We start from the raw sequence: 230686 nt of genomic DNA, 5'->3' as shown, positions 1-230686 counted from the left end.
TATGATCACCAAAGTCGACTGTCAGTTTCATCAGCTTATCTGATTTTTCAACTTCGCTAACTTCTGTAATTGTACCGACTCGAATATCCAGCTTGGAAAAGTCGTCATATGTAATCAAATCTTTGATTGGAGCTGGTTTCATATATTGGTTCCTTTGTATTCGTCTCAACATCACTACTAATACTCGAATTTGGCCTTCAACAAATTGATATTCATAACAAACGCCGCAAATCGTTATGTCCCTGATGCCTCTTTATAAGCTCAACGAGTGTACCACTATACCGTAAGCCGCAATCACCACGATACTTACCATGGTTTCTACCGAAATTCTTGCCGCACTCGTCCCTGTGCCCAGATAGGAGGTTTCCAGGACAATAATGTTAGCAGCAGGTGGAAGCAGACAGATTAAAAACAGCCACGGCAGTTGTTGATACACAATCTCTGAGTTTGATATTTGGCTGATGCCAAAAACGACAAGAACCACTGTACTCAATATCACAATTCTAAGTGCATAAGACTTGGTGTAAGCCAACACATCGCTTTTGTTTAAACTTGTTTCAGAAAGCCAGATACCAAGTATCATCATGCCTAAAAAGCTCATCAGGAACTTGGACACGAGATACATATGGTATCCGTATACTTCGATATCGCTCCCAACTGGAATCAACAAACAACCAATAAGTAAAGCAATCACCGGTGGCGAACTCAGAATCTTTAAAACCGAGAATGCCTCTTTTTTTAAATAGTTCGCGCCAATTGAGTTACCAACAATGGAGCTTCCAATATACGCAGCTAATACGAATCTAGCAGCTTCATCCCCAAGCAATGTGTGGGCAATTGGCAAGCCCAACCAACCTATATTCAGATAGCAAAAACATAAACTTCGAATTGCATCTTTTCCCATCCAGTGTCGGCAAGCGAATATCGCTAGCATTGACACCATCGTCAATGCGATAACCCATGCCATTTCCTCTAAATGAAGGGAGATGTTCCAGATGATAATTAAAGGTATCACTATCTTAGTGAGTACAAGAGATGAAAACGTTTTGACGTTTAGCTGCCTTTTGCCAATCAGGATTCCCACAAGCAAATAGATAAAAGGGAGTAGAGTTGCCATTATTAAACTACCACCTTATGCTCAGTTGTCCTTGCTTCAGCTCGCTTCGCCCACTGATGAGCCCATTTTTCTGAACATTGAGCGTTAAACCAAAAGGCATTAGTGGAGAACAAAACGCCCTTGTTTAGTGGCCCAATGTTATATAAGCCACTGACCTCATTACGACTGGAAGATACTTCAAAAGTTTTAGGGTTTATATAAATACCACCACATGGGTGCGGCTCGACATATCCTTCACTAATCAATTGATCTAACAAAGGACTGACTGAATTACGTATTACTGGACTACCGCCAGTACCATCCCACAACATTCGTGACTCCATGGTACCTCTTACAGTAGGAACCCGAAATACGCCATTCTCATAAGTTGGTTTAGATGTTGCCTTAAAGAACTCAAGCCTTTCCTCGTCAACAGCATTACCCAACTGACTAAATGAACTCATCGGAATAGGATGGCGCCACGCAGCCCACAGAGAGCCAAAACTGGAGACAAACTGATATTTCTCTTGTATTGGCATCGCCTTCCAAAACTTATGAAACCAATACCTTGTGGAGACTAATACATCTTGCCAAGGTAGGTCGGCATTAGCAGCACGGTCCTCCAAATACCTAAAGTATTCTGCTTGTTTTCCTGTGCGTAACAAACGGATCGCCGTCTTGAATTCGCTTTCATTTTGAAGTGAGCGATGTTCTTTCAAAAGCAATCTCATAAAAGCTTTTAGAGGAGATAAATGGCTTTCTCTAATTAAGGAGTTCCAAGTTAAGTATTTTGGTGCATATAGATGTTTTTCACTCAAACAGGTTGGCGCCAATCCATTTCTTGAAAAGATATTTGCTCTCGCATTCTTAGATTTATCTAGATGCCTGAATGCATCTACCGCTGTCAGACCAGAGCCCGCTATTAGAACTGGTTCATTAACTGTTTGATTATATTGGGTGTGATGATTAATAAACCCTGGTAGCTCTTCTAGATCGGAGAAATTGGAAGAATTGAGAGATCCCAAGCATAAAACTACTTCACGAGCTTTAATCAATTCTCCATCTTGAAGAGCTAACTCAAACGCACCTTCAACATACTGTAACGAAAGCACATCTCGTTGAACCTCGTGCAGGTTGAGTAGGCCAGTAGCATGGATATCGCTGTAAACATACTCCAGATATTTAGCGAACGTGATTCTAGTCGGCCACCTTGAATCCATTGAATTTTGCTCACGCAACCAATGCCAAAACCCGTTGGGCTCTACAACTGACGGCGACATTAACTCTGGTGGTGTGTTTACTATATGTATTGGCGATGCATCCCCAAAGGCTTTGCCTTTAGCAAAACTTTTTTGATTATTGAATATGGCGATGTTTGGTTTTAGGTGACGTTTCGTAAAAACTTCATTCTGTATTTCATTTAATAAACCAACACCACTAGCACCAAAACCAATGATTGCGATATCAAAAACTTCCATTTATACCTCAAATAGAACTATCAGCTAGTCGAATGAATTGAGGATTTTATAAAATTAACATCAATATGCAACAGGTTTGTATAAAATTAGTTTTATTTTTGAAAACATAACTTTGGATATGTGTAACAAACCGAAAGAGTAAACTTCCATAACAAAAAGCAGCTCAAAAGAGCTGCAAGCCAAATCTAATATTTCAATTTCGGATCAACGGTCAGAACAATTTTTCCAACCGCTTTGTACTGCTCAGAACGTTTATGGGCAAGCTGGATGTCCTCAAGTGGATAAACCGTATCTATCGGGATGGTTAACTGGTTCTCATTGAACAAGCTGAGTACATTACTAAGATCATCAGCATTGTTTTCGACCCACATTCTTGTGAACGAAATACCATAAATGCCAACTTCACCTTCAGAGAGTTCATCAAAGGTGGAGACAATTCGGCCACCTGATTTAACACAGGAAACCGTGCGATGAAGCAGATAAGCACCTGCTTTTGCGACAAAAGCCAAATCGAACCTCATCGTCGAGTGCCAATCTATCAGGCTTTCATCGTGCACTTCGTCCGCCCCCAATGTTTTTATGTAGTCCAGTTTCGCTTGAGAGGCTGTAGCAACGACATAAGCCCCAGCAGCCTTGGCTATTTGCACCGCAAGTGACCCAACACCACCGGACGCATTGTGGATAAGAACGGTTTGCCCCTGCTTGATGAGACCATGCGTATGTAATCCTTGCCACGCAGTGACAGAGGCCAGTGGCAAAGCAGCCGCATCAATAAAACTCATTCGCTCTGGTTTTGCTACGACGACCTCTGCGTTCACCGCGATATATTCAGCGTTGGTGCCCTGCTCTGAAATAGGAGTGAAAGAAAGAACTTTGTCGCCTAGTTTAAACCCACTCACGTCATCACCAATTTGCTCAATAACACCGGAGCAATCCCAGCCCAATACCAGTGGTAACGAATGGGTACCACTGTCGGCCATCATTCCATTGCGAATATGGAAATCGACTGGGTTCACACCTGATGCCACGATTTTTATCAATACCTGATTGGCTGATGGTTCTGGCTTATCCAACTGACCAACATTGAGTTGAGTGACATCTCCATATTGTTTGATGAATGCTGCTTTCATAACTTTTTTCCTTATCTGTGATGAGAACAGCTTCAGTATTCAACTAATAACCTATTCCTTCCAATTAATAGTTGATATAAACGTTATTCCACACAGGAATGAATTATATGGCTAAAACTGATTTAAATCTGATAGTTATCTTTGATGCAATCATGCGTGAGCAGTCAATCACCATTGCAGCAGAGCAGTTAGCAATGACCCAACCTTCCGTATCGAAAGCCGTATCTCGAATGCGCTACGCGTGTTTATCAAACATGGGAGAGGAGTCACGCCCACTCCTTACGCAAGGCAGCTCTGGCAAGAAGTCGCGGAGCCTCTCAATAAGATCAGCCATACCGTTTCTCCACCTAAGTTCGATCCGATGACTTCTTCAACTCAGCTTAGGGTGGCATTAACTGATGGCATCAGCAGTCTTTTCTGGCCACGATTGCGAGCGATCATCGAGGACAGAGCCCGAGCTATAGATTTATATGCCGTCCCTTTTCAAGGGAATGGACAAAAATTACTGCTGGAAGCTGAGGTGGATCTTGTCTTGGATTACTACCCTACGACTCACGAGCAAATTTCCGTTCAACACCTTTACGATAACCACTTTACGTGTGTCATGAGGCCAGATCATCCACTCGCAGACCGTGCGCTTTCGCTGGAAGATTTTTGTGGGGCAGACCATTTGTTGGTCTCACTTTCTGGTGATCCAAGTGGCGCTGTGGATTCCACACTGGCTCTCAAAGGACTCCAGCGACGCGTCGCCATGACCGTCAATAGTTTTTCAGGTGCCATGGACTTATTGGAAGAGTCCAATCTGATCAGTGTTCTGCCTTTCACCGTCGCCAGCAAAGCGATAGAAAAAGGGAGACTGATTCAAAAGCCAATGCCAATTTCCGTCCCATCTCCCACCATTTCCGTCGCTTGGCACCGAAGAAATCAGCATAACCGAGCTCTGAAATGGCTAATTAACGAAGTCGAGGCGATCGTTTCAGCAGAGACCCATGTGTTTGCCAGCAGAGTAACTGGTTAGCGAAAAAAACATTCACATTAACTAATTGATATTATTAGATATATCATTTATTTCGACTTTTATCGAAATATTCTTCTTGATCATTTATTTTTTATTTCTATAATTCGAGAAAAGTAGAAATGAATTTGAAAGTGTTCAGATTCATAAAACTCGAATTTGGAGTCACCTTATGAACAATGAATTTATGTCCATGGCCAGTGAAGCGCTCGATATGTTTGCCTTTCTCGCGACTGAACTGATCATCCTGTTTCTTGCCATCAGCTATATCGTTGGCGTGTTGCAAGAGTTCCTTACACCAGAAAAGATCCAGTCGATCCTGAGTTCGCGTAATGGCAAAGGCTATGTCGTAGCAGCACTACTGGGCGCCATCACGCCTTTCTGTTCTTGCTCAACCATTCCTTTCCTTAAAGGTCTGCTTCGAGCGCGTGCAGGATTCGGCCCGATGATGGTCTTCCTGTTTGGTAGCCCATTGCTTAATCCAGTGATCATTGGCTTGTTTGTCGTGACGTTTGGTTGGAAAGTCGCCCTGTTCTACTTCATGATCGCTATGGTTGTATCTGTTGTCGCGGGCTATGCACTAGAGAAACTCGGTTTTGAACGTTACGTAAAACCGGAGGCGTATCAGGCGGCAGAAGCCAGCAGTTGTGGAACAAGCTGTGGTGAAAGCAAACCTGAACCGAAGAAAGAGAGCACGTGTGGGACATCCAGCTGTGGTGAACCAGCGCCAGCAATGGCAAAAGAATCCAGCTGCGGCGCTAATGCAGAACCATCAGTCGGTGTTGCAAGTTGCTCAGCAGACGGCAGTGCAACCGCGACTTTAGTTGAAGAGCGTAAGCCAAATCGCTGGGTGAAAATCTGGTACTCAACATGGAAAGACTTTAAGCAAGTATTCCCGTACCTAATGCTAGGTATTGCGATCGGCTCATTTATTTACGGATTTATTCCAACAGACTTGATTGCAGAGTATGCAGGCGCGGGTAAGTGGTATGCGATTCCAGTCGCCGCCATCATCGGTATCCCACTGTACATTCGTGCTGAAGCGGTGATTCCTCTAAGTGCTGCACTAGTCCAAAAAGGGATGGCGCTGGGCTCTGTGATGGCACTGATCATCGGCAGCGCGGGCGCAAGCTTAACAGAAGTGATTTTGCTTAAATCTATCTTTAAGAATCAGATGATAGCCGCATTCCTGACTGTCATCCTGAGCATGGCGATCGGCGCTGGCTTCCTATACAGCTACCTGTTTGCTTAATGTGACAAAGGGAAATCAAAAAGGGGACACGCCATGCGTATCCCCTTTTTTTATTATCGTTCGCCCAGCACTTCGAATTCATCGTAAGTTAAGCGAGCTTTACCATCTTCTTGCAGTGTCCACACTTCTTTATGTACGACACCAAATGCTTTGTTCATCGTCCACTTTGACGACAAGATATAGTTATTGTCATCAACTTTTTCCCATGTCGTATCTGTGTAAGATACATCGCTAAAGCCTTGGTCAATGATGTTTTGCCAAAACGCCTGAATTTGCTCGCGACCTTCAAACGTACCAAATGGCTTGGCAATCATGGTTGTGCCTTCGGCGTATTGCTCTGCACACCCTTTTGCATCCTGACGGTTAAATGCCGCTTTCCACGCTTCGATACCTGCCTGACATGCTTCTAATACTGACTGACTCATTGTGTTTCTCCTTCTTGTCTGATGGAGAGAAGTTTAGGCCTATGATTAACTAAGAAAAACAGATAAATTAGAAATCACTGTTCGGATAAAGAGAACAATAATGAACAAGCACAAACAAATGATGATCTTCAAAGCGATTGTCGAGGCAGGCTCGATTTCAAAAGCTGCTGACAAATTGGAGTTGTCGAAATCAGTCCTGAGTACTCACCTTAAACAGCTGGAGAGTGAGCTCGCCACCGATCTGTTAAAGCGCACCACTCGTAAGCAGTCACTCACTCCTGCAGGCGAAAGGTTCTATCAACACTGCATCACAATGAACGACGTTATGTCGACAGCGTGGGATGATATTCGTCAATTACAAAAAGAGCCCAGCGGCAAACTGTCTATCACCGCGCCCATTGCGTTAATGGAGAGTATTGTCGTCCCTGCCCTGAGTGATGCTTTTGCTCCTTTTCCCGGTGTATCACTAAACTTAGTCGCGGAAGATAAGCAGTTAGACTTAATGCAACACGACATTGATTTAGCCATTCGAGTTGGCGAGTCGCCGGACAGTAATGTAAAACAAAAGCGCATTGGTCAATTTCGCGATGTGTTATGTCAGTCAGTTCAAAGTCACCAATCGCCTGAGACCGCTAAGTACATCGCCAACAACTGGCAGCCAAAAACCATCACACATCTTTTTCACGATATCAACGGCGACAATGCAACTGAGCTTAGATACCTCACTCATCATAAAGTCAACACGGTCAGCCAAGTGGCTAGCCTTATTCGGCAAGATATGGGGATTGGTTTACTTCCAGACTTTATGCTCAGCCAATATCCAGACTTGCGACCCTGTTTTAAACAAAAACAGCTGATGCACAATAATGTCTATGCGCTTCATCCTTACTCCAAATCTCCCCCAACTTCGGTGATCAGAGCCATAGATTCGATCGAGAAAAGACTGAAATCCGTGACGGAATTTTGAACAGCTGTTTAACCTGGATCAAGCTTCACGATTATTTCACCAATTGTTCAAAAACTGTGTCCTACAATTGTAAAACGCGTCAGCAAACTAGATAAGGAGGACAGCATGATTTCAACATTTAGGGATTACGAATTACAAGACAAAAACCATTTCCATGCTCATATAGAGGTCAACCCAACAGGGTTATTAGATGTTGATATTATTGAAAAAAATGAGCATCACCAAACGGAGCTGTGTGACATCAGTTTCGAAAAGTTGGATGGTAAAACACGCATTAAAGGAAAAGAAGCACAACACCAGTGGCAGATGGATCTGGATGATAGAGATGCGACTGAATTGCACCATCTAATATCTGAAGCCAATGAAGAATATGAGATTTTAATGCGTGATTTGTAAAGCTTGTTAGTCAGGAAAAGTGCTATTTGCTGGCGCACTTTTCCTGATACATCCGTTTGTCAGCTTCTTCAAGTAAAGAATCAATCGACATATCCGAAGACGGCTTAGCGACGACAATACCGACACTAAATTTAATCTCGTAACCTCTGTTTTCCTCATCATTAAATCGCTCAACCGACTTTCTAAACCTTTCCACTGCGATTTCAGCCACTTTTTCTGTCAGCCCTGACATAAAGACCACAAATTCGTCGCCACCAATTCTGGCAAAAACATCCGAATCGCTGAATGAACTTGCCATCAAATCAGCGAACTGCTGCAGTGCTTCATCGCCTGCTTTATGGCCTAACTTATCATTAATTGCTTTAAAGTCATTCAAGTCAAAATATGCTAGCGCGATACAAAAACCGCCCATTCGGCAATAGTCCATTGACTTCTCACTGAGTTCGAAGAATCCACGACGGTTGGAAATTTGCGTCAGAGGATCGAGCGTTGCTTGAATGGTTGCTTCCAACTCTTGTTCGGCCACCTTTGCCAAATCAACTAAGTCTGCCATTTGCTGCATGGTCAGCTCACGCGGTTTCGTATCAATGATACATAACGTGCCGAGCTTACTCTGGTTGTGATAGACCAGAGGGACGCCTGCATAAAACCGAATAAAAGGCTCGCCCATAACAAGCGGGTTATCAAGAAAACGCGGATCTTTGGTTGCATCATTAATAATGAAAGGGCCGTCATCATTAATGACATGTCCACAAAACGAGACATTCCTTGCGGTTTCACGAACAGGGAGGCCAATGCATGACTTAAACCACTGACGATGGTTATCTACTAAACTCACTACCGCAATCGGCACATCAAACAAATGCTTCGCAATACGGGTGACACGATCAAAACGTTCTTCAGGTTCGGTATCGAGAATATCAAGAGAATGAAGGTCTTTGATTCGTTGTGCTTCGTTATCAGGAAAGTCAGGCTCTTTCATCAGTACTGCTCTTTGGAAATGATTAACTATGAGCTTAGCACTCAGCGCTCAGCTTGCTGAGTTTGAACGCTATTGATGAATACTTGAGTAAAAAACTGTGATATTTAGCTGAATATCAAGGTAGCGGCGCAATGAGTCACGCCGCCAAGTCCATGTTTAGGATAAGGTTAATAGTGGTTCAAACTTAAACATATCATCAAAGCGACAAAACTCTACAGCGCCATGTTTCAGTCGACCGAAGGACTGAGAAAAGCGCTCTGAAATACGTTCAGCAACTTGCTGCAGTTCGACCTTTTCACTCTCTTCAAGCTCCATGATGCGGTAGCTGAGCGTGATGTGGAAATGATAATCGTCAAACTCAGGCATGTTGATGCCCGTTGATGCTCTTAGTTGTTCACGGCAATTTTTCAGGGCCAGATCTGATTCGTCCGTCGTCGGTTTAATTCGAATTGACGTGCCACCAACCGGGCAGTTATAGACATAATCAAACATCATTTCAAAACCTGAGTGGGCCCCGATCTGGCTCACTGCACTGGCAAAAAAATCCGTAGTTTGAGCTAAAGGCGCATCAAGGGGCAATTTGCTGGTCCACTTCTCTGGCTGTCTGACTTGATCACATACGCCTTCAAACACCGTCATATGCATTGAAGAAATCGGCAAAAACGAAAACTTAGCAGCACATTGCATCGCTTTAAGCTGGCTTTGTGCCCACTCAAGTTCAGCAATTAAATCAATAGATTGATCAATATGACAGATGAAAGTGTTGCCGGGGAAGTGTCGGACTGTACCGTCTTGATTAAATTTGACCCCAACCGCTGGTGCATAGTTCATGAGTAGCTCTCCGCATAATTTTCGATATATACTACCTCCAATAAGTTAAGTTAGTTAAGTTAATTTATTCAAAAAAGTAAAATTGTGAGCTTTACAGGGAATTGGTTCCCTTTATTGGCGACAAACCATTACCCAGATAAGCCCACCAACCTGTCAGGCAGGCAGGAAAGCTAATCAATAACGCGCTGATATATAAGGGTAATGAATGAAAAAGCTAGCATGCTTTAAAGCCTATGATATTCGAGGCAAACTCGAACAAGAGCTCAATTACGACGTGGTGTATCGTATCGGTCGAGCATTTGGTCAATATCTGAATGCCAAGAAAGTCGTGGTGGGCGGTGACGCGAGAGCCACCTCCGAGCCTCTTAAACTGGCACTGGCCGATGGCTTGATCGATGCCGGTGTCGATGTCATCGACCTTGGCCTGACGGGCACCGAAGAGATCTACTACGCCGCACAAGTCATGGATGTGGACGGTGGTATTGAAATTACTGCCAGTCATAACCCTATAGATTACAACGGCTTAAAGTTAGTTCGAGAAAATGCCAAACCCATCAGTGGCGATACTGGCTTAAAAGACATTCAGGCATTGGCAGAACTGGCTGAATTTATTGAACCAGTTCAAAAAGGCCGCTACCAGCAAGCCTCTCACCTCAACGAGTACACCGAACACCTGCTCAGCTATATCGACAAAGACCATATCAAGCCACTGAAGCTGGTCGTGAATTCAGGTAATGGCGCCGCTGGACACGTGATCGATGCTTTGGAAGAGCGCTTTCAGCAACTGCAGATACCAATTGAGCTCATTAAAATTCACCACGAGCCGGACAGCAATTTCCCCAATGGCATTCCGAACCCTTTGCTCCCTGAAAACCGCCACGCTACATCATCCGCAGTGCTAGAGCATAAGGCCGATATGGGCATCGCTTGGGATGGTGATTTTGATCGCTGTTTCTTGTTTGATGAACAAGGCCAGTTTATCGAAGGCTACTATATTGTTGGCCTACTGGCAGACGCATTTCTTGCCAAGCACCCTGGTGCAAAGGTGATCCATGACCCTCGCTTAACATGGAATAGCATCGATATAATCGAGCGAAGCGGTGGTGAAGCGGTCATGTCCAAAACGGGCCACGCCTTTATCAAAGAAAGAATGCGCAGTGAAGATGCGGTCTATGGCGGAGAGATGAGCGCACATCATTACTTTCGTGATTTCGGATACTGTGATAGCGGCATGATTCCATGGCTACTGGTCAGCGAACTTATCTGTCGCAAGGGCCAACCTCTGTCGAACTTGGTAGCTGAGCGCATCGCAGCCTTCCCATCTTCTGGTGAAATCAATTCAACATTGGATAACCCAAATCAAGTTATTCAACGTATTAAGGCCATATTTGAGCAAGACGCACTCACCGTTAATTACACCGATGGCGTCAGCATGGAGTTTACCAACTGGCGCTTTAATCTACGTAGTTCTAACACAGAGCCAGTCGTGCGTCTCAACGTTGAATCCAGAGCAGACGTGGAACTGATGAAAGTGAAGACCGAACAAATTTTAAGCCTATTACAGCCAAAGTAATCTCTCACCATAGAGCTGTCGAATAGACAGCTCTATTCTTTCATGCAATTAAATTAACACCTTTAATCAATATCGCCATTTTTCCCTAACAAGATCACATTTCTACGCTCTTTTATTCAGTAAAACCCTAGCAAAGCTTAAGTCGTGAACACTTTCACAAAAACATTAAATTAACTTAGTTAATATAATTGTCATATTAGCTCTCTACTCTACGCGTTGATGCTAGAACAACTTCGACAGGAAAAAGGCAATCGAATGTCACGACTAGAACTTAAAAACATCTGTAAGAACTTTGGCGATTTTGTAGCGTCAAAAGACATCAGCTTTATTGCAGAAGAAGGGGAAATGGTTACCCTTCTGGGTCCATCCGGTTGTGGCAAGACAACACTGCTCAAGATGATTGGTGGATTCCACACGCCTGATTCTGGCGAAATCATCATTGGCGACGAGGTGGTCAATACGGTTTCTCCAGAAAAACGTAACACCTCAATGTGTTTCCAGTCTTATGCCTTATTCCCTCACTTGAGTGTTGATCACAATATCGCTTTCGGTCTCAAGCAGAAGAAAGTCAGTAAGCAAGATCAAATCACCCGCGTAGAAGAAGCTGTCACTCAGGTTGATCTAGATGAACATGCGCACAAGATGCCAAGTGAGCTTTCAGGCGGTCAGCAACAGCGTGTTGCGCTGGCGCGTGCAATGGTCACTCGACCAGCCGTTATCCTTTTCGACGAGCCCCTGTCTAACCTAGATGCCAAACTGCGTGAATCGGTTCGTTTCGAAATCCGTGAACTGCAAAAGCGATACAACCTGACTGCCATCTACGTAACGCACGATCAGGCCGAAGCACTGGCGATGTCGGATAAAATTGTGGTCCTGAACAAAGGTCGTATCGAGCAGGTTGGTTCGCCAGAAGACATCTACTACCGTCCGGCTAACCGATTTGTCGCCGATTTCATTGGCGCCGCTAACATCATGCCTGCGCAGGTGAAGTCCCTAGATCAGGACAATACCTACCAAATTGACACAGAACTGGGGCAATTCGTTGTTGAATCGGATGAGAGACCAAAAAGCGAATACATCTATGTGAGCTGGCGTCCGGAAGATGCCGAGATCGCCACCAGCGAATGTGAGAATAGCTTTGCCGCTAACGTACAGAAAATGGCCTTTATGGGCAATGTCACTGACTTGGTGCTACAGCCAGCGGAAGGTTCAACTATGGAAGTGCGAGTTCAATTACCGAAGAAGCCGGTATTTGATGATCAATCACTGAACTTCTCCATTCCAAGAAAAGGCATTCGTTTCCTAGAAGAGGTCAGCGCATGAACAAAAACATCGCAAGCTGGAAAGTGTGGCTGATGCTGCTTCCCGGCGTTGGCACCATCATGCTTTTGATGGGTTCCACCTTCTACATGGTGGTCGCACAAAGTCTGGGCTTCCACAATATGATGGGCGAAAGTGGCTTCTCCCTCACTTTCTGGCAAGAAGCATTGGCTGATGCCAAACTGCACAAATCTCTGATTTACTCGGTCAAAGTCTCAGTGATTGGTGCACTTGGCGCCGTAGCGATGGCTTATCCTCTGGTACTGTGGCTACGTAAACCGTTCCCAGGCTCAACCACCATCACAGGTGTGTTAAGAGCACCTATGTTCATCCCGGGCTTGGTAGCGGCTTTCCTTCTGGTTAACGTGATCTCTTACCACGGTATTGTTAACCAAATGCTCATGGCTGTCGGCATTACCGATAAACCGATTCGTATGCAGAACGACGATTTCGGTTGGGGCGTAATCATGCTGCAAATCTGGAAACAGTTGCCATTTGCCATGATCTTGTTGGCAGGTGCAGTGAACTCCATTCGAAATGACGTGCTTGATGCTACCTCTGATCTAGGTGCTTCAGCTTGGAGCCGCTTTAAAGGCATTATCTTCCCGATCTCTATTCCATCGCTTCAGGTGTCACTGATTCTGATCTTTATCGGCGCACTGGGTGATTACTCGTTCTACTCCATCGCGGGCCCGAAGAACACCTATTCACTATCGATGCTGATGCACATCACATCGACAGAATTTATGGAATGGAACAAAGGCGCGGTTATCGCTGTGATCATAATGGTCACCGCTGTTGTCGCTGCTCTGGCTATCTCTCTATTAACTGCTCCACTCGCTCATAAGAAAGGGAGATTGAAATAATGACTTCTCTGGTATCGAAAGCTTTGCCAAACAGCAGCAAACCGAAAGTAAAAACCGCTAATGGCAAGCTGATCAATAAGATTGCCATCGGTCTGTTTATTGCGGTCAACTTCTTCTGGTTGGGTGTTCCTTTCATCATGGCACTATTGTGGTCTCTGGTTGACCCTGAGCACCCTTGGAGCTACCCAGATGTGCTTCCACAGGTTCTTTCATTTGGCCGCTGGACAGACATGTGGGAGAACTCAGGCCTGGTTGAAGCGCTGCAAAACAGCTACACCATTGCTCCAGCGGTTGCGATTCTGACCGTACTACTGGCCCTACCGACCGCTTACGCGTTAGGCCGTATCGATTTCAGAGGCAAACGCGTGGCGGAAGTCATCACGCTACTGCCACTGGTTATGCCTGGCATGATCATCGGTGTCTTCTTCAGTTCGATGTTAATTGCCCTTGATTTTTCAAACGCCTACGTCGGTATCGTTATTGGCCACACTGTTCTGGCGTTGCCTTATGCGATCCGTATTCTTTCGGCGAGTTTTAAAAGCGTACCGCAAGACTTGATCGATGCGAGCCGCGACTTGGGTGGTAACTCTTGGACGACATTCAAAAACGCTTACCTGCCAATGCTGAAGCCTGGTCTGCTAGCGTCACTGATCTTCTGTCTGGTGATCAGTATTGAAGAATTCAACATTGCCTTTGTACTGGGTTCACCGGATTACGTTACCGTTCCGACCATTTTGTACTCCTACTTAGGTTACTCATTTATTCGTCCGAACGCGGCGGTGGTCTCTCTGATATTGGTGATTCCTAACGTGATTCTGATGCTGATTATTGAACGTCTGCTGAAAGGTAACTATCTGGCAGAGTCGACAGGCAAAGCCTGATTCATAACGAATGTACCCCTAAACATAGAAATCTATAAGAGACACAACAATGAAAAAATTGCTTCTTACTGCTGCCATTGCAGCCACTGCCGGTCTATCGACCAATGCACTCGCGTATGACCTGAACGAGATGACTTGGGATCAGATCGTAGAGCAAGCCAAAAAAGAGAAGATGGTCAGCGCGTACATCTGGTACCTCCAACCAGAATTCCGCCAGTTCTTCCGCTCATTCGAGAAAGAGTACGGTATCAAAGTGCGTGTACCGGAAGGCAACGAAGCCGGTAACAGTAACAAGCTGCTTGCAGAAGGGAAAAGAGAGCAAGGTTCTATTGATGTGATGGCGCTCGATACCGTCAAGCTGCCAATGATGATGCAAAGCAACCTGGTCTACGGCCCATTGACGGATATTATTCCAGACAGTGACAAGCTACGTACTAACTTGGTGGGTGTTGACACCCAAGGCTACGCTTATGCCTTCTGGGGTAACCAGACGGGATTTGCTTACGACCCAATGCGTGTCGATGAGAAAACGCTACCTCAGTCATTTGAAGACCTGACAAACTGGATCGAAACCCACCCAGAGCAGTTTGGTGTTAACGATCCGAACAAAGGCGGTGCGGGTAACGCGTTCATCCAGCGTGCCATCTACCACGTATCGGGCAACAACGACGCTTACTTCCAGAGCGAAATGGATAAGTCTTCGATGACACAGTGGTCTAAGACTTGGCAGTGGTTTGATGACCACAAAGACAACATTGTCATCACCGCATCGAACGCAGACAGCCTGACTCGAATCAACGATGGTGAAATCGCGATGGCACCAGCGTGGGAAGATCATCTTGCGGGTCTACAGAAGAAAGGGGCGATCACTAAGCGCATCAAGTTCTACATTCCTGAATTTGGTATGCCGGGTGGCGGTAACATCATCATGATGCCACAGAACGCCAAAAATAAAGCTGCCGCTGCCGTCTTCATCCATTGGATCACCTCAGCGCAAGCACAAACGGGGTTAAATACGGTTTTCGGCGCAGCCCCTCAACACCCAGATGCTGATGACTCAAACGCATTGGTCGATAAAACCCAACGAGGCTACAGCTCTGAATTCTTTACTTCAGACTACGCAACTGAAGCGAAAAAAGCGTTTGTAGAGAACGTATTAATGTAATAATTCACGCCCGGTTTCGGCCGGGCCTATTCGATTAGTCACTTGAATGACATTGCTTGGTGATTAATCAAATAGAACGATTAGGTGGTGTGCTTGCACTTTGTCACGCTTTCCACCAGACGAACAATAAAATTAAACCTAACGAGTTAAGGATTGAATGTGATTGATTTTGGCTCCGATACACAGCGTCAAATACTATCGATAATCCATCGCAATGCGCCAACAACACGCGCCGCGATCGCAGAGAAGAGTGGCCTGACGCCAGCTGCGATCACGAAAATCACCAAGAAGATGCTCGATGATGAGCTAATTCAGGTAACGGGTAAACAAAAAGGTTCACGCGGTCAGCCGGGCATTGAGCTGGGTATTAATCCAAGTGCCGCGTACAGTCTCGGCATCAACATTGAACTTGAAAAAATCAGTATTGAGCTGGTCGACTTTACCGGAGAAAGTGTTTTTTCCCGCGCCATTCGCGGCATTTTTTCTGATCCTGAATCCGCTATCGATGAACTCTCCGATCTGCTTCAGGTGACGTCCAAAGCATTTGCCGAAGAATTCGACAAACTGATCGGCATTGGTATGACTACCAGTTGTAACTTTGTGCAGGGTAGCGACAGCATCACCATGCCACCGCATCTGAAAAAGTGGGAAGACATCGATATTCCTAAACGTATCGGCCAACATTTCAACTGCCCGTGTTGGATAGATAACGATGGTAACGCCGCCGCACTGGGGGAGTCCGTGCGCTCTAAGCGAGCTCGCCATGCGAACTTTTTCTACCTTTATCTTGGCTACGGGATTGGTGGTGGCCACTTCTTCAATGGCCAGACTTATCGCGGTGCAGGCGGAAACGCGGGCCGTATCGGTAAACTGTTCCCGGATCGCAACAACCGCCCTTCTCTCTCTTGCTTGTATGACTACTTAGGCATGTCAGAGCCGAGCCCACATCGTGAAGAGATCCTGTCGACTTTGTTATCGAAGAATCCAGAAAAAGTCACCGAGTGGAAGAAAAACGCGCAACAACAATTGGTATCTGCGCTGCAAGCCATTCGTGCCATCTGTGATCCAGAAGAGATCATCGTCGGCGGTCTGTTGCCACCAAAACTGGTTCAGGAGCTACACACTGCCAGCATGGAATCACTGCAACACTATCTGGAAGACGAAGAAACCATGCCCAACATCACTCCCGCTACCTTGTCCGGAGACAAGATGGCGGCGACGGGGGCAGCCATGATTCCGCTCTACCAACTGGCTTACTCCGCGGCCTAACCGACCCTATAGGGCGTGATTGATCACGCCCTGCCTAAATTCTGTTCCTAAGCGTGTAAAACACCCATGAAAAATCAGACACATAGCCCGAAAACCAACCAAATTTCAACCGATGCGTGCCAAAAGCTCTCGGCAGAGCACTGGAAAACGCAGACGATCGCACCCGGTGCCTACTTCAATCCCAACGCACTGACAGGATTCAAAATGGCACAGGGCCCGCTTGGTAATCCGCTCCACCCTAATACAGAGCCAACATTTGAAGCAGACCTGAGTGAACTGTTCGAGTCAACTCAACAGTCACAACCAGAAATTGAACTCAAACGCGTGCATTTTCAGATGCCAGCGATCAATCCAGAATCACTGCCTGGGCCGCAAGATTACACGCAAGTAGAAGAGCCACAACCACTTTCCACTACCTCAGTAACTCTCGCATGGGTGAAACAAGAGAAGCTCAAGCAGACTAGCATCGGTTATCACTTTGAGGGCAACCAGCTCGCTAACCTGAGAGACCGATTGGCTGAGGGCAAAGCCTTTCGCGGCTTAGTGGGCAACCTTGGTTACTTCATGACGAAAGAGCTCAACGTCGGCAACCATATCTGGTCACACAGCAGACGCTACCCTGCCTCGGAACATCAGTTACCAGAAAGGCTGGCTTACCTCGGTTTTTACTACTTTGGCGATGCTAAGGGACAAGTCGAGAGTGCGGGTTTTCAGAGCGCGCATAGTGCTGGTATTGGCGTGAAACATAGCGGCGAAGTCAAGATTCTACCCGCAATTCAATGCCATGCGTATGATCTCACCATCGCCGGGCAAACCCTAAAAGTTGAGAACATCAACCCAGAATTAGACAAGGTCGCTCAACACGATATTGCAATCTTCAATGTCAACTTTCCGCTGAGCCACAAAGGGCCATTGGTCGAATTTTCTCCTATGCTCCCGCTTGAAGATCGCATCAATATTTTCATTAGTAACCAAGGGGATGGCCAGCGTCCGCACGAGCATGTCGTTAAGGTGTGGCGCGGAGAGTGTCCACTGCCATCCTTTGGCGTCGTGCTCTCAATCAAGTCTTGCCTGTTTGACGCGCTTTACCCACATGGGTTGGAGACAAATACACCAGTCTCGGTCACACCATACTCTCACCAATGTGATTTCGCCGAATATGCACAAATTCTTGCCGGACTGGTGCCATCCGTAATCGGCGGCGAAAGTATTGTCCCGACTGGTGCAGCATTTACGGCTCAGCAAGCAGAGCAAGCCCTCGATGAAGTGGCAAACACAGACGCGCCTCTGTCACGTACAGGTAAAGAAACCAATAACTTTGACGCCATCATCCGTGAACCGGGCGGCTTGTTTATCGAAACTGAAAACCATGTGGGCTATCTACTCTTTGATGGTCGCCATGAAATGAGTGTTGGCGTGAACATTGTCGATGTAGCGAATTTAGTCAGCCGTTTGTCTCAGTCTGATATTGACCTGTTTGACGGTGAGACGATACGCAATGCCATATCAATTGACGGTGGTTCAGCAATGAAAGCCTACGCAGTCAACGTCGGTAACGGCACTGTCTCAATGGATATTTTAAACCGCGTTGCTGCGGGCAGTCGAAATGCTCCCGGCAACGACACACAAGGGTTAAACCTTTATTCAACAGTTGTAATGGAGCTATAAGTCATGCGAATTTTGTTAACCCACTATCGTGTCGGTGAAACCGATGGTGTGTCACTAGAAATGGATAAATGGAAATGGGCACTGGAGCAGCAGGGCCATGACGTCTTTTACATGGCGGGTAGCTCTGGCAGTGTGGAAGCGGAGTGCATTGATGCGCTACGTTATGAAGACGAGCTGAACGCAAAAATCACTCAGGATGCGTTCATAGCGCCAACCTACTTTGAAAGCGAAGAAGCGTTGCTGGCCGCGATTCACGGCCAAGCGGAAGAGATCGCGACACAAGCAACAGCGATTATCGAAAAGCTCGACATCGACGTGATTGTTCCTAATAACATCTTCGCTGTTGGCCACAGTTTGGCCGCTGCGATTGGACTAGAAAAAGCAGTAGAAAACACAGGCGTCAAAGTAGTCAATCATCACCATGACTTCCACTGGGAACGCGAGAAGTTCAGCCAGCCTTGTTACCCGAGTATCCAACGTATTCTCGACAAGCACTTTCCTCCGCAACGTCTACAAGACAAGCACTGTGTAATCAACCAGTTGGCAAATGAATCTCTGAAAAATGCGACGAGTTATGACTCAACAGTGGTACCGAATGTCTTCGACTTCGATGGTTGTGATTGGAAAATCGACGACTACAACCAAGATCTGAGAAGCGAATTCGGTATTCGCGAACAAGACATAGTTGTCTTACAAGCAACACGTATAGTGGCTCGTAAGGGGATCGAGCTGGCCGTCGACCTGATCGCCGACCTTCAGAAAAAGCTACCACAATGGGTAGGTAAATCGTTGTATCGTGGACAAAAAATTGAATCTGATAGTCGCATTATTCTCGTGTTAGCGGGAATGAACGAAGAAGACGAATACTACGACAAACTCAAAGCGAAAGCTCAGCAGATGAACGTTGAGCTACTGGACATCAACCACCGTATCGAGCATTCACGTGGTGATAAAAGCGGCATCAAACAGTACTCTCTTTGGGACGCCTACGTTCACGCCGATATCGTCACCTACCCAAGCTGGCTCGAAGGCTGGGGTAACCAATTCCTGGAAGGTCTGGTAGCCAACGTTCCTCAGGTGGTATATCGCTATCCAGTATACAAAACAGATATCGAGCATTTTGGCTTCCACATTATCGACCTCGGTGATGAGCTAAGCTGGGATGACAACAACCTCGCGCAAGTGTCTTTGCAGCGCATCGGTGCAGCCGCAGAACAAACCGAAGCATACCTATTCGACACAGCCCTACGTCAGCAACACATGCAGGAGAACTACGCCATTGGTCAGAAACACCTATCGTACAAGGCATTGAGCGACATTCTGGCGACGGTATTCTAAAGCTATAGACACAAAAAACGGGCCTTTTGGCCCGTTTGTTATTTATCTACATTAGACTGAAACAGGAACGGGGGCTGGCGCTGGCGTCGCGGATTTCACCGCAAACTCATGACCATCCAGTAACCCTTTACCTTTCTTCAGTTCATTCAATCGCGCATTGACCACTCCATCTTTACTGGTGAAATCAATCTTATAGCTACCAACATATTCCTGAACATATTTACTCGACAGCGATTTGAGCTTGTCGATATAGACGACCGCTTTATCGAAGTCACCTTGCGATACGACTTCAAGCTTAGGTGTCAGCAACTGAGCAAACTTGTAGGGGTGGCCGACAAAGCCACTGCCCATCACCAGAGCCGCGACAACAGGTGTGGTAATCACCGCACTCTGGAACCATTCCGAGAACATTTTATGGTCATTCACTAAGCTGCTTGGCGCAGTACGGTTGTTCCACTCTTTCTTAGCACGCTTCACAACTTTGGCCACAAGGCTGCGTTGTACAAAGAAGTCCACCAGTTTGATAATCCGCTCAAGAATACTGGTGATTAAGCTGATCAGTGAACCTACCCCTGCAGCAGCATCACCTGCCGCCTGAAGGCCAATGCCTGCAACGCCCATGGTAAAGTCTTTGATTCCACCCAGAGCGCCTTTTGCAGAGTGGCGCGCCAAAGCATTTGAAATGATACTCGGGTGACCACCAAGCAGCTCAACACCACGACCGCGGTAGATTTGTGAAATCAGGTCTTTGGATTTCAGCACTGACTTTTTCGCCGCAGAATAAAGCCCAGAGGCACTTTGTACATAACCCCACCCTGGAATCAGAGTAGAGAAAGTACCTGCAAATTTACTCGTTAGCCAAGTCCCAATTTGGGCAAGCCACTCGATGCCATGCAACAAGTCACCATAAATGTTTTCCACTTTATCCAGCAAAGAACGGAAAAATTCGGAGAATAGCCGTTTCAGCTTCTCCTTAACCGCAGAAGTGACTTCACCCACTTTATCCGCCGCCTTAGATATCTTTTTCGCAACCTTACTGTTTTTCAGCTTGGTCATGGTATCGGTTTTATTCAGCAGGCCCATTGCCGCATCTTTAAAGTCAACGAAGGGCTCAGTTCCGACCACAAAGGTTTCAAAAAAGTGCGCGTTGGAAATCTTCGCCACTTTGGTAATTTCAGTATTGGCGAGCATGTACATCGCACCCATGCGAGCATCGGCCATCTGTGCAACCTGAACACCCAGTGCTGTGTTCTGGGTCTTACCAAACATTTTGTCTTTAATCAGACGCTTTAATAGTTTTATCTGCATGCAAACCTCTGCCCAAACAATAACGACACATAAATTATTTATGTCAAAAGTGATAATTACATAAATAAGGCAAATAATAGCGAGTTTTATCAGTTATCTGGTCTGTTTTGCTACTCTAGTTGCAAAAAAGCACACGAAAACTGGGGATTAATGTAGGAGTATAGTCAAGAACGGCTGAAACGATAGTGCCAAGCACAACCACCATTGACTAGATAGTTGGCGGGCTGGGCAATATCGTACAGGCAGAATGATAGGGCTATTTTGTTGAGGAGGGTGGCAAAGCGAGCGCTAATACCGTTTCTTATTGGTGCGCAGCGTGGTTGACCTGCCATTCTGAACGAAGTACACCATACTTAACGGAATCATAGTATGTGCCTTCAAAGTACCTCACTTTTCGCAAACAGGCTTCTTGTTTGAAACCTAACTTGGAAGCACAAGACATCATGCGTGGGTTGCCTGACCATGTTGTTAGGCCGACCCGTTCAATGTCGTAATTGGCAAACAAAAATGTCACCCATTGTACTAAAGCCTGTGGAGCAATGCCTTTTCCCCAGTAACTGGAGTCATAGATTGACACGCCCGCTTCCAGCCAGCGGGTTTCTTCACATTCCCAATAACACCCAACCGTCCCTACGGGAGTTCCTTCATACGTAATCACCTGCATGTTTTGTCCCTTAAGTAAGCGAGCAAATGCGCCTTTCTGAAACGCTTCTAGAGTCGGAGGTGTGTAAGGGTAATAAGGTCCATCATATTGAGTCCATTCTGTATGCTTCGTTTGCAATTCGTAGAGGCGCGTCAGTTCATCAGGGGTTGCCGGCCTGATAAGCACACTAGAGGAAAGTGCCGTCATCATTATTTCCGTAAAATCATATTGAGCTCTTATTGGTATCCGTATTTAAGAGCGGCTAAATCTAAAAAACAAATAAGCTATAGGAATAAGACAGTGTCCCGATCCCGTGCTGAAAGTCCACGTCATCCGAATGAATGATTGGTGTTAGCGCGCTTAAAGACACGGTATGACGCCCGTATTTAGCATCAAAGCGTACGCCTGAGAACCACGCAATACCTTCCTCATCGATGTCCTTAATCTGCCCCACGTCAACACTGTTTGGGTTGGTTATCTGATAGTCTCCCTTAACTTTTACGTAGCCTGCTCCTAGTGAGATACCAGACTTAAACTCCCAATTACCAAGGTTAGGGAAATGGTAGAACAACATTGGGCTTAAAGAGACCGTCCAGCCCCGAACAGATGTACCCAGATTAGCCTCACTATCTTGATAAGCCGCCTCCTGTTCACTGACTTTGAAGTAGTTCAGTGAGTTTTCTATCGTATAACTCCAAGAACTCCCCCCAAAAAGATACACAGGGTCAGACGTGAGAGACACATTAGGGAAGTACTGGACGCCTTCCGCCATTTCTGCGACCTCGGTGCCTGAGGCATCCATAATCTTGATTGAATTTTTGTACATATTGACGCCAATATCGAGTGTCGCGCTTTGAGCAAATGCGGGGATCGACCCCAACATGAACCACATTAAACGCATCGTTCTCATCATCAAAAATCCTCTTAAGTATTTTCATCGGGCATACTGGGCTTTACAGTAGACTCTTACTAATATATAGGCATATATTTCTTGCCCGTTTATTATATTTTCCCATCAGTCGATAAAACATTCTGAACATTAGCAATAAACAAGAAATAACAGTAATTGGATATAATTATTTATCGAGTTTACTATTCGTAAAAATAACAACGCAATCGAACCGTTGAGCCACTTTTTAAGTGACGGCTGAGTATTTTATGCATGCTTAATTTAAAATCAATCATCTAAAAGAGTAAGCGTTAAGACAAACATTAGCCTCATAAAGTGAACTTAAAAAATAAAAACACTAATTCAACAAGTTAGAAAATCACCCATCGAATAGCCATAAATACTCATGGCGATAATGACAGAAAAATCTTACAGATGACAAAACCTTATTCATCTAATTTTCGTTAATCATTGCGCCTCAAAACCTCAATTTTATTGAGTGTAACGTCCTGTCTTCGTGATGAATTTTTCACGGAGATATAAAATACTCCAATTATTTACCTTCGATATTAACTCATATATCTGGTTATTTATAATCATTGGCATTAAATCACTTTTCCATTGTGGTAAGTCGAATAAAAAATACTATTTAAATACCGAACAACTTTATGGCGTAAGGAATGATATTACTCCCTTGTAAGATAAATCTTACGCGCAATTCATTTGCCAATGAATATTTCAACAATCAATACTAACACCTTGAGATTGTTAACATAATTTAAAGATGAGGCAAAACAGAATGCGCTTAGTTTATCGGGCTGATACACGCCCACCTTCAGAAATCTTTACTTTAGGTTTCAAACCCAGATTTCGCGGCGGTATACAAATTCAGCCAGGAGGTCAAATGATAGGAGGAATCTCGACATCAAAAGACATCACAATAGCCATGAATTATGCGTCGTTATATGGTGGCTATGTTTACGCCTTACATACCGATGATGCCGCCATTGATGTTGTTGAAGAACTTTTCAGAAAACGTAAGCATGCCGCTCTGCCCAATGCTTACACGCAAATGGAAATCGCATGCAACGCAATCCCTGCTAACCAGATACTCATGGCGCGTAAGGTGGTACGCGATAGCTACCGTAATATGTCGTGGGAGGGGGTTGTTACATCCAATCCAAATTATGTTCATGTCGAAAAACTCGCATTTGAAATCAAAACAGCCCACTACTTATTCAATTTGGACATTTCTTTTAAAGCGCCTCATTAAACGACAACTCATATTCTCGCGGCCCAACATGACATCACCATCTCTAAACCCAGAGGCGTTCATGCCCATTTTTGACAGAAAATAGCTTCAAGAAATTGGCAGAGCAAGTTGTTAATATTCTTCCAGCTCAGACGGTTACCTCAAAGTTACGTCAGGGCTACGCTAGCCCTACAGTGATAGCCAACTCAGACTGTCTACCTGTGTTTGTTCCTTCGATAGGGCTAGCGTTTTTACCGATTGACCATGACATTGTTATGTTTTGACAATCAGACAACTGCAACTACGTTTTAGAAGTTAGTTTCTGGCTTCGAATTTACTGGACTCTCTTTTGGGGTTTATGACGCGCCCTTCTCTGGGCGCTTTTTTTCGCTCCCGATAACCTGCAACAAACCTAAAAAAAGCCCCGCAAGTAAGGACGTTACTCGCAGGGCTAAGGGCAGTTAGGTAGAACTGGATTCAGGTTGTTAATTGCGACCAACGGGTGAAGAGCTTTTCAGTGATCCGATCAAATTTGGGGGCCAGCATATACAGCATCAGTACAAACAAAACCGAGCCGACGAGATCTATCGGTCGGTGCATTCCCAGCCAAAGGCGACTGTATGCCATACCTACCGCCCACACACTGAGTGCAGCGGCCAAACCATAGCGTCTTTTTTGAATAAACAGATTGCCAAAAAACGCCAGACAAATTGCAGCGAAAATCGTGTGGCCAGAAGGGAATGAGTAGTCTTTCTCGCCTAACCAATGGCGAGTTCGCCACGAGCTCACACTATGAGAAATATCATCGATCACATGCTGCTGTTGGACGGTGCTCAGATTGTAAAAGTGGGATGGCTGTGGGATCAGCAATTGGTGCGTTAACAGCTCAGTGTATGGGCGAGGGCTTTCTGTAGCTTGCTTTAGCGCCGTTTTGCTGGCAAAACCGATCAGAAGGATCAAACCAAGCTGAGCCATTTTACTTAGCCACTCAACACGGTTAGGGATCAGCTTCCACGAGATCGCGACCAAAACTAATAAGGTAAAGAGAAACCCTTTAGATCCCGCGGAATCTGTCAGCAACGTAAATGTCAGACCAAGTGGGTAGGACACTGAGCTCAATAAATCGATATGGCTAACCAACAGACTCATCGGTGCAATAACCAAAAGAAATACACCCAGAAGCCCAATACCATATTGTTTTTCGATCAGAAAATTCTTCACCGTGACGTCCCACACCGAATCAGTAAGATGCTGAATATTAGTCGACGTAACGTGGAAAATTTATCAACTCAATGTCAATTCGGTGAAAGATCGAACCGGCTTGCCTAGGTAATCACAAACAGCTATTTCATGTAAAAATATTCACTTAACGGACATTTATAAAATCTATTGTTTGACCCGATTTTTACACACAATATCAACCTGAGAGGGGGTAACTGGCTCCAACTCGAAATGACGTAAAATCCCTTTAATATCATCTCCCCTAAGCCTAGCCACTGCATAGTCATAATATGGCGGGTCTAACACTTCTTTAAGTTGGTATTCACCTTTGCTCTGACGTGCCAACACCAAGGTATATGGTGCCAGATTAAACGCTTCCGCGTTCGCCCCAGAGACGATTCTTATCTGCGGATTCTGCTCAGCAAACTGATTGAGGAAGTACGCCCAATCACCATACCACTCCCCTGCCAGTTCTGGGCTTTCCCCGAGCACGGCGACGATCTGGTCAGCCGCATAATCATGGCAAACAGGCGGCAATGAACCCACTGAAGAAGAAGTGACGGCCTGACAGCCACTAAATGAAGCAGCCCCAAAGACCGCTGTGATGAGGATCGTCGATTTCATTGCAACCTAGCTTTTCTTACGTACTGGAATGTTCAGATACAGCTTATTCTCAGGGTCAGCATCGTTAAAGCCAGCTGGGTAGAGTTCGAAGTCCGGCTTTTCCTCATATTCATAAGCGCTTTTCGGTAACCAGCTGCCCCATATATAACGCAGTGTTTCTTCCAACTGGGCAATTGGCCCTTTATGGGTAAAACGAGCGTAAGTCTGCTCTGGCATCTCACGCGTGATCATACCTTCTGGCACTTGATCGAAATTCTCTACCCGAGCGGAACAGATATAGACAAACGTCGTGCTTTCCTCAGCCTCTTCATATGACTCATAAATACCGAAATACTCATCGCCCATGCGGTTTGCAATGCTGTCCCGGTATGGTGCAAACCCCGACCACAGACGAGGCAGACTGAGGTCTTCATCTGTGTATTGATTGGCGATTCCAACCAACTTCATGGCCGGCTGCGTAATGATTTCCGGCTCCATGCTAATACGATTCTGCAGAAAACTGAGATCGTCTTCGTTAATTTGATTTTTATACAACAAACGGAAAGGTTCGTTCATTTTTCGGTATTGCGCAGGCGTCATGTTAAACAGCGCTTTGAATGCACGTGTGAACGCTTCCTGTGAATCAAATTGACAATCCATAGCAAGATCCAGAATGCCGACTTCTTCTGTGAGCAGGCGCTTGGCAGCCATTGTGAGACGGCGCTTACGCAAATACTCTTTAGGTGTGTCTCCGACCAAAGCTTTAAATACCCGACTGTAGTGATAAGTGGAGTAATGAGACGCGGCGGCGATCTGATGAACAGAAATTTTGTCGTACAAGTGCTGTTCTATATATTCAATACTTTTAAAAAAACGCTGCATTTCATCCTCCTAACTTATCTGTTTGTAATGTTAGAATTAAACGGTAGTAGGTTCTACCCATTCGCCACCCACTTGTTCAAAGGTTTTATCGATTTCATTTTCTTCATCTTATTGCCCTTTCATCCCTTTCAATAATGCGTGTAAGCCGCTGAGCTTTGTTGGTTAGGCAGTGACTGCTCGGAATAGGTTTTCAAACCATTGAGTAATTTGCCAAATGCACCGGGAATCGCTAAGCGGAGCAGTGGGTAGAATGGATATGCGAAGAATTTAAGTTGCGGTTGAGCATACCAAATCACTTCGGATTTGTTGGCGCCAAGAGAACGAACCGTCATTTGCACCTGATTCTTTTTCACTGGCACAATGGCTGGCACATTGATGGGTGTGATTTCAAACGTCAAAGATTTATTGGCTTCGTTGTACTGTGTGATGACTTCCTTTGCTTTAGCGCCATTTGGATTCTTACTCAGGTTGCAGATGCGTCCTTCCATCGGAGCACCGGTTGAGCTATGGCCGGTTCCAATTTCGTACGAATGTGGGATCGGGTCCATCCACAGGTGGGCTTTATCAAATTGATGAGCGAGGTTTATTAGAAGTTGAATCTAGGGTTAGGCTTTAGCCACCGTCTTCACCATATGTGCATTGAAAGGTGCATAGAAGGTCGCCAACTTTTTCAACCAGCTTTCAAAATCCTTACTTGGCACTTCAAACTCACCATAGTTAGGTTCAAAAACATAGACAGTGTCGTTATCCGTTTTCAAGCTGCCTTGCTTCGGTGATAAAGAACGATAAAAAGCAATAGTGTGTGCACCGGCAGCCCCCACAACGGCTCCTGGGAACCAGAAAGAATAGATAAATCCAGCGTGCTGCGGCTTAGTCACTGCCTTTACAATGTTTTTGATATTAAAGTGAGTGTAATCATACAAGAGTGCGGTTTCTTTTAAGCCACGCAGTGAAATCATCATCCTGTCTGCAACCTGATAAGATGCCCCACCTTCCGACCAACGGGACGCAAACGTCTTCTGTAAAACCGGGTTACCTGCACCATCACGAGCAGATAAACGCTTCATGCGTTGCTTAGCGTCACCTTTTTTCTCGAACATAAAGCTAAGCCACTCGATACTGAAGTTATGACAAGCACCATTCGTTGCTGCAGCGGATGTCCCTTTCTTCGCCTTCATCACATCCACCTGCGAAAAGTTAGCAACAATTTTGTCCTTCATATTTCCTCTCCAACCTATTGATGTAATTAATGATATTATTAGAATCTATCTAGTAAAAATAGCAACTAAGAGAGTAGTAACCTAATTATTTTTTAGAGTAAATAGTCTCTCTCACATCTCTAACATCGGAATCAATTAGACGAGGTAAGCAAGTAACAGGCATAAAAAAGCCCCGCCAAAAGGCGAGGTTTCATCAGGATTTTAAACTACTTCGCATCCAGACCTTGCTGCCAGAACGCTACTTCCATTCGAGTCGCAGTTCTGAACACTTCAATCAGGTTTTGTCCCCGCTGACTATGAAGATCAATCTCTTCTAAGAGTTGGTTAAAATGCTCTGCACCTTGTGCGACACCACTTTGGAATTCTTCACCGCCATAAAGCTCGATCCAACTTGCGTAAGGGTTTCCTTCTCGTACGGTGTCACTGCTTTCAATCAACGCTTTACCAATCACCGCATAGCCAATCGAACACGGCGCCAGCGCGGCGTACAGGTCAACTAAATCACCTGTCATGCCTGCATCAAGCACATAGCGTGTGTAAGCAACGGTTCCAAAATCTTCATGTTCGTTTTCTAAATCAGATTCCGTTAGCCCCCATTGACCACAATACGTCACATGATGACCAATTTCGGAATCTAGCAGAGCATGCACACTCGGCAAGGCACAACGCATGTCTTCCAGCGTGCGCGCTTTATAGATGGCTAACGCGTAAGCACGCGCATACTGTTTGAGAAATAAAAAATCCTGCTTCAGATAGTGAAGAAAACTGTGCTGATCTAAAGTGCCTTTTGCTAGCTGCTGCACAAAGTCATGCTGTGTGTATTCCTGCCAGTCCGACTGACAAGCTTCGATAAGATCCTGATATTTCATTAGTTAAACTCCGGCACATAGTCTGCGGCTTTAGGCAGAGTTTCAATGATCTTTTGTGAATACATAAACTGGGCGTAATCGTCGTAGCGCTTGAGGTCAACCGCAGAAGGACGCAGTGCAAAACGGGTTAACGTATCGTTCCAAGCTCGTTGGTTAAGTTCATTGTTGAGAGTATCTGGCGCATAGGCAACAAACTCCTTCCACGACGCTTGTGGGTGATTAACAATGTAAGTGGTGGCTTGCTCAAGCGCTTTGTTGAAAGCTTTGATAGCCTCTGCATCATGAGTTTTGGCGTTCGCCACAAACACCAGCTCGTCATAGGCTGGCACACCGTGCTCTTCAGGGAAAAAGGCTTTCGCTTTGTAGCCTTCAAGCGCGAGCTGGTTAGTTTCAAAGTTGCGTAGACCACCCCAGATCGCATCTACCTTTCCTGATGCCAATGAAGAAGAGAGTGCCCAGCCCACATTGATGATATCCACATCGGTGAACTTCACACCGTCTTGCGCCAGCATAGTACCAATAGTGGCTTCTTCATTGCCTGCGATGGCAATACCGATTTTCTTACCTTTCAGGTCGGCCAGATTGTCGTTCTTACCGTTGTCTAACACCATCAGAGTGTTGAGTGGTGTCGCGATTAGAGTTGCAGAACGAATAAGCGGCAAACCCGCCGCAACATCGATAGTCAAACTTGGCTGGTAAGAGATCGCCAGATCCACTTTGCCAGCAGCCACCAACTTAGGTGGTATGCTTGGGTCTGCGGGTTCTTGAATATCGACGTCAATGCCTTGCTGCTTGAAGTAGCCACGCTCTTTCGCAATCACGATTGGTCCATGGTTCGGGTTAACAAACCAATCCAGCATCAGAGTGAGTTTTTTCTCTTCCGCCAGCGATTGAGCAGAAAATGTTGAGCAAAGTAGTGCCACTGCACTGAGTATTTTTTTTGTTTTCACGGGAGTGTCCTTTCTTTTATTGATTTTCCCAAGGAATCAGTTTCTTAAGTAATTTATCGGTGATGAAGTAGAACGAGACAGACAACAAAGCCAGAATAAACAGCGCCGCAAACATCTCATCAATGATCATGCGCGCATTGGCTTGCAGCATCAGGTAACCTAAACCTTCACTCGAACCTACCCACTCTCCGACAACCGCGCCAATAGGTGCAATGACTACAGCGACACGCATGCCGGAAGCCAGAGTTGGTAGAGCCGCTGGGAGTTGAATGTGTTTCAGCATTTGCCATTTGCTCGCCCCCATGGTTTTTGCCAGGTCGAGATAGCCTGTCGGCGTGTTTCTCAAGCCGTCGTAACAACACGTGGTTACGGGGAAGAAAATAATGATCGCCGCCATCACGACCTTTGATGCAATACCGTAGCCAAGCCACAGCATCAGGACAGGTGCAATCGCGAACACAGGAATCGCCTGACTGGCAATCAGAATCGGCAACAACCAGCGCTTGAGCGGTTTAAACAAGAGCATCTGTAAAGCGAAGAACAGCCCCATCGACAAGCCAAGTAACAGACCCAACACAATTTCTTGACCAGTCACTAGCGTATGTTTCATCAATACATCAAAGCGACTGATGAGGCGCTCAAACACGTCAAGCGGCGCAGGGAGAATAAAGCTTGGCATATCAAACACCACCACGACTAGCTGCCAAAGCCCCACAATAATGGCAGCACTGATCGTCAATCGGAGTGCAGGGTGTGTCAGACGCTCCTTTTTCACTACGTCGCGCCGAATGGCGTCAAACTGAGTCATATCACTCATAATCACCCTCTAACGAATTGAGAATGTCCTGCTGCAATTGCGCACATTCTGCATCTATGACACGAGGCGGTTGAGTGGTTGGAACCTCATGTGATTCAGCATAGGCGGGTTGACCGCGGAGGATGTACAGAGCGTCGGCCAGTCGAATCGCTTCTTGTGGATCATGGGTGATCAGCACCACCGTTTTGCCACGTAATAGCTCAGCGGCCAATGTCTGCAATTTATGTCGCGTCACCGCATCTAGCGCAGAGAAAGGCTCATCCATGAGTACCACAGGCTTGTCTTGCATTAACGTGCGAGCCAAAGCAACACGTTGACGCATACCACCTGACAACTGTACAGGCATAGCCGCCGCTTGATCCGATAATCCGACTTGCTCCAGCAATCGCAGCGCTCGACTCCTGTCAGGTTGAGCGCTGCCAAACTTACTGCTCAGGCAAACATTATCGAGAACATTGAGCCATGGTAGCAGCAGGTCTTGTTGTGCCATGTAAGCCATCTGGCCTTGCAGTGCTTGGCTATGACTGAGCGTCAGTTCTCCAGCCCACTGCGCTTTGTCGTTCAACAGACCTGCCAGATAACGCAGCAAGGTGGTTTTCCCACAGCCACTGCGCCCCAAAATACACGTCCACTGCCCAGCGGGTATCGACATAGAAAAGTGCGCCAATGTCGGGGCTGGATTATCCGTGTACTGCAAGCTGGCGCGCTGAATTTCGATCCCAATCGGCTCAGCGAACATTGATGTGACCACAGAAAAAGTGATGTACTGGTCCATGCCCCCTGCCAACGTTGAGCTCATCAGCATGAGCGATGGCCTGCGAGATGTATTGTTTACCTAGATAAACGGCTTTGTGCAGCCTGTTGCCCTGCGCAAGATAAGACGCAATCGCCGAAGATAAGGTGCAGCCTGTTCCATGAGTGTTTTTCGTCGGGAATCGTTTGGCACTCAAAAGCTCACTCGTTTGCGCTAAGATCAGCAAATCATTGCTGTTGTCATCTTTTTCTAGATGCCCCCCTTTCAGCAATACCGCTTTGGCACCGAGTGCGCGCAATTCTTCGATCATATTGCCCATCTGATCTTCGTTTTCTGGCACAGCGCCATCAATCAAAGCCGCCCCTTCAGGCAGATTAGGGGTGATCAGATCCGCCATCGGGATCAACTGCTCTTTTAATGTGCTAATCGCCGACTGCTCCAGAAGAAGATCACCGCTGGTTGCAACCATCACAGGATCAACCACCAGATGAGTAGGCTTGTACTGTCTGATTTTGTCCGCAACGACCTTAATGATCCGCGCGTCAGCCAACATCCCGACTTTAACAGCAACCACATTGAGATCCGTAAACACGGCGTCGAGCTGACTTTCAATATGCTCCAGAGGAATCGGGTGAATTGCGCTTACGCCAAGCGTATTTTGTGAGGTAATGGCCGTAATGACAGAACACGCGTAACTGCCAGTCGCAGATATGGCTTTAATGTCCGCTTGAATACCAGCGCCACCACCGCTATCAGATCCTGCGATGGTTAATACAATGGGTGGTGTGTCTTGTGAATGTGGCATGGATGCTCCTATTACAAGACGTACAGGAACTCTCAGCCAAACATGAAGTGATCAATAAAAGGGAAGATCGAATCATAAAAAGCGAGTGCACCAAAGCGAGAATACTCAAACATCGGTGCTAATAGTTCCCTACGTCAGTGCTAACTGAATCAGGTTCTACGGGTCTCGCAATGCGATCTCAGCCCTAAGGCTCCCCGACTATTTCCCGCTGATAATAACAGTAATTAAAAAGCGAATGCACTTTTAAATTCGCAAAAAGTGCTCGCAGTCATTCAATCCCACTCTGGAGCAAAGTCTGGATTGGCAAGACGGTGATTGCGATCTAATGTTGCAATCAATGCCATATCATCGTGGCTTAAGTGCACATTTTTCTCCTCGAGATTGCTCTCAATATTGGCCTGTCGAGTCGACGATGGAATCGTCACGAATTCATTTTGACGCATCCACGCCAACACTATTTGTGCTGCCGTTACGCCATGCTTGTTCGCCAGTTGAAGAATGATTTCATCTTTCAAAACAGCACCATACGCAAACGGCATATACCCCGTAACCAATACATCGTTGCGTTTGCAGAACTCGACCACCTTCTTGTTTTGCAGATATGGATGAACTTCTACCTGATTGGTAAAAATTTCCCCTGCTCCCAAAATACCTATCGCTTGTTCTAGCTGCTGGTTGTTGAAGTTAGAAACGCCGATATGCTTCACCAGGCCCGCCTCTTTCACCGCCTTCAACTCTGTCAGATACTCTAGCATGGATATTTTTTCATCTTTCAGCGGCCAATGAATCAGTAGCAAATCAATGTATGAGGTTTGCAGCTTATTCAAACTCTCTTCGACACTGGCTCGGAACTCTGCTTTCGACAGTTTGTTCATCCACACTTTAGTGGTAAGAAAAATCTCATCTCGGGCAATGCCCGACGCCAACATTGCATCACCCACCGACTGCTCATTACCGTAAATCTGAGCTGTATCGATATGACGATATCCGGCTTTAAGCGCCATCATAACGGAATCAAATGCCGTCTGACCTTCCAGTCTAAATGTACCGGCACCTAGCATAGGAATGTGTTTCATGGTATTTCCTGTTTCTGAATGAGTTGAACGATGCAATTATTGCGAGTAATTAACTGATGAAAAATGGCAAAAAACTCAAATCACTTTTGTCTTTTTTGCCATCAATGGTTACACCAATTTCGCGACAATTTTACCCGTGGTGCGTTGATTTCGAATTTCTACCAACTTATCCCCGACCTGATCTAACGGAATCACTTGCAGTGCTGGCGTTTCGAGTCTCCCCAGTTCGAACAGTTTAGAAACCGCATTACCGGCCGCAACCATATCATTTCGGCCTTTTTCACCATTTACATGGCCAGAACCTAAGCTAAGTTGATGGAATGAAAGACCTTTCAGAAAAGCATCAGGATAAAGCTCAGGCTGCACGGTTTTTACCAGCTCAACCATTTGTCCTTCAAAACCCAATACTGATGCCGCAAGCAGATCATTGTCACCACCAACACAATCTAGTGCGACGTCCACACCAAGCCCATCAGTAAGATTCATGATTTGCTCAGCGACATCATCACTTCGGTAATCAATCACATGGGTTGCCCCGAGCTTTTTCACATAGCTGTGTTTTGCTGTTGAGGCCGTAGTAACAATTTTGCTCACACCAAAATGTTTGGCCAGTTGAATGGCGAAGCTACCTACACCACCAGCGCCACCGGCAATGAAAATGCTACTACGAGATTCAATATTCAGCTTGTCAACCAAAGCACGATAGGCTGTCCACGCTGCACATGGAGTTGCTGCAGCAAATTCAGCAGGAACATTAGGGTGCGCCGTGAGGGTGCGTGCATCTTGGAGCGCATATTCTGCAAACCCGCCATGCACACGGCGCATATTTCCGTGATACAGAACTCGATCACCAACAGTCCAGCCAGTTACCAGTTCACCTGTCGCAACAATTTCCCCTGATACATCCAACCCTCCAACGAAGTTGTCGTTCATATCAGGGACCATTCCATGCCAAAAATTCACTTTGGCATCGACTGGGTTTAACGCCACCGCATGGACTCTGACCAAAACGTCAAATGGTGACTGAAGATTAGGTTGCGGCAATTCGGAGACTGTGAACGTGTCTTGTTCGCGCTGGTACGTGATCGCTTTCATTGATTTGTCCTTAGTTTCAAAGAATAAAGCCACTCATAAACATGAGTGGCTGAATAACTTACTTATAAGCACCTGCTGAGTAATGCAGCTCGTAGCTATGAGAGTAGATTTCAAGGATGTTACCGAATGGGTCTTCCATGTAGATCATGCGGTAAGGTTTCTCACCTGGGTAGTAATAGCGTGGCGCTTTCATACGTTTCTTACCACCTGCTGCAACAATCTTCTCTGCCAGCTCTTCCACATTTGGATCCTGAACACAGAAGTGGAAAATACCTGTTTTCCAGTATTCGAAGTTGTCTTCTGGATTTTCCTGATTCTTGAACTCAAACAGCTCAACACCGATACGGTCACCCGTCGAAAGGTGAGCAATACGGAAACGCTCCCAACCCGCACCAAATACGTCAGTACACATTTCACCGATAGCAGAATCGTCTTCAACGATTTCGGTAGGTTCCATGATCAGGTACCAACCAAGTACTTCTGTATAAAATTTAACTGCTGCTTCTAAGTCAGGTACTGAAATACCGATATGAGAAAAATTACGTGGATATGGAGTAGACATGTAGACCTCTTCTTTGCTCTTTGTGTCGGGGACTCTCCCGCTTCGTTGAGTACATATTAGGCAAAGAATAAATCGATTAAAAATTATCAATTATTCTTATTTTAATAATTTTTTGTTATCAAAATATTTTCAGAACTTCTTCATTTCCAACTTTGTATGAAACTAATTTACTGTTCTATAGTAAGAAAGCTCATAAATAAAAAAGGAGAGTGCTAATGAGTCAGGAGGCTTTAATTTCGCGTCTTAATGAGTTACCTAGGATCCAGAAAGTGCTACAAGAGCTACTTGATATGGTGAATCAGGACGAGGTCGATTTTGGCGAGCTCTCGAGAAAAATCGCTACCGATCAGGTATTGAGTGCTCGATTGCTACGTATGGCGAACTCTGCCCATTTCGGCGGCAGTAAAACAGTTTCTTCCGTTAACGAGGCTTTGCTTCGTGTCGGTACTGGTCCAGTAAGAACTCTGGTAGTCGCCTCAGTGCTTTCTGGTGCATTCCCTAAAATCAAAACACTGGATATGGACCAGTATTGGGAAGACACCTTCGAGATTTCCGTTATCGCCAGCAAGATTGCCGACGAGACAGGGATGGATTCCAACGAAGTGTTCACTACCGGTATTCTTCACAATATCGGCGAGCTGATGATTCATACTTTGGTACCTGATGCCGCAGTCAAAATACATGAACGTGCAGAGGCAGGAGAAGACGCGATTTCAGTACAAGAAGAAGTGCTGGATATTACAGCTCCGACACTGGGTGCTAAGTTGGCGAAGACTTGGAAGTTCCCTGACCCTATGGTGGACGCCATTGCTAATTATCATGAGCCTAGAGACGCAGAGCTGTCTCCTAAAATGGCAACGACACTGCACTTTGCTCGCTCGATCCATCGCGACTGGGATAAACTAGACAGCGATGATGCGAAAGCGCGATACCTAGCAGAGCATCCAGATTCTCGCTTACTTCATGTTTCCGCCGCCTTTGCACCAACCGTCGATAAATTCCGCGGTAACGGCAGGGATCTCGCCACTCAGCTCAACGCGGCTTAGTTCTAGGTGGCGAGGTAACACATCTCGCCATTCTTCTCTTACTACCAAAACTTAACGTTATCACATAAACTATTAAGCATAATTTTTTGTTATTAAACGATGACGATGCTCAACCCACTATGGCTGAAAACCTTTCAAACACTGATCGACACTGGCCACTTCACTAAAACCGCTGAAAAGCTTTTTATGACCCAACCAGGGGTTAGCCAGCACATCAAAAAGCTTGAGCAAGCATGCGGTCATGCTCTCATCGCCAGACACAACAAAACATTTGAAATCACAGAAGCCGGGCAATCTGTCTATCTCTATGCTCTAGAAGTTGAGCGCCAACAGGCTGAACTACTTAACTCTCTCAATATTGAAGACCCTTATTCAGGCAACGTCTCGCTATCCTGCTCTGGCTCTCTGGCGTTACTGCTCTATCCGCATCTTCTTAATTTACAATGTAAATATCCGAAACTAGTTCCAAAACTGGAAGCCGCTCCTCACCATAAAATTTTGGCTGATGTGTTATCTGGAGAGACTGATATTGGGATCGTTACTCACATTCCTTCCGACTCTCGTTTCGAATCAGAGATGTTGGGCATCGAGCCTCTTTGCCTGATGCTACCAGCCAAAATGGCAGTAAACAGCTTAACACCTGAGATTTTGAAATCGATTGGTTTGATTCAGCATCCCGATGCTATTCACTATCTCTCTCTTTACTTTGCCCAGTGTGGTGAACCTTTGCTAGAGAAGATCAACATCGACGATATTCCGGTCACGGGGTATATCAATCAGCTGAGCCAAATATTGTTACCTGTTGCAAAAGGGCTTGGGTTTACTGTGTTGCCTCAAAGTGCTCTCGATTCATTTTCAGATAGAGACAAAATTGCCATTTATCAGGCAGAACATGAAGTCGTAGAAACCCTATATTTTCTGACCAAAAGACATCGCCAGTTACCGCAACGCTTTACGACAATAATGAAAGAAATTTCCCCTTACTTTCATCACAACTAACCTATGGTTACTTCTGTTGCTAACTCCTCAATCACTGCACCGCCTTCCACACCAATCAAAGTGAGTGTCACAGTAATAGGCTCGCCTGCATCAGAGTATAAAGAGAAACTTTCAAGCTTACGCTCACCCTGCTTGAGAAACTGCATCTTGATATTGTAAACCGAATAATCCCAGTACCCATCCTTGTTAATATTGAGAGAACCAAGCGTATCCTTGCCTGCAACAACGCTATTGGGGTCGAACTGGGTCTGGCGACGATGACCGCTCGAAATCAGAAGTCTTCCTGAATCAATCAATAGCGGAGAAGGGGCACATTCTGAAAGCTCATTTTTTTCCTCCGCGTACTCAGAATCTGCTTGATGAAAACTCTTGCCGAGCATTCGGCTTACTCTATCTCTAACTCCCTCAGGAGGGCTAGGTAAAAGCGACAGTGATGCCAAACGATAAGCTCTTGAGCCTTGAGTACTAGACAAGTTGGTATCAGTCAGAGCATAGGTATCTGCATGGTTTACAGCGCTTCTGAAACGATGTGTGTTAGTTGAGTGAGCCATAACCTTCTCCTATTTTCTCTGATTACACTTGTCAAAATCGAACGCATATTGAATCAAGCTAGGTAAATTGATTAAGGCAAGCCACGTGCCAAAAAACAGGAAATAAATATAAGCACAAAAGTGCATATAATTCATAATGATAGAAATTAACAAAATCAGAGCACAATCTGATTCTCAATATGAAATGCAAAACACAACAAAAGTCGATCACTCATTTTCAATTTGCTAACGATCTTAAAGCACCAATATTTAACAATATTCTTAATCAACATGACTGCCTGAGTGCTAATCTAGCGCCGCTTAAAAAAACAATAAGTATGAAAAAATGAAACTAGAACACATCGATACACCGGCTTTGTTTATCGACATCGAGACTGTCGAACATAACTTAGCTGAGATGCAACGCAGAATTAATCAACTAGGCTTAACCCTCCGCCCTCATACGAAGGCGCATAAAATCCCACAACTGGCCCACAAGCAAATTGAACATGGTGCACAAGGCATCTGTACTTCAAAGCTAGGAGAGGCGGAAGTGATGCTTCAAGGTGGTATCACTGACATCCTAATCACAACCCCAATTGCTGGTCAGGCTAAGTATCAACGTCTGATAGAACTTCATAGCCAATACCCGCAAGCCACGCTCTATCAAGTTATTGATCATCCGCAGCACGTGGAATCAATCGCTGAGCTCGCTCAGCAGGCCGGTGTCGTGGTCAACCTTCTGATTGAAGTCGAAAGTGGTCAGCAGCGATGCGGTGTCGCAGTGGGTCAAGGACTGCTGGAGATTATAGAGAAAGTCGTTCAGACCGAAGGGGTTCATTACGCTGGGATTCAGGCGTACAGCGGGCACTTACAACTGATTAAAGGCTTTGAACAGAGACAACAACAAGCACGCTCAGCCGTGACTGAGCTGTTTGATTTTATCGATACTCAATTAAAGCCACGCCATCTTGCCCCAGAAATCATCAGTGGAGGCGGCACTGGGACGTATCAAGCTTATCAGGGGCTAGCGTACACTGAGATACAAGCTGGCTCTTATCTGTTTATGGATAACTCTTATTGCAATATTGGCGATGAGCAAGATGCAAACCTTAACCAACAGTTCAACTCTGCACTCAAAGTGTTAAGCACCGTCATTAGCCACCCAACCCCGCAACGCGCCGTCATTGATGCGGGTATGAAGTCACTTTCAGTTGATCTAGGTATGCCGGTTGTTGAATCTCGCCCTGATCTTACCTATCAATGTGGTGGGGATGAGCATGGCATTGTTCATCTTAGTGAAGACAATCTGCTTAGTATCGGGGAAACCCTGGTGTTAACGCCGAGTCACTGCGATACCACGCTAAACAATTTCGATTATTTATACGTGGTTAAACAAGGTGAGATTGTCGATAAATGGAAGATTGCAGGGCGTGGTCGCTCAGACTAACTTTTCTGCCAAGTTCTGACATTAAAAAAGGAGCCAACGGCTCCTTTTTGCGATATCCATAAGCAAGTGAAATTTATGCTTCCAATACGTCTTTTCCAGCGGCTTCTGCAAGGAGAAGCTGATCAGTTTCATCCAGCTGCATACCAAAAACTGGCAGACCGTGTTGGCATACCCAACAAGCAAAGAAAACAACGATACCCAGAGTTACTAAACCCAGAACAACCATAGCCAAACCTCCTCCTTGGTTATCAACATACGTACCGATAACTTAAGATGTGGCGTCGCCGGAGCGATGAGCTAAAAGGCCTTTGTAAATACTTTATTCTTCGACGCTTTCGATTCACTCTCAGTGGGAACATCACTGAGCCATGTGTTTCGTTTTCGTTCAATTTTTCGTATCAACTCTGTGAGTTTACTCGGGTCTCTACACCTTTAAATTATGTGGGCACCTTTTCACTATAGTTATACCGTACAAACTGAGCAACTACATTTAGTGGTTAGCGGCCATAAGATCACAATTTTTATGCTCACTTGCGCATATTTATCCTTACACGCGTTTCTCAGACATCAAAAAAGGGGCGAAACGCCCCTTGAGTAGTGCAAATATTCCGTAAAGGAATTTTTGTATTTATGCGCCGATCACGCCGCCATCTTCGCGTGTGATCGCCATGATTGTAGAGCGCGGTTTGCTGTTACCGCCCGCAGGGAAGTGAGACGGAGCACCTTTCTCACCCGGGTGCTGAACACCGACAAACATAGTTTTGTAATCTTCTGAGAAAGTCAGGCCGGTGATTTCACACGCTACAGGGCCAGTCAGGAAGCGACGCACCTCACCCGTCATAGGGTCACCACACAACATCTGGTTGTTACCTTGACCGGCAAAATCACCTTTGTTCGAGTAGTTACCATCGGTTTGAATCCACAGACGCCCTGCTTTATCAAAGCCAATGCCATCCGGGCTGTTGAACATGTTGTCTGCGTTGATGTTCTCGCTACCCGCGTAGAGGTTGCCTTTATGAACCGTTGGGTTACCCGCAATCAGGTACAGATCCCATTCAAACCCTTCGCTGGTGTGGTCACCACCTTGCGGTACCCAGCGAACAATCTGACCATAATGGTTTTCTTTGCGCGGGTTTGGTCCACCGACAGGCTGGCCTTCTTTTACACCACGGTTTTTGTTGTTGGTCAAGGTACAGAAAACGTGCTGGTTGTCCGGATGCACCGCAACCCATTCTGGGCGGTCCATTGTGGTTGCGCCAACTTGAGTCGCCGCTCGACGTGCAAAGGTCACCACTTCCGCTTGGTCATGGAAGCCGTTTTCTTTCGTCAGGCCATTCTTACCATGTGTTAGCTCCAGCCACTGGCCTTTACCCTTCAGCTCAGCATCATCCATCTCGAATTTGGCGACATACAATGTCCCTTCTTCCAGTAGATCGCGATTTGCTGTGTTGTTGCCTGGCTGATATTTGTTTTTAGAAACGAACTTGTAAAGGTGCTCACCACGTTCGTCATCACCCAAGTAGACAACCACATGACCGTCGTCATTGATCAGCAATGCTGCATTTTCGTGCTTGAATCGGCCTAGTGCAGTGCGCTTAAGCGGTGTTGAAGTCGGGTCGTTCGGATCTATCTCAACAACCCAACCAAAGCGATGTGGTTCATTTGGATGCTTAGCTACATCAAAACGCTCATCGGTGTCATGCCATTGGTATTTGCTAGGCTTAGGTTCAACACCATAGCGTACGTGGTCGCCCGAGACTTCAGCGCTAGCGCTGGTACCAAAGTAACCATTGAAGTTCTCTTCACATGTCAGGTACGTGCCCCATGGCGTTTGGCCATTTGCACAGTTGTTGAATGTACCCAATGGTTTCATACCTGTCGGATCGAGCTTGGTCTTCATCAAATCGTGACCAGCTGCTGGACCTGTGAGCTTCATTTCTGTAGCAGCGGTAATTCGACGGTTACGCTTACCGTTTTTGTCCAGCTTCCACTCACCACCAGATTTGACGATTTCAAACACAGTCACACCGTGAGCGGCCTGTGATTTCATGACATCATCTGCGGTCATCGCTTTACCGCCATGGTCAAACAGGTATTCGTAGTTGGTGTATTCATTGTTAACCGCAATTACGGCACGGTCTTTCGCGATTGGGAATAAGCTCATGCCGTCAGTATTGTCACCGAACTGGCGTAGTTGAGCTTTTGAGTCTTGCTTACCGCTCGGATCGAATTCTGGCGCATCAGCAAATATTGGGTCACCCCAAGATAACAAAGGTGTTGCTTTATAGCCTTTTGGCACAATAATCGCATCTTCTGTAGAAGCCGGAACAGCGTCAAAATTCAGTAGTGCGCTTTTCTTGTCTGCGGCAAATGCCTTAGTGATTGGGTTAAGCGACAGAAACGCGCCTGCACCCACTGCTGCGGTACCAGCCAAGAAACGACGACGTGATAGTCTCGCCTCGATCATTTGGCTGAATTGAGAATCTTGCTCATCGCGATTCCACATTGCTGACTCCTTGCTCGAGTATGTTTTTTATTAATAGCGAGCAGATGATAGATAGTAAAAATGACAATCGCGTTAAAGTATTGTTTCTATTAGATAAAGTCGGTATTGCAGTTTTATTTTAGTTACATTGCAATCCTATTAAAGTGAGCTCATATTCACTTTATATAAATAAGGTATGACGTACATACAAAAAAATGTGATCGAAACCCTGGCGATCTTCGAATTTGGTCGCTACATTAAATCTTGTTCATGAGGAACTTGATTCACATATGCTCAGTGACGAGCAAGCCATTAAAAAGTGAGGGAATATCATGAAGAAAATGAGAAAAGCACAACTTCATCGTGTCCGAATTCAATATTGGAAAGACGCTAATAAAGACACAAACAAGAAGTAACGTGCATCCTTTCAGCCTGCTCTAGCAGGCTATCAACGTCTAAGCTGGCAATCCGTTGCCAGCTTTTGTGTTTCTAAAGCACAGAAACCTTACTCCTACACAATAAAAGAAGCCCCATATAGGGGCTTCTGTTATCAGAGACTTAACACTACTAGCCCAAGCTCAAAATCATGATTTAACGTTCCGAGCAGACAACGAGAAATCATCTAAGGTTGATGAGATACCCTTCGCCATATCACTCATATCAACCGCAATATGGGAACTGTCCATGATCTTCTTATTGGTGTTCTGAAGAAGGTTAGACAGGTAGTCCTGTGCTTGTTTGAGATCGTGAATACTTCGAGACTGCTCATCAATAAGTGCCGCAATTTCATTCTGCTGTTCGACCGTCAACGTAATCGAGCTGGAAATCTTATCGATGTTATCCGCAGTATCACTACTGCATTGCTTACTGTTTTCTACTTCTTTCTGCAGTTGCGCCACAGACTCAACAGAGACTTTCACTCGCTCTGTCAAATCATTGAGCAAGCTACTAATTTCCCCGGTTGAGTCATTGGTTTTACTAGCCAACATTCGGACTTCATCAGCAACAACGGCAAAGCCTCGCCCTTGTTCACCTGCCCGTGCAGCCTCAATTGCAGCATTAAGTGCCAATAAATTGGTCTGCTCGGCAATGGTCTGGATAACATCAATTATGCTATACACTTGCTCGGCAACAGAACTCAGTTCCTGAATGTTCTCAGACACTTTCTGCGACTCAGCAGACGCTAGCTCTACCGCTTTCATGTTGGCGTGAACTGAATCTAAGCCACGCTTTGCACTGGTTTGACTTTGAGCGGCAGACTCTAAGGTTTGATCAACCACTCCTGAAACGCGATCAAAGGAATCCACCAAACCATCTGAAATTTGAGCAATCTCTTCGTATTTGCGTTTCTCATCATCGTAGCTCTCATTCACCTCTTGCGACAAAGACTCAACTCGACTCGATAAACTAGAGATGTTGTCCGCACTGGTTTTGAGACCTTTGACCACCGAAGACAATGCGTGTCTCATCGACTGGATGTTCTTCGCCAACAGGCCAAGCTCACTATTATTGACCAGCTCATTGATATGATCTTTGTCCTCCAGATCACCTTTTCTTGTGTCTCTGCTCACCGCGACCAATTGATGAATTGGCTGTGTTAAGCTTTTCCCAATCAAGTAAGAAAGCACAATGACGAGCAGTATGCCGACACCAGAGATGACTAAAATGTCTTGCTTCAAGCCTTTCACATTAGCGTCTGCATAGCGGTTATAGCTAAGTACCGCTTGGTGCATCGCTCCGAGTGTTTTGTGATTGGCCAGCATAAACTTATCAACCTGCTCCTCCGTCGGCTTGTCCGTTTGTTGCAACAAAGAAAAAGCCATGGCTTTTTGCGTATTCCAGAGCTGCTCTACCGTGTTGAGCCTGTTTTTAAAGTCTTCTGCTGTACTTTCAGCAAGGTTAATCGGATTTTTCATCGGTAAATCTGAGAAGGTCTGGCCACCACTTTTTAACGCTTTGAGTGAGGTCTCGTAAAGTTTGATGGTATTGTCGTAATTGAGCTGAGAATGAGCTGACTTATGCCCCTCATATACAGAAAGCATGACCTCACTGGCAAACTTCTTGGTCAACATTCTCTGTCGGCCAGCAACATTAATCACCGTGCCATCCTGCTTATTCTTTTCCAAAGTCACAATAATATCGGTCGCAATCAAAACAATAGTGACGACAAATACAACGAAAATAGCTACCAAACGATTGGTAACAGACCACTGAGACAAAAGTCGCTTCATGTTCTTATCCCTACTCATATTTTCCAACTAACCATATGAATCTAGATGGCAATATTGAAACTCGCTACCGATCATCAAAAATTCATCCTATAGATGGGTTAATACGTAGAAACTCTCACTTAAGTCTGCTTTCTGGGGGCATGTTTACCCTTTTCAGTCAGCAAGTGATCAAACACATTTCGAACAAACGGAGCACCCACTTTGGAACCACCATTACCGTGTTCGATGACGACTGTCGTGACATACTCAGGATTGCGACACGGAGCAAACCCTGTAAACAAGCCGTGATCGAGAAGGTTGTGACTCAATTCTTTGGAGTTATAGACTTCGTCTTTCTTCAGGCCGAAAACCTGTGCGGTTCCCGACTTACCACCACTGCAATACTCGGTCCCTCTGAACGCTCTTCGGCCTGAACCTCTTGGGCCTTCATTCACCAGTCGCATTGCATTCAGAGCAATATCCCATGAACTGTCATCCACTTGTTTCATGTTGTTAGTCACTGGCTCATCAACTAACGTCGCAGACTCAAAGCTTTGACCATGCTCAATGACCGCTTTCAGCAGATGAGGTGGCGTGACATTGCCGTGATTTACCAATACTGATGTTGCTTTAGCAATTTGTAACGGTGTGGCCGTCCAGTAACCCTGACCAATACCAATAGGCACCGTATCCCCTTTATACCAAGGTTGATGATGGCGGCGCTGTTTCCACTCTCGGGTCGGCATATTGGCTTCCGTTTCCTCAAGAATGTCTATGCCTGTCAGCTGACCAAACCCAAACAGCCCCATCCAATCCGAGATACGATCAATCCCCAAATCGTATGCCATCTGATAGAAAAACGAATCCACCGACTCTTCAATCGCTAGCGTGACATTAACATCACCATGCCCCCAGCGTCGCCAGTCACGCCAAGCTTTGGAATGACGACTGGAGCCAGGAATCTGCCAACGACCGTGATCGTTACGAATCGTAGTCGGGCTGATGACATGTTCAGTCAACCCGGCAATCGCCATGAAGGGCTTCACCGTGGAAGCGGGCGGATACACGCCAAGAGTGGCACGATTGACCAGTGGGTGATGCACATCTTCAAGCAATTTACGATACGCAGGCCCTGATATCCCATCGACAAAAGGGTTGGGGTCATAACTGGGGCTGGATGCCATCGCCAGTACACTGTTGTCTTTCGGATCAAGTACCACCGCACTGCCCTGCCTGTCTCCCAACAGTTTGTAGACATAATTTTGTAAATCGACGTCAATGTTCAGAACGATATCTTTACCCGCGACAGGTGGCACATATTCGAGGGTGCGAATCACTCGACCACGGCTGTTCACTTCAACTTCTTCATAGCCTTGCTCACCATGAAGCATTTTTTCGTAGTAACGCTCGATCCCGAGCTTGCCAATGTTCTTCGTTGCCCGGTAGTTAGACAACTCATCCTGACGCTTGAGACGTTCAATATCGCGATCATTGATGTGAGAAACGTAACCTACAACATGCGTCAGTGACGCACCATAAGGATAGAAACGCTTCATTTCAGCGTTGATAACAAAGCCCGGAAATTCGTGTTGATGCGCAGAAAAACGGGCCACTTCCAACTCAGATAACTCTCCTTTTATCGTCACCGCCTTGAAACGCCTGCGATGTAGATGTTCAAGCTGGTTCACCTGCTCTGGTGACAAATCGACATATTTCTGCAAGTTAACAATAGATTGGTCGAGGTTGAGCACTTTATCCGGAAACACATCCAACACATAAACAGGAATGTTTTTGGCAATGAGATGCCCGTTACGGTCATAAATCAGCCCCCGTGGAGGAGAAATAGGCAGAACCTGAATTCGGTTGTCATTTGCTCGGGTCTGGTAGTATTCAAAATCTTTGACTTCTAGGTGGTAGAGGTTTGCCACCAGCACACCCAGTAAGGCGATCATCGCAATAAAAGCCACGACCGCGCGGCGTTGGAATAGCTTCACTTCCCACTCATGATTGCGCATGTGGGTACGTTGTCGATTGAACTTCATAATAGGGGAACAAATTGACGGTGATTTTTTCGTCCTACACCTGTCAATATATTTACATTTGGTTACATTGACGATTACTTTAACAACAACGGGTAAGCGTTATGTACGAAGAGTGTCAACATCCCCAAATCAACTAGTCTCTCAAGCGAGTCAGAAAATAATCTGAAAGAGCAGCAAGACTTAAAGTCTGCCATTGATTTCTTCCTCTCCTGTCAAGGGATAAAGTAAAGGAGCCAAATGGCTCCTTTATTTCAAGATTTTAGCGATGCTCCATGAGTTCGGATAACGTCCTGATACCAGAAAAAGCTTTTCTTGCGCTTACGCTCTAATGTGCCACTTCCATCGTCATGGCGATCAACATAAATGTAGCCGTAACGCTTACTCATTTCTGCAGTGGAATTAGCTACTAAATCAATCGGTCCCCAACTGGTGAAGCCCATCAGCTCCACTCCATCCAATACGGCTTCTCTGGCCTGAACCAAGTGGTCATTGAGGTAGGCAATGCGATAATCATCTTCTATCTCCCCATTGGCGTTGATTTCATCGCGCGCCCCAAGCCCATTTTCAACAATGAATAACGGCTTCTGATAGCGGTCATAAAGAAAGTTAAGCAAAATGCGTAGCCCTTTCGGATCAATTAGCCAACCCCACTGACTTTTCTCTAAATACGGATTAGGCACGCTGTCGACAATGTTACCGACCTCTTTCTGCTTGGGATCCGCACTAGCACAGCCACTCGCATAATAGCTGAATGAAATGAAGTCAACGCTGGCGCTCGCCAGTTCCTCTGCATCACCTGGCTGCATGTCGATCTCAATCCCTTTTTCACGGAAATAGCGAAGCATGTAACCTGGGTAACGACCACGAGTCTGGACATCACCAAAAAACAGCCATTTGTTATTTTCCTGCATCGCCGCGATGACATCGTCGGGATTGCAGGTATACGGATAATTGAGTGCACCAAGCAACATGTTACCTATCTTGGCATCTGGAATAATCTCATGACATAGTTTCACCGCTTTTGCATTAGCGACAAGCTGATGATGTATTGCCTGATAAATGGCCAGCTCACTAGCCTCTTCAGCCAAGCCCACACCGGTAAACGGCGCGTGTAGAGACATGTTGATTTCATTGAACGTCAACCACAGTTTGACCTTGTTCTGATAGCGTTCAAACACGGTACTAGCATAGCGCTCAAAGAAGCTAATCAGTTCACGGCTTGCCCAACCGCCATAGTTTTCTACCAACGCGTAAGGCATCTCATAATGAGACAAGGTGACAAAAGGCGTAATGTCATGTTTCGCTAATTCGTCGAAGATACGATCATAATACGCCAAGCCTTCTTCATTGGGCTCGGATTCATCGCCATTCGGGAATATACGCGTCCAAGCAATGGACAACCTCAGACAGTTGAACCCCATTTCATTAAACAGAGCGATATCCTCTGGGTAACGCTGGTAAAAATCTATCGCCAGATCTTTTATACCATCGGTGCGTTGTTGGCGCGTCTGGTGCAGACTGAGAATTCCATTGGGCAACATGTCGGACGTCGACAGCCCTTTACCATCAAGATCAAAACTGCCTTCCACCTGATTCGCCGCAATCGCGCCGCCCCACAGAAAATGCTTAGGAAAAGTTGTCATCATATTCTCTCTCACTTCGAGTCTGAACTGAGTGTAACTCACATTTTAGGAACAAAATGAGGCTGAGGTGTGAGATAGATATTTCCTAGTTTTTTCCGTTCACGCACACTAAAACTCTTCCCTTCGATAATAGTGAACAATGGATAAGAACAGCGAAACCTGGCACCAATACTACCAGAAGGTACTGACCAAAAAGCACTCACTAGAAACTGAGAACGCACACCAATTCAACCGTTCTGGCTGTACAGTTGCGATTGACTGTGGCTGTGGTACGGGCAGCGACATCGCCTACCTCGCGCAGCAAGGCTATCAGGTACATGGTTTTGATAATAATGAAGACGCTATTGGTCTTTGCCGCGATCGATTCACAGACCAGCCTTCGATTAATATCTCACTCTCTACATTTGAAACGTTCCGTTACCCACAAGCTGGAGTGGTTCTGGCACATAACAGCCTGTTCTTTGCTGAACCGGAGGCGTTTCCTGACACGTGGCAATCCATCAGTAACAGCCTAGAAACTGGCGGCGTATTTAGTGGTGATTTCATGGGTGAAAAAGACTCTTGGGCTCACGGATTCCGTATAGCAACTACACCACTGACGAAACTACAGGTGGAAGCTCTATTCAAAGATTTCAATATTATCCAGTTCCAAGAACGTGATGAAACAGGCCAGACGGCACTTGGGCGAATCAAGCATTGGCATACCTTTTCAGTGTTAGCCGTAAAGAAAGCCGCTTCTAACTGATTGGAGCAATATCCTTACATTCAACCAATGCAATTTGTAGCATTTCCGCGATCTCTTAGACAAAATTTTTCAGCGATTCGCTCTATGATGAAATGAGTCAGTTCAATAAGAGGACATGGTAATGAAATATCGACATATTCTGGTCGCGCTGGAACTTTCTGAAGAGAGCAATGTGTTGATTGAAAGAGCGGTATTTATGGCTAAGCAGCATGACGCGGAGATTTCGCTGATTCACATTGATGGCACCCATGGAGAAATCTATCCAGAGCTGGTCGACATTCACGCTGACGCCAGCGTCAGACCACTCAACGAACACTCGATGGAATGGTTGCGCGCATTCCAAGCCAAGCTAGATTTTCCTGTGAAGCATTTTTTAGTCGGGACTGGCGATCTGGGCGATAAGCTCAATGACACCATTACAGAAAACCGTGTCGACTTGCTGATATGTGGCCACCATCAGGACTTCTGGAGTAAGATCATTTCTTATTCAAGACACCTGATCAACAAATCTCCGGTCGACATTCTGGTTGTGCCAATTCCGAACTAATCCAGCGAGTTAAAAATCAAAAAAGCCATCCTTAACGGATGGCTTCGTCATATTATGTGCGGCTACACTAGCGCCTGCTCGGTCTCGATATCAAAAAGGTGGCACTCAGAGACATTAAAATTCAATAACGCCTCTTCACCATTAAACACCATGCGATCTGCATCAAACGGCACACGAGCAATCAATTTGTCATTACCGAGTTGGAAATAGAGGTACAGCTCATTCCCCATCGATTCCACGACATTGATAGGATGACGTTGAATATTGACCTCTGAAAGTAGCGCATCATGGTTCGCCAGTTGAATATGCTCTGGGCGAATACCAAACCACACCCACTGGCCGATTTTCTGCCTTGCTAAGTCTTGCTTACTTTCTGGCAACGTCCATCGGTTACCGCTCTCTTCTATGGCATTCATTACACCATCAATCTCATCAATACGTGCTTTAATGATGTTCATCGCCGGAGAGCCAATAAAACCTGCCACAAATTTGTTGGCTGGATAGCGGTACAAGTTCATTGGGGTATCCACTTGCATGATTTCCCCCTGATTGAGCACACAAATGCGATCTCCAAGCGTCATGGCTTCCACCTGATCGTGGGTCACATAAATCATGGTTGCATTCTGCCCTTCCGCTTTGAGATCAGAGTGCAGCTGAGCAATGCTTACTCGGGTAGACACTCGCAATTTAGCATCAAGGTTCGACAACGGCTCATCAAACAAAAACACATCTGGCTTGCGCACCATGGCGCGACCAAGTGCAACACGCTGTCTTTGACCACCTGACATTTCACCGGGTTTATTTTGCAGTAAATGCTCAATCTCTAACGTTTTTGCCGCCTCAGAAATACGCAGTTCAATTTCTGACTTTGCCAGTTTTTGCTGTTTAAGCCCGAATGCCATGTTTTCATACACCGACATATGTGGGTATAGCGCATAGTTCTGAAACACCATTGAGATACCACGATCTTTCGGCGGTAAATCGTTGACTCGTTTGTCACCGATATAGACATCACCGTGAGAAATCTCTTCTAGGCCAGCGATCATTCTTAAGGTCGTCGACTTAGCACAGCCAGACGGCCCAACAAACACCATAAACTCGCCTTCGCGAATGTTCAGGTCAACACCATGAACCGCTTTGAATCCATTGGGGTAGGTTTTTTCCACCCCTTTAAGCGTGACTTCCGCCATAGCTTATCCTTAAATCAACTCGTTAAATGCGTGTGGGTCAAAATGGGCTACCGATGGAATCACCAGATCTGCAACAGGCGTCAGTTCGCTTTCCAATGCGGTTCCAGTTAGAACACCGATTTTCTTCGCGCCCGCATTGGTGCCAAATTCCATATCTGACACCGTATCGCCAAACATGATCACTTCGTGTGGCTCAACACCGCATTGCTGACAAAAAGCATTCAGCAGTGCAGGGGCTGGCTTTGGTTCGATGTCACCATCCGAGTAACCGACATAATCAAACATCTCGCTCAAACCAGATTGCTGTAAAGTGTAGAGTGTAGAGTCCTTGGTATCCGCGGTAGCAATGCCAAGAATCATGCCCTGCTGCTTAAGTGAATCCAGTTTTTCTGTTACCCCTGGCAGTGCTTCAACCCATTCGGGATGATTAGCGACATGATGGTTAAACGCCTCTTTGGTCACACGCGTAAACATTTCCAGAGAAACGACTGGGCGTAGGATCTCGAACCAAGCTTTGGCCGTGTCTTCCACCGGATTGGACGCCAACAGACCATGGTTATCGACTGAGTCGCCCTCTACGCCGATGGCTAAGAGTAACTCCGCAACTGTGACGTTTTGATGACCCTGGTTTGTGTCACTGAAATCCTTTACGGTCTGGCACGCACTGCGTGAAGCGTTGAGCCACATATTGTGGAATTCCAGCAGAGTGCCATCTTTATCAAACAATAGTGCTTTAAACTTCATCACTATTAAATCGCTCCATAAGTTCACCCCAGGTTTTGACCAGAGGCGTAGTAAAAATGGGTTGGTCGCCGTCATAAACGGCGTTAATACAGCCTTCAAATTCATCATTCTCGGCGCGGCGGATATCGATGCGGCACCAAGAGTAGCCTGCTTCTACAAACAGCATTTGTTCACTGTTGTGCAGCGTGACTTTGGCAACAACAACGCCATCGACAATGCATTCGGCGTAATAAGTATGCTCATCATCGTCCACAGCCAATTGGTAGCACAGTGCCTGCCCTTTAGAATCGCAGCCGGGTAATAACTCGTTACCGTTGATGGCAAAAGATAAGCCGCAGCGACGCTCTAAATAGACATGCCCGTTCCGAAGCCCAGCGAGAATGCCTTCACCACACAGTCCATGACTAAACACAAAGGTCGACGGGTCACCGTAGAGTGAAGGTTCCGTCGCTTTCGGATTGCGCTCATGAGGCTCTAGGTGGGAATCACTGCCGCCAATGGCGCTGATTCTATGGCCGCAATTCCACATTTCGTTCAATACGTTAAGCGCTGAGTTTGTCGCTTTAGGTGATGTTGACCAAGTCGGATCGCAACACACCTCAAACGTCGACACTTTGTCGAGTTCGAGCGGTGCATAATGCCAATGCCATGGCTTCATCATCGGGTGGTTAACACTAATAGAGCTATGAGAAGCGTTGGCCAATGCCAGTCCTGTTTCCATAACACTTTGGCTGCTATGCTCAACATGGCGCAAATCCAGCGCAGATTGTGGACCATGAACATTGAAGTGCCCAAGGTCTGTAGTCACTTCAAGGGCAGGCATAAACAGGCATTGCTCAGACAAAGGTAATCTTGGCTGGCAGATGTTGTGTTCAGTAAGGAAGAAGAAATCTAAGCCCTGCGCTTCGACTATCTGCTTGGCTGCCGCAAGGGTGTTGTGTCCATCAGATAACTGAGTATGTGCATGCAGATCACCTCGATACCAACGAGACTCTGAGCTCAATAACTGTCTGTAATCAAAAGAAATCTGATGATCCAACCCTACAGTTGCGACACTGTCTACCGCCAGAGTATCAACCGGTTGATCAAACGCGATACTCACCTGATACTGCATCGCCCGCTCGGAACGAAACTCACCTTCAAGGTTGTATAGCTCCAGAGACCATTTTCCAGCGGCCAAATCACCATCAATCGCGCCAAAACCTGACTGCTCTGCACAGATATTCAGCGACTTATGCGCTTTTTCAAACAATACCTTTCCGCGAAAATGACCATGACTATCGTACGCCGCTGCGTATAAGAACCCTTTGGTCACGGTCGTGCCCGTAATTTGAACGGCCTCAGCACCGTGCGGAACCATAAACGACAACGACACTCTGCCGAAGGTCAGTTCACCTTGAAATTCTGTCATCGGTTTCACCAATTAAACCCACTGTAGGATGGCGGAGCCTACCTAGGCAGGCTCCTTATCAAGATTAAGAACGGTTGGCTCTGTCCAGTGCACGCTGCGCTTTCTTCGCCGCTTGTTTCAGCGCTTTCTCAGCAGGTACGTTCTGAATTTGAATCTGATCGGCAGCCACTTTCAGGGCATCCATGATCTTGCCATTCGTTGGGTCTAGGAAATCCTGGCTGGCGAAGCTTGCCTGCTTTAACGGAATCAGCGCTTGTGGGTTGTCCTTGGTGAACGCCTGATACTCAGGCACGCTTTCTACACTCATACGTACAGGGATGTAACCTGTGAACATAGACCAGTTCGCGGTGTTCTTAGCGTTGGTATAAAACTCCATAAACTCAAACGCACCTTGTGCTGCCTTGTCGTCGGTCCCTTTAGGCATCACGTAGACAAGAGCACCAGCTTGAGGTGCGGATGGGTGAGAACCCCAACCAGGCTGCGTGGTTGCAGCAAGTTTAGTGAAATCGAGATCGCCCTGATCACCCGATGAGCCTGTGTAACCAAGGGCGTTGTCTTTCATGACATCATCAATGGTCTTGTACCAGTACTCCCAGCCCTGACCACCGTGGTGAATACGCATGATTTGGTCTTCGTGAATCCATTTACGGAAGCTGTCCCACACTTCAACCCATTGCTTTGAGTCAATCAGTACTGTTTTGCCATCATCGCTGATCACCTTAGCGCCATTAGAGAAAGCGGCGTCGATCATATTGTCCTGACCCCACATCGGTTCCCAGCCATAAAAAGTCGTGTTGCCTTTCGCATCTCGCTGAGTCACTTTCTCAGCAACTTTAGCCACCCCCTGCCAGGTACTCAGGTCTTTCTCTGTAAAGCCATTGTCTGCCAACACTTTCTTGTTGTAGTAAAACACCTGAGTCGTACCATAAGCTGGTAAGCCAATCACTGTTCCATCTTCAGCCGTCACCTGCTCTTTAAACGCCCCGACAAAATCCGAGAAGTTGAACTCTGCGTCCATATACGGTTTAAGATCACGACTCAAGCCGCGCTCATACATCGCCTCAGCTCGGACCGAGTCAAGCAGAACCACTTCCGGAGCGGTTTTTGAAGCCAAACCGGCCTGCAGTTTCTGATACGTTTCGGTGTAGTTTCCTTGCAATGCTGGCTTGATGACATATTCATCTTGGCTGGCATTAAACTCTTCAATAAGCTGAGTCATCAGCTTCTGAGGTTTTGTACCGCCGGAATACCAGAAATTCACTTCCGTTTTTGCCAGAACGCTACCCGAGACCATTGAAGCGCTCGCTGCGCCAGCACACACCAGTGCGAGAGTTTTTAGTTTCATTTCCATTTACTCTTTTACGCCGTTATCGGCGATACCTGAAAGAATCGTCTTTTGACACAAGACGAATAGAATCAACAAAGGCAATACAGCAATCGTGCTGGCTGCCATAATTTGCGACCAGTTAAGACCGTAATTACCTTCGGCGATGAAGTAGTGGCGAATCCCGGTTGCAATCAGATTCAGCTCTTGCGAGGTGATCACCAGACTCGGCCACATGTAGCTGTTGTAGTTCGTGATAAAGGTAATCAGGAACAAGGTTGCGACTGCTGCTCGGCATTGAGGCAGCAAAATCGCCCATAAAATTTTTAGCTCACCCGCACCATCGATGCGCGCCGCTTCGATCAGTGACGGATGGATTTTGATGAAGACCTGACGCAGGTAGAAAACGCCAAAAATCGACGCGGCATTGGACACCACCAGCCCCATATGTGAGTCAAGCAGCCCCAGCTTCGCCAGCGTGATGTAAGATGGAATGTAAGTCACCGCCCCCGGCAACATGTAACAGCCCATCACAACAAAATAGAGCATCGTCTTTGAGCGGAATTTCAGCTGAGTCAAGGCATAAGCGAACATCGCAGAATTGATGATCACTAGCAAAGTCGTAAAAAGCGCCACACTGAAGCTGTTGAAAATGTACAGCCCAAATGGTGCACTATGGAACGTCTCAATAAAGGTCTCCCAGCGAAATTGCTCCGGAATCAAATTCAGTGGGCTGGCAAAAATCTCATCGTTCGATTTCAGAGAACCAGACAACATCCAGAGAAAAGGGAACACCATTAACGTGCCGCATACACCGAGAAACAGGTGCTTACCTATAGAAGTCAGTGTTTGTATTTCCAGTCGCTTACTGGCCTTTTCCTGAACAGCCGGTATTGACTTATCAGCAGCCACCGCCTGAAGCGGCTCATTTATCTGGCGTAATCGTGGCGCGCTATCCATAACTTGTGTCGTCATAATCCTATCCTCAGTAGTAAACCCAGCGTTTACCAATGTAGGTATTTGCCAGTGCCAGTAGTCCAGTGATCAGGAAAATCACCAATGATGTCGCCGCCGCCGGCCCCATTTCATAACGCTCAAAAGCTTGCTGATAGAAGAGATAAAGTAGTGTACGAGTCTCACCACCAGGCCCACCTTGTGTCAGGATCTGGAACTGGTCAAACGCCTGGACCGCATTGATGATGTTAACCACCAACAAGAAAAAAGTGGTCGGTGACACTAGCGGTAACGTGATTTTGAAAAAGCGAGTCAGACTGCTGCAACCGTCAATCAGTGACGCTTCATAGAGAGAACTAGGGATTTTGTTGAGCGCACTGATGTAAAACAGCATGGTCCAACCGATGGCCTGCCAGATAGTGACAATAATCACCGCGACCATGGCCGTATCACCCTGCTCCAACCACGCAATCTTGTCGAAACCCATCGACATCAGAATTTGATTCGCCAGGCCAGATTTGGACTCAAACACCCAAGACCAGACAATCGACACCGCAACCGTTGGTGTAATCCAGGGTGAGAAGATCACTGCACGATAAAACTGGCTGCCCGCAAAGTTTTTATGCAGCAGTAAAGCAAAGATCAGCCCCAGCACCACAGTCGGAATAACCACACCAAGAGAAAACCAAAATGTGTTGAGTAACGCCTGAGTGAACTCAAAATCCTCGACCATATACTGATAGTTTTCCAAGCCGATGAAATCGTATTCAGGCGAGATATAATCCCAATCTGTAAAGCTGATATAAATGGAGTAGCCGAACGGCACTAACCAAAAAGCCACCAGTGGAATCAGCAGTGGTGCAGTAAACAACAGCACTTTGAGGTGGTTCGATATTTGTTGTGAGATGGTACTCATGGTTTGACCTTAGTACTTCCGTGATATGTCAATAAACTAAGTGCGCTATATGACAAGCCTGTTGGAGTGCCCCTCATTTTTTTATGGGCACTCATAAGAAAATCTTTAAGCCAAGCCATCATCTTTGATCTGATGGTGCAGCCAGTCACAAAAGAAATTGACCTTGGCATTACGACTGTTTTTGGTGATCAGATAATGTCCCGATTCCGCTGGCATAGAGGCATCCACCGCCAATACCAGCTCTCCACTCTTTAACAGTTCCGACACCGCCAGCGACCTTACCAACAACACGCCAACACCATGTTTGACCGCTTCCAAAGCATGCAGAGAGTTACTGATTTCGAGTTGAACCTTAGGCAGCACTGCATCGAACTGATTGTGACTTAGCCACTGAAGCCAGTTCTCCTGATACCCCTTTACTTGCACGGCAGGAAGCTGTGAAAAATCACGCTCATCAAGCTGAGTTTGATAACCACGTTTGAACTCAGGACTGCATACCAGCTGCCAGTGTTCCTGAAAGAGTCGCTCAGCACTGGTGTCTTCACTTTCCACTTTGCCATTGGTCAATTCGATATCAACGTTCTGACAAGGTGTAGTTGAAGGCCAGTCGACCAACTGAACATCAAGGCGAATGAAGGGGTATTTGTTGTAAAAATGCGGTAAGCGCGGCAGGAGCCAGTTATGGCAAAGGGTGTGGTTCACCCTGAGGCTCAGTACGTCAGTTTCCTTTTCACCGAACAACAGTTGAGTCTGAAGTTTAAGGTGAGCCAGGGAGCCAGAAACAATCGGTTGGTACTGCTGAGCAGACGACGTCAACCTGACGCCTTTTTGCGTTCGCTCAAACAGCGTCGTATCAAGAAACGCTTCCAGACTTTTCAACTGTTGACTTACAGCGGCCTGCGTAACACACAATTCCCGAGCCGCGGCTCCAATCGAGCCAAGCCGGGCAACCGCTTCAAAAGCGACCAGAGCACGTAAAGGAGGTAGCATGGCGTTCACCTGATTGAAATAAAACTGAAAACTACTTCAATCAGGTTGCAGATTTTCGACGCGAAGATGACAGATTAATGACTAACGGAGGTGGAGAACAGATTTATGATCACCGTCCCACACAGGATAAAGCTGATACCAACCAAAGCATACACATCCAACTTTTGTCCGTAGACCAGCCAGGAAAGAGCAGCGACAAGAACAATGCCTGCGCCACACCAGATCGCATAAGCCACGCCTAACGCCATGCTCTGTACTGTCAACGAAAGTAGATAAAACGCTACTCCATAACCCACTAACACGCCTAATGTAGGATACAACGCCGTAAACTGCTGCGTTTTTGGCAACCAAGAGGTGGCGAAGACTTCAAGGACAATAGCGATAATCAGGGTCACCGCAGGTGGTAAGGACAACAACATATTTAACCCGCATTTATAGTGTAAATCGGGCAGGCTAATGAGCTTGCATGTCACTATTGTGTCGATACCTAATAGAAAACCTAAGCAAAGTGCCTAGGTTTTCTGAAGTGAATCATCGCTATGAACTAGTGGTTCAGAGCGGCGATGTTTTAAGCCGCTATTTTGTACGGTAGCTTGGTTAACAAGGTGAAAATGGAAGGCACAAAATAGAACGATAGCAGAGTCGTCAGTGCCGTCCCCCCAGCGATCGCCACCGCAAACGGCGGCCAGAAACCACCACCAGCGAGAATTAAAGGCAAGAAGCCACCAATAGTCGTAATCGTGGTCGACGTAATGTGGCGAGTACAGCTCATGACGGCGGCCAAAATCGCCTCTGAATCGCCATTGAGCGCATCGGTATCCGCCCTCAATTCTGCAAGGATCACGATAGCCGCGTTAATCGCAAGACCTATCACCCCCAGCAGCGCAATGATGACGGTAAAGCCAAACGGATAACTGAACAACCATACGGAAAGAATGCCCAACCCTGCAGCCAGCCCAGCGACGAGAAATATCACCGCACTCAGCCTGAATGAATTGAATGACAACACCACAACCAGCACCATGAGAATCATCACCAGAGAGACATTACCAATCAGGCTGTTAACCGACTCGTCGCGTTCAGCGGCCTCGCCTCCAAACTCCACTCGGTATCCAGCGGGAAACGAGTAACCTTCCAGTGCTTTCTTGAATTCGTTAAGCACAGTTTGGGGTAACACTCCCGCTTCGATATACCCTTCGATGGTGTTAACGCGAACACCATTACGACGAGTAATATTGCCTCGACTTGGTGTCAGCTCCAAAGAGGATAAGTTAAGTACGGTAGTACCCAGTTCCGCGTCACTTTGCATTAGTGGAAAACGGAGATTGTTTAAATCACTGTAGCTTTCGCGTTGCTCGTCCTTAACCCGAACACGGACGGGAACAGATTCTGTCCCTTCAATCACGCTGCCACTTTCTCTGCCGACGAGTGTTGACTGAAGTAAGCCCGCAAATTGATTTAGGCTCACCCCATTCATCTGTATCGCCTGCTCATCCACCGTCACACTATACTGAGGCACGCCGGACGTCAGGCTCTCACGTGTATGGGTCACATGGGACACTTGAGAAAGGATCAGGCGAATATCTTCACCAATCGATTTCAGTTGTTCTAGATTGTTGCCATACACTCGCAGCTCCACAGGGGCATTAAACGGTGGGCCTTGTTCTAGCTTTCTGACCAGCACCTGCGCTTGTGGCACTTTCTTATCCAGTAACGTCTGAAGCTTGGGTATTAAGGCGTTTGCGGTCTGAAAATCGACGGTTTTCACCATTGCCTGAGCAAAGTATGGCGCTTTTTGTTGATTGCCGACCAGATTGTAATAAAAAGAAGGGAAAGAAGCCCCGACAACCCAATGGACCTGCTCAACGCCTTGTTCAGCAGTGATTAAATCCTGAATAATCTCCGTGGTCGCTTCCGTTGCGTAAATACTCGATTGTGGAGGAAGAAATACCTGCACTTCAAACATGTCACGGTCAGAGGTCGGGAAAAACTGCTCGGTAAGCTGAGACGTGCTCCAGAACCCGAATAGCGGCAGCACCAGTGAGAGCCCTACCGCGAGGAAAGGGTGGCGAATCGACCAAGCGACGGAGGCAGAGAACCCTCGGCTGAGGGCCGGAATCGTTACACCAGTCTGATACCAGTGGTGGCCTTCCTGCTGACGAGGCAAAAAGACACTCGACAACGCCGCGATGATCGAATGGGAAATGATGTAAGAGCCAATCAGAGAAAACGACACCGTCAGAGCAATAGCCCCCACAAACTCTCCCGTAGCTCCCGGCATCAAAAAGATTGGCGCAAAGGCTAACACCGTGGTCAGCGTTGACCCAAGCAGTGGCACCCATAAGTGTTGAATCGCCTTCATGGCCGATTCCAACTTCGCCATGCCTTTCAATCGATAGCTTTGGATGGTATCGACCATCACGACTGCATTATCGACCATGATGCCCAATGCAACGATAAACCCCGTCACCGACATCTGGTTGATAGGAATACCGAGGAACTTCATGAAAGTGGTCGTCATCAGCATAGTCAGAGGCAATGCCAAAGCGATGATAACCGCCGCTCGAATACCCAATGTAAACAGCAGAACGGCCAATACCAACGCTAAACCAATCATTAAGCTTTCGCTGAGCTCAAACAGACGGTTTTCCGTGTAGCCCTGTTGGCTGAACAGCACATCGGCGCGAATTTCTTTTGGTAGCTCTTGCTCGAACTGCGCTAGCACCTTCATGGCGGCTGGTGTCCATTTATCGACACGCAAATTGGATTGCATGCGCGCCGCAACGATCACCCCTGGCTGACCATCCAGCAACGCCATTTCATCAAACGGGGCTTTGGCCGAGCGCCTGACTTGTGCAATATCGCTAATTTGAACCGTATGCCCGTTTTCATCTACTGCAACGGGCACGTTACGGATTCTTTCCAGTGAGTCCAGATTGGACGTCAGCTCAAGACCATAGCGGGTATCCTGAGTATTCAGTTCTCCTGCGGAATTTTTTGCATCGGCGCCTTCAAGCACACTGGCAAGTTGCTGGGCAGAGACACCAAGCGACACCGCATCACTGACATTGAGGTTAACCACGATTTCCTCATCAGGGAGACCGTATTCATCCACAAATTCGGTACCTGACATGGTTCTAAGACGCGTTCCCAGCTCTTTGGCATAACGTCCCATCGTGAGCAAATCAGGCTCACCAACGCCTTGCCATTTTAGACCTATGATAGTGGTAAATGCGTAGGTGCGATCACTGTCTAATTCAGGCGGCAAAGCTTCCGCGGGCAGTTCCGGTTCTACATCAGACAACTTGTCGCGCACTTTAGACCAGATCGGATCGGAGTCTGTTATCGATTCATTCAGCTCAACGCCTATCACTGCAATCCCCATGCGTGACGTCGACGTAATGAGATTAATTTCATCGATCTGCCTGAGCTTATTCTCGATGACTTCTGTCACCAGTGATTCCACCCGAGTCGCACTCGCACCGGGATAAACCGCTGTGATGGTCGCGTTGCGATTAGCAATAATCGGGTCTTCGGCTCTGGGCAAAGTCTGAAACGCAGATAGGCCACTGACAATAAGAAACGCCACAGCAAGAATCATCAAACGGGTATTGGAAAGGATACTTTGATACTTCATGGCGACACTCACTCAGCAGTTTGCACTGGTTGGCCGGGGACCACTTTATGCAGCCCGGAAGTCACGACTTCGTCACCACCGCTAAGGCTACCTTGTACATACACTGAATCGTTGCTGGCAAACAGCACATTCACCACTCTTCGCTCGATAATTTTCTGCCCCTGTTCTGAACCCAAGGTATACACATTCCATGTACCGCGAACCCCATCGGTCAGTGCGGTGGCAGGAATCCAGAATCCACTATCGGTGTACGATTTTTCAAAGGTCAGATAAGCCAATTCACCATCTAAAACAGCCCCGCTGTCCTGAAGAAGAAAACGCAACCCGACACTGCGAGAATTACTGTCAACGTTCGAAGGATGAGAAAGTAAGGTGGCCGCATAGGGCTTATCATTGACGGTTATGCTGACATTTTTGAGCTGAGAGAATTTCTTGATGTCTTTACGATTAATGCCAATCAGCGCTTCTTTGTTGTCGGATGACAGTAAAGATAGGGTTGCAGTGCCTGTGGATACCACATCACCTATCGATACAAAACGTTTACTCACCACTCCCGCATAAGGCGCTTTTAGTATCGACTTTTCTAGTTTGAGTGAATTGGCTTCAAGTGCAGATTTTACTCGCAGTGCGTTAGCGGCAAGGCTCTCTTTTTCACTGGTGAGCGCATCAATTTCAGACTCTGAACTGAAACCTTTTTTTTGCAGCGAATACTGACGTTTAAGGTTACTGTCGGTCAATTTGGCCTGAGAACGAATCTCCTCCAGTTGTGCCAACAACTCATTTCTCTCAGCATCAAGTAATTGAGTGTCCAGAGTCACTAGGGTGTCACCTTGCTTGACTTGATCACCCACATCCACACTGATACTGAGCACTTTCCCTGCCAGCTCAAAACCAAGGTTTGCTCGCTGCGCTGCCTGAACAACGCCGACGTATTCTCTCGGGACAACGTATCCATCACTTTTCTCAATGTTTTTTGAGTCTACGGTGATGAGGTTTATTGGTTTAGGTTCTTCACCCACGGATTCAGAGCACCCAGAAACCAGCAATAGAGTTGTCATTACCAGCGCTGTCGCCATTTTATTCTGATACAGCATAAGTCAGCCTCGTTAACCAAAAATCAACAATCAAACTAGACGGTCTAGTTTGATCACATATTAAACAGCAACAAAACTAGACTGTCCAGTTTGATATTGATATGTTTGGCTCGTGTCCTGCAAATTGCGAAAGATCGATGACAAGTGCCAGTGAATTAAAACGCCAAAGAATTCTCCAAGCGGCCACTGAATTATTCGGTGTCCACGGCTACGGTGCCAGTATGGATAGTATTTCGAAGCTCGCAGATGTTTCGAAACAAACCATCTACTCGCATTTCAAAACCAAGGACTTGTTGTTTGAAACATGCATGAGAAACAAATGCTTGGAGTATCAAGCGAACGAAGCAGTGCTTGATCTCAGCCTGCCAATTGAAGAGGCTTTGGTGAAATTTGGGATGGGTTTTCACCAAACTCTGCTGAACCCAGGCGCCCAACAAACGTATCGAAATGCGGTCAGCAACATCGATACTCACCCTGAGTTTACCGCCACCTATTTAGAGTACGGCCCGATTCAAACAACCAAAATGCTTGAGCAATATCTGGATAAGAAAGTTGAAGACGGCACCATTCAACTTGATGTCTCCAGTCATCAAAGCGCCATTCAGTTACTGCTGATGTTTCATGGCAAGGCGGTCTACTGGCGCTATCTCGGTGAGAACATCGAAGAATCTCACGAACAAAAGCATCAATACATCAAGAGTTGTGTCAACCTGTTCTTGAGCCACACGCTAAAGTAACCTCTTTCCGAACTTGGGCTCAGAACGCTTCTGACGCCCAAAATTTATCTCTCCTTTTCTCAATAGGTTAAGCCATCTCTCCATGGCAATGGTTCATTTGGTGTTGATCTTATTTATGAACCCGCCTATGTTTATGACCTATCACACCAAATGAACCAAAACATTTTTATGGCGACGTACCTTTACTCTCGATTTTCTCCAAAAAACCAAGCCTACTCTCAGCAACTTGAGCAATTGCAGAGCTGCGCTCCTGAAGCAAAACACTTTCAGGACAAAGTGCGTGGATACGTTCCAGCGATGGAGCGTCCTGAATTCGTAAAGCTTTTAGACACGCTAAAAACTGGCGATACCGTGGTGATTTGGTGGCTAAGTGCATTTGGCCATGATTTTAGTCAGGCACTTGGCGTGGTGGAACGACTTCAAAGCCAAGGCGTCAATTTACAAACCGTATGTGAGCCATTGCGACTCGAACCCAACACAATACAAAGCCAAACTCTACTCGCCCTACTGTCGGGCTACGGGCAAGTGCAAACTCAGCATCGCTTATTCGCGGCAGAGATGGGACGTAAGCAGCTCAAAGATAACCCTGAACTGTGGAAACAGAAATTCCGTGGCCGCCCAGCCGATAAACAGAAACATCGCCAGATTGCCGAGCTTTTGATGCAAGGTAAAACACTGCATAGCGTGGCTGAACAATGCGATGTCAGCCTATCGACAGTTAAAAGAGTCAAAGCCAAGCTCCAGCAAGATGATGATGAGGGCTGCCTCAAACGCCGAGCAAAAGGTCCGTCTGCGTATGGGGAAAATGATGAGTAATGCTATCCAGCCAAGAGCCATTCTGCTCGCCTGCTTAATCATCAGTATTGGCCAGTTAAGCATGGGGCTGGTGTTTCCTTCACTACCGTGGATAGCTCGTGACTTTAGCATCTCACTCGATCAGGCTCAGTTATTAGTCAGTGTGTACTTACTTGGCTTTGGGCCTCCACAGTTTCTATACGGTCCTATTTCCGATTCGCTAGGACGCAAAAAGGTATTGCTAGCAGGTTTATTGATTGCACTGACAGGCTTAGTGCTGATTATCTCCTTCAGCGACTCATTTACCGGCATGGTGCTTGGACGATTACTGCAAGGCTTAGGAACGGGTTGTTGCGCGGTATTGGCCCGAGCCTCAACCAGAGATCGCTACAGTGGTGCCCAACTGCCTGTCGCCCTTTCTTACATCGCTATGGCGGCGTCAATCACACCTTTGATAGCACCAGTATTGGGCGGCTTTATCAACTTCCACTTCGGCTGGAGTATGGTGTTTGTCTCATTGCTGGGTTACGTGGCGATCGCATGGGCGATCATTGCGATTCGTTTTGATGAAACGTTAAGTCAAACCAAGCCTCTACCCTCACCGGCCAATATGCTGAAGCAATATCGCGAATTAGTCACCTCTCGGTACTTCATCAGCTTCGCCAGTATCGGCTGGCTAAACTTCAGCCTGATGATCACCACCGTCTCAGTGATGCCGTTTATCATGCAAGATCAGATTGGAATGACATCAGATGAATACGCCATGTGGGCGCTCATTCCGGCATTGGGCATGCTGACAGGTACCAGTATCTGCAATCGAGTAAGACCGATAATTGGCAGTAAGAAAATGCTGCTGTGCACACCTGTGTTGCACCTTGCTTCTGCGCTATGGTTTTTCTTCTGTCCGCTTGAGCCACTCTATCTGATGTTTGGTCAGCTATTGATGATTTTAGGTAACGGGATCGCCCTACCCTGTGCTCAGGCAATGGTGATGCAACCCTACAAGAAACAAGCGGGCGCGGCGGCAGCCATGTCTGGTGGCGGGCAAATGATCATCTCATCTATCGTCAGCATGGCGCTGGTCACACTGGGTTTGAATCAAGCATGGCACTTGAGCTTTGTGATTCTCGCATTCGCCGCCATTACACTGGGTAACATTGTACGCGGGTTCAGTACTCATGAGGCCTTGGTGCAGAAAGAACGTCAACCTGTATGATTTTCCAGTATTTACACGGTTGGGTTTCGGTCAAAAGAAGCGTGTATGTGAATCTTTTTGTAACCCAATGAAATAGCGCCTTCTGCTTGCAGCTTGTTCAACTGCAACCCGACCGCTTCTTTAGTCACGCCCAGTAAACAAGCCAGATCCATTTGGCTCATTGCTAAAGTGTCGGTATTTTGCCAACGACTTAGCTGAGCCAACATGGCTTTCGTCCTCTCCAACAATGGCTGGAACACGATATCTTCCAGCCTTCGGTTGTAATGGACCACATACTGAGCCAACTGGTGACTGATGCAGTGCCACAGCTGAGGATTTTGGTCAGCCACGGCCATAAAATCGGCTAATGAGAACTGAATTAACTCGGTTTCGACTAAAGCAATCGCATCATTAGGTCTTCTACCACCGCCAAAACAACCGATCACACCAAACCATTCGCCCTGGCTGAGATCCTTAATAATGAACTCTTTGCCAGATTCACTAAATTTGGTGATTCTCACCGTCCCGCGGCTAACGAAAAACAGATGCTTGGCCTCATCACCTGCGTAATGAATATACTGTTTTTCGGCGTAAAGAACTTTGCTTTGAGTGACTTCTAGCTTGGCGCGCAGTGCAGGTTCTAACTGCTCAAAACTCGATCCCAACAGTTCACTTTGCCCTTCTGTCTGATTCTTTTCCATAAAAACAATCCAAATTGTAGAGTCGTCTCTACACCGATGGGTATAAATACCTCTCCAACGAGTTCAATCTAGGAGAGCCCATGTTAAACAAGTTCACCACGACACTTGCCAGCCTATTTCTTGGAATCTCATCCGTTCACGCTGCGGAGATACCAAGCAAATTCTACCTGCCAACCAATGTTGCAGAACAAATTGCCAAAGAAGCCATCGCTGAGTGCAATGCTGTTAACGTTCCGATTTCGGTTTCCGTTGTCAATGACCAAGGTCGATTGCTCTATTTTTATCGTGGCGAAGGCACTGGTAGCAACACCGTTCACACCAGCTTTCGTAAAGCCTATACTTCCGCCACCCTTAAGGCGCCAACTTCAGCGTTAACCGGCGCAGTTGAAGCAAAAGGGTTTAGCCAGTTGGGTAAGATGGAAGACGATATTCTTATCCTAACGGGTGGGCTACCCATTATGTATAAAGGTACGGTCATCGGTGCCATTGGTTTATCCGGCGCGCCCAACCCTCTTATTGAAGAAGAGTGTGGCAACAAAGCCATTAGTAAAATCGCTCTCTGATTTTAACCACTCATGAGAATGAGTGGTTTCTTCCTCGTTTAACAGTATTGTATTCCTACCTTTATAAGTATCTCTCACCTAAATCTAAACATTTCTCTATAATTTTTTCATGTAAGAAACTGGCTACAATTTTTAATATATCTTGAACAACTTCAATTTTTTGTCGAGAGACCCATTTAATATCATTTTAAATATTAAAAACAACCTATTTACATAGATTTACTATGAACTTTCATTTATTTACGCCAATTTAAATATAATTATTTTGAATGTTAACAAAGGACGTGAATATGAAACGTATACTATTATCCTCTATGCTATTAATATCTTTTACTTCGGAATCTAAGGAGTATTTAACTTACATCAACCCTGAAATTAAAAGTGATTTACTTGAAGATGCAAATAGGCAAACTGCTCGATCTATTTTTGAAACTCGAGAAAACACCCATGGTGTAAGCAGCATGTATCTAAAGGAAATTATCTATAACAATGAAACCAGAGCTTTGCCTAGTTATATCATTGAAGCAGAAGATATTATTGAAGCAAAGGAGGTTGCAAATCAGACTTTTGATTTAGAAGGTAATTTATCTCGCCATATTAGCATAGTGCCACTAGGTAGTGGCTGGATAAATTCAGACAGTCTTGCTCTGCAAAGTTATAATATTCAGTTCACATGGAATAGTGATTCGTCTCCCGAAGTTGTAAATAATATTCTAGGTATAGATCTTCAACATGTCGTTTATTTAAGTAGAAAAGGCATTGTCACCGACTCATATATTGACTCCCAAACTTTTTATGTTGGTGCTGATCTTCCGGTATTTTCTCTTATTGTAAAATCTCAAGATATGGAATCAGCAGAGAATCTTGCTAAGAGTTTTGCAATGGTTGATCAAGGATACGCGAGTACAAATGTGAAGAAGATTGGTATTAGAAATTAACAAGTAAAGCCACTTCATAGCCATGAAGTGGCTTTATTTATTTCAGCTAAACTCTTCTAAGGCTCAGTTTTGACTTTGCAGCGCCTAAAATATGTGCGGCCAACAGAAGAAGAATGAAGTAACTCAATAACTGGTGACCTAAGCTTCCCACCTGCTGCATCCAAGCTATCTTCTCACCGCCATAAATCAGTGTGGTATCAAACAATTTCACTCCTCGACCAGATCCAACACTCATCAAAATACCAGATATCGGCATCAGCAGTGTTACCACCAGCAAAGAGATATGTACAACTCTAGCTGTGGCAATAGACATGCTTGTCTCTTCTCGCTTGGGCAAAGGAAAACCTTCGTTAGCACGCCATAATACTCGGAATATCGCGAGGGCGAACAGCACAACACCTAATGATTTATGATTGGCAATCAAACTCCATTTTTCATCGCTGGGTGGCAGATCAACCATAGTGTCGCCAATGTAATAGACGAAGATGAAAAGTGAGGCCACACCCCAGTGCAACACAAATGACTGTAATGAATACCTTTTGAACAACATACTCTTTCCTTGTTAACTCATAGCAGTAACAATTCATCGATTACCCGTGCATTATCCGCTGTGCGATCGACGAATCTATGTCAGCAAACAGAGTGATGCTGTGACTCGATAATCAAATTAAAAACAGACACTTACCTCTATCAGCCTTGAAAAAGAGTTTAAGTCTCTGACGAAATGTAGACTACAAACGAGATTGTATTTACAGGTAAAAGAGAAATGGGACGCGCCATGCGTCCTTGTGGTGTTAATCCGTGGTGAGTTGTTCTAGTGTGGAAATGGTACGAGTAGGCTCAATTCCCCAAGGATCAAACAATGCTTCCTCGCTGCGCTTAACCCACACAGACTGGATGCCCGATGACATTGCACCGAGAATATCAAACGGATTGCTCGATACCAGCCAGACATTAAAAGCCCCCGTACAATCAATCAGATACTGATACACATCTGGATTAGGTTTAAAAGTTTCGATATCTTCGCAGCTAATGACACCATCAAAAAACGCATGCAATTCCGCTCGGTCAAGCAGTGTATTGACGGCTTGAGTTTCGCCATTGGAGAAAGCAAAAAGTCGATGACCCGCAGCCTTAAGGCGCTTAAGTGCCTCGGCCACATCTCCAAAAGCGGGCAGGCTCAGATACCCTTCTAACAGTCGTGTTTTTTGTTCATCAGACAACTCAACGTTGTGGTAATCACAGCTGTAATCTAAAGCGTGTTGAGTACACACTGAAAACGGTTGATACGTTTTCATCAAGCCGCGACGAAAAGAGTATTCCAGCTGTTTGTCACGCCAAGTCTGGCTAAATGCTGATGCCTTATCTCCAATCCAGTCTTCTAGCAAAGCGATCAAACCATGGGTATTAATCAAAGTGCCATACACATCGAAGGCAAATGTCTTACTCACTACACGCTCCTTATAACAATGCTCACGTCTTAGTGAGCATTGATAACTATAGGTCACTGGCGGCAAACAATCTGATTTGTGCCACCCTGCAACTCGACTATTTTTTCCAGGCGTAAGCTTCAAACATGGCATCAACTGGCGTCTGAGCGATGCGATTAACGTAATTACTAATGACCTTCTGAGACAAGCCGAGAATCACTTCAAGTACATGCTTTTGGCCATAACCAGCGGCATAAAATGCCGATAGTTCTTGTTCAGATACATTTCCTCGACCTCGAACCACACTCAAAGTAAAGTCATGGAGCGCCTGAAGCTTCTCTGTTGGCATCGCTTGACCATTGCGCAACGCTTCAGTTAATGCAGGATCGACTTTCATTGAATGAGCAATGGCAGTATGGGCCGGCACACAGTAGTGGCATTCATGCTCAACGTTAATGGTCTGCCACACAACAGTCAGCTCTTCCTCATCAAATGAGGTACTAGTGAAAGATTGATGGAGCTGCGTGTAGCTCTGCAACAGTTCTGGCGATTCCGCCATAACAGAATAAAGCCCAGGAATGCGTCCCATGCGTTGCTGAGCACCTTCTAGAATCGCTTTACTAGCCTCTGGCGCACTTTCCACACTGTGTAATTTGAATTCACTCATAATGATGTCCTGCCATATTCACGTTAATTCAGAGAAGGAACACCCTCCTCGTATTTCGATGTTTACTATAGAACCACCTGAACGACTGTTCAAGTTTAATTTTGAACACTCGTTCAAGTCATTATAGAGTCATATTTAAACTGTGGGTTAGCTGGAAGGCAGCAGGATAGGAAGACGACAGTTGTCCTGATTACTTTACCCTTGCGAGGGAAAAAACTATAATTTGAACTATCGTTCAAAATAACCAGAGAGCTACTATGGGGAATGCTGCCAAATTCGACCGTCAGCAAGTCATCGATAAAGCCACCCATCTATATTGGGAAAAAGGCTTCCATGCCACATCAATGCGTCACCTTCAGGAAGTCATTGATATGCGTCCGGGCAGTATTTACGCAGCATTCGGCAGTAAAGAAGAACTGTTTAAACAAGCGTTAAGGCATTACACCCAAATGGGTATATCGAAACTAGAACAGTTCAAGTCCCAAAACGACTCTCCCCTAGCAGCACTCAAGGCTTTCGTTAAACATCTTGTTTTACAATCGCAAAAAGGCGCTCCAGATGGCATGTGTATGCTGGCAAAATCCGTCGCTGAGCTTACCGAAGCTAACCAAGATTTACTGGATGAGGCCAGACACTCTTTAAGATTAATGGAAAATCAGTTTGAATTAGTACTGCAACAAGCTCAGCAACAGGGGGAATTAAGTGCAGATAAAGACACTCATCGACTCGCCAGTCACGTTCAGATCCAGATCGCAGGTCTGAGAACCTATGCGAAAGCCAACAACAACCCTGAACTTTTGGAATCACTGATCGACGATATGTTCGGTCATTATCCCTTCTAATGAGAGGAGGCAATGCCTCCTCTTACTTTGCTAACTCACTTCTTTTATCGCCGCTGATAATGCGTGGAACGATTTCTCGATCTGTTCCAATGGCGACGCAATATTCATTCGATAAAAGTTAGGATTCTTCTCCCCAAACCATCCACCAGGTGTCAGCCCCATTTTCGCTTGTGTGAACAACAGACTTTTCAGTACTTCAGGCTCTAGATCGAGCCCAGAAAAGTCGAGCCAGATCTGGTTCGTTCCTTGCGGTTTAAACATTTTTATTTGTGGTAGGTTTTGCCCAATGTAAGCCTCAACCCAGTCGATGGTATTTTGTGAATAAGCGAGGAAACCCTCAAACCAAGCCTGACCATGAGTGTATGCAGCAATAGTGGCGTAATTGGTCAACGTATTACCGTGATCCAACGCCATTGAGGCCACCGTGGACTTAATCTCTTCAAGCCGAGCTTGGTTTTCGGTATAAAGATAGCCATTAGCAATACTGTTCAGACCGAAGTTCTTTGCTGGCGAGCCAATGATCGACACAAGGTTATCGTAGTTTTGGGTGAGAATACTGTTGAATTGATGGCCTTCAAATACAATGTCGGCATGAATCTCATCACTGATCACCACAACATTGTACTTGGCCGCAATCGCCACCAGCTTCGCTAACTCATCCTGAGTCCAAACGCGTCCGACTGGATTATGAGGGTTACAGAGCAGAACAATTTTGACGTTGTCCTCTCTCAATTTAGCTTCAAGGTCGTCGAAATCCAGCTGATATTGGCCATCTTCTAATGTAAGCGGGTTAGCAACCACTTTACGCCCAGCAGACTCAATCAGCCTTCTAAATTGGTGATAGACGGGGACCTGAACAAGCACACCATCGCCTTTGTTAGACCACTCTCGGATCATCAATGCAATCGCGCTCAGTACTCCCGGCACTTGCACAAAGTAACTTGGGTTAAGATCCAAACCATGGCGCTGCTTATTCCAGTCAGAAATGGCTTTAAACACACTTTCTGAGTCAAATTCATAAGCGTATTTCTCACGTTCAACGATCCGAGCCAAAGCTTGAGAGATCGGGTGAGCAACAGGGAAGTCCATATCCGCTACCCAATAAGGCAGCACATCATCAGTCCCGTATATCTGCTGAAGCATCTTGCTGTCGTGCTTGATAAATTTGTCTGAAATATCGTTTCTTTGCGGTTTTGTCGTAAACATAGCTACTCGCCTGAGGGTCATTTAATGTACTGTTCCTAGCCATAGACGACATAAAACAGCGAAAGACGAAAAAATGGGACATTTCAGACATATTTTGAACATTATGGAAACGCGTTACATTTCATGAAGTTCAGCGGTGTTTGCCCAATTTGTTTCTTAAAAAACGCGATAAAGGCGCTGTCGGAAGAAAATTCTAGCAAGTGCGCGACATCACTAACCTGACGTTCACGGCACAGAAGCTCGATGGCCTTTAGGGTTCGCCATTGCTGCTTCCACTCCTGATAAGACATACCCGTTTCGGCCTTGAAGATCCGAGTAATGGTTTTAGGACTAGCTCCCGCAGAGTTAGCTAATGTCACCAAATCGGGTGCCAGAAAGGCTTCATCCGAGACTTGACGACGGAACCTATTCAATCTCCGGTCTGTGGGCAGTGGCAACTCGTAGGAGTATGTTTTGCTTTGACTAAACTCTTCCCAAAACAGAGCGGTGTAGTTGGCCATTTCCGATTCAGGTTTGTCTATAGGCCAGAAAGCCATCTTGTTAATCAGTGCTTTCAGTAACTCACTGACTTCAATAATGGTAATCGCGTCAGGGCAAGAGAAAGCGTCACAATCAAAATACAACGAGCGGTATGCCACAACATTGGTCATAAAAGCACGATGTATTGTGTTTGGTGGAATCCAAACTGCCTTCGTGGGAGGAAGGATACAAATAGAGTCCGACAACGCGAAATTCATGCAGCCTTTTGGCGCATATAGCAACTGTCCTTTTTGGTGCTTGTGTAAGCCGGAGTCGTGTCTGCCAAGATCTGCCGCAATGCCCACCACTTTGGAATTAACACTGTCGGGATCTATCACGGAATGTTTATCGATCAGCACACCGCTGTCCTTATTTTGATGTTTTTTGTATTATTATCGTTAATAGAAAAATATTAGTGCTCCTTATACTGCGTCTCAAGTTAAATTTATTGAGGACGTATCATGAAGCACAAGCCTTCACTCTGGCTGATGTTCGTAATGCTCATGTTTCCGCAGATCGTGGAAACGATTTACAGCCCAGCACTCCACTCGATTGCAGAGGCCTTTTCAGTCAAGGATTCGCAAGCTTCGCAAACTTTATCTGTCTATTTCATCGCGTTTGCTCTGGGCGTTGTGTTTTGGGGGGTAGCTGCGGATAAATGGGGCCGACGGCCAGCAATGCTTGCAGGTATTGCGGTTTACGGCTTATCCGCCTTAGTCGCAATGCTTACCGACCAGTTTGAGTGTCTGATTGCAGCTCGAATTGCCAGCGCGTTTGGCATTGCCGTTGGTTCAGTAGTCACTCAAACGATGTTGAGAGATGTTTTCGACGGTGAAGCTCTGGCTAAAGTATTTGGTCTTATGGGTATGGGAATCGCGCTCAGCCCCGTAATAGGAATGGCCGTAGGTGGGCAACTTGCTCAAGCAGGTGGGCACACCTACGTATTTTCCGCTCTGTTTGGCATGGCGATCTTATTGCTACTCTACAACCTCTTCAGGCTACCAGAAACACAGCAATCGAGGACGCCGCTTAACCTCCATCAGCTAGGCTGGAGGATGCTCAAAGACGGTCATATATGGTACTCCACTATCTTGATTGCCGTCTTCAATATTGCGCTGTTTTCCTATTACCAACTGGGGGCATTCGCCTTTGCTAAGCTTGGCTATAGCTCTGCCCAATTTGGCTACAGTGGAATTGTGTTAGGGCTCGGTACTGTGGTTGGCAGCTACTGCAACAAATACCTGCTAAACAAGCATACTCATCCATCAGCTCTGATTAGCCTAGCCACTACATTACTGTGCGTGGGGAGCATAAGTGTCTATCTGACTCTGGATAGTATTTACTTTGTTCTCGCAATGATGCTGGTCATGATGGCATTTGGTATCGCGATTCCCAATGTTATCAGCGCAGCACTAAAAGATTACAAGCAACATGCCGGCAGCGGCGGCGCAATTCTCGGGCTTATCTACTACTTGCAGATAGGTATTGGTCTGGCGATCGCTGGACAAATACAAGATCTTGGAAAGGTCTTGATGTGTTGTGCAGTCATCGCTCTAGTAACCCACGCTACCAAGCATCGTAACCAGAACCTATTCGCTGCACTCAGAAAATAAAAACAGCCAGCATAATGCTGGCTGTTTTGCTATCAAATCCGCCTGAGTTACTCTTGCTCAAGCGCCTCTTCATCCATAGCGGCAGCACATTTAATTTCGTACTGGTTAAAGGAAAACGTACTCGTACCATGCACTCGCTTGGTGATAACTTTTTCTTCACCGTATTGAACCGTAACATGGGTATAAACTTTGTTTTTTACATCTACGATGTTGTCTTCAAGCGCTTGTTCAAACTCTAACTCATGTTTATCTCGCGCCATTTTCACTTTTTCTAGACGCGCATTGGATTCAAGTTTAAGTTTCTCAATGTTTTCTGCTTCTTCTTCGCTGCGTTCTGCTTTCGGTGTTTTCTTAAATTCCAGCTCCCGACGAACCACATCCATAGTCGCTTCTTGGGCAAGCTTATATTGCTCTTTGTATTTTTGCTGGCGCTCTTTGAAGTTCTGATAACGCGCAAACGCATTGATGTAAGTTGCAGTATCACCTTCAACACCTAGGTTAACGCACGTCACCTTCCCACCTACTTTTGCGTGACCACCACTTAAAGTTCCCTGCTTCTCGGCGGCATCAGAGACGGTTAAATCTTTACCACAGCGAATTTCGTTGTTCATACAGTGGACTGAAAGATTGATATTTTCAGCAGCCTGAAGTTCTGAGAATTGCGCGTAATTTGCTGTAATAGAACCACCCGCTTTTACATGACAACTTTTCGCTTGGTCTTCAGAAACGTTATGACCAATGATGCCTTTAGCCACATCTATGTCGCCTTGTGCCTGTACATCTGCCGATTCAATAAAACCACCAACGGTTAAGTTTCCAGTTGCACGAACCATCATATCGGACTCAATGTTTCCAGTGACGATTACATTGCCTTTGAATTTTACATGCCCGGTCGCGACACCAATTGCAGGCAAGCAAAGCGCGTCTTCCACTTCGACAGTACGCTCTTTGATCATCGGCATACCAGAAACTGCAGCGACAAGGAGATTGGGATCCTCAGGTGAGATTTCTGAACCTTTCGATTCTTTCAGTATCGCATCATTGCCAGGTTTGGGTGGAATAGGCTTCCCCTGGACTGTGATACCTGGCGTCCCTTTGGTCGCAGGGATGCGCTTCATCAACCGAGCTTTCGCTTCTACGGTGACCGTTTCACCGAGATCCAACATATCAACTTTGCCGTCTGCGTCTTGTGAAGGAGCCAGAACTTGCTTAGTGATGTCTTTGACCAGTGGGATAAACTTTGCATCTTGTCCCTGAACAGGGTTTTTGCCTTTGGCGACAGGTTGGGTAAAGGTCTCACCCGGTTTGAGTTGATGGCTCATCATTAACACTTTTTTCAGTGCTAATTTGTTGATTCCTTTAGTGACATGAGCTTGGGCTAATGCGTGTACAATCTGAGGGCCTTTAAGCGGCGAACCGCGATAAGCACCAGTGACAACCATACTGGCTAACATATCGTGATCCGATAAAACGACTTCAACCACAGCGTCTCTGATTTCCGCGATAGCAATGCCAACCAAAGCTTCGCTTTTGCCTTCTTTTGCACAGTTAATGAATCGAGTAACTTCATCATTCAATATGCAAAAATCGGTCGCACCGATGCCCGCAATCGCTTCTTCAACACCTTTGCTGTCAAAGCGACCATCGATATTCATATCTGGTCGCAATTTAGCAATAACCTGTTGATTATCATCAGATAAGCTGACTAACTTGTCCCACATTTACAGCCTACTTCATCCAGTCCCTATAACTTTAGTTTATATAATCCTCGTGAAATACAGTATTAAATTTGTGACAAAGTAAGGCTTAGGTCACTTCTCAAGGGCTTTTACACTGTAAATATAATTAAGCTGAGCTCGGGAAATGGTGTTTAGCATCTAGGCTATATACCGCCGTCACACATTTTCCTTGTTTCGAATAGTCTAATGAATCACATAGTTCTGAAGCTAATACGATCCCTCGTCCATGCGTCAAAGATTTATCAATACTTTGCTTTAACTTGTTGTAATCGAATCCAACACCATTATGTTCCAGCTCTAAGACCAGCTGCTTTTGTTCTGGCTTATAATCGATAAATAGAGTCACCCAAAGCTCTTCAGACAGTTCTTTAAGTTTCTCTTCGCGCAACTGGTAGAAGGTGAAGAAGCCATCGGGCTCTTCCTTGATTTTCGAGTCTAAATGCAATAGTCCATGTTCAATCGCGTTAGCAAACAGCTCGGACAGCACTGAACAGACCAAATCTAAATGTGGCCCTGTCATCACACCGGTCAGAAACTGTCTGACTTCGCTCATCACCGTCACCGACTTAAGCACAGATGCTGGGAAACGCATCTTTGACTGTGCCGGAGTTTTGCTGAGATAAAAGCTGCTTTGCTGCACCACTTTATCGTTACTGTTTGAAATCGGAAACTCCATGGCCAAAATAGACAAGTCATCGCCCACATTACGATTGGCAAACTTTCTCACCGACTCAAACAGCGTTGGGATCATCGCTCTCCCAGACGTTAATGCCTCTTCCAAACGCTCTTGACCGAATTGCTCTCCAAGCCCATTTTCAGCTTCTATCACACCATCGGTGTAGCAGAGGATTTTTTGATCTGGCTCCATTTTGAAGTGCACTAGATCCGATTCAAACTCATGAGATTTCAAAACACCAAGCGGCATGTGCGTGGAAACCAGTTTTCGGCTGATCGAGCCATCTTTATCCAATAGGTAACCATCAGGTAGTCCACCGCCCCACCAAGAAACTTCAAACCCGTTAGCACGAATTTCAAACACGCTTGCCGCCAACATCATCCCCATGGGTAAGAAACGTACCAATACGTCATTGAGCTCGCGAACAATCTCTCCCAAAGAAAGACCTTTCGAAGCCATAGAGAAGAACGCTCGGGTTGCAGGAATAGCCGAAATAGCAGCTGGAAGGCCGTGGCCCGTCGCATCCGCGATCATCACGTATACTCCCCCATGCGGCCGGTTTGCCACAACGATCAAGTCTCCGTTGAAAACAGTTGATGGGGTAGAAATGTAGTTGATGCCATAAATGCTTTTCACTTGAGAACTCATTTCATCCATTAAATTGGAGAAAATCGACTCCGCGATCGCATAGTCGTAGCGAACTTGCTCGTGAAACTTACTTAGCTCATCACGATGTTCCTTCACCTCATTGTGCATCTTTACAACTCGATAGTGAGCTTGAACTTTCGCCACTAGCACACTTCTCTCAACGGGCTTAGGAATAAAGTCTTCACCTAACGTCAGGCATCGCTCGAACGAATCGTGATCATCCAGTACGGTGAGAAAGATGATCGGCATATGAAGATTAGGGAACGCATCACGAATTTCCTGTGCTGTCGTAAAGCCATCCTTCACTGGCATCATTACATCCAACAAGATGACATCTGGCAGAGACGGCATCTTGAGCATTGCCTCCACGACCCCTTCACCATTCTCGAACGTCGTGACTTCTTGCGCCATTTCGCTGAGCATGAATCGACACAATTCTCGATTCGTAGCGTGGTCGTCAATTATCATGACATGCATACGGCCCTCCTTAACCGCTATTCGATAGAAAACTTCTTATCAAAACGAGAAATGGTCAGTATCTTTCGCACCTGTGGCAAGGTATTGGTAATCCGGATCATCCCGTCATCCTGCTCAAGATAGTTGTGCATATTAAGCAGCATACCTAGCCCTGCACTATCTATATAATCGACTTTCCGTAAATCGATGGTAAAACGAAAATCCTTCTTATCTGAATAACAACGACGGAACTCTTGGACTAGATTAAATCCAAAAGCCCCTTCAATTAAGATCGTTACTTGCTTGGAATTTGAATCAACTTCAGCTTCTACCGACATAATATTTCCTTTTCAACAACGAAGACTGCACCGCCTTCACGACAATATGTATACGCATGACCCATTAAAATAGCTCTACCTCTCCTTCTTCAATACTTTCCTGAGAAGCAGCTGGAGCCCCGCGATGGTCTATATTTGATTTCAGATCTGCCACAGCCTGTTTCATCTCATCAGGGTCTAGGCTGCCGCTGGCATGAGCCACGAGTATTTCAGTTACCTGATCGAGAAAATCAACACTGATCTTGGCGTAATCACCCTGTTGGACAATGATGTCTGTAAACTGTAACGCCCGAATACCGTCACCAACACGTGTATGCAGCGTGACCCCAATGGATTTGATTTTCTGAACTTCCTGTTCAACGACAGCATTAGCCGCTTTAACACCTTGAAGCATATCATCCACTTTTTCCTTAGACTCTATCGCTTCCGTCATATCGATTGATGCCATCTCCCCAACTGTTTTATTCGCTTCTTTGACCGTATCCTGAGCGACATTAATTTCCTTCTCTATTTCGCAGTTAAGCTCTTCTGCTTTTACAGAAAGGTTTCTTACTTCTTGCGCCACAACTGCAAAACCTCTCCCAGCCTCCCCAGCACGTGCTGCTTCAATCGCAGCATTCAAAGCGAGCAGGTTGGTTTGTTCGGATAGGCCACGAACTTGCGCTAACAATTTAAACACCGCATCCAACTTATCGGACATGTCATGAATACTATGTACTGCGGAAATGCTCTTCTCAGAGATATTAATGAGTGTGTCAACGAACTGGCGAATGATGGTCTCTGTTTTGGGCAAGACCTGAGTAATATCGTAGGCATTATCTTTATTACCCATAATGTTACTCACTAGCTCTTCAGCAATTGCATTTTGTCCCTCTGCTAACTTCTGCAACTCAAAGAAGCTTTCATTTAGCGTCTCTGCAGATTCATCAACAACACCATGTTGATGATCTAAAGGTTCATTTAATTGTAGGGATATTTTTTTCAATATTTCACTGACATGTAGGCTGATCTGTTTTTCGTCCTGAGATGACTTTTCACGGAACTGAGTTAACTCAGACTTATTTGGCGTAGAAGCCTCTCTAGGGAAAACAAACCATGGTATAGCCGCCGCAAGCACCATAACAGCGACATGCGCAATCGACGATGACAACGTCATCCCGATAGCAAGCAATACAATCTGCGTCCCTATAGCAAGGGCGTAGCGGATTTTTGGGGTCATTGTTATTTTATTCATAGTACATCCCTGACGTTGTGCCCGCACAGGCGCTTATTTCTTTAGACAATCACATATCTGCTGAGGTATCTGTTTAAGACTCAACACTTGTTGCGCAGCGTTCATTTCAACCGCAACTCGCGGCATTCCCCAAACAACGGAAGAAGCTTTGTCCTGAGCGATCGTCATTGCCCCTTCTTCTCTCATCTTAAGCATTCCTCGCGCTCCATCTTGCCCCATACCAGTCAAGATGACGCCGATGGCATTCTTTCCGACCGTTTCTGCAACAGTATCAAACATCACATCGACCGATGGTTTGTGTCGGTTCACTGTTGGACGATCATCCAGTTGGCAATACAAATGTTGGCCACGCTTAATGACGACTAAATGTTTATCTCCCGGAGCAACATACGCGCATCCATTCACTAACGGGGCTTTGCTCGCTGACAACTCCTTAACCTGAATTTCGCTGTTGTCATTAAGACGCTGGGCAAAAGACGCACTGAACATAGCGCTAATGTGCTGCGTTATGACAATCGGTGGCAACCCTGAAGGCAGAGCAGACAACACTTGCCTGACTGCTTCTGTTCCACCTGTCGAGGCACCTATCGCAATCACTTCAACTTTGGTTCTTAAGTTATTAGGAGCAATTGTCTGTGAAGGCGCATGTTTAGTTCTATCCTGAAAAACATTAGCGCCAGCAGCCATTTTTATCTTGTCATTAATATGATCTTTGTAATTGACCATATCTCCCGTGTTATCCACCGCTGGCTTAGGGAAATAGTCCACAGCCCCAAGTTCCAATGCCGTCAGGGTTGGCTCAGCCCCATGCTGAGTAAGGGTCGATATCATCACGACAGGCATTGGGCGCAAACGCATGAGGTTTTTCAGAAATTGCACCCCATTCATTTTTGGCATTTCAATGTCTAACGTCAGTACATCAGGATTGTGAATCTTGATCAGATCTCTAGCCTGATACGGATCCTCTGCCATCGCTACAACTTCAAGCTCGGGATCGGAATTGATCAATTGAGCAAGTAAGGCTCTGAAAACCGGAGAATCATCAACCACGAGTACTTTAATTTTCTTCATCAGAACAGCTCCACATCGTCATCATGAGGACGATGACTTTCTTTATCCAACTGACTGGCGTACTTATCTTCTTCTTGTTGCAAGTGATGAATTTCAGTGTAAGGAATGCGTTTCAACCAAGCTTGCCCTGTTAGCGGGTTAAATATAATTTTGCGTGGGTCAACGCCCCCTAAATCTTGAGCGACGACTGGCAAGTTTTCCTGCTCAACATAGTTAAGGATAAACGCGATGTTTTTTTCTCCAATCATAGAGTGTCGACCTAACATCTGCGCCCCACCAAACAGTTTAACTTTGAGTGACGAACGTCTTGCACCCTGAGAAATCAGGGTATTAATCAGCATTTCCATTGCATGGCTACCGTAACGCGATGCAGTAGAAACGACTTCATCTGGACGCCACGAGTTAATTTCCGAATGGTTATGGAATGGCAACAAAAAGTGATTCATACCACCTATCGCTGCATAATCATCCCAAACACAAGCCGCGATACATGACCCTAACCCCGTTGCGATCAACTCATCTTCATGGGTACAGTAAAGCCCTCCAGGAAACACTTTGATCATGTGCTTCTCTTTTTGAGGGTGATAAAAACGATTAAAGTGGCTATTTTCGTACTTTGGCTTTCCGGTCTTTAACCCAATCATAACTGCCCCTATTGTTTCACATAGATGGTTTTGCCTAAGTGACGAAAGATATCGCTACAGGCTCCGACGCTTTCGGAATGCCCGATAAATAAAATCCCATTAGGTTTAAGTTGCTGATGAAACCTTCTGATAAGTTTTTCTTGGGTCGGCCTATCAAAGTAGATCATCACGTTACGACACGAAATCAAATCAAAAGGTTGTCTAAAGTCCCACTTATCTAACAAGTTTAGCTGGTGAAACTGGATGTGCTTTTGCAGCCCTTTGGCTATTTTTATGTTCCCTTGCTGACCATCTCTTCCTTTAAAGAAACAGGGCTTTAGATATTGTTTAGGGATAGACGAAATCGCCTCATCACTGTAGATCCCCTGCTTCGCATGAGAGAGCACTTTTGTATCAAGATCTGTTGCCGTGATGGATACCTGTTTGAACTGGTTAAAGGCATTGGAACAGTATAGGGAAGAAACGAAACTGTATGGTTCTTCACCTGTCGAGCATCCTGCAGACCAGATTTTGATATTTTCAACCCCTTGTTTCTGCCACTCATCCAACATCACATTTTCTAAAAACTCAAAATGATGGTATTCACGGAAAAACTGGGTTTTGTTCGTCGTAAGACTATTGATAAACCTCACTCGTTCACTGTTGTCTTGTTCAATAACAGATTTGTACTCAGAGAAACGAGTGAGTCCTAGCCGCCTAAGCTGGCGGCTAATGCGTCCATAGACCATGGTTCGCTTTCGATCAGAGAAGTAAATGCCCGCATGCTTGTGCATGAACCACTGGATAAACTTAAAATCTTTATCCGTTAGCTCAAACTCAGTTGCCCCTCCTCCTTCACGAGTTAGAACTCTTCCCATTCGTCCCCTTCCTCACCCGCTTTGAATCCTGCATTAGCAACGCGTGGTGTCCTGATTTCCCTGACATTGCTGCTTTGATGCCCAGAGTCTTTCGTCTTTGGTGAATCAAAGGTGGCAACATTGTCGTCAGAAGCAAAGAAGTTCATCAGGTGGATAAGTTGCTTACCTTCATCTTTCAGCGACTGACTAGCTGCCGAGGTTTCTTCAACTAAGGACGCATTCTGCTGAGTCATTTCATCCATCGTTGTGATAGCGCGGTTGATCTCATCAATACCTGTCGATTGCTCTAAGCTCGACGAAGCTATCTGTGCGATTAACTCTGTCACCTTCTCGACTGCCTCAACGATTTCATTCAAGGTATCACCGGACTCATCCACTAGTCTGGAGCCTTCATCCACTTTCTCTACGCTATCTTTGATTAACCCTTTAATTTCTTTTGCCGCCGCCGCACTGCGTTGCGCTAAGTTTCGAACTTCACCTGCAACCACTGCGAAACCACGTCCTTGCTCGCCAGCTCGGGCAGCTTCCACTGCAGCATTCAGTGCCAATAAGTTAGTCTGGAAGGCGATTTCATCGATAACACCAATGATGTCAGCAATTTTCTTGCTCGCAGTGTTGATTTCAGACATTGCTGAGACTGCTTGACCGACCACTTCGCCACCTTTACTCGCTTTCTTAGTCGCGTCCTCCGCAAGAGAATTCGCTCCTTTCGCATTATCAGCATTTTGGCGAACAGTAGCTGTCATCTGCTCCATGCTTGCGGCAGTTTCTTCTAGATTAGAAGCTTGTGCTTCAACACGTTGGCTCAAATCATTGTTGCCTTCCGCTATTTCCGTAGAAGCGGTAGCGACTCGTGCCGAAGCTTGGGTGATCTTATCGACCATGTTGCGCAGGTTAAGTATCGAGGTGTTAACCGCATCAGACAGTCGACCGAACTCGCCCTTGTTATCCTCAGACATATTGGTATTTAAATCACCGTCCGCAACGCGACTCATGACATCAATACACTGACCAATAGGTTCGACCATGGTATCGAGCAAGTTATTAATGCCATCCCCGAGCTCTTTCATGAAGCCGCTGTATACAGAGGTATCAATCCGCTCGTTAAGCTCTCCAGAAATTGCACGCTGAATCAATGCTTCAACCTGGCGCTGACCATCTTGCTGCTCAGTGATATCTTCCCACTGTAAAGCAGGGCCGATATAGTTGCCTTGAGCATCATGCATAGCAATACAGGTCAAATTAAATTCCAGTCCCCCGACGGCGATGTTAGAACTGAATGGAAGTCTGTCCGGGTTACTAATGATGTTCCTCTGGTGGCTGGGGTTTTTATGGAAGACATCGATATTTTTACCAACCAAGTTGCTGGCATCAAATCCAGGCAGCGCTTTTTGTAAATCACTTTCTCTGGATTTAAGTAATGTCGATAATGCCGGGTTGAGGTACTGAATAATACCGTCTTTATCAGCCATCATCATATTAGTGGTCATTCCTTTCACCGCCGATGCTAAACGACCAACTTCCTGCTCTTTTGCACGTTCTTCAGTAACATCACGCCATTCGAGTGTATTACCAATATAGTTACCTTGCGCATCAGTAATCGCAGCAACATTAAGCTCTATTTTGATATCCGCAATATCAATATCGGTTTTGTAAGGGAGATTATTCGGCGTCGAGAGAAGCTGTCTCTGATGAGCTGGGTTCTTATGGAATTCATCAATACAACGTCCCATCAACCACTCTTCAGATGCCGTAAAGCCTGACCAAACTGTTCGTAGCTTCGCTTCATGCTTACCAAACAATTCGATGGTTTCTTTGTTGGCATAGGTAATAAGGAAGTCTCGGTCTATCATCACCATCGCGGTTTGGGCTTGATCAACGGCTGCTTGCAACCTGGCCACGTCATCTTGTTGAGCACGTATCGCTGTTACGTCTGACCACTCCAGAGTATTACCGATGTAATTTCCCTGTGAGTCAGTTATTGAAGCGACATTCAGTTCGATGGTTAAGTCTGCAATCTGAATGTCGGTCTTGTATGGCAAATTCGATGGGTCAGACAACAATTGCCTTTGGTGTGCTGGATTCTTATGGAATTCGTCGATGCAGCGCCCCATCAACCAGTCTTCTGAAGCCGTAAAGCCTGACCAGACAGTTCGTAATGTCGCCTCATGTTTACCAAACAACTTGAGAGTTTCTTGGTTGGCATACGTAATATTAAAATCACGGTCTATCATCACCATTGCCGTCTGAGCTTGATCAACCGCGGCTTGAAGTCTGGCAATATCGTTTTGCTGGGCTACCGCAGCAGTAACATCAGACCATTCCAGTGTGTTACCAACATAGTTACCTTGACCGTCAATGATCGCGCCGACATTCAGCTCAATTTTTACATCTTTGACTTCAATAGTAGTGGTGTAAGGCAGATTTGAAGGGTTGGACAGCATTTGGCGCTGATGTGCTCGGTTTGAGTGAAAACCATCAATACAATAGCCCATCAGAAAATCTTCATCGGCACGGAAGTTAGGCCAGAAAGACTGAAACAGCGCCTCATGTGTTTTCAGCAGATCCATCGACTTCTGGTTCACATAGGTGATTTTAAAGTCCCGATCGATCATCATCAGCGCTGTCTGCGCTGCGTTCAACGCTGAGAAGAGTTGCTCTTTAGACAACCCTTTATTACTTTCCGGCTCGTATTCATCCATTAAACTATCCTGCGCAGACGAAGCAAATTGCTCCGCAGTAGCAGGCTGTGGTTTCCGATTCCAAAATGCCATGAGTCACCTCTCACTGGTTGCTTCGTTTGACGTGTTTTAAGCCCAACTCTCTTCGTTCTGGTCAGGTACAACAAGCTCTGATACATCAAACAGAGCCTCAAGTTTTATTAATATCAGATGACCATTTTCGACTGACGCAATACCTCTTATATAGCTGTGGTCAACTGAGTGGGATACGTGCGGTGCAGGTTTTATTTGTTCATCTGTTAGCGGATAGACCTCGGAGACACCGTCAACGATGATACCTAACGGATGCATCTCGGCATCATTGAGAACAATCACCACCGTGGTTGCACTGATCTGCGCTGGGGGTAATCCGAATCGAGAACGTAGGTCAACTATCGGGACATACTCTCCACGAATCTCTAGTACACCCAGCATATAATCTGGAGAGTTGGGCACTTCACGTACCGAGCTCCAGCCACGAACTTCACGGACATCAAGAATGGGCACGCCATACTCGTCATCCCCTAACACAAAGCTCAAAAACTCTTGCGGTATGATCATGGCTCTTTCCTCAAAATTCGCTCTATGTTGAGAAGCTCTTCAGTATCGAGCAATGACATGACTTGCTCGCCTACATTTATCAGCCCTTGAAGATAAGGAGAAACAGCAGACTCGCCCACTCCTGGATAAAGCTCATTTTGCCCTTGGCTAACGACATCGCTCACAGCATCAACCACCAAGCCCATTAGGCGTTCACTTTCTTCTGCCTGAAAGCGCAAGACAATCACAACTGTGCTTGGCAGGTATTCGCATTCACCGATTTCAAACCGGCTACGTAAATCCACCACAGGCACAATCATTCCTCGCAGATTGATAACCCCTTTCACATATCGTGGTGCTCGTGGTATTGGTGTTGGGCGCTCCCAGACACGAATTTCTTCAACATCTTTTATCTCTACGCCATACAATTCGCTCGCCAACTTAAAGCTTAAGAAGTCTGCACTTTCAGAAACCCCTTCTTCGCTCACTTGTTCTAGAACGGCTTGCGCCTGAGCTTCAATCGCCTGACGAGAGTTAACCTCTGTTGCTGTTTTCATCGCAGATTCCATCACGCCCCCTTATGCTGCTAAGCCGTTGTGCGTTGAGTCAGATGCTCGTTTGAGGAAGTTGGTGATCAAGCCCTGTATGTCGAGAATTAACGATACAGAGCCATCTCCGAGAATAGTGGCCCCTGAAATGCCAGCAACTTTGCTGTAGTTAGATTCTAGGCTCTTAATCACGACCTGTTGCTGATCGAGCAATTCATCTAATAGAAGGCCTACACGGTTACCAGCTGCTTCAACGAAGCAGAGAATACGAGCATCCAGAGAACCACTCTGTCCCATCTCCAGTTCTTCTTGCAGACGAAGGATCGGAATGTTCTCTTCACGCAGGCGATACAATTCAATTCCCCCAGAGGCAAGCTTGATACATTCGGGGTCAATCTGAATCGATTCTACTATCGTCAACAGTGGGATTACGTACACCTCGCCGGCGACTTTTACCAGCTGGCCATCAAGAATAGCGAGCGTCAGTGGCAAGCTGATCGTAAAACAGCTTCCGACTCCCAACTCCGATTCCACTTCAATGTGACCACCCAACTCTTCGATGTTTCTTCTCACCACATCCATGCCGACACCTCGGCCCGAAATATCAGAAACTTCTTCTGCAGTAGAGAAACCTGGTGCAAAAATCAAATTCATAATCTGCTTTTCGCTCATGTCTTCGCGACGCGCATCTGGCGCGAGAACACCTTTTTCAGTGGCTTTATTCCAAAGCTTGTCGCAATCTAAGCCAGCACCATCATCTTTAATTTCAATGACAATAGAACCACCTTGGTGATAGGCGTTCAGCTTGATCACGCCTTGCTCTTTCTTGCCCCTTTCCAATCGTGTTTGAGGCTGCTCTATGCCGTGGTCGATACCGTTTCTGACTAAGTGAACCAAAGGATCCACAATGCGCTCCAGTACCGTCTTATCAAGCTCTGTCTGCTCGCCCTGAATTTGCAAGTCAACCTGCTTCTCTAAACGAGTCGATAGATCACGGACTAGGCGTGGGAAGCGGCTGAAAGCAAAACTCATCGGTAACATGCGGATATTCAGAACGTTTTCCTGCAGGTCCTTACTGTTTTGCAACAGTTGCGCTAATCCAACCTTAAGCTTCTCTAGCTTATCAATCGTGAAATCATTGCCGATCTCAGTAAGCATCGATTGAGTAATAACAAGTTCCCCGACCAAGTTGATCAGGCTATCAACTTTGTCGATATCCACTCTAATAGAGCTGACACTTGACTCTGTTTTCGCAACTTTTGTTGGTTTCTGTTCGGCTTTAATTGAATCTTGTTCCGCCACTTCTTTGGTTACAGAGGGGGCTTTTGTAGTGGAAGTTTGAGGCTTCTCAACTTCCTCAGGAGCTGCTGTAGTTGTGGCAGGGATAGCGGAGATAAACTCGACCGTTAGCTCACATTCATCTTCGACCCATTCGAAAATCTCTCGGATTTCCTCTTCTTTTACTTCAGCATCAAGACTTGCTTGCCATTTGAGATAGCAAAGTTCAGCTTCGATCGCTTCAATTTCAGGTAAAGACTCTGTATTCACCGTAATCTGACAGGAAGCATGAAGCTCTTTTAGCTCGCGGAGTATTCTTAGCGGGTCATTGCCACTAAAAAACATTTCAGGGTGGGGTTCAAAAGCCACCAGCCAGTGACCTTCACCGCCAGAAGTGTCTGGTTGTGAGTCATCACTATTCGTTGTTTGTTCAGAGAGTTCTTCGTTATGAGGCTCGGAATCCACAGACGCTTCACCGAGTAACTCATGAAGCTGCCCACTGACCTCTTTTTGCAGTGCTGTGTCTACTTCACTGCCTTGTTCATGCCCTTCCAGCATGCTCTGGATACAATCACCACTTTTAAGTAGCAGATCGACAGTCTCTGCAGTGAGATCTTTTTCATTATTACGGACCAGATCTAGGTAGGCTTCTACAGAGTGGGTAAATTCACTGATATCAAACAAGTTAAATGTTGCTGCTCCTCCCTTAATCGAGTGAGCAGCACGAAAGATGGTATTAATGGATTCTTCATCGAGAGAAGTCACATCCAGATTAAGTAACACATCTTCCAACACCTCAAGATTTTCACGACACTCTTCGTAAAACATCTTGCGCAATTGTTCCATATCTAAAGCCATAAGCTTTTTTCCCTGCCAGATGACGTTGTTAATGAATTATTTGATTTAGATAACGCGTTTTAGAGTTTTTAGAAGCGTTTCTGGGTTAAATGGCTTAACTAGCCATCCCGTTGCTCCGGCTGATTTACCTTGTTGTTTTTTTTCGGTACTGGTTTCAGTCGTCAGCATGAGAATAGGAACGAACCTGTACTGAGGCTTATCTCTCAGCGCCTTAACAAGCTCGAACCCTCCCATATTGGGCATATTGACATCCGAAATGACCACATCAAATTTGCTACTCGCGACTTTGTTGAGTGCATCTCGACCATCATTTGCGGTTTCGACTTCATAGCCAGCATCACGTAACGTGTGGCTCACCATCTGGCGAATGGATACAGAATCATCTACTGCAAGAATCTTAGTCATTTTGATTACTCTCCGACTTTAGTTTTAGCTCAAACACGTCTTGCAAACCCAGCGTATCGATGCCTTCAAGTAGAACATCACTAGGTTTAAGCAACTGAATTTCTCGTTGATTCTTCTTTGCGGAAATAAAAAGAGAAGAGAGTAGTTGTACGCCAGCCGCATCCACTCTTGCCACTGAACTAGCGTTTAACTGAATAGAGTCGTGATTGGCAAACCATTCTTGATAATGAGTCGTTGTGTCTAGCACTGTAGAAATGTCTAGAGACTCAGGAAGTAAACATTCCATGTTTCTACCTACACTTTTCTTATAATTTCCTAGCCGTTATGGAAGCTTTTCGCTTAATTTTGAGTGTAGGAAGGAATAGATATTTAGCAAATTAACAAAATCAAATTATGAACTAAAAGTCATATATTTAGGGCGTAAATAAGGCTAATTACCTTGTTTTTTAAAGGGTTAGTTCGTTAATGAAGGACAAAATAATTTCCATATATTTTTTATAGATAAAGGGATATTTGCAAACAAATCAAAAACATCTACCTTTTGTTAGTTCTATCAACCAAGAAATCTAGCACATCATTTACGGAGCACTTCAGAGTTTACAATGTAAATTGTAAACGTATTGCTTGCCCTATCGAATATCACAATTATTGAGCCACATTAGAGTATTCCCCAACATCGCTACGCAATAACATCAATACTAAACTACGCTCATATTTCATTATTAAGTTTAATTAACTCAATACCGCTTATCAGCGCTTAAGTGGACGGATGATAGGAAAGAGTCTATGAACCTTTTTGCTGATCTCAAACTACGTTGGAAGTTAATGGCAATTATCGTCATTCCGGTTGTGTGTTTAGTCTATTTTGCCCAAACACAGGTGATGAGAAACGTTGCTCTCGTTGAAGAAGATAACAACATACTGATGCTGTCAGAGTTTTCAGTTAAAGCTAGTGCTCTCGTGCATGAGTTACAAAAAGAGCGAGGCATTACCGCCGGCTTTATGGACAGCCGCGGCTTACGCTTCTCGAATGAAGTTCAAGAGCAACGTAGAAACGTAGATGCCAAGAGAGAGCAGCTCAGGTTGTTCATGCAAAGTTTTGATCCTTCTATCTATGGCTCAGCCTTTGAGAAGCAGTTGGATCATTCACTATCTGTACTGAATGAATTGGATTCGAAGCGGGCAGAAATAGATACCCTTGAGATACCTAAAAGCCAGGCAATTGGATTCTATACAGACATGAATGCCCAGTTCTTGGGTGACATTGTTCATCTTTCTAAAGCCAGTTCAAGTGGAGAGCTCAGCTCTATGGCCGCTGCCTATGCAAACTTTTTGCAAAGTAAAGAACGAGCAGGTATTGAACGTGCATTGTTAATGGGGGTATTTGCTAATGATGAGTTCCAAGGGCGGCAGTACGAACGCTTCCAAAATCTTGTATCCGCTCAGACCAATTACACTAGTGTATTCAAAACCCTCGCAGCGCCCTCACAACTAGAAATATACCGCGGAACCATGACTGGGCCGATCATGGAAGAAACGGCCTCTTTTCGTGAGATAGCTATTGAATACGCTATGATTGGTGGCTTTGGTGTTGACCCGGCAGAGTGGTTCAAAGCGCAAACAGCAAAAATCAATCTGCTCAAGCAAGTAGAAGATAAACTGGCAAATGATCTCATCACCCTAACACAAGCTTATGCGGATAAAGCGAGTTCCGAACTCACAAGAGATATCATTTTAATGGTAGCCGCACTGTTACTGACAGCACTTGTCGTTTATGTAGTGCAAAAAGGTATTACCGTACCGATTACAGCTGCTGTACAAATAGCCAACTCTATCGCTTCAGGGAAACTGAACAATCAAATTAATGCCAGCTCGAATGATGAATCAGGTATGCTGCTCAAAGCCCTCTCAACCATGCAGGAAAATCTTCTCCAAGCGCAACGTGACCTTGAAAAGAGAATGGAACAGGAGCGAGTACAAGCAGAAGAAAATAGCCGTATTCGTCAGGCCCTTGATCAAGTATCCGCAAGTGTGATGGTAGCGGATAACAACAACGATCTCATTTACCTGAATCACGCGATGCATCAAGAATTTGCTCGAAATGTATCAAGTTTCAGCAATGCCATTAAAGGTTTTGACCCTGAAAGGTTACTAGGTAGAAACATTGGTCTATTCAGTCACACAACTGAATACCAACGCATTCTTCAATCAATAGATAAAACTGTGGCTGTAGAGATCAACATCGACAAGCGAATCTACAAAGTCATTGCGAATCCGGTAATGGGCGAAAATGGAATTCGCCTAGGAACCGTCATTGAGTGGGATGATTTAACGGAGCAACGTGATGCAGAGCTGCAAGTTGAGAATGTCATACGTGCAGCTGCATCAGGCCAACTCAGCACTCGTTTAGATACCACTCGCCTGAGTGGCTTTATGCACGATCTTGGCGATGGTATTAACGAGCTTCTCGACGCCATCGTCGGACCATTAACGATCGCTGCAGATTGCGTGGCGAAAATATCCCTAGGCCAGATCCCCGATACAATCACCGATGAGTACCGCGGCGACTTCAACAAACTGAAAAATAACTTAAACACCTGTATTTCAGCCATCAACCTGCTGGTCAAGGATGCCAACAACCTAGCAGATGCAGCAATCGCAGGTCAGCTATCAGCAAGAGCCGATGAAACTCAGCATCAAGGTGATTTCAGAACCATCATCAAAGGGGTCAACAACACGCTAGATGCGGTTGTCACACCGCTCACGGTGGCAGCTAATTGCGTCGATCAAATAGCGAAAGGTCAAGTGCCCTCACCTATTGAAGAGCACTACAATGGTGACTTTAACCTACTCAAAAACAACCTCAATACATGTATTGCCGCCATTAAACAGCTTATCGATGACGCCAACGCATTAGCGATTGCCGCGGTTGAAGGAAAGCTAGATAACCGGGCAGACACCTCACGCCATCAAGGAGACTTCAAGCAGATTGTTGAAGGAATGAACCAAACATTGGATGCCATGGTTGAACCGACGAATGAATGCAAAGAAGTTCTCGCTCGCTTAGCAGATGGCGACCTAACCAGCACAGTGAAAGGTAATTACCAAGGCGATTTTGCTGTATTGAAGGAAGCCGTGAATACCAGTATTGAAAACTTGCTAGAACTGATTAAAAACATTAGCCAATCAGCCGGTATCGTCAACAACTCGGTGAGCGAACTATCAAGCGGTGTTGTTAACTTGAGCCACCGAACCGAAGACCAAGCCGCGTCATTAGAACGGACCTCTGCGTCGATGTCTGATATGACTGAGTCGGTAAAACAAAATGCCGACAACGCCAGTTTGGCAACTGACTTAGCGCGAGATGCTCAAGTCAAAGCACAACGTGGTGGAGAAGTTGTTGAGCGAGCGGTAGTGAGCATGGCAGAAATCAACAGTTCCAGTAAGCGGATTTCAGACATTATCGGTGTCATTGATGAAATCGCCTTCCAAACTAACTTATTGGCACTGAACGCTGCCGTAGAGGCAGCACGGGCTGGTGAACAAGGACGAGGGTTTGCCGTCGTCGCAGGAGAAGTACGCAATCTAGCTCAACGCTCAGCTCAAGCAGCCAAAGAGATCAAGGAATTGATTCGAGATAGCGTACCCAAAGTGGAAGAAGGTACGGAGCTGGTTAATGAATCTGGTTCGACACTCAAAGATCTCGTTTCCTCGGTAGAAAAAGTAACGTCTATGATTGCTGAGATTTCAGCAGGCTCTTCAACTCAAAGCAATCGAATTTCTAAGGTCAATGAGACCATTAAAGACATGGATGATATGACTCAGCAAAACGCAGCATTGGTAGAAGAAGCTTCCGCAAACAGTACGTCAATGGAAGAACAAGTCAACAGTGTTATCCAACTGCTGTCCAGCTTCAAAATTGAAGATATTTCTCCATCACCATCGAGCCGAACAGAGGCTCAAACTGTGCTCAAGGTGAGTAACTATTCGTACTAAGAAGAAACATTTAAACAATAAAAGAGGAGATATATTCTCCTCTTTTTTATACGCTGTTCTAGTAGGGTAAAGCCTGAAATCGGTCCCTTTTACAGTGTAAATTCGGGCGTTTTCATACGATATCCAACAAGGCCTGTATATCTGTTCTCAATTGCTGCTCGGTTTGCTTTTTCCCAGTAAAACCAAATTCTTCACTACACGCTTGCCAACTGCGTTGCTGCAACACCTTACGGATCACAAGAGATGAGCAACCTATTATTGCTTTGTTCGAGGACAGCACCCAGTTGGCGATAAACGGAGCCACACTTTCGAACCCTGCCCCGCCCAGACTATAGTTTCTAACAAGCCTCTCAAATTCACATTCTGCTACGGAAGCATCTTCCTTACGCAATAGATTACGTACAATGTCAGTTTCAATATCAGCGAATACATCACCGAAAAGATAACGCATAGACTGATGAAAATGCTGCTCAGCCACCGAAATCCAATCGAAACTCCCTTTGACCATGACCACTGAATGGCAGCCACTCGCTTGATCTCTTTGCACACCTAACTTAACAGGAACAAAACCATTCTTACGCCAGAAACGAATTAACTCACTAGTCGCCCCAAAGCTGGTGGACATAAACTGACTCCCTGACAGCTGCGTCAACTGCTCTAACATGGCTGAGCCAAGCCCTTGCTGTTGATAGTCAGGATGTGTAGCAATTCTCATCACTCTGAGGCTTGGCTGGCTGGCTGCTTGGGTTAAGCCAAGGTGATTGGCTAGCATCACTGGTACCAAGTGCCCTCTTGGCCTTCTTTGTCCTTGTTGTATCGATTTAATTAAAGGCTCTTCTAACTCACCCTCTTTAATCGTTAACATACAACCTAGGCAATATTGTTCTGAGAATGCCGCATAAAGCTGGATCGCATCATCTTCGAGCAACAGCATTAAATCATTTGGTGATGTTTGATAGTGAGCGTTTACCAGTAACGCAAAACAAGATCGCAGTAAATCAGGCTGAACCACAAGTTGTTGCTTGTCGATTAGCTCCAATTTATTTGGCGGTAAAACAGTGAGAGGCGGCGTCTCAATTTCGGTATTAAGCAAAAAAGTCTCAAACAGCCAACGTTCGACAGGGTCATTCTCATTCCAGCGAATCGGCTGATCCAAGTGATAAAACACCGCACCAGGTCTTTGCTGTCTGAGCCAAGTCTGAAACTTGAGTGTGAAACCGCGTCCGCACCCCTCATAACCATGAATCGTTGTCGAAAACACACAACGGTGGTGGCGCTCGACCATTTTCTGCAACATTGGAATTGGAATTGCGGACGCTTCATCAACCAATAGCAAATCGCATTCAGGAGACATTCGAAGTAGTGCATCAGGCGCAATAAACGTCAGAGTCGATTGATCCAATTGAATGGAGCCTTTTTTGATGATTGCCTCTGGCAGCAATCGTTGAGCATGTTCAAACACAGGAGCCACTGTCGCAAGACTCGGAGCAGTCACTACAATATGAAGGTCACGCGCTTCCATCAATTCAGCGGCAGCAATCCCCAAAGCACTGCTCTTCCCTCTACCACGGTCAGCGGTCATTACCAAAGGACGTTTGCGATGACCCTCAACCACTTTTCGTATTTTCTCAACAGCAGCTCTCTGCTGCGCTAAAGGCTCAGCGCTGGTGCTATCAACTTGAGGCAGTTTAGGCAAAGGCTTAGCCTGCTCAACCTGAATCAGCGAACCTAAAGCAGCATAGAACCATTGTTCTGACAACGAAAGAGAATCGGAATCAGCTGGTATTATGACAACCAAGCCACCACCAGTTACGCAGCCCAATGCGGCACTAAAGGAATTAGCGTCAAATCCATCGGAAAAATCGCAAATGAGAAGGCCACACTCTTGCCCTAGTAACTTCTGCCCTTGCTTAAAAGTAACCAGATGTACATTATCGTCGTCACTTTTCCCACCCAGCTGATAAATAGCAGAATTTGAAAACAACGCCTTAAGGGCTGACAACATACTGGACTGCCAGTCAACACTGCCTTTAAGCACCACTCCAAACCTGTGATTCGCGTTATTGGCGGATTGAATAAGCTGAAAAAAATAATTGTGCATGGCCGTTGTCAAAGTTCCGAGAATAAGCGAATTATAACAACTAAAACGCGTAAATGAGAGGCAGAAAAAAAGCCGCAAAGTGCGGCTTTCTGTCAGGTAACAATAATGCTATTTGAGTTTAGTCGATACAAAGTCGAGAATCTCTTGCATCAGTGCATCATCCACTTTTTTCAGATTAAGTGCTAAGTCTGCGCCTTTGCGACTGTAACTGGCGCGCCCTTTAACTAACTCTACTTTTCGGCTGGCTGAACGCTTACTTGGCGCAAGCTCTTCAATCCACTGTTCAAGGGTTTCAGAGACTTCTTTCGTAATACGTGCAACGCCTTGAGCTTGACTGCGTTGCCAAACAAAACCGTCCGTTGACTGACACTTATCTAAAAGCTTGCCACGGTTTGCTTCACTAAGTTCATTGAATTGTTTGTGAAGCTTCACAATCGTCGGACGCCCTAAATCAGCTACATTTGGGTAAGCCTGAAGAAGCGTTAACGGTAGATCGGCGGCTTTCAATGCGCCACTCACCAAGGCTTCACTGCATTGGAACATCTTGGCTAATGCTTTCTGATCCTCAGCCTCACCGCTTTCCAGCTTCGCCTGCATCTCTTTGCCTTTTTCATATAAAGACAAAGGCTTGTGGGCATTCGCCACATCGGACAAGAATTTTGCATGCTCACCATTGATGTTTTCAGCAACGTAGATGAGGAAATCTTTTTCGGCCAAGATACAAGACATACGACGGCGGCTACCGTCAAGGACTTCAATCTTACCGTCTTCGCGCTTACGGCCAACGGCTGGGTATTGCTGTCCACGTTCTTTTAATGTTGCCAGAACATCGGACAACGCATGTTCATTTAGGAAAGATTGCTCACGGGCATTTTCTGCAAATACAACCGTCTGCTCCGCTATATCGCTGGCCGAAATGCGTACTAGCTCAAACGTAACCATCTCCTCGCCTGCAACCGCCAGTTCAATCACCTGCGCTTGCTCTTTAGCCGCTTTTTGCGCTTCCTGAGGCGTTGCTACATGGCGCTTATTGGCTTTACCAAACAATCTTGCGTTTAAATCTGAAGTTTTAATTGCCATTGTCTAATTACCCCTGATTTAGTGATGACCAGTTGCTATGCAGAACTCGTTCAAGCTCTAACGCACTCTTTTGAACAGCATCTTGCGCTGTCGCCAACGTCTTTTTACCACCTTCAAAATCGCCAGTTGTCAGGTCAAATACAGTACTGTAGGTATCGGCACAGGTTTCAAAAGCACGGCTACGTGGAATAGTGGCCATCGTCACTTGATCGCCTAACAGGTAGTTCATCTCTGTTAGAACGGCCACTTGCTTCTTGTTATCATCTTCAAACATCGTTGGCATCAAACGAACAAACTCAAGCCCCTGCCAGTCTTCTGGGAACATCTCGTATACTGTCGGGAGATGCTGGAAGAAGTTTACCGTAGATGCCCAGTCTAGACGCTTAGCGGCACAAGGGATAAGCAGTGCGTTAGATGCATACATCGCATTCCACACGAGTGGATCAACGTGTGGACCAGTATCAATCATGATGATATCGAAATCATCGGCGATTTGATCAATCAGCTTTTCCTTCAATAGTTTTACGATATCGAGAGATTGATTCTGTGATAGATTTTGCCACGCTTCTGCGTTAAACATCGCGTCTTCCGGGAACGCCGATACGGTTTTCAGGTTCGGGTACTGAGTAGGAAGCAACACATTTTTATGCAGGAATTCTTTGTCGACTTCGACGCCTTCAGGCACGTTGTCGAGCATCACATCCACGGCTGAGTAAATGTTATCGTGGTCAGTCAGGCTAATTTGTGGATTAAGGAATAAACGCAATGAACCTTGTGGATCCAAGTCAATCAGACAAATACGGTAACGCTTGTCTAAGTTCAATGCTAAACACGCCGCAAGGTGCACAGCCGTCATGGATTTACCTGTACCACCCTTCTGGTTCTGTACATTGATAATCCACGGTTTATTGTCATTGTTTTTCTTACGCTCATGGAATTTCGCAACGCCAGCCGCGTCCATCAACATGTGAGCTTCTTGCAGTGAAATAGAATAGTGATTCGCATTATTCTTCGTAAACTGATGACCGGACTCCTCGAGTTTACTGATCGCATCATCCAATTTACGACGAGTCAGACCTGAACGAGTTTCCATCAGTGCTTTCGACATAGGCGGGAAATGCTCATCGCTGCGCTCTTCCAAAACGATCTCTATTCGGTCAGCCTGAACCTGTGCAGTTTGTTCAGCGAGTTGAATGAGACTATCAATTGTCTGTTCTCTTTTCATTGCCAAATTCCGTTATTAGTGTCTGTTGATAATTGTACAGCATAATCAATCAATAACAACAAAAAGGTGAACAGACATTTATAGATGCAAATCACATTAATAAGAGAGTTTTCAATCGATTTAATGAATACACAACAAAACCTGTCAAAAATTGACCATTTTAGATGTGTAAAAGCCATTTAATAGTCGACTACATTTAAAGTGTTACAGCATCACTTATTTACATTGTAAATAAAAAATCGATGAAAAAGAGAAAAATTTCCCGGAACGATTGTTATATGCTCATATTTTACGGCCTGTGTAATTTCGACTCTAGACAAACACCATATTGACTTGCTAGTCCTTACTAATTCAATGAACTTTATCTCATAGAGAGTAAACGCAACAACTCCTCATGCTCGCGACTATCCGAAACAATGATCAAGGTAATTACGGTGATCATGCTTTCAGGCATAAAATCGCTTATAGGAAGCATGATCAAGGAAAATTCGATGTGTTTGAGGCAGTTAAATACCTTCAGTTTAAATGATCCTTATTCGGATCAATGATCAAGTAACGATAACGCTCGGAAGCATGATAATTTCAGTCCGAATTACGGCGGAATGCCGATGAACTAAGAGATGTCGCTGTATGTACTGGTATCTCACGTTAAATCGAGTAACGAAGAGAGAAGAACCTTACATGACTCGATTTTCTTGATCATGCTTTCGATATCGATGTTAGTGAGATTTACTCCCTGTAAAATGAGTAATGTATATCAGATGGATTTCAGATTGGTGAAGAAAACATCAATTCACATGCTCACACAGGCTATCCTTGATCATTCTTTCGTGTTCTGCACTCAAATTTCACATCATATGAAGCATCCATTTCGGTTGCGTTCGTTTCGCTCTGTGGATAAATTGTGAGTCTACGATGATCATGCTTCGGGTTCGATATTGATCATGCATTCGTAACACTAATGATCATCGTTCTGAAAAGGTTTGATCATGCTTTCAGTCATTTGATGATCATAGTTTCGAAGTGTTCATGATCATGCTTTCAGCAGTGGATAAAAAAAGATTATTAATAACATAAACTTACAAGCAAGCTCTTTCCCAGATCATTAGATCATATAATCATTTAAGATCACTTTAATCAGAAAGATCAGTTATTTAAAACAACAAGTTTTTTCTTTATTTATGATCTGTTTTTCTTTATTCTTTCGGAACCATAGCGATATTACGGCTAGTGTGATACGGATCATAATAAATGAGTTCAGAAGAAAAAGTACTGATTAAGGCTCCAAGAAGCCATAAAGACGGACATATGTTTGAGGTGTCCGAAGCCGCAGTGAATTGGATTGAGCAATATCAGCACTTCAAAGGCGTCACTAAAAGCATAGTTGAACTTCTGAATCTTATTTCTTTACAAGGCTTCAGTAGCAAAGATGGACTGGTCTCTACCACAGAGTTGATTGATGCCACTGACGGTCAATTGACTCGGGCTGCCATTCAGCAACGTCTGCGAGCTGCAGTAAATATCGGTTTGTTCCAACAGATCCCGGTTCGTTTTGAAGAAGGTCTTGCCGGCAAAACTATGCTGCACCGTTTCGTAAATCCTAACCAATTGATCACTGCATTAGGCGCCACCAGCCTGATGACGGAATCCGTCAAACAGAGCGAAAAACAGAAACGCTCCAAGGCATTAGCACAAACTCATGTGAATAAGCGTCTGTTGAATGAACATGGCCTTAATACGCCACCTGCAATGAAAGATGAGGCGGATCAGTTTGTTGTTTCGCCAACCAATTGGGCGGGTATCATTGATCAGGCATTGGCTCCGCCACGCACCCGTAAGCAATACCAGAAAAGCATGGTTTCGATCTCTGGCACTAAGGCAGTGATCGAAACACGATCATCGAAAAACATTATGACGGTGGACGATCTGATGACGTTGTTTGCGTTGTTCACCCTTACCGTTCAGTACCATGATCACCACCAGCACCAATATCAATTGGATGCCAAGCAAACTCCGAATAAGACGCCATTATATATTACAGACATTCTTTCATTACGTGGTAAGAAGGATAGTGGACCTGCGCGAGATTCGATCCGCGACAGTATTGATCGTATTGAGTTTACCGATTTTCAACTGCATGAGCTGACGGGCCGTTGGTTGAGTGAGAACATGCCAGAAGGCTTCAAGAGTGATCGTTTCCGTTTTCTGGCTCGCACCATTACCGCATCAGAAGAGGCACCAACAGAAGGCGCTGACGGCGAAATTCGTATTAAACCGAACCTGTATATCCTCGTCTGGGAGCCTTCTTTCTATGAAGAGCTGCTAACCCGTGATTATTTCTTCCTGTTCCCACCAGAGATCTTGAAGCAACATACATTGGTTTTCCAACTGTACAGTTACTTCCGTAGCCGGATGTCACGCCGTCATACTGATGTAATGCTACTTAGCACCTTGAACCAGAAATTGGCGCGCAATATCGAATGGCGCCGATTCTCTATGGATTTGATCCGCGAACTCAAGAAGTTATCCGAAGGCAGTGGTAATGAAGATCCGTTTGAGGTCAATCTTTGGGGTTATCATCTGACGATCTCCACGCTGGAAGAAGACGGCAAGATCAAAGACTATCAGTTCGACATTAAGTGCGATGCTGAAGAAGTCTTACGTTACTCCCGTGCGCGCACTACTAATGCGGGTAAGCGCAACATGGCACCAACCTTACCTAACCCGCTGCGTAACGAGATGGTCACCAAGCAGCAGTTGGATGAGATGTCACAGATCATTGACGGTGAGTTTGAACCTATCCAACGTAAAGAGCGCTCTCCTAAGGGCAAACTAGGACGACGAGTCAAAGTGCGTAAGCATCTGGTTGAGATCAATGCCGATGAAATTACGATTACTCTCTCTAAATATACCTCTCCAGAGGCTCTAGAACGCTCTATAACGGCTTTAGCCGCGATGACCGGGCATTCTCACAATTCCATCCAAGAAGAGTGTCAGGAGCTCATAGAGAAGCTCGACTACCTCAGAGTAGGGGAGGAGATCATCCCATACGAAACGCTCAGTAAGTTGATTGAGCTCTACAATGGTCAGAGTGAAAACAAACACTTATCCATTGAGCGCCTGATTGCTGGCCTTGCGGTAAGACGTAAAGTTTGCAAACAGGTGCATGAAGGGCATTTGGACGAGACCGTGTTCAGAGTGCTTGACGAAGTGGCGATATAAGTGAAGAATAGCCCGCGTTTTCTATCAGCCAGCAAATTCTTGCTGGCTTTTTTATATCTGTTTACTGCTTGATACAGGCTGTTACATACCTGTGGTGAATAGACATATCTACTACATTCCCCTGACAATGAACTGACATTGGTTGCAGTGGAGTTGGATAATATTTATCCCGAATAGACAACCTTTTGTCCTTTCTGATGAATGAGGGATTTGGATTATCCCTGATAGATTGGCTCATATTGTTACATTCATTCTGAATATTTTGCGAGTTCTTATGAACTCGCTTTTTTTTGCCTGAAATTCCTCAATTACTGAAAGCATGATCAAGAGAAAGCCTTGATCATTGTTCCGCCTTTGAGCGATCTACCTGTATCTGTTTGGTACCTACTGAATTTCACTATCACACTTTCGTTAGTCATAAAATCAGTAGCATGAATGTAATTTTATTATCTAAATCAGATTCTTATTCCACCTTTTTACTCATTCATATTAATTAGCGCATAGTCATTTTTCGTTAACGGAAGTGTCACTTATCGCCCAAATGATGTTTCCCCGCACTGCATGTGCAGTGTTTCAGTTTATTTATTGGATACTTGGGAAAATATGATGAAACTTGGCAAGCTTGGGCAAGCAGCTTTGGTCGTGATCAGTTGTATTATGATAAGCGCATGTGATGACACTGAAGCGGAAATAGAAACTGATACAATTGAGACGGTTCGTTCTCACTCGCACAATGACTACTATCGAGAGGAGCCTTTTACTGGCGCGGCAGAGCTAGGCTTTGGTAGTTTTGAAGCCGATGTATACTACAAAGAAGGTTATGAGGAGGTTCTGATTGCCCATGGTGAGGAAGACCTAGTCCATGAATGGAAATTTGATGAGCTTTATGTTCTTCCGATAGTTGAGCATGTAAGAAACAACCAAAATCAAATGTACGATGGCTGGGAGTACACCGCAGTTTTGCTTATCGACATTAAAACACAAGGTGCTTTTACTTGGCAGGCGGTAGAAGAAGTGCTCAAGCAATATCCTGATGTATTTAGTCGTTACGAGAACGGTAAAGTGTATCAAGGACCTGTCACCGCGATCATTTCTGGTAATCGCCCGATCGCACTGATGGACAGTCAGGAAACCCGATACTCGTTTGTCGATGGCCGCTTAAGCGATCTCGATCAAAACTATTCCGCGACCTTGATGCCATTGATTAGCAACAATTTTGATTACTTTAATCAAGAGCAATTTGGTAATTTTGATGGAACAGAAGATTGGCCAGAAGAGGCACTCGCTGAATTGGAACGAATTGTTACGACTGCTCATAAAAATAATCAAAAAATCCGTTTTTGGGCAACGCCTGAAGGTGATCCTGAAAGGCACGATAAAATATGGGGTGAGCTTACTAAAGCTAACGTGGACTATATCAACACCGATTTACCGAAGACGCTTCATGATTGGTTGTTGATTAATGATCCTCACCCAGATATGCCAGGGCTTAATTGGCTCGAACACTCAGATTGGGAGTCCATGTACTAGCGTAGTGCTGTTATTTTCCAAGGTAAATGGCAGCCTTATCGCTGCCATTTTCTACTGGATGATCTGTATATCAATGCCGCCGTTCGTAAAGCTCTTGATCATCGTTCCGAGGTTCATTCCAGCTTTGTGCGGCCATAAACTGGACGTGTGACTCAATCAGTTGATGTGATTGACTTTGCCAATGTGCTTCGGGGCGTTGATTGCAAAATTCTAAACTGACCACCGTCAGGTTTTGCAGTCGTTTCATGCACCAGTCTTTAAGTGCTAACTCTGTTTCTGGGTTACAGGCGCACAATTGAAGTTTGCTGTAGGCAAGCTGAAGATACTGGTAAGCTTTATCAGGTTGTGAGTAGCGCTCAAAATGGAAAACTCGCAAACAAGCATCCAGCCAGCAGGCAATGGCTTTACTTTGTAGCTCGCTAATCTCTGGGCCCCATACTTCGTCAGGCACACTCAGTACTAAAGCTTCAATACCTTGATCATGCTTCTGTGTTTGGTACCAGTTGTCGATGTGTGAAACCCAGTTATCAAGCGTCATCATGCAGCTTTAACCCAATGTTTTACAAAATGATTTGGACCAATTTGATCATAGCCTTGTTGCACTACCGCGCTGGTCGCGCGAATTTGATCAGCGTCCACAGAGTAGTTTGGTTCACTCTTGACCAGATTACCAAACGGCAGATCAGGATCCGGTACCGCAGAGATCAGCAGCTTGGTATAAGGATGTTGCGGATCGGTTAAGATCGCCTGTGTGTCACCCCACTCAACAATCTGGCCTTTGTACATCACGGCGGTTTCTTCCGCGATGTAATGAGCGGTCGCTAAATCATGTGTGATGTACAAAAAGCCGATACCCAGTTCTTTTTTCATTCGTTGCATCAGGTTAAGCACGCCAAGCCTGATCGATACATCAAGCATCGACGTCGGCTCATCAGCCAATATCACTTCCGCGCCAACTGCTAGTGCTCGCGCTAAATTCACCCGTTGTCGCTGGCCTCCGCTTAACTGGTGAGGGTACTTTTCTAATGTGTCTGGCGCGAGTTCGACTAAGTCCAATAACTCAGTCAATCGTTCCGGGATGGCGTGGCTGCTCTTAACCTGCTTATGGATCTTAAGTGGGCGGGTGAGGTGGTGAGCAATGGTATGAGTTGGATTCAGTGAGCCAAACGGGTCCTGAAACACCATTTGCACTTTACTTCGATAATCAAGCAGGGCTTTTCGGCTCTGGATCTGTTCAATGTTGTTGCCGTTAAACAGGATCTCTCCTGATGTGGCAGAGTGGACTTTGGTGATCAAGCGTGCACAGGTGCTTTTTCCACAACCAGACTCACCGACCAGCGCCAGAGTTTTGCCTTTGTGCAGACTAAAACTGACGCCTTGCAGTGCTTTAAATCTATCTTGCGCGGCGAAACCACCGCCAATCGTGAACTCTTTGACAACATTGTTGAGTTGGATAATCGGCTGGCTCATACCGTCGCTCCTTGTACGTGATGCTTACCTTGATGAATGTTGGGGAATGACGCCCATAGTTTCTGTGTGTAAGGGTGTTGAGGATGGTTACGGATCTGAGTCGATTGATTGATTTCCACAATCTCTCCATGGCGCATGATGGCAATCCGATCACACAACTGGCTCATTAGTGCCAGATCATGGGTAATGAACAGAACTGAGAAGCCAAACTCTTCACGCAATTGATAGATTTGTTGCAGGATCTCACGTTGCACCACCACATCCAGTGCGGTTGTGGGCTCGTCCATAATGATCAGCTTTGGGTTAAGCGATAACGCAATCGCAATCACGAGTCGCTGGCGCATGCCACCACTGAACTGGTGAGGGTATTCGCTTAACCGTTCTCGTGGAATATTAACCAGATCCAGCAGCTTTTCCGCTCTGTCTTTCGCCTCAAGGTCACTCATGCCTTTATGGTGGCGCAACACGTCGGCAAACTGCTCCTGAATGGGCAGAACTGGGTTTAGCGAATTCATTGCACTTTGGAAAACCATTGCAATTTCGCTCCAACGAATCGCGTTTATCTGGCGATCTGATAGTTTAAGCAGGTCTTGACCGTCAAAATGGATTTGCCCCTCAGAAATGAACGCGGGCGGCTTGTGGAGACGATTGATTGCAAAAGCGATAGTGCTTTTGCCACAACCTGATTCTCCCGCGAGACCGAATATTTCACCTTTGCCTATATCAAAACTGACGGATTTCACCGCGCGAAAGTCGCCGTTGTCCGTTATGTAATCGACGCACAAATCACGAACCTGAATGATCGGGTCGTGATGTACCGCATGCGTTAGCTCGTTATCACTCATAATCACACTTACCTAAAAATAAAGGAGAATGATTATCATTAACTGTTAATTTTTGACTGAAAAGAAGTGGTGATTAAAACAGTGAAGTGACTCGAAAAACGCTCAGTATGTGAACAGGTTTGTCATTTGTGAGGGAGAAGTAGTACTGGAGTTGGCGTGAAAAGTGAGAGCTGGATCGCCTTACAAATATTAGGGGGAATCCCTTAAATGTACTTCGCCATTTGGCCACGCGCAAAGCTTATTTATACAAAAAACAGTAACTGTGCACGAACTATTAGCGCAATCACATTATGAAGCTAAAATTCTTAACAAGGGCGGCGAGCTTTTGCTACAGATTAGCTGTCCCTTGCATGGTTTGTTCGGAGGTTACAATGTCCATTAATTCTATTGACCATGATGAAATGACTAAAATCACAGACAAGTGGGACTTCACGGAAGAAGTACAATCACAGAAGCCAACCAAAAGTGTTAAGTCGGCGGAGGCTCGTCGTCGTATTGAAGCATTAAGAGAGATTCGCGAAAGCGGCTTAACCATAGAGGAAGCGAAAGACCTAGGCATACTGCACTAGATGTGATGACAGTGATAATCGACGTAAGGGTGGCTCAAATAGCCACCCTTAATTTTTCTTTTTTTGATCTTAGTTAACTCACTCGTTGTGCTTTGATGTCCATTTAAGTCACGAATGTGCTATATTCCCTCTCCATATTTTGCAGATTCAGCCCCTTTGTATGTCGATTAATTTATCTACCCTCCCGGCCAACGAAAAAAACAAAATTGAGCTTGATAAACAGGCCTCATTTTTAGTCTGGAAGCTGCGTGAAGCGAAAGCAGGGCCAGATGAAATTGATCAGCAAGCGGATAAAATCAGAGATGAAGATGAACGAGCGTCTTTTCTCGAATCTGTAGCCAAGTACAAGCGAGTGATGGGTGTCGCCTGACGTCCAGTTTGCAAGACATCGAGAAATTGAAATGGTCTCGATTTTTGCTAAAATCCTTCGCGTTAAATTGAATTAGAGAGAACATCCCGATGGGAAGAAGTTTTGAAGTGCGCAAAGCCTCGATGGCGAAAACAGCTGGCGCAAAAATTAAAGTTTATTCCAAATACGGTAAAGAAATTTACATGTGCGCGAAAAATGGTGGTGCAGACCCAGACATGAACTTGTCTCTTAAGCACCTGATCGCAAAAGCGAAAAAAGACCAAGTTCCTGCACACGTTATCGACAAAGCAATTGATAAAGCCAACGGTGGCGGCGGTGAAGACTACGTTCCTGCTCGTTACGAAGGTTTTGGCCCTGGCGGTACCAGTGTTATCGTTGATTGTCTAACAGATAACGGTAACCGTACTTTCCAAGATGTACGCCAGTGTTTTGTTAAAACAGGTGCGAAAATTGGCGTTGAAGGTTCAGTTTCGCATATGTTTGATCACCAAGCGGTATTCCAGTTCAAAGGCGATGATGACGAGATCATTCTAGAAACGCTAATGATGGATGATGTGGATGTTACTGACGTTGAACTTGAAGATGGCGTGATTACGGTATTCGCTCCTCACACGGAGTTCTTCAAAACTAAGACTGCTCTAAACGGCGCTTTCCCAGATCTAACGCTTGATGTCGAAGAAATTACATTCGTTCCTCAAACTCACACGCCTGTTGCGGGTGAAGATGCAGAGAAATTCCAGAAATTCCTCGACATGCTAGATGACTGTGATGACGTTCAGCAGGTTTACCACAACGCTGAGCTGTAATCTCAGGCACACTAACATGTGCTAAAAAATTGCTAAAAAAGGGATCCTCGTGATTCCTTTTTTTGTTTCTGAACACTGAGAAAACTCATCATCTGATTAGACAAGCCGTTGTCTTTTAGGTAATAAACCCTTTCAATAGATGCTGGTTAGATAAGGTACCGGACGACAGATGAGTAAACGACTTGCGATATTTCTTAGCTGCTACATAGCGTTTCCCGCTATCTCTGCACAAACGGATGTGCTCGAACGAGCCAATACACTCTATGAACAGGGTGAAAAGGAGCAAGCCAAATCGTTGTACACGATGGCCGCAGAGCAGGGCAGCGCTGAGGCGCATTTTAGGCTCGCTTACCAATACATCCTGTCTGACCAGCAGAGTGTCTACCACTATCAGCAAGCCGCTTTGCAAGGCCATCAAGAGGCACTAGACAACTACCTTGAGAAGGTGTTCTTTAGAGCGGGCAGTATATCAATGTCAGACCCTAAAAGTGCGCTTGAGACCTATCAGAAGGCCAAACAACACAACCCCGCATTATCAATTTATGATGAAGAACAGAAAATCCAAACGATTCGCTATGCTGCAGAGTTACCTGAGCGGGACGTAGAAGCGTTTTTCGAGAGGTATGGCGTAAGGGATGAAGATGGCGACTGGCCATTTTATGATGTTTGGGAGCTGGCAGAACAGGCCTCGCGTGAAGGGAGTGTATTTGGCAAACCCGATCCAGAGCTCGTTTTCTGGCTCATCACCCGTGGTGGTTGGGTTCCCGCTGAGCTGTCATATGCAGTCAAAGATTACTATCAGCACTGGAAAGATAACCAAGTAGTGCCGTTCGATCTATGTCAATACGTGACAAGTGGAGCAGGGATGGGGTATTGCGCTCAGCGAATCGCGGACAAGCAAGAAAAACAGCGCCAGAGTGCTCTGAGTTCTTTAAAGGCGGAACTCTCAGGTAACTATTCAGGATTGATGGAGGCTGCTTATAACGAAATGACGACCTTTGTCACTCTTAAAGCACAGCAAGAAGAAATGCATGGCGGTTCTGGGAGAGCTGCGTGGATAACGGATTCCATCCAAGAACAGAAAAACGATTACCTAGAAGCTTTGGAAAAAGCGGTTCGGGGCAACATCGAGAGCGTACCTACACCTCTGGCAGAAACGGATAGGCGTCTAAATGCGACTTATCAAGAAGTGATGGACTATCTCAAGCTGCCATCACCAGAGTATACGTTGCCAAAACCTCAATCTTTCGAGTTGCGAGAGGTTCAAAGGCAATGGATAAAGCACCGGGATGCGACCTGTCGTTTAGTGGCTGTGCCCCATCTGTCGCTAAAAGAGCAATGCTTAAATTGGCTTACCGCTCAAAGAGAACAGCAACTGCGCGACATCATCATTCCATAAGTATTTCAAAATCGTAGAAGAGGGAGTACAACCAGGCGCTCCCTCTAATCTCAAAAATCCATCGTTAGGCTTGTGATACAGCACCTACTCCTGCTAGCCAGTTCGAGAGCTTACGTATTAGCGGTAATACTGTCAGGTTGAGTACGAGTGCCGCTGGCCACGCAAGAATAAAACTGTCGAGCCAGATCGCTGGCCATTCGCTGCTAAAGCCAAGTTTATAGCCAGAAATTAATCCAGACATGATGACGGCCATAGTCAATGAAGAAAGTAGGGCTGAAATCCAAAAATGTTTGCGACTCATATTTCGCCTCCTCTGCTTGTTCTTATGTTGCCATTAAGGATATAACTAGCCATAAGTGAAAAAAATAAGCAGGTTTAGAAGCATGAATTCCATATTTGGAAACATCGACGACCTTTATTTGTTCTGTTGCGTTGTAGAAGAAGGCTCTTTACTGGCAGCGTCTAAGAAGCTGCAATTACCTGTATCAACTATGTCGCGCCGCCTCTCGACCTTAGAACAGCGTCTGAATATCAGATTGCTTGAGAAGAAGGGAAGGGAGCTGGTCGCAACACAAAGTGGTGTACAAGCGTTTGAGTTGTTGCAGAGCGGTATGGAATCGATCGAGTCTGGCTTTGGCCAAATGGTCTCAGATACGCAGCAAGTTTCCGGCAAGATAAAGTTAGCGATCCCACACAACTTCTACCGTGCTTTTGTAGGGGATGTCGTTGAGCAGTTTCTGGTTGATTACCCCAAAGTCTCACTCGACTTAGTGCTCAGCCAGGAGCAAGCTGTTCCCCAAACTGACCGAGATTTATTGATCACCTTCGATTTGGCAGATATGAATGACATGATAGCCAGGCCTTTGTTTAAAGCTCGCCATGCATTTTTTGCCAGCCCTGAATACTTGGAGAAGGTGGGCGTTGTGGAAGATTTACAGCAGCTCAGCAAACTGGATTGGGTTAGTGTCGATCATGCATTAGACATCTCGGTTTACGAACAGGAACGTTTAGTTGATGTCATGGCTGTCAAACCTAAGTTGATTGTTAACGATATTCTGGCGGTATGCGGAGCGGTTGAAAAAGGGCTGGGTGTGGCTTCTTTACCGTTTAGGCACGTCCATAAAGGGATGAATATTGTTCGGGTTTTGCCTCAGTATCAGCGTAGTGTGAGACAGGCGTATCTGGTGTACAAGCAAAGGCGCTACCAACCTAAGGCGTTGACCTTACTGGTTGAGCGTTTAATGAGTGGTGTGGCGAAAATGCAGGAACCGACGCATTTTACAGTGTAAAACCAACCTAATAGAAAAGATAAGGAAAGGACGAGCAGATGGATAAAGTGGTCATCGTTACAGGCGCGGGAAGAGGGATTGGAGCAGAAACTGCCAAGCTTCTTGCGCAACAGGGCTACGCGGTGTGTGTCAATTATCTTAAAAACCACCAGCGTGCTGATGAGGTTGTGGAGGCGATAACTCAGTCAGGTGGTCGTGCGTTCGCGCATCAGGCGGATGTGTCTGATGAAGGTCAAGTTGAAACTATGTTCAGTGCCGTCAACGCTCGTTTTGGTATGGTGACTCATCTGGTGAACAACGCGGGTGTATTGTTCCAGCAAACGACATTGAATAAGGTCGATGTAGGCCGATTTAGACAGGTGATGGAATCCAATGTGGTGAGTTGTTTCCTGTGCTGCAAAGCGTTTATCAATCAACTGGATGCTTCAGGGGCGATTGTCAACGTCTCTTCGGCAGCATCAAGAACGGGTGCGCCGTTTGAGTATGTCGATTATGCGGCATCGAAAGGCGCGATGGATTCCTTAACTAAAGGTTTATCTCTAGAGCTGGCTGAACGTGACATTCGAGTCAATGGCGTCAGGCCGGGCTGCATTTACACTGAGATGCACGCCGATGGCGGTGAACCAGGGCGTGTAGACCGACTCGCTTCTCAAATTCCGCTTGGACGTGGTGGTACGGCACTAGAGGTTGCTCAGTCGATAGCATGGTTGTTGTCTGACGAAGCGTCGTTTGTGACCGGTTCGTTCATCGATATAGCCGGTGGAAAATAGGGTGATTGAACTGGCCATCCAGGTTAACCAGATGGCCATTTTATCGAATCATTTAGCGTAATAAGGGCAAGTGCCCTGTTTTGACCAGAATGATTGTTTCCTGCTCAACAAAAGGAAAATGCTCGCTCATATGTGGGCTGCGTAACCAGCTCCCTTTTGGGTAGCGGCCATGTTCGTCGGCGAACTCTCCTGAGAGGACAAAGATCTCTTCACCGCCAAAATGTCGATGCGGCTGAAATCTTTCTCCCGCTGGCCATTTCACCAAAGCGACGTGTTCATGTTCGAACTCATGCAATGGCATTACTTCAAGGCCGCCAATTCCAGGTAACCAAGCTTGCGTGTGGGTGTTCACCCTGATGCTCGCGCTATCTCTCTCATCAAACTGATTCAGTTTCACCAAGATGGTACAACCTTGATCGCTGAAAGGAGCGTGTTGACTGCCTGGTGGATTACGCAGATAGGTGCCTGCGGGGTAGTCCCCCTGTTCATCGGAGAAGATACCTTCCAAGACGAATATTTCTTCTCCCATTGGATGTGGATGCGTGTTGAAACGAGAGCCCGCATCGTAGCGTACAACACTGGTTGTATGACCGGATTCTGCGTCTTCTCGCTCTAGCGGTTTGCGCCAAACGCCTTTGGCTGGGCTAGCAACCCAAGGCATCGACTCAGTATCAATTACGACGCGCTGGGCAAAGTTCATATTGAGCATCAGTTACTCCTTAGGTTGATATGCATTAGTTACGGCCTGCGATCACGCCGCCATCCACGTCCCAGACTGCTCCTGTTACCCAGCTTGCCTGATCCGAGAGCAAAAAGCTGATGCTGTTCGCCACATCTGCCGCGGTTCCGACTCGGCCTATCGGGTGAAAATCGTTAAAGCTTTCCAAAGCCTGATCGACTTCTTTAGGGTCAATAAACGCTTCATAGATGGGCGTTTTTACCACGGCAGGCGAGACAGCGTTGACTCGAATATTATAATCCGCCAATTCCATCGCTAAGTGCTGAGTCAGCGCATGTAGACCCGCTTTAGCCATTGAGTAGGCGGAAGAAGCTGTGGCTTTAATAGCTTGTTTCGCCCACATGGAACCAATATTGACAATACTACCACGGTTGGCCTGAATCATCTTTTGCGCAACGGCCTGCGTGATTTGAAATATCGCCTTATTAAGCTGGTGGTAGCGATCATAATCTTGTTCAGTATGGTCAATGAAGGCTTTGGGATTAAAGTAGCCCGCAGCATTGACTAAATAACCGATGGTTTGCTGAGAATCTTGGATGTTTTGCACAAGTTGCGAGACAGAGTCTGCATCATATAAATCCGCCTGATACGTTTTTACCATGCCCAACTCACCAAGCTCGCTAGCCGCCTGTGCTAGCTTGTCGGCATTTCTTCCTACTAGCGTGACTGGGACTTGATTTTGTAGCAGTTGCTTGGCGGTCTCAAAACCCATGCCGCTCGAACCACCAATGATGAGTGCTGTACCTTGATTACTGTATGTCATTTTTCTTTCTCCTGATTGATTCGGACGTGCTAATATTAGGAGCAATGTAAATCACTGAATAGTAAGTACAAATCAGTAGGGTAGGTACTTTTTGGTACATCTTTATGAATAACAAAGAAAAACTTTTTACGAGAAAAACTGCACCCCAAAGCAGTGCCCGAATGGTGGAAGCAATCTATGGCTGCAAATGGTCGCTAACGGTCTATCAATTACTCGCTGCAGGTGTAAATCGACCGGGAGAAATGGTGCGCAATGTTGAGGGGCTATCGACTAAGGTGTTGAACCAGTGTCTTAAGCGCAATGTGGAGTTTGGAATACTCGATAAAGTGATTTATAACGAGTTGCCACCAAGGGTGGAGTATCAGGTGACAGAGTTCGGAGAGAAATTTTTAGCCATTCTTGAACAGCTGGAAGCCTTACAAGACGAAATCGATCAAATCGGGTGAGCCACAGTGACTCACCCATACATTGGTTAGCCCGCCAAACGCATCATGTTACTTAAGCGTTGATGACTGGTGCTACCTATGTCATTACGATCGCAAACTGACAGTAGGTCTTCAATAAAGTGACTCAAAGCTCTGGCCTCAACACGGCGCACACCTTGCTGCTGAGCGTCAGTCAGATAGTCATACACGGAAGCTGCCCCGAAATCGCCGAATATCATCTCACCTTGTGCATTGATCAACACATTGTGGGCATACAAATCACCATGACAGACTTTGTTGTCATGCAGGTGGCTGAAAACGTTGAGCATTTGATCAACGATGTATTCGATCTTTTTGGCACTAAGGATCAATTCCGGTTTGAATACATCACGCGTACAGGTGTTTAGAGTCGGCGGCAATCCCAAATTAAAATAATCTGATGGGATTAACTCCATGACGAGCGCAAGGTGGTTATCTTCGCTCAACTGTGCAATCGATTTGACTAGGTTAGTGTGATGTCCAGCCTGCAGACAAGCTTGTAACTCATCTTGCGGGTAACCGTCACTGGTTACTTCGCCTTTAAACACTTTTACCGCTACTTCTGCTGGGAAATCAAAATCCTTATCGAGCCAGTTTGCGTGTGAGATTACCCCAGAAGCGCCTTGGCCAAGCACGTGATTCATTGAATAACTGGCCGATGAGATCTGAGGGACACTTTCGTTGTGTGACAGACGCTCACAGAATGGGTTGCCTGCAAATGCCATCCAAGCCAGTTTTGGCAGCTCAAGCAAGACTTGAGGAAACGCATCGAGTTGGTTGGCTGACAGCCTGACTAGCTCTAAGTTAAGCAAATTTTTAAAGCTCTTTGGCAGAGCCGTGATCTTGTTACCCGCTAACGCCAGTTTTTGCAGTCGTTGTCTATGGCCTAAAGATTCTGGTAGTTGCTCTATTTGGTTATCTGTCAGAATCAGCCAGCGAAGTTGCTCTGGTAGAGATTCTTCCGCGACACGGACAATTTGATTGCTCTTAAAACCAACCATTTCTAACCGTTCACATTGACCGAGTACCAAAGGAAGACGGGTAAAGCGGTTATTGGAAGCAAAAACAATCTTGAGTTGGGTAAGTTCAGTCAGCCATTCCGGCAGTTCACACAGTAGGTTGTTGGACACATCGAGGATCTCTAAGCTGTCAGATAACGTTAAGATCTCTCGTGGTAACTCAGTTAATTGCTCAGAAAGCTGAAGGCGCTGAATGCCTGCCAGCTGGCCATTTCTTAGTTGTTCTACTGTATGCAAACTTGTCTGCCTATAAATGTTTGGGGATGGAAAAGAGCGCGTATTCTACGCAGTAAATGGATGAAAGGCGAGACAAGGACGATGCGCCTAGTCATAAGAGGCGCTCGTCACTACGTTATTGCTGGGCGAGTTGCCGATAGCTCAGTATGGTCAGCAGAGTGAAAAACGCCGGGTCACTCCAGCCAAAACCGACAAAAATACCGATAAACCCTGCGTAGCCGGTGATTACGAGGCCAAGTAGGTTGGTCACCACCAGAGCTTTAAACAGCTGACGCATTGTTTCTCTGTGTTCAATGTGGCGCAGCAACAAACTGACAGCTGCCACCCCGCCCAAAAAGATGCTGGTATGTTGAGATAAGAAGTAGGCGTATTGATCATTAATTTCTACGCCATACATCGGCCACATCACATGGGGCAGAAAGAATAGGGCGATAGCAAAGGCAGTATAAATACCGCCATGTAGGGTTAGGAAGGTTTTGTTGTTCATTGTACTACCTGCTGATTGACAGGGCCTTGGTTTATGGCTGTCAGTGGTTGGTTGATGTCGAAGATAATGCCGCGTACTTCTGCGACCCCCATTTGTTTTAAGCGTGCAGCGTGCATCTCAAGATAGCGTTGAGCGCTGGTTTCATCTTCAAACAGGTAGATTCCACCGCCGAGCTTTTCAGCTTCACTCTCAGTCCAGATTTTCCAGATCATGCCCGGTTCGCGATTGATTGACTCAGCCAGCTTTATCAGCGCCTGAGACATTTCTTCTCCCATCGGACCGTGGTATTCAAAATCGACTTGCAATAGTTTCATGATGGTTTCTCCGTAAGTGGTGTTTGGTTGCTGTTGGGATGATTAATTGCCTATAAAAAATAAACAGAAAAGTTCATAATATTGCGTGTAATTGTCTAAAAAACTGACAGGTGAAAGCGGTGAGATTAAAAAGCACGTTAGAGCAATGGGTCACGCTTCGTGAGATAGACAGAGCTGGTAGTATTCAGGCCGCCGCGGTCGCACTCAATAAGAGCCATACGACCTTGATTTACTCGGTCAAAAAGCTGGAAGAGCAACTCAGTGTTCAGCTTGTTGAAGTAAAAGGAAAGCGAGCAAAATTGACTGACCATGGCCAGTCTCTGCTGCGTAGAGCAAATAGTATGTTGGATCAGGCAAGAGAACTTGAGGATCTTAGCCAGCAGATCGCAGCAGGTGTCGAGTCCGAAATAACCGTTGCTATGGATCACTTGTGCGATCCGTCTTTACTCTATCGCCCGATGGCGCAATATCTCAGGCAAAATAGCGCGACTTCGATTCAGGTTGTGGAAACGTCACTATCGAAAACGTCTGACATGGTTACCCGTGAACAGGCTGACATTGCCCTCATTACCCTGCCAGTCACCAACTATCCGGCACAGGCGTTTTCGCTGAGCAGTATGGTTCCTGTTGTATCGACAGAGCACCCACTTGCCCAGCAAGCGAGTTTAACTATGGCTGATTTCGCAACGCACTGTCAGATTGTTATTCGCGATCTTGGTGCGTCTCAAACCAATGAGCAGGCGCAAAATGTCGGCTGGCTGAAATCCAACCAGAGAATTACTGTCGATAACTTTGACCACGCCTTTCGGGCGGTAGAGCAGGGTGTGGGGTTTTGCCGTTTGCCGACTCACATTGTTGCCAAGCGAAATCAGGGACAACTGCAAGTACTTAATGTGGAGGAGAGTGACTGTTATCAGGTCCCGCTTCATCTTACTCTACCCAAAGGGGCCAAAACCGGCCCAGCAGCGCGGTGCTTCTATGAGTTATTGCTGAATGGAGCTTGGTCAGAATCTGGTGAAAAATGCCAGTAGTGAGATGATTAGCGAATCACTGGCTAGTGAAAGCGTTACTATGGACGCTAACTTTGGATTTTTGAAGGGAAACGTAAATGCAACCTTGGTTAGATTGGGCTAAACAAATTAAAGCTATCGCACAGGCTGGCGAAACGTATGGTAGAGATAAGTACGATCTGGAGCGCTACCACCAGTTAGATGAGATTGCTCATCAAATGTTTGCTCATTTGAGTGGCAGCCCAGTTGAGCAGGTACAGAAACTGTTTATTCCGGAATCAGGTTATCCAACACCCAAAATAGATCTACGTGCTGCGGTGATTAAGGATGGAAAAATACTCTTAGTAAGAGAAAGAGAAGATGACTGCTGGACGCTACCCGGTGGTTGGGGTGATGTATGTGAAACACCGAAAGCAGGTGTTGTGCGTGAAGTATTGGAAGAGTCTGGTTATGTGGTGAATAACCCTCGGCTGGTGGCGGTGAAAGATCGTGCAATGCATAACTATCAACCTGAGTTTCCGTTTCATATCTATAAGTTATTCTTTCTGTGTGATTTTGTATCCGGTGAAGCGACGACTAATATTGAGATTTCTGAGATTGAATTTTTTGCACCGGATGAGCTTCCTCAACTCTCCCAAGGACGCGTATTAGTCGAAGACATCGAGATGATGTTTGACTATCTCGCCAACCCTGATAAGCCTATTTACGTTGATTAACAGTGAGAACTTGTGTTTACAGTGTAAAGTGAAACGCCATGACATTGTCATGGCGTTTGTGCTTATTGGTGGTGAATGCTCTTAATTATTTGACCCCGAGTATCGAAAGGCTTCACGTGTCAGTTTATCGAGCTCAGTATGGTCCATGTCACTATGCACGACGGTAATGCGGCCAAGATAGATCTGTGGTATTTCTTCTGCTCGATTTTCCAGATGAAATTTGATGGCTTCAGCTGTTGCGACGCCGAGATCATCGCTCATGCGCATCGGCGTCGCATCTAATTCATCAGAGCGTATTTTTTCAATTTCTTTCGCTGTTCCACCCCAGCCAGTCACATAAATGTCAGAGAGCTTCCCTGCTTCCCCTAAGGCATCTACCGCGCCCATTGTCATCGCAGTATTCGCGTTATGAATCATGGTGACTTCAGGGAAATTATCCAGCACCAGTTTGACACCATCAGCGCCGCCGAGTTTTTGGTACTGACCGAAATGCTCATAGGCTGTCAGCCAGTCTCCTTTTTCTTCTACACAGTCAATAAACCCTTGAGAACGTTGGGTATCTGTAATGCCAGGAATACCTCGATTGGCTGCAAAGTCGACCTCGTTACCTAGGTGTTTGACAACGTGTTCACATAATACCTCTGCGCCCATTGCACTGGAGAAATCAAACCACGCATCTGGCTGGTGCTGCCACTGAGAATCTGGAGTATGGAAAGCCCAGATAAAGGTTTTGAACTTATCGGAGGCAGACAACTTCTGGATGTTTCCTGACTGCAAGCCGAGTTCGGACGGGCCAAAAATCACGAAATCGTAGGGCTTAGCAGCGTTTAACACCTGTTTGGTGTATTGCGTTTGCAATGAGTGTTCGATTTGCTTAGAGGTGTATTGAACGATTTCAAAAGGTACGTCTAGATCTTCGAGGCGTTTGACTAGAGCCGTGTAGTTGCGTACCCAGAAATCAGAAATATCCGCACTTGGGTAAATTAAGGCGATTTTGATTGGTTTATCGGCTGAAGGCCTGTTTAAAGGGACCGGTTCCCCACTGACTGTCTTTTGAAATGTTTCAAGCTTGATTTTATCTTGTTGAGTGTGGGAAGTCTCTGAACTAAAAGCAAAAGATGAAACACATAGAGTCCCCGTCAGCACTGCTGTTAGCACTCTATTAACGTGAAATCGCATACTTGTTACCAAATGTTTTGATTGTGTATTAACATTATTATAAATATATAAAAATTATGAGTTAAAGATTTTTATAATTAATATGCATAAAGTTTTAAATTTGGCGAGCGTGTTGCTCGCCTCTGTTTGTAGCTTGCCGTTATTTGCAGACACAACTGACACCGATTTTTTCACCTATGCCAAAGATAAAGTAACGCTTGCAATAGCTAGCGATCAGGCGTGGGATGGACCTCGTTCTGGCCCTAAAATTGTTCACGACAGAAACATCATTTTCGTTGCTTCAGACCTTCGCAATGGCGGTGTGTATGGCGTTGCGAAAGGCATGTCTGAGGCTATTTCTCACTTGGATTGGCACTTAAGGTTTATTGACGGTCTCGGTTCAGAGGTGCGCCAGGGGGCCGCCATAAGAAAGGCGATTGGTTTTGAACCCGATGCGATTGTGCTAGGTGGCATTGATGCGCACCGACATAAAGATATCCTCAAACTTGCTGAAAGCTTAGGCATCACGGTTATCGGTTGGCATGCCACGGAGCTAGCAGGGGGTAACCCAGATATTGGCTTGTTCATGAACATCACCACTGATCCATTGGCTGTTGCGGAGGTAGCTGCATTACTGGCCATCGTTAACTCCAATGGCTTGGTGAACGCATTGGTGTTTACCGATCCGAACTACAAGATCGCGACGATTAAGTCTGATGCTATGGTTGCGGCAATTGAGCGCTGCGAAACGTGTAAAGTGTTAGAGCTCAAAGCGCTACCGTTGGATAAAATTGCTGAACAAATGCCAGCTGTTCTCGATCAATTGTGGGAAAAACATGGTGATGAAATTACCCACATACTCGCCATCAACGATTTGTACATTGATTACGCGATTCCTTCTTTGGAGTCGATTTTAGAAGAGAACAAGCCTATTCCGCAGAACATCTCTGCTGGGGATGGCAGTAAAGCTGCGTACAAACGTATCGACAGTGATTTCTTTCAGCTTGCCACTGTACCTGAGCCCCTTTATCTACAAGGTTGGCAAATCATTGATGAGCTTAATCGAGCCTTTCATAACATGCCGCCTAGCGGTTACTCCGCCCCTGTACACCTTGTCACGCCTGACAATGTTGCAGAGTTAATCAGTCAAAAAGATACGGGGATTTATGATCCGCAAAACGGCTATCGCGAAGCGTATCTGAGTATATGGAAGCCGCAATGAAATTCAGCCCTATCAACCTAACTCAGCGCTTGATTGTTTCCAACCTGCTTTCTTTGCTGATCGTCAGCTTCGCGGTGTTTATGGTCATTCGTTCGCTCCACTCTGTTGAGTCGACTCTTAAAACGGAGACCACATCGCATGTGTCAGATCTGATCGTGAACTCCGAGATCAGTCGGCGGGTATTTGCTCTGACATCACGGGTTAAGCTGCTTGAGCAGACGTTCTTGTTCAGTGAGACCACCCTGTCGGAAGAAGCTTTTAATGTCGACTTCCAACTTCAGCGACTGCGCGACCTCTCTACTAATCAGGAGTTCTCACTCAAGATTGATGCATTTATCGAAAGCTTTCATCGCTTTCTGGGTAGTTCTTTAGCGTTAAACCGGATACTTAAGCAAACTCATGAGATTGACGACACTTTAGCAGAGCAGTTGGATCAACTGGAACTTGCGATTGCTGACAGCAAGCTTCGCCACATTAATGAGCCTGACTTTATGCGCTATAACAATGAGTTAGACCTAGTGAATATGTTGCGCGAAGCGTTTCTTTCTGCCGGTAAAATGGTCGGTGATATACACAGCCGAATCACCCCTGAAACAGAAAAAGTGCTGTTGATTGAAGTTGAAAAAGAGCTCGATATCTTTCTGCTCCATCTGGAAAACGTCGATATCAAAACCGAAGCGGTTGTGTCACAGAAGAAACGTATCAATCGTACGGTTAAACGCTATAACGCAGCCTTGAGACGTATCCGCGCTAACCTAGAACAGCGTTGGATTGTGATGGCCTCGCTGGTGGATGCACAAACTCAGCTACTGAACATGGTAGAGAACACGGAAGCACGAGTACTAAATCAGGCGCTTGAGTTAACCAAAAAGCTGGAAAAAGAGATAGAAGCATCGCGACTCAATGCCGTAACCATGAGTGTTGCTGCAGTTTTGTTGTCAGTATTGTTGGTGAGTCATGTGGTGCGTCGTCATATTCGAAAACCACTTGATGATTTGAAGGACGGTTTTGATCGCCTTGAGTCTGACTCAATTAAAAAACCGATCGACTTAGGGCGCCAAGACGAGTGGGGGCACATAGAAAGTGCCTACAACAACATGGCTTCTCGTTTGTCAGATGCTTATTTAGAGCTGCATGATGAGAAAAAGAATTTCGACTTTCTCGCGCACCATGATCCGCTGACTGGTTTGGCTAACCGCTTATTGGCAACGAAACAGCTTGAACGTGAAATCGCACAGAGCAAACAAAGTGGCGCTCCTTTCGTTCTACTCTACCTCGATACTGACGAGTTCAAAACCATCAATGATTCTTTGGGTCATGCTTCTGGGGACAACTTACTAGTAAACATTTCTGAAATTCTGACGAAGATTATTGGAGACTCAGGGTTTGTCGCACGTATGGGCGGTGATGAGTTTATGATTGTTATCTCTGATGCCAATCTCAAAGATGGTGAAGCCCTGGCGGAGCGAATCAACAAAGCGCTGCGCAAGCCGTATTACATTGAAGACAACCTGATTTTTGTCTCTACCAGTATCGGTGTATGTGAGTTCCCACTCCATGGTAAGGATGGTGAAACCTTAGTGCGTAATGCGGATACGGCTATGTACCACGCGAAGCGATGTGGCCGAGATCAGTACAAAGTATACGCGGATAAGATGACCCATGAAGTGACGGACTTGGTTGAGACCAATATAGGCCTTCGTCAAGCGATTGCTAATGAAGAGCTAGTGGTGTATTTCCAACCCAAGGTCGATTTAGACTCAAACACCATTGTGGGAGCCGAGGCATTGGTGCGCTGGAATCATCCTAAATTGGGGATGCTGCCACCGGCTGAATTCCTTGAAGTGGCCGAGAAAACGGATTTAATTACTGAGATCGATAAATGGGTATTCAGAAAAGTCGCGAATCTGATCACCCAGTGGCAGCGAGCGGGTATCGATCTGCAAGGTGTGCTGTTCTCTATCAACTTTTCTGCGCGTATGTTCTATCGAACTGATTTAGCTGAACAGTTGCAACAGATATTGGATGACACCGACTGCCAACCGCATCAGCTGCTACTGGAAATCACAGAACGCGACATGATGCGTGATTTTGAAACCTGCGTTAGAACTATTGCGACCTTGCGTGAGAAAGGCTACAAGATTGCGATTGATGACTTTGGAACAGGCTATTCTTCACTATCGGTACTCAAAAATCTGTCAGCAGATTGCATCAAGCTTGATCGGAGTTTTATCGAAGATGTGAATTCCTCAAAAGTTGACTACGAAATTACCCGAGCGGTGCTTAAGTTGGCACAAATTCTTGAGTTTTCAGTGATTGCCGAAGGGGTAGAAACCGAGTCTCATGTAGAGACCCTACGTCAGATTGGCTGCCGATGCGCACAGGGGTATTACTTTGCTAAACCTCTGCCAGTCGAAGGGTGGATTAACTATCTTCATTCAATTGAACAGTCAGCCATTGCTTCTGACACCTTTAGTTAATGAAAAAGGGCCACATTGACGTGGCCCTTTTCAATAGGTGTAATCTGCTCAGCTAGATTTACATTGTGCTGGTGACGGCTTGTTTTGTCTCAGTGCCAGTATAGCCTGTGGCAGAAGCGACATCACAATCATGCCAATCATCAAGCTGTACTGGAATGGGCTAAAGGATTCACCCAGCAGCACTAGTCCCGTTAAGATGCCAGCAATTGGGTTGGCAATACCACCAAAGGTAAAGTCTACCACTGTCATGCGTTGCAGCAGCCACACGTACATACCGTATCCCAGTGCCGTGTTAAGACCTACCACCCACAATAAACCTAAGCCATTTCGTAGAGAGAAATTCCCCAGTGCGTTGCTGTATTGCGCTGGGTCCACGATAGCCTGAAATCCTGCCGCAACAGACAAAATTGCACCACCGAGAATCAGTTGCCATGTCAGTACTGTCCACCAGTGCATGCGATTGCCCAATGACTTGGTCAGAGAGCTACCCGCAACAATACACATGATGGCAGCCAGCATAGCGCCCAAACCAATTGGGTCGAGGCTGATGGAGCCTGGAGAGAATAACATCCACGCCAGACCAACCAACGCAGCACCACAGACAGCCTGAATAGAGTTTGGACGGTTTTTGTTGACCACCCAGTTGTACACCATGGCAAAAACCGGTACAGACACCATACCGACACCTGAAATTGCCGAAGGCAGTGTTAATGCCATAACAAAAATCAGACCGAAGAAGGTCGCAATGTTAATCAGTCCAAGACTGAAGAGAATCTGCCAGTCTCCTTTTTTTGGCAGAGACGGCTTAATCATCAGTAACAATAGTCCGGCAGGCAATGCTCGAATGGCGCCAAGTAGTAGTGGAGGCCAGTCGGTCAAACTATACTGTGTCACTGCGTATGTTGTTCCCCAGAAGAAGGCGGGGATCATAGCCAGTAATATATTCATAATCTTTTATCTTTACGTTAAGATATTTTTGCGTGAATGTACGCCTAAAAGTTCTGTTTGTAAAGTATCTTTATGTTAAGATACTTCGAAACGTCATTTTCTTAGTGGAGAAATCTGTTCATGGACGCTATAGATAGAGTGGTCGATCAATGGGCAAAGGAAAAGCCCGAATTAGATACTGAACCCATGGCCATCATGGGCAGGCTGCTCAGAATCGCCAAATATATGGAAACGGAAGTCACGCAATTACATAAGCGCTATGACTTAAAGCTGGGTGAATTCGATGTACTGGCGACCTTGCGCCGCAGTGGTTCACCATTCCGTTTAACCCCTTCTGAATTAATTGATTCTATGATGCTGACATCTGGTGCGATGACCAATCGTCTGGATAAATTAGAGTCTAAAAGCCTGATTGTGCGTGAGCACAGTAAAGAAGACCGACGCAGTGTCACTGTGCAGCTTACGGATGAAGGTTTCACCTTGATTGATAAAATCATTGAAGAGCATGCGGAAGTGCAGCAAAAACTGGTAAAAGGCATGAACTCGAACCAGAAGCACCAGATTAATCAGATCCTCAAAGGTTGGCAGACTCAGTTCGAATAACCTCAAATTATGACCTGATGGGTGCTACAGTTGGCGCCCATCGGATCAATCTTTCCTCACTTTACTTATCTTGTTGGCTGTCAGAGTTTTCTTTATCCGCCTGACGGTATTCTTTGCTTTTATCATAAAGATCGAGCGGCTTTAACGTGCTATAGAAGGCGGCGACGTTCTGCATGTCCTGATCGGACAAAGATTTCACCACCGACTGCATATACAGATCCTGACGTTTATCTGTTTTGAAATCGCGTAGCTGCTTAAGGATATAATTCGCCTTTTGCCCCTTTATGTTCGGGTATGACTGGACGAAAGGGATGATTTTGTCGCCATGGCACTGACTACAGAGGTTGGTCACCAAGCTCTCTCCCGCCGCGATATCGATGATAGCCTCAGATGGCTGTTCAGCATCGGATGGATTCTCGACCGACAGTGCGTCTGATGGTTGTGTTGGATCTGCTGGCTCCTCTGAACAAGCAGACAGTATTGCGATACAGAGCGCAGATACACCTGTCAGGCAAAGCGCGTGAAACATTGAGCGTGTCATTGTGTTTCTCCACGCATTGGTGGCATCAAAGCACTTTCAATCGGCTTACGGCGATACTTGTTCATATCGATACCCTGATCCTGATAGTAGGTACTAAGGTAGTTGAGTACCGGATCCCAAGTGTCTGACAGATCCCACAGCCCTTGTGTGTCCACCATCCACTGAATCGTTTCTCGCCACTGCTCCTTATCACCGCTGTTCTGAGCCACAATAAGACTCGTGTGGCAGGCGTTACATTGACCATTCACCAACTCCCACCCCGGTGCCATGAGCAGCCCAGAAGCTTTATCGACACCGTATTTCTGCTCCGGTGTCAGCTTGGCTTCGTCTTCCGCTTGCACACTGAGTGGAGATAACGCCAGCAGTGAGGCGATAAACATCGCACGAGATTTGCCTGTAGCCCTTTTCATCACGACACCCTGATGGCAATGCGATGACAACCGTTGAACAGATAACCTTTAGGGTTCCATTGCGGTTGGACGACAGGCTGGCTGTCGCCTTCGCTGTCCGTTGCTTTAGCCCAGATCTCATAGTAGCCCGCCATTGGCAGTTCCAAATCGGCCTGCCATTGTTGCCATGCGCCTTTGTTGACGGGTTTCTCCAGTTTAGCGTCATGCCATGTCGTGCCATAGTCGTAGCTCACCTGAAGCTTCTCCACGCTCCTCATACCTGCCCAAGCATGGCCGCTGACAGTGACGGTTTTACCCAGAGCAAACTCAGTGCCGCTTTTAGGTGAGGTGATCAGTGATTTGACGATCATCTCTTCGATAATACGAAAGTCTTTGTTATCGACCTTCTCTCCGGGAGCAATCGGGTATTTTGGCACCTGATACGCTGGGGCAGCCATTTTGTGGCCATCGTGGATTTGGTTGCGAACGCTGATCCCAGTGGCGCACTTTTGTGAGACGGAAGCTGGTCTGCCCGCAAAGACGACGCGTAGCGGGTAACCATGCAGGTAAGGAATCGGCTCGCCGTTCATGGCCCACGCGATCAGTGCGTTGTCGTTCATCGCGGCTTTGATAGGCACGCCACGCGAGATGGCTTCGCCTTTGCCGCTCAAGTGTCTGTCAAAGCCATGGTTGCCTGTGTAGACCGCATCATCTTTGATGCCACAGTCTTTGAGCACATCACTAAGCAGTACGCCTGTCCATTCTGCGCAGTACACGCCAGCGTTGTTCCACTGGTTACCCTTAGTGCTTGGATAGAAGTTATTGCGGCTGTTACCGCCGCACTCCAATACCAGACTTTGGGTGTGATGTTTGAACTTAGATTTGAGCTCAGCAATAGTGTACGTCTTGCTTTGCTTGACCGACTCCCCTTTCACTTCAAATGTCCAGGTCTCTGGGTCGATTTGAGAAAAGTCCGGCATTTGGCCATTCCAGCGCACAAAAGGCACTCCTGCTGGTGTGACAGGAGGCGCGAGCATGCTTTCTGGCGGATAAGCATTAAGCGGATTCGTGTTGAGTACCGTGTAGTAATCCGGCAGATCTTCCGCTTTGGCCCACGTTAGTGCGCTGATATCCAAAGCTGCAACGTTTTTCGGTCGATTAGCAGCAAACACCCAAGATACAGGTAACGCAGATACGGCGGTGGCGGAAAGGGCCGCCTTGAGAAATTGTCTTCTATCTAAACTCATGGGGTTACTCTTGATGGTTCAGGGTGTAAAAGTAATCGGCCAGCTTTTCGATATCCTCTTCAGACAGCAACTGGGCGACTTTGGTCATGGTGGCATCCTGACGCTGGCCGTTTTTGAAGTCGGAGAGCTGTTTGGTCAGGTAAAATTTGTTCTGCCATTTCAGGTTAGGGATAGAAGGAAACGCAGTATTGTTGTCACTGCCGTGGCAAGCGATACACATGTTTGCGAGTTTTTGGTAACCGTCGGCGGCCCCAAAGACAGGCAGCGAACAAAAGATCAGGGCAAGAATGGACTTTCGCAAAACGTCTCCTTAGCTTTAGGCTGATAAAGCAGGCTGGCTGATTAAAAATCACGCGCATTAGAACGAGTTTTTACGATCAATAAAATTCAAATAAATTTAACCTAGGTTAACTAATATTTAACCCAGTAACGAAATCAATACCTGGTAACTCATTGATAGATAATGAGTATTTTAATCGTTCAAAGATAAACTTTGTTGATGGTGGTAAGTATCTGAAATGCATTTGGAAACTGAAATCAGCGTGTTTCGATCATGGGTAAGAGCTGCCGAAAGTGTGAATAGAGCCCCTACTAAAATAGGGGCTTAATTTTCTAGCTAGGGAGTATTTCCAAGGTCAACATTGATGGATGACTGTGGCTACAGTGAATGGTGTTTTTGGCCACTTGTTTGGTATATGCCTCACCTTCGGGTTCACCGCTGTTGGGGTTGACGTCAAACTTAGGGAAATTGCTGCTGGCAATGTCCAATCGCAGTTTGTGTCCTTGCGCGAAGCAATTCTGAGTGGCAAACGCTTCAACCTCAATTTCGTAAATCACGCCACGGCGAAGTTGCTCTGGCTGCTGCCAGCTTTTGTGGTAGCGACAGCGAAAGATGCCATCGGAGATGTTCATCGCGAAGCCTTGCGGGTAGTCTTCGCTTGGCGGATAAACATCCACCAGTTTGATGGTGAAATCCGTATCCGGCGCGTCGGATTCAATAAACAGTTTCGCCGATACTTTTCCTGATACAACCAAATCTTCAGCGAGTGGTTCGGTTTCAAACACCAGCACATCCGAACGTGCGGCAAGGGGGAGATGGTTGCCTTTGGTGCCGTAAAAGCGAGCATCTTCACGTTGATCGTACGCACCACCTTCAAACACTGGCTTACCCGAGGTTAACGCACCGCCAACAGTGGGGACTGGGTTACTCGGATCGGCCAGATAGCTGATGTGATCGTCTGTGACCGGTGCTTGCTGAGTCAGTTGGCCCTGTCGGTGCAGATACCAGTTCTGAGCTTCGGTGTTTTTTATCGGCCAGCGATCACTGCTTAACCAATGGCCTCCGTGTTGAAGCCTGCCCAGTTCGCTTTTTTCACCTGAACCGCCGCCCATTTGGAACACCTGCACGTTGGCAAACGTATGACGGTCATCATTGAGCAGCCAGCGCTGGAACCACTTCACACGAAAATCCAGCCAGTTGCTGTCAATGTTGTCGTCAAATGAGGCGCCCTGACCGAAATCTACGTCACCGCTATGCGTGGTATTTCGGTCTCCATGAAGCCAAGGCCCCATGATCAATGCTGTTTGAGAGCTATTCTTTTCACTCAACACCGTGTAGTTTTCCAGCGTACTTTTAACGTATACGTCGTACCAGCTCGACATCAACAACACCGGAATATCAGCAATGTTCTGATAGCTATCAAGCGCGTAGATGCCGGACTTTTTCCAGAAATCACTGAAACTGCCCTGTTTCCACTGCTCAAGTAGATACGCTTCATATTCAGGCACATGGCGCAGTGGCGACTGGCCCGCTTTCCACGGCAAGTACTTAAACCATTCGCGAATGTCTTCCTGCTCCAGAGCTTTTTTTACCACAGGATCTTGCTCGGCCTTGGGGCTCACCAGTGCCTGGCGATAGGCCCATGTCGCCTGCTTGAGCTCAAACGCTCCACCCTGGCGAATACCGCACTGATAGGCATTGGAGAATCCCCCTGAATCCATCACCATACTCGCCAGCCCCGGAGGATTGAGACACGCAAGTGCCAGCTGAGTGTGGGCGGCGTATGACAGCCCCATGGTACCTATTTTTCCATTACACCAAGACTGCTCAACTAGCCATGCACACGTATCGTAGCCATCTTCCGCTTCGTTGATGTACTTGGTAAAGGTGCCGCTGGACTGATAACGGCCGCGACAGTCCTGAAAAACACACACAAAACCTTTATCAACGAATGCCTGCGCCATTTCTTCACGGGAGACCTTATGCCCTTGCAACGTGACTTCAGAACGAGAAGGCGCCGTTTTGTCGTAAGGCGTTCGCTCCATTACCACGGGCCATGGGCCTTCACCGTTGGTTGGAAAGTAAATATCGGTCGCGAGTGTTTCTCCGTCTCGCGTACGGATTTTGACATCAGTTACTGCTTTCATGAGATGTCCTTAGGCGTAAACGTGTAGGCTGATGGATAGGAATACCAGGGTACACGCAATGGTAATGAGGAAGAATGGGAAGATGTATCTCGCCCATTGTCCCCATCCAACTTGTGCCGTCGCAAGGAAGATCAGGAGTCCGCTGGAAGTCGGTGTAATGATGTTTGTCGCCCCGTTACCCATCAGGAAGGCCAGTACCGTGGTGTGTGGGTCGACACCGGAAAGCTGCCCGAGTGGACCAAGGATTGGCATAGTGACGGCGGCTTGCCCAGAGGTGGATGGAATCGCCACGTCGATGACCAACTGAGAGAAGAACATGCCATAGGCAGCCAGCGTTGGTTGTCCTTCACCGATGACTCCGGCTAAGTGGTAGATGATGGTATCAAGCACTTTACCTTGCGCAAGGACAATGGCGACAGAGGTGGCGAGCCCGATCAATACGCCTGCGATGAGAACCTTTTTCATACCGCTGATGAAAGCGTTGATGGTGTCATTGGCTGACAAGCCACCGATGACAGCGAAAATCACACCAAGCGAGATGTAATACGCAGATAACTCGTTGTATTTCCACTTCCACGTTTGCGAAGCATAGACCAGAAAGGCGATGCCCAGTCCAAGAACCGTCAGTACAAGCGTATGGCGAACTGGCAGAGGTTTGTTGTCCCATTGCGCGATGATTTCCGTTGTGCGCGCTTCTTTGCGAATACTATGCAGTACGTACGCCACACCGATGATCATTAGTACCACGTAAACGAAAATACGCATCCCCATACCGCTGAATATCGGCACATCAACCAGTGGCTGAGCGACGGATAGGGCATAAGGGTTAGTGATCGATGCTAAGTAACCGACTTTAACCGGAATGGTGACAATCGCCAGACCGATAATTTTTGACAGCCCCAGTCTTGTTGCCATGGCGACGACCATAGGTATCACGAGCAAGAACTCCTTTGCCATGCCCATGAAGGTACTGCCCATGGAAAATACCACCATTAGGATGGGTACCAATAAGTAGACGTTACCCCGAGTGGCAGAAAGAGTACGCTCAAGGCCAGTTTCAATGGCGCCCACTTTGTCGAGTACGCCAAACATGCCGCCGATAAACAGCACCATGAAAATCATGCCAGCTTGTTTGGTGATGGCTTGAGGAATACTGACTAACGCATCAAGCAAACTGACGGCTTGAGCTTTGCCTTCTTGAGGGTAAATACCAATCAGGTTGAGTGGGGAGACGTCTTTTTCCAGCACTTGGTAGGTGCCGGGAATGATCAGTTTGCCGTTACGCTCAAACTGTCCGGAATCGAAAAAATAGGTCATCAGTACTGCTACCACAACGACAGACAGCAGGATGATTACAGGGTTTAAGTTACCTTTCTTCTTGGGTTGTTCAGTAACATTTTGTTGAGCTGGTGATATAGCTTCACTCACTTTAAATCTCCATTTCGTCACATTCTATCCTACAACATTTCTGCAACATATTTTTTTGTGTTAGGGTTTTCAATTCAATGACAAATGGTCATAGATGTATGACTAAAGTGACTTGTTTAAATGGAACCAGATGAATATAACGGCGAAACAACTTCGGGCGCTTAAAGCCATCAGCCAAGCTGGGACAACCAGTCTGGCGGCAGAGCAGTTGAACTTATCTCAATCTGGTGTGAGTCGAATGTTGGCTCAGCTGGAAAAGGAGCTTGATCTGGATCTCTTTGAACGGGACAGAGGACGATTGAAAATTAAACCCGAATCGCTCAATTTGTTATCAAACGCACTGCACGTTTTAGAGGGTATGGAGCAGCTCCAGACTCAGGCGTCGGAAATCAAAAGGGGACGCAAAGCGAAGCAAGTATTCAAGATTGCGATGCCTTATACCTTTGCCAAGTCACTGGCCCCTAAACTTATTAAGCAGCTGGTGGCGTTATTTCCTGACGTGTCGGTTGAATTGTTTTCGAGCCATTATCAGTCGATTGAAGAAAGTGTCTATTCCGGTCAGGCAGATGTCGGGTTTACCCGCATCAGCAATCATTCCAAGTTTCGCTCCACGGCACTGGATTCAGGGATTGCGATGTGTGTGTTTCCCGAGGGCCATGAGTTCGAAGCATTCCATTCGGTCAACGCTGACAACTTGCGCGATCAGAAACTGGTCATGATCGGGCGTAAGAGCAGTACTCGTCATGATGTGATGAACTGGTTTACTCGCAGCAATTTGTTTCCGGAAATCGTTGTTGAAGCGCACTCTGTCGATGTCGCCTGTTCACTGGTCGCGGAAGGGATTGGCGTGTCGATTGCCAACAGCACCATGCTCAAAGGGATGGATAATCACAAGATTCGAGCACTGCCGATCTTGGACTTGCCTCGCTATCAGTACGGCGTGATCCAGCGGCCTGATGACATTGCCAATGAGCGCAAACAGCCAGTCATTGATGCGTTTTCGGATTTACTTCAGGAAATGTTGACAGAACTGCCTGTGTTGGGCCATTAACGGTAATAAAAAAGCGGCCGGAGCCGCTTTTGATGAAGGGTTATGCCGCGTTCTCATCACAGAACAAGTCAGCGTGAGTGATACCACGCAGGGCGCAGCTTTCGTCGAGGTCGGAGATATCTCCACTGACACCGACCGCGCCGAGGATGTTCTGCTCAGCATCACGGATCAGTAAGCCACCGGGAACGGGGACCATATTACCGTGTGCCAAAACGTTTACAGCGGAGATAAACGCGGGGCGGTTGTCTGCGTCTTGAGCGAGCTTTCTGGAGGAGCAGCCGAGCGCGAGAGCACCCCAGGCTTTTGCGATTGCGATGTCTGGCCGCATCATGCTACTGCCATCTTGTCGTTGCAACGTAATCAGCTTTCCTCCGCTGTCGAGTACAGCGACCGTCAGAGGGGCGCTTTGGCTCTTTTGTCCAGCCTGAAAAGTACCGTCAATGACGGCTAGTGCTTGTTCTAGAGTTAAACTTCCCATGTTATCTCCTGATTTTTTTGTTTACGCGGCTCCTTGCAGAAGCTCGTAACTAGGTAAGGTCAGGAAGGTGGCGAACTCTTCTGCGGTAGACAACTTATAGAAAAGGTCAGCAGTTTGTTCAAAGCGGCCTGCCGCATAGCGAGCCTCACCCACTTCCTGTTTGATAGTGTCGAGTTCCTGATACAACCACGTGTGGAATAATTCTTTGTTGAAGGTTTGGCCATCATCCAGCTTCACGCCGTGATGAATCCATTGCCAGATGTTCGCGCGTGAGATTTCTGCCGTCGCCGCGTCTTCCATCAGACCATAGATAGGCACACAACCTGAGCCCTGAATCCATGCCTCAATGTAGTAAAGAGCGATGCGAATGTTCTTGCGCACGCCAGCTTCGTCACGCGAGCCTTCACACGGTTTAAGCAGCAGCTCTGCGCCAATTTCGTGCGTAGGGCTGACAAAATCGAGCTGATTGACTTTGCCTTCAAGGTTTTTATCAAACACAGACATCGCCAAGTCGACTAAAGCAGGGTGAGCGACCCAAGTGCCATCGTGACCATTGCGTGATTCACGTTCTTTATCTTCAATCACTTTAGCGGTGACGCGTTCCATCTCCTGCGGGTCTTTGGCAGGAATAAAGGCCGACATTCCGCCCATTGCCAACGCACCACGCTGGTGGCAGGTTCTGACTAGTAACTGGCTGTAAGCATTGAGGAACTCTTTATCCATACCAACCACATGACGATCTGGTAGGATGCGATCTGGATGGTTTTTCAACGTTTTTATGTAGCTGAAAATGTAATCCCAGCGGCCGCAGTTCATCGCCACGATATGATCGCGCATGGCATAGAGCATCTCTTCCATTTGGAATACTGCTGGCAGTGTTTCAATCAGTACGGTTGCGCGGATGGTGCCACGTGCCACGCCGAAGTGATCTTCAGTGAAAGCAAATACGTCATCCCACCATTTTGCTTCTTCCATGCTTTCTAGCTTAGGAATGTAGTAGTAAACGCCCAGACCTTGTTGCGCTCGGGTCTGGTAGTTGTGATAGAAATACAAAGCGAAGTCCATTAAACAGCCCGGAATCGCTTGTTGATTGAATTGGATTGATTGCTCTGGCAGGTGCAGGCCGCGTGGACGAGCGATCAGTAGGGCAGGGTTGGCATTCAGCTCATATTGCTTATTTTTTTTGTCGTCAAAGTAGCTGATGGTGCCTGCGTTGGCGTCTCTGAGGTTGATTTGCCCTTCGACCATGTTTTCCCATGTCGGTGAAGAAGCATCTTCAAAGCAGCACATAAAGACTTTCGCGCCAGAGTTCAGCGCGTTGATAACCATTTTTCTATCTACCGGACCGGTAATTTCTACTCGGCGATCCAATAGCTCTGGCGGTGGTGTTGCCACTTTCCATGATTTGTCATCACGAATCGCCTGAGTGTCAGCTCTGAAATCTGGCAATGCACCCGCATCGTATTGCTTTTGCTGTTCCTCGCGTGCTTGCAGCAAAGCGTCACGACGGGCGCCAAATCGGTTTACCAATACTGTCAGAAAAGAAAGGGCTTCATCTGACAGAATCTCCTTATAGCTTGGGTTGTCTGTATGACCGACAACCTCCAGACAGGCAGTTTCTTCTCTTTCGGCTAGATCGTTCAAATTCATTGTTCGTCTCCTTTAAACAATATTGATCGATTTTGTGTACAAAAATTATTTACACGAATACTTATATGGGAAAATTTGTAAACAATCAAAGGGTATTTAACATTTATTTTTCATTTACTCGTCTGGGAAATTATTTTTACGTAAAGATATTTTATGTAAAGCAATGATTTCTTTGTGTTATGGGGTTAGCAACCACTTAGGGTAAATGTTCTATGTTGAAAAAATGTTGCAAATGGGGGTTGCTATATTTAGAAATTGATTCATAGTACACAAAGTATCTTTGGATTGTATACAATTGAAATGGAGGTTCGCATGGCAAAGATGAAGGCAATCGAAGCAGCGGTAGAAGTATTGAAAAAGGAAGGCGTAGACATTGCCTTCGGCGTTCCAGGCGCTGCCATCAACCCTATGTACGCGGCAATGAAAAAGCTTGGTGGTATTGATCATGTGTTAGCACGACATGTGGAAGGTGCATCACACATGGCGGAGGGTTACACCCGTACTAATCAAGACAACATTGGTGTCTGTATCGGTACATCTGGCCCTGCAGGGACAGACATGATCACTGGCCTGTATTCAGCATCGGCGGATTCCATTCCAATCTTATGTATTACGGGTCAGGCGCCAAGAGCCCGTTTGCACAAAGAAGATTTTCAGGCGGTGGATATTGAATCCATTGCGAAACCAGTCACCAAATGGGCGACGACGGTTCTAGAGCCCGCTCAGGTGCCGCGTGCTTTCCAGCAGGCATTCCACCTAATGCGTTCTGGTCGTCCGGGCCCGGTTCTAATCGACCTTCCACTTGATGTTCAGTTAACGGAAATTGAATTCGACATCGACACCTATGAGCCGCTAGAAGCGTATCAACCAAAAGCGACACGTGCGCAGGTTGAGAAAGCGATGGCGATGATGTGTGAGTCTGAAAACCCAGTCATCGTTTCAGGTGGCGGCGTAATCAACGCTGGTGCGGAAGAGCTACTACAACAGTTCGCTGAAATTACTGGCGTGCCTGTTATCCCAACCTTGATGGGCTGGGGTTCCATTGCGGATGATCACGAACTGATGGCCGGTATGGTGGGCTTGCAGACTGCGCACCGCTATGGCAACGCAACTATGCTGGAATCGGATTTCGTGTTCGGTATTGGTAACCGTTGGGCCAACCGCCACACTGGTTCACTGGATGTCTACACCAAGGGCCGCAAGTTTGTTCACGTCGATATTGAACCAACTCAAATTGGCCGCGTGTTCTGTCCGGATCTTGGAATTGTTTCTGACGCCAAAGCAGCGCTGGAATTGCTGGTTGAAGTCGCTCGTGAGTGGCGTGATGCTGGCAAACTACCTAATCGTGGCGCATGGGTGGCAGAGTGTCAGCAGCGTAAATCGAGCATGCTGCGTAAGACGCACTACACTGATGCGCCAATCAAACCAATGCGTGTTTATGAAGAGATGAACAAAGCCTTTGGCCGCGATACTTGTTACGTCAGCACTATCGGTTTGTCTCAGATTGCAGCGGCGCAGTTCCTTCACGTTTATAAACCACGCCACTGGATCAACTGTGGTCAAGCAGGTCCGCTTGGCTGGACAACACCAGCAGCTCTAGGCGTACGTGCCGCGGATCCAAACCGCGACATCGTGGCAATCTCGGGAGACTATGACTTCCAGTTCATGATTGAAGAGTTGGCAGTAGGCGCTCAGTTCAACCTGCCATACATCCACGTATTGGTGAACAACTCCTATCTAGGTTTGATTCGTCAGGCACAGCGCCAGTTCGATATCGACTACTGTGTTCAGTTGGCGTTTGAAAACCAAAATGCGCCAGAGCTTGATGGCTACGGTGTTGATCACGTGACTGTGGTTGAAGGTTTAGGTTGTAAAGCGATTCGTGTAACTGACTCAGAACAGATGCAGGCCGCGTTTGCACAAGCGAAAGAGCTGATGAACAAACACAAAGTACCTGTTGTGGTGGAAGTGATTCTTGAGCGCGTGACCAATATTTCTATGGGTGTAGAGATCGATGCCATCAACGAGTTTGAATCTCTGGCAGACAGCATCGATGACGCACCAACCGCGCTAGCCAATCAATAATCTGTTTATCGCAAAATACTGAAGCAGCCCGAAAGGGCTGCAAGAAAAAGGACATCACTATGGCAAAGTTTGCTGCAAATTTATCCATGTTATTTACCGAGGTTGATTTCCTTGAGCGCTTTGACGCTGCTGCTCAGGCTGGATTCAGCGGTGTGGAATATCTCTTCCCTTACGCATTTGATGCTGAGCAAATCAAACAGAAGCTGGAGCAAAACAACCTGACACAGGTGCTGTTCAACCTTCCGGCGGGTGATTGGGATGCTGGCGACCGCGGCATTGCGTGTGACCCGTCACGCATCGAAGAGTTTCAGTCAGGCGTTGCGTTAGCCATTCAGTACGCCAAGGTGCTGGGCAATACGCAGGTCAACTGTCTGGCGGGGATTACCCCTGCTGGTGTCAGCCAACAGGATGCGCATGCAGCCTTTGTCATTAACCTCAGATACGCCGCTCAAGCATTGCAGGAAGCGGGGCTAAGGCTGGTAATTGAAGCGATTAACACTCGTGATATTCCGGGCTTTTTCCTCAACACTACTGAGCAGGCCAAAGCAGTGATTAAAGAAGTGGGCAGTGACAATCTGTTCATTCAGTACGACATCTACCACATGCAGATCATGGAAGGGGATTTAGCGCCAACCATGAGTGCCAACATCGGCCAGATCGCCCACGTACAGCTGGCAGACAACCCAGGTCGTCATGAACCGGGCACTGGTGAGATTAACTACCCATTTGTCCTCAAACATCTGGATGAATTGGGTTACCAAGGTTGGGTGGGCTGTGAATACAAGCCAAAAACCACCACAACTGAAGGCTTAGATTGGCTAAACCTATACCGCTAAGTGCGGTTAACGTTACGGAGAACATATTATGAAAATTGCATTTATCGGTACAGGTATCATGGGTAAGCCAATGGCGATCAACCTGCAAAAAGCGGGTCACGACATTGTGTTGACTGATCACTTCAACCCGCCACCGGTTGAACTTGTTGAAGCTGGTGCGTTGGTTTGTCATTCACCAGCAGAAGCGACTCGTCTGGCGGACGCGATTATCCTGATGGTGCCAAACACACCGCAGGTGGAAGACGTACTGTTCGGCGAGAACGGTGTTGAAGCTGGCCTAAGCGAAAGTGGTGCAGCAGGCAAACTGGTTATCGACATGAGCTCGATTTCCCCAATCGCCACCAAAGCGATTGCGGCACGTGTCAACGAAAGTGGCGCGCAATATCTTGATGCACCAGTATCTGGTGGTGAAGTGGGTGCTATTAATGCCTCACTGAGCATCATGGTTGGTGGTGAGCAATCAGCATTTGATAAAGCGCGTCCACTGTTTGAGGTAATGGGTAAAAACATCACGCTAGTCGGTGAAAATGGTGCAGGTCAGACGTGTAAAGTCGCTAACCAAATCATTGTTGCTCTGAACATCGAAGCTGTATCTGAAGCTTTAGTGTTTGCGTCAAAAGCGGGCGCCGATCCAGCGCGTGTACGTCAGGCACTGCTTGGCGGATTTGCCAACTCGAAGATTCTTGAAGTACACGGCGAGCGCATGGTGGAAGGCACATTCGACCCAGGCTTTAAGATTACATTGCACCAGAAAGATCTAGACCTTGCGCTGTCTGGCGCAAAAGAGCTGGATGTAGCACTGCCAAATACGGCAAATGCTCAGGAGCTGTTTGAAGATTGTGCAGCAATGGGCGGCCAGAACTGGGACCACTCTGCGCTGATTAAAGCGATTGAGAAACGCTCAGGCCACTCAATCAGGGACTAATTCCTGTCGGGACGATGTGGATTCCTCTCCCGCATCGTTCCATGGGGTAGCGGTCCTGCTGATTCTCTCATGGCTTGAATCCGTAGTCGCTGCTCCTAAATGATTCATTACTAAATCGCGTAGTTTTTCGTCTCCTTTTATACGCGTTCCCGTCGTAAGACAGCAGGTTGGAGTTACACCTTCCTCGGGCTCCATATTGCAGGCTCCTGGTGTGCTTACTTCGGGATTTTTTATCCCCACCACTTTGTCTCTCTTAACATATTGTTTAGTATGTCGTTACACCAGATGTATAGGGAATAACAATGTCTCGTATCAGGCAGAAAAATCAGGGATTGATTATCGATGTCGCGAGTGAACAGTTTGCCACCCATGGCTACGCAGCGACAAAGATGGCGGATATTGCAAAAGCCGCAGATATCCCTAAACCTAATGTGTTCTACTACTTCAGCAGTAAAGACAAGCTCTACTATGCTGTGCTCCAGACGGTGACTCAGCCGTTGCTGGAAGCCTCTCGCCCAATTGAAGAACTCGACGATCCAGTCGAAGCTTTAACTCAATACATTGAAGCTAAGCTGCGTATTTCACGCGACCACCCACATGCGTCTAAAGTGTTCGCTAATGAAGTGATGTCAGGAGCTAAGGTGCTGCCAGAAGATATCGGGCAAGAGCTGTTTAAGCAGTCACAGATGATTTTGGATAAGTTCGCGACCTGGAGTGAAGAAGGGTTGATGGATAAAGTCCCTGCACACCACTTGATGTTCACCATCTGGGCAGCGACGCAGACATACGCAGATTTCAGCTGGCAGATCTGTAACGTTATGCAGAAAGACACGCTGGATAATGGCGATTACCAACAAGCCGCTGAATTTATCACCCAGCTAGTGATTAAAGGCTGTGGAGTGAAGGGTAAAGCGTAAGTAACCACCCACTTATGCGAATTAGCGACTGAAGTTAGTTGGTTTTATCTGATCAAAAAAAGGGCGTAACCAATTAATGGTTACGCCCTTATTGTTACCTTGGAGATTAGCACCAATTTAGCACTGAACAATCGCAATTATCACAAGAAATATTCTAACGGCGCGATCTCTTGGAAAACCATATTGTACAAGCGACCATTTCTTTTGGGCTTCATACGCAATGCTTTTATGGCTGGCAGCGCATTTAATTCATCAGGAGTTAGTTCACGCATTTCATGTCTATACTCTGGTTTTACATTAAGCCCAAAATACGTCTCATAAACATGCAATAGTATGCCATAACCTTCTCTATCTTCTGCTTGCATACTCCATGCTTCTTCTAAAACCTCTACGAGTTCTATAGATGCAGGGCTTTGCTTCCACTTTCTAGCATGCTCATATTTTTTGATCACTTTGTGAGTGTGAAGAATGAGAGGAGGGATTTTTAGCCGTCCGGCGAGATAAAAATTTCCGCTGGTGTTAAGAATGTGCTCCAAATATTTAGGAGTGACGCCTCTAGGATCTGAGCCGAAACAAGTTTTGCCATACAAGGCCACTGATGCACTCTCATATGCCGCTACAGCGAGCTGTGAACAAAACATGTTAGGGATAACATTGCTACTTCCATATACGAAGCTGATGATGTCTTCGATAAATTGATTGGTCGTCGACTTAAAGGCTCTTTCTTTAAACAAAGATTTTTTGGCGCCTTCCATATCATAATTTCCGTCAAGCATAGCTAGATTGCTAGGTCTTGTACCCACATCCATTCTGCACAATGCCTTAGTGACCGTCACAGCACCAGCGGCTAAGTCTTTGTTTTTGCATTTAAATACAATTGCGGCATTGTTTGGTATGTCATCAGTGTCGTGAATTTCTCCCGCAGCTTCTGCTAACAAGTCTTTTGACAAACCAATGGCTGCATGTTCAGAAGTTGATGAGCCTCTAAGCTTTATCCCAAACTTTTCATCCGCTGACTTCTTATGGAGGAGCTTTTGTCCCCATGTAATTCCGAGTTCGATTTGACCAAATGCCCACCCAGGAAATACTTTAAATATCAGTATATCTCCAGGTTCTACTTCAACTTCATCCAGCTTGTTGTATTGTTTTAGACTTGCAATAGCATCATTTTTATACATTGGTTTATCTCCCCACTCGGTGTACTTTTTCTGTGCCTATACCATTCTAAAAGTGCTGTGTTTCCTCGTTCGTTCATGAACATCTTAGATATGCATCCTATGATGCGAAGTGCTACTTAAGTGGTCTCAATACGCTATAACAATAAGGTATCGAATGCGGTAGTCTGACCCACTTAATTAACATTTTTATAACTTCTAGATGAACGTAGCGCAATAGTGCTAGTAAGATAAGTATTTTCTTGAAGAAATTTGAATTCTAGGAACGTACAAAATCTGTTCATCGAAGATGAACAGCTTAATTTAAAACCGCAGTGAGTATTGTATGGCTTTGTAAGGCTATGTAAGGGCTCTTATAAAGTGACAGTCAATTGCTTTGCTTAATTAACCGAATGGTGAAAGGTATAATCTTTATGCTCTAATGATACACATGAGTCTCGAAATAGTGATTTAACGTACCATAAATATAATATAGTTTAAGCTATGAGCCTCCGGGTAATAATATATTTATACGCTACTTTAAGTTAATTTCTGGGCAGCTATATAACTAGTCAAGCTATAAATATATTCTTTGAAAATTGGTAGATGCAATTTCTGATCTGTCACTTACTTTAACCCTTCAATGCGCACTTATTGACATGAATGGTCCTGTTTATAATGGATATTTTGTAATACTAACCCACAATTTGATATTTATTTTATCGATGAGTTTTTGGTCTTGTTTTTGTCTGGTCAATGTTTAGTATACTGGTAGCAAAAGTTTAAGTTCAGGTACGAACGAAGATGAAGAATATCGTTGCATTGCTTATATCAACGTTGTTGATAGGTTGTGTGAGCACAGAAGCAGAGATTGAGAAGCAAGAAAGAATGAACGAAGTACATGTTTACTATGGAGGAGCTACAGCTGCTGTAGAAACCTCTGGGTATAAGAAAGGGGTCACTTATCCTTTAATAGGATACGTTAAAAAGAAAGTAGATGATGAGTATAACGATAATGACATTATGGACAAGTTATCGACTCTAGACGGCTGGAGCAACCCGTACCTAGATAAAGTGGCTAAGATGAAACCATATGACCAGTTGACTGAACAGTGGCAGTTGGATGTGCATAGAAAGGTAATGAAAGAAGGCTATTTGATTAATGTATATACAGGTGGCTACGAGGTTCATGTTTACCATGGTACTGCAACAGCAAACACTGACATGCCAAGATATGAAAAGAATCTTACTTATTCGCTGATTCTGTATGTCAGGGAGTCTATTGGGACGGAATTCAATGATGAAAAAGCGATGAATATGCTATCGAAACTTGAAGGCTGGAGTTACCCCAAAATTATCAATAAAGAAAAGATTGAGTCTTTATATGATCTCAATGAACCACATCACATTGAAGATTATGAGGAAAGTATAAGGGAAGGCTACCTCGTTATCATTTATGACGATGTTATATAGCATCGTGTAAGCTGAGTTTAATTTGCGAATCAATAAATGAAATTCGTCCAAATAGCAGCTTTAAGTAAAAGAGCGAGAGAATCATTTTACATATTTTCTGGCTCTTTAATAGGGACTTAAGCCTTGGAGGCATATTGAAAAAAATCACCTTTTCCTTTTCTCTTTTATTGGGAGCTCTGTCGACTTCATCCTATGCAAACGTTGGAAATGGTAACTCTGAATACGAGCAAGCATGGCTAAAATGTAAGGGTTATGAAGAACCTAGAGTACTTAGGTACGATGATGGACGAGTAGAAACATATTGTACTCCAAAACCATATCGTGATTCATCGGAAGACGTTACTAATATTTTCGAAAAAGCTTACTTTAAATGTGAAGAGGGAGATAGGCCGGTATGCCTTTCTAGTGCCCGTTACTATTTTGACCAAGAGACTACCCTAGTTGAACTTCATATGGATCTAGGACCTCTATTAGATAGTCAAACTACACAAACACCAGACTTCGATAGAACATCTGCGGCAATACGCATCTCCCAAGATACCATGAAGATAATTTTGTTGACGCTTAATCCAAATCTAGGCAGGAAATTTCAGATGGAAACAGACTACAAGGAAACGATTGCATTTTTGAACTCCCCTTATAGTTTGGATACTGTATCAATTGGTCTAGTAGCACATGATGGAAGTTCGCGATATGTAGGCTATGCGAAGACGGATGAACATTCAGGGTTTCTAGCCTACAAGGTTGAATCAAATTCATTTGCAACCCCTGCACAGCTACTTTTCTATCATTGTGATTTTAGCGTTGAGTGTAAGACTACTGTGACCCTTGAATAAAATTAACCACTTATTTAACTAATTAACGCGTATACAGTTACTAGCTCTTGTGGGCTATCTGGTAGTTCAAGCTTAAAAAAGTTCACTCTAAAGCCTTTCCAAGCATTGTTTAGATAAATTTCTCTGCCTGCTGCCAACGCATTAAACGCTTACACTCTGGAAGAATCGTCTTTCCTCTGTACATCTCTTACTTCCCTTAACTTTTCGAGCCATATCGCCATAATGGTGAAAATAGTTATGTAATTGCACTACTATGCAGCAAATGTCACTCAGCTCATCACCCTAATTTGGTGGGTTTGAATTTTAATTATTTAAAAATCAATTAATTAATTGCCATCTGGTGTGGGCTTTAAGCTTGGCACTGTTCTTGGATTTCTCTTCTTAGATACCGAAAGGTTGAATAACCATTCATTATAAGGAGATATCCAACATGAACATGATGTTCAAACTTAAGCTTGCTGCATTAGGTACTTCACTGGCACTTGCTGCGGGGGCTGCTCAGGCGGAAGAGACGATTAAAGTCGGCGTTCTGCACTCCCTTTCTGGCACCATGGCAATCAGCGAAACCACTTTGAAAGACACTGTTTTGATGCTGGTTGAGGAGCAGAACAAAAAGGGCGGCCTGCTAGGCAAGAAGCTTGAAGCTGTGGTGGTCGACCCAGCTTCCAACTGGCCTTTGTTTGCTGAAAAAGCACGTGAGCTGATCGAAAAAGAGAAAGTGGACGTTGTGTTTGGTGGCTGGACCTCGGTATCGCGAAAATCCATGCTGCCTGTTTTTGAAGAACTCAACAGCATTCTTTTCTACCCTGTTCAGTATGAAGGCGAAGAGTCTTCGAAAAACGTTTTCTATACGGGCGCTGCGCCAAACCAACAGGCGATCCCAGCAGTGGATTATCTGATGGAAGAGCTGGAAGTTGAGCGCTGGGTGCTGGCGGGTACCGATTACGTTTACCCTCGCACCACCAACAAGATTTTGGAATCCTACCTTAAGAGTAAAGGTGTCAGTGAACAGGATATCATGATCAACTACACGCCATTTGGTCATTCTGACTGGCAGTCGATTGTCTCGGATATTAAGAAGTTCGGTGCTGAAGGTAAGAAAACTGCCGTTGTCTCTACCATCAATGGTGACGCAAACGTACCTTTCTACAAAGAGTTAGGGGCGCAAGGGGTTTCATCTGAAGATATCCCTGTGGTGGCTTTCTCTGTGGGTGAAGAAGAGCTGTCTGGTATGGATACTGCGCCATTGGTTGGTCACTTGGCGGCGTGGAACTACTTCATGAGTGTCGATACTGATAACAATGCCGAGTTTGTTGAAGCTTGGCAGAAGTTTATAGCCAGCGAAAAACGTGTGGCCAACGATCCTATGGAAGCGCACTACATTGGTTTCAATATGTGGGCGCAAGCGGTGACGAACGCTGGCACCACGGACTCGGAAGCCGTGCAGGATGCCTTGATTGGGGTGTCTGTGCCTAACTTATCTGGCGGCTACTCAACCATGCTGCCAAACCATCACATCACCAAACCCGTTCTGATTGGTGAAATTCAGGATGACGGTCAGTTCGACGTGGTGTGGGAAACTACAGGGCTGGTCGCAGGGGATGCTTGGTCACAATACTTACCGGAATCCGCCAAGCTTTATTCCAGCTGGTCTAAGCCGTTTTCTTGCGGCGCATTTAATGTTGAAACCAATAAATGTGCAGGTAGCACAAATTAGATGTCTCCCTTCAGCGCCAAGGAGGGCAACCTCTACGGCGCTGCTTTTTCTTTTCTGCCATATGTCTTGTAAGGATACAATTCATGACAAGCTTAGTTCGGGTGCTCAAAAAGTTGGTGGTCTGTTTAGCCTTGGTGTGGCTGCCCTTTATCTCTCAGGCGGCGTTCGCGTATAACGGGCCAGCAATAAACCCATCGGAATTTTCAAAGATTCTGACTGGTAAAAGCACCGCCAAAAAACAGCAGGCCATCTATTGGCTGGTGCGCACTCAGCCCGCTAATGTCGCTCATCCCATTCTTTCTGCCTGGCTCAATGGTCAGCTCTACCATCTTAAGGCGCCGGGCGAGTCCCGCGATCAGGCGCTGTATATCACATCGTCTTCGGCTGCTGGCTCTGAGGCAATGAATGTCTGGAGTGATGAAACTTATGTGATTGAAAATAAACGTCAGTTTAAAAAAGTGCGAGTGAACAACAAGTTGCGCGGAATACTGCGCCTTGAAATAGCTTCGCTTGATTTAAGCCACCCAGATCCCTCGGTACGCGTTAGTGCCGTGAATGCCTTAATGGCGAAGATGAATCAGGACACGGTCGCACTGCTTAAGCTGCAACTTAAGGCTGAAAGCGATGAATCAGTGATTGCAGCCTTGCATCTGGCGTTGGCGGTGGATAGCGCTTTGAATGCGGATACCAAGGCACGCATTGCGGCGATTGAGATTCTATCGGATTACCAGCAACCCATAGTGCTAAAAAGGCTTAACAAGGTGTTAAGCCGTGAAAAGGATCAGGCTGTAATTGCTGCTGCGCAAAGAGCGCTGGATGACTATCAGCAAAGCCAGCGCTTTTACTCAGGCGTAGAAACCTTGTTTTTCGGTTTGAGTCTTGGCTCTGTGCTGGTTTTAGCTGGGATTGGTCTGGCGATCACTTTCGGTGTGATGGGGGTGATCAACATGGCGCATGGTGAGCTGATCATGCTTGGTGCATACACCACTTACGTTATGCAGCAGTTATTGCCTCAACAAACTGGGCTGGCGCTGATTCTATCTATTCCAATGGCGTTTCTGGTCTCGGGGTTAGTCGGTATTGTCATTGAACGTTCGGTGATACGTAACCTCTATGGCCGACCGCTTGAAACCTTGTTAGCTACTTTTGGTATCAGTTTGATTCTGCAGCAAGCGGTTCGCTCGGTGTTTTCTCCACTTAACCGCTCTGTTAGTACGCCAGAATGGATGTCTGGTGCGCTGGAAATCAACCCAATGCTGTCCCTGACATTTAATCGCCTCTACATCATTCTGTTCTGCGCCATGGTGTTCATTGGCTTGGTCATGGTGTTGAAGAAGACGCCACTAGGTTTACAAGTGCGTGCAGTATCGCAGAACCGTTCGATGGCAAGAGCAATGGGCATTCGTTCGGAGCGCGTTGACGCCATGACCTTTGGTCTAGGCGCTGGTGTGGCAGGCGTTGCAGGTGTCGCGCTTTCACAGTTGACCAACGTCGGTCCGAATATGGGGCAAGCATACATCATCGACTCATTTATGGTGGTGGTGTTTGGTGGTGTCGGTAACTTATGGGGCACGCTGGTCGCAGGCCTGAGCCTTGGCCTGTTCAACAAACTCTTAGAACCATGGGCAGGTGCGGTACTGGCGAAAATTCTGGTGCTGGTGTTCATCATCTTATTCATTCAAAAGCGCCCTCGCGGATTATTCCCGCAGCGCGGTCGAGCAGCAGAGGGGTAACCAGACTATGAATCACGTACTTAAAAATGGTCTGTCACGATCGTTTCTTCTCTCTTCTCTGGCTGGAGACAAAGGTGGGCAACTGACGCTGCTGGCGATTCTGGCTGCGGTAGTGTTGATACCACTGGCGAATGTGCTGCTTCCAGCTGGGCACCCTCTGCATGTGGAAACCTTTACCATTTCACTGCTAGGTAAGTATCTCAGCTACGCCATGTTGGCATTGGCGGTAGATTTGGTTTGGGGTTACCTCGGGATCCTCAGCTTAGGCCACGGCGCTTTCTTTGCGCTGGGCGGTTATGCGATGGGCATGTATCTGATGCGTCAGATCGGCGATCGCGGCGTGTACGCCAATCCTGAACTACCGGATTTCATGGTGTTCCTTAACTGGCAGGAGTTGCCATGGTTCTGGTATGGCTTTGATCAATTCTGGTTTGCCAGCCTGATGGTGGTGTTGGTTCCGGGCGTGCTGGCTTATGTGTTTGGTTATCTGGCGTTTCGTTCACGGGTGTCTGGTGTGTATTTGTCGATCATCACTCAGGCACTGACTTACGCTCTGATGCTGGCTTTCTTCCGCAATGAAATGGGCTTTGGCGGCAATAATGGCCTAACGGACTTTAAAGATATCCTTGGCTTTAGCTTGCAACAGGACTCAACTCGCATCGCGTTGTTTATCGCAACAGGTGTTGCGCTGATTTTCAGTTACCTGCTGTGCCGTTCGATTGTCGCCAGTCGTCTTGGCCGTGTTGCGCTGGCGATCCGTGATACCGAGTCTCGCACCCGATTTATGGGCTACGACGTTGATGGCATCAAGCTGTGGGTGTTTGTGCTTTCAGCTGTGATTGCGGGTATTGCTGGGGCTTTATACGTTCCTCAGGTCGGTATTATTAACCCCGGTGAATTTGCGCCACTCAACTCTATCGAAGTCGTGGTGTGGGTTGCGTTGGGAGGCCGAGCCACACTGTTTGGTGCGATTGTTGGAGCGCTGCTGATCAACTACGCCAAAAGCTGGTTTACGGTTGAATTTCCTGAAGTCTGGTTATTCGCGCTGGGTGGCTTGTTTGTGCTTTCAACCATGTATTTCCCGAAAGGCTTGATGGGTTTTATCAGCGACAAAGCCGCTTTCTTTACATCGTCCAACAAAAAGGCCAGTCAGCAGACTGACAAGGAGGCGCTGGTATGAATGCGTATACTCAACCGGGGCAGATCAGTGAATCAATGCGTGCTCTGACTCGCCGCGATCAAGTTTTTCCTTTTCTAAAGCCCGACAATCACCCCTTGATTGATACTCGCCACAACATCCTGCTCTACGTCGAAGGGGTTAATAAAAGCTTTGATGGTTTTCAGGCAATCAATGATCTGAATTTGTACATTCGTGAAGATGAGTTGCGCTGCATTATCGGCCCGAACGGGGCAGGCAAGACCACCATGATGGACATTATCACCGGTAAAACCAAACCCGACTCAGGCTCTGTCTGGCTGGGATCGAATATCAATTTGTTAAAGATGAACGAAGCACAAATTGCTAACGCAGGGATTGGTCGTAAGTTCCAAAAACCGACTGTCATAGAGTGCCTCAACGTATGGCAAAACCTTGAGCTGGCGATGTCCGGTGTGCGCTCAGTCTGGGGAACCTACACCGCCAACCTGACTGGTGAGCAAAGGGATAAGATTGAGTCGGTACTGAGTCTTATCCACCTTAAAGACAGTGCGAAATCGCTGGCTGGAAACCTTTCTCATGGGCAAAAGCAGTGGCTGGAAATCGGTATGCTGCTCATGCAAAACCCTAAGTTGCTATTGATTGATGAACCTGTCGCTGGAATGACTCATCAAGAAATGGATCGCACATCTGAACTGCTTAACTCTCTGGCAGGGAAGCATTCCGTCGTTGTGGTCGAGCACGATATGGACTTTGTCCGTTCCATCGCCAGCCATGTCACTGTGCTCCACCAGGGGCATGTGCTGGCCGAAGGAACCATGGATGAAGTACAGGCACATCAACAAGTGAAACAGGTTTATTTAGGGGAATAGAATGCTGACGATATCTGGACTGAATCAGTTCTATGGCGAAAGTCACACGCTATGGGATCTGAATATGACTATCCCTGAGGGAAAATGCACCGTGTTGATGGGCCGAAATGGGGTCGGAAAAACGACTTTATTGCAGTGCATCATGGGCTTGGTGGCGAGCAAGAGTGGTGATATCACTTTGGAAGGTAATTCATTACTCAATGTGGATGCGGAAATGCGTTCAAGGCTTGGAATCGGCTATGTCCCTCAGGGCAGGCAAATATTCCCTATGCTGACGGTTGAGGAGAATCTTCAGGTTGGTTTGCCCATTAGAGACAAAGGTGATAGGCAGATTCCCGAGTTTATTTATGAGTTGTTTCCGGTTCTTAAGGAGATGCGTCATCGACGAGGTGGTGACTTATCAGGAGGCCAGCAACAGCAGCTTGCGATTGGTCGTGCTTTGGTCATCAACCCGCGACTTTTGATCCTCGATGAGCCGACGGAAGGGATACAGCCCAATATTGTGCAGGAAATTGGCGACATTATACGCATGCTTAACGAAAAGCTCGGCCTGACGGTGTTGCTGGTTGAGCAGAAGCTGCCTTTTGCACGCAAAGTAGGTGACCAATTCTGCATTCTAGACCGAGGACGAAATGTTGCTCAGGGTGAAATGGGCCAACTCAATGACACACTGATAAAGGAGTATCTGACAGTATGATGTGTGATCCTGCGGTGGCGTTCGCCATCGAAAACAACAATCAGCGACTGGATAAGCTGATTCAATCTGACACCGAATCTGGCTGGAAAGCAGAACTCAAACTGCTGTTTACGGATCGTGGTGACAAAACCGTGATTCGCGACCGCCAGCAACAAGGACCTTTGGCGATTCAGCGTCCGCTTTACCCTGAAGGTAAGGCTTGCCACACCTATCTGTTGCATCCTCCCGGTGGCGTCGTGGGCGGTGACACGTTACGTATTGATACACAGGTTGCGCAAGGGGCACACGCTTTAATGACGACGCCGGGGGCAACGAAGTTTTATCGCTCCGAACAGCGCTACGCGCACCAGCAACAAGTCCTGACTGTCGAAAGTGGTGGGTTACTCGAATGGCTGCCACAGGAGAACATTTTTTTCCCCGATGCGCACGCGCGTTTAGACACTCAGATCCACTTAGAAAAGGATGCACAATTTGTGGGCTGGGAGATGCACTGTTTTGGACGTCCTGCACTAAATGAGGGATTTTCCTCAGGGCATTTGGTCGGAAAAACAGAGATTTATCGCCAAGGCAAAAAAATTCTGACCGAGGGGTTAAATATTCGAGGTGGTGATAAGTATATGAAACAAAAAGGCCTTCTCGGATTTCCTATGTCGGGAACGCTTTACATTTCCTCACAGGATGACGATTTTTTCCATTTGGTACAGAGCTTGCTCTCTAACATACAAAGCCAAGTGGGCACAGACAAAATCATCATCGCTGCGACACAGTTAGAAGAGCTGGTGGTGATTCGAGCATTGGGTCACTGGAGTGAAGTGATCCTCAACAGTTTTCAGCTCGTGTGGCAGCAGGCACGTCAGCAATGGACAGGCACTCTCCCACATCCGCCGAGGATTTGGGCGACATAAGGAAAAACATGGAATTATCACCTCGAGAAAAAGATAAGTTACTGATATTTTGCGCCGGCATGCTGGCGCAAAGTCGCAAAGAAAAAGGTCTCAAACTTAATTACCCCGAATCTGTTGCCTACATCAGCAGCGCCATTCTCGAAGGTGCTCGTGAAGGCAAAAGCGTGTCTGAACTGATGGATTTTGGTCGCACCCTACTTACGGTAGAAGACGTAATGGAAGGAGTGGCCTCAATGATTCCGGATGTGCAGGTAGAAGCGACATTCCCTGACGGCACTAAGCTGGTCACGGTCCACGAGCCGATTGTCTAAGGGGGATATATGGCAGGAACAACCATTCATTTATCCGGCTTTGTGCCCGGTCAGATTGAAACCGCAGCGGGCGAAATTGAGCTCAATGTCGGACGTAAAACCATTCAGGTGAGCGTTGAGAACATTGGCGACCGTCCGGTGCAGATCGGCTCCCACTATCATTTCTACGAAGTCAATGACGCCTTGGTGTTCGATCGAACGCCTTGTCGTGGCTATCGACTCAATATCCCAGCAGGTACTGCAACGCGTTTTGAACCTGGGCAATCTCGCAGCGTCGAACTCGTCGAATACGCAGGCAGCCAGCACGTATACGGCTTTCAGGGCAAAGTCATGGGCAAACTGGATTAGTGATCGCCTGAGCAACGAAAAAGCAAACACAAGGATAGGTAATGGCAAGCATTTCCCGACAGGCGTATGCCGAAATGTTTGGGCCAACAGTGGGCGACCGCATGCGTCTCGCGGACACTGAGTTATGGCTTGAAGTAGAAAAGGATTTCACCGTATACGGCGATGAGGTCAAATTCGGTGGTGGTAAAGTGATTCGCGATGGCATGGGCCAGAGTCAGAGACCCAGCGCCGAAACACCCGATTTAGTGATCACCAATGCTGTCATTCTTGATTATTGGGGGATTGTGAAAGCGGATGTCGCGATTAAAAACGGTCGAATTCAAGCGATAGGCAAAGCGGGCAACCCAGATGTTCAGCCAGAAGTGACCATTGTGATTGGTCCCGGGACGGAAGTGCTGGCAGGAGAGGGCTCGATTTTGACCGCAGGCGGTATCGACTCTCACATCCATTTCATCTGCCCGCAACAGATAGAAGAAGCGCTAGCGTCTGGTGTGACGACGATGATCGGTGGCGGCACTGGCCCCAATACCGGAACCAATGCGACGACCTGTACTCCGGGGCCGTGGAACATGCATCGTATGCTTGAGTCTCTTGACGAGTTTCCGATGAACTTTGGCTTGCTCGGCAAAGGGAATGCCAGCCAACCAGAAGCCCTGCGTGAACAAATCGCGGCAGGTGCAGTGGGGCTTAAACTGCATGAAGATTGGGGTACAACACCCGCATCAATTGATACTTGTCTGACGGTCGCCGATGAAATGGACGTGCAGGTTGCGATCCATACCGATACGCTTAACGAGTCTGGTTTTGTTGAGTCGACGCTGGGTGCGATTGGTGATCGTGTTATCCATACCTATCACACCGAAGGTGCCGGTGGTGGCCATGCACCTGACATTATCCGCGCTGCGGGTGAGTCGAACGTCTTGCCGTCATCAACCAACCCGACACGTCCGTACACCATTAATACAGTGGATGAACACCTAGATATGCTGATGGTGTGTCATCACCTATCTCCTTCTATTGCCGAAGATGTCGCGTTTGCGGAATCTCGCATTCGCCGCGAGACCATCGCCGCTGAAGACATACTTCATGATCTTGGTGCTTTCTCTATGATTGCGTCGGACTCTCAAGCAATGGGCCGAGTTGGTGAAGTGATCACCCGTACATGGCAAACGGCGCACAAGATGAAAGTCCAGCGTGGCAGTCTGGCTGAGGATTCGTCCTACAGCGATAACTTCCGTCTTCGTCGTTATATCGCTAAATACACGATCAATCCGGCGATTACTCACGGAATGGCCCATGAAATTGGTTCGGTCGAAGTGGGTAAGCTGGCAGATTTGGTTCTGTGGAAGCCTGCTTTCTTTGGTGTCAAACCAAGCGTGATTCTCAAAGGTGGCATGATCGCCATGGCGCCAATGGGGGACCCGAATGCGTCAATCCCAACCCCTCAACCGGTTCACTACCGCAGTATGTTTGGCAGTTACGGCAAAGCGAGCCAGAACACGTCCATGCTGTTTGTTTCTCAGGAGGCGCAACGTGCCGGCATTGCTCAGCAGCTTGGGCTTGGCAGTCAGATTGGTGTCGTCAGCCATTGCCGCGATATCAGCAAAGCCGACATGAAACTCAATGACTGGCAGCCAAAGATCGAAGTCGATTCCCAAACTTATCAGGTTCGTGCTGATGGTGAGCTGTTGGTTTGTGAGCCTGCCGACGTGCTACCTATGGCACAACGATATTTTTTGTTTTAACACCATCAATGAGGGAGCGAGATGATTGAGCTAACCGAAATCAATACTGAAATCACAATACAACCCAACGCATTTCTCAGCCTGCCGATTGACAGTCGAATTAAAAGCCGTCTTAAGGTCGAACTGGATGATGGTCGGGAAGCGGGACTGTTTCTACCTCGCGGGCATATTTTACGCGGTGGCGAGCAGCTAAAGAGCCAGTGCGGCATGGTGGTTGAAGTCAAAGCCGCGCCTGAGAAGGTATCGACAGTGTATTGCAGTGATCTGCACCTGCTGACTCGTGTCGCCTATCACCTCGGTAATCGCCATGTACCACTGCAAGTCGAGTTTGGCTGGGTGCGCTATCAGCACGACCATGTTCTGGATGAGATGGTGGAAGGGCTTGGTGCAAAAGTCACAACGGAAAAGGCGCCGTTTGAACCAGAAAGCGGTGCTTATGGTGGCCGTTCGGGTGGGCACCATCACCACCATTAATCACCAGTAAAACGGATTACTTACTACAAAAACGACAAGGAAGTTATTATGAAAAAAACAATTACGTCAGTGCTGCCGCTGCTTCTGATTTCAACACCTGTTCTGGCTCATCCGGGGCACGATAGTCATTCTTTTTCTTCAGGCCTGACGCACCCTGTTACAGGTTTTGATCACCTTATTATGCTCGTTGCGTTCGGTATTTTGATTGCTTGTCTGCGTACGTCGGTTAAGCGCCAAATAGGTCTTGTAGCAGCGGCGTTAATGTCTTTGGTGGCAGGACTAGCAGTAGGACAGGTGATGGGAGGTTTTTCTGCCACGGAGCTTGCCATTGGCGCTTCTCTGTTTGTGGTCAGTGGCGCTATCTGGCAAGCCTTTCACGCTTCTGAGAATGTGATGCGATTGGCTGTCACCTTATGTATTGGGCTGATTTTTTTCCATGGCTACGCTCATGGTGTGGAAGCGCAAGGTGTGGTGTCTGCTTTTGCTGCCGGTATGGTGGCCAGCGCAAGTGCATTGATTCTTTTAGGCATGCAGTGTGGCCGAGCGATGTTCAGCCCTTGGTTAGCTGCAGGGGTTGCCGGTGTCAGTGCATTGGTCTTGATCTAATTGAATGATATGGAGCCAACGAAAACGCAATCCGATTTAGCGCTATACCGACTTTTTCAGCTCATCAGCCCTTCCTTACCTATTGGCGGTTTTACCTACTCGCAAGGTCTGGAGTGGGCCGTAGAAGCGGGGTGGGTCGACGGACGACACGCTATGGAGGATTGGCTAGCGAACATGTTGCTGAACAGCGTGGCGACATTGGAGCTGCCCTTAATCGAGCAGTATATGCAGGCACTTCGAGACGATGACATGGAGAAAATACGTCATTGCAGCGAGCTACTTTACTCTAGTCGGGAAACCCGTGAGTTAAGAGCTGAAGAGCGTCAGCGAGGTCTGGCACTGAAAACACTGCTCAAGCAATTGGATATTGAGCATGTCTGCTTTCTCGATGAAGAGTTGGGAATGAATCAGCTATTAGGGCTGTGTGTTGCGGCGCAGCACTGGAACATTGAACCGTTGGCCTTGAAGCAAGGTTACCTGTGGAGCTGGGCTGAAAATCTGGTCATGGCAGGCGTGAAACTAGTACCCTTGGGGCAAACTGACGGACAGTGTGTTTTGATTCACCTGAGCGAGTTGTTTCCTCAAGCGCTGTTGCAAGCCGAGCAGACAGAAGATTGGATGATAGGCAGCTTTACACCTTCGGTATCTATCGCAAGCAGCCTTCACGAAACGCAATACACGCGGCTGTTTCGCTCATAACGGAATTTAATCAGAGGTTTTAATATGGAAAGTTACAAACAACCACTGCGAGTGGGTATCGGTGGCCCTGTGGGTTCGGGTAAAACGGCGCTATTGGAAGTGCTATGTAAAGCGATTCGCGACAAGCTTAATATCGCCGTGGTTACCAACGATATCTACACACAGGAAGACGCTAAGATTCTAACCCGCGCGGAAGCACTCGAACCGGATCGAATTATTGGTGTTGAGACCGGAGGCTGTCCGCATACAGCAATTAGGGAAGATGCTTCCATGAACCTGGCAGCGGTAGAGGAGCTGGCAAAGCGACATAAGAATCTCGATGTCGTGTTTGTCGAAAGTGGTGGTGACAACCTTAGCGCGACGTTTAGCCCTGAATTGGCGGACTTAACTATCTACGTGATTGATGTCGCCGAAGGCGAGAAAATTCCACGTAAAGGCGGCCCAGGTATTACGCGTTCGGATTTATTGGTGATTAATAAAATCGACCTCGCACCTTATGTCGGTGCTTCATTGGAAGTGATGGAGCAAGATACGCAACGCATGCGCCCAACCAAGCCTTATGTATTCACTAACCTCAAAGAGAGCCATGGTCTGAATACCATCATCGACTTTATCGTGACACAAGGCATGCTCACTCCTCGCAACTAATCAGTTCAGTTCTTCCCCCAAGAACGTACTGCTCCTGCCGGGCACCTTAGGGTGCCCATTTTTATCGTTAAGACTTTCTACCTGAGGCACGTTTTTAATTCAACAAACTCGTGTTGTTGCATAGCGTCTGATAATGTCGCTTAACTTGAGCACGTATTGAGAGGTAGGAAATGGATGTAAAGTTGTTTGCTGCAAGTGGCTCAAATAGCTCGCAGCGAGTGGAGTGGGCGCTGAACTACAAGCAGGTCTCTTATCAGCGACATGAAGTTACGTCGGCAGATCTCACCAGCAGCTACCTATCCATTAATCCATTTGGTTATGTGCCGTGTCTGACTGTCGATGGTCACGCTTACTTTGAATCCATGGCCATTCTTGAGTACATCGAGGAAGCCTTTCCGGGTGACAGCTTACTTGGAGAAACCACGCGGGAGAGAGCGAGGGTCAGGTTTGTGTGCGAGTTCGTCAATTCAAGCATTCATTCCCCTCAGAACCGGACTGTTTTGAAATTCCTACGACCTGAACTGACAGAGGCAGAGAAACGGGCTTTGAGAGGAGAGTGGATCTCACGGTGTTTGGGAAAATTAAGTGAGCACCTTTTTCTGGATTCAGCTTATGCCATTGGCACTTGGTTTACTTTCGCTGACATCTTTGTTGCGTGTATCTACAAAAAGGCATTGCAGCATGGTTGCTCTGAGTCGCCTATGTATCAAAACCATCTGAACATGCTGCGTCAGAACAGCAGAATTGCCCGAGCCGAACCCGCCTGTTAATCCATGTTGAGAGGAAGATGATTTGATCGAACTGGTCACCAGTGTGTCGCTTTGGGAGTTAGTGAAGCACGCCGGAATCTGGGTGTCTAACCTGAAGCGCGCGAAGCAATCCCGAAAGCTGGAGTCAACCGCTGCGCTGCGTAAGGTAGTGGTGGCGAGTCGAAAAACGGCAATTTACATCAGAAAACAGAAGCAGAACCCTATTCGTGATATCGATGCGGAAGGAGAGCTGTCATTACTCTGGACAGAGCTGAGCTTCGAGTTGAAAGACCTTAAGTTGGATAAGTTGTCGGAGCGCTGTTTTATTAAAGGTAAACAATGGGAGAATCCAGAATTGGCGGATTTGCTCTTGTTAGACAAGAGTGACCACTCGTTGGAGAAGATAGAACGCATTGCGACACAATTGCTTGAAGAAATAGAAAAATAAGGAAACACATGGAGTTGATATTCAGATCGGCGACTGAGGATGATTTAGGCGCTCTCGTTGGTATGCTGGCTAACGATCCATTAGGTCAGCAGCGTGAAGATAAGACGCAATTCGATAAATACCAGACGGCTTTCGCTGAGATTAACCGAGACCCAAACAATGAACTGATCGTTGCCGTGTTTGAGCAACGGGTGGTTGGAATGCTACAACTGACATACATTCCGTACTTAACGCATCAGGGAAGCTGGCGTTGCTTGATTGAAGGGGTACGAGTGGATGAAAACTTTCGCGGTCAGGGACTAGGTGAGTGTTTGTTTCAGCATGCCATCGAACTTGCGAAGCAAAGAGATTGCTCCATGGTGCAATTGACCAGCGATAAACAAAGACCCGATGCGCTTCGTTTTTACGAAAAGCTGGGCTTTATACCCAGCCATGAAGGCTTCAAACTGAAGCTGTAATCGATTTACTTTTGAAGAATACTCAGATGCAGATATCTATTGTTCAAGCTGAGCAGAGTGATTTACCTCAGTTTTTTGCTTACCTCGAAAATCAACTTGCGGAAAATGGTGTCGATGGCACACCACTTTTTCAGCCACTATCACGTACAAACAGGGCCATTCCGACTCAAACACAGCAAAAGTTTATAGACGGGGTGAGCGTTGAGTTTTCTGACGTTGCATGGAGACAACTTTGGCTAGCGAAAGACGTACAGGGTAAGATTTGTGGCCACATTGACCTTCGACATCATATGGAAGATTATTGCTCTCATCGCGTTTGGCTAGGGATGGGCGTAGAGCTAGAGTGCCGGAAAATGGGATTAGGCAGTCGGCTAATCCAAACCGTGATCGAGTTTTGTCAACGCAATGAGCAGATCGTGTGGCTCGACTTAAATGTGTTATCAGTCAATCTTGCCGCTAAAAATCTTTATCTCAAACATGGATTTCGAATTGTTGGGGAAATGACAGATTATTATCGAGTTGATGATGAGTCTATTTCAGAACTCACAATGTCTATCAATACTGAGGCAGAGCTTTGCCATTAAGGCTTCAGAGCTTGTCACTTTTACACTGTAAACCAAGGTATGCAATGCAACCCAATATAGAAACAAACAGATTAGTCCTAAGGCCCTTTCGTCTATCAGACAGCGAGAGAGTGGCCCATTTAGCGGGAGAAAAGGTTATCGCGGAGATGACGGCGAATATACCTCACCCGTACGAATCGAATATGGCCGTGGAGTGGATCAAGACACATATTCATCATTTTACTGAGAAAACGGCGGTTGTTTTTGCCATCACAATTAAAGGTTGTGACGACATCATCGGCGCCGTCAGCCTTCCAACACTGAAAGAAGGTGTTGGCATTCTTGGTTATTGGCTAGGGACACCCTATTGGGGGAAAGGCATCGCGTTTGAAGCATCCCAAGCCTTAATTGAGTATGCCAAACAGCACCTGAATCTGGTCGAGATTGAAGTTCAGCATTTGGTGCACAACCAGCGTTCAAAATCAGTGATTGAAAAACTGGGGATTGAGTATCAGGAAGACCGGACGGTTGAGGTACACGGCGAAAAACGTGAGGTTTGTGTGTACCGTTCATTGGTATAGCTAAGTCATTGTATTAGGTTAGGGTACAACTAGATAAGGAGGGTTTCATGATTAGTCATATTGATCACATTGTCCTTACCGTTTCAGATATTAAAGCTTCGATTGAGTTTTATCGTCGTGTATTAAAAATGGAAGAGGTAACTTTTGCTGGTGGTCGTAAAGCATTGAGGTTCGGTAATCAGAAAATCAATCTTCAGCTCTTAGGCCAGGAACCCCGTAATCATGCTCAGGTCGGCTCAGGTGACCTGTGCTTAATCACACACTGGTCACTGGAAGATGTGATTACTCACTTACAGCAGCAAAACATTAGGATTGTTGAGGGACCAGTCGAAAAATCGGGTGCGACTGGAGCTATTAGCTCGGTCTATTTTCTCGACCCGGATAGTAACCTGATTGAAGTCAGTGTCTACCCATAAGTTACCGATCATATGAACTCCATAATTGACGTGTAAGTCTAGGCATAATCAGGCTCCTCATCGCTTCCTTCCTAATTCCACACTTTTTATAAGGTGGAGTGCTATAAACTCACTTTGCTGTGATGTTTGTCTCATTTTTATTTCAATTTGATAATTGATTAATCACTTACTACTTTTTTAGATAACTGCCGAAAATCAGAAGGGGCAAGTTTTGAAAAGATTAAAGGTAGTATTTTTGGTCCAAGTAATTGTGGCATTGACGCTGGTATTACTGGTCTCAGCATTTATTAAGTATCAGAATTTTAAAGATAATTTGCATCAAGAGCTGCTGGTTAACGTGCAAAACACCAGCCAGAGGATGTCGATCAGTTTGCCCAAAGCCGTTTGGGATTTTGATTTAGACACAGCCAAGGTTGCTATGGCTGCTGAACTCGATCTAGCTGAAATATCCGCGATTCAGTTAATTGACGCGCAGGAAAGTGAATTATTGTTCTTGACTCAGACTGGGGAAGGGGACGAGAAACAACTGGTTGATGTGACAAACAAAGACGCCTATCTAGCTGAAAATAGCATGAGCACAGAGCTGACGTTTGTCGATTATGGTGAAGAAAACAAGGTCGGTAAAGTAGTCGTTTATTTTGATACTCATGCGATGGATGCCAAGCTGGCAGACTCATTGCGGACGAATATCATTGAGTTAATCGTTCTCGACATCATCATTTCTATCGTCATTATCGTTGTGTTGTCGATTACTGTACTAAGGCCGATTTCTGAATTGACTGATGTTATAAAAGATTTAGCTTCAGGAGATGGTGATTTAACCAACAAACTTGCTCCGGCGAAATATCGAGAGTTCGACGAAATCACTAACGGCATCAATAGCTTTACCGAGTCGTTAAGAGTCATTGTTCAGGACGTAAATCAATCCTCTGAAGCTTTGGGTGAGAAAGCACAGGCGAATGGCGCAACAGCGCGAACCAATGCTGAGAAACTCGAATCCCAAAAGCAACAGCTCACCACAGTGGCAGCTGCCGCTACCGAGCTGAATCAATCGGTATCAACGGTGGCTGATACTGCCTCAGAAACGGCCGATCAGGCTCAAACCGCCACAGGTCTGGCATCGAGCGTTAATGATGCCATTGAAAGTTCTGCGAACGATATTATCAATATGCGTGAAGAGATGAACCATGTGAATGCAGAGATGCACATATTGATTGAAGAAGGCGAGAAAATCACCACTGTACTGAACGTGATTAATGATATTTCAGAGCAAACCAACCTACTGGCGCTCAATGCCGCTATTGAGGCTGCTCGAGCAGGTGAGCAAGGTAGAGGTTTCGCAGTCGTGGCCGATGAAGTGCGTAACCTTGCTGTGAAGACCAGCGAGTCGACAGAGCAGATTCAGAAAAATATCACCGCGCTCGGAGTAGCAACCAAATCCGTTGAAGATGAACTTACCCGTATTGCGACCCTGTTAGAGGCGACGGCATCGCGCGTCAGTGAATCTCAAGCTTCAGTCGGGGAGGTACAGTCTTTAATCACCATTATTTCAGACCGTAGTGGCCAAATTTCTCAGGCAACGGATGAGCAAAGGATGGCAGTTGAGGAAATCAGTCAAGCGATAGTAGAAGCATCGGAAGCAACCAACGAAGTGTCTTCAGGTGCGACACAAAATGCACAAAGGACACAAGAAGTGCTGGGCTTAAGCCAGAGTATCGCCAGTCATATGGCGAAATTCCGCACTTAGGTAATTCATAGAGGATATGTTATGAGAAATTTCGTACTACTGGCTTTCACGGCCCTATTTTCAATCACTGGTTATACTGCCACGATTACGGCTGCACAGGACCCTTGGGCCCCTTTTGTGCAAAAAGATAATGCCAATCCCGGGGTGTCAGTTGAAATTATTACTGAAGCTTTCAAATCTCAAGGTCATGACGTGGACTTTAAGATCATGCCTTGGACGCGCGCATTGAATGAAGTGAAAGGTGGCCGTGTCGATGTGTTAGTTGCTACATGGTTCACGAACGAAAGAACGTCTTATCTGAATTACAGCGAGCCCTATCTAGAGAACTCACTGAAATTTATTAAACGAAAAGGCGATGGGTTCGAATACAATGGAATGGATAGTTTATCTGGCAAAACCGTTGGTATCATTCGTAACTACGGCTATGGCGATGATTTTCTTGGTGCTTCTAACTTCAAAAAACCAGAAGCAAATGATTTAGTGGCGAATGCTAAAAAATTGATGGCGAAACGAATCGATCTTACGTTGGAAGACGAACTCGTCGCGAAGTCGACGTTGTCAGGTGCAGGTATGAATCTCGATGATTTTGAGTTTACCAGTAACGCCCTTTCTGTGAACCCGCTGCATGTTACATCAGGTTTGGCTAACCCAAACAATGCGGAGTACATAGATGCTTTCAATAAGGGGTTGGCTGAAATTAAGTCTAACGGTACGTTTGATAAGATTCTGGCGAAGTATGGGATTAAATAACGTTTAGCGAACAAAAAACCTCAGCAAAAGCTGAGGTTTTTTGTTTTAGTCGCCGAGAGGTTGCCTATCAAGGCCGCCACGATAAGAATCAAGCGCCAGTTTTAGGCGGCGCAGTTTGTCTCGTGAGCGGCGTTTATGATTGACAGCCAAAGCCATAGAAATCACATCAACCAGTGCCAGCATGGCGTAGCGTGATGCTGAAGGTTTGTAGATAAAGTCAGTTTCTTTGTGCTCGATAGGGAGCGTCAGATCGGCAATCTCGGACAGTGGCGAGTCAGCGGGTGTAATCGCAATGACTTTAACGCCATATTCTTTGGCCAGTTCTGCCGTTTCAATGATGGTTGGAGTGTAGCCTGTTGCTGAGAGCATCACCAATACATCGTTATTATCTGCGGTGGCGGCAATCATACGTGACAGCAGGCCGTCGTTATAAGCAACTACAGGATAGCCTAACCGGAATAGCCTGTGCTGCATCTCCTGCGACGCAATCGTAGATCCACCGCCCATACCAATGGTAATCACTTGGCGTGCGTTGTGCAGCCAGCCAACTGCGGTGTCGATATCCTGCTCATTGATTAGGTTGCGGTTGACGTCCAGTGATTGCTTGATCGACTCGTAAATACCCTGATAACCACTTTGATCCGGCGGCTCAAGAATAAAGCGTTGTCCGACGGTCAGAGTCTGAGCCAGCTTGATCTTCATATCACGAACGTTTTTGCAGCCCACGGCTTTGGCGAAGCGGGTGATGGTCGCTTCACTGACTTGTGCATTTTCTGCCAGTTCGGTGATGCTGGCATTGGCCGCGCTCTGGATATCATCCATGATCAGTTTGGCGACTTTCTTTTCAGCGTCACGAAGGGCGCTAAATCGTTCTGTAATTCGAGAAATAATATCGACTTCTAAGCTCAAAACGTCTTCCTGTTCAATGATGGCGGCGAGTCTGTTGGCCGCCATTTGATTTGTGCCACAGTATACCTGAAATAGGGTTAAAAGCGTGTGTTGACCCAATGTGTCACGTTGAACTCATCATCACACACCGCGATAGCACGCCATTTGTCGAACGTCAGACATGGGTGAGAAGTAGAAAAGGCAATCACGTCACCCACGTCCAGTTCACTGCTGGCATCGACTTCGATAAAGGCATGCTGATCCATGACCGCCGTCGTTACCGCGCCTGAAACCGAAATTGCTTGCCCGTCGCGATAGGCACGTTCAGGAATCGGTAAGCCAGCATCAAAAGCGACATCCCGTTTGCCAATGCCTGCAACCAGTTTGGTTGGCTCAGGTCGGGAAATAACATACGCCCACACTTCAAGCGCTGACTCGAGATCACCACCCAGCTCGCAGGCCATGCCTTGATTGGTTTGGGCGCGTTGCATGACTTTGTTTTGAGCATCGAGGTAGATACCGGTGTCGTGGATGACGTAGCAGCCTGGGCGAATCACGGCATCAAACTCTTTAAGGTGGGAAAAGCACTCGGATACCACGTCATACCAAGCGGAGCCTGCGCCAGTGACCAGAGGTTTACCATCGATTAGATGATCTTGTTGCAATTGCTTGGTGAGATGAAGGGTGTGGCCTAGAAAATCTCGAATGTCCTGCTCAGCATTGTCGCCGTGAATCACGCCTTCATAGACTTCAATACCACGCAGGGAAAGATGTGACTGTTGGTGAATCAACTGAGCGAGCTCGGCAACTTGCTGCTCACTGCGACAGCCACATCGGCCTCCTTCTACGCCAAATTCAATCAGCACATTGAGTTGTTGCTGATGCTCTGAAAAGAAGGCTTCTAGTGCCAGCACATTACGCGTGGAGTCCACACAGCAGTAGAAGTTGACATCGTTGTTTTGTAGCAAGCTAACGATCACGGCCATGTTGGCTTTACCCACCAATTGATTGGCCATGATGACGTTCTTCGTGCCCGCTGCAACGGCGATTTCTGCTTGAGCCGGTGTCGCCACGGTAATGCCCCAAGCACCATTATTGAGCTGCTGAGAGAAGAAATCCGGTGTCATGGTGGTCTTGCCATGTGGGCACAGTTTCACTCCGTGTTGCAACGCAAAGTTTTGCATCCAATCGAGATTGTTTTGCAGTGAAGAGGCTTTGATCACCGCTGCAGGTAAAGTGATCTCTTCGTTGATCAAACTGTGTAAACCGTCGTCATTGCAGGCGACGGGCTGGGCTTTTTCGCCGTAACCTGGCGTTACCGTTTCTTGTTTTTGATAGTTTTTATCACACTTTTGATTATCCGTTATCATGGGGAACTCACTTCTAACATGACTTAAGTTATTGATATTTAATGTTTGATGTTGTCAAGAATAAATTAAATGTTAGAAACTATCAAACAAATTGAGATTGTTTGTGTGTTTTGTCACTGATTCTAGTGTGTGAATTATTAATATGGAGGTTATGAAAACGACGGACGAAGAGAGTGAAAAGTTGTTCGATACCATTATCAAAAGTGTAGAAGTCTTTGACGGTACGGGCGCCAAGCCATTTATTGCCGATGTGGCTATTCGTCAGGATCGAATTGAACAAGTCGGTCAGCTCGATAGCACTACGGCTCACAGTGTCGTCGATGGTTCAGGTCTTGCTCTGGCTCCGGGGTTTATTGATGTCCATACCCATGATGATACCAATGTGATTCGCTACCCGGACTGCTTGCCAAAGATCAGCCAAGGTGTAACGACGGTGATCGTTGGCAATTGTGGTATTAGTGCCAGCCCGACCGTATTGGCGGGTGATCCACCTGACCCAATGAATTTGTTGGGTAAGCAAGAAGACTTTCAGTATCCGACTTTCGCCACTTATGCCAAGGCAGTGCAAGATGCTCACCCAGCGGTCAACGTTGCTGCCTTGATTGGCCATACGACATTACGTAACAACGTGATGGATGATTTGCAGCGCACCGCAACCGATAGCGAAATTGCTCAGATGCGTGCTGCGTTAGATCAGGCAATGGCAGAAGGTGCACTCGGTCTGAGCTCAGGTCTGGCATATGCCAGCGCCAAAGAATCTACTGCAGATGAAGTGATGAGATTGGCTCAGATTCTCGGTCAGCATGGCGGTATTTACACCACACATATGCGTACTGAGTTTGAAGAAATTCTCAGTGCGATGGAAGAAGCGTTCGAAACAGGTCAGTACGCTAAAGTGCCAGTGGTTATCTCTCACCTTAAGTGTGCCGGAGCTGGGAACTGGGGCCGTACTGTTGAGGTATTGGATTTGATGGACAAGGTATCTCAGCAGCAAGATGTGTCTTGCGACTGCTATCCGTATTCCGCCAGCTCTTCCACGCTGGATCTCAAACAGGTGACTGATGAGATCGATATTTTCATTACCTGGTCTGAAGCTAAGCCCGAGCATGCGGGAAAAATGCTGAAAGACATTGCTGACGAAATGGCGTTGCCGTTACTTGAAGCCGCTAAAGCGATTCAACCAGCCGGTGCGGTTTATCACTGCATGGATGAAGAAGATGTTAAGCGTGTCCTTAAGTACAAGCTGACTATGGTCGGTTCGGATGGTTTGCCAAATGATCCGCACCCGCACCCAAGGTTGTGGGGCACGTTCCCTAAAGTTCTTGGCCATTATTGCCGTGAAGAAGCTTTGTTTTCGCTAGCGGAAGCGATACACAAAATGACAGGCATGTCGGCACGCCGATATAACCTAAAAAATCGCGGGGAAATAAAACCAGGCGCATTTGCCGATTTGGTTTTATTTAACCCTGACACGATAAAAGATACCGCTACATTTGAAAATCCTATTTCAGTAGCAGAAGGAATTGAATCGGTATTTGTTAATGGTGAATTGTCTTATTTAAAAGGCGAAGTCACTGAAAATAGAAACGGCGTATTTATTTATAGAAATTAAATACCTGAAAACAAACTAAATATATAAATCAGAAGTAATAGATTTAAAACTGGAGAATATTATGTCAATTAAACGATATGGTGTAGAAGGCGGTGTCGGTACTGGTGGTCAACATCTACCATTTGCCCGTGCAACAGAAGCTGGCGGTTTCCTTTACGTTTCAGGCCAGACACCTATGGTTGATGGCGAAGTAGTTGAAGGTGGTATCGTTGACCAGTCACGTCTAGCGATTCAGAACTGTGTCGATATCATGGAAGAAGCGGGTTATGGCCTAGAAGACGTTGTACACGTGAAGGTCGTGCTGACAGACTCGCGTTACTTCCAGTCTTTTAACAAAGTATTTAAAGAGTTCTTCGGTGCAAATCCTCCAGCACGCATCTGTATGGTGTGTGATTTGGTGGTAGATGTGAAAGTCGAAGTAGATGTGACTTGTTATCGCGAAGACCGCCGATAAACGTCACAAAACTCTATTAAGAGTGCCGGGAAATATTTGTTCCCTGTTAATATACTCTCGGCACTCTCTCCCTACAAATATAATTCTAATTCGCAGTGCTAATAATTGCATTTAATATGCAAATAAAATAACAAGTTAATAATTGTATTTATTATTCTTAATTAAAAACTGCTGGAATTATATCACTCTGAAAGATGGACTTTGATATTGAGAGGTGTTCAATGAATAGCACACTTTTTCTTACCGGTTTCGGCGCATATGTCGTATTTCTGATTTGGTTAGGATGGTTTGTTTCCCGTAACCAAAAATCAGGTGAAGACTTTTTATTAGGCGGACGCGGCTTACCTCTGTTTTTAGTATTAGGTACTACTGTTGCCACTATGGTGGGTACTGGCTCAAGTATGGGCGCTGTTGGTTTTGGTTACGCTAACGGCTGGGCGGGTGCGCTCTATGGTATCGGTGGTGCGATTGGTATTTTGTTACTGGCACTCTGGTTTGCGCCAGTGCGTAAACTGAACTTTATGACCATGAGTGAAGAGCTGGCTTACTACGTGGGTGCAAATCGCATCGTCAAGAACGTTGTTGGTCTGCTGATCTTCATCGCTTCAATCGGCTGGCTTGGCGCTCACATCTTGGGTGGCGGTATGTATCTAGCGTGGATCGCGGATATTGACCTTAACACCGCTAAGATCATCATCGCTGCTGCCTTTACCATTTATGTTGTGATCGGTGGTTACACCGCTGTGGTATGGACTGACACCATTCAGGCAATCATTTTGTTTGTTGGCTTTATCCTGATGGCGGTGCTGTCTGTACAACACATTGGTGGTCTTGAGAACCTGTATTCAGCAATGGACCCTGCAGCGACCAGCTTCCTAGCGATTGAAAAGCTTGGCGTAGTGCCAGCGCTATCACTGGCTGTAGTAATTGGTGTCGGCGTATTGGCAACACCATCGTTCCGTCAGCGTATCTACTCAGGTAAAGATGTGCCGACTATCCGTCGTTCATTCGTCGGTTCAGGCATTCTGTACTTATTTTTCTCAATCATCCCAGCTGTGATTGGTATGGCCGCTCACGCGATTGACCCAACGCTGGATAATCCGAACTTCTCCTTCCCTTACGTGGCAGCAACTGTGCTTCCTGTTGGTGTTGGCCTGATTGTTCTGATTGCGGGTTTATCTGCGACCATGTCGAGTGCAAGTTCGGACGCGATTGCGGGTGTCTCTATCCTGCTGCGTGATGTCTATGTAATGTTCACGGGTCGGGTGCCAAACAAAGAGTCAATGCTGAACTACTCTCGTCTGGCATTGGTGATCGTAATTGGTTTCGCTCTGCTGTTTGCCCTGACCTCGAACGACATCATTGGCTACATCACTAAGATGATCTCTACCGTCATGTCGGGCATGTTTGTGTGCGGTATGTTGGGTCGCTTCTGGAAGCGTTACAACTGGCAGGGGGCACTAGCAACATTAATTGGTGCTTCGGTAGCGTCTTTCACTGTGATGCTAAGCGCTGACCTAACCGCTTACTGGGGTAACCCTGTGATCCCTTCTTGTGCAGTTGCATTGTTTGCTGGTGTGGTTGTTAGCCTGATGACACCAGCGAATAAGGTATCTCCAGAAATGGCACGTGCGATTCTTGATGACGAGCGCGCTCTGATGGAAATGGAACTGTCAGAAAACGGCGTACTACAAAACGACGAATCTCTACAAAACCGCAAAGCAGCGGAAAGTGCCTAGTCCTTTCTAAACGGCGGCGGTCTGTTCTGACTGCTGCCTCTAATTCACAGGTCGAGTATTCATGACACAAGTTTCTCAACCCCATATCGCTTTTTTCGGGGAGTGCATGATTGAGCTGAGCGGCGAACCTCTTCGCAAAGGGTTTGGCGGCGATACGCTCAATACTGCTTTGTATCTGGCGCGCTTAACCGCGCAAGCTGGATTATCGGTTTCTTACGCCACCGGGCTGGGTGAAGACAAGTTATCTCAGCAGCTGTTATTGGCTTGGCAGCAAGAGGGCATTCAAACCCATTTGGTGGAGTGCTTTGCGAACAAATTGCCAGGTCTGTACATGGTGGAAACTGATGCAACGGGCGAACGCAGCTTTATGTATTGGCGCGATAGCGCTGCCGTGAAAGGTTACTTCGCGACTGAGCCTGCCAACAAACTTGAACAGGCGATGATGCAGGGAGAGGTGCAATACGTGTATCTCAGTGGTATCAGCCTTGCCATTCTTGATGACGAGAGTAAAGAACGCCTGATTCAGGAATTAAAGAGCTTTGCTCTGCGCGGTGGCAAAGTCATCTTCGATAACAACTTCCGCCCTCAACTGTGGAACGCGGAACAGGCAAGGCATTGGTATGGCCTGCTATTGCCATTGGTTGATATTGCTCTCATCACAGAAGACGACGATCAGTGTGTCTGGGGCGACGAAGAAAGTGTCGAGCAACGTTGTCAGCGTTTTGGTTGCAGAGAAGTGGTGATCAAGCGAGGCAGTGAGCCTTGCCAGATTATCCGTTTTGATGCAGCGCAGCCCGAGCGTTGTACGGTCGGCGCTGAACGTGTCACTCATGTTGTCGATACTTGTGCCGCTGGCGACTCTTTTGCCGCGGGCTATCTTGCAGGCCGGTTAACGGGTCTAACTCCCGAATCTTCTGCAACGCTAGGCCATCAGCTGGCCGCGACTGTTATTCAATATTCTGGCGCCATCATTCCTCGTGAAGCGATGGCCCATCTGACTCAATAAAATTTTTTGGTAAGCAACATGACTATCGAAATGATCAACAAACTTAAACAATTCAAAGTAATCCCAGTGATTCAAATCAACAGCGTTGAGCAAGCCATTCCGCTTGCCAAAGTGTTAGTTGAAAACGGCCTGCCAGTGGCGGAAGTAACCTTCAGAACTGAAGCGGCCGCAGAGGCGATCAAAGCTATGCGCGAAGCTTACCCTGAAATGTGCATCGGCGCGGGCACGGTGCTCAACGCAGAACAAATCGAACAAGCGCAACAAGCTGGCGCAGAATTTGTCGTAGCACCGGGTCTTAATCCTAATACGGTACGTCGCTGTCAGGAAGTTGGCATGCCAATCGTACCGGGTGTTAACAGCCCGAGTCAGGTTGAGCAAGCGTTAGAACTTGGTCTGAATTTCCTTAAGTTCTTCCCAGCAGAAGCGTCTGGCGGTGTCGCGATGGTTAAGTCGTTACTGGCGCCGTATGTGGATGTCAGCCTGATGCCAACAGGTGGGATCGGAAAGGGTAATGTGAACGACTACCTAGCGATTGATCGCGTTGTTTGTTGTGGTGGCACCTGGATGGTCGCACCAAAGCTGATTGAGAACGAACAATGGGAAGAAATTGGTCAACTGGTTCGTGAAGCGGTCGCGCACGTAGCGTGATGTGAATCGAAAACAATAACGAATAAAAACAAACAGTGGGTGAATACGGATGAAGAAAGCTACATTAGCACTGGTTATTTCTGGTTTAATGGCGGCCCCTATGACAATGGCTATGGCTCCAAACACAGACCTTAATCTGATGCCTTATCCTCAAACAGTGGAATTGGGTGAGGGCAAGGTCGCAATCGACAAATCTTTCAGCATTTACATCAAAGGCTATGATTCTGAACGTGTTCAGTTCAACGCCAAACGAACGGTGGATCGCCTCTATCGTCAGACGGGTTTGCCAATGCTCCACTGGCAGGCTGAGTCGGAAGACAAGGCTACCTTGGTAATTGATATCAGTAAGGCACCGAAAGATGAAGTACAAAACGTTGAGAGTGATGAGTCTTATCAGCTGTCGATCAAAGATGGCCAAATCCGTATTGACTCCGAGCGCCCATACGGCGCTTTACATGGTCTGGAGACGTTTCTACAACTGGTGACCACAGACGCTTCCGGTTACTTTGTACCGAATGTAGAGATCGAGGATGAACCGCGTTTCAAATGGCGTGGTGTCTCTTATGATACTGCGCGTCATTTCATTGAATTGGACGTGATTCTGCGTCAACTTGATGCAATGGCATCCGCGAAGATGAACGTCTTTCACTGGCATATCTGGGATGACCAAGGGATTCGCATTCAGCTCGATAACTACCAGAAACTGTGGCAAGAGACGGCTGATGGTGATTACTACACCAAAGACGAAATCCGTTATGTGGTGAATTACGCGCGCAATCTTGGTATTCGTGTCATTCCTGAAATTTCCCTGCCGGGTCATGCTTCTGCTGTCGCGCATGCCTATCCTGAACTCATGTCTGGCCTTGGTGAGCAATCCTACCCGCAGCAACGTGGCTGGGGTGTGTTTGAACCGCTGATGGATCCAACCAACCCAGAGCTGTACAAGATGTTGGCCAGTGTATTCGATGAAGTGGTTGAACTGTTCCCAGACGAGTATTTCCACATCGGTGGTGATGAGCCGGATTATAGACAGTGGCAAGAAAACCCACGCATTCAGCAGTTTATCGCTGACAACGAGCTGGACGGCGAGCGTGGCCTGCAATCTTACCTCAACACCAAAGTCGAAAAGATGCTTGAAGAGCGTGGTAAGAAGATGACGGGCTGGGATGAGATCTGGCATAAAGATCTGCCTACATCGATTGTTATTCAGAGCTGGCGTGGTCACGACAGCATTGGTCGCGCGGCGAAGCAGGGCTATCAGGGTGTGCTATCCACAGGCTACTATCTGGATCAACCACAACCGACCAGCTACCACTATCGAAATGACCCAATGCCAAGCGGCATCACTGTTGACGACAAGTTGTATCAAGGTGAAAAGTTCGCCACCTACGACTGGGTTAAACCACGCAATAAGGGCGGCCCTCGTAAAGGTAACCTGACCATTATTGAAGCGGCAGACGGTTCATTCAGAGCCTTTACCGACTACAACGGCAAATCACGCCAGGAAGTACATATTCTTGAATACGTACCGGGTGTGAAATTCCGTGGTCACTTCGATAACTTTATGTCGTACACCGAGTTCAACTATGAGTTTGCAGGCGGCAAGCTTAAAGAGGGCAGCTACCAGTTGATTGGTAACGTGCGCTGGCCTGCAACAGGTGAGCTAGTAGCAAGTAGCGACGTGAAAGGCAGCGTGATTCCTGATCCAAACGGTGGCTATCCAGCAGTACTAGAAGGTGATGAGAAGGATCTGATTTTAGGTGGTGAGATTACCGTCTGGGGTGAGAATCTGGATTCAACCACCATCGAACATCGACTGTGGCCTCGTAGCTATGCGATTGCAGAGCGTCTGTGGTCTAGTCAGGAGCTGACCGATGAGCGCAGCATGTATCAGCGCATGAAAGTGATGGATACCTGGTCTGAAATCTCGCTGGGCCTTCGTCATCACGCGGATGCCAACATGATGCTCAAGCGTCTGGCGAATGGTGCTGATGTTGCACCGTTGCAAACGTTGTCGAACTACATCGAACCCGCGCAGTACTACGCACGTCATTGGGAGAAGTGGATCTCCACGCCAAACAAAGGTGACTTGTATAACAAGTACGAGCGTCTAAATCGTTTTGCGGATGCGCTACCGATGGAAAGCCTCACGGTGTACGAGATGAACGATTTGGTTGAAGCGTTCGCTAAAGGTGACACTCTTGCGCTGGATAAGTTAGCGCTTCATTACCAGACTGCCAAGCTTGCGGCGCAGCAGGCAAAACCGATTTTTGCTGCCAATGTGGCATCAGTGGATACCGTGGTGGTGTCAGATGCGACAGTGCGAGTTTCTGAGTTAGCTCTGACTTTGATAGAAGCAGCAAAGCAAGGACAAACACTGCGTGTGAGTGATGTGGCTGAATATCAACGCATCATCGATGATAACGCCATTATTCTTGATGAAACCATTGTGGCGATTGTTAAACCGACCGAGATGTTACTTCACAAACTGGCCAACTAATTGACTTTTGGCATTGCCGTCGACGTATGTTGGCGGCAATGTATTAAGAGTCTAATGTTTTATTTATCTGGTCAATAATGAAAGCAAGTAATCACTTACATTTTTATGTTGGTACCTATACCGACGATCCCAGTCAGAGCCAGGGTATTGCTCAAGTGAGTCTAAACACCTCTTCAGGGGAACTGACGCGACTTGATGATGCCATGGTGATACGCAATCCCTCTTACCTCACTCATACTTCCTCTGGCCTTTATACATTTTCTGAAGTTTCCCGCTCCGACAGCGCTGCTTTGGTGTTTCAGTCGGATGCTCGCTCTGGCGTGTTGGCCATTGAAGGTGACTACCCTTGTCATATTGATGTGGATTGCCAGCAGCGATATGTAGCGGTGGCCAATTATGGTTCCGGAAATGTGAATGTCTACGTGCTGGATGGCGATGGAAAGCCGCTCAAACTCGTCGCGGACCTGTTTGTGGATGGTAAAGGCGCGAACAGTGAGCGTCAGCAATCGCCGCATGCTCATCAGGTGCAGTTTTTAAATCACACACTTCAGTTGGCTGTGGTCGATTTGGGTAGTGATTCGCTGCATCTCTATGACATTGATACACAAAGTGACCAGTTCCAACTTCATCAAACCATCTCACTGCCCTCCGGCTGTGGCCCTAGGCATCTGGTGATGAATGGCGATGAAGACATGGCTTACGTTGTATGCGAGTTAGCGGAAACGCTGATTACGCTGACTAAGGAAGGTAGCCACTGGCGTATGGTAGACCAGTGTGACTTACTGCCCGGCCAGCCAAAAGGAGAGGCTGCCGCAGCGATCAAGCTGTCTTGTGATGAGCGCTTTATCTACGTTTCTTGTCGTCAGCAGAATGCGATTAGCATTTTCGAGTTGGTAGATGGGTTACCTTCGTGGTTAGCGGCGCAAGATTGTCAGGGCCAATTTCCGCGAGACTTTACGTTATCATCTGATGGCAACTGGCTAATTGTTGCCAATCAACATTCTAATAATCTCGCTAGTTACCTACGTTGCCAATCAACAGGGCTCCTCAGCCCGGCAAATTACCAGTGCCAAATTGATGCACCTGTTTGTCTGATTGAGCACTAATATTGAGAATCAAATGAAACAAGTACACCGAATTAACCCGACCAAACGTTGGTCTGACGTGACCGTATTTAACGGTATTGCGCATTTTGTCGAAGTAGCAGAGGGCGATACTTCTGCAGACATGCAAGGTCAGGTTCAGCAGATCTTCGCTCAGGCAGAGCAGATGCTCAGCAGCGTCGACAGTGATAAGTCCCGCATCTTATCAGTCACCATATATGTGACTGATTTTGCTAATTTTGATGCGTTGAACCAAGAGTGGGATAACTGGTTTCCGCCAGGAGCAGCACCGAGCCGTGCATGTGTAAAAGTCGAACTGGCGAATCCCGATCTCTTGGTCGAAATGGCGTTTGTTGCTGCGGCTGGAGAACGCTTTCAGTAGCTTTTCGCCCACCTCATTTTCATCTCCAATCCCCGTCCTATGATGGGGATTTTTTTACCTTCTCTGCTTGGCGCGCAGTCGCATTGCTCATCATAGCGTCGATAAGGTCGTAATGATTTCATTGATGAATGTATTGGCGTTGCTGATGATTTTTGCTGTGAATACCCATCAAAAACTACGTGAATTCCTTAATGTGATAAATGTCACATTTATTTATCTGTAGATCGATCTGTTTAGCCAGTTAAAGGTGAGTAAGTGACTTATTGCTCAATTGAACTGTTAATCGGCAGCTATCCCTTATCTTTCATGGCTTTCTTATGTGGCACGTCAACGGCGTTGTGGGCGATAAGCGGCTGTTCATCAATACGTCAATTTCATTAATGGAAGGTTAGTTTCCAAGTTCGACAGATGAGCTTCAATTTCGATCTAAGCATAATGCGCAGAATGTAACATTGTATTTCGAAGTGTAACAATTAAACCATATAAGCAGCATGGTTTTTAACCGGATTGCTTATTTGATAACCCCACACTTTGCTTTGCGATGCTGCACATGCTGAACACATAAACATTCTAATGACTATAACAACCGGCCTTCAGGCATTGCCCTGCAACCGGACAAACATCGAGAAAGTTAATGGAAGCCTCAAGATATAAACGCATCTTGTCGAGGGGAAGTTTGGTGACCGCCATTCTGCTGCTCTCAGGATGTAATTCTGCTTTGCTTGACCCGAAAGGTGCTATTGGTGTCCAGGAAAAAGAGCTGATTATTACCGCTCTTTTGCTGATGTTGATCGTTGTGATCCCAGTGATTCTGATGACGATTTACTTCGCCTACCGATACCGCGCAACTAACACCGACGAAGAGTACGCGCCTGAATGGGCTCACTCGACCAAGATCGAAGTGGTGGTATGGACGATTCCTATCATCATCATCGCGATTCTTGCCACCATTACATGGCGTTCAACGCACGAACTGGAGCCGTCTAAGCCTCTGGTGAGTGATGTGAAACCCATGACGATTGAAGTGGTGTCACTCGACTGGAAATGGCTGTTCATCTATCCGGAAGAACACATTGCAACGGTTAACTACGTTGCGTTTCCGAAAGATGTCCCGGTCAATTTCAAACTGACGTCAGACAACATTATGAACGCGTTCTTTATCCCACGCCTTGGGACACAGATCTACGCGATGCCGGGCATGGTGACCAAGCTGAACCTGATTGCTAACCATGAAGGCGATTACAAAGGCTTTGCTTCAAACTACAGCGGAAAAGGTTTCTCGCAGATGAAGTTTACTGCGTCCGCTATGCCTGATCGCGCGGCATTCCTGAACTGGGTGCAGAAGGTGAAAGCCAGCCCAAATCGCATCGAAGACTGGGAGCAATTCCGCTCGCTGGCAGCACCAAGTGTCGCTGAGCCAGTCACGCTGTTCTCCAGTGTGCCACCGTTTTTGTTTACTGATGTCGTGACCCAGCATCCTGGTTCAATGAACTGTTTGCCTGAAAACCAAGGACAATCGTAATGTTTGGAAGATTAACTCTCGATTCAATTCCATACCACGAACCCATCATCGTCATCACCTTAGCGATTGTCGCTTTGGTTGGCTTGGCAGTGGTTGTCGCGGTGACCAAAGCAGGGAAATGGCAGTACCTGTGGAACGAGTGGTTTACGTCAGTAGACCACAAAAAACTCGGCTTTATGTACATCGCAGTTGCGATGGTGATGCTTGTGCGCGGATTTGCCGACGCCGTCATGATGCGCAGTCAGCAGTTGCTGTCTTCTGCGGGTGAAGCGGGTTACCTGCCACCTCATCACTATGACCAGATTTTCACCGCGCACGGCGTGATCATGATTTTCTTCGTCGCGATGCCTCTGGTTATCGGCCTGATGAACATCATTGTTCCATTGCAGATCGGTGCTCGTGATGTTGCCTTCCCGTATCTGAACAACCTCAGCTTCTGGTTGTTTATTGTTGGTGTCATCCTGACCAATATGTCACTAGGCTTAGGTGAATTTGGTCGTACTGGCTGGTTAGCGTATCCGCCTCTGTCGGGTATTGATGCTAGCCCAGGAGTTGGGGTCGATTATTGGATATGGGCCTTGCAGATATCCGGTGTCGGTACCACGCTGACGGGTGTGAACTTCTTCGCCACTATCCTGCGTATGCGCACTCCGTCTATGCCAATGATGAAGATGCCAGTTTTCACTTGGGCGTCTCTATGTGCCAACATCCTTATCATCATTTCGTTCCCAATCCTGACAGTGACGATTGCATTGCTGACACTGGATCGATACCTCGGATTCCATTTCTTCACCAATGATCTTGGCGGCAACGTGATGATGTACGTCAACTTGATTTGGGCATGGGGCCACCCAGAGGTGTACATCCTGATCCTGCCAATTTTTGGTGTGTTCTCGGAAGTGACCGCGACCTTCTCTCGCAAGAAGTTGTTTGGTTACACGTCGCTGGTGTGGGCAACGGTAGTGATCACTATTCTGGCGTTTGTCGTATGGCTGCACCACTTCTTCACTATGGGATCGGGTGCGAACGTTAACGCCTTCTTCGGTATCGCAACCATGATCATTTCCATCCCAACCGGGGTGAAGATTTTCAACTGGTTGTTCACCATGTACAAAGGCCGCATTCGCTTTACAACGCCAATGATGTGGACGGTGGGCTTCCTGATCACCTTCTCAGTCGGTGGTATGACTGGCGTACTGATGGCGGTTCCGGGTGCTGACTTTGTTCTTCACAACTCAGTATTCCTGATCGCGCACTTCCATAACGTCATCATCGGTGGTGTGGTGTTTGGTTGTTTTGCGGCAATCACTTACTGGTTCCCGAAAGCGACTGGCTTCACGATGAACGAAGCGTGGGGCAAGCGTGCATTCTATCTTTGGATTGTCGGCTTCCTGATGGCTTTCCTACCACTGTACGCACTGGGCTTTATGGGTATGACTCGTCGCTTGAGCCAAGACATTAACCCAGAGTACTTCCCTCTGCTGGCTGTTGCTGCGGCAGGTACTGCTGTGATTGCGATGGGCGTCGTATGCCAGTTCATCCAGATTTATGTCAGTATCCGTGATCGCGAACAGAATCGTGATCTGACAGGTGACCCATGGGGTGGCCGTACGTTTGAGTGGGCGACGTCTTCACCTCCGCCGTTCTACAACTTCGCGCATTTACCAAAAGGCGACGAACTGGACGCATTCTGGTATCAGAAGCAGAGCGGTGAGTTCGACCCAACCAAAGAAGTGGAATACGAGCGTATCCATATGCCGAAAAACACGCCGACAGGTATTTATGTATCTGCATGGGCACTGGTATTTGGTTTTGCGATGATTTGGTACATCTGGTGGCTGGCAGCAGCGAGTTTCGTTGGCATCATCGTCACCTGTATCCAACACAGCTACAACGATGACGTGGACTACTACGTTGAAGTCGAAGAGATAAAAGCGATTGAAGCTGAGCGCCGTGCTCAGTTTGAAGAAGCAAATAAAAAACCTGTGCAAGATGATAATAAGAAAGACGATCTGGAGGTGACGTATGCAAGCTAACATCGCGTCTCACGCTCATGATCACCACGACACCAGCGGCAACAAGCTGTTCGGTTTCTGGGTTTACCTGATGAGTGACTGCGTACTGTTTGCGACCCTGTTTGCGACTTATGCAGTACTAGAAAGCGGCTCGATTAGCGGGCCGACAGGTAAAGATATTTTCGAACTGCCATTTGTGTTCGTTGAAACCATGCTGCTGCTGTTCAGTAGTATCACGTTTGGCTTTGGCATGATTGCGATGAAACGCAAAGATGTCGCGGGTTTAAAGCGTTGGTTGCAAGTGACTTTCTTGCTTGGGCTTGGCTTTATCGGCATGGAAGTGTACGAGTTCCATCACTTGATTGCTGAGGGCTACGGCCCACAGGCGAGCGCATTTCTTTCTGCGTTCTTCACGCTGGTGGGCACTCACGGCCTGCACGTGACGTTTGGTCTTATCTGGCTGGCTGTGTGCTATCACCAACTGTCGACGAAAGGTCTTAACGACAATATGGCGATGCGCTTTAACTGCCTGAGCCTGTTCTGGCACTTCCTAGACATTGTTTGGATCTGTGTCTTCACCATCGTTTACTTGTTGGGGGTTATGTAATGGAACAACATCTGGAAACGGGAGCGTCGGATTACGTTAAAGGTTTCGTTGCATCTCTGATTTTGACCGTGATTCCGTTCTACTTTGTTTGGACGCAATCACTGCCCGACACGACAACATATGTTCTTCTGTTTGGTTGTGCTCTGGTACAAATCTTTGTGCACTTTAAGTACTTCCTGCATATGGAAGTAAAAACCTCCGATGGTCGCTGGAACCTAGTGTCACTGATGTTTACTGCCATCGTTGTCTTGATTCTTATCGCTGGCTCGGTGTGGATCATCTACAACATGAACGTCAACATGAAGCTGTAGGCCAGAGTATGCTGAAAAGTTATTTGTCTATTACCAAACCGGGCATCATTTTCGGCAACCTGATATCTGTTGCGGCGGGTTTTTTCCTTGCCGCAAAAACAGAGCACGCAAGTCTGAACTTGTTACTGGCGACACTCGCTGGTGTCGGGCTTGTGATTGCTTCAGGCTGCGTAGTGAACAACATCTTTGATCGAGACATCGACCAAAAGATGAAGCGCACTCAAAATCGAGAAACGGTCAAAGGTAACATCAATATCGATGTTGCGTTTGTCTATGCCTTGGTGATGCTACTCAGCGGGACCGCCTTGTTGTTTCAGCTCGCCAATCCGCTATCGGCAGTGGTAGTGCTTTTGGGCTACGTGTTTTACGTGTTTTTCTACACCATGTGGTACAAGCGTACGTCTGTGTACGGCACGTTAGTGGGTAGCATTTCCGGTGCAGTGCCACCTCTGGTGGGCTATCTGGCGGTAACAAACTACATCAGCCTTGAGGCCATTCTGCTGTTTACCATGTTCTGCTTATGGCAAATGCCGCACTCGTACGCGATTGCGATGTTCCGTATGCAAGATTACCGTGACGCGGGCATTCCAGTTTTGCCAGTGAAAGAAGGCATCAACAAAGCTCATCGCCATATGAAGGCATATGTTGCGGCTTTTGGTGCCGTCTCACTGGCTCTATTCCTATTGGGAGAGGCTGGCTATGAATACCTAGCGGTTGCCGCTGTTGTGTGCTTTATGTGGACGCAGGTGACGTTTCGCAAGGTTGACTACAGCAATTACGTCCAATGGTCGAAGTCGGTGTTTAAAGTCTCTCTGCTGGTGGTGATGAGCATCAGTGGCGTGCTGGGTCTGGAGCTGATTCCACTACCCATCTAACGAGTTAAGCGCTCCTTCCTGAATCTGCTAAGCCGATAACGGTTTTATGCCTGAGATATCCGATACCGGCATGTTTGTGTAAGCAGAGAAAGGACGGGGCGCTTTTTTAGTTCCCATAAGTAGATAACAAGTATTTTTTGATCTTTAGTATCGTATTTATACTCGCTCGTGCCGCCATCAGAGTAGTATCCAGAAAAACCATCTAAGTTCTTGTCCCGAGATATGTTCTTTTCACGTATAAGTGAGCCATTGTCAAACTTGTACAGATAAGAAGTATATTGAGTCCCTTTTATATCGAAGTGGTTTATGTCCCAGGTTATTTGAACTAAAAGGTACGGGTTGTTTCTTAGGGATATTTCATCCATACCGTTGAAAATCGGCGGTCCTCCTTCAACAGTATATTCGTCTACTTTGGTGGTTTTACTTCCGGTAGTGATTGACAGAACATAGGGAGCGTACTCGTGATCTTGTTCGGAAATATCAATCCTATCCCCCTGCTCTGTCACCAATGTGGCAATTGAGAAAGCTGGGAATGCAGCTGCCATAGCTAATGCTACTAGTGTGTTTTTTATTTTCATTATTATTGAAAACTCGATCCAAAATGAGGAGTAAATGGTTTTGATACTTCTTTACCTTCATTACACATAGATATCTTGCTTATTTTTCTACGATACTATCTTTAAGGTTTTCGATTTCAAGATAATTATATACTCTCTCAGGAACTTTATTAGATTGATTATGTTTCCTCATTAGGTTGTAATAAATCAAATAATTTCTTTTCGCAAGTTTGTGTTTTTTTAATTCTTGATACGAATCAGCAAGGTTAAGGTAGGCGACAGTTCTATTAGGAACAATGGCTGTTAGTTTTTCTAGAATATCGATCGAAAGTTTATGATATCCACCCTTAGATAGATAATAAGCTATATTATTATAATGGACTTGGTTTTCCTTTTTTATAGGGTATAGATCATACAAATTTAAACCTTTCTTCAATCCAAGATAAATTATAGTCGGAATCTACATAGATGTGGCAATATTTATTGAATCCTTTGTCATTCTCCAGAAACAAAAGAGGTTCTAAGTCAGACACCGATGCACCCTCTAATAATATGTTAGTGTTCTTCTGACATTTTTTAGTTATTGAAAAGATACCATCTGATACATAACTTATATAAGATTTTGTTTTTCTTACTATAAATTCATTGTTTTCATACGAGATGTATATTTCAAACTGTCCAGAGAAACTATTACCTTTATTAACTATGGTGAATCCATCTGAGCTGGGTTTTATTTCCTTTAAAGTACTATACCCATCGATAGTAAAGTTACTAGCTTTGAGAACAAGAATGTTACCCTTGTAGATAAACAGGGAAGTATCAATAGGGTTGGTTTTTATCATGAATGATGAATTTGCAAAGCTCACATTAAAATACTCATCTTCAAAAGCTAAAGATGAGTTAATGAAAAGTAAGTGAAATATTGCTAATATCAAATAGTTTGACTTCATTATTCATCACACTTTTTAAGTCTCAATATACCTTTATCGATAGGTAAGGAAGAAACAGGTAGATTAATCCTATTTCCATCTGAATCGATGAGACCAAACCAGTTAAACGCTATTCCATTTTCTGTTTGGCTGATTTTTGCAATTGGATATGTAGCATCTATAGTATCAAATGGTATATCAAAGCCTCCTAGCCCGATATCTGACGAGCTGTAATACAGGTGATAACTATCATCATGGTTTAGGACTCTGGCTTTGATATATACTTGATTGCTGGCCACTTCAATCACTGCTTCTTCATTCTTAATTGATACTTCCCCAAATGGCTCATGAAAAGCCCCACATTCTAATGAATAATACCCATCAAAATTTTCACTTACTATTGAGTTAGATATGAGAGTGACTACAACTAGTGATTTCATCCGTTTCAAACCTAGAATATATACTTGAGTATTTCTGATTTTTATATTATATCTATAAAAAATTTAAATAACTATTTTTATAGTGATGTTTTGAAAAGGTTTAATCTGGCATAATTTCAAACCAGAATAATATAACAAGGTGGTGGAAACATGGACATCTTTAATATTGTGGAGGTCAAATGTTTGTTCCCAACACCATTACCGATTATAGCGATATTTCCTTATAATAGAAATTCAATCTCATTTTACAAGATTCATTACTCTCGCTGTATAACTTATTATTTATTTGGCAACTTTTTTCTATATAGTCATTCCATGATTTCATCGGCTGATCTAAGGGCTTGATATTGTTTTCTTGACTGTAAATTAAATAGGCTAACTCAACATTATTATTTTCTATATAGTCAAATTCAACCAACCTTGCCTTTGTGACCCATGAATTACATTCGGCGATTAAATATTTTGTCATTACATCAGTAATTGGTTCTCCGTTAGGGAAAAACTCTTCTACAGAACAAGCTTGAGTCTTGTAATTTATCCATTCTAGTTGAGAGCTTTTAAATTCCTCGTCTAATTCGGAATCGCTTAGCTTATTCTTGATGATTTTGTATCGGTTATTGAGTTCAGTATCATATTCTTTATACTCTGATTCACGTTGCTTTAGTTTTTCTACATAATTGTCGGAAAAGTCATACATCTGATAAGATAGTGAATAACCAGAATATGTAATAAACAATAAAGGTAATAATTTCATTCTTGAAAACATTTACAGTCACCATAATCATCAAACATTTTTGCTTCAAATTCCCTACGAGATATTAAGCCTGATAGGCCTTTTCCTTCCCATAGTCGTTTCATACTCCTTATATCATTAGAAATCAAATTGACTTTATTTTCTTGTAAATGTTTAGCTATATCTCTCATTTCCTTTCTGTTAGACCATGATTTCCTATTTGTTGGGCTACCAAAACTATGACCTCTATTTATAACAAGAGAAAGCAAAGCTCCTTGACAATGAGGGTGTAGCTTTATTGATTCTGGGTAGCTATCGACGACGCTTAAAACATATCGCTTTTTCATTATCCAAGCGAGATTCTTTGCTTCAGTAATGTCAATTGTGATATTGCTAACCTCTGAAAGAAATGAACGAGCAATATCACCTTTTTTCCCCAGTACTTTTATCAGTGTTTGAGTTTTACTTTCTCCTAAAACTGAAGTGAGTTCTTTTAATGCAGTCCCTCTATCTTGGTGACCCAAGTCGTAACCATAACCAATAGTAATGCCACTTTCATCTGAGTTTTCAGGGACATATGGCTTAGGTTCGTACTTTTCAATTTCCAAAATTTTATCGAAAGTTAGCTTGGATATTCTCGCAACTCCCTTACTCGTTCCAACTGTGTAGAAGTTGGAAATGTTACATTTAGGTTTTAATGTGCATGATTTTAGTAATACGGAAAAAGGCCAATAATGCCAGACACTTTTATCGTCTGGGAGCGTAATCTTGCTTTGGGTGTCTTGCATCCAAGAAAACTTATCCGCTCTTTCTAGTTCATGCTGTGAGAATATTTCGTGATGGTTCATGACCTCACTACGCCAAGGTGACTCTAGATAGTCCTTTTCAGAAACAAAACCTGTCATGTACTTTTCATCCATCACTTCTTTGGCGAGTTGATGAATCATAGAATAGCTATCTTTAGTGACGTCTGTATACCAGTCAGAAGGGTGCTTTGCGATAACGCGCTCAAAGTGTTTACGTTTGTTTTCTAAGTAAACCTTGGCTTCTCTTGGTTTGAATGCCGAGAAATCAATCTCTTCACCTTTGGATAGCTCTTCGAGCAGTTGGCTGTAGAATGAATTGGATACGCTCAGAGCGCCATCACTCCCACTGCCGTCAATGGTGATAAGGGGGCTTTCTTCTGCATTTTTTGGGGCAATATTTTTTAAGAAAAACTCAGGCGGTTTTTCTATGGAAAATAGCTCTATGTGGACTCGGTTGTCTTCTTTCTTGGTGGCGTGGGCATCGTTACTGTACTCGTGAAGCCCCATATAGCCCAGTTCATCCCCCGCTTTCACTTCGATAGCGCCAAAGTCGATGTTGAGTGGTAAGGGGAGGCCCAGTGTTACGACGCTGCCATCGCGCAATGAGGCGGCATTTTTAGACATCCACTCTGGCTCAGAGACAGGCTCAGGGACCATCACAGAAGTGTCGTTAAGAATATCGAAATCGCTGTCTTTACCCGCCGCAAACCAGACGATTTTGCCTTTCATTTGTTTTTCGCTAGATGAAGGGGAGTCACCTAATTGAACAACGCGGCACTTAATCATCTTATAAGTGTGATCCCCAATTTCAAATTTTACCGTTTCTTGCTCTTCTGCATGCAAATACTCCAAAACCGTACCGCTTGACATAGAGACTTTGCTTTCCACTTGCCCTCTTTTAGGATCACCACCAAGTTTAAACGTTCGGACGTTCCACCCATCGTCAACCAACTTATAACGAGTCGTCAGCGATGAATTCGCCCCGATATCGGATGGCGGAGCAAGATGCATGTAGAGAGAGTACAGTTTAAAGACTTCGTCATCTTTCTCAGGGTTTTTGTATTCATGTTCCAGTAGAACGAAGTTGTTACTGTATTTGAGCTCTTGGTCTTTGTATGTGGTGGTTTGATAGTCAGCGTGAATACGATAAGCGACAATTTTCCCGTCCATCATTGCCTGGATAGGTCTTAATCCTTTACCCCAAGGCACCATCTTGGACGTCAAGTGGACACCACTGTGCCAACCATAACCTTGCCCTAGGAGGTAACGACCGCTCTTAACTTGGTCGAACAGTTTAGTGAAATCACTAAGTGTATGATAGGGCTCGCCATTTCTTTGTGTTATAGGAAAAACTGCATCCATGAGGTCATACCTTAATCTGAGAAAACGTCGTCAAAGACAATGAAAGAAGGACGGTTGAGGTTGTTGGCTTTGGTGTAGACAACGGCGTTGATTTCACCTGAGTTCGTTGCGAAACCTGATTGACCCGTGACATTCACTATGGTGCCAATCGCCATGCCTGAAATGGTTAAAAGCTTATCGTTAGTCTGGGTGAGGATTTCACTGAAGACATCAGGAAGCGCACGAGACATCACTTTCATGCCATCTCGATAGCCTTGAACGCCTTCTTGAACTGCAGTCAGAGAGCGAGCCTCAGCTTGTGCCTGAATAAACTCTAATCGCATGTCCAATGCAGCAATCAAGTCATCAATAAAGCCACAAAGCTGTTGGTTGATGAGTGTCCAAAGAACCAGTTGAAGGTGCTGTATGGTATTACCTGTACCCAACAAACGTAGCTTGGCAAGCAGTTCAGAAGGCGGGTCCAGAAGATCGGCCTGGAACAGGATGCGCAGGATATCGCCGTTCTCATGCACTTTCTCGAAAAGGAGTTCAAGTAGAGATTCGTACTTTTCTAGTGATTCAAGATCTTTCTGAATGTGGAAAAGGGATGAAACGAAAGACTCGGAGAAATCGTTAGAATGATTTTTGCTGACGACATGGGGTGACAAGATTCGGCTTTGTTCGTAGACCATAGCTTTGAAATCATCATCGCTAAAAGAAGGTGAGAGCAAGATGCCCCAGTCATTGGCAACACCGACTTTGTCTTCCCAAAACGGCGCTCTTCTTCCCGCAACAAAAGTACAAAAGTCATGAGAATCTTCGTATGTTTCTGTTGGGGCGTTTTCTGGCAAGGTTGCGTTCGGGGTATAGGTGTCTGCGGTCTCTTTTAGCACCAAAATACACTCTTTTAGAGGTAAGCCGCTGACGGTGCCACAACCTGTTGCATCCAGTACACCTGCACCAATTGGGCCACCGCCTGACTCTCTCAGTTCAAATGGTGCATTCGCGTAAGGCTGTCCATTGGGGTATTTGCAAGTAAGTTCGAGTGTGTAGGTGCCTTCCTGATCCTCAGTGACAGAGACGGAAGGGTTTTGTACACCACCAAGGCACATGGTGTTGGCCATATTCATGGTCATCTGGTCCGTCAGGCGACAAACACCAATCCCTTCCATTGTGACGGTTGGAGAAGCAGAGATAAATTCAGCTTCGGACTCAATCGTGCCAGATGACACGCCTTTTTTATCACCACCAGCATCACCAGTACTTGCTGCAAATTTGCTGCCTTTGATCGCAATACTATTACCACCATCCATAGATACCGTTGTGGTTCCGCCGACAAGATCTGCCGACTTCGCATTGTTACCATATGGAATTGGTACAACGGAATTACCTACTGTCGTCAAACAAACGTCGGGTAGAGTTGCATTTGCTTCCCCTCCCGATCCCTTGTGAACCACGCTCAGCCCATTTGCGCAAACTGTGACACCCATGATGTAACCTGAATCAACAAAAAAGATAAGCAATGATATAAAATAAAGCGCACATCAATCTAACCAAAAGGTTAGTTAAAATGAATGGTTTACCGTTCTAAATGACTAAATTGAAAGGTTTTGGCTGAATGTCTCACAAAAAGGTAGGGTCCACACTGTGGAGCTCGTCAATACTGGGGGCCGCATGACATGTAGACGATCGAATGTTAACGTTCGATTAATAGTTTTTCAATATATGTTTTATTTTATTTAAACGAGATGTGAATATGATTACAGCGTTGGCGATCAATAATTATCGTTCGATTCTAAATCTGGTTATTCCACTAGGCAGATTGAATGTGATAACGGGCGCCAATGGCACCGGTAAATCCAACTTGTATAAAGCACTTCGTTTGTTGGCGGATACAGCGCAAGGTGGTGTGGTGTCTGCGCTCGCGACTGAAGGTGGCCTAGATTCAACTTTCTGGGCGGGGCCGGAAAAGATAACCAACTCGATGAAGCGAGGCGAACATGCCATTGAAGCGACAGTAAGGCAGAAGGTCAAACGCCTCAAGCTTGGCTTTGCCACTGAAGAGTTCAGCTACGCGATTTCATTAGGTTTACCAGCGCCGACGATGTCAATGTTTGGCTTTGACCCAGAGATTAAACGTGAATGTATTTGGAATGGTCCGTTGTATCGACCAGCCAGTGCACTTATTGACCGAAATGGGCCCGCGATTAAAGCGCGTGAAGGCCGAAAATGGCAAGTCATTTCAAGCCACATCGCCACTTATCATAGCCTGTTTGATCAAATTGCCGACCCAATGGCAACGCCAGAGGCGTTTATGTTGCGGGAAACGATTCGCGGCTGGCGCTTCTACGATCATTTCAGAACTGACAAAGATGCCCCCGCCAGACAACCTCAACTTGGGACTCGTACTCCGGTTTTACATCATGACGGCCGCGATCTGGCCGCTGCTTTACAGACCATTATCGAAATTGGTGACAAAGAGGTACTTTATAAAGCAATCGACTATGCGTTTCCCGGCGCCAGCATCCGTATTGTGAATCAGGTTGATGGTCGATTCTCGTTGGAGTTTTCCCAGCATGGTTTGCTCCGACCATTGAGTGGTGCTGAGTTGTCAGATGGGACTTTACGTTACTTGCTGTGGGTGGCCGCTCTTCTTACGCCTCGACCACCAAGCTTGATGATTCTTAATGAGCCAGAAACCAGTCTTCATCCAGATTTGTTGCCTGCTTTAGCGCGTCTAATTTCTCACGCGGCCGAGAATACTCAGGTCTGGGTTGTGTCTCATGCTCCACGTTTGATTGCGGCGTTGGCTGAGCATCCAGAATGCAATGCTATTCAGCTAGACAAGGAGTTTGGTCAGACGATTATTCCGGGTTTGGACCCTCTTTCATCTCCAAATTGGTACTGGCCTGATTCTTAAACAGAAAAAATCTCAGTGTATTTTTTCTCCCTAAAAAGGAGATTAAATTATGGTCTATGCACCTCTCGTTAAACGCCAATCGCGACTAAACTCAAAGTTACGTTCAATGAAAAGCGGTCTTTGCGGGAGGGCATAATGACAACCCAGAACATTCAGCACTTTTTTCATCCTGAATCCGGTAGCTTGAGTTATGTAGTGGCAGATTCGGACACCAATGAGGCGATAGTGATTGATCCTGTTGCTGATTATGATGAGGAAAACTGTAAGATCAGTTTTGAATCCGCGCAGCAAATCATTGACCACGTTGAACAAAATCAACTTCATGTCACCGCGATTCTTGAAACACATATTCATGCTGATCATTTGTCGGGTTCGTTCTACCTCAGCAAAGTACTACAAGCGCCAATCTACATTTCTGATCATGTCAAAGAGGTATACGCTAGCTGCAAGGATGATTTGTCACTTACCGATCTTTATCATTTTGAGCATTTCCTGCTGGAAAATGAACAACTGGATTTTGGTCATTCTCATATTGAAGTATTAGAAACTCCCGGTCATCCACCATCTGATCTTACCTTTAAAATTGGTGATGCATTATTCGTGGGTGATTCACATCTTCATTCTGGAGAAGGGGATTCGGCTAAAGATAGCGACCCGACATTTGAGTCATTATCTAAGATATATGAACTCAAAGACTCGACCGAAGTGTACCTGTGTCATAACGAACCAAGCAGCCCAGATGAGTTGGTTTATAAGACGACGCTTGGTGATGAATTGCACGATCAGGGCTCTGTTCATCAGCCTAGCGCGAGAAATCCAAAGCTGCCGACCCCGAAACTGATCAGCTCCGCGTTAGAATATAACCTTACTGCGATGAGGCCACATATGTAGATGGAATTGCCTCCATCTTATTGACTTTATTGCGTATTAAAATTCATCACCAGATAACATTGATGTCATGAATGCTGTGTTAAATCGTCCGCGTGTTTAACTCCACAGGAACAACAATCATGACAAAAGGACTAATAACGTTACGTTGGCTGCTACCGCTAATCTTCATCTTTGCCACCACTGCGCAGGCCAGCAATAAGAAGGTATTGCTGGTTGGCATTGATGGCATGCAGTTTGAACATATCGCTAAATTGCCGACCCCTGCTTTTGATCGTCTCCAGATCACGAAAGCTTATGCTGGAGGTGTTAAAGGGCGATTTAGTGAACAGAAGACCAGTAGTGGCCCGGGTTGGACAACGATTCTTACTGGTGTTTGGGTCAACAAACACGGCATTTCGAGTAATAGTGTCGGCCCCGCCGATGCTGACTGGCCGAGTATCTTTCGTCAGGTTCACAATGCCAATGACCAAGCTCAGATGTACTCATTTTCGACCTGGGGAACCATCAATACACTCTATTTCCCAGCAGATATGGCTTTGTTAGCAGCCCATTCTGAAGGGGGCGGTGACGATTACAGTGTGAATCGAACGCTGGAAGTCCTAGGCTCTCAAAGCCCTGACTTCATCTTTGTTCACTTGGATGAGCCTGATGGTGCAGGTCATAGCCATGGCTGGGGTGATGAGTACGACAAATCAATTACAGACAGCGATGCTAGACTGGGTAAGCTGTTGGATGCGGTTGAGAAACGCCAAACTGAGAAAAACGAAGACTGGCTGGTTCTGGTCACCACTGATCATGGCCGCAATGCCAGAACAGGTAGTGGTCATGGCAACCAGACTACGAGTGAAAAAACCATTTTTATTGCTTCCAACCAACCTCTGCACAGCCGCTATCAGTCTTATGTTTCCGTGGTGAACCAAGACTTTGACGGCCTGTATAACCTGCCAGCTCAAACCTTTATTGTACCAACGATTTTAGAGTTTCTCGGTATCAAGCAAAAGCGATTACGCCTTGATGGTTTTTCTCTTGTTGGTGATATAGAGGCACAAAAAGTTTACGCGACGATTGAAAGTAAGCGTTGTGGTTTGGAGTGGGATGCAGACAAGGGCTCACCGATAGCGCTAGCCAGTTACGAGCATGTGGCAAAATTTGATTGTAATGGCTCAGCGGATCCTGTGCAGATAGAAGACGGTTACATCTATGCCAATATTTATGGCTCTTCCTGCGGATTGCAGTGGCATGCCGCCAAAGGCACGCCAAGCCCAATGGGCAGTAATGAGCATATAGCTAAGTTTGATTGCAGCAATGACGGCGACCCGTTGTCTATTAGTAGCAGCTACATTTACAGCCTGATTGAGAGCAAGCAGTGCGGTTTTGAATGGAATGCGAAAAGTGGTGTGCCGATGACGTTAGAGGGGGACGAGCATGTCGCTAAGTTTGATTGTGATGGTAACGCGGACCCACTTAGCTTTGAGGCAATGCGTTAACTTTGCAGTGTGACGATTTGGCCTGAAGCATTTACGCTCAGGCCAGTATTTATGGTATGGCTGAACTTAGCCTCCAGCGAGCGCGTTAGCTTCCAGAATCTTAATGAATTTGTTGACCGTTGGGGTGTAGACCGCTTCTCGCCGTGCTATCCACGATGACTGCCAGTAAATATTTGATTCTAGAGGAATCTCAGCTAACTGTTGTTCTTGAATCTCGCGGGAAAAGAGCAATCTGGGACCCGCGGTGAGAAAGTCTGATGTTTTCACCAGAGATTTCGATGTGGTGTAGTTATCGCAGGTTATCTGGACGAAATCGCTGTTGAACTGACTTGAGTGATAGCTTTTAAGTGTGTTGCCAGCATCAGGAGCAATCACTGGGTACTGTTTAAGCTTATCCCAATTGGGGTTCTTGTCGCTAAACAACGGATGCTCTGGACGAGCGACAAACACAATGGGCGCACCTTGCACAGGAGCTGAAATAAGCTCATTGGGTAAGTCATCAATGTTAAATGGCCCTACGGCAATATCGAGGTGACCATCCATTGTCATAGTAAGCAGTTCACTCGCATTCGCGGTTTTGAGTAACGTCTTGACCTGACTGGTTTGCTCGACAAAGTCCAATAGAACCTTGGGAAAGTAAAGTTGCTCAATGATAGGCCCAACACCGATATTCAGCTTACCGCCTTCTAGAGAGGCAAGTCGTTCGACGTGTCGGCACATTGAATCCAATTTGGCCTGAACCAACTGTCCATTCTTTATCAGGTAGTTAGTCACATCAGTCGGCTGCATTCCTGAGCTATGACGGAAAAACAATTTTACATTCAGAGTCTGTTCCAGTCGTGAAATACGCTTGCTCAAAGTTGGCTGCGACATATAAAGCTCGTCAGCAGCCTTGTTGATACTGCCCAATTCTGTCACTTTCTGTAGTAGCTTTATATCCGAAACATCAAGCATAGTTGTTCTCTTTAATTGTCGGCCACATAGCACATTAGGAAATCAGTCAATGTGGGTCGATATCAGGTTTCATGGCTATTGATTGTATGCCACTGGTACAGTTTGGCTAATGAAGGATCTTTCTAACACCGACAAACTTTGCGCATAGCTCCAGTATAAACTTGGTTATTCCAAATTTTTGTAATGGATAAGAAAAATATTCAATTATTTTATTGCCGTTCTCTTCGTATAATTTGTGTAAATCAGATTGGAGGACAGAGTTATGACAGCCGTAATGATAGACCACACACACTCTTCGTTTGACAACCTAAGTCAGGTGCTTGATGTTCAGAAACAAGCATTTGCAGAAAACCCAATGCCAAATGCAGATGAACGTATCGCTAAGCTGAAGAAGCTGAACTACGCGGTGTTGGACTACAAAGATCAGCTTATTGAGGCTGTCAGCGCCGACTTCAGTAACCGCAGCTCGGCGGAAACCATGATGGTGGAGATTCTTGCTGCATTGGAAGGTATTGCTTACAACAAAAAGCATTTACGCAAATGGATGAAAGCGCAATAGCGCCATGTGCCTCTTTCCCTCAAGCCGTCTCGGGTTGAGGTGAGATATCAACCACTCGGTGTGATTGGCATCGTTGTCCCTTGGAACTTCCCGATTTTTCTTGGCTTATCACCTCTTATCGGTGCTCTGGCGGCAGGTAATCGAGCCATGATCAAAACCTCAGAATTTGCTCCGAAGACATCTACGGTAATGAAAGAGATGTTGGGTTCAATTTTTGATGAGAATGAAGTGGCAGTCGTGGAAGGCGATGTTGAGGTCAGCAGCGCGTTCACCAAATTACCTTTTGACCATCTGGTGTTCACGGGAGCAACCAGCGTGGGTAAATTGGTGATGAAGTCTGCGGCAGAGAACCTTACGCCTGTAACACTTGAGCTTGGAGGGAAGTCACCCGCTATTATTCACGATAGCTACTCTGCCAAAGAAGCGGCCAAACGTCTCGCATTTGGTAAGGCAATTAATGCCGGTCAGGTGTGTGTGTCTCCTGACTATGTGTTCTGTCATCACTCTCAAGTGGAAGAGTTTTGCGAGACATTCAGTGACGTGTTCGCCAGCCGTTATCCAAGCATGAAAAACAATCAGGACTACACTGCGATCATTAATGAACGCCAACTACACCGACTTCAGCAGTATCTACAAGATGCAGAGGACAAAGGCGCCACTTTAATAGAGATAAACCCTGCAAATGAAGACTTTTCGGGCACTCGAAAAATGCCAATGACGCTTGTGCTTAATCCAACTAACGACATGCTGGTGCTGCAGGAAGAGATATTTGGTCCGATTCTTCCGGTTATCACCTATTCGGATATGTCGGAAGTTACGGAGTACGTTCAAGCGGGCGAGAGACCACTAGCGCTTTACTACTTCGATGATGATCAGCGCCGGGCAAATCAGCTCCTTGATACGACTCATTCTGGCGGCGCTTGCATCAACGATTCTATGATTCATGTGATGGCAGATGATATTCCTTTTGGCGGCGTGGGTGCTTCAGGAATGGGCCACTACCACGGTAAAGAGGGTTTTCTGAATTTCAGCAAAGCAAAAGGCGTGGTGAAGAAAGGGAAAATCGATCTTGCGAGTATGATTGCTGCCCCGTGGGACAATAAGATGTTTAATTTGTTGGTGAAATTCCGCTTATGGCGCTATAGCCGATGAACTGTGTGGTATTTAAAAAGGGGACGTTTGTCCCCTTTTTATCAATTACTGTTTGAGTTCGCGCTCAACGTAATCGTAAACGTACTGCCTTGATTCGGTTCAGACACCAGTTGAATGTTGCCACCTAAGTTATCGACCATAGCTGCGGCAAGGGATAGGCCTAGCCCGTAGCCTTCAATATTGCTGCGACTCGCATCAACGCGGTAGAGCCGTTCGAAAATCAAATCCTGATACTGTTTGTCGATACCAATACCTGTATCTGAGACAAGAATCTGAACGTGATGATCACTGGTTTTATCGGCTTTTAGAACAACTATTCCGCCTGTTCCGGTGTATTTAATTGCATTATCGACCAAGTTCACCAGCGCCTGTGTGAGTTTTTCTGGGTCTGATTGAATGATGAGATTGTCGTCAGCTATTGCCTGCAATTGAATCTGCTTGTCATCTGCTACGTCTTCATACCAGCTCACGACGGTTTTCAGCACCTTAGAGATATTGGTTGAGGTGCTTTGTTGCTGACGTTTGCCGGTGACCTCATCGTTGAGCTTCATTAGAGCGGTAAGCATATTGCTGGCTTGCATTGCATATTCAGCGCAATCAGATAAAGCGTGCTCCATCTGCTGGGTGTCTTTGCTGTCTAATAGTGCAGATTGTGAAGAGAGCGTAATCCGTGATAAGGGGGTACGGATATCATGAGCAATGGCATCCACGGTCGTATTGAGTGTAGTGGTGACATGGTGCAGTCGGGCGATAGCGTCATGCACACTGGTACTGATGATGCTCAGCCCTTGCGGTGTGGCAGCTGGTTTGTCCGTCATCTCTAACTTGCCTTGGCTGAGTTTATCTAGAGAATCTCCGAGCGTAACCAGTGGTGACATCGCGCTGCGAATAATGCGGTGAGTGAACAAAGTAGTGATAGCAACCAACACTATTAAGGCGTACAAAGTCATCAGCCATTGTTTGTAGGCGATGGCGTAACGCGGTTGGTTGTCGAGGACTAACCAAAAATCCAGCGTTTCTCCTTCAATCTTCAGTGACATATATGGGTTAATAATGAAAGCCGTAAACCAAGATTTATCATCTGTGACGTAATCATTGAGTTGGATGTCGGCTGGCAAGTTGTTATCACCAGCGACAAAGTTGGGGCTGGCCGCAGGCTCTTTCGAAATAGAAAAGGCCGCGATATTGTTTTCAATCAGGCGATGCGGATTGGCAGTCATGACGTGAATCAGTTGATCGGCTGAATCGTAGGTAAGAATGCGCTGGTATTCTGTGGCCATTGAGTTGAGGATTTTCTTTTCGGTGCGGTATAAATCGAAGAAGAACATCACTCCAACCACTATTTCAACCAGTATCAGGCACAGCAATAAGATCGCCATAAACCGCATCAGTAGTGTGTTGCGTGCCTTAGCCAGTGCCTGCTCAATGTTGTGACTTGAGGACATAGCCAACCCCTCTGAGTGTATGAATTAATGGGGTATCAAAGCCTTTATCCACTTTGCTGCGTAAACGACACACCAGTACATCCACCACATTGGTCTGCGGATCAAACTGATGGCCCCAGACTTGCTCAAGAATAGCGGTTTTTGAAATGACGGTTTCAGGGTTTTCCAACATTAGTTTGATCAACATGAATTCTCGTTGATTGAGTTGAATTGAGGTGCCATTTCTTTCAAGTGAGTGTTTGAGCAGATCCAGCGATAGCTCACTGTAGCTCAATTGATAACTTTGCGCAGGGTTCTGCTGACCTCGGCGGGCCAGTGACTGACAGCGAGCTAGCAGTTCCGGAAAAGCGAACGGCTTGACCAGATAATCATCCGCACCAGATTGCAGCCCTTTGACTCTTTCATCTACAGAGTGTTTTGCGCTCAGGATGAGAACTGGTGTTGCATGGCCTTCTCCTCTCAGTTGAGCCAAAACTTCAAAGCCGTCTTTTTGTGGCAGCATGATGTCGAGCACAATCACATCGTAAGATTCGCTGATGGCTTCATGCAATCCGTCAACGCCATTGGTGGCGTGCGTTATTGTACAGCCTTCCTGCTGAAAGCCATTGATAAGAAAGCGTGCTATGTGGGTGTCATCTTCAATCAAAAGTATTTTCATCAGCTGTCCATTTCCTCACTCTCCCTAAACAGTCCTTCATACTCTACCAACAACCTTTCATGAATTTAACCAACATTACAGCTTTGTAATGATTGGGAAAGTCTTCAGTAATAGAGCCTTAGTTAGGATGTACCTGTCGAATCAAACAAGGTCTACCTTACAGGAGTGAACATGAAAACTATCAAACTTAGCGTACTAGCAGCGTCTCTTGGCTTCCTTTCAATGTCTTTTAATGCATCAGCCGCAGATAAAGGCTACACCGTATCAGTGACGCAAATTTCGTCTCAGTCCGCTTTCAGTCTGGCAAAAGAAGCCGTTAATCAATGTGAAGCGAAAGGCTACAAAGTATCCGCGACAGTGGTTGACCTATCGGGCAATGTACTGGCTCAACTTCGTTCAGACGGCGCAGGCATTCACACCTTAGACAGTTCACGTAAGAAAGCCTTTACTGTGACCAGCATGAAACAGCCGTCAGGCAACCTGATGAAGCTGATTGCTGACAAGCCAATTATGCAGCCTTTGCAAAATATGGATGACAACTTGCTGTTCTTAGCGGGTGGTGTACCTGTTCAGCTTGATGGCAACCTAATCGGTGCCGTTGGTGTAGGTGGAGCACCGGGTGGTCACCTAGATGTGGAATGCGCCGATGCCGCGATCAAAAAAGTGTTCTAATTTGAGTTAACCACTGCCTTTGAGTGAACTCAATTCCCCGACCAGAGACACTGGCCGGGGTTTGTTTGTATCTGAAGGTTAAGCATGAATCTGTTGGATTTTAAACTGCTCACACTGATTGAACTGGGCAAACTCCGAGAGCTCTTGTTCGAGGGCTGAGTGAAAGTCATCTCGCTTTCTCAGTGTGGGTTCGATATGTAAGCTTAGCGCCTGAAGTGTCGAGGTTGGCTTGTCTACTTTGCAATCAACACGAGCGACTAACTTTCCATCCCACATGACAGGTAGGCAGAAGTAACCAAACTGGCGTTTATCCGCTGGCACATAGCACTCAAGCAGGTAATCGAAGTTGAAAATCTTCTGAGCACGTTTTCTCTGGATCAGTAAATTATCGAACGGAGAGAGTATTTTGGCCTTCTGGCGATTGAGGCGCTTACCGAGCAAATCCAACGCGCCGTGGAACGTGTAATAGGTATGGCCGTCGACCTTAAAAGGGAAAATCTCACCTTGTTGGCACAATTGCTCCATCGTATTGCTGACCAGTTGCTTAGTGTTTTTGAGCAGGTAATTGATTTCCGACAGATGACCAAAACCATGCGCTCTGAGGTAATTCATCACCAAATAGCGCCCATATTCTTCGTCGCTTGGCATTGAGGTATCTATTCCTTGCGGTAGGACTCGTTCTGTCAGGTCATAAACCTTATGAAAGTTGCGCCTCTCAGTGATCATTAAATCACCTTGCATGTAGAGATTCTCCAGCGCCTGCTTAGTGGGTTTGGTTCCCCAGCCCTGTTTTTTGACGCCTGCAGACTCAAAGTCTTTTGCCATTAATGGCCCTTCGTGCTCAATTCGACTGATGATGTCATTCATCAACTGGTTGTCGCGGCGATACCAATGATTCTGGTCTCCGGATTTTATGGCCTCTTTACGTGGCAGCGTGAAGCGATAATCTCGCATGGGTAAATAAGCTGCAGCATGAGACCAGTATTCAAACACAGAACGATTTTTTACCAACTTATCGAGGTGATTGGGTTGATACTTCGAATTGCGGCTCCACAAGGTATGATGGTGGGCGCGCTGGACGACCGAGATAGTGTCGATTTGCACATAACCGATACGCTCAAATGTTGAAAGCGTGTTTTGTAACGCGCCGCCTGATTTCGGGCTTTGTGGCAAACCTTGTGACAGTAGAGCAAGCTTCTGAGCCAGTGCAATTGAGAGTGTTTCCATACTGAGAGTGAATCCTGTATCTACCTACTCGGGTGGGTGAGAGTCTGATTTGCAGTGTAAATTTGATACACCAGTGTAATGAAAGCGCTCGAAGCATTCGGTGGGGAAGATCGAGTTATCAACAAAAGATAAGCCTCGGAAGTATCCCGAGGCCAAGTTTTAGTGAGTGATAAAGTCCCTTAAGGCGGTAATGAATGCGTCTGGCTGTTCCAACATCGGAGTGTGACCACACTCTGGTAGACTGATTAAGTCTGCGTTGCAGAAAGGAGGGTGAACGTCTGACCAAGCTGAAAGTGGCGCGATGCTGAAATCTTCAAGACCTCCTAGCACCAGCGTCGGTAGCATAATAGCTTGCGTGTAGGCGCTGATGTCCAAATAAGCGAACTCATTGCCCCATAGTTTATCGAGCAATGCGGTATGCATTGGAATATCTCGCCACAATGGGAGCTCATCGAAGTCTGGATTAAACCAGCGCATTGGACCTAATCTCCGACAGAGATGGGAAAACTTTCGATGTGGCTCAAGCTGAATATCGCCTTCCAATAACGCAATGCTTTTCTCAAAGGCCGTTTTGCGATCCTGACAGGCATGTTTTTCCCAATTAGCCATCTGCAGAGTTCGCATTTCCTCTGATAAGCTTGGCGCCGCGCCGATTAAAGCACACCCTTTTACGTGAGTTGGAAATCGGTAGGCGAAGTCGAGAGCCATATAGGCATGGCCAGAATGTCCCATCACCCAACAACGCTCTACGTGGAGTTGTCTGCAGGCTAGTTCAACATCCTGCGATATCTGTTCCAATGACACGTCATTTAAATTCACAGGCCTTTCGCAGTGCGCAAAACCTCTGTGATCAATGAATACGCAGCAAAAATGTTGATAGATATCGGCAGGCATAATGCGGTAGTAATAATCTGCACTGCCGATAATCAGAAGTGTTGGTCCTTGGCCTTGCTCAATGACTTTTAGTCTGAACCCATCCGTTTGAATGAAACTTGTCGTCTTGTTGTACATATTGTTCCTTTTTCAGGTCGCAAGCGACCCCTTCAGATTTAACAAAGTGGTTGTTTAAATAGAAAGAGGAAAAAGCGTCAACGGATCAGTTTCATTAGGGGATTTTTTGATAATGGAATTGAGTCTATCTTATAAAAAGCCCTAGTGTGATGCTAGGGCTGAATTAGGTTTATTCACCGAGTGCTTTTTTCGCCAAACGCGCGGCGGCGTGTTTATGCCGATCGAGTAGCTGATGCAAGTCGACACCAATCACTTCACTATTTAGCACGCGCCAGTGGCCGGCGACCATAACTCGGTCTGCTTGCTGTGCGCCACATAAGATCAGAGCGGCTAACGGATCGTGACTGCCAGAAAAACGGATGTCATCGAGCTTGAACATGGCAAGATCGGCTTGTTTTCCGACGGTCAGCTCGCCGATATCGCTACGACCCATGGCACGAGCAGAGCCTTGTGTTGCCCAACGAAGGGCGTCGAAATGGGTGACATTGGCTGAACCGTATTGCAATCGTTGCAAGTACATCGCCATACGAACTTCGGCAATCAAGTTAGAGCCGTCGTTGGATGCCGAACCGTCGACACCTAAACCGACTTTGACGCCAGCGGCCTCCAAATCGTTGTTTTTGCAGATCCCCGATGCCAACATCATGTTCGATGTCGGACAATGGCTGATTCCAACACCTGCTTTGCCAAGACGGCGAATCTCTTCTTGATTGAAATGAATGCCGTGTGCCAGCCAGGTTCTATCATTCAGCCAACCAACATCTTCGAGATAATCGACAGGTCTGAGGCCGAATTTCTGCAGACAGAAATCTTCTTCGTCGAGTGTTTCACACAAATGTGTGTGCATCATGACGTTTTCCTGCGCGGCAATGTAGGCGGTTTCCTTCATCAGATCTGTGGTTACAGAGAAGGGCGAACACGGCGCGAGGGCGATTTGCGTCATGGCGCCATCGTGGTGCTGGTGGTATTGACGAATCAAGCGTTGGCTGTCATCGACAATCGCTTGTTCTGTCTGAATGGTGTGACGAGGCGGAAGGCCACCTTCATCTTCGCCGAGGCTCATTGAACCGCGGGTAAAGATGGCTCGTACGCCGAGTTTTTGCGCCGCTTCAACCTGAAGATCAATCGCATGTTCGAGTCCGTTTGGCAGTAGGTAGTGATGATCGGATGCCGTGGTGCAGCCAGATAGCATCAGTTCCACCAGTGCCAATTCAGTCGCGACACTCATCATCTCTTCGTCTAGATTCGCCCACACTGGGTACAGGCTTTGCAGCCAGTGGAACAATTCTTTGTTCAAGGCATCAGGATAGGCGCGAGTCAGAGTCTGGTAGAAGTGATGGTGGGCATTGATTAAACCGGGGGTCACCACATGATGTGAGGCGTCGACGACGTAATCTATCTGATGAGACGGCGTCTCGTTTTTTGCGATAAGTTCGACAATCTTGTTTCCCTGCACCACCAAGCCGCCTTGCGCGTCTTGATGATTTGCAGTGTAAATTGCCAGTGGATTCTTAATCCAGATGGTTTCCATTCATAGTAATCCTTAGCCATCTCAGCCATTTCAGGGGAGAGGGTCTTGATCGATTTTAGGTTGAGTTATTGCCAGACTGGTCTGACGCTAAGTGTGTTTCGGTTGCTTCTAGAGAGGAGCAACCGAAACAGTCGTTATTCTTGCTGAGCTTTCAACGGGCTTTGTGCGTCTGGTGTCTGCTCTTCTTTCTTAGACTGTGCCAGCTCTTCTTGCACTTGATCGCGGCTCTCTTTGAGTGCATCGCGCTCTTCTCTGCGGCTCGATTTAGGTAACAGTTGATGCAGAAGAACGGTTGCGATGGTGCCCGTTGTGATACCTGAGTGAAGGAAGTTAGCAATATCATGTGGTAAGTGCTGTAGCAGACGCGGCTCAAACGTGACCGCCAAACCTGAAGCAAGGCCAACACAAATCACCAGAGCGTTACGTTTGGTGTCCGCGGCTGTGATCAGCATACGAATTCCAGCATAAGCAATCATACCGAACATCACAAAACCGACGCCGCCTAATACCGGCTTTGGAATGGTGACGGCAATCGCAGCCAGTTTCGGGAAGAGTCCGCCTAGGATGAGCAAGCCACCAGTTGCAGCAACGACAAATCGACTGGCAACGCCGGTAATGCCGACAATACCAACGTTTTGACTGAATGAAGCCAGTGGCATCGCGGTAAGAATTGCGGCAAGCGTGCTGCCGAGGCCATCGCCCAGCAAGCCACGTTGTAAATCTTTACCTGATACTTGCTTGTTACAGTTATTGGCGAGCGCCATGAAGTCGCCTGTGGCTTCTGCGATCACGACAATGTAAACCAAACTCATACTGACAATGGCGCTGGCGTGAAAGCTTAAACCGTATTTAAGCGGTTCTGGGCCACCGACCCAAGCGGCGGTCGAGACGTCGTCCAGATTGACCATGCCCATGGAAAGGGCAACGATATAACCGCCAGCCAGACCAATAACGATGGCGGATGCTGCAACGGCACCTTTACAGTAAACTGATACCGCGACCACAATGCCCAGTGACACTATGGCGAGGAAAAGCTTGGGTAGTGTCGCGAAGTTTTCACTGGCGGCAGGCGCATCGCCAACCCAGTTCATTGCGACTGGCAATATGGTCAAACCAATCAAGGTGACGACCACGCCGCTGACCACGGTCGGGAAGAGCTTGCGTACCTTGTCCATATAGAAGCTGGCGAGAATCACCACCAGTGAGCCGATTAACGCCGACCCCATGATGCTAGCCACACCACCTTCGCGGCCTATCGCAATGGCGACGCCAAGAAACGCAAAACTGGAGCCCATTACCACAGGTAAGCGAATACCAATCGGACCTAAGCCGAGACACTGCGCTATGGTGACAATACCTGAGGCGAGTAGGGCGGCATTAATCAGAGAAACAATTTCTTCGTTGGGAAGCCCAATAGAGGCGCCGACGATGAGAGGAACGGCAACAATGCCGCCGATAGACGCTAGCATATGCTGGAGTGCAAGGAGTAAAGTGATGCCATGAGGCGGTTTTTGGTCAAGCGTGTACAGAAGTTTCATTTGTTTTACCTCAGAGAGAATTGGCGTAATTGGTTATCTCTCGTTGAGTGGGGAATGCTCCCACTAAACAGGTGACAGACTTCTACAAACTGCGTAGGGTCGATGGATTTTACGTGTAACAGTCTCGCCTGAGCAGAAGCTCAGGCGAGGTGGTGGAGATGAATTAGATGTAAATCAGCTTGGCAACGAAGATGACCGTCAGGATGTACATCGAGATAGAGACGTCTTTGGTTTTACCCGTGGCAACTTTGAGCACAGTGTAAGTGATGAAACCTAACGCGATACCGTTAGCAATCGAGAAGGTCAGTGGCATCATCAGTGCTGTAATCGCAGCAGGAGCACCATTAGTGAAGTCTTTCCAGTCGACGTGCTGCATACTGCTCATCATCACAAAGGCTACATAAATCAGTGCGCCAGCGGTCGCGTACGATGGAATCATCCCCGCCAGAGGCGATAAGAATATTGCCGCGAGGAAAAGAACAGCAACCACAATGGCAGACAGACCTGTACGAGCGCCCGCAGCCACACCAGCGGCACTTTCAACATAGCTAGTCACCGGAGGACAACCTACACACGCACCTGCCACACTAGAGATACTGTCGGCTTTCAACGCTTTGCTTAGGCCTTCAATCTTACCTGTTTCCTTGTTGATCAAGTGTGCTCGCTCTGCCACACCCATCAGGGTACCTGCAGTATCGAACATATTGACGAACAAGAAGGCTAGAATCACGCTCACCATTGAGATATTAAATGCGCCAGAAATGTCCATTGCCATAAAGGTTGGAGCAATACTTGGCGGTGCAGAGAAGAAGCCGTTGTAATGCACCAGCCCTAGCATCATGCCAATCAGAGTCACACTCAGAATACCGATAAGAACAGCACCGAAGATTTTACGTTCGCTGAGCACAGCGATGATAAGGAATGCGATGGCAGCGAGCATGGCATCTGGCTTGGTGAAATCGCCTAGTGAGACCAAAGTTGCTGGGTTTTCGACGACAATGCCTGCGGTTTTAAGACCAATCAGACCAAGAAATAGTCCGACACCGGCTGTCATAGAGAAGCGCAAGCTTTCAGGAATACTTTCGATGATCCACTGACGAATCTTATAGAAGCTCATCCCGACAAACAGGATACCAGAGAGGAACACCGCACCTAGTGCCACTTCCCAGCTGTAACCCATTTCGCTGACAACGGTGAATGAGAAAAACGCGTTGAGGCCCATACCCGGTGCCAGACCGACAGGCCAGTTAGCAAACAGCCCCATTAACAGACAGCCGATGGCTGCACCGATACAGGTTGCGACAAAGACGGCGCCTGAATCCATTCCAGAAGCGGCCATGATCTGAGGGTTTACGAAAATGATGTACGCCATTGTGGCAAAGGTGGTGATGCCCCCAATCATTTCATTTTTGACACTGGTTCCATGTGCTTTCAGTTTGAAAAAGCGCTCCAAAAAGCCACTAGGTTGACCTTCGGTATTAAGCACTTCTGCTTTGCTTTCATTCATGTCAGCAAGTCCTTTTATTTTGGTGTTTCTTCAATTGAAGACCGCACTTCGCCCGGACGTCTCTGTCTCAGACGAACTTCAATTATCCCGATTGAATAGTTATATGACGCTGTTAGGTGACGCTTATCGTTATTGCGTTAGCTGCCCCGATAAGTCGAGAAGCTATACGGTGAAACCAGTAGCGGCACGTGATAGTGCGCATCTTTCTCACTCAATCCAAAACGGATCACGACGTCATCGAGAAAGGCAATGTCGCCCAGGTCGACGTCTTTGTTGCGAAAATAATCGGCAACGTGAAAAACAAGCTGATACTTTCCAAGTTCAAAAGCTTCGCCTTCTAAAACAGGCGCGTCAGTGCGGCCATCAAAGTTAGTCGTGACGGTTTTAATCTTGGTTAGGTTGTCACCTTCCACTCGGAACAGTTCAACTTCGATGTCTGCACCTGGCAGGCCATGCATTGTATCCAATACGTGTGTGGTTAGTTTTCCCATAATTCCTGTTCGCGCGTCGCGCTCTCCTTAGCTTTGAGGTTATTTTAAATTGTATACAAAGTTGTTTTTAAACTTTGTTGGATACCTATATATGTACACAAAATATTCATATAGTAAAGCTCGTTGTTATAAAAATGTTACTAATGGATAAATTGAAAAATGAATTATGTGAAGTGTAATTTCGTCTGTATTGAAGTGCATTTATTTGTAACTAATTGATTAATATGCTTATGTTGATAAAAAGTAACTTTAGCAACAAAATCTTTACATTAAGATATTTTATTGTATACAATGAATGTATGAAGTTGATGTGGCGTTACAATCGCGCCAAGCTTTTTAAGGAGAGCCTGAATGGATAAGGATTATTCACGAGATCTGGTTGGCTATGGGGCGAATCCTCCGCATCCCAAATGGCCGGGCGGTGCTCGTATCGCAGTGTCATTTGTATTGAATTATGAAGAAGGTGGTGAGCGTTGCCTTCTGCATGGAGATGACGAGTCCGAAGCCTTTCTATCTGAAATCCCAGCCGCTCAACCTATTAAGGGTGAGCGCCATATCAGCATGGAGTCTATCTATGAATACGGTAGTCGTGCTGGTGTGTGGCGTGTCTTACGCCTGTTTGACGAATACGAAATTCCACTCACCGTTTTTGCGGTGGCTATGGCGATTGAGCGACACCCTGACGTGGCAGAAGCCATGGTGCAAGCTGGCCATGAAATTTGTAGCCACGGTTATCGTTGGATTGATTATCAGTACATGGATGAGTCACAAGAGCGTGACCACATGGCAAAAGCGATTGAAATCATCAAAGAGGTCACAGGCAGCCGACCACTTGGTTGGTATACCGGTCGCACTGGGCCAAATACCCGCCGTTTGGTGGCGGAAGAAGGCGGATTCTTATACGACTCCGATGCCTATGATGACGATTTGCCGTATTGGCACACCGAAGCGGGTCGTCCGCAGTTGGTGATTCCATACACTTTGGATGTTAATGACATGCGTTTTGCTACCGCTCAGGGGTTCAACTCTGGTGAGCAATTCTTCCAGTATCTGAAAGACACGTTTGACACTCTTTATGAAGAAGGCGAATCCGCCCCGAAAATGATGTCGGTCGGATTGCATTGCCGCTTGATTGGTCGACCCGGTCGTCTTGCTTCACTCAAGCGTTTTCTCGATTACGTAAAACAACATGATGATGTGTGGCTATGTCGCCGCATTGATATTGCTCACCACTGGCATGAGCACCACCCATACACACCAAAAAAGGAGAAGTAATATGACTGAATTTCGTACTTGTAAACCATCAGAGATGGCTCGCGCGGAATTTGTCTCGCATTTTGGTGATGTGTATGAGCACAGCCCATGGGTGGCCGAATCGGTATTCGATCAAGGGCTTAATACCGAAGACAACAAAATTGAAAACTTGCACCTGCGTATGGCTAAAACCTTGCTGGGTGCAGAGAAAGATCAACAACTGGATCTGATTAACGCTCACCCGGATTTAGCCGGACGTGCTGCCGTTAATGGGGAACTGACCGCAGCCTCGACTGCTGAACAAGCGGGGGCGGGCATTGACCAATGCTCTGCGGACGAGTTCGAGAAATTTACCACTTATAACAACAGCTACAAAAGTCGCTTCAATTTTCCCTTCATTATGGCTGTGAAAGGGGCCAATCGTTACCAAATTCTTGAGTCGTTCGAGATGCGATTAGGAAATGATAGTGAAACTGAGTTTGCTACTGCGATTCAGGAAATCAACAAGATTGCGCTGTTTCGCCTGCGAGATATGTAAGTCACAGAGCTGGCGACTATCCCGTAATAACGCTCTCTAGAGAGCAGATAACTGACTCACTTAACCTATTTTTGATTAATTGGAAGGATGAAGGAAATGTCCTTAGATTTTGAACAATACATAAACCTCGCTGATGACAAACTGGGCGCTCAAGCTATTTACGCGACCGACGATTTCTTTGCTGATAAAAGCCGCCTTTTGCGCCGTGAAGCGCCGGAGTGGAAGGAAGGTGTTTATGACGATAATGGTAAATGGATGGATGGCTGGGAAAGCCGCCGTAAACGTGGTGAAGGCTACGACTATTGTGTGATTCGTCTAGGCCTAGCTGGCACAATTGCAGGCGTTGATATCGATACCTCTTTCTTTACGGGCAACTTCCCACCATCGGCATCTATTGATGCGTGTTACTCACCAGATGGCGACCCAACGGATGCCACTGAGTGGCAAGAAATTCTGCCGTCAATGAGCTTGCAAGGCGATCATCATCACCTTGAGCAAATTGAAAGCGACGAAGTATTCACTCACTTACGTCTTAACATCTATCCAGATGGCGGTGTTGCACGTCTTCGTGTTTACGGCCGACCAAGCGTGGATTGGGACCGCATTGATGCTCAGCAGAAAGTGGACTTAGCCGCTGTTGAAAATGGTGGTCGTGCGTTGGCATGTAGTGACGAGCACTATGGTAATAAATCAAACATTCTTGGCCCTGGCCGAGGCGAAAATATGGGTGATGGCTGGGAAACCGCACGTCGACGTACTCCAGGGAATGACTGGGTGATCGTTGCGCTGGGCCATGCTGGCAACATTGACCGTGTTGTGGTGGATACTGCGCACTTTAAAGGCAACTTCCCAGATAGCTGCTCTATTCAAGCGGCCTACGTTAAAGGTGGCACGGATGACCAAGTGGCGACACAAAGCCTGTTCTGGCGTGAACTTTTGCCAGCGCAGAAGCTCAAGGCACACGACATTCATGAGTTTGTCTCTGAAGTGAATGAACTGGGTGCTGTGACGCACGTTCGTCTGAATATCTTCCCGGATGGTGGTATTAGCCGTCTGCGTTTATTTGGAACTAAAGCGGAATAAGCGAGGGAAGCACAATGAGCAATGGAATTCGCCGATTAAAAATAGAGCCACTCACCAAAGAGGCGTTTGCAGAATTTGGAGACGTTATTGAAGTCGAAAACAGCGACTACTTTATGATCAATAACGGCTCGACCCGTCGTTACCACAAGCTAGCGAGCACGGATGTACAAGATCAAGGTGGTGAAGCCATCATCAGTATCTTTCAGGCCACGCCGCTGAGTTACCCGTTAACGATAAAAATGCTGGAACGTCATCCGCTTGGCTCGCAGGCCTTCGTTCCGTTGCTTGGGCGACCATATTTAATTGTTGTTGCGCCAAAAGGAGATGACCCGCAGTTGTCGCAAAGCCGTGCTTTCATCAGCAATGGCCGACAAGGTGTCAACTACCACAAAGGCGTTTGGCATCATCCGGTGCTGGCGCTGACCGAGCGTGATCAGTTTTTGATCGTCGATCGAGGTGGTGAAGGGCATAACTGTGATGAAGTGTTCTTTGACACCGATTTGGTCTCTCTGCATCTGGAAGATATTCCAGGCAACAGCAGCACGGATGAAGAGCAACGCATGGAACAAGCGTTGTAATGCTGGCACTGCCCATCGCAGGGTTCCTGTGATGGAAAGCGCTGGCAGTAAATAGGAGTTTATTATGGATCCACATATCACGGAGTGGTTGAATCTGGCGATTCGCTGGGTTCACATGATAGTCGGGATCGCCTGGATTGGCGCATCGTTTTACTTTGTTTGGTTGGAGAACAACCTAAACCGCGTTAACCCGAAAACTGGCCTGTCAGGCGACTTGTGGGCAATTCATGGCGGTGGTATCTACCACCTTGAAAAGTACAAACTTGCGCCACCAGAAATGCCAGAGCACCTGCACTGGTTTAAATGGGAAGCATACTTCACCTGGATTACCGGTGTGTTGCTACTGGCGGTTGTTTATTACCTCAACGCAGAAATCTATCTGATTGCACCGGGCTCTGGCCTGTCACCTACCACTGCTATTGCGATTGGTGTGGGTGCGTTAGTCGCGGGCTGGTTCATTTACGATCTCTTGTGTGATTCGCCTTTAGGCAAAACCCCAATGTTGCTGGGACTGGTTCTGTTTGTACTGCTTGTTGGTGCGACCTACGGACTGGCTCAGGTCTTCAGTGGTCGTGGTGCTTACATCCACGTTGGTGCCATCATAGGTACTATCATGGTGGGTAACGTTTTCCGCGTTATCATGCCAGCACAGCGCAATCTGGTGAGTGCGATTGAAGAAAACCGCGAACCGGATCCGGCACTGCCAGCAAAAGGTTTACTGCGTTCTCGCCACAACAACTACCTAACATTGCCTGTACTGTTCATCATGATCAGTAACCACTTCCCGAGCACTTACGGTTCGGAATACAACTGGGCGATTCTAGCGGGTTTGGCGATCTTCAGTATCCTAGTACGACACTATTTCAACACACGTCATGGTAGCCAGAAATTTGCCTGGACGATCCCTGTGGCGGCTTTGGGTATGATCACGTTGGCATTTGTGACTTCTCCTTATGCGAACCGACCTGCAGCGCCAGTGGCGAAAGCACCGGTTGTACAACAGCAGGCTGCGCCTGTTGCTGAAGCTGCAACAACAGAAGCAAATCAAACCGCATCGGCATCAACCGCTGAGCAGGCTCCTCAGGAGCAAGCAGCACCTGCAACAGGTGGTGTCAGCTTTGCCGAAGTGAACAAGGTCATTCAGGAGCGTTGCTCTGTATGTCACTCTGCCACGCCAACGCACGCAGCATTTGCGGTTGCGCCTGGAGGAGTTGTACTGGATACCCCTGAAGAGATCTTAACGAACGTTCCACGCATCATTTCTCAGTCCGTTGCGACTAAAGTGATGCCGCTGGGCAACCTTACTCAGATGACTGATGAGGAACGATCCCTTATCGGAGTTTGGGTGGAACAAGGTGCAGTTATCCAATAACTGTCCTTGCGGGACTGAGTGTCAGCCTGACTTCCTGTCATCCTATGTTCAGGCTGACATAGACTCCTCATTCCCAGCTGTCTCCAGACAGTGTATTTCCCTTTCCCCGGAACGTGTTCCGGGGTTTTTTATAGGTGTTAAGAAGCAAGAAATGCAAGGTTGTTGAAGTTGTGATGTTTATCTTCAATCAACGCATGCAGAAATTTCGGCTGTGCTACGTTTACTATTGATAGGTAACGCATTAGTCGTGAATGAAAGGCTGAGAGCGACATTTCTACCTTCTTTCTCTTTTCACGGGCTCATTAGATGGGCCCTACATTGGTCAATTATAAAAGGATTTAGATGTGACGAAATTAGCCATCAGCATCAGACACAAAACCATACTGGCGACAGTATTGGCAGTGGTTCTGGTCATCATCGTACTGATCAGTACCACCGTGAGCCAAGGTCGTAAGATCATTCTCGACCAAACCTATTCACAGCAGCTTCCGGCTTCGCTGGGAGAGGTGAGCAACAAAATTAAGCTTGAGTTGGAGAAACCGCTGGTTATCGCAGATGTGATGTCAGAGCTTTCCCAACTGACCGAATTTACAGGTGAGGGCAGTGAAGAAATCGTCGATATCCTTAGCCGCATTAAGCAACAGTTCGGTGCACTGACGGCGTTCTACGTCAACACCGTTGATAGTGGCTACTACATTCCGACCGGCAAATTGAAAGACATGTCGGCGCAGTCTAATGATGACCAATGGTTTTATGGTTTTCTCGCCAGTGGCAAGAAGGTCGAGCTATCGATTGATGTCGATGACTCTACTGGTGTAGCAACTGTGTTTGTTAACCATGTGGTGATACATCAGGGCAAGCGTATTGGTGTTACCGGGATTGGCCTGTCGCTACAAAACATGGGGAAAACCGTCGCCAACTACTCACTGGGTGAGCAAGGTCAACTGATGCTGGTCGACAATCAAGGAGTAGTGAAGATTCACGCCGATGCCAATCTGGTGGGTAAATCACTCAACAATTTGCAGCTGCGAGAATTGGCAACGGAGCTGGGTAAACTCAGTGACACAGACTCACACATTATTGAAGCTGAAGTGAACGGTAGCGCCATGATTGTCGGGTTTATTGCTTTGCCAGAGCTCGGTTGGACACTGGTTTCTCTTCAGCCTCAAAGTGAAGTGCTGGCGGAGCTGAATCAGTTCATTCAGACCATGACTTACATCGGTGTGGTGGTGGCCTTACTCTTTATTGTCATCAGTGCTTATATGACGAATGCTTTGCTTAAACCTCTGTCGACCACAGCAGACTTGCTGCTGGAAATCGGCGGCGGTGGTGGTGACCTGACGCAAAGGCTGGACGAAAGCCGCAATGACGAAGTCGGCAGCATTGCCCGTGGTTACAACCAGTTTGTTGCTTATATGGGCAATGTCTTACAAGAGATCGATCGCTCGCGCGTTGATTTGGTGGCAACCATTGATCATATTGATTCTCAAGCCAGTGAGATGAAACATCAGATCCAAGGGCAGGAGCAGAACATTGACCAAGTCGCGACAGCGATCCATGAAATGAGCGCTAGCTCGGAAGAGATCGCCAGCAATGCCAACAATACGTCAGACAATGTGCAGCAAGCGACAGTAGAAGTGAAACATGGTTTGTCATCGGTCAGTGACACATTTTCTCATACCGAAGCGATGAGTCGACAGTTGGATCAGAGTAGTCAGAGTATTGAAAAGCTCTCTAATGATATCAACGCCATTGATACGGTACTGGATGTGATCAGCGGCGTGTCGGAGCAAACCAATTTGCTTGCACTCAATGCGGCGATAGAAGCAGCTCGTGCGGGAGATCAGGGGAGAGGGTTTGCTGTGGTAGCGGACGAAGTGCGCACATTAGCGTCACGCACGCAGGATTCAGCCAGTGAAATTCGTACCATTATCGAAAATCTTCAGGGCCTCAGCGATACGGTGGTGAAAGAAGTTGGCCAGAGTCACAGTACCGGTAAAGCGTGTTTAACCGCCGCTCAGGCTTCAGAGAAGCACTTAGAGTCTATCAATCAGTTTGTTGATGAGATTCACCAACTGAGTAGCCAGACCGCCACTGCGACCAATGAGCAGTCTCAGGTTATCAATGAAATTGCTCCGCATGTTTCGAGTATTGCTGATGTGGCACGCAGCAACACTGAGATGGTGAATCAAACCTCCCATCATTGTGCCGATCTGAAAGAGAATGTGAATTCTCTCAGCCAGCTGGTGGCGAAGTTCAAGTTCTAACTCGTAAGGCGGCCATAAGGCCGCTTTTTTATTGTAGGCTAGGGATCGTTGCGATAGCCAGGCAGATAGATAGGCTCCTGCTGGGAAGCCTCATCTAGCCATTCTCTTACGTATGGGCGATTGAGAAGTTCACTGAACCAACTTTGGGTATAAGGCCATCGTTCATCGGCCTCAAGGTGAGAAGAGAAACGCACCACCGAAGGCAACAGCATAATGTCGGCGATGGAAAACTCTCCCACCAAGTAATGCCCTTCGTACTCGTAAATGGTGTCGTTCCAGAGCTGATAGATGGCTTCAATTTGCGCTGTCTCATCTTGGCTCAGTGCTTTTTTGTCGGGATAAAATGCACTTTCAAACGATAATGCTGAGCAGACACGGCCAAAAGTGGAATGCTGCCAGGCGGCAAACGATCTGGCCTTCGCCCGTGCGCCAATGTCCTCTGGCCACAAACTACCTTCACCGAGTTCACTGGCGTATTCTGCGATTGCCAGTGAGTCAAAAATGATCAGGCCATCGTCATCCAGCACGGGCACTGCTGCCGGTGGAGAAAAGGTGCCGATATGCTGCAGGTTTTCCCAACGTTGCGGGCGGCGAATGTCCATAATCCGCTCTTCAAAAGGAATCCCCTGTTCTTTTAACGCCAACCAAGCCCTGAATGCCCAGCTAGAGGCATTGCGATTACCACTGTAGAGAATGCGTTTCATGTTGCGTCCTTTCTGATGATGATGGCCCTATTATAAGGTTGCTCCGCTGTTAGTTCGCTTGAATATTGACATGTAAACGCCTATAAAAAGGCGTATAACTCAATTATACGCGGAATAATGGCATGGATGCTTTTGATCATCACATTCTTCGAGCTCTTCAGAACAACAGTCGAATCAGTAGCGAAGTATTAGGTGCTGAGATTGGTTTATCACCATCGGCCTGTCAGCGGCGGATCAAAAAACTCAAACAACGGGGGGTGATCAAGCAAGAAGTGGCGCTGCTGGATGCTAGTCAACTGCCGGGATTCATCACCACATTGGTAGATATCACTCTGGAGCGTGGCGGAGAAACCGCGCTGGATGAGTTTATTCATGCGCTTGAAGCCGAACCGCAGGTTCAGCAGTTTTATTACGTGGCGGGCGACGTGGATTTTGTCGTCATTGTGGTCACTCAGGATATGAAAGCCTATGACGCACTGTCGAGGCACCTGTTTATGTCCAACCAAAACATCAAAAAGTTTTCGACTAAAGTTGTGATTCAACCGGGTAAAGTTGGTCTTGAACTTCCTGTGTGAAATGTGCAGCTTTTGTTTTGACTTCAAAGGCTTGAAAAGGCATTTAATGAATCCTTGTCTATACTGATTCTGAACACTGATAAATAGTGTGAATAATTGAATCGGGATATTCGAGGGGTCTTTATGCGCAGAACAACTTGGTTTAGCACTTTGGCAGTTGGTTTGATGTTAGCCAATGTGGTTTACGCTCTGCCAGTTCCGGAAGGTGACCCAGTTCTTTGGGTATCGGGAGAGATTACCGAATCTAACACTGCCGATGGTGTTGAGTTCGATTCCGCGATGATAAAGCAACTTGAGCAAGGAACGATTAAGACCAATAACCATGTGGTTTCTGATGTTGTCGAATACAAAGGACCGAAAATGAGTGCTTTGTTGGATTATGTGGGTGCTCAAGGTTCGACGGTCAAGGTCATTGCCTGGGATGAATATGTGGTCAGCATTCCGATGTCAGACATCAAAAAATACGGTGTTTTGCTTGCGACGCATGAAGATGGCATCAAAATGACCATTGATGGTAAAGGTCCGTTCTTCGTTGTATTCCCCTTCACTGATAACCCCGAGATCCAAAACGATCTGTTTTATAGCCTGTCCGTGTGGCAAGTTCGAGAGATTGTTATCGAGTAAGCAGTATGGAACGGTTTTGGGATAGGGGACGTTACTTTGTTGTGATTATTTCGGCATTGTGCTCTCTACTTTTGTTGGTCATTGCCTATGTTTTTTACTCTGTAACAGAAATCAAAAATGTATCCTCTGAGCCTTACGTTACGATAATCAACAACAACATTTCAGCTAAAACAAAACTGCTGTTCGTAAAATCTGAAGTGCTTTCCTTTTCCGCCCTTAGAGATAAGAAAAGCCTGTCAAAACTCAAATTTAAATCCAGAATTTATAAGTCGAGTATCCTGCAGGATCTCCTCGCTGAACGAACCAATCGTGTTCATAAAAAATTTGGTAACGTGGATGAACTTCAGCAAGTTGTTGAGGATATTCGAGCTGTTTTCGACTCGATAGACCAGCTTAGTCTTACCAATTTGGAAAATATCGATACAGTGATAAATCGTATTGATGGTACTTATTCGAGACTCAATATTTACCTAGCTGACTTTGTCGCCGAAGTACAACGTCAACAGATCGAGTTTCTCGATTTCAAAGAATCTTTCTATAACAAACAGTATGTTTATTTAGGCATCATTTTGTTGTGTTCCATGCTGATGATTGGTGTGATTTCATGGATGTATCTGCACCAGATTCGGTTAAGTAAAGACCTAGAGGAAAGAACCAAGGTGATGGAAGAGGCGAAGCGCAACGCTGAGCAAAGCTCCATTGCGAAAGCCCGATTTCTCGCCAACATGTCTCATGAAATGCGTACTCCTCTGAATGCAATTATTGGGTTGAGCCAGAAAGAGTATTACCAATCGTCTGATGAGCAAACCAGACACTTCCTTTCGATGATCAACAGCTCTGGTGAGCACTTGCTTAAGCTGATCAACAACGTGTTAGACCTCAGCAAGATTGAGCAAGGTAAGTCAAAATTGGAGAGCGATGAGTTCTTTATTAGTGAGCTGATTGATGTCTCTAAAACCGTGTTTATTAACTTCGATAAGCAGCAAGCGGTAGATGTCTTCTTTTCAGTATCCTTGGAACGAAACTATAAGATAAAGTCGGATAAAACTAAGCTTGTCCAGATAATCAATAACTTAGGTTACAACGCGCTCAAATTTACGGAATCAGGTCACGTCGAGATCCACATATCTCTTAGTTCAGAGTCTGGGATGCTGCATATTGTGGTGAAGGATACTGGGATTGGTATGACTCAGGAGCAATTGGATAAAGTGTTTCAGGAGTTTACTCAAGCAGATGACTCGATTACCCGAAAGTATGGAGGCACAGGGCTGGGTTTGTCGATATGTCAGTCTTTAGTGAATTTGTTGGGTGGCGCTATCAGTGTAGAAAGCTCGCTGGGTGAGGGTAGTGAATTCTCAATTGAAGTCCCCGTGAGTATTACCGATTCCGCCCTTTTAGTCAGTGACAAGCTGGCGACAGGATCAGTGAGAGTAGTATCAGATAACCGCTATGCGACTGAATTGATTACCAAAGAGCTTAGCAAGCTGGAGCTGTATGACGCTCATGGGGATTCGGTATTATGTTATCTGCGCAGTGATGATGTTTTGGAAAATACGCTCAAGCAAGCGCACTGCCGTGATGACCAAACACTCATTGTGTATGGGAATATCAATACGACATTTCCGCCGAGCGAAAACATGACATTATTGAGTAAGCCGTACGACTTGTTTAGTTTGCTCGATTGTTTACAAGCGATGGCTAAAACGGATTCAAAACAAGAGCGTACTGTGGATGGGGACGACGTTTCTGGGCTCTCCGTCATGTTGGTTGAAGACATTCGTATGAACCAAATCGTCGCTCAGAAAATGCTGACAACCTTGGAGGCAGAGGTCACGACAGTGAACAACGGGCAGGAATGTGTCGACTTACTTAATCATGAGCATTTCGATATTATCTTTATGGATATCCAGATGCCAGTTATGGATGGGTTAGAAGCACTCAAACAGATAAAGCGTGACAACCTTGCGCCAGATACTGCTATCATCGCGCTGACCGCTAACACGTTTGAAAGTGATGTACAGAACTACCTAGAGCAAGGCTTTGATAACGTGCTTCCTAAACCATTTAAGTTAGAGTGGTTGAAAGGGATGTTAGAGAAACACGCATGAGTTTGTGTTTCTAATCAGATTTCACGCCCACGATCATTCCCACTCTTTGGTTCTCGATACCTAGCAGCCATTTTTTGATGGGATTTAAGTTTCCAAAGTCGTAGCAGTGGGCTGAGAAAACGCTGCTAAAGCCTGCTTTGATCAGTTGTTCTCGCCAGAAAAGTTCTGAATTAAAACACACTCCGACCCCTGCAGTATTTGAACCTAACTTGGCTACAAGCGTTTTAATCAGAGTCGAGGAGGTGAGCTGATAAATTCTTTTGCCTGGAATATTGGAGTGGTCCGTGCCTTCATACAGATTCTCAAAAATCACAACGATGCCCTCTGGTGCTAGCATGTCGTAAGCATCTTTTAACCCCTTCAGTTGTAAGTCATGCGTCTTGGAATAGGTTGGCGCGACAAAATGGTTGAGTACCCAGTTGAACTGGATTAAGTCGTATTTGAAGAAGCAGTCGAAGCTTTGGTAATGGGCTTGGATCAGGTTTTTACGACTATTAGGGTTGTTCTCGTTCAATGCATTTTCGTCAGGGTCAACGATAGTGACCTGGCAGCCTGGATATCGGCCGATGAGTTTGTCTGCGTAGCTGCCATTGCCTCCACCGACATCGAGAAAATGTGCTTGGTTAGTGTTTGGGATGTAGCGTTCAATAATATCTGACACAAGGTGAAACAGCTCCTTGTCGATAATGTCTCCCTTGGATAAAACAATCTTATTCTGGCCAAGATACTTAGCTTGTTCACTCATATTCAACACCTCCACTGTTATGATGAAACTTAGCAGTTATTGTGCCGATATTCTTTGTATTTAAGTCGCTGTTTTATATGTGTTTATTTTGACTATTGCAGACGTTATTATTTTGAGATTGATTTTGATATTCAATAAGATACGAGAAACAAAAAACGCCCTTGCGAAGCAAGGGCGTTTTCACTAAAAGACCGAGTTAACTAGCAAACTTTTTTGCGTCGATGCGTCCTTCTGCGTCATAGGCTTTCTCGCCATAGATGTACGTCTTAGAAACGGTGCGGTCATCGCCAAGGCTCATCAACACAAACAGCTTCTCTTCCAAGGTTTTGGCTTGCTCCATACGGAAGCGCATCAGCTGCGTTGCATGTAAATCCAGTACGACAAAGTCCGCTTCTTTACCCACTTCAAGGTTACCAATTTTGTCTTCAAGGTGGAGTGAACGTGCGCCGCCCAGTGTTGCTAAGAACAGGGATTTCAATGGATGCAGTTTCTCCTGTTGAAGCTGCATGATCTTATACGCTTCACTCATCGTCTCAAGAATCGAGAAGCTGGTTCCTGCGCCGACATCGGTGCCCATACCGACGCGAACTCCATGCTCTTCCAGTTTAGGTAGTTTGAACAGACCAGAACCGAGGAACAGATTCGATGTTGGACAGAAGGCAATTGCCGATTCAGTTTCTGCCAAACGCTGGCATTCACAATCAGAGAGATGAATGCCGTGAGCAAACACAGAGCGCTTATGCAGTAGTCCGTAATGGTCGTAGACATCCAGATAAGAGTCGCGCTCTGGGAACAGTTCAAGCACCCATTCAATCTCTTTCTTGTTCTCTGAAAGGTGGGTATGCATGTACACATCTGGGTATTCTTCCAGAAGTTTACCTACAGTCGCCAGCTGTTCAGGTGTGCTGGTTGGAGCGAAACGAGGCGTAACCGCATAAAGCAGTCGGCCTTTGTTATGCCATTTTTCAATCAGCTCTTTAGACGCTTCATAACCAGATTCTGGCGTATCGGTCAGGTAGTCTGGCGCGTTGCGGTCCATTAGGACTTTACCTGCGATCATACGCAAGTTGCGGCGCTCTGCCTCTTCAAAGAACACATCGACCGACTCTTTATGTACCGTGCCAAACACCAATGCTGTGGTGGTGCCGTTACTCGCTAGCTCATTGAAGAACAGCTTCGCGACTTTATGCGCGTAAACCGGGTTTTTGAAGCGTCTTTCTTCTGGGAAGGTGTAGTTTTCTAACCAGTCGAGCAGTTGCTCACCGTAAGAGGCGATCATGCCGGTTTGCGGATAATGAATATGGGTGTCGATGAAACCCGATGTGATCAGTTTGTCTTCATATTCGGTTATGTTGAGATCGTTTGGCTGCCTTTTAAGCACCTCTTCTGTCTCACCGATATCGATGACGTGGCCATCTTCCACCACGAGAAGACCGTCGTCAAAAAACTGATACGAGTTTTCCAGTCCTACGTCTTTTGGGTCAGCAATACTGTGCAGAAGGCTTGCACGATAAGCTTTGCGTTGAGTTGTCATGTTTACTTCCTTTAACGGCCCTCTTTCGGGGCTAGGCGATTTTCTCTTCCAATGATGAATCGCTCAGTTGTTCTTCTTTACTGTGTGGCGTAGGGCGCTTCTCTTCAAGCTCCATTCCCTGATAGTGTGCGATGAGTTCACCCGCAACCGATACCGCAATTTCAGCAGGATGTTTTCCATTCACCATGCTGATGCCAATTGGGCAAATCATCGTATTGATCTGTTGCTGGTTATAGCCGCGCTGTGCCAAACGCATGTCGAACTTTTTGCGTTTGGTTAGCGAACCTATCATGCCGAAATACACACTGTCGTCGCGATCAATGATTGCCTTGGCCAATTCAAAATCGAGCTGATGATTGTGTGTCATGACCAGATAGTAGCTATTGGGTGACACGTCGCGTACTTCAGCGACAGGATCATCGCTCACCAACTTGGTTACGTTACGAGGGAGTTCATCAGGGAATACGTCTTCACGCTCATCAATCCAAGTGACACGGAAAGGGAGAGTCGAGACGATATGCAAAAGGGCTTTGGCAACATGGCCAGCACCGAATACCACTAGATGTTTTTGCGCGGTTCCAATTGGCTCGAAGCTCAGTGTTGCCATTCCGCCACAACACTGACCTAAACGAGCCCCGAGATTAAAGCGCTCCACTTTCAGTGAACGTTCACCCGCGAGCAGCATTTCACGCGCCATTTTGGTGGCGATGTGCTCCAGATGACCACCACCAATGGTGGCAATCAAACGGTCGCGAGTGACCAACATTTTTGTGCCCGCATCCCGTGGCACTGAGCCACGGTCTTCCAATACGGTCACCATCACGCAAGGTTCACTGTTTTTCTCTAGCTGTGCCAGTTCATGAATCCAATTGTCCTTAAACATACGTCTCTCCTTGAACGGTAAACCCTTGAATAACCGCTTAAACCTCTTGCGTGTTCTGTTTTGCCACTTGTTGTTGCGTTTGCGTTACCTCATTGATTGCCATCAACACACGCTCTGGTGTTGCTGGCGTATCTAATTTAGGTATAGCACCTTCAACGGCAACTGAGGCAATGGCATCTTTCAGTGCACTCCACACTGACATGCCGAGCATGAATGGCGGCTCACCGACAGCCTTGGAGTTAAACACGGTATCTTCTGGGTTGGCTCGATTTTCCAGAAGGTGAGTGTGGAACTCGATAGGCATATCGGCGATCGCCGGAATCTTGTAGCTGGCAGGCCCGTTGGTCATCAGACGACCTTGTTCGTTCCAGATCAGCTCTTCTGTGGTCAGCCAGCCTACACCTTGCAGGAAGCCGCCCTCGACCTGGCCAATATCAATTGCTGGGTTAAGAGAAGCCCCTACATCGTGCAGAATGTCTGCGCGCAGAATTTTGTATTCGCCTGTCAGGGTATCCACAATGACTTCTGAGCAAGAGGCACCGTACGCGAAGTAGTAGAACGGACGGCCACGCGCTTTTTCATGGTCATAGTAGATTTTTGGTGTGCGGTAGAAACCAGTGCTCGATAGCGATACTTGGTTGAAATAGGCCAGCTGAACAAAGGCTTCGAAGGTCAGAATTTCATCACGAATCACAACCATACCGTTTTTAAACACCACTTCTTCTGCTGACACTTTGTAGTGACTGGCAGCGAAGTCGATCAGACGTTGTTTGATGGTCAGTGCGGCGTTCTGGGCGGCCTTACCGTTGAGGTCGGCGCCCGATGAGGCCGCGGTTGGTGATGTGTTCGGTACTTTGTCTGTGTTGGTAGCGGTGATTTGGATACGTTCAACATCTACTTGGAACTCCTCAGCAACGATTTGCGCCACCTTGATGTTCAGACCCTGACCCATTTCCGTACCACCGTGATTCAAATGAATACTGCCATCGGTGTAAATATGGATGAGCGCACCAGCCTGATTCAGGAAAGTCGCAGTGAAAGAAATACCAAATTTCACTGGTGTGATCGCCAGACCTTTCTTAAGGATCGGGCTTTGCTTGTTGAACTCAGCGATGGCTTTACGACGGGCGTGATAGTCACTGCTTTGTTCAAGTTGCTCAGTGATTTCTGGCAGGAAGTTATCTTCAACTGTCTGGTAGTAATGAGTGACGTTACGTCCCTCACCACCGTAGTAATTCGCTTTACGGACTTCGAGTGGATCTTTACCCAGATAGCGGGCAATTTCATCCATGATATGCTCAATGGTCATCATCCCCTGCGGGCCACCAAATCCACGGTAAGCCGTATTCGACGCCGTGTTGGTTTTGCAGCGGTGACCTGTCACTGTAGCATCACCCAGATAATATGCGTTGTCTGAGTGGAACATTGCACGGTCGACAATCGAGCTCGACAGATCCGGAGAGTAACCACAGTTACCCGCTACGATGATGTCAGCCCCTTCAATGACGCCATCATCGTTAAATCCTATTTTGTACTGGTTATAAAATGGGTGACGCTTGCCCGTCATGGTCATGTCTTCCATACGAGGCAGACGCATCTTAGTTGGGCGTTTAGTCAGGTGCGCAATGACTGCAGCCATACACGCTGGCGCTGCGGCTTGCGTTTCTTTACCCCCGAAACCGCCGCCCATACGACGCATGTCGATCACGACTTTGTGCATCGAAACCCCAAGTACTTCGGCGACCAGCTTTTGTACTTCAGTTGGGTTTTGTGTCGAGGTATAAACGATCATGCCACCATCTTCAGTTGGCATCACGCTGCTGACCTGAGTCTCAAGGTAGAAGTGTTCCTGACCACCAATCTCCAGATCGCCTTCAATCACGTGTTTTGCTTTGGCGAGTGCCGCTGCTGAGTCACCGCGTTTTTGCTGGTGGCTTTCAGTAACAAACAGCTCTTTCTCAAGCGCTTCTTTTACGTCGAGTACTGGTGGTAGGGCTTCGTACTCAACAATGGCGGCTTGCGCGGCTTTGCGTGCCGTTTCCATATCATCCGCGGCAACGGCAAGTACGGGCTGACCGTAGTATTGAACCAGACCGTCAGCAAGCAGTGGATCGCCCGGTAGAATGGCACCGATATCCAACTGGCCCGGTACGTCTTCGTGGGTGATGGCAATCGCAACGCCTTCAAATTCGTAACACGGCGAAACGTCCAGTTTGGTGATTTTTGCGTGAGCTTGGGTGCTCAGGCGTGCATACACGTGCAACTGGTTAGGGAATTCTAAGCGGTCATCAATGTAAACCGCTTCACCTGTGACCTGCTTCGGGGCGCTGTCGTGTTTTACGCTTTTACCAACGCCGGTTTTCAGATCCTGCTTTACGATGGCGACCATCTCTTCTTGAGTCATGGTCTGATGATGTGCGTTAGACATAAGACGTTACCCTTGTTTCGATCTGGTTGTTGTGATGAGTCTGCTCGATGTAGAAGCGACGCAGCATGTTCGCTGCTGTCATTGAGCGGTACTCTTTGCTGGCACGGAAGTCGCTAAGTGGCTCAAAATCGTTATGGATTTCAGCCATCGCGGCATCAATGGTTGCTTGTGTCCATTCTTTGCCTAATAGCGCATTTTCACAGTGCGTTGCACGTTTTGGCGTTGCCGCCATACCACCGAAAGCGATGCGGGCATTGATGACTTTATGGTCTTCAATCTCAATATTGAATGCGCCACAAACCGCAGAAATATCATCGTCTAGACGCTTGGAAAGCTTGTAAGCACGGAAGGTTTCGTTCGCTTTTGATTTAGGAATAATCACTTGCTCGATAAATTCACTTTCTTGCTGAGCAGTGACTTTGTAGCTGATGAAGTAGTCTTCAATCGGCAAGATTCTGGTCTGCTTACCACGGCGCAATTTCACTTGTGCATTCAGTGCAATCAAAAGCGGCGGCGCATCACCGATAGGGGAGGCGTTACCAATGTTGCCACCCAATGTGCCCTGATTACGGACTTGAAGAGAAGCAAAGCGATGCAGCAGCTCACCAAAATCAGAGAAATGTTGAGTCAGAAGTTGGTAGGCATCGCTGATCGCAACGTTAGCACCAATGTGTAGAGCATCGTCACTTTCTTCACACACTTTCATGTCTTCAACCAGATTTACGCTGATCAAAGTTTCAATCTCGCGGTGGAATTGAGTGACTTCAAGAGCCAAATCAGTACCGCCAGCAACCAGCTTGGCCTTTGGATTTGCAGTGTAAATCTGTGCCAGTTCGTCAATGCTACGAGGGATATATGCTGTTAGGTTGCCTTGGCTCAGACTGGCGGGTTGCCCCTGAAGAGCTTCTAGTCGAGCAATGGTCTCTTTTTCCAGCTCAACAAACTGGTCCATCAATGGTTCATCAGAAGCCAGAGACAAAGCGGCGTCAACAATAGGGCGGTACCCGGTACAGCGGCATAAGTTACCCGCCAGAGACTCCATGACATCTTCCTTGTTCGCCGCAGGTTTGTTCTTGCTCAGAGCAAACATCGACATGATAAAACCTGGAGTACAGTAACCACATTGAGAACCGTGGAAATCGACCATCGCTTGCTGAGTTGAGTGAAGCTTGTTTTTGTTCTGCAAGTCTTCAACGGTAATCAGCTGCTTACCATGTAGTGCGGATACGAACGTCAGACAGGAATTCACCGAGCGATACTGAAGTTGGCCTTCGATCACTTCGCCTAGTACTACGGTACAGGCACCACAGTCACCTGAGCCACAGCCTTCTTTAGTACCTGTTTTTTGTACATGTGTTCTCAGGTACTGCAGCACTGTCATATTTGGTGACAGCTCACTCTCTTGTCTGAGTTCTTGATTGAGTAGGAAAGTAATCAAGAGACCTCCTTGTGCATTGACACTATTGTTCCAATAATAATTTTCTGACCTTTGGGTCAATAATTGGATAATTTGACTGTAAGGTCAACTTTAATTTTACAATATTGCAACATGAAATGACCGATAAAGGTGTCATTAACAAGAGTGGTGGCAAAGTAAGTCTATGAATTTAATGATGTTAAAGTTTGTTTTGACGTAAAAAATTTTAACGTAAAGAAATTTAATATTGTATTTTATTTTGTGTACAATCTTGATGGTGAGAAACAAAAAGTCCGGCAAGGCGCCGGACTTAGGTAATGCAAAATTAGCTGCTTATTTGTTCTTCAATAGATCCGAAAAGACGACATGTAGGTCGTTTGAAGCAGCATTACTATCAAGGTTTAGCTTGGAACGGATATGAGATAAGTGCTCTTCCATCAGGCTGATAGCTTGCTCAGTATCGCCAGATTCAATCGTATCTAGCAACTGGGTATGCTCGTCCTGAGAGCAGTTTGAATGGTTGCCAGTTTCATACTGGGCAATCAGCAGTGATGTTTGCGACACTAAGCTTCTCTGGAATGCGAGCAATGGGGCGTTGTTTGCCATCTCGGCCAGCTTAATGTGGAACTCCCCAGATAGTCGAAGTCCTTTACCGTAATCACCCTTATCGAAAGCCTCGTTTTCTTTTTCTACCAAGCGTCGGCACTCTTCTATCTTCGCGCTGGTGGCATGTTCAACGGCAAGCTCAATAATGGCAAGCTCCATGACTTCACGCGCTTTGATGATTTGTTTTGCTTCTTCTTTAGTCGGTGCAGACACCATCGCACCGCGGTTTGGCCTGATGCTGACCACCTGTTCCATCGACAGTCGGAGCAAGGCTCGACGTATGATGGTTCGACTAACGCTGAAGATCTCTGCTAAAGCTTCTTCATTCAGCTTGGTCGCTGGTGGCAACCGTTGTTCAAGTATCGCATCGAAGATGTGGCAATAGACCACGTCATCCTGCGTTTGACCGGCGACTTTTGTTTTAATGTTTTTCGCCACAGAATTTTTTAGATTTGCCATAGGCGGCTTGTCACCCTCAACCTATTTATTTCCCTGATAAAACAATGATACTTCACTTTGTATACACGTGGCTAGCATTGGCAAGCTGGGCGAACACAGAAGTGAAACATAAAGCGCAAAATGCCACCCATTTTTCTAGCGTGATTGTTAATAAAGTGTTTTGGTCGGCGCTGTTGATATTCAGAGAGTTGTTGTGCACTTTCAACTGGTGTGTTCCACCAAACTATCCTTGTTTCTGTATGCGATAGATAGGCTGATAGTTGCTTCCAGTCATTAAACGCATTTCTGTATATTTGTCATTGAGCATTTTAAACCGCCACAGTTGTTTACCACGGTGAAACTCAAGGTAATTGCCGTCAAAGTGCAATTGTGTCGTAACAACCCCTCGACCAAAAGAAACACCGTGTTGGCTTATGTTCATAGTCGATGCGGTGTGGGGAGGTACGAATTGCTCAACCCAAGTGCCGTAGATAATGTGTGTAGCTGGCGTTCGCCATTTAGAAATGAGTACACCCGATAGATTCACCACCAAGACTGAGGCAATGATAGTTAATACGGTAAGGGATGAAATCCCCAAACTGTGTTCTAGCCAACTAGAGAACTTAATGCGAATCGCTGCGCTCACACCTTTCAGAGTGCCCATCAACTATCCCCTTTAATCAATCTGTACAATTCAGTCATATCGAGAAACTACGTTAGAATTAATGGGAAATATGAAGTGGTTTGTCATAAAAAAAGCGCCCTAAAAAAGGCGCGTCACAAATCAAAAATAATAAGCGAATACGAAGTTAAAACTAACCTCTTCAAACGTAATAGCAGTTGTCTGATCGTCAAAACACAATAATGTTAAAGGCAATCAAAAGGGTCGCTAGCTCTCGTCGTGGGTACACCGAGATAGATTTGTGTCGACCACCACGAAAAGGCTAGCGTAGCGCTGGGGTAACTTGGGGAACCTCAGCACTCAGAGAATAGTAACAACTTCCTAATTGCATTTCTTGAAGCTATTTTCTTACAGAAATTAGTTATTTAGAGATACGTTAGCTGCTTTTCAATTACCTTGTTAAAGCCCTTTGGATACCCGGACTTTGTGTGGGTGGTTCCTTCTTGCTTTGGCGGCTACACTGTTCAGGCAAACAAAACAAGGAATGCAGACATGATTCAGAAAGGCCAAGCTATACCAACCGCAACCCTTAGCGAACTAGGTGAGGAGGGTATGGTAACCCATAACACAGAGGAGCTTTTTGCAAACAAGCGAGTAGTGCTTTTTGCTGTTCCAGGCGCATTTACGCCAACCTGTTCAGAAGCTCATTTACCTGGTTACGTTGTACTTGTCGATGACATTAAGGCAAAAGGTATCGATATTATCGCGTGTGTTTCAGTCAACGATGCTTTTGTCATGCAAGCGTGGGGAGAAGCACAAAATGCCACGGAAATCATGATGCTGGCTGATGGTGATGCGAGCTTTACAAAAGCTTTGGGACTTGAAATGGACACGGCAACCTTCGGTGGCATTCGTTCGCAGCGCTATGCCATGGTTATCGAAAATGGTGTGGTGACCCAGTTAAATGTTGAGGAAGCTAAGCAATTTGAGGCGAGTAAGGCTGAGACTATATTAGCGGCTCTTTAGTAACCTTAAAGGCCACCAAGGGTTCAGGATAGACTATCCTGAACCCTTTTCAGTGAGAATGCTTATCAGGGAGGAGGAAGCGGTATTCATTTCCAACCTTGAAGCCATTTCTCTCGGTGTTTTAAGTCTCGCCAGTCAATGGCATATTCTTTTTTGGATAGCACCGCCTCTAGTTTACAAGAGGTGACCACACCATCCTCGTCAAACTCGACTTCAGAGACTAAGAAGTGCTTTTCTCGATTAACAGGCTCTAAGGCTGTCCATTTGCTGTTAGGTAATTTAGCTGGGTTTATTCGATTCATCTCAAGGCCATACCGATCTAATTGCATTAAAAACAACAGGTTTTACGAAGGTGATAAGGTATAAGCTCAGTGACACATCGCGTTTAATTAGACAGAAGTACCTAACGCCTTGTTATGCTGTGTGTGAAAGGTACAATCGCAAGCTTTCCAGAGAGGAGGAGCCACGATGCTATTTAACAATGATATCGATGAGATGATTAGCTATTTAGAGCGTTTCTGCAAAGCGCCGCATGTCAAGGCCTTGGATAGCGTCTCAGATGAACAGATCAACTTACTTCTCGATTTCATAGTGATAGCCCACAAGTTGAAATGTGATATCTACTCAACGAGAAACCTGAAGAGTTCGCACTTCATTGGTATCGGTATTTTCGCTCTCACACAAGATAGAGCTCCTCAAGGAAACCTGTTTCTTAAAATTGAACAAGACCAAATTCACCTTACATTTGAACTCGACCCGTGTCATGAAGACAACTTGTTAACGCCTATCCGAGTGATTGACGCACTTAGTTATCTTGCTGAGCATTCAGGCGATGCTCTTCTGCCCGAAGACTACCGTCAGTAAATCACGGCAAGCTACCATACCAGGTGCGGCTATTCGCCTAGAACAATTTCTGGTCCATAGTGATTATGCAGATGAGCGGTGATATGAAACTTTATCGTCAGAGCTCTTGGGTACCTGGCTAGTAATCTTTCCTGAAAGCCTCAGAATACTTCTGCCTATAAACTCATGTTTTCCCAAACGCTGTAGCGTCACCAATCTCACTAGTTTATTGAAACCTAAATAGTTAATGTATATTTGTTGATTATAATTGACTGGTTACCGATGAGTAATTGACATATTATGTCCATTTGTAATGTACTCAAGTTGGCGAAGAACAATGACTGATAAAGTTATCAATAAACCTTATTCTCCTGGTAAACACGTTTTGCTCGATTTTTTTGGAGCCAGTAACCTGACCGATGTCGTCTATATTGAGAATGCATTGCGTAAGGCTGCCAAAGCCTGCGGGGCGACAGTACTGAATGTCAACTTGCATTCATTTGGTGAAGGATCAGGAGTGACAGGCGTAGCGCTGTTGGCAGAATCTCATATTACGATACACACTTGGCCTGAAACGGGTTTTGTTGCACTTGATGTTTTTATGTGCGGGAGTTGTGACGCCGCACTTGCCATTGAGCCTCTAAAGCAGATGCTTCAACCAAAGGCTGTAAATACGAAAGCGATACTTCGTGGTACAGAAACGTTAGTGTAGAGAACACACGCTCTAAGACTTTTCCCATCCAAGTTTTACGCACTTGTAGAGAGTGATATCTCTGATATGGACGTACTGGCTGAGTTGGTGACTTTTACATGAAACTAGCTAAGGCGCATTAATTAAAATTGTGAAAAGCTCTGATTTCAACACAGTCATCGATGCTATTTGGATATGTAGTGATGCTCGCACTGTCAATGTAGCAATATGATCGTGATTCCGCGAATGGTATTTTTTATCGGTATTCCTCCCAGTTACGTGTCTATATAACCCAGCTTCAGAATAGCGATTCTTGAGAGTAGCGTCTCAAGCTTATGTGCTTTGTTGTGGTCAATGGTGAACTCACTCCGCCTAGTTCTTTATGTAGATCAAACAATAAGATAATTACACATACATGAGGGTTATATGATTCACAAAAGACATAATATGTCTTGACATATTATGTCCACTACGTAACCATCATCATATAGATAAGGAGAACGACATGGTTGATCTAACAACATTGGCAAACCAGCTTGCTGAAAAAGGTAAAGACGAGCAGTACGGCTTTTTGTTTGAGGTAAATCCGATACCGGGTGAAATAGAAGTCTTGCAGGTCGTCGTCGAAGACAAAGAAGAGTTACCCATTTTCCTCTCTGTATCAGAAGATCAGATCCTCTGTATTGCCTACCTATTTAGAAGCGAAGAGCTTAAGAAAGGTATGGTGGATGAAATGAATAAGGCGATGCTAAGTGCCAATATTTCCATTCCATTATCATCCTTTGCGCTTCTTGAGGATCAATACGTTATCTATGGTGCACTGTCTGTACATTCAAGCTTGCAGGATATCGTCCATGAATTGGAGGTACTTTCAAGCAACACCATTGAGGCCATCGATGCTATGAGTGATTACTTAAACTAACCGATTTAAGAGGACAAGAGATATGTCAGTACTAAAGAAACTTTTCACTGCAATTCGTGGTGGTGCCAGAGAGGCGGGAGAGGCGATTGTCGACGCAAATAGTATTCGAATCTTCGAACAAGAAATTAAAGATGCAGAAAATCAGATTGAGAAAGCGAAGCGTGATCTGACGGAAGTGATGGCGCAGGAGATGCAGGCCGCGCGTAACGTGGAAAGCCTGAACCAAGAGGTAGAAAAAAATGAAGGTTACGCGGCTCGTGCGCTAGAAAAAGGGGACGAAGCCTTAGCGTTAGAGATTGCTCAAAAGGTAGTTGACCTTCAAAGTGAGCTGGAGATTCAGCAGCAAGCTCAAACGAAATTCGCGGGCCATACTGATCGCCTTAAAGCCATGATCAAAAAAACTACTCACGCGCTGGCGGACATGCAACGTCAGCTCGTAATGGTCAAAACTACTGAAAGCGTACAAAAAGCCACCGCAGCAATTACCAACAACTACGCCTCTGGTTCTTCTAAGTTACTGACTGCTAAAGAGTCTTTAGATCGTATCAAACAAAAGCAACAAGATTTAGATGACAGAATGGCAGCAGGTGAGGCTCTCAGTTCTGAATTTAATGGTGATGACTTAGAAGCCAGAATGAAAGCCGCTGGTATCATCGAAGATGAAAACAAAGCTCAACACATTTTGGATAAGTTAAAGGCGAAGAAGAGTAACTAAAATGTCGTTCTTTAAAACGCTTTTCGGATTAGGAAGTAAGGCGACAGTCGCTCGCAAACTCAGTCATCCACGCGAACTTATGGCTGGTGACATTATTAAGTTTGGTTTTTTGAATCAAACAGACATCAGTGGCAATCAGTTTGAGGTTTCGCAGGTAAACACTTATCTGTACGGAAATCTTGGATACCCAGAGCTGGTATTAAAAGACCGCTCTGGTCACATTGTCTTCATGATGGTGGAAGAGGACGATGGGGAAGAATATCTTGCATTGAGCAAGAAAGTGCCAAAGGCGGTCATGCATGATGTACTCGCCCCAGAAGACTTAGAAGCCATTAAAACCGTGGGAGCGGGGACTAAGGTGAAAGTCAAACATAAGTCTGACGGCTTAATCGAATGGCTCGCCAATAAATATTGTGAAGTGGACGATGCAATCAAAGGTGCTTACCTAAAAGGGGATGCTCGCTTCCTGACCGATGCAGAACTCACGCACCAAGAGCGTTTTTCATCCTATGTATTAGAAGACGCAAAAGGTGAGCACGCCATAGAAATAGCGATCTACGACTCCGGTGAAATCGAAATGAGTGTGACCGTCTATCTTGATGTCGAAGAAATAGAAGAGATGTGGCCTCGTCACGCTGAGTAAGCCAATGTGAACAGCTCTCCGTTTGTATGTTAAGAGCCACTGTACGCTGTACGTCTTTGTATTGCCGACACGGGGCTTTTTGTAATTCAAATAGACAGGTTATTGCTTTGAGGAAACAAGATGATGGCTGATGGGAAAAAGTGGGATCAAAACCGTAAGGTGGTGAAGGCAACACAAGTGGCCTTTGAAATGGAACAAAAAGTTGCGCGTCAGATTCATGAAATGGCTGCGAAAGAGGGGCTAACCCCCTCTAGCCAGATCCGTAAATTGGTAGGCCTTTCCTATTCTCCCCCGAAAAGACCACGTCTGACGATTTCTTTATCCGAAGAAGACTACCAAGCATTAGGGGACAAGTATCGCGTTGACCCTCATGATAGGTTGGAGATCAAACGTCGGATTATGGAAGAATTAATAAGTCTAGTAGATGTTGATTGGTAGGTGTGTAAGTTAATGTTATTTAATAACAATGCTTGATTTATATGTTGTCAACACTACTATGTGGTCAATCAATTTCAAGGTTACAAATGGACACAAATAATGGAACTGAAAGTTGCCATATTAGAGGACCTGACGAAAACTTCGGCATTTGTTGGACTCTATTTTATTCTGTTTCTTCTTGCTAAGTGGATGAAAGACTTCTCCACCCCTTACAAAATTAGTGACGAACTTACACAAGAGGATAACCTTGCCGTTGCAGTTACCATGTGTGGCTACTATATCGGTACGGCGGCCATATTTGTGGGCGCGCTGCTTGGCCCCTCGCAGGGGTTCACGAGTGATTTAGTGATGGTGGGTGGATACTCTATTCTCGGTCTGATTTTTCTCAATCTGTCTCGATTCATCAATGACAAAGTGATACTCAAAGAGTTCTGTAACATTGAACAACTGACCAAAGAGCACAATGTCGCCGTTGGAGCCGTGCAGTTTGGGACCTATTTGGCAACGGGACTCATCGCCGCTGGTGCGGTGACTGGCACGGGTGGAGGCATCGATACCGCAGTAGTGTTTTTTGTGCTTGGTCAGTTGTCCCTCTTGCTGTTTGTTCGGGTTTATGACTTTTTTACCGCTTATTCTGTTCATGAAGAATTAGGAAAAAAGAACTTGGCAGCCGGAGCTGCGCTTGGCGGAAACTTAGTTGCCCTTAGCATTATTGTACTCAATGGTGTTGCGGGCAGTTTTGTAAGCTGGACGGAGAACATAATTTATCTTGCCATAGTGAATGTGGTCGCTTTTGTTTTCTTACTGATTGTACGTTTTCTAATGGACAAACTCATTATCCCAAGAGACGCACTTAGCCGTGAAATCATAGAAGACAGAAACCTAGGTGCGGGTTTCCTAGAAGCAACGGTAGCCATTAGTTTTGCTATTGTCCTCAAAGCACTCATTTAAGGAATACACGTGGCTTACAAACTTTCACAACGTCATCAACTGAGACGCATCGGTTACTCTGAGCAAGACGATCCTAATCGAATAAATTTAGGCAGCGTAGCGACGGTTTTTATCCTGTTCGGCCTACTTGGTTTGATCACTGCTTGGTTTTATTCCGGAGAATCAGTCAAAGTTATTCATAATGCCTACTATCCCCAAAAATCAGAGCCATACAAAGAGTTTGGCCCTATTGTCGTGGCTGAAGAAGACGCAGTTTATCGTATCAAGGTAAGGGCTTATCTCGCGCAACAATCTTGGTCTTTTGTCGAGGGAGAAGTGCTCAACGAAGAGAGGGAATACCTATTCTCTTTTGGGAAGGAGCTCTCTCACTATTCAGGTTCCGATTGGTCTGAAGTGGACAATGATTACACCATCAAGATCACTTTCCCTGCAACTGGAAAATACTATCTAAGATTTAAAGCGGAAAGTAGTCGCACCCCTAAAAGCATTGCTGTTGAAGTGCATAGTCAGGTCGGCAGCGGTGTGCCCCATTTTTGGTTTGGTATCATAACGTTGATTATCGGAATAATTTTAAACGAGATACACAATCGTACCGTTATTACAGTTTTTAAAGTATTAGACAGGTATAGCTAATGAACAAAACCAAGAAAGTGGTCATTATTATTTCAGTCGTACTGGGTGTTCTTTACTTATCGTTGCTGCCCGCAGCTGCTAGTGGTTATGGTTACATGGGGTATAACGGATACCATTCCGGCGCTTCGTTTTGGTATTGGGGTGGCCCATCGACCTATTACGAGCGCGACATTCGGAGTGGAAGTGTTAGCGGTTCTGGAGTACGTGGCGGTGGCCCAGGTGCGGGTAAATAAGAGACGAGACCTTGGCAGAGACAACAACAATTCAAATGACGAAAACACACTCACTGACCCTGATCTACGCCGCGTTTATTGCTGGATTGTGCTCCATCATTTATGAGTTACTTATCGCGACAACCGCATCATATTTTTTGGGTGACAGCGTTAAGTATTTTTCGTTGACCATCGGCATTTACATGGCGGCCATGGGAGTCGGTTCATTTGTTTCGAAGTACATGGATAAAAACCTTCTGAGAAAGTTCATCGTTGCAGAGCTTTTACTCGGCTTATGCGGTGGTATGAGTATTCCGCTGCTTTATTTTTCCTACGCCTACACAGAGGCTTTCATCTATTTCTATGTTGTTTTGACAATTGTTATCGGTTTTTTAATTGGGCTAGAAATTCCTTTTCTTACTCGTTTAATGGAAGATTACAATCAACTGAAATTTAACATCGCCAATATTCTTTCGTTTGATTATCTTGGTGCGCTGATCGCTACGGTCTCTTTCCCGTTCATTTTACTGCCATTTTTTGGTGTGTATCAGTCGTCGCTGATTTTTGGTTTGGTAAACATGTCCATAGGCTTTGTAGTGCTTTGGGTGTTTGCCGATGAGTTAGACAAAAGTGCGAACAAACTTAAGGGAGTGACCGTACTACTTACCTCACTAATGATTGCGATGATCGTTTTCTCTGGTTGGGCACTCAAGCATTGGGATAGCCGATTGTACCAAGATAGAGTGATCTATAGTGAGCAGTCTCGTTATCAAAAAATCGTCCTCACCAGACATAAGGACGATGTTCGTCTCTACTTGGATGGTAACTTGCAGTTCTCCTCGGTTGATGAGCATCGATATCACGAGTCATTAGTACATGTCCCTTTATCTGTTCATAATAAACCAGTAAGGCGGGTACTCTTATTGGGCGCTGGGGACGGCTTAGCCGTGCGTGAATTGCTCAAATACCCAGCGATTGAGGAAGTGGTGCTGGTGGATCTGGATAATAGTATCATCCGACTGGCAAAAGAAAATCATCAGGTTCGTCAACTGAACCGTGACAGCTTGGTTTCGGATCGCGTCACTATCAATATCACCGATGCCTTTAGTTATCTAAATGATAATAAACAGCTATTTGATTTTATTATTGGGGATCTTCCTGATCCGAATAATAACGCGCTGGCTAGACTCTACAGTAAACAGTTTTATCAATTGATCCGCAGTAACCTAGCTGAGGATGGCGTGTTTGTTACTCAGGCTACCAGTCCGTATTTTGCGACCGATGCGTTTTGGAGCATCAACAGAACAGTCCAGGCTGCGGGCTTTAATTTTGTTCAGCCATACCATGCTCAGGTCCCTTCGTTTGGTGAATGGGGCTTTGTTATGGCGTCATCAATTCAGAAAGATGTAAGTCAGCCAGAGATCTCGGTCGACACTCGCTTTTTAGATGAAAGTAGTTTTGCAAACTTATTTGTGTTTGAGAAAGACATCCGCTCCGACAACGTCGAAGTGAATGAACTGGACCAACCCATTTTGCTGAGTTATTACCTTAAAGGCTGGAAATACTACGCAAGATAACCACGTTATTTTTCTGTTCACACTTACAGTGTTGCCTCTGAAAAATCTTGTCTGGGGCTGATTTTTCTTTCTCTGTCACACATCAGTTTAACAAGTGGCCTAATAACCGTTTGGAGCGAAGTGTGTAGCTTGTAGACTTAAAATAGGGAGGTATATGGTTAAAGGCATCTCAGTATTTGTGCGAGGCGTCATCTAAAGAATGACGTTGGCAAAAAGATAAAAGCCATATGAAAGTGTTGCCTAAATAGATAGCTACACAGACAAGAGACAAGCTCCCAGTCAGAATAAAGCCAATTTCGATGGTGGTTTGTACAAATCAGAAAAGCGCCCCAAACTTTATACTCCATCCACCAAGTCTTACGGGTCACCTCGATTAACTTGTTATGAAAAAATGGTTTAAAGTGAATGACTCGTTGTATAAACGAGGAAAAACTGACCTATCACGGTGCGTAAAAACGACGCCACGTGCCGTTAGCGTGAGTCTTCATTAACTTCAGGTTGAACGGTAATCGTCGTTTCATAAACTTTACGGTTTAACAATTCACTCTCTGAAGCAAGGCGATCGGCTTCTATCGCGTCTTTTAGGGACCGTTCCAGATCATCTTGGAAAAAGTCAAAAATTGCCCCTGATAGGTCGCTAAAGATGGTAGGCACTTTGGGAATTGCTAATAGTACATTTAAAAGAATATAGCTAATGGCTTCATTCTCTATGGCAAGAGCGATGGTCCATAAGCAGAATGGAATACTGATAATAATATAAGCTTGCTTCAAGTTGATTCCTCAATAAGTCCCATAACAACGCTGGAACATTTCTTTCTTCTATCAATACAGGGGAGTCTTATGTTCGATATCTACACCCCCTGTATGATACGTTAATCCTTGTCTGACGAATCTCAAACGCGGCTTTGTCGAAAAACTCCTTGTGAACATTAAATCTGGTCGAAAGAGAGCATCACGTGAAGTCACATCACAATTACGGGTTAGTTTGATATGTTTATCTAGCAGAAGTTACAAATTCCTATTTGTTCTCTGAGATATTGATGGAATGACTTGCCCATAACACTTTGTTATATGCTTGTTTCACAAGGCGCTATAATGTCTCGTTCTTGGTTTGGCAAATAGGTAATTTCCAGGCAAGTTAATCGCCAAATACCGTCGTTTGATTCTGCCTTGAGCTCAAACAGACCATCGCCTTGTGGCCCTTCAATTTCGTACTGCATATCCACAGAGCTGGACGCCTCATACTCTCGGATGCTTCCTTGGACGAGGTCAATGTCATATGGCGTACCGATATTGGTGTGAAACTTGTCCGAACGCTCTAGCTTGCTCAGTGCTAGCCGAGTTGAACCCGACTTTTCAAATGTGTTTGTCGTTCTGACAGTGAGGATGACGGCAAAAGCAACGCTAAAAATCAGCATGACCGCTGCAGCAATAGACCACTTCCTTTGCGAGTTTTTGAACTCTTCTACACTGTGCCAGTGGTTGTGTTTCCACGCCCACACATTGCCTTTGAAGCCCAGAACAAATGGCATGACAATGTTAACGAACGGCACAAAAACCAACAAAGCTCGATAGGTACGAAAGCGAATACCCCATATCCAATTAAACGCAAAGGCGCCCCAATTCCAGCCTTTAATCTGTTCAGGGACGGCTTTATTGTTTTCCATATATTCTATCCATCTTCGTTGTAGACCTCACGCCGACGTCTGGGGTGAGTAACGCAACCATGAAACGAAAAGCAAACACTCACCAAACCTCCCACGACGAATACCACGCGTTGGGAAGCTCGTTTAAACGTTTGTTGCGCTAAGCGGCAACACCATAGTCAATGTTTTTGAGTCCTTTCGTAACCCGAAGTAACGGGAGAATAAAACCCGCAAATTTAGTGATTTTGCTCGTTAGCATGATTACGCCCATGAATTCGAGTGTTTCCACATTGAGTGCAGCAAGTGCCAAGCCCACACTGAGCAATTGAAAAACCGCCAGCATACCAATAGATTGGAGAACAAGATTAAAATGGCGTTGACTGTCACTTGCAAAATGGCCTTTTCTGGCGAAAACACACCATCCGGCAACGCCAACCAAAACTACATAGCCGATGGTCGACAAAAAATAGCTCAAGACTAATCCAACAATAACGGCCAAATAGGTAGCCATTACAATGTAGCGCTCTTTCTTCATGATATTTTGCTATTAAGTGATAATTGTGGGGAATGGTTTAGTAAATCAATATCCACTAAAAATATCAATTATTTTATAAGCTTAGTTATCATGTCGTTTGGTAGCGAACATGTTGTTAAGAGAAACTGAGCATCGCCACAGAGCCAAACCTTTGTTGCTGTCTACAGAAAACGGAAAGTTCAGCTTGTTGGGAGGCTCTTGCGCAACGTACTAGATAAGAGACTTTTAGCTTAACCTCACCAAACAAACCTATAGCCTAATGATAATTATGGAATGAAAAGCATCAAGCGTTGCAAATCGCCCTAAAGTAAATAGTTATGATCGTGTTGCGGCAGATAAAGAGGCACTCCAAATACACGCTTCCCCTTTGCTTTTTGCTAAGAGTCGATCTTCTACATGATGTTTGTCCCACACCGCGGCACTCTCCAAGTCGAGGCATTCCTCCCTTGTGGCCGGTGTTTCTTTACCATCGGAGTAAATAGAAAACGTTTTAGCAGTATTATCGAACTTATAAAATGGGTGCTTCTGATAAAAAACAGGATGACTCTTTACTTTCCCTACTTTCGGCCACCCCTTTCGACCCAGCGCATATTTCATAACCCATAGGCAGAAAATGGAGTGATCAAACATCGTATCAAAATCTGATTGTGGCTCTTCAAAGAACTGTTCTGAAAAGGCAACTAAGGGTTCGCGTATGACCATCGCATAACAATACTGACTATTGCTCAGCTTTATTTCGACCACTTTTCCAATCTCAAAATTTTTCTGCATACGTTTCTCTTGAAGGGTATAACGCCTTGTTAGCGACCCTTGTTGGTGCATTGTTCGATAAGGTGTTTCAACAAAGAATGGTACTCGTCATAGTGCTGCCCTCCTAGCATTGAAATGGGTAGCTTAATTTTATCATTTTGAAGCACCAAAATGATGACTCTGCCATTTCCTTCGCCCGAGTATCGTTTTTCTATTGCGTCAACAACGTGAGTGAATTTGCAGTTCTTTACTTGTCCAAACAGACTTGTAATTGTGCATCCCTCATCGTTGAAGTAGACCCTTAAACTCAGGTGTTGAAGGGCTAACAGCGGGAGAAAAATGAAGAGAATGAGCGCAAAGATTGTCATGTACCACGAACTGGGAGGATCAATGATGAGCTGAGTAAAAAGCAGCATCGACATAAACATTGAAAACCATGAAATAACGACACCTATAAGCGATAGTTGGACCGATTTCATTCCAACATGCGCTTTATTCGCCTGTTCCTCGTAGCGCTTGATTGTTTCGAACGAAACCAGCAAACCCAATGGGATCAGAGCTCTTATATATTCGATACTTTCCATCTCAATTCCGTGAAAGGCGCTCCTGTTAACGCTTTACTAAGGTGTGAGTAATGCTAATCATCTAGATTAAGCCTAACGATGGAATGAGATATGACAAGTGTTGTTAACCATTCTTGAATGATTGGGCTATGTTACATCCATATAGTGATCTGGGGTAATAGTAGAGAGGAGCCATTTTTGATGCTTTCATGATCGTACCCACAACCTTCCGCAAAATCAGACCAGGCCATGGTGGCACGTTCCAAATACTCATGGTCTTTTTCGACGGCCTGCTGCAGCCTTTCCATGGCTTTTTGGTATAGTTTTAGAGCCTGACTCTCGTTACCGACCAGACATTCATAACTGGCATGTTGAAGCAAATAGTGTCCGCTCAACATGCAGTTGGAAGCGGAATGCTCCTGAACCAGGACTTTCTCGAGTAACTCAGCTGCAACATCCCCATTCTCCCCATGATAGGTAATGACCTCTGCGTACTTGATAAGATAACCGGGGTTATTGGGCTCAAGATCCAGCGCGCGTTCTAACAGGGATTCCGCTTCATCATCGTCTAGATCTAAGTCAAAGTAGATACACGCTTTATGGTAATAAGCGTTAGCCATGTTCGGTTGCAATTCAATGACCTTATCAAAGTCCTCAATCGCTTGAGAGTAATCACCCGGGTAGTCAGAGTCGAGACGCTCGTTCGATTGAATGTGCGCGCCGCCGTGAATAATGCCTCTCTGGTAGTAGTGCTGGTAATGGTTTGGTTCCGCCAAGATCCGCAAAGACAGCGCTTGGATTTTTTGTCTGATCTGTAACTCTTTCTTATCCATCATTTTCTCTTTTCTATGTTGTGTCAAAGCGTCCTGCGAAGGGGAATAATGCCTTCATTGAGCCTAAACCGTTACCACCTTGACTTGATATGAAACGCGTCAAGCGCTGGGTATCGGCCTGAAGCGCCTTGGGAGGGGCGACTCAAACAGCTGACTGAATTTTTCTGAGTCCCGGATTGAGTTAAGTACAGCACGCCAGATTGCTCTTCCTCGTCGAGAATAGCATAGCGCCCCGACACGTGACTGTAGGCGGTTAAAAAAGTCCCTCAGACATGATTACCCCCTGATTGTTGAACATGCATAGTGCCGTAAGTCCTGCTTAAACCTCGACCACCGACATGAAGTCAACACAGTACGCGCCGACTGACCCTAGTACCGAGGAAATGGGCGATTTACTTGAGACTGGCTTGGATGATCAATAGCTCGATGTCATGGTTTGAGGTATTGGCCAAACCATGGGTGCCAAAGCGCTGATTGACGATCATGTCCCCAGCGATCACCGGCCTTTTCTCACCTTCAATGATCATGGTGCCTTCGCCTTTCAAAATGATGTACATTTCTTCATCATCGCCATGAGTATGTTCGCCCATCGAGCTTCCCGGTGGCATCACGACACGAATCGCGAAATCCCAAGCACCATCGAAATCTTTCCGCTTGAACGCACGATAGATGTCGATAACCCCTTCTCCATCATGGCTATTTGTATCCACTTCTTTGTTGCAAGTGTAAAAGTTACGTATCACTTTCTCTGAATTCCTTTCTGATCATGGCCCCAAAGCGATAAGGCCTCATCACGCCGCATGTTACGTGGTGAGTGACGCCAACCCAGTGTATTGTGCCATAAACACCTCAGTGAAAGTAGGCCGAGAATGCCAAGCGTTGGGCGTCCGTTAACACGGCTGTTCCTGTGCCACGAGAGGGAAGTGTGACCCTGGCAGGCGACAAATCTCAGCCTAAATGATCAGGGGTATGCAGGGAAGTGCCACACGCGGTACATTGATAATTGCCGGTAGCTTGCCCTTCCATCAGGGCACTCGCGATGGCCGCGAACAGGCCCGAGAAGAATCCGTTGACGCTCGTGTCCTTACGTTCGTGAGACGAAGAGAAACCTTGATACTTGTGAAGCGTCACTTTTTTACAATGACAGCAGAAGGCTTTGGTTTCTTGAGAACCGTATATTTGAACCAATGTAATGAACTCCAAACTGTAGGGGTGCCCCTGATGCCGATTCAGCGCGGGGAGCGATGTTTCTGCCGAGTACGTGAAACCAAAGGCCAAGGGTCGTCATACTTATTGATTTTCCGCGTACATCTGTTTGTAGGATTTTGTCTGCAAGGCCGACTCTGTCAGTCCAAACTGGCAGGCGAGCGCTTCAAGCTGTGACTTATAAGTCACTAACATCGATTCATCGTCTGTCATGATGGCGAACTCGGCAAAATCCCCAATGCCGTCTAACGTGTCGACCGTGATGTGAAACTGACCGACGAAATAAATGCTGCGAGTTTTGGTCGCCTTTAAGACTATTTCGTACCCCATGGTTTCAAGCATACTTCTTGCCTTGGTAGCATCGGTGATATTGGTGGCCTCGCATCGGTCTGCTTCTGGGCCTTTCACGATCCAAAGTTGGATACCCGAGGGTTGCATGGTCCGAATACATACACTTTTGTTCTGCTGGGACAAGGCTTGGTCTGGGGTATCAAAATACCAATCGGATTACAGATTGTCCTCTACCATAACCTCATGGGGAATGTTTTCCAGGACGCCCAAGAAAGCTGCCTTCGACGCTAGGCGATACTTAAGCTCGACCTCGTATTGACCTTGAAAATGCTCATCGCTCATGTGTGGGGCCTCAAGCAAAATGAGAATGTTACCATAGGAGAGTGGGGCGAGGTATGACCGCACGCGTACCGCCTCAAACAAGCTTCTACTCTGGGATCCTGATAAATGTAGAAAGCAGGCGATGGAACTGTCATAGTAAGTAATTTATAGATTCGTATCTTTGCAATATCGGCCAAAGAACAAAGGATTGAATCACAATAGCCATTGATAAGCCTTGTTGAAGATAGGCTTTGATGTGTTTGGACCTGTTCGATTCATATTAAGTTTAAAGTGTTTGATTTGTATGTATATCAAGCGATAACATTAAATCTGCCCAGGTTAATACAGCCTAATTCTGTAACCTAACCTGTTTTAACGCTTCAAAGATCACCAATTCGATTACCGTCTATTAAGCTTCATCACCATTTTCAGGCCCTCCATTCGCGATTCTTCGGCAGTCGTTTTCTTTGTGGTGCTGTGTATACGACTTGCATCCAGCTCATGATCCAAGCCTTTTAGCATTGTACTAAGGCTTCTTGTTTTTGAAAAACAATGCCCGTCCACCAAACCTACAATGCTAGAACCTTTATCTTTTAAGCAGTCAGAAATACTTCTCATAGCTCCAGCTGTATCGACTTTGCCAGCCATTTTCCCGTTAACTTCTTTCGTATAGGTATATTTATTTGGCGTGCCATTTTTTATAGGAATTGAGTGACCAGAAAAACCTATCACATAGTCTTTATTGCCATCGACAAGCCCTTTAAGTGCTTCTTCGCTATTTGGTTTAAGATTTCCGTCCTTATCAAATTCAGCCACAATATGAACTGTATTTCTGTGTACAGACCTAGTTCCTATATGTAAAAAAGAGACTAGACGCTTTGTCTTTGCGGCTGCTTCGCTCTGCTCATCGCACCGCTTTTGCCAACGATCATAGTCGGCTGGAGTGTACTTTGAGTCAGTAATTCGTTGTAGCTGTTGACTTGCTGCTAGCTCTCTGTTGGGTTTTTGCGTGGTTGTTGGTACTACGGGATTAGAGTGACGTCTCATAGGTGCTAATTTTCTAGGACAAGAAGATAATAACAGTATTCTCCACGGTTTAATTTTTCTAGCAAGATGCGCGGTGCGGTTGACGTGCTAAATGTTTGTTATACCTAGTAAAATGATGAAAATGACTGTCTAATTTGTTTTTTTGGTTGCTTTAAGTATGTTTTGTTTGTTGAAGTGAGGGTGCTTGAAGGAAGATAAGGACCATGTGGCGCAATGCGTTACCCGAGAATCGAAGTTTAGTTAATTATTAAAAAGGCACCAGTTGGTGCCTTTTTGACGCTCTAATGTGGTTATTGGTATGTCACTTTTAGCGCTTCACGCGTTTTTAAGTTTTGCGCAGCATACTTAGGCGCTTCTGCTAACACATCTCGGCTGCCTTGCTCTGCTTTTCGATTCAGCTTTACTGAAGTGATTTGCCAATTATCACCTGCTCGTTGCAAACCAAACTCGTATTCCCCCGAAACTGCCCAGAAGCCTTCTTCACCTGACCAGTGGCTTGCGGTGAAGTCGACCGTTGCATTTGCCTTATCGCCATTAGTAAAGACGTTCAGATTGCTCAAGTCATGGAAAGTGGCGTCAAAACCCGGTAGGAATCCCGCCCACTGTTGCATCAAATCTTGGCGTTTGACTTGTTGAGCCTCACCGCCAAACAGCGTGGTGTAATCGACCGTCAGTTCGGGAGCGAATAACCGACCTAAGTATTCAAATGCCCCTTGGTCTGCCAAAGCTGAGAAACTGTTAATGTTGCTGCGAATCTTAGCTTCATCTAAGGTCATAGTCTGGGCGTTTACACTCATGGTTATCACTCCAATAAACAGTAACAAGTATTGTTTTAGTTTCATTACGCGCTCCCTTATAGATTCGCTTCGAAGTGCTTAATAACTTCATCGACAGCTAGCTGTACCGCTTCTGGTTGGTCGTAGAAGTCGAATTGGTTGATGTCGGATAGCCATACTGCGTCAATATTGCTGCCAGCATTTTCAAGGTAACGGTGAGCACCAGCAGGCAGAGCCATCGCTTCAGATGCCACCATAAGTACCGGTTTATCTTGTGTTGCTGCGCTTGCTTGAGCGTCGTAATTCAACCATCCTGTCCAAGATGCAACGTTGTATTGGTTGTCATACTCAGGAATCAATCCACGGTCTGTCTCTGTGTAGTAAGGCGCTTGGAACATCAATGCATTCTCATTGGTCGTGCTTGCCGCTTCAATGTAAACCGGCGTTGCTGAGCGAGCTGCTTCTGCCGCTAATGCAAGTAAGTTTTTAGCACTTTCTTCACCGCCATAAATTTCTGTCGCCATTGCTTTGTCGTGCAGCCAAGGAGCAACCACGGCTGCGGCTTTTACTTTGTCGTTACCTGTCACCGCATCTAGCATGTAGCCTGCTGACGCACAGATACCCAAACCTGCGATGCGTGATGCATCAACACCGTCCAATTGACTCACCACATCAATTACTGCGCGGATGTCTGCCGTTTTACGTGCAGGATCTTCTAGGTACATCACTGGGTCTTTGCTTTCAC

At 46.2% G+C, this 230686-nt stretch carries 227 protein-coding genes, 1 pseudogene and 1 riboswitch (1 of these 229 cut by a window edge); of the genes and pseudogenes, 109 read left to right on the top strand and 119 right to left on the bottom strand.

Annotation, left to right across the window (positions count from 1 at the left end; all coding sequences use genetic code 11):
* From IX95_RS04095 to IX95_RS04080, 4 genes are all read right to left on the bottom strand, one after another.
* On the bottom strand, nucleotides 1-142 hold the 5' portion of the coding sequence (locus tag IX95_RS04095) for a tRNA-binding protein (protein ID WP_019277337.1). Its footprint begins 212 nt before the window's first position; only the first 142 of its 354 coding nucleotides appear in the window; it begins with the start codon at nucleotides 140-142; its stop codon lies off the left edge, out of view.
* Between the two features lie 111 nt (nucleotides 143-253).
* The gene (locus tag IX95_RS04090; RefSeq protein ID WP_038157082.1) at nucleotides 254-1117 is read right to left on the bottom strand and encodes a permease; all 864 of its coding nucleotides are present in this window, start codon (nucleotides 1115-1117) and stop codon (nucleotides 254-256) included.
* 2 nt (nucleotides 1118-1119) lie between these two features.
* Nucleotides 1120-2574: an FAD/NAD(P)-binding protein gene (locus IX95_RS04085; protein WP_038157079.1), complete on the bottom strand. Its 1455-nt coding sequence runs from the start codon at nucleotides 2572-2574 to the stop codon at nucleotides 1120-1122.
* A 185-nt stretch (nucleotides 2575-2759) separates the two neighbouring features.
* Entirely contained in the window at nucleotides 2760-3704 is a 945-nt protein-coding gene (locus IX95_RS04080) for an NADP-dependent oxidoreductase (protein ID WP_038157076.1), read from the bottom strand.
* 98 nt (nucleotides 3705-3802) lie between these two features.
* On the opposite strand from IX95_RS04080, the gene IX95_RS26995 reads away from it, so the two are divergent.
* The 3 genes from IX95_RS26995 (at nucleotide 3803) to IX95_RS04070 (ending at nucleotide 5971) form a co-directional block, all read left to right on the top strand.
* Nucleotides 3803-4069, top strand: a complete 267-nt coding sequence (locus IX95_RS26995; RefSeq protein WP_327196101.1) for a LysR family transcriptional regulator — start codon at nucleotides 3803-3805, stop codon at nucleotides 4067-4069.
* Nucleotides 3952-4722: a LysR substrate-binding domain-containing protein gene (locus IX95_RS04075; RefSeq protein ID WP_327196103.1), complete on the top strand. Its 771-nt coding sequence runs from the start codon at nucleotides 3952-3954 to the stop codon at nucleotides 4720-4722. Before IX95_RS26995 ends, IX95_RS04075 begins: the two co-directional genes overlap by 118 nt.
* A gap of 169 nt (nucleotides 4723-4891) precedes the next feature.
* Nucleotides 4892-5971 carry a permease gene (locus IX95_RS04070; RefSeq protein WP_038157074.1) on the top strand — a complete coding sequence of 360 codons (1080 nt, stop codon included), beginning with the start codon at nucleotides 4892-4894 and terminating at the stop codon, nucleotides 5969-5971.
* Nucleotides 5972-6024: 53 nt separating this feature from the next.
* Here IX95_RS04070 and IX95_RS04065 read toward each other — a convergent pair whose 3' ends face one another.
* Nucleotides 6025-6396 (bottom strand): YybH family protein, encoded by a 372-nt coding sequence (locus tag IX95_RS04065; RefSeq protein ID WP_006960034.1) that lies wholly within the window; start codon nucleotides 6394-6396, stop codon nucleotides 6025-6027.
* A 100-nt stretch (nucleotides 6397-6496) separates the two neighbouring features.
* Here IX95_RS04065 and IX95_RS04060 point away from each other — a divergent pair, with 100 nt between their 5' ends.
* Nucleotides 6497-7363 carry a LysR family transcriptional regulator gene (locus IX95_RS04060; RefSeq protein ID WP_038157073.1) on the top strand — a complete coding sequence of 289 codons (867 nt, stop codon included), beginning with the start codon at nucleotides 6497-6499 and terminating at the stop codon, nucleotides 7361-7363.
* Nucleotides 7364-7468: 105 nt separating this feature from the next.
* Nucleotides 7469-7759 (top strand): hypothetical protein, encoded by a 291-nt coding sequence (locus IX95_RS04055; protein WP_006960032.1) that lies wholly within the window; start codon nucleotides 7469-7471, stop codon nucleotides 7757-7759.
* A gap of 22 nt (nucleotides 7760-7781) precedes the next feature.
* Here the strand turns inward: IX95_RS04055 and IX95_RS04050 are convergent, their stop codons facing one another.
* Nucleotides 7782-8741 (bottom strand): sensor domain-containing diguanylate cyclase, encoded by a 960-nt coding sequence (locus IX95_RS04050; protein WP_038157071.1) that lies wholly within the window; start codon nucleotides 8739-8741, stop codon nucleotides 7782-7784.
* 156 nt (nucleotides 8742-8897) lie between these two features.
* Nucleotides 8898-9572 carry a DUF1868 domain-containing protein gene (locus IX95_RS04045; RefSeq protein WP_038157067.1) on the bottom strand — a complete coding sequence of 225 codons (675 nt, stop codon included), beginning with the start codon at nucleotides 9570-9572 and terminating at the stop codon, nucleotides 8898-8900.
* Nucleotides 9573-9777: 205 nt separating this feature from the next.
* On the opposite strand from IX95_RS04045, the gene IX95_RS04040 reads away from it, so the two are divergent.
* From IX95_RS04040 to IX95_RS04005, 8 genes are all read left to right on the top strand, one after another.
* Nucleotides 9778-11145 carry a phosphomannomutase/phosphoglucomutase gene (locus tag IX95_RS04040; RefSeq protein ID WP_038157064.1) on the top strand — a complete coding sequence of 456 codons (1368 nt, stop codon included), beginning with the start codon at nucleotides 9778-9780 and terminating at the stop codon, nucleotides 11143-11145.
* A gap of 255 nt (nucleotides 11146-11400) precedes the next feature.
* Nucleotides 11401-12468 (top strand): ABC transporter ATP-binding protein, encoded by a 1068-nt coding sequence (locus tag IX95_RS04035; RefSeq protein ID WP_038157061.1) that lies wholly within the window; start codon nucleotides 11401-11403, stop codon nucleotides 12466-12468.
* Nucleotides 12465-13331 carry an ABC transporter permease gene (locus IX95_RS04030; RefSeq protein WP_038157057.1) on the top strand — a complete coding sequence of 289 codons (867 nt, stop codon included), beginning with the start codon at nucleotides 12465-12467 and terminating at the stop codon, nucleotides 13329-13331. The genes IX95_RS04035 and IX95_RS04030 overlap by 4 nt, the downstream gene beginning before the upstream one ends.
* A complete protein-coding gene (locus IX95_RS04025) occupies nucleotides 13331-14212 on the top strand; it encodes an ABC transporter permease (protein ID WP_006960026.1) in 882 nt (293 codons plus the stop codon). The genes IX95_RS04030 and IX95_RS04025 overlap by 1 nt, the downstream gene beginning before the upstream one ends.
* A gap of 49 nt (nucleotides 14213-14261) precedes the next feature.
* Nucleotides 14262-15377: an extracellular solute-binding protein gene (locus IX95_RS04020; protein WP_038157054.1), complete on the top strand. Its 1116-nt coding sequence runs from the start codon at nucleotides 14262-14264 to the stop codon at nucleotides 15375-15377.
* 159 nt (nucleotides 15378-15536) lie between these two features.
* Nucleotides 15537-16646, top strand: coding sequence for an ROK family transcriptional regulator (locus tag IX95_RS04015; protein ID WP_038157052.1), 1110 nt, complete (start codon nucleotides 15537-15539; stop codon nucleotides 16644-16646).
* Between the two features lie 66 nt (nucleotides 16647-16712).
* Entirely contained in the window at nucleotides 16713-18314 is a 1602-nt protein-coding gene (locus IX95_RS04010) for a hypothetical protein (RefSeq protein WP_038157050.1), read from the top strand.
* A 3-nt stretch (nucleotides 18315-18317) separates the two neighbouring features.
* On the top strand, nucleotides 18318-19652 hold the full coding sequence (locus IX95_RS04005; protein WP_038157049.1) for a glycosyltransferase family 4 protein: 1335 nt from the start codon (nucleotides 18318-18320) through the stop codon (nucleotides 19650-19652).
* Between the two features lie 51 nt (nucleotides 19653-19703).
* On the opposite strand, the gene IX95_RS04000 is transcribed toward IX95_RS04005, so the two are convergent.
* The 3 genes from IX95_RS04000 to IX95_RS03990 form a co-directional block, all read right to left on the bottom strand.
* Nucleotides 19704-20960 carry a hypothetical protein gene (locus IX95_RS04000; RefSeq protein ID WP_038157047.1) on the bottom strand — a complete coding sequence of 419 codons (1257 nt, stop codon included), beginning with the start codon at nucleotides 20958-20960 and terminating at the stop codon, nucleotides 19704-19706.
* Between the two features lie 301 nt (nucleotides 20961-21261).
* The gene (locus IX95_RS03995) at nucleotides 21262-21810 is read right to left on the bottom strand and encodes a GNAT family N-acetyltransferase (protein ID WP_038157046.1); all 549 of its coding nucleotides are present in this window, start codon (nucleotides 21808-21810) and stop codon (nucleotides 21262-21264) included.
* A 61-nt stretch (nucleotides 21811-21871) separates the two neighbouring features.
* The gene (locus IX95_RS03990; RefSeq protein ID WP_038157044.1) at nucleotides 21872-22516 is read right to left on the bottom strand and encodes a hypothetical protein; all 645 of its coding nucleotides are present in this window, start codon (nucleotides 22514-22516) and stop codon (nucleotides 21872-21874) included.
* An 880-nt stretch (nucleotides 22517-23396) separates the two neighbouring features.
* Here IX95_RS03990 and IX95_RS03985 point away from each other — a divergent pair.
* Both IX95_RS03985 and IX95_RS26210 read left to right on the top strand, forming a co-directional pair.
* Entirely contained in the window at nucleotides 23397-23765 is a 369-nt protein-coding gene (locus tag IX95_RS03985; RefSeq protein WP_152562000.1) for a hypothetical protein, read from the top strand.
* A gap of 71 nt (nucleotides 23766-23836) precedes the next feature.
* On the top strand, nucleotides 23837-24028 hold the full coding sequence (locus IX95_RS26210) for a hypothetical protein (RefSeq protein WP_152561999.1): 192 nt from the start codon (nucleotides 23837-23839) through the stop codon (nucleotides 24026-24028).
* A gap of 193 nt (nucleotides 24029-24221) precedes the next feature.
* On the opposite strand, the gene IX95_RS03980 is transcribed toward IX95_RS26210, so the two are convergent.
* From IX95_RS03980 to IX95_RS03920, 13 genes are all read right to left on the bottom strand, one after another.
* Nucleotides 24222-24965, bottom strand: coding sequence for a phosphatase PAP2 family protein (locus IX95_RS03980; RefSeq protein WP_038157040.1), 744 nt, complete (start codon nucleotides 24963-24965; stop codon nucleotides 24222-24224).
* A 165-nt stretch (nucleotides 24966-25130) separates the two neighbouring features.
* Nucleotides 25131-25589, bottom strand: coding sequence for a hypothetical protein (locus tag IX95_RS03975; protein WP_038157038.1), 459 nt, complete (start codon nucleotides 25587-25589; stop codon nucleotides 25131-25133).
* Between the two features lie 6 nt (nucleotides 25590-25595).
* Entirely contained in the window at nucleotides 25596-26450 is an 855-nt protein-coding gene (locus IX95_RS03970; protein WP_038157036.1) for an AraC family transcriptional regulator, read from the bottom strand.
* A 128-nt stretch (nucleotides 26451-26578) separates the two neighbouring features.
* A complete protein-coding gene (locus tag IX95_RS03965) occupies nucleotides 26579-27037 on the bottom strand; it encodes an SRPBCC family protein (protein WP_268745321.1) in 459 nt (152 codons plus the stop codon).
* Between the two features lie 18 nt (nucleotides 27038-27055).
* On the bottom strand, nucleotides 27056-27670 hold the full coding sequence (locus IX95_RS03960; RefSeq protein WP_019277357.1) for a YopT-type cysteine protease domain-containing protein: 615 nt from the start codon (nucleotides 27668-27670) through the stop codon (nucleotides 27056-27058).
* Between the two features lie 206 nt (nucleotides 27671-27876).
* Nucleotides 27877-28539, bottom strand: a complete 663-nt coding sequence (gene tenA, locus IX95_RS03955) for a thiaminase II (protein WP_038157033.1) — start codon at nucleotides 28537-28539, stop codon at nucleotides 27877-27879.
* Nucleotides 28539-29489 (bottom strand): ABC transporter substrate-binding protein, encoded by a 951-nt coding sequence (locus IX95_RS03950; protein ID WP_038157030.1) that lies wholly within the window; start codon nucleotides 29487-29489, stop codon nucleotides 28539-28541. The genes tenA and IX95_RS03950 overlap by 1 nt, the downstream gene beginning before the upstream one ends.
* A gap of 16 nt (nucleotides 29490-29505) precedes the next feature.
* Entirely contained in the window at nucleotides 29506-30306 is an 801-nt protein-coding gene (locus IX95_RS03945) for an ABC transporter permease (protein ID WP_038157027.1), read from the bottom strand.
* A complete protein-coding gene (locus IX95_RS03940) occupies nucleotides 30299-31045 on the bottom strand; it encodes an ABC transporter ATP-binding protein (RefSeq protein WP_038157024.1) in 747 nt (248 codons plus the stop codon). The genes IX95_RS03945 and IX95_RS03940 overlap by 8 nt, the downstream gene beginning before the upstream one ends.
* Nucleotides 31035-31865, bottom strand: a complete 831-nt coding sequence (thiD, locus tag IX95_RS03935) for a bifunctional hydroxymethylpyrimidine kinase/phosphomethylpyrimidine kinase (protein ID WP_038157020.1) — start codon at nucleotides 31863-31865, stop codon at nucleotides 31035-31037. Before thiD ends, IX95_RS03940 begins: the two co-directional genes overlap by 11 nt.
* A gap of 109 nt (nucleotides 31866-31974) precedes the next feature.
* Nucleotides 31975-32072: riboswitch (TPP riboswitch) on the bottom strand.
* A 65-nt stretch (nucleotides 32073-32137) separates the two neighbouring features.
* Nucleotides 32138-32941 (bottom strand): 2,5-didehydrogluconate reductase DkgB, encoded by an 804-nt coding sequence (gene dkgB / locus IX95_RS03930; RefSeq protein WP_038157017.1) that lies wholly within the window; start codon nucleotides 32939-32941, stop codon nucleotides 32138-32140.
* Between the two features lie 108 nt (nucleotides 32942-33049).
* Nucleotides 33050-34036 carry a zinc-binding dehydrogenase gene (locus IX95_RS03925; RefSeq protein ID WP_038157014.1) on the bottom strand — a complete coding sequence of 329 codons (987 nt, stop codon included), beginning with the start codon at nucleotides 34034-34036 and terminating at the stop codon, nucleotides 33050-33052.
* 58 nt (nucleotides 34037-34094) lie between these two features.
* Nucleotides 34095-34598 (bottom strand): lactoylglutathione lyase family protein, encoded by a 504-nt coding sequence (locus IX95_RS03920; protein ID WP_006959988.1) that lies wholly within the window; start codon nucleotides 34596-34598, stop codon nucleotides 34095-34097.
* Nucleotides 34599-34813: 215 nt separating this feature from the next.
* Between IX95_RS03920 and IX95_RS03915 the strand changes: the two genes are divergently transcribed.
* Nucleotides 34814-35644 carry an HDOD domain-containing protein gene (locus tag IX95_RS03915; protein WP_038157011.1) on the top strand — a complete coding sequence of 277 codons (831 nt, stop codon included), beginning with the start codon at nucleotides 34814-34816 and terminating at the stop codon, nucleotides 35642-35644.
* Between the two features lie 105 nt (nucleotides 35645-35749).
* Nucleotides 35750-36643 carry a LysR family transcriptional regulator gene (locus tag IX95_RS03910; protein ID WP_038157008.1) on the top strand — a complete coding sequence of 298 codons (894 nt, stop codon included), beginning with the start codon at nucleotides 35750-35752 and terminating at the stop codon, nucleotides 36641-36643.
* On the opposite strand, the gene IX95_RS03905 is transcribed toward IX95_RS03910, so the two are convergent.
* Nucleotides 36640-37194 (bottom strand): VCBS domain-containing protein, encoded by a 555-nt coding sequence (locus IX95_RS03905; RefSeq protein ID WP_235202573.1) that lies wholly within the window; start codon nucleotides 37192-37194, stop codon nucleotides 36640-36642. The two genes, IX95_RS03910 and IX95_RS03905, sit on opposite strands and share 4 nt — an antisense overlap.
* Nucleotides 37195-37519: 325 nt before the next feature.
* On the opposite strand from IX95_RS03905, the gene IX95_RS03900 reads away from it, so the two are divergent.
* Nucleotides 37520-38623: a DSD1 family PLP-dependent enzyme gene (locus IX95_RS03900; protein ID WP_038157006.1), complete on the top strand. Its 1104-nt coding sequence runs from the start codon at nucleotides 37520-37522 to the stop codon at nucleotides 38621-38623.
* A 73-nt stretch (nucleotides 38624-38696) separates the two neighbouring features.
* On the opposite strand, the gene IX95_RS26475 is transcribed toward IX95_RS03900, so the two are convergent.
* The 5 genes from IX95_RS26475 to ascB form a co-directional block, all read right to left on the bottom strand.
* Nucleotides 38697-38855: a hypothetical protein gene (locus IX95_RS26475; RefSeq protein ID WP_154351826.1), complete on the bottom strand. Its 159-nt coding sequence runs from the start codon at nucleotides 38853-38855 to the stop codon at nucleotides 38697-38699.
* Nucleotides 38856-39251: 396 nt separating this feature from the next.
* Nucleotides 39252-41129, bottom strand: a complete 1878-nt coding sequence (locus tag IX95_RS03895) for a PhoX family protein (protein WP_038157003.1) — start codon at nucleotides 41127-41129, stop codon at nucleotides 39252-39254.
* A gap of 563 nt (nucleotides 41130-41692) precedes the next feature.
* The gene (locus IX95_RS03890; RefSeq protein WP_038157001.1) at nucleotides 41693-43339 is read right to left on the bottom strand and encodes a methyl-accepting chemotaxis protein; all 1647 of its coding nucleotides are present in this window, start codon (nucleotides 43337-43339) and stop codon (nucleotides 41693-41695) included.
* Nucleotides 43340-43458: 119 nt separating this feature from the next.
* The gene (gene mrdA, locus IX95_RS03885; RefSeq protein ID WP_038156998.1) at nucleotides 43459-45360 is read right to left on the bottom strand and encodes a penicillin-binding protein 2; all 1902 of its coding nucleotides are present in this window, start codon (nucleotides 45358-45360) and stop codon (nucleotides 43459-43461) included.
* A 251-nt stretch (nucleotides 45361-45611) separates the two neighbouring features.
* Entirely contained in the window at nucleotides 45612-47003 is a 1392-nt protein-coding gene (gene ascB / locus IX95_RS03880; protein WP_038157597.1) for a 6-phospho-beta-glucosidase, read from the bottom strand.
* Nucleotides 47004-47142: 139 nt separating this feature from the next.
* On the opposite strand from ascB, the gene IX95_RS03875 reads away from it, so the two are divergent.
* On the top strand, nucleotides 47143-47748 hold the full coding sequence (locus IX95_RS03875; RefSeq protein ID WP_038156996.1) for a class I SAM-dependent methyltransferase: 606 nt from the start codon (nucleotides 47143-47145) through the stop codon (nucleotides 47746-47748).
* 121 nt (nucleotides 47749-47869) lie between these two features.
* The gene (locus IX95_RS03870; RefSeq protein ID WP_019277372.1) at nucleotides 47870-48295 is read left to right on the top strand and encodes a universal stress protein; all 426 of its coding nucleotides are present in this window, start codon (nucleotides 47870-47872) and stop codon (nucleotides 48293-48295) included.
* A gap of 62 nt (nucleotides 48296-48357) precedes the next feature.
* Here the strand turns inward: IX95_RS03870 and IX95_RS03865 are convergent, their stop codons facing one another.
* From IX95_RS03865 to IX95_RS03820, 10 genes are all read right to left on the bottom strand, one after another.
* On the bottom strand, nucleotides 48358-49485 hold the full coding sequence (locus IX95_RS03865; protein WP_038156995.1) for an ABC transporter ATP-binding protein: 1128 nt from the start codon (nucleotides 49483-49485) through the stop codon (nucleotides 48358-48360).
* Nucleotides 49486-49494: 9 nt separating this feature from the next.
* The gene (locus tag IX95_RS03860) at nucleotides 49495-50229 is read right to left on the bottom strand and encodes an HAD family hydrolase (RefSeq protein WP_019277374.1); all 735 of its coding nucleotides are present in this window, start codon (nucleotides 50227-50229) and stop codon (nucleotides 49495-49497) included.
* On the bottom strand, nucleotides 50219-51640 hold the full coding sequence (locus IX95_RS03855; protein ID WP_038156992.1) for a CehA/McbA family metallohydrolase: 1422 nt from the start codon (nucleotides 51638-51640) through the stop codon (nucleotides 50219-50221). The genes IX95_RS03860 and IX95_RS03855 overlap by 11 nt, the downstream gene beginning before the upstream one ends.
* A gap of 64 nt (nucleotides 51641-51704) precedes the next feature.
* On the bottom strand, nucleotides 51705-52985 hold the full coding sequence (locus IX95_RS03850; RefSeq protein WP_038157595.1) for an extracellular solute-binding protein: 1281 nt from the start codon (nucleotides 52983-52985) through the stop codon (nucleotides 51705-51707).
* 6 nt (nucleotides 52986-52991) lie between these two features.
* On the bottom strand, nucleotides 52992-53939 hold the full coding sequence (locus tag IX95_RS03845) for a carbohydrate ABC transporter permease (RefSeq protein ID WP_038156989.1): 948 nt from the start codon (nucleotides 53937-53939) through the stop codon (nucleotides 52992-52994).
* Nucleotides 53940-53949: 10 nt separating this feature from the next.
* Nucleotides 53950-54834 (bottom strand): carbohydrate ABC transporter permease, encoded by an 885-nt coding sequence (locus tag IX95_RS03840; RefSeq protein WP_006959955.1) that lies wholly within the window; start codon nucleotides 54832-54834, stop codon nucleotides 53950-53952.
* A gap of 105 nt (nucleotides 54835-54939) precedes the next feature.
* Nucleotides 54940-55824 carry a LysR substrate-binding domain-containing protein gene (locus IX95_RS03835; protein WP_038156986.1) on the bottom strand — a complete coding sequence of 295 codons (885 nt, stop codon included), beginning with the start codon at nucleotides 55822-55824 and terminating at the stop codon, nucleotides 54940-54942.
* Between the two features lie 74 nt (nucleotides 55825-55898).
* Complete coding sequence (locus IX95_RS03830) at nucleotides 55899-56243, bottom strand: DMT family transporter (RefSeq protein ID WP_006959951.1); 345 nt, start codon at nucleotides 56241-56243, stop codon at nucleotides 55899-55901.
* A gap of 149 nt (nucleotides 56244-56392) precedes the next feature.
* Entirely contained in the window at nucleotides 56393-59461 is a 3069-nt protein-coding gene (locus IX95_RS03825; RefSeq protein ID WP_038156985.1) for an efflux RND transporter permease subunit, read from the bottom strand.
* Nucleotides 59462-59469: 8 nt separating this feature from the next.
* Complete coding sequence (locus IX95_RS03820; RefSeq protein WP_038156983.1) at nucleotides 59470-60555, bottom strand: efflux RND transporter periplasmic adaptor subunit; 1086 nt, start codon at nucleotides 60553-60555, stop codon at nucleotides 59470-59472.
* Nucleotides 60556-60692: 137 nt separating this feature from the next.
* Between IX95_RS03820 and IX95_RS03815 the strand changes: the two genes are divergently transcribed.
* From IX95_RS03815 to IX95_RS03805, 3 genes are all read left to right on the top strand, one after another.
* A complete protein-coding gene (locus tag IX95_RS03815; protein ID WP_038156981.1) occupies nucleotides 60693-61292 on the top strand; it encodes a TetR/AcrR family transcriptional regulator in 600 nt (199 codons plus the stop codon).
* Nucleotides 61293-61460: 168 nt separating this feature from the next.
* Nucleotides 61461-62108: a recombinase family protein gene (locus IX95_RS03810; RefSeq protein WP_171354536.1), complete on the top strand. Its 648-nt coding sequence runs from the start codon at nucleotides 61461-61463 to the stop codon at nucleotides 62106-62108.
* On the top strand, nucleotides 62101-63303 hold the full coding sequence (locus IX95_RS03805) for a multidrug effflux MFS transporter (protein ID WP_038156977.1): 1203 nt from the start codon (nucleotides 62101-62103) through the stop codon (nucleotides 63301-63303). The genes IX95_RS03810 and IX95_RS03805 overlap by 8 nt, the downstream gene beginning before the upstream one ends.
* Nucleotides 63304-63314: 11 nt before the next feature.
* On the opposite strand, the gene IX95_RS03800 is transcribed toward IX95_RS03805, so the two are convergent.
* A complete protein-coding gene (locus IX95_RS03800; protein WP_038156975.1) occupies nucleotides 63315-63983 on the bottom strand; it encodes a Crp/Fnr family transcriptional regulator in 669 nt (222 codons plus the stop codon).
* 80 nt (nucleotides 63984-64063) lie between these two features.
* Here IX95_RS03800 and IX95_RS03795 point away from each other — a divergent pair, with 80 nt between their 5' ends.
* Both IX95_RS03795 and IX95_RS03790 read left to right on the top strand, forming a co-directional pair.
* Nucleotides 64064-64546 carry a GlcG/HbpS family heme-binding protein gene (locus IX95_RS03795; protein WP_038156973.1) on the top strand — a complete coding sequence of 161 codons (483 nt, stop codon included), beginning with the start codon at nucleotides 64064-64066 and terminating at the stop codon, nucleotides 64544-64546.
* Between the two features lie 290 nt (nucleotides 64547-64836).
* On the top strand, nucleotides 64837-65484 hold the full coding sequence (locus IX95_RS03790; protein ID WP_038156972.1) for a hypothetical protein: 648 nt from the start codon (nucleotides 64837-64839) through the stop codon (nucleotides 65482-65484).
* 46 nt (nucleotides 65485-65530) lie between these two features.
* On the opposite strand, the gene IX95_RS03785 is transcribed toward IX95_RS03790, so the two are convergent.
* From IX95_RS03785 to IX95_RS03775, 3 genes are all read right to left on the bottom strand, one after another.
* Nucleotides 65531-66034, bottom strand: a complete 504-nt coding sequence (locus IX95_RS03785) for a cytochrome b (protein WP_038156970.1) — start codon at nucleotides 66032-66034, stop codon at nucleotides 65531-65533.
* Nucleotides 66035-66278: 244 nt separating this feature from the next.
* On the bottom strand, nucleotides 66279-66935 hold the full coding sequence (locus IX95_RS03780; protein ID WP_006959938.1) for a haloacid dehalogenase type II: 657 nt from the start codon (nucleotides 66933-66935) through the stop codon (nucleotides 66279-66281).
* A 97-nt stretch (nucleotides 66936-67032) separates the two neighbouring features.
* Nucleotides 67033-67581, bottom strand: coding sequence for a carboxymuconolactone decarboxylase family protein (locus IX95_RS03775; RefSeq protein WP_021457785.1), 549 nt, complete (start codon nucleotides 67579-67581; stop codon nucleotides 67033-67035).
* A gap of 257 nt (nucleotides 67582-67838) precedes the next feature.
* Here IX95_RS03775 and IX95_RS03770 point away from each other — a divergent pair, with 257 nt between their 5' ends.
* Complete coding sequence (locus IX95_RS03770; RefSeq protein WP_038156968.1) at nucleotides 67839-68423, top strand: TetR/AcrR family transcriptional regulator; 585 nt, start codon at nucleotides 67839-67841, stop codon at nucleotides 68421-68423.
* A 30-nt stretch (nucleotides 68424-68453) separates the two neighbouring features.
* On the opposite strand, the gene IX95_RS03765 is transcribed toward IX95_RS03770, so the two are convergent.
* Complete coding sequence (locus IX95_RS03765) at nucleotides 68454-69629, bottom strand: MalY/PatB family protein (RefSeq protein ID WP_038156965.1); 1176 nt, start codon at nucleotides 69627-69629, stop codon at nucleotides 68454-68456.
* Nucleotides 69630-69730: 101 nt separating this feature from the next.
* Complete coding sequence (locus IX95_RS03760) at nucleotides 69731-70507, bottom strand: AraC family transcriptional regulator (RefSeq protein WP_038156963.1); 777 nt, start codon at nucleotides 70505-70507, stop codon at nucleotides 69731-69733.
* 102 nt (nucleotides 70508-70609) lie between these two features.
* Here IX95_RS03760 and IX95_RS03755 point away from each other — a divergent pair, with 102 nt between their 5' ends.
* Nucleotides 70610-71761, top strand: coding sequence for a multidrug effflux MFS transporter (locus tag IX95_RS03755; RefSeq protein WP_038156961.1), 1152 nt, complete (start codon nucleotides 70610-70612; stop codon nucleotides 71759-71761).
* Between the two features lie 47 nt (nucleotides 71762-71808).
* Here IX95_RS03755 and IX95_RS03750 read toward each other — a convergent pair whose 3' ends face one another.
* From IX95_RS03750 to IX95_RS03690, 13 genes are all read right to left on the bottom strand, one after another.
* Nucleotides 71809-73482 (bottom strand): DUF342 domain-containing protein, encoded by a 1674-nt coding sequence (locus IX95_RS03750; protein WP_038156960.1) that lies wholly within the window; start codon nucleotides 73480-73482, stop codon nucleotides 71809-71811.
* Between the two features lie 124 nt (nucleotides 73483-73606).
* Entirely contained in the window at nucleotides 73607-75301 is a 1695-nt protein-coding gene (locus tag IX95_RS03745) for an ATP-binding SpoIIE family protein phosphatase (protein WP_021457794.1), read from the bottom strand.
* 17 nt (nucleotides 75302-75318) lie between these two features.
* Nucleotides 75319-75618 carry an STAS domain-containing protein gene (locus IX95_RS03740; protein ID WP_006959923.1) on the bottom strand — a complete coding sequence of 100 codons (300 nt, stop codon included), beginning with the start codon at nucleotides 75616-75618 and terminating at the stop codon, nucleotides 75319-75321.
* Nucleotides 75619-75682: 64 nt separating this feature from the next.
* Complete coding sequence (locus IX95_RS03735) at nucleotides 75683-76450, bottom strand: methyl-accepting chemotaxis protein (RefSeq protein WP_443082991.1); 768 nt, start codon at nucleotides 76448-76450, stop codon at nucleotides 75683-75685.
* 435 nt (nucleotides 76451-76885) lie between these two features.
* Nucleotides 76886-77923: a protein-glutamate methylesterase/protein-glutamine glutaminase gene (locus IX95_RS03730; RefSeq protein ID WP_038156953.1), complete on the bottom strand. Its 1038-nt coding sequence runs from the start codon at nucleotides 77921-77923 to the stop codon at nucleotides 76886-76888.
* Nucleotides 77923-78567, bottom strand: a complete 645-nt coding sequence (locus IX95_RS03725) for a chemotaxis protein CheD (protein ID WP_006959917.1) — start codon at nucleotides 78565-78567, stop codon at nucleotides 77923-77925. The genes IX95_RS03730 and IX95_RS03725 overlap by 1 nt, the downstream gene beginning before the upstream one ends.
* Before the next feature lie 8 nt (nucleotides 78568-78575).
* Nucleotides 78576-79424: a CheR family methyltransferase gene (locus tag IX95_RS03720; RefSeq protein WP_038156949.1), complete on the bottom strand. Its 849-nt coding sequence runs from the start codon at nucleotides 79422-79424 to the stop codon at nucleotides 78576-78578.
* Nucleotides 79409-82126, bottom strand: a complete 2718-nt coding sequence (aer2, locus tag IX95_RS03715; RefSeq protein WP_038156947.1) for an aerotaxis transducer Aer2 — start codon at nucleotides 82124-82126, stop codon at nucleotides 79409-79411. The genes IX95_RS03720 and aer2 overlap by 16 nt, the downstream gene beginning before the upstream one ends.
* Nucleotides 82127-82234: 108 nt before the next feature.
* Complete coding sequence (locus tag IX95_RS03710) at nucleotides 82235-82705, bottom strand: chemotaxis protein CheW (protein ID WP_019277401.1); 471 nt, start codon at nucleotides 82703-82705, stop codon at nucleotides 82235-82237.
* Nucleotides 82702-83241 carry a chemotaxis protein CheW gene (locus IX95_RS03705; RefSeq protein WP_038156945.1) on the bottom strand — a complete coding sequence of 180 codons (540 nt, stop codon included), beginning with the start codon at nucleotides 83239-83241 and terminating at the stop codon, nucleotides 82702-82704. Before IX95_RS03705 ends, IX95_RS03710 begins: the two co-directional genes overlap by 4 nt.
* 21 nt (nucleotides 83242-83262) lie before the next feature.
* Nucleotides 83263-85368, bottom strand: coding sequence for a chemotaxis protein CheA (locus tag IX95_RS03700; protein ID WP_038156943.1), 2106 nt, complete (start codon nucleotides 85366-85368; stop codon nucleotides 83263-83265).
* Nucleotides 85369-85413: 45 nt separating this feature from the next.
* Entirely contained in the window at nucleotides 85414-85773 is a 360-nt protein-coding gene (locus IX95_RS03695) for a response regulator (protein WP_038156941.1), read from the bottom strand.
* Complete coding sequence (locus IX95_RS03690) at nucleotides 85766-86059, bottom strand: STAS domain-containing protein (RefSeq protein ID WP_006959908.1); 294 nt, start codon at nucleotides 86057-86059, stop codon at nucleotides 85766-85768. Before IX95_RS03690 ends, IX95_RS03695 begins: the two co-directional genes overlap by 8 nt.
* 500 nt (nucleotides 86060-86559) lie before the next feature.
* On the opposite strand from IX95_RS03690, the gene IX95_RS03685 reads away from it, so the two are divergent.
* Complete coding sequence (locus IX95_RS03685) at nucleotides 86560-89769, top strand: methyl-accepting chemotaxis protein (RefSeq protein ID WP_038156939.1); 3210 nt, start codon at nucleotides 86560-86562, stop codon at nucleotides 89767-89769.
* Between the two features lie 112 nt (nucleotides 89770-89881).
* Here IX95_RS03685 and IX95_RS03680 read toward each other — a convergent pair whose 3' ends face one another.
* From IX95_RS03680 to IX95_RS03670, 3 genes are all read right to left on the bottom strand, one after another.
* Nucleotides 89882-91870, bottom strand: coding sequence for a tRNA(Met) cytidine acetyltransferase TmcA (locus tag IX95_RS03680; RefSeq protein WP_038156937.1), 1989 nt, complete (start codon nucleotides 91868-91870; stop codon nucleotides 89882-89884).
* A gap of 108 nt (nucleotides 91871-91978) precedes the next feature.
* Complete coding sequence (locus IX95_RS03675) at nucleotides 91979-92950, bottom strand: ParB/RepB/Spo0J family partition protein (protein WP_021456164.1); 972 nt, start codon at nucleotides 92948-92950, stop codon at nucleotides 91979-91981.
* Nucleotides 92951-92957: 7 nt separating this feature from the next.
* The gene (locus tag IX95_RS03670; protein ID WP_006959900.1) at nucleotides 92958-94175 is read right to left on the bottom strand and encodes a ParA family protein; all 1218 of its coding nucleotides are present in this window, start codon (nucleotides 94173-94175) and stop codon (nucleotides 92958-92960) included.
* 1251 nt (nucleotides 94176-95426) lie between these two features.
* Here IX95_RS03670 and IX95_RS03665 point away from each other — a divergent pair.
* Nucleotides 95427-97397 carry a replication initiator protein RctB domain-containing protein gene (locus IX95_RS03665; protein WP_038156935.1) on the top strand — a complete coding sequence of 657 codons (1971 nt, stop codon included), beginning with the start codon at nucleotides 95427-95429 and terminating at the stop codon, nucleotides 97395-97397.
* A gap of 603 nt (nucleotides 97398-98000) precedes the next feature.
* The gene (locus IX95_RS03660; RefSeq protein WP_235202572.1) at nucleotides 98001-98927 is read left to right on the top strand and encodes a phosphatidylinositol-specific phospholipase C/glycerophosphodiester phosphodiesterase family protein; all 927 of its coding nucleotides are present in this window, start codon (nucleotides 98001-98003) and stop codon (nucleotides 98925-98927) included.
* 70 nt (nucleotides 98928-98997) lie between these two features.
* Here IX95_RS03660 and IX95_RS03655 read toward each other — a convergent pair whose 3' ends face one another.
* The 3 genes from IX95_RS03655 to IX95_RS03645 are packed head-to-tail and all read right to left on the bottom strand — an operon-like array spanning nucleotide 98998 to nucleotide 101242.
* The gene (locus IX95_RS03655; RefSeq protein WP_038156930.1) at nucleotides 98998-99468 is read right to left on the bottom strand and encodes a hypothetical protein; all 471 of its coding nucleotides are present in this window, start codon (nucleotides 99466-99468) and stop codon (nucleotides 98998-99000) included.
* Nucleotides 99465-100397 carry an ATP-binding cassette domain-containing protein gene (locus IX95_RS03650; protein ID WP_021456168.1) on the bottom strand — a complete coding sequence of 311 codons (933 nt, stop codon included), beginning with the start codon at nucleotides 100395-100397 and terminating at the stop codon, nucleotides 99465-99467. The genes IX95_RS03655 and IX95_RS03650 overlap by 4 nt, the downstream gene beginning before the upstream one ends.
* Nucleotides 100394-101242 (bottom strand): ABC transporter ATP-binding protein, encoded by an 849-nt coding sequence (locus IX95_RS03645; RefSeq protein WP_021456169.1) that lies wholly within the window; start codon nucleotides 101240-101242, stop codon nucleotides 100394-100396. Before IX95_RS03645 ends, IX95_RS03650 begins: the two co-directional genes overlap by 4 nt.
* A gap of 371 nt (nucleotides 101243-101613) precedes the next feature.
* On the opposite strand from IX95_RS03645, the gene IX95_RS03640 reads away from it, so the two are divergent.
* The 4 genes from IX95_RS03640 (at nucleotide 101614) to IX95_RS03625 (ending at nucleotide 104386) form a co-directional block, all read left to right on the top strand.
* The gene (locus IX95_RS03640) at nucleotides 101614-101811 is read left to right on the top strand and encodes a PA3496 family putative envelope integrity protein (protein WP_006959890.1); all 198 of its coding nucleotides are present in this window, start codon (nucleotides 101614-101616) and stop codon (nucleotides 101809-101811) included.
* Nucleotides 101812-101971: 160 nt separating this feature from the next.
* Nucleotides 101972-102181, top strand: coding sequence for a DUF3283 family protein (locus tag IX95_RS03635; RefSeq protein ID WP_006959884.1), 210 nt, complete (start codon nucleotides 101972-101974; stop codon nucleotides 102179-102181).
* A gap of 89 nt (nucleotides 102182-102270) precedes the next feature.
* The gene (locus tag IX95_RS03630; protein WP_019277412.1) at nucleotides 102271-102987 is read left to right on the top strand and encodes a YebC/PmpR family DNA-binding transcriptional regulator; all 717 of its coding nucleotides are present in this window, start codon (nucleotides 102271-102273) and stop codon (nucleotides 102985-102987) included.
* 169 nt (nucleotides 102988-103156) lie between these two features.
* A complete protein-coding gene (locus IX95_RS03625) occupies nucleotides 103157-104386 on the top strand; it encodes a lysozyme inhibitor LprI family protein (protein ID WP_038156925.1) in 1230 nt (409 codons plus the stop codon).
* A gap of 64 nt (nucleotides 104387-104450) precedes the next feature.
* Here IX95_RS03625 and IX95_RS03620 read toward each other — a convergent pair whose 3' ends face one another.
* Complete coding sequence (locus IX95_RS03620; protein ID WP_038156922.1) at nucleotides 104451-104687, bottom strand: DUF2798 domain-containing protein; 237 nt, start codon at nucleotides 104685-104687, stop codon at nucleotides 104451-104453.
* Between the two features lie 82 nt (nucleotides 104688-104769).
* On the opposite strand from IX95_RS03620, the gene IX95_RS03615 reads away from it, so the two are divergent.
* Nucleotides 104770-105675 carry a LysR family transcriptional regulator gene (locus IX95_RS03615; RefSeq protein WP_038156918.1) on the top strand — a complete coding sequence of 302 codons (906 nt, stop codon included), beginning with the start codon at nucleotides 104770-104772 and terminating at the stop codon, nucleotides 105673-105675.
* 38 nt (nucleotides 105676-105713) lie between these two features.
* A complete protein-coding gene (locus IX95_RS03610; protein WP_006959871.1) occupies nucleotides 105714-106445 on the top strand; it encodes an SDR family oxidoreductase in 732 nt (243 codons plus the stop codon).
* A 52-nt stretch (nucleotides 106446-106497) separates the two neighbouring features.
* Here IX95_RS03610 and IX95_RS03605 read toward each other — a convergent pair whose 3' ends face one another.
* Together IX95_RS03605 and IX95_RS03600 are read right to left on the bottom strand one after the other, a co-directional pair.
* The gene (locus IX95_RS03605; protein WP_038156916.1) at nucleotides 106498-107154 is read right to left on the bottom strand and encodes a cupin domain-containing protein; all 657 of its coding nucleotides are present in this window, start codon (nucleotides 107152-107154) and stop codon (nucleotides 106498-106500) included.
* A gap of 25 nt (nucleotides 107155-107179) precedes the next feature.
* Nucleotides 107180-107947, bottom strand: coding sequence for an SDR family NAD(P)-dependent oxidoreductase (locus IX95_RS03600; RefSeq protein WP_038156913.1), 768 nt, complete (start codon nucleotides 107945-107947; stop codon nucleotides 107180-107182).
* Between the two features lie 104 nt (nucleotides 107948-108051).
* On the opposite strand from IX95_RS03600, the gene IX95_RS03595 reads away from it, so the two are divergent.
* Nucleotides 108052-108393, top strand: a complete 342-nt coding sequence (locus tag IX95_RS03595; RefSeq protein ID WP_019277418.1) for a winged helix-turn-helix transcriptional regulator — start codon at nucleotides 108052-108054, stop codon at nucleotides 108391-108393.
* A gap of 26 nt (nucleotides 108394-108419) precedes the next feature.
* Here IX95_RS03595 and IX95_RS03590 read toward each other — a convergent pair whose 3' ends face one another.
* The 3 genes from IX95_RS03590 to IX95_RS03580 form a co-directional block, all read right to left on the bottom strand.
* Nucleotides 108420-109667 carry a leucine-rich repeat-containing protein kinase family protein gene (locus IX95_RS03590; RefSeq protein WP_038156911.1) on the bottom strand — a complete coding sequence of 416 codons (1248 nt, stop codon included), beginning with the start codon at nucleotides 109665-109667 and terminating at the stop codon, nucleotides 108420-108422.
* Nucleotides 109668-109782: 115 nt separating this feature from the next.
* Nucleotides 109783-110154 (bottom strand): hypothetical protein, encoded by a 372-nt coding sequence (locus IX95_RS03585; RefSeq protein ID WP_006959863.1) that lies wholly within the window; start codon nucleotides 110152-110154, stop codon nucleotides 109783-109785.
* The gene (locus IX95_RS03580) at nucleotides 110151-110468 is read right to left on the bottom strand and encodes a monooxygenase (RefSeq protein ID WP_038156910.1); all 318 of its coding nucleotides are present in this window, start codon (nucleotides 110466-110468) and stop codon (nucleotides 110151-110153) included. The genes IX95_RS03585 and IX95_RS03580 overlap by 4 nt, the downstream gene beginning before the upstream one ends.
* A 119-nt stretch (nucleotides 110469-110587) precedes the next feature.
* On the opposite strand from IX95_RS03580, the gene IX95_RS03575 reads away from it, so the two are divergent.
* Both IX95_RS03575 and IX95_RS03570 read left to right on the top strand, forming a co-directional pair.
* Nucleotides 110588-111499: a LysR family transcriptional regulator gene (locus IX95_RS03575; protein WP_038156907.1), complete on the top strand. Its 912-nt coding sequence runs from the start codon at nucleotides 110588-110590 to the stop codon at nucleotides 111497-111499.
* 77 nt (nucleotides 111500-111576) lie between these two features.
* Nucleotides 111577-112194: an NUDIX hydrolase gene (locus IX95_RS03570; RefSeq protein WP_038156905.1), complete on the top strand. Its 618-nt coding sequence runs from the start codon at nucleotides 111577-111579 to the stop codon at nucleotides 112192-112194.
* Between the two features lie 81 nt (nucleotides 112195-112275).
* Here the strand turns inward: IX95_RS03570 and IX95_RS03565 are convergent, their stop codons facing one another.
* The gene (locus IX95_RS03565) at nucleotides 112276-113373 is read right to left on the bottom strand and encodes a substrate-binding domain-containing protein (protein ID WP_038156903.1); all 1098 of its coding nucleotides are present in this window, start codon (nucleotides 113371-113373) and stop codon (nucleotides 112276-112278) included.
* An 82-nt stretch (nucleotides 113374-113455) separates the two neighbouring features.
* Here IX95_RS03565 and IX95_RS03560 point away from each other — a divergent pair, with 82 nt between their 5' ends.
* On the top strand, nucleotides 113456-114574 hold the full coding sequence (locus IX95_RS03560) for a substrate-binding domain-containing protein (RefSeq protein WP_038156902.1): 1119 nt from the start codon (nucleotides 113456-113458) through the stop codon (nucleotides 114572-114574).
* A complete protein-coding gene (locus IX95_RS03555; protein WP_038156900.1) occupies nucleotides 114571-117054 on the top strand; it encodes a putative bifunctional diguanylate cyclase/phosphodiesterase in 2484 nt (827 codons plus the stop codon). Before IX95_RS03560 ends, IX95_RS03555 begins: the two co-directional genes overlap by 4 nt.
* A gap of 48 nt (nucleotides 117055-117102) precedes the next feature.
* Here the strand turns inward: IX95_RS03555 and IX95_RS03550 are convergent, their stop codons facing one another.
* On the bottom strand, nucleotides 117103-118002 hold the full coding sequence (locus IX95_RS03550) for a DMT family transporter (RefSeq protein WP_038156899.1): 900 nt from the start codon (nucleotides 118000-118002) through the stop codon (nucleotides 117103-117105).
* Between the two features lie 120 nt (nucleotides 118003-118122).
* Between IX95_RS03550 and IX95_RS03545 the strand changes: the two genes are divergently transcribed.
* Entirely contained in the window at nucleotides 118123-118605 is a 483-nt protein-coding gene (locus tag IX95_RS03545; protein ID WP_006959854.1) for a MarR family winged helix-turn-helix transcriptional regulator, read from the top strand.
* Between the two features lie 61 nt (nucleotides 118606-118666).
* Here IX95_RS03545 and IX95_RS03540 read toward each other — a convergent pair whose 3' ends face one another.
* The 6 genes from IX95_RS03540 to IX95_RS03515 all read right to left on the bottom strand — a co-directional run bounded on the left by IX95_RS03540 (nucleotide 118667) and on the right by IX95_RS03515 (nucleotide 124637).
* The gene (locus tag IX95_RS03540; RefSeq protein ID WP_038156897.1) at nucleotides 118667-119146 is read right to left on the bottom strand and encodes a c-type cytochrome; all 480 of its coding nucleotides are present in this window, start codon (nucleotides 119144-119146) and stop codon (nucleotides 118667-118669) included.
* Nucleotides 119143-119556 carry a hypothetical protein gene (locus IX95_RS03535; protein WP_038156895.1) on the bottom strand — a complete coding sequence of 138 codons (414 nt, stop codon included), beginning with the start codon at nucleotides 119554-119556 and terminating at the stop codon, nucleotides 119143-119145. Before IX95_RS03535 ends, IX95_RS03540 begins: the two co-directional genes overlap by 4 nt.
* A complete protein-coding gene (locus tag IX95_RS03530; protein WP_038156893.1) occupies nucleotides 119556-120782 on the bottom strand; it encodes a molybdopterin-dependent oxidoreductase in 1227 nt (408 codons plus the stop codon). Before IX95_RS03530 ends, IX95_RS03535 begins: the two co-directional genes overlap by 1 nt.
* Nucleotides 120783-120786: 4 nt before the next feature.
* A complete protein-coding gene (locus IX95_RS03525; protein ID WP_038156891.1) occupies nucleotides 120787-121083 on the bottom strand; it encodes a c-type cytochrome in 297 nt (98 codons plus the stop codon).
* A 311-nt stretch (nucleotides 121084-121394) separates the two neighbouring features.
* Nucleotides 121395-123209 carry a CocE/NonD family hydrolase gene (locus IX95_RS03520; protein WP_038156889.1) on the bottom strand — a complete coding sequence of 605 codons (1815 nt, stop codon included), beginning with the start codon at nucleotides 123207-123209 and terminating at the stop codon, nucleotides 121395-121397.
* A 9-nt stretch (nucleotides 123210-123218) separates the two neighbouring features.
* Nucleotides 123219-124637, bottom strand: a complete 1419-nt coding sequence (locus IX95_RS03515) for a YfcC family protein (protein ID WP_038156888.1) — start codon at nucleotides 124635-124637, stop codon at nucleotides 123219-123221.
* Between the two features lie 130 nt (nucleotides 124638-124767).
* Here IX95_RS03515 and IX95_RS03510 point away from each other — a divergent pair, with 130 nt between their 5' ends.
* The gene (locus IX95_RS03510; RefSeq protein WP_038156886.1) at nucleotides 124768-125688 is read left to right on the top strand and encodes a LysR family transcriptional regulator; all 921 of its coding nucleotides are present in this window, start codon (nucleotides 124768-124770) and stop codon (nucleotides 125686-125688) included.
* Between the two features lie 40 nt (nucleotides 125689-125728).
* Here the strand turns inward: IX95_RS03510 and IX95_RS03505 are convergent, their stop codons facing one another.
* Both IX95_RS03505 and aceB read right to left on the bottom strand, forming a co-directional pair.
* Complete coding sequence (locus tag IX95_RS03505; RefSeq protein ID WP_006959844.1) at nucleotides 125729-126166, bottom strand: GlcG/HbpS family heme-binding protein; 438 nt, start codon at nucleotides 126164-126166, stop codon at nucleotides 125729-125731.
* A 21-nt stretch (nucleotides 126167-126187) separates the two neighbouring features.
* A complete protein-coding gene (aceB, locus tag IX95_RS03500; RefSeq protein WP_038156884.1) occupies nucleotides 126188-127816 on the bottom strand; it encodes a malate synthase A in 1629 nt (542 codons plus the stop codon).
* Nucleotides 127817-128128: 312 nt separating this feature from the next.
* Between aceB and gcl the strand changes: the two genes are divergently transcribed.
* The 4 genes from gcl to IX95_RS03475 all read left to right on the top strand — a co-directional run bounded on the left by gcl (nucleotide 128129) and on the right by IX95_RS03475 (nucleotide 132579).
* Nucleotides 128129-129901: a glyoxylate carboligase gene (gene gcl, locus IX95_RS03495; RefSeq protein ID WP_038156883.1), complete on the top strand. Its 1773-nt coding sequence runs from the start codon at nucleotides 128129-128131 to the stop codon at nucleotides 129899-129901.
* A gap of 59 nt (nucleotides 129902-129960) precedes the next feature.
* Nucleotides 129961-130737: a hydroxypyruvate isomerase gene (hyi, locus tag IX95_RS03490; RefSeq protein ID WP_006959839.1), complete on the top strand. Its 777-nt coding sequence runs from the start codon at nucleotides 129961-129963 to the stop codon at nucleotides 130735-130737.
* 25 nt (nucleotides 130738-130762) lie between these two features.
* On the top strand, nucleotides 130763-131662 hold the full coding sequence (locus IX95_RS03485) for a 2-hydroxy-3-oxopropionate reductase (RefSeq protein WP_029236280.1): 900 nt from the start codon (nucleotides 130763-130765) through the stop codon (nucleotides 131660-131662).
* A 302-nt stretch (nucleotides 131663-131964) separates the two neighbouring features.
* Nucleotides 131965-132579, top strand: coding sequence for a TetR/AcrR family transcriptional regulator (locus IX95_RS03475; protein WP_038156877.1), 615 nt, complete (start codon nucleotides 131965-131967; stop codon nucleotides 132577-132579).
* A 140-nt stretch (nucleotides 132580-132719) separates the two neighbouring features.
* On the opposite strand, the gene IX95_RS03470 is transcribed toward IX95_RS03475, so the two are convergent.
* Nucleotides 132720-133757, bottom strand: coding sequence for a hypothetical protein (locus tag IX95_RS03470; RefSeq protein ID WP_019277439.1), 1038 nt, complete (start codon nucleotides 133755-133757; stop codon nucleotides 132720-132722).
* 780 nt (nucleotides 133758-134537) lie between these two features.
* On the opposite strand from IX95_RS03470, the gene IX95_RS03465 reads away from it, so the two are divergent.
* The 23 genes from IX95_RS03465 to IX95_RS03355 all read left to right on the top strand — a co-directional run bounded on the left by IX95_RS03465 (nucleotide 134538) and on the right by IX95_RS03355 (nucleotide 153665).
* Nucleotides 134538-135206 carry a hypothetical protein gene (locus IX95_RS03465; protein ID WP_038156875.1) on the top strand — a complete coding sequence of 223 codons (669 nt, stop codon included), beginning with the start codon at nucleotides 134538-134540 and terminating at the stop codon, nucleotides 135204-135206.
* A gap of 134 nt (nucleotides 135207-135340) precedes the next feature.
* Complete coding sequence (locus tag IX95_RS03460; protein WP_038156872.1) at nucleotides 135341-136042, top strand: hypothetical protein; 702 nt, start codon at nucleotides 135341-135343, stop codon at nucleotides 136040-136042.
* A 430-nt stretch (nucleotides 136043-136472) separates the two neighbouring features.
* Entirely contained in the window at nucleotides 136473-137759 is a 1287-nt protein-coding gene (gene urtA / locus IX95_RS03455; RefSeq protein ID WP_038156869.1) for an urea ABC transporter substrate-binding protein, read from the top strand.
* An 83-nt stretch (nucleotides 137760-137842) separates the two neighbouring features.
* Nucleotides 137843-139492: an urea ABC transporter permease subunit UrtB gene (gene urtB, locus IX95_RS03450; RefSeq protein ID WP_038156867.1), complete on the top strand. Its 1650-nt coding sequence runs from the start codon at nucleotides 137843-137845 to the stop codon at nucleotides 139490-139492.
* A 7-nt stretch (nucleotides 139493-139499) separates the two neighbouring features.
* Complete coding sequence (gene urtC, locus IX95_RS03445; protein WP_038156864.1) at nucleotides 139500-140672, top strand: urea ABC transporter permease subunit UrtC; 1173 nt, start codon at nucleotides 139500-139502, stop codon at nucleotides 140670-140672.
* Nucleotides 140669-141520, top strand: coding sequence for an urea ABC transporter ATP-binding protein UrtD (gene urtD / locus IX95_RS03440; protein ID WP_038156862.1), 852 nt, complete (start codon nucleotides 140669-140671; stop codon nucleotides 141518-141520). The genes urtC and urtD overlap by 4 nt, the downstream gene beginning before the upstream one ends.
* A gap of 1 nt (nucleotide 141521) precedes the next feature.
* A complete protein-coding gene (gene urtE / locus IX95_RS03435; RefSeq protein ID WP_006961914.1) occupies nucleotides 141522-142217 on the top strand; it encodes an urea ABC transporter ATP-binding subunit UrtE in 696 nt (231 codons plus the stop codon).
* On the top strand, nucleotides 142214-143122 hold the full coding sequence (locus tag IX95_RS03430; RefSeq protein ID WP_038156859.1) for an urease accessory protein UreD: 909 nt from the start codon (nucleotides 142214-142216) through the stop codon (nucleotides 143120-143122). The genes urtE and IX95_RS03430 overlap by 4 nt, the downstream gene beginning before the upstream one ends.
* 8 nt (nucleotides 143123-143130) lie before the next feature.
* Complete coding sequence (gene ureA, locus IX95_RS03425) at nucleotides 143131-143433, top strand: urease subunit gamma (RefSeq protein ID WP_006961912.1); 303 nt, start codon at nucleotides 143131-143133, stop codon at nucleotides 143431-143433.
* 9 nt (nucleotides 143434-143442) lie between these two features.
* The gene (locus IX95_RS03420; RefSeq protein ID WP_019277449.1) at nucleotides 143443-143781 is read left to right on the top strand and encodes an urease subunit beta; all 339 of its coding nucleotides are present in this window, start codon (nucleotides 143443-143445) and stop codon (nucleotides 143779-143781) included.
* A 41-nt stretch (nucleotides 143782-143822) separates the two neighbouring features.
* Nucleotides 143823-145526 (top strand): urease subunit alpha, encoded by a 1704-nt coding sequence (gene ureC, locus IX95_RS03415; protein WP_038156856.1) that lies wholly within the window; start codon nucleotides 143823-143825, stop codon nucleotides 145524-145526.
* Nucleotides 145527-145547: 21 nt separating this feature from the next.
* Nucleotides 145548-146000 carry an urease accessory protein UreE gene (ureE, locus tag IX95_RS03410; RefSeq protein WP_019277451.1) on the top strand — a complete coding sequence of 151 codons (453 nt, stop codon included), beginning with the start codon at nucleotides 145548-145550 and terminating at the stop codon, nucleotides 145998-146000.
* 48 nt (nucleotides 146001-146048) lie between these two features.
* Nucleotides 146049-146606 carry a HupE/UreJ family protein gene (locus IX95_RS03405; protein ID WP_038156855.1) on the top strand — a complete coding sequence of 186 codons (558 nt, stop codon included), beginning with the start codon at nucleotides 146049-146051 and terminating at the stop codon, nucleotides 146604-146606.
* Nucleotides 146607-146615: 9 nt separating this feature from the next.
* The gene (locus IX95_RS03400; protein ID WP_038156853.1) at nucleotides 146616-147305 is read left to right on the top strand and encodes an urease accessory protein UreF; all 690 of its coding nucleotides are present in this window, start codon (nucleotides 146616-146618) and stop codon (nucleotides 147303-147305) included.
* 24 nt (nucleotides 147306-147329) lie between these two features.
* Nucleotides 147330-147953 (top strand): urease accessory protein UreG, encoded by a 624-nt coding sequence (gene ureG, locus IX95_RS03395; RefSeq protein WP_019277454.1) that lies wholly within the window; start codon nucleotides 147330-147332, stop codon nucleotides 147951-147953.
* A 170-nt stretch (nucleotides 147954-148123) separates the two neighbouring features.
* Nucleotides 148124-148723: a glutathione S-transferase family protein gene (locus tag IX95_RS03390; protein WP_038156850.1), complete on the top strand. Its 600-nt coding sequence runs from the start codon at nucleotides 148124-148126 to the stop codon at nucleotides 148721-148723.
* A 22-nt stretch (nucleotides 148724-148745) separates the two neighbouring features.
* Nucleotides 148746-149150 carry a hypothetical protein gene (locus tag IX95_RS03385; protein WP_038156847.1) on the top strand — a complete coding sequence of 135 codons (405 nt, stop codon included), beginning with the start codon at nucleotides 148746-148748 and terminating at the stop codon, nucleotides 149148-149150.
* 8 nt (nucleotides 149151-149158) lie between these two features.
* Nucleotides 149159-149608 (top strand): GNAT family N-acetyltransferase, encoded by a 450-nt coding sequence (locus IX95_RS03380; protein WP_038156845.1) that lies wholly within the window; start codon nucleotides 149159-149161, stop codon nucleotides 149606-149608.
* Between the two features lie 26 nt (nucleotides 149609-149634).
* The gene (locus IX95_RS03375; RefSeq protein WP_152561997.1) at nucleotides 149635-150192 is read left to right on the top strand and encodes a GNAT family N-acetyltransferase; all 558 of its coding nucleotides are present in this window, start codon (nucleotides 149635-149637) and stop codon (nucleotides 150190-150192) included.
* Nucleotides 150193-150236: 44 nt separating this feature from the next.
* Nucleotides 150237-150752 carry a GNAT family N-acetyltransferase gene (locus tag IX95_RS03370; RefSeq protein ID WP_081885398.1) on the top strand — a complete coding sequence of 172 codons (516 nt, stop codon included), beginning with the start codon at nucleotides 150237-150239 and terminating at the stop codon, nucleotides 150750-150752.
* Between the two features lie 47 nt (nucleotides 150753-150799).
* Nucleotides 150800-151168 (top strand): VOC family protein, encoded by a 369-nt coding sequence (locus IX95_RS03365; protein WP_038156842.1) that lies wholly within the window; start codon nucleotides 150800-150802, stop codon nucleotides 151166-151168.
* 211 nt (nucleotides 151169-151379) lie between these two features.
* Entirely contained in the window at nucleotides 151380-152915 is a 1536-nt protein-coding gene (locus IX95_RS03360; RefSeq protein WP_038156840.1) for a methyl-accepting chemotaxis protein, read from the top strand.
* Nucleotides 152916-152936: 21 nt separating this feature from the next.
* A complete protein-coding gene (locus tag IX95_RS03355) occupies nucleotides 152937-153665 on the top strand; it encodes a transporter substrate-binding domain-containing protein (protein WP_038156838.1) in 729 nt (242 codons plus the stop codon).
* Nucleotides 153666-153710: 45 nt separating this feature from the next.
* Here the strand turns inward: IX95_RS03355 and IX95_RS03350 are convergent, their stop codons facing one another.
* Both IX95_RS03350 and IX95_RS03345 read right to left on the bottom strand, forming a co-directional pair.
* The gene (locus tag IX95_RS03350) at nucleotides 153711-154574 is read right to left on the bottom strand and encodes a MurR/RpiR family transcriptional regulator (protein WP_006961898.1); all 864 of its coding nucleotides are present in this window, start codon (nucleotides 154572-154574) and stop codon (nucleotides 153711-153713) included.
* Nucleotides 154575-154651: 77 nt separating this feature from the next.
* On the bottom strand, nucleotides 154652-155923 hold the full coding sequence (locus tag IX95_RS03345) for an amino acid deaminase (RefSeq protein WP_038156836.1): 1272 nt from the start codon (nucleotides 155921-155923) through the stop codon (nucleotides 154652-154654).
* Between the two features lie 151 nt (nucleotides 155924-156074).
* On the opposite strand from IX95_RS03345, the gene IX95_RS03340 reads away from it, so the two are divergent.
* The 13 genes from IX95_RS03340 (at nucleotide 156075) to cyoE (ending at nucleotide 170697) form a co-directional block, all read left to right on the top strand.
* Nucleotides 156075-157535, top strand: coding sequence for an N-acyl-D-amino-acid deacylase family protein (locus tag IX95_RS03340; protein WP_038156833.1), 1461 nt, complete (start codon nucleotides 156075-156077; stop codon nucleotides 157533-157535).
* 61 nt (nucleotides 157536-157596) lie between these two features.
* A complete protein-coding gene (locus IX95_RS03335) occupies nucleotides 157597-157989 on the top strand; it encodes a RidA family protein (protein ID WP_006961895.1) in 393 nt (130 codons plus the stop codon).
* 221 nt (nucleotides 157990-158210) lie between these two features.
* A complete protein-coding gene (locus IX95_RS03330; RefSeq protein ID WP_019275236.1) occupies nucleotides 158211-159728 on the top strand; it encodes a sodium:solute symporter family protein in 1518 nt (505 codons plus the stop codon).
* A 61-nt stretch (nucleotides 159729-159789) separates the two neighbouring features.
* Nucleotides 159790-160734, top strand: coding sequence for a sugar kinase (locus tag IX95_RS03325; protein WP_038156828.1), 945 nt, complete (start codon nucleotides 159790-159792; stop codon nucleotides 160732-160734).
* Nucleotides 160735-160752: 18 nt separating this feature from the next.
* Nucleotides 160753-161382, top strand: coding sequence for a bifunctional 4-hydroxy-2-oxoglutarate aldolase/2-dehydro-3-deoxy-phosphogluconate aldolase (locus IX95_RS03320; RefSeq protein ID WP_038156826.1), 630 nt, complete (start codon nucleotides 160753-160755; stop codon nucleotides 161380-161382).
* Nucleotides 161383-161431: 49 nt separating this feature from the next.
* On the top strand, nucleotides 161432-163882 hold the full coding sequence (locus IX95_RS03315; protein ID WP_038156823.1) for a beta-N-acetylhexosaminidase: 2451 nt from the start codon (nucleotides 161432-161434) through the stop codon (nucleotides 163880-163882).
* A gap of 77 nt (nucleotides 163883-163959) precedes the next feature.
* Nucleotides 163960-164988, top strand: coding sequence for a lactonase family protein (locus IX95_RS03310; protein ID WP_038156820.1), 1029 nt, complete (start codon nucleotides 163960-163962; stop codon nucleotides 164986-164988).
* A 13-nt stretch (nucleotides 164989-165001) separates the two neighbouring features.
* Nucleotides 165002-165367 carry a RidA family protein gene (locus IX95_RS03305; RefSeq protein WP_038156817.1) on the top strand — a complete coding sequence of 122 codons (366 nt, stop codon included), beginning with the start codon at nucleotides 165002-165004 and terminating at the stop codon, nucleotides 165365-165367.
* 634 nt (nucleotides 165368-166001) lie between these two features.
* Complete coding sequence (gene cyoA, locus IX95_RS03300) at nucleotides 166002-166889, top strand: ubiquinol oxidase subunit II (protein ID WP_081885397.1); 888 nt, start codon at nucleotides 166002-166004, stop codon at nucleotides 166887-166889.
* Entirely contained in the window at nucleotides 166889-168925 is a 2037-nt protein-coding gene (gene cyoB / locus IX95_RS03295) for a cytochrome o ubiquinol oxidase subunit I (RefSeq protein WP_019275229.1), read from the top strand. The genes cyoA and cyoB overlap by 1 nt, the downstream gene beginning before the upstream one ends.
* A complete protein-coding gene (cyoC, locus tag IX95_RS03290; RefSeq protein WP_021455231.1) occupies nucleotides 168915-169511 on the top strand; it encodes a cytochrome o ubiquinol oxidase subunit III in 597 nt (198 codons plus the stop codon). The genes cyoB and cyoC overlap by 11 nt, the downstream gene beginning before the upstream one ends.
* Nucleotides 169511-169822, top strand: a complete 312-nt coding sequence (gene cyoD, locus IX95_RS03285) for a cytochrome o ubiquinol oxidase subunit IV (RefSeq protein WP_038156814.1) — start codon at nucleotides 169511-169513, stop codon at nucleotides 169820-169822. The genes cyoC and cyoD overlap by 1 nt, the downstream gene beginning before the upstream one ends.
* Nucleotides 169823-169830: 8 nt before the next feature.
* Nucleotides 169831-170697: a heme o synthase gene (gene cyoE / locus IX95_RS03280; protein WP_006961882.1), complete on the top strand. Its 867-nt coding sequence runs from the start codon at nucleotides 169831-169833 to the stop codon at nucleotides 170695-170697.
* Nucleotides 170698-170741: 44 nt separating this feature from the next.
* Here the strand turns inward: cyoE and IX95_RS03275 are convergent, their stop codons facing one another.
* From IX95_RS03275 to IX95_RS03245, 6 genes are all read right to left on the bottom strand, one after another.
* Nucleotides 170742-171242 (bottom strand): hypothetical protein, encoded by a 501-nt coding sequence (locus tag IX95_RS03275; protein ID WP_152561996.1) that lies wholly within the window; start codon nucleotides 171240-171242, stop codon nucleotides 170742-170744.
* Between the two features lie 422 nt (nucleotides 171243-171664).
* Nucleotides 171665-172204 carry a hypothetical protein gene (locus tag IX95_RS03265; RefSeq protein ID WP_038156810.1) on the bottom strand — a complete coding sequence of 180 codons (540 nt, stop codon included), beginning with the start codon at nucleotides 172202-172204 and terminating at the stop codon, nucleotides 171665-171667.
* Nucleotides 172204-172623 (bottom strand): hypothetical protein, encoded by a 420-nt coding sequence (locus IX95_RS03260; protein WP_038156807.1) that lies wholly within the window; start codon nucleotides 172621-172623, stop codon nucleotides 172204-172206. The genes IX95_RS03265 and IX95_RS03260 overlap by 1 nt, the downstream gene beginning before the upstream one ends.
* 205 nt (nucleotides 172624-172828) lie before the next feature.
* Entirely contained in the window at nucleotides 172829-173389 is a 561-nt protein-coding gene (locus tag IX95_RS03255; protein WP_038156804.1) for a lysozyme inhibitor LprI family protein, read from the bottom strand.
* A complete protein-coding gene (locus tag IX95_RS03250; RefSeq protein ID WP_152561995.1) occupies nucleotides 173374-175524 on the bottom strand; it encodes a hypothetical protein in 2151 nt (716 codons plus the stop codon). Before IX95_RS03250 ends, IX95_RS03255 begins: the two co-directional genes overlap by 16 nt.
* Before the next feature lie 11 nt (nucleotides 175525-175535).
* Nucleotides 175536-176993, bottom strand: coding sequence for a DUF4150 domain-containing protein (locus IX95_RS03245; RefSeq protein ID WP_038156802.1), 1458 nt, complete (start codon nucleotides 176991-176993; stop codon nucleotides 175536-175538).
* Nucleotides 176994-177259: 266 nt separating this feature from the next.
* Between IX95_RS03245 and IX95_RS03240 the strand changes: the two genes are divergently transcribed.
* From IX95_RS03240 to IX95_RS03230, 3 genes are all read left to right on the top strand, one after another.
* Nucleotides 177260-178423: an AAA family ATPase gene (locus tag IX95_RS03240; RefSeq protein ID WP_038156799.1), complete on the top strand. Its 1164-nt coding sequence runs from the start codon at nucleotides 177260-177262 to the stop codon at nucleotides 178421-178423.
* Between the two features lie 135 nt (nucleotides 178424-178558).
* Entirely contained in the window at nucleotides 178559-179314 is a 756-nt protein-coding gene (locus IX95_RS03235) for an MBL fold metallo-hydrolase (protein ID WP_006961876.1), read from the top strand.
* A gap of 119 nt (nucleotides 179315-179433) precedes the next feature.
* Entirely contained in the window at nucleotides 179434-180801 is a 1368-nt protein-coding gene (locus IX95_RS03230; RefSeq protein WP_038156796.1) for an alkaline phosphatase family protein, read from the top strand.
* 66 nt (nucleotides 180802-180867) lie between these two features.
* Here the strand turns inward: IX95_RS03230 and IX95_RS03225 are convergent, their stop codons facing one another.
* A complete protein-coding gene (locus IX95_RS03225) occupies nucleotides 180868-181755 on the bottom strand; it encodes a LysR family transcriptional regulator (protein WP_038156794.1) in 888 nt (295 codons plus the stop codon).
* Nucleotides 181756-182017: 262 nt separating this feature from the next.
* Here IX95_RS03225 and IX95_RS26765 point away from each other — a divergent pair, with 262 nt between their 5' ends.
* Nucleotides 182018-182314: a hypothetical protein gene (locus IX95_RS26765; protein WP_235202571.1), complete on the top strand. Its 297-nt coding sequence runs from the start codon at nucleotides 182018-182020 to the stop codon at nucleotides 182312-182314.
* Between the two features lie 39 nt (nucleotides 182315-182353).
* Nucleotides 182354-183466, top strand: a complete 1113-nt coding sequence (locus tag IX95_RS03220) for a coniferyl aldehyde dehydrogenase (protein WP_235202570.1) — start codon at nucleotides 182354-182356, stop codon at nucleotides 183464-183466.
* 41 nt (nucleotides 183467-183507) lie between these two features.
* Here the strand turns inward: IX95_RS03220 and IX95_RS03215 are convergent, their stop codons facing one another.
* The gene (locus IX95_RS03215) at nucleotides 183508-184911 is read right to left on the bottom strand and encodes a sensor histidine kinase (protein WP_038156792.1); all 1404 of its coding nucleotides are present in this window, start codon (nucleotides 184909-184911) and stop codon (nucleotides 183508-183510) included.
* Entirely contained in the window at nucleotides 184889-185569 is a 681-nt protein-coding gene (locus tag IX95_RS03210) for a response regulator (protein WP_038156790.1), read from the bottom strand. Before IX95_RS03210 ends, IX95_RS03215 begins: the two co-directional genes overlap by 23 nt.
* 171 nt (nucleotides 185570-185740) lie before the next feature.
* Between IX95_RS03210 and IX95_RS03205 the strand changes: the two genes are divergently transcribed.
* Entirely contained in the window at nucleotides 185741-186241 is a 501-nt protein-coding gene (locus IX95_RS03205) for a GlcG/HbpS family heme-binding protein (RefSeq protein ID WP_038156788.1), read from the top strand.
* A 78-nt stretch (nucleotides 186242-186319) separates the two neighbouring features.
* Here IX95_RS03205 and IX95_RS03200 read toward each other — a convergent pair whose 3' ends face one another.
* The 6 genes from IX95_RS03200 to uraH all read right to left on the bottom strand — a co-directional run bounded on the left by IX95_RS03200 (nucleotide 186320) and on the right by uraH (nucleotide 193546).
* A complete protein-coding gene (locus IX95_RS03200; RefSeq protein ID WP_038156786.1) occupies nucleotides 186320-187468 on the bottom strand; it encodes a winged helix-turn-helix domain-containing protein in 1149 nt (382 codons plus the stop codon).
* A 159-nt stretch (nucleotides 187469-187627) separates the two neighbouring features.
* Nucleotides 187628-188479: an alpha/beta fold hydrolase gene (locus IX95_RS03195; protein WP_038156784.1), complete on the bottom strand. Its 852-nt coding sequence runs from the start codon at nucleotides 188477-188479 to the stop codon at nucleotides 187628-187630.
* Nucleotides 188480-188648: 169 nt separating this feature from the next.
* Nucleotides 188649-190010 carry an 8-oxoguanine deaminase gene (locus IX95_RS03190; protein ID WP_038156781.1) on the bottom strand — a complete coding sequence of 454 codons (1362 nt, stop codon included), beginning with the start codon at nucleotides 190008-190010 and terminating at the stop codon, nucleotides 188649-188651.
* Nucleotides 190011-190144: 134 nt separating this feature from the next.
* Nucleotides 190145-191548, bottom strand: coding sequence for a nucleobase:cation symporter-2 family protein (locus tag IX95_RS03185; protein WP_019274942.1), 1404 nt, complete (start codon nucleotides 191546-191548; stop codon nucleotides 190145-190147).
* A 163-nt stretch (nucleotides 191549-191711) separates the two neighbouring features.
* On the bottom strand, nucleotides 191712-193055 hold the full coding sequence (locus IX95_RS03180) for an NCS2 family permease (RefSeq protein WP_019274943.1): 1344 nt from the start codon (nucleotides 193053-193055) through the stop codon (nucleotides 191712-191714).
* A gap of 137 nt (nucleotides 193056-193192) precedes the next feature.
* Nucleotides 193193-193546, bottom strand: a complete 354-nt coding sequence (uraH, locus tag IX95_RS03175; protein ID WP_038156778.1) for a hydroxyisourate hydrolase — start codon at nucleotides 193544-193546, stop codon at nucleotides 193193-193195.
* A 351-nt stretch (nucleotides 193547-193897) separates the two neighbouring features.
* Here uraH and puuE point away from each other — a divergent pair, with 351 nt between their 5' ends.
* The 6 genes from puuE to IX95_RS03145 all read left to right on the top strand — a co-directional run bounded on the left by puuE (nucleotide 193898) and on the right by IX95_RS03145 (nucleotide 200638).
* Nucleotides 193898-194821, top strand: a complete 924-nt coding sequence (gene puuE, locus IX95_RS03170; protein WP_038156774.1) for an allantoinase PuuE — start codon at nucleotides 193898-193900, stop codon at nucleotides 194819-194821.
* Between the two features lies 1 nt (nucleotide 194822).
* On the top strand, nucleotides 194823-195338 hold the full coding sequence (gene uraD / locus IX95_RS03165; protein WP_038156772.1) for a 2-oxo-4-hydroxy-4-carboxy-5-ureidoimidazoline decarboxylase: 516 nt from the start codon (nucleotides 194823-194825) through the stop codon (nucleotides 195336-195338).
* 96 nt (nucleotides 195339-195434) lie between these two features.
* Nucleotides 195435-196421 (top strand): allantoicase, encoded by a 987-nt coding sequence (gene alc / locus IX95_RS03160; RefSeq protein ID WP_021455252.1) that lies wholly within the window; start codon nucleotides 195435-195437, stop codon nucleotides 196419-196421.
* A 14-nt stretch (nucleotides 196422-196435) separates the two neighbouring features.
* Nucleotides 196436-196999 (top strand): ureidoglycolate lyase, encoded by a 564-nt coding sequence (locus IX95_RS03155; RefSeq protein WP_006961853.1) that lies wholly within the window; start codon nucleotides 196436-196438, stop codon nucleotides 196997-196999.
* A gap of 64 nt (nucleotides 197000-197063) precedes the next feature.
* Entirely contained in the window at nucleotides 197064-198371 is a 1308-nt protein-coding gene (locus IX95_RS03150) for a urate hydroxylase PuuD (protein ID WP_038156770.1), read from the top strand.
* A 344-nt stretch (nucleotides 198372-198715) separates the two neighbouring features.
* Entirely contained in the window at nucleotides 198716-200638 is a 1923-nt protein-coding gene (locus IX95_RS03145) for a methyl-accepting chemotaxis protein (RefSeq protein WP_038156767.1), read from the top strand.
* Nucleotides 200639-200676: 38 nt separating this feature from the next.
* On the opposite strand, the gene IX95_RS03140 is transcribed toward IX95_RS03145, so the two are convergent.
* Nucleotides 200677-201342 (bottom strand): glutathione S-transferase family protein, encoded by a 666-nt coding sequence (locus IX95_RS03140; protein WP_038156765.1) that lies wholly within the window; start codon nucleotides 201340-201342, stop codon nucleotides 200677-200679.
* 122 nt (nucleotides 201343-201464) lie between these two features.
* On the opposite strand from IX95_RS03140, the gene IX95_RS03135 reads away from it, so the two are divergent.
* From IX95_RS03135 to IX95_RS03125, 3 genes are all read left to right on the top strand, one after another.
* Entirely contained in the window at nucleotides 201465-201917 is a 453-nt protein-coding gene (locus IX95_RS03135) for an Lrp/AsnC family transcriptional regulator (RefSeq protein ID WP_038156764.1), read from the top strand.
* 123 nt (nucleotides 201918-202040) lie between these two features.
* On the top strand, nucleotides 202041-202541 hold the full coding sequence (locus IX95_RS03130; RefSeq protein WP_038156762.1) for a hypothetical protein: 501 nt from the start codon (nucleotides 202041-202043) through the stop codon (nucleotides 202539-202541).
* Nucleotides 202542-202546: 5 nt separating this feature from the next.
* Entirely contained in the window at nucleotides 202547-204649 is a 2103-nt protein-coding gene (locus IX95_RS03125; RefSeq protein WP_038156760.1) for an ATP-binding protein, read from the top strand.
* Between the two features lie 10 nt (nucleotides 204650-204659).
* Here the strand turns inward: IX95_RS03125 and IX95_RS03120 are convergent, their stop codons facing one another.
* The 7 genes from IX95_RS03120 to IX95_RS03090 form a co-directional block, all read right to left on the bottom strand.
* Nucleotides 204660-205394: a class I SAM-dependent methyltransferase gene (locus IX95_RS03120; RefSeq protein ID WP_038156758.1), complete on the bottom strand. Its 735-nt coding sequence runs from the start codon at nucleotides 205392-205394 to the stop codon at nucleotides 204660-204662.
* Between the two features lie 196 nt (nucleotides 205395-205590).
* On the bottom strand, nucleotides 205591-206928 hold the full coding sequence (guaD, locus tag IX95_RS03115; RefSeq protein ID WP_038156756.1) for a guanine deaminase: 1338 nt from the start codon (nucleotides 206926-206928) through the stop codon (nucleotides 205591-205593).
* Nucleotides 206929-206959: 31 nt separating this feature from the next.
* Nucleotides 206960-207811 carry a xanthine dehydrogenase accessory protein XdhC gene (gene xdhC / locus IX95_RS03110; protein ID WP_038156754.1) on the bottom strand — a complete coding sequence of 284 codons (852 nt, stop codon included), beginning with the start codon at nucleotides 207809-207811 and terminating at the stop codon, nucleotides 206960-206962.
* 37 nt (nucleotides 207812-207848) lie between these two features.
* On the bottom strand, nucleotides 207849-210239 hold the full coding sequence (gene xdhB / locus IX95_RS03105) for a xanthine dehydrogenase molybdopterin binding subunit (protein ID WP_021455261.1): 2391 nt from the start codon (nucleotides 210237-210239) through the stop codon (nucleotides 207849-207851).
* Nucleotides 210232-211677, bottom strand: a complete 1446-nt coding sequence (xdhA, locus tag IX95_RS03100) for a xanthine dehydrogenase small subunit (protein WP_038156752.1) — start codon at nucleotides 211675-211677, stop codon at nucleotides 210232-210234. Before xdhA ends, xdhB begins: the two co-directional genes overlap by 8 nt.
* 312 nt (nucleotides 211678-211989) lie before the next feature.
* Nucleotides 211990-212721: a GntR family transcriptional regulator gene (locus IX95_RS03095; protein WP_038156750.1), complete on the bottom strand. Its 732-nt coding sequence runs from the start codon at nucleotides 212719-212721 to the stop codon at nucleotides 211990-211992.
* A 223-nt stretch (nucleotides 212722-212944) separates the two neighbouring features.
* Nucleotides 212945-213364 (bottom strand): DUF2850 domain-containing protein, encoded by a 420-nt coding sequence (locus tag IX95_RS03090; protein ID WP_051912452.1) that lies wholly within the window; start codon nucleotides 213362-213364, stop codon nucleotides 212945-212947.
* 510 nt (nucleotides 213365-213874) lie between these two features.
* Between IX95_RS03090 and IX95_RS03085 the strand changes: the two genes are divergently transcribed.
* A complete protein-coding gene (locus tag IX95_RS03085) occupies nucleotides 213875-214348 on the top strand; it encodes a peroxiredoxin (RefSeq protein WP_038156748.1) in 474 nt (157 codons plus the stop codon).
* Nucleotides 214349-214434: 86 nt separating this feature from the next.
* Here the strand turns inward: IX95_RS03085 and IX95_RS03080 are convergent, their stop codons facing one another.
* Nucleotides 214435-214650, bottom strand: a complete 216-nt coding sequence (locus IX95_RS03080; RefSeq protein WP_006961837.1) for a TIGR02450 family Trp-rich protein — start codon at nucleotides 214648-214650, stop codon at nucleotides 214435-214437.
* Between the two features lie 166 nt (nucleotides 214651-214816).
* Between IX95_RS03080 and IX95_RS03075 the strand changes: the two genes are divergently transcribed.
* The 10 genes from IX95_RS03075 (at nucleotide 214817) to IX95_RS03030 (ending at nucleotide 221973) form a co-directional block, all read left to right on the top strand.
* Nucleotides 214817-215212 carry a hypothetical protein gene (locus tag IX95_RS03075; protein ID WP_038156744.1) on the top strand — a complete coding sequence of 132 codons (396 nt, stop codon included), beginning with the start codon at nucleotides 214817-214819 and terminating at the stop codon, nucleotides 215210-215212.
* A gap of 316 nt (nucleotides 215213-215528) precedes the next feature.
* Nucleotides 215529-215903 (top strand): adenosylmethionine decarboxylase, encoded by a 375-nt coding sequence (gene speD, locus IX95_RS03070; protein ID WP_038156741.1) that lies wholly within the window; start codon nucleotides 215529-215531, stop codon nucleotides 215901-215903.
* Between the two features lie 484 nt (nucleotides 215904-216387).
* Nucleotides 216388-216804, top strand: coding sequence for a YjfI family protein (locus IX95_RS03065; protein WP_038156738.1), 417 nt, complete (start codon nucleotides 216388-216390; stop codon nucleotides 216802-216804).
* A 22-nt stretch (nucleotides 216805-216826) separates the two neighbouring features.
* A complete protein-coding gene (locus IX95_RS03060; RefSeq protein ID WP_038156735.1) occupies nucleotides 216827-217519 on the top strand; it encodes a PspA/IM30 family protein in 693 nt (230 codons plus the stop codon).
* Nucleotide 217520: 1 nt separating this feature from the next.
* On the top strand, nucleotides 217521-218162 hold the full coding sequence (locus IX95_RS03055; RefSeq protein ID WP_038156732.1) for a hypothetical protein: 642 nt from the start codon (nucleotides 217521-217523) through the stop codon (nucleotides 218160-218162).
* A gap of 120 nt (nucleotides 218163-218282) precedes the next feature.
* Nucleotides 218283-218600: a hypothetical protein gene (locus IX95_RS03050; protein WP_051912450.1), complete on the top strand. Its 318-nt coding sequence runs from the start codon at nucleotides 218283-218285 to the stop codon at nucleotides 218598-218600.
* A gap of 99 nt (nucleotides 218601-218699) precedes the next feature.
* Complete coding sequence (locus IX95_RS03045; RefSeq protein ID WP_038156730.1) at nucleotides 218700-219551, top strand: DUF350 domain-containing protein; 852 nt, start codon at nucleotides 218700-218702, stop codon at nucleotides 219549-219551.
* Nucleotides 219552-219560: 9 nt separating this feature from the next.
* Nucleotides 219561-220184: a hypothetical protein gene (locus IX95_RS03040; RefSeq protein ID WP_038156728.1), complete on the top strand. Its 624-nt coding sequence runs from the start codon at nucleotides 219561-219563 to the stop codon at nucleotides 220182-220184.
* Nucleotides 220184-220417: a hypothetical protein gene (locus IX95_RS03035; protein WP_038156726.1), complete on the top strand. Its 234-nt coding sequence runs from the start codon at nucleotides 220184-220186 to the stop codon at nucleotides 220415-220417. The genes IX95_RS03040 and IX95_RS03035 overlap by 1 nt, the downstream gene beginning before the upstream one ends.
* 11 nt (nucleotides 220418-220428) lie before the next feature.
* Nucleotides 220429-221973, top strand: coding sequence for a polyamine aminopropyltransferase (locus IX95_RS03030; protein ID WP_268745319.1), 1545 nt, complete (start codon nucleotides 220429-220431; stop codon nucleotides 221971-221973).
* 471 nt (nucleotides 221974-222444) lie between these two features.
* Here the strand turns inward: IX95_RS03030 and IX95_RS03025 are convergent, their stop codons facing one another.
* The 12 genes and pseudogenes from IX95_RS03025 to IX95_RS02975 all read right to left on the bottom strand — a co-directional run.
* Complete coding sequence (locus tag IX95_RS03025; RefSeq protein WP_038156722.1) at nucleotides 222445-222744, bottom strand: hypothetical protein; 300 nt, start codon at nucleotides 222742-222744, stop codon at nucleotides 222445-222447.
* A gap of 296 nt (nucleotides 222745-223040) precedes the next feature.
* Nucleotides 223041-223640, bottom strand: a complete 600-nt coding sequence (locus tag IX95_RS03020) for a cytochrome c oxidase assembly factor Coa1 family protein (RefSeq protein WP_038156721.1) — start codon at nucleotides 223638-223640, stop codon at nucleotides 223041-223043.
* 139 nt (nucleotides 223641-223779) lie between these two features.
* Nucleotides 223780-224154 (bottom strand): hypothetical protein, encoded by a 375-nt coding sequence (locus IX95_RS03015; RefSeq protein ID WP_038156720.1) that lies wholly within the window; start codon nucleotides 224152-224154, stop codon nucleotides 223780-223782.
* A 315-nt stretch (nucleotides 224155-224469) separates the two neighbouring features.
* Nucleotides 224470-224925: an Imm26 family immunity protein gene (locus IX95_RS03010; protein ID WP_038156719.1), complete on the bottom strand. Its 456-nt coding sequence runs from the start codon at nucleotides 224923-224925 to the stop codon at nucleotides 224470-224472.
* 29 nt (nucleotides 224926-224954) lie between these two features.
* A complete protein-coding gene (locus IX95_RS03005) occupies nucleotides 224955-225488 on the bottom strand; it encodes a hypothetical protein (RefSeq protein WP_038156717.1) in 534 nt (177 codons plus the stop codon).
* A 131-nt stretch (nucleotides 225489-225619) separates the two neighbouring features.
* Entirely contained in the window at nucleotides 225620-226303 is a 684-nt protein-coding gene (locus IX95_RS03000) for a tetratricopeptide repeat protein (RefSeq protein WP_235202569.1), read from the bottom strand.
* A 389-nt stretch (nucleotides 226304-226692) separates the two neighbouring features.
* Nucleotides 226693-227043 carry a cupin domain-containing protein gene (locus tag IX95_RS02995; RefSeq protein WP_038156714.1) on the bottom strand — a complete coding sequence of 117 codons (351 nt, stop codon included), beginning with the start codon at nucleotides 227041-227043 and terminating at the stop codon, nucleotides 226693-226695.
* A 205-nt stretch (nucleotides 227044-227248) separates the two neighbouring features.
* Nucleotides 227249-227488: a hypothetical protein gene (locus IX95_RS25795; protein ID WP_081885396.1), complete on the bottom strand. Its 240-nt coding sequence runs from the start codon at nucleotides 227486-227488 to the stop codon at nucleotides 227249-227251.
* A gap of 102 nt (nucleotides 227489-227590) precedes the next feature.
* Nucleotides 227591-228139, bottom strand: a pseudogene (gene cyaB, locus IX95_RS02990) (class IV adenylate cyclase).
* A gap of 378 nt (nucleotides 228140-228517) precedes the next feature.
* Nucleotides 228518-228934 carry a hypothetical protein gene (locus tag IX95_RS26760; protein ID WP_235202568.1) on the bottom strand — a complete coding sequence of 139 codons (417 nt, stop codon included), beginning with the start codon at nucleotides 228932-228934 and terminating at the stop codon, nucleotides 228518-228520.
* A gap of 521 nt (nucleotides 228935-229455) precedes the next feature.
* Complete coding sequence (locus IX95_RS02980) at nucleotides 229456-230007, bottom strand: nuclear transport factor 2 family protein (RefSeq protein WP_038156707.1); 552 nt, start codon at nucleotides 230005-230007, stop codon at nucleotides 229456-229458.
* 11 nt (nucleotides 230008-230018) lie between these two features.
* Nucleotides 230019-230686: dienelactone hydrolase (locus IX95_RS02975; protein WP_038156704.1), on the bottom strand; the 668-nt coding region annotated here is incomplete at its 5' end.

The organism is Vibrio sp. B183 (assembly GCF_000740665.1).
GTDB classification, from domain to species: Bacteria; Pseudomonadota; Gammaproteobacteria; order Enterobacterales; family Vibrionaceae; genus Vibrio; species Vibrio coralliilyticus.
Note: the sequence above shows the minus strand (reverse complement) of the source record. Positions and strands in the feature narration are given on the sequence as shown.

Bases quoted from the DNA above. Each gene is read 5' to 3' on its own strand.
- IX95_RS04090 (WP_038157082.1), bottom strand. From the start codon at position 1,117: ATGGCAACTCTACTCCCTTTTATCTATTTGCTTGTGGGAATCCTGATT.
- IX95_RS04085 (WP_038157079.1), bottom strand. From the start codon at position 2,574: ATGGAAGTTTTTGATATCGCAATCATTGGTTTTGGTGCTAGTGGTGTT.
- IX95_RS04080 (WP_038157076.1), bottom strand. From the start codon at position 3,704: ATGAAAGCAGCATTCATCAAACAATATGGAGATGTCACTCAACTCAAT.
- IX95_RS26995 (WP_327196101.1), top strand. From the start codon at position 3,803: ATGAATTATATGGCTAAAACTGATTTAAATCTGATAGTTATCTTTGAT.
- IX95_RS04070 (WP_038157074.1), top strand. From the start codon at position 4,892: ATGAACAATGAATTTATGTCCATGGCCAGTGAAGCGCTCGATATGTTT.
- IX95_RS04065 (WP_006960034.1), bottom strand. From the start codon at position 6,396: ATGAGTCAGTCAGTATTAGAAGCATGTCAGGCAGGTATCGAAGCGTGG.
- IX95_RS04060 (WP_038157073.1), top strand. From the start codon at position 6,497: ATGAACAAGCACAAACAAATGATGATCTTCAAAGCGATTGTCGAGGCA.
- IX95_RS04055 (WP_006960032.1), top strand. From the start codon at position 7,469: ATGATTTCAACATTTAGGGATTACGAATTACAAGACAAAAACCATTTC.
- IX95_RS04050 (WP_038157071.1), bottom strand. From the start codon at position 8,741: ATGAAAGAGCCTGACTTTCCTGATAACGAAGCACAACGAATCAAAGAC.
- IX95_RS04045 (WP_038157067.1), bottom strand. From the start codon at position 9,572: ATGAACTATGCACCAGCGGTTGGGGTCAAATTTAATCAAGACGGTACA.
- IX95_RS04040 (WP_038157064.1), top strand. From the start codon at position 9,778: ATGAAAAAGCTAGCATGCTTTAAAGCCTATGATATTCGAGGCAAACTC.
- IX95_RS04035 (WP_038157061.1), top strand. From the start codon at position 11,401: ATGTCACGACTAGAACTTAAAAACATCTGTAAGAACTTTGGCGATTTT.
- IX95_RS04030 (WP_038157057.1), top strand. From the start codon at position 12,465: ATGAACAAAAACATCGCAAGCTGGAAAGTGTGGCTGATGCTGCTTCCC.
- IX95_RS04025 (WP_006960026.1), top strand. From the start codon at position 13,331: ATGACTTCTCTGGTATCGAAAGCTTTGCCAAACAGCAGCAAACCGAAA.
- IX95_RS04020 (WP_038157054.1), top strand. From the start codon at position 14,262: ATGAAAAAATTGCTTCTTACTGCTGCCATTGCAGCCACTGCCGGTCTA.
- IX95_RS04010 (WP_038157050.1), top strand. From the start codon at position 16,713: ATGAAAAATCAGACACATAGCCCGAAAACCAACCAAATTTCAACCGAT.
- IX95_RS04005 (WP_038157049.1), top strand. From the start codon at position 18,318: ATGCGAATTTTGTTAACCCACTATCGTGTCGGTGAAACCGATGGTGTG.
- IX95_RS04000 (WP_038157047.1), bottom strand. From the start codon at position 20,960: ATGCAGATAAAACTATTAAAGCGTCTGATTAAAGACAAAATGTTTGGT.
- IX95_RS03995 (WP_038157046.1), bottom strand. From the start codon at position 21,810: ATGACGGCACTTTCCTCTAGTGTGCTTATCAGGCCGGCAACCCCTGAT.
- IX95_RS03990 (WP_038157044.1), bottom strand. From the start codon at position 22,516: ATGATGAGAACGATGCGTTTAATGTGGTTCATGTTGGGGTCGATCCCC.
- IX95_RS03985 (WP_152562000.1), top strand. From the start codon at position 23,397: ATGATAGGAGGAATCTCGACATCAAAAGACATCACAATAGCCATGAAT.
- IX95_RS03975 (WP_038157038.1), bottom strand. From the start codon at position 25,589: ATGAAATCGACGATCCTCATCACAGCGGTCTTTGGGGCTGCTTCATTT.
- IX95_RS03970 (WP_038157036.1), bottom strand. From the start codon at position 26,450: ATGCAGCGTTTTTTTAAAAGTATTGAATATATAGAACAGCACTTGTAC.
- IX95_RS03960 (WP_019277357.1), bottom strand. From the start codon at position 27,670: ATGAAGGACAAAATTGTTGCTAACTTTTCGCAGGTGGATGTGATGAAG.
- tenA (WP_038157033.1), bottom strand. From the start codon at position 28,539: ATGAAATATCAGGATCTTATCGAAGCTTGTCAGTCGGACTGGCAGGAA.
- IX95_RS03945 (WP_038157027.1), bottom strand. From the start codon at position 30,306: ATGAGTGATATGACTCAGTTTGACGCCATTCGGCGCGACGTAGTGAAA.
- IX95_RS03940 (WP_038157024.1), bottom strand. From the start codon at position 31,045: ATGTTCGCTGAGCCGATTGGGATCGAAATTCAGCGCGCCAGCTTGCAG.
- thiD (WP_038157020.1), bottom strand. From the start codon at position 31,865: ATGCCACATTCACAAGACACACCACCCATTGTATTAACCATCGCAGGA.
- dkgB (WP_038157017.1), bottom strand. From the start codon at position 32,941: ATGAAACACATTCCTATGCTAGGTGCCGGTACATTTAGACTGGAAGGT.
- IX95_RS03925 (WP_038157014.1), bottom strand. From the start codon at position 34,036: ATGAAAGCGATCACGTACCAGCGCGAACAAGACACGTTCACAGTCTCC.
- IX95_RS03920 (WP_006959988.1), bottom strand. From the start codon at position 34,598: ATGTCTACTCCATATCCACGTAATTTTTCTCATATCGGTATTTCAGTA.
- IX95_RS03915 (WP_038157011.1), top strand. From the start codon at position 34,814: ATGAGTCAGGAGGCTTTAATTTCGCGTCTTAATGAGTTACCTAGGATC.
- IX95_RS03910 (WP_038157008.1), top strand. From the start codon at position 35,750: ATGCTCAACCCACTATGGCTGAAAACCTTTCAAACACTGATCGACACT.
- IX95_RS03905 (WP_235202573.1), bottom strand. From the start codon at position 37,194: ATGGCTCACTCAACTAACACACATCGTTTCAGAAGCGCTGTAAACCAT.
- IX95_RS03900 (WP_038157006.1), top strand. From the start codon at position 37,520: ATGAAACTAGAACACATCGATACACCGGCTTTGTTTATCGACATCGAG.
- IX95_RS03895 (WP_038157003.1), bottom strand. From the start codon at position 41,129: ATGTGGAATCGCGATGAGCAAGATTCTCAATTCAGCCAAATGATCGAG.
- IX95_RS03890 (WP_038157001.1), bottom strand. From the start codon at position 43,339: ATGAAGCGACTTTTGTCTCAGTGGTCTGTTACCAATCGTTTGGTAGCT.
- mrdA (WP_038156998.1), bottom strand. From the start codon at position 45,360: ATGAAGTTCAATCGACAACGTACCCACATGCGCAATCATGAGTGGGAA.
- ascB (WP_038157597.1), bottom strand. From the start codon at position 47,003: ATGACAACTTTTCCTAAGCATTTTCTGTGGGGCGGCGCGATTGCGGCG.
- IX95_RS03875 (WP_038156996.1), top strand. From the start codon at position 47,143: ATGGATAAGAACAGCGAAACCTGGCACCAATACTACCAGAAGGTACTG.
- IX95_RS03870 (WP_019277372.1), top strand. From the start codon at position 47,870: ATGAAATATCGACATATTCTGGTCGCGCTGGAACTTTCTGAAGAGAGC.
- IX95_RS03865 (WP_038156995.1), bottom strand. From the start codon at position 49,485: ATGGCGGAAGTCACGCTTAAAGGGGTGGAAAAAACCTACCCCAATGGA.
- IX95_RS03860 (WP_019277374.1), bottom strand. From the start codon at position 50,229: ATGAAGTTTAAAGCACTATTGTTTGATAAAGATGGCACTCTGCTGGAA.
- IX95_RS03855 (WP_038156992.1), bottom strand. From the start codon at position 51,640: ATGACAGAATTTCAAGGTGAACTGACCTTCGGCAGAGTGTCGTTGTCG.
- IX95_RS03850 (WP_038157595.1), bottom strand. From the start codon at position 52,985: ATGAAACTAAAAACTCTCGCACTGGTGTGTGCTGGCGCAGCGAGCGCT.
- IX95_RS03845 (WP_038156989.1), bottom strand. From the start codon at position 53,939: ATGACGACACAAGTTATGGATAGCGCGCCACGATTACGCCAGATAAAT.
- IX95_RS03840 (WP_006959955.1), bottom strand. From the start codon at position 54,834: ATGAGTACCATCTCACAACAAATATCGAACCACCTCAAAGTGCTGTTG.
- IX95_RS03835 (WP_038156986.1), bottom strand. From the start codon at position 55,824: ATGCTACCTCCTTTACGTGCTCTGGTCGCTTTTGAAGCGGTTGCCCGG.
- IX95_RS03830 (WP_006959951.1), bottom strand. From the start codon at position 56,243: ATGTTGTTGTCCTTACCACCTGCGGTGACCCTGATTATCGCTATTGTC.
- IX95_RS03825 (WP_038156985.1), bottom strand. From the start codon at position 59,461: ATGAAGTATCAAAGTATCCTTTCCAATACCCGTTTGATGATTCTTGCT.
- IX95_RS03820 (WP_038156983.1), bottom strand. From the start codon at position 60,555: ATGCTGTATCAGAATAAAATGGCGACAGCGCTGGTAATGACAACTCTA.
- IX95_RS03815 (WP_038156981.1), top strand. From the start codon at position 60,693: ATGACAAGTGCCAGTGAATTAAAACGCCAAAGAATTCTCCAAGCGGCC.
- IX95_RS03810 (WP_171354536.1), top strand. From the start codon at position 61,461: ATGGCGACGTACCTTTACTCTCGATTTTCTCCAAAAAACCAAGCCTAC.
- IX95_RS03805 (WP_038156977.1), top strand. From the start codon at position 62,101: ATGAGTAATGCTATCCAGCCAAGAGCCATTCTGCTCGCCTGCTTAATC.
- IX95_RS03800 (WP_038156975.1), bottom strand. From the start codon at position 63,983: ATGGAAAAGAATCAGACAGAAGGGCAAAGTGAACTGTTGGGATCGAGT.
- IX95_RS03795 (WP_038156973.1), top strand. From the start codon at position 64,064: ATGTTAAACAAGTTCACCACGACACTTGCCAGCCTATTTCTTGGAATC.
- IX95_RS03790 (WP_038156972.1), top strand. From the start codon at position 64,837: ATGAAACGTATACTATTATCCTCTATGCTATTAATATCTTTTACTTCG.
- IX95_RS03785 (WP_038156970.1), bottom strand. From the start codon at position 66,034: ATGTTGTTCAAAAGGTATTCATTACAGTCATTTGTGTTGCACTGGGGT.
- IX95_RS03775 (WP_021457785.1), bottom strand. From the start codon at position 67,581: ATGAGTGAATTCAAATTACACAGTGTGGAAAGTGCGCCAGAGGCTAGT.
- IX95_RS03770 (WP_038156968.1), top strand. From the start codon at position 67,839: ATGGGGAATGCTGCCAAATTCGACCGTCAGCAAGTCATCGATAAAGCC.
- IX95_RS03765 (WP_038156965.1), bottom strand. From the start codon at position 69,629: ATGTTTACGACAAAACCGCAAAGAAACGATATTTCAGACAAATTTATC.
- IX95_RS03755 (WP_038156961.1), top strand. From the start codon at position 70,610: ATGAAGCACAAGCCTTCACTCTGGCTGATGTTCGTAATGCTCATGTTT.
- IX95_RS03750 (WP_038156960.1), bottom strand. From the start codon at position 73,482: ATGTGGGACAAGTTAGTCAGCTTATCTGATGATAATCAACAGGTTATT.
- IX95_RS03745 (WP_021457794.1), bottom strand. From the start codon at position 75,301: ATGCATGTCATGATAATTGACGACCACGCTACGAATCGAGAATTGTGT.
- IX95_RS03740 (WP_006959923.1), bottom strand. From the start codon at position 75,618: ATGTCGGTAGAAGCTGAAGTTGATTCAAATTCCAAGCAAGTAACGATC.
- IX95_RS03735 (WP_443082991.1), bottom strand. From the start codon at position 76,450: ATGGGTAATAAAGATAATGCCTACGATATTACTCAGGTCTTGCCCAAA.
- IX95_RS03730 (WP_038156953.1), bottom strand. From the start codon at position 77,923: ATGAAGAAAATTAAAGTACTCGTGGTTGATGATTCTCCGGTTTTCAGA.
- IX95_RS03725 (WP_006959917.1), bottom strand. From the start codon at position 78,567: ATGATTGGGTTAAAGACCGGAAAGCCAAAGTACGAAAATAGCCACTTT.
- IX95_RS03720 (WP_038156949.1), bottom strand. From the start codon at position 79,424: ATGGGAAGAGTTCTAACTCGTGAAGGAGGAGGGGCAACTGAGTTTGAG.
- aer2 (WP_038156947.1), bottom strand. From the start codon at position 82,126: ATGGATGAATACGAGCCGGAAAGTAATAAAGGGTTGTCTAAAGAGCAA.
- IX95_RS03710 (WP_019277401.1), bottom strand. From the start codon at position 82,705: ATGATCATACCGCAAGAGTTTTTGAGCTTTGTGTTAGGGGATGACGAG.
- IX95_RS03705 (WP_038156945.1), bottom strand. From the start codon at position 83,241: ATGAAAACAGCAACAGAGGTTAACTCTCGTCAGGCGATTGAAGCTCAG.
- IX95_RS03700 (WP_038156943.1), bottom strand. From the start codon at position 85,368: ATGGCTTTAGATATGGAACAATTGCGCAAGATGTTTTACGAAGAGTGT.
- IX95_RS03695 (WP_038156941.1), bottom strand. From the start codon at position 85,773: ATGACTAAGATTCTTGCAGTAGATGATTCTGTATCCATTCGCCAGATG.
- IX95_RS03690 (WP_006959908.1), bottom strand. From the start codon at position 86,059: ATGGAATGTTTACTTCCTGAGTCTCTAGACATTTCTACAGTGCTAGAC.
- IX95_RS03685 (WP_038156939.1), top strand. From the start codon at position 86,560: ATGAACCTTTTTGCTGATCTCAAACTACGTTGGAAGTTAATGGCAATT.
- IX95_RS03680 (WP_038156937.1), bottom strand. From the start codon at position 91,870: ATGCACAATTATTTTTTTCAGCTTATTCAATCCGCCAATAACGCGAAT.
- IX95_RS03675 (WP_021456164.1), bottom strand. From the start codon at position 92,950: ATGGCAATTAAAACTTCAGATTTAAACGCAAGATTGTTTGGTAAAGCC.
- IX95_RS03670 (WP_006959900.1), bottom strand. From the start codon at position 94,175: ATGAAAAGAGAACAGACAATTGATAGTCTCATTCAACTCGCTGAACAA.
- IX95_RS03665 (WP_038156935.1), top strand. From the start codon at position 95,427: ATGAGTTCAGAAGAAAAAGTACTGATTAAGGCTCCAAGAAGCCATAAA.
- IX95_RS03660 (WP_235202572.1), top strand. From the start codon at position 98,001: ATGATGAAACTTGGCAAGCTTGGGCAAGCAGCTTTGGTCGTGATCAGT.
- IX95_RS03655 (WP_038156930.1), bottom strand. From the start codon at position 99,468: ATGATGACGCTTGATAACTGGGTTTCACACATCGACAACTGGTACCAA.
- IX95_RS03650 (WP_021456168.1), bottom strand. From the start codon at position 100,397: ATGAGCCAGCCGATTATCCAACTCAACAATGTTGTCAAAGAGTTCACG.
- IX95_RS03645 (WP_021456169.1), bottom strand. From the start codon at position 101,242: ATGAGTGATAACGAGCTAACGCATGCGGTACATCACGACCCGATCATT.
- IX95_RS03640 (WP_006959890.1), top strand. From the start codon at position 101,614: ATGTCCATTAATTCTATTGACCATGATGAAATGACTAAAATCACAGAC.
- IX95_RS03635 (WP_006959884.1), top strand. From the start codon at position 101,972: ATGTCGATTAATTTATCTACCCTCCCGGCCAACGAAAAAAACAAAATT.
- IX95_RS03630 (WP_019277412.1), top strand. From the start codon at position 102,271: ATGGGAAGAAGTTTTGAAGTGCGCAAAGCCTCGATGGCGAAAACAGCT.
- IX95_RS03625 (WP_038156925.1), top strand. From the start codon at position 103,157: ATGAGTAAACGACTTGCGATATTTCTTAGCTGCTACATAGCGTTTCCC.
- IX95_RS03620 (WP_038156922.1), bottom strand. From the start codon at position 104,687: ATGAGTCGCAAACATTTTTGGATTTCAGCCCTACTTTCTTCATTGACT.
- IX95_RS03615 (WP_038156918.1), top strand. From the start codon at position 104,770: ATGAATTCCATATTTGGAAACATCGACGACCTTTATTTGTTCTGTTGC.
- IX95_RS03610 (WP_006959871.1), top strand. From the start codon at position 105,714: ATGGATAAAGTGGTCATCGTTACAGGCGCGGGAAGAGGGATTGGAGCA.
- IX95_RS03605 (WP_038156916.1), bottom strand. From the start codon at position 107,154: ATGCTCAATATGAACTTTGCCCAGCGCGTCGTAATTGATACTGAGTCG.
- IX95_RS03600 (WP_038156913.1), bottom strand. From the start codon at position 107,947: ATGACATACAGTAATCAAGGTACAGCACTCATCATTGGTGGTTCGAGC.
- IX95_RS03595 (WP_019277418.1), top strand. From the start codon at position 108,052: ATGAATAACAAAGAAAAACTTTTTACGAGAAAAACTGCACCCCAAAGC.
- IX95_RS03585 (WP_006959863.1), bottom strand. From the start codon at position 110,154: ATGAACAACAAAACCTTCCTAACCCTACATGGCGGTATTTATACTGCC.
- IX95_RS03580 (WP_038156910.1), bottom strand. From the start codon at position 110,468: ATGAAACTATTGCAAGTCGATTTTGAATACCACGGTCCGATGGGAGAA.
- IX95_RS03570 (WP_038156905.1), top strand. From the start codon at position 111,577: ATGCAACCTTGGTTAGATTGGGCTAAACAAATTAAAGCTATCGCACAG.
- IX95_RS03565 (WP_038156903.1), bottom strand. From the start codon at position 113,373: ATGCGATTTCACGTTAATAGAGTGCTAACAGCAGTGCTGACGGGGACT.
- IX95_RS03560 (WP_038156902.1), top strand. From the start codon at position 113,456: ATGCATAAAGTTTTAAATTTGGCGAGCGTGTTGCTCGCCTCTGTTTGT.
- IX95_RS03555 (WP_038156900.1), top strand. From the start codon at position 114,571: ATGAAATTCAGCCCTATCAACCTAACTCAGCGCTTGATTGTTTCCAAC.
- IX95_RS03550 (WP_038156899.1), bottom strand. From the start codon at position 118,002: ATGAATATATTACTGGCTATGATCCCCGCCTTCTTCTGGGGAACAACA.
- IX95_RS03545 (WP_006959854.1), top strand. From the start codon at position 118,123: ATGGACGCTATAGATAGAGTGGTCGATCAATGGGCAAAGGAAAAGCCC.
- IX95_RS03540 (WP_038156897.1), bottom strand. From the start codon at position 119,146: ATGACACGCTCAATGTTTCACGCGCTTTGCCTGACAGGTGTATCTGCG.
- IX95_RS03535 (WP_038156895.1), bottom strand. From the start codon at position 119,556: ATGAAAAGGGCTACAGGCAAATCTCGTGCGATGTTTATCGCCTCACTG.
- IX95_RS03530 (WP_038156893.1), bottom strand. From the start codon at position 120,782: ATGAGTTTAGATAGAAGACAATTTCTCAAGGCGGCCCTTTCCGCCACC.
- IX95_RS03520 (WP_038156889.1), bottom strand. From the start codon at position 123,209: ATGAAAGCAGTAACTGATGTCAAAATCCGTACGCGAGACGGAGAAACA.
- IX95_RS03510 (WP_038156886.1), top strand. From the start codon at position 124,768: ATGAATATAACGGCGAAACAACTTCGGGCGCTTAAAGCCATCAGCCAA.
- IX95_RS03505 (WP_006959844.1), bottom strand. From the start codon at position 126,166: ATGGGAAGTTTAACTCTAGAACAAGCACTAGCCGTCATTGACGGTACT.
- aceB (WP_038156884.1), bottom strand. From the start codon at position 127,816: ATGAATTTGAACGATCTAGCCGAAAGAGAAGAAACTGCCTGTCTGGAG.
- gcl (WP_038156883.1), top strand. From the start codon at position 128,129: ATGGCAAAGATGAAGGCAATCGAAGCAGCGGTAGAAGTATTGAAAAAG.
- hyi (WP_006959839.1), top strand. From the start codon at position 129,961: ATGGCAAAGTTTGCTGCAAATTTATCCATGTTATTTACCGAGGTTGAT.
- IX95_RS03475 (WP_038156877.1), top strand. From the start codon at position 131,965: ATGTCTCGTATCAGGCAGAAAAATCAGGGATTGATTATCGATGTCGCG.
- IX95_RS03470 (WP_019277439.1), bottom strand. From the start codon at position 133,757: ATGTATAAAAATGATGCTATTGCAAGTCTAAAACAATACAACAAGCTG.
- IX95_RS03465 (WP_038156875.1), top strand. From the start codon at position 134,538: ATGAAGAATATCGTTGCATTGCTTATATCAACGTTGTTGATAGGTTGT.
- urtA (WP_038156869.1), top strand. From the start codon at position 136,473: ATGAACATGATGTTCAAACTTAAGCTTGCTGCATTAGGTACTTCACTG.
- urtB (WP_038156867.1), top strand. From the start codon at position 137,843: ATGACAAGCTTAGTTCGGGTGCTCAAAAAGTTGGTGGTCTGTTTAGCC.
- urtC (WP_038156864.1), top strand. From the start codon at position 139,500: ATGAATCACGTACTTAAAAATGGTCTGTCACGATCGTTTCTTCTCTCT.
- urtD (WP_038156862.1), top strand. From the start codon at position 140,669: ATGAATGCGTATACTCAACCGGGGCAGATCAGTGAATCAATGCGTGCT.
- urtE (WP_006961914.1), top strand. From the start codon at position 141,522: ATGCTGACGATATCTGGACTGAATCAGTTCTATGGCGAAAGTCACACG.
- IX95_RS03430 (WP_038156859.1), top strand. From the start codon at position 142,214: ATGATGTGTGATCCTGCGGTGGCGTTCGCCATCGAAAACAACAATCAG.
- ureA (WP_006961912.1), top strand. From the start codon at position 143,131: ATGGAATTATCACCTCGAGAAAAAGATAAGTTACTGATATTTTGCGCC.
- IX95_RS03420 (WP_019277449.1), top strand. From the start codon at position 143,443: ATGGCAGGAACAACCATTCATTTATCCGGCTTTGTGCCCGGTCAGATT.
- ureC (WP_038156856.1), top strand. From the start codon at position 143,823: ATGGCAAGCATTTCCCGACAGGCGTATGCCGAAATGTTTGGGCCAACA.
- ureE (WP_019277451.1), top strand. From the start codon at position 145,548: ATGATTGAGCTAACCGAAATCAATACTGAAATCACAATACAACCCAAC.
- IX95_RS03405 (WP_038156855.1), top strand. From the start codon at position 146,049: ATGAAAAAAACAATTACGTCAGTGCTGCCGCTGCTTCTGATTTCAACA.
- IX95_RS03400 (WP_038156853.1), top strand. From the start codon at position 146,616: ATGGAGCCAACGAAAACGCAATCCGATTTAGCGCTATACCGACTTTTT.
- ureG (WP_019277454.1), top strand. From the start codon at position 147,330: ATGGAAAGTTACAAACAACCACTGCGAGTGGGTATCGGTGGCCCTGTG.
- IX95_RS03390 (WP_038156850.1), top strand. From the start codon at position 148,124: ATGGATGTAAAGTTGTTTGCTGCAAGTGGCTCAAATAGCTCGCAGCGA.
- IX95_RS03380 (WP_038156845.1), top strand. From the start codon at position 149,159: ATGGAGTTGATATTCAGATCGGCGACTGAGGATGATTTAGGCGCTCTC.
- IX95_RS03375 (WP_152561997.1), top strand. From the start codon at position 149,635: ATGCAGATATCTATTGTTCAAGCTGAGCAGAGTGATTTACCTCAGTTT.
- IX95_RS03370 (WP_081885398.1), top strand. From the start codon at position 150,237: ATGCAACCCAATATAGAAACAAACAGATTAGTCCTAAGGCCCTTTCGT.
- IX95_RS03365 (WP_038156842.1), top strand. From the start codon at position 150,800: ATGATTAGTCATATTGATCACATTGTCCTTACCGTTTCAGATATTAAA.
- IX95_RS03355 (WP_038156838.1), top strand. From the start codon at position 152,937: ATGAGAAATTTCGTACTACTGGCTTTCACGGCCCTATTTTCAATCACT.
- IX95_RS03345 (WP_038156836.1), bottom strand. From the start codon at position 155,923: ATGATAACGGATAATCAAAAGTGTGATAAAAACTATCAAAAACAAGAA.
- IX95_RS03340 (WP_038156833.1), top strand. From the start codon at position 156,075: ATGAAAACGACGGACGAAGAGAGTGAAAAGTTGTTCGATACCATTATC.
- IX95_RS03335 (WP_006961895.1), top strand. From the start codon at position 157,597: ATGTCAATTAAACGATATGGTGTAGAAGGCGGTGTCGGTACTGGTGGT.
- IX95_RS03330 (WP_019275236.1), top strand. From the start codon at position 158,211: ATGAATAGCACACTTTTTCTTACCGGTTTCGGCGCATATGTCGTATTT.
- IX95_RS03325 (WP_038156828.1), top strand. From the start codon at position 159,790: ATGACACAAGTTTCTCAACCCCATATCGCTTTTTTCGGGGAGTGCATG.
- IX95_RS03320 (WP_038156826.1), top strand. From the start codon at position 160,753: ATGACTATCGAAATGATCAACAAACTTAAACAATTCAAAGTAATCCCA.
- IX95_RS03315 (WP_038156823.1), top strand. From the start codon at position 161,432: ATGAAGAAAGCTACATTAGCACTGGTTATTTCTGGTTTAATGGCGGCC.
- IX95_RS03310 (WP_038156820.1), top strand. From the start codon at position 163,960: ATGAAAGCAAGTAATCACTTACATTTTTATGTTGGTACCTATACCGAC.
- IX95_RS03305 (WP_038156817.1), top strand. From the start codon at position 165,002: ATGAAACAAGTACACCGAATTAACCCGACCAAACGTTGGTCTGACGTG.
- cyoA (WP_081885397.1), top strand. From the start codon at position 166,002: ATGGAAGCCTCAAGATATAAACGCATCTTGTCGAGGGGAAGTTTGGTG.
- cyoB (WP_019275229.1), top strand. From the start codon at position 166,889: ATGTTTGGAAGATTAACTCTCGATTCAATTCCATACCACGAACCCATC.
- cyoC (WP_021455231.1), top strand. From the start codon at position 168,915: ATGCAAGCTAACATCGCGTCTCACGCTCATGATCACCACGACACCAGC.
- cyoD (WP_038156814.1), top strand. From the start codon at position 169,511: ATGGAACAACATCTGGAAACGGGAGCGTCGGATTACGTTAAAGGTTTC.
- cyoE (WP_006961882.1), top strand. From the start codon at position 169,831: ATGCTGAAAAGTTATTTGTCTATTACCAAACCGGGCATCATTTTCGGC.
- IX95_RS03275 (WP_152561996.1), bottom strand. From the start codon at position 171,242: ATGGCAGCTGCATTCCCAGCTTTCTCAATTGCCACATTGGTGACAGAG.
- IX95_RS03265 (WP_038156810.1), bottom strand. From the start codon at position 172,204: ATGAAGTCAAACTATTTGATATTAGCAATATTTCACTTACTTTTCATT.
- IX95_RS03260 (WP_038156807.1), bottom strand. From the start codon at position 172,623: ATGAAATCACTAGTTGTAGTCACTCTCATATCTAACTCAATAGTAAGT.
- IX95_RS03255 (WP_038156804.1), bottom strand. From the start codon at position 173,389: ATGTTTTCAAGAATGAAATTATTACCTTTATTGTTTATTACATATTCT.
- IX95_RS03250 (WP_152561995.1), bottom strand. From the start codon at position 175,524: ATGGATGCAGTTTTTCCTATAACACAAAGAAATGGCGAGCCCTATCAT.
- IX95_RS03245 (WP_038156802.1), bottom strand. From the start codon at position 176,993: ATGGGTGTCACAGTTTGCGCAAATGGGCTGAGCGTGGTTCACAAGGGA.
- IX95_RS03240 (WP_038156799.1), top strand. From the start codon at position 177,260: ATGATTACAGCGTTGGCGATCAATAATTATCGTTCGATTCTAAATCTG.
- IX95_RS03235 (WP_006961876.1), top strand. From the start codon at position 178,559: ATGACAACCCAGAACATTCAGCACTTTTTTCATCCTGAATCCGGTAGC.
- IX95_RS03230 (WP_038156796.1), top strand. From the start codon at position 179,434: ATGACAAAAGGACTAATAACGTTACGTTGGCTGCTACCGCTAATCTTC.
- IX95_RS03225 (WP_038156794.1), bottom strand. From the start codon at position 181,755: ATGCTTGATGTTTCGGATATAAAGCTACTACAGAAAGTGACAGAATTG.
- IX95_RS26765 (WP_235202571.1), top strand. From the start codon at position 182,018: ATGACAGCCGTAATGATAGACCACACACACTCTTCGTTTGACAACCTA.
- IX95_RS03215 (WP_038156792.1), bottom strand. From the start codon at position 184,911: ATGTCCTCAAGTCACAACATTGAGCAGGCACTGGCTAAGGCACGCAAC.
- IX95_RS03210 (WP_038156790.1), bottom strand. From the start codon at position 185,569: ATGAAAATACTTTTGATTGAAGATGACACCCACATAGCACGCTTTCTT.
- IX95_RS03205 (WP_038156788.1), top strand. From the start codon at position 185,741: ATGAAAACTATCAAACTTAGCGTACTAGCAGCGTCTCTTGGCTTCCTT.
- IX95_RS03200 (WP_038156786.1), bottom strand. From the start codon at position 187,468: ATGGAAACACTCTCAATTGCACTGGCTCAGAAGCTTGCTCTACTGTCA.
- IX95_RS03195 (WP_038156784.1), bottom strand. From the start codon at position 188,479: ATGTACAACAAGACGACAAGTTTCATTCAAACGGATGGGTTCAGACTA.
- IX95_RS03190 (WP_038156781.1), bottom strand. From the start codon at position 190,010: ATGGAAACCATCTGGATTAAGAATCCACTGGCAATTTACACTGCAAAT.
- IX95_RS03185 (WP_019274942.1), bottom strand. From the start codon at position 191,548: ATGAAACTTCTGTACACGCTTGACCAAAAACCGCCTCATGGCATCACT.
- IX95_RS03180 (WP_019274943.1), bottom strand. From the start codon at position 193,055: ATGAATGAAAGCAAAGCAGAAGTGCTTAATACCGAAGGTCAACCTAGT.
- uraH (WP_038156778.1), bottom strand. From the start codon at position 193,546: ATGGGAAAACTAACCACACACGTATTGGATACAATGCATGGCCTGCCA.
- puuE (WP_038156774.1), top strand. From the start codon at position 193,898: ATGGATAAGGATTATTCACGAGATCTGGTTGGCTATGGGGCGAATCCT.
- uraD (WP_038156772.1), top strand. From the start codon at position 194,823: ATGACTGAATTTCGTACTTGTAAACCATCAGAGATGGCTCGCGCGGAA.
- alc (WP_021455252.1), top strand. From the start codon at position 195,435: ATGTCCTTAGATTTTGAACAATACATAAACCTCGCTGATGACAAACTG.
- IX95_RS03155 (WP_006961853.1), top strand. From the start codon at position 196,436: ATGAGCAATGGAATTCGCCGATTAAAAATAGAGCCACTCACCAAAGAG.
- IX95_RS03150 (WP_038156770.1), top strand. From the start codon at position 197,064: ATGGATCCACATATCACGGAGTGGTTGAATCTGGCGATTCGCTGGGTT.
- IX95_RS03140 (WP_038156765.1), bottom strand. From the start codon at position 201,342: ATGAAACGCATTCTCTACAGTGGTAATCGCAATGCCTCTAGCTGGGCA.
- IX95_RS03135 (WP_038156764.1), top strand. From the start codon at position 201,465: ATGGATGCTTTTGATCATCACATTCTTCGAGCTCTTCAGAACAACAGT.
- IX95_RS03130 (WP_038156762.1), top strand. From the start codon at position 202,041: ATGCGCAGAACAACTTGGTTTAGCACTTTGGCAGTTGGTTTGATGTTA.
- IX95_RS03125 (WP_038156760.1), top strand. From the start codon at position 202,547: ATGGAACGGTTTTGGGATAGGGGACGTTACTTTGTTGTGATTATTTCG.
- IX95_RS03120 (WP_038156758.1), bottom strand. From the start codon at position 205,394: ATGAGTGAACAAGCTAAGTATCTTGGCCAGAATAAGATTGTTTTATCC.
- guaD (WP_038156756.1), bottom strand. From the start codon at position 206,928: ATGACAACTCAACGCAAAGCTTATCGTGCAAGCCTTCTGCACAGTATT.
- xdhC (WP_038156754.1), bottom strand. From the start codon at position 207,811: ATGTTTAAGGACAATTGGATTCATGAACTGGCACAGCTAGAGAAAAAC.
- xdhB (WP_021455261.1), bottom strand. From the start codon at position 210,239: ATGTCTAACGCACATCATCAGACCATGACTCAAGAAGAGATGGTCGCC.
- IX95_RS03095 (WP_038156750.1), bottom strand. From the start codon at position 212,721: ATGGCAAATCTAAAAAATTCTGTGGCGAAAAACATTAAAACAAAAGTC.
- IX95_RS03090 (WP_051912452.1), bottom strand. From the start codon at position 213,364: ATGGGCACTCTGAAAGGTGTGAGCGCAGCGATTCGCATTAAGTTCTCT.
- IX95_RS03085 (WP_038156748.1), top strand. From the start codon at position 213,875: ATGATTCAGAAAGGCCAAGCTATACCAACCGCAACCCTTAGCGAACTA.
- IX95_RS03080 (WP_006961837.1), bottom strand. From the start codon at position 214,650: ATGAATCGAATAAACCCAGCTAAATTACCTAACAGCAAATGGACAGCC.
- IX95_RS03075 (WP_038156744.1), top strand. From the start codon at position 214,817: ATGCTATTTAACAATGATATCGATGAGATGATTAGCTATTTAGAGCGT.
- speD (WP_038156741.1), top strand. From the start codon at position 215,529: ATGACTGATAAAGTTATCAATAAACCTTATTCTCCTGGTAAACACGTT.
- IX95_RS03065 (WP_038156738.1), top strand. From the start codon at position 216,388: ATGGTTGATCTAACAACATTGGCAAACCAGCTTGCTGAAAAAGGTAAA.
- IX95_RS03060 (WP_038156735.1), top strand. From the start codon at position 216,827: ATGTCAGTACTAAAGAAACTTTTCACTGCAATTCGTGGTGGTGCCAGA.
- IX95_RS03055 (WP_038156732.1), top strand. From the start codon at position 217,521: ATGTCGTTCTTTAAAACGCTTTTCGGATTAGGAAGTAAGGCGACAGTC.
- IX95_RS03050 (WP_051912450.1), top strand. From the start codon at position 218,283: ATGATGGCTGATGGGAAAAAGTGGGATCAAAACCGTAAGGTGGTGAAG.
- IX95_RS03045 (WP_038156730.1), top strand. From the start codon at position 218,700: ATGGAACTGAAAGTTGCCATATTAGAGGACCTGACGAAAACTTCGGCA.
- IX95_RS03035 (WP_038156726.1), top strand. From the start codon at position 220,184: ATGAACAAAACCAAGAAAGTGGTCATTATTATTTCAGTCGTACTGGGT.
- IX95_RS03020 (WP_038156721.1), bottom strand. From the start codon at position 223,640: ATGGAAAACAATAAAGCCGTCCCTGAACAGATTAAAGGCTGGAATTGG.
- IX95_RS03015 (WP_038156720.1), bottom strand. From the start codon at position 224,154: ATGAAGAAAGAGCGCTACATTGTAATGGCTACCTATTTGGCCGTTATT.
- IX95_RS03010 (WP_038156719.1), bottom strand. From the start codon at position 224,925: ATGCAGAAAAATTTTGAGATTGGAAAAGTGGTCGAAATAAAGCTGAGC.
- IX95_RS03005 (WP_038156717.1), bottom strand. From the start codon at position 225,488: ATGGAAAGTATCGAATATATAAGAGCTCTGATCCCATTGGGTTTGCTG.
- IX95_RS03000 (WP_235202569.1), bottom strand. From the start codon at position 226,303: ATGATGGATAAGAAAGAGTTACAGATCAGACAAAAAATCCAAGCGCTG.
- IX95_RS02980 (WP_038156707.1), bottom strand. From the start codon at position 230,007: ATGAAACTAAAACAATACTTGTTACTGTTTATTGGAGTGATAACCATG.